The sequence below is a fragment of the Bacillus sp. FJAT-27986 genome (assembly GCF_001685035.1).
Lineage (GTDB): Bacteria > Bacillota > Bacilli > Bacillales > Pradoshiaceae > Pradoshia.
Window position 1 is genome coordinate 1 of record NZ_MAYV01000015.1, and the last position, 230,686, is coordinate 230,686.

The 230,686-nt window shown below is 37.8% G+C and carries 214 protein-coding genes, 1 tRNA gene, 1 other RNA gene, 5 pseudogenes and 2 riboswitches (1 of these 223 cut by a window edge); of the genes and pseudogenes, 168 read left to right on the forward strand and 53 right to left on the reverse strand.

The annotated features are described in order from the left end of the window. The first annotated feature begins 491 nt into the window (after positions 1–491). From A8L44_RS10990 to fabZ, 4 genes are all read left to right on the forward strand, one after another. Positions 492–1,325 (forward strand): flagellar hook-basal body protein, encoded by an 834-nt coding sequence (locus A8L44_RS10990; protein WP_066105703.1) that lies wholly within the window; start codon positions 492–494, stop codon positions 1,323–1,325. A 38-nt stretch (positions 1,326–1,363) separates the two neighbouring features. Further along, positions 1,364–2,209 (forward strand): flagellar hook-basal body protein, encoded by an 846-nt coding sequence (locus A8L44_RS10995; protein ID WP_066105706.1) that lies wholly within the window; start codon positions 1,364–1,366, stop codon positions 2,207–2,209. A gap of 12 nt (positions 2,210–2,221) precedes the next feature. After that, entirely contained in the window at positions 2,222–2,509 is a 288-nt protein-coding gene (locus A8L44_RS11000) for a DNA-directed RNA polymerase subunit beta (RefSeq protein ID WP_066105709.1), read from the forward strand. A 457-nt stretch (positions 2,510–2,966) separates the two neighbouring features. Continuing rightward, positions 2,967–3,401 (forward strand): 3-hydroxyacyl-ACP dehydratase FabZ, encoded by a 435-nt coding sequence (fabZ, locus tag A8L44_RS11010; RefSeq protein WP_066105716.1) that lies wholly within the window; start codon positions 2,967–2,969, stop codon positions 3,399–3,401. A gap of 123 nt (positions 3,402–3,524) precedes the next feature. Here the strand turns inward: fabZ and A8L44_RS11015 are convergent, their stop codons facing one another. Beyond that, entirely contained in the window at positions 3,525–4,577 is a 1,053-nt protein-coding gene (locus A8L44_RS11015; RefSeq protein ID WP_066105718.1) for an SDR family oxidoreductase, read from the reverse strand. A 374-nt stretch (positions 4,578–4,951) separates the two neighbouring features. Between A8L44_RS11015 and A8L44_RS11020 the strand changes: the two genes are divergently transcribed. Continuing rightward, positions 4,952–5,350, forward strand: coding sequence for a hypothetical protein (locus A8L44_RS11020; RefSeq protein WP_066105720.1), 399 nt, complete (start codon positions 4,952–4,954; stop codon positions 5,348–5,350). Positions 5,351–5,384: 34 nt separating this feature from the next. Here A8L44_RS11020 and A8L44_RS11025 read toward each other — a convergent pair whose 3' ends face one another. Continuing rightward, positions 5,385–5,798 carry a YwpF family protein gene (locus tag A8L44_RS11025; protein WP_066105723.1) on the reverse strand — a complete coding sequence of 138 codons (414 nt, stop codon included), beginning with the start codon at positions 5,796–5,798 and terminating at the stop codon, positions 5,385–5,387. A gap of 259 nt (positions 5,799–6,057) precedes the next feature. On the opposite strand from A8L44_RS11025, the gene A8L44_RS11030 reads away from it, so the two are divergent. The 3 genes from A8L44_RS11030 (at position 6,058) to A8L44_RS11040 (ending at position 7,269) form a co-directional block, all read left to right on the forward strand. Then, the gene (locus A8L44_RS11030) at positions 6,058–6,432 is read left to right on the forward strand and encodes a single-stranded DNA-binding protein (protein ID WP_066105726.1); all 375 of its coding nucleotides are present in this window, start codon (positions 6,058–6,060) and stop codon (positions 6,430–6,432) included. Next, positions 6,429–6,617 carry a hypothetical protein gene (locus tag A8L44_RS11035; protein WP_066105730.1) on the forward strand — a complete coding sequence of 63 codons (189 nt, stop codon included), beginning with the start codon at positions 6,429–6,431 and terminating at the stop codon, positions 6,615–6,617. The genes A8L44_RS11030 and A8L44_RS11035 overlap by 4 nt, the downstream gene beginning before the upstream one ends. Before the next feature lie 208 nt (positions 6,618–6,825). Then, a complete protein-coding gene (locus tag A8L44_RS11040) occupies positions 6,826–7,269 on the forward strand; it encodes a CBS domain-containing protein (protein ID WP_066105733.1) in 444 nt (147 codons plus the stop codon). Between the two features lie 37 nt (positions 7,270–7,306). On the opposite strand, the gene A8L44_RS11045 is transcribed toward A8L44_RS11040, so the two are convergent. From A8L44_RS11045 to A8L44_RS11060, 4 genes are all read right to left on the reverse strand, one after another. Beyond that, the gene (locus A8L44_RS11045; RefSeq protein ID WP_066105738.1) at positions 7,307–7,912 is read right to left on the reverse strand and encodes a DUF3920 family protein; all 606 of its coding nucleotides are present in this window, start codon (positions 7,910–7,912) and stop codon (positions 7,307–7,309) included. 250 nt (positions 7,913–8,162) lie between these two features. Beyond that, positions 8,163–8,762, reverse strand: coding sequence for a hypothetical protein (locus A8L44_RS11050; protein ID WP_139063846.1), 600 nt, complete (start codon positions 8,760–8,762; stop codon positions 8,163–8,165). A gap of 129 nt (positions 8,763–8,891) precedes the next feature. Continuing rightward, positions 8,892–11,708: a DEAD/DEAH box helicase gene (locus tag A8L44_RS11055; protein WP_066105744.1), complete on the reverse strand. Its 2,817-nt coding sequence runs from the start codon at positions 11,706–11,708 to the stop codon at positions 8,892–8,894. Next, a complete protein-coding gene (locus A8L44_RS11060) occupies positions 11,695–13,311 on the reverse strand; it encodes an SWIM zinc finger family protein (protein ID WP_066105747.1) in 1,617 nt (538 codons plus the stop codon). The genes A8L44_RS11055 and A8L44_RS11060 overlap by 14 nt, the downstream gene beginning before the upstream one ends. Positions 13,312–13,440: 129 nt before the next feature. Between A8L44_RS11060 and A8L44_RS11065 the strand changes: the two genes are divergently transcribed. From A8L44_RS11065 to A8L44_RS11075, 3 genes are all read left to right on the forward strand, one after another. Beyond that, complete coding sequence (locus A8L44_RS11065) at positions 13,441–14,349, forward strand: LCP family glycopolymer transferase (RefSeq protein ID WP_066105750.1); 909 nt, start codon at positions 13,441–13,443, stop codon at positions 14,347–14,349. Positions 14,350–14,536: 187 nt separating this feature from the next. Continuing rightward, the gene (locus A8L44_RS11070) at positions 14,537–14,866 is read left to right on the forward strand and encodes a hypothetical protein (RefSeq protein WP_066105755.1); all 330 of its coding nucleotides are present in this window, start codon (positions 14,537–14,539) and stop codon (positions 14,864–14,866) included. A gap of 550 nt (positions 14,867–15,416) precedes the next feature. Continuing rightward, on the forward strand, positions 15,417–15,911 hold the full coding sequence (locus tag A8L44_RS11075) for a VanZ family protein (protein WP_066105760.1): 495 nt from the start codon (positions 15,417–15,419) through the stop codon (positions 15,909–15,911). 228 nt (positions 15,912–16,139) lie between these two features. Here the strand turns inward: A8L44_RS11075 and A8L44_RS11080 are convergent, their stop codons facing one another. Next, positions 16,140–17,057, reverse strand: coding sequence for a helix-turn-helix domain-containing protein (locus A8L44_RS11080; protein WP_066105763.1), 918 nt, complete (start codon positions 17,055–17,057; stop codon positions 16,140–16,142). 198 nt (positions 17,058–17,255) lie between these two features. Here A8L44_RS11080 and A8L44_RS11085 point away from each other — a divergent pair, with 198 nt between their 5' ends. Continuing rightward, positions 17,256–17,864: a hypothetical protein gene (locus A8L44_RS11085; protein ID WP_066105766.1), complete on the forward strand. Its 609-nt coding sequence runs from the start codon at positions 17,256–17,258 to the stop codon at positions 17,862–17,864. Positions 17,865–18,230: 366 nt separating this feature from the next. Here the strand turns inward: A8L44_RS11085 and A8L44_RS11090 are convergent, their stop codons facing one another. From A8L44_RS11090 to A8L44_RS11115, 6 genes are all read right to left on the reverse strand, one after another. Further along, positions 18,231–18,902, reverse strand: a complete 672-nt coding sequence (locus tag A8L44_RS11090; RefSeq protein WP_066105770.1) for a TcaA second domain-containing protein — start codon at positions 18,900–18,902, stop codon at positions 18,231–18,233. 973 nt (positions 18,903–19,875) lie between these two features. Further along, a complete protein-coding gene (locus A8L44_RS11095; protein ID WP_066105773.1) occupies positions 19,876–20,448 on the reverse strand; it encodes a DUF6944 family repetitive protein in 573 nt (190 codons plus the stop codon). Between the two features lie 117 nt (positions 20,449–20,565). Next, the gene (locus tag A8L44_RS11100) at positions 20,566–22,203 is read right to left on the reverse strand and encodes an SH3 domain-containing protein (RefSeq protein ID WP_066105777.1); all 1,638 of its coding nucleotides are present in this window, start codon (positions 22,201–22,203) and stop codon (positions 20,566–20,568) included. A 324-nt stretch (positions 22,204–22,527) separates the two neighbouring features. Continuing rightward, positions 22,528–22,716: an N-acetylmuramoyl-L-alanine amidase family protein gene (locus A8L44_RS11105; RefSeq protein ID WP_175354284.1), complete on the reverse strand. Its 189-nt coding sequence runs from the start codon at positions 22,714–22,716 to the stop codon at positions 22,528–22,530. Between the two features lie 14 nt (positions 22,717–22,730). Next, positions 22,731–24,365, reverse strand: coding sequence for an SH3 domain-containing protein (locus A8L44_RS11110; protein WP_066105784.1), 1,635 nt, complete (start codon positions 24,363–24,365; stop codon positions 22,731–22,733). A 319-nt stretch (positions 24,366–24,684) separates the two neighbouring features. After that, the gene (locus tag A8L44_RS11115) at positions 24,685–25,440 is read right to left on the reverse strand and encodes an SGNH/GDSL hydrolase family protein (protein ID WP_066105787.1); all 756 of its coding nucleotides are present in this window, start codon (positions 25,438–25,440) and stop codon (positions 24,685–24,687) included. A gap of 148 nt (positions 25,441–25,588) precedes the next feature. On the opposite strand from A8L44_RS11115, the gene A8L44_RS11120 reads away from it, so the two are divergent. From A8L44_RS11120 to A8L44_RS11210, 19 genes are all read left to right on the forward strand, one after another. Next, positions 25,589–26,332: a YveK family protein gene (locus tag A8L44_RS11120; RefSeq protein WP_066105789.1), complete on the forward strand. Its 744-nt coding sequence runs from the start codon at positions 25,589–25,591 to the stop codon at positions 26,330–26,332. Then, on the forward strand, positions 26,322–27,020 hold the full coding sequence (locus A8L44_RS11125) for a CpsD/CapB family tyrosine-protein kinase (protein ID WP_066105791.1): 699 nt from the start codon (positions 26,322–26,324) through the stop codon (positions 27,018–27,020). Before A8L44_RS11120 ends, A8L44_RS11125 begins: the two co-directional genes overlap by 11 nt. An 85-nt stretch (positions 27,021–27,105) precedes the next feature. Continuing rightward, on the forward strand, positions 27,106–27,870 hold the full coding sequence (locus tag A8L44_RS11130; RefSeq protein WP_066105794.1) for a tyrosine-protein phosphatase: 765 nt from the start codon (positions 27,106–27,108) through the stop codon (positions 27,868–27,870). A gap of 363 nt (positions 27,871–28,233) precedes the next feature. Further along, complete coding sequence (gene galU / locus A8L44_RS11135) at positions 28,234–29,109, forward strand: UTP--glucose-1-phosphate uridylyltransferase GalU (protein WP_066105797.1); 876 nt, start codon at positions 28,234–28,236, stop codon at positions 29,107–29,109. 56 nt (positions 29,110–29,165) lie between these two features. Beyond that, positions 29,166–30,995, forward strand: a complete 1,830-nt coding sequence (locus A8L44_RS11140; RefSeq protein WP_066105800.1) for a polysaccharide biosynthesis protein — start codon at positions 29,166–29,168, stop codon at positions 30,993–30,995. A 297-nt stretch (positions 30,996–31,292) separates the two neighbouring features. Beyond that, entirely contained in the window at positions 31,293–32,408 is a 1,116-nt protein-coding gene (locus tag A8L44_RS11145; protein ID WP_066106827.1) for a DegT/DnrJ/EryC1/StrS family aminotransferase, read from the forward strand. Then, positions 32,408–33,064: a sugar transferase gene (locus A8L44_RS11150; protein WP_066105803.1), complete on the forward strand. Its 657-nt coding sequence runs from the start codon at positions 32,408–32,410 to the stop codon at positions 33,062–33,064. Before A8L44_RS11145 ends, A8L44_RS11150 begins: the two co-directional genes overlap by 1 nt. After that, complete coding sequence (locus A8L44_RS11155; RefSeq protein ID WP_066105806.1) at positions 33,048–33,542, forward strand: GNAT family N-acetyltransferase; 495 nt, start codon at positions 33,048–33,050, stop codon at positions 33,540–33,542. Before A8L44_RS11150 ends, A8L44_RS11155 begins: the two co-directional genes overlap by 17 nt. Then, the gene (locus tag A8L44_RS11160; RefSeq protein WP_066105809.1) at positions 33,532–34,485 is read left to right on the forward strand and encodes a DegT/DnrJ/EryC1/StrS aminotransferase family protein; all 954 of its coding nucleotides are present in this window, start codon (positions 33,532–33,534) and stop codon (positions 34,483–34,485) included. Before A8L44_RS11155 ends, A8L44_RS11160 begins: the two co-directional genes overlap by 11 nt. A 32-nt stretch (positions 34,486–34,517) precedes the next feature. Beyond that, positions 34,518–35,555, forward strand: coding sequence for a GNAT family N-acetyltransferase (locus tag A8L44_RS11165; protein WP_066105812.1), 1,038 nt, complete (start codon positions 34,518–34,520; stop codon positions 35,553–35,555). Between the two features lie 42 nt (positions 35,556–35,597). After that, a complete protein-coding gene (locus tag A8L44_RS11170) occupies positions 35,598–36,830 on the forward strand; it encodes a glycosyltransferase family 4 protein (RefSeq protein WP_066105818.1) in 1,233 nt (410 codons plus the stop codon). A gap of 2 nt (positions 36,831–36,832) precedes the next feature. Continuing rightward, the gene (locus tag A8L44_RS11175; RefSeq protein WP_066105821.1) at positions 36,833–37,870 is read left to right on the forward strand and encodes a polysaccharide biosynthesis protein; all 1,038 of its coding nucleotides are present in this window, start codon (positions 36,833–36,835) and stop codon (positions 37,868–37,870) included. Positions 37,871–37,885: 15 nt separating this feature from the next. Then, a complete protein-coding gene (locus A8L44_RS11180; RefSeq protein ID WP_066105824.1) occupies positions 37,886–38,995 on the forward strand; it encodes a capsular polysaccharide biosynthesis protein CapF in 1,110 nt (369 codons plus the stop codon). Positions 38,996–38,997: 2 nt separating this feature from the next. Continuing rightward, complete coding sequence (gene wecB, locus A8L44_RS11185; protein ID WP_066105827.1) at positions 38,998–40,122, forward strand: non-hydrolyzing UDP-N-acetylglucosamine 2-epimerase; 1,125 nt, start codon at positions 38,998–39,000, stop codon at positions 40,120–40,122. 1 nt (position 40,123) lies between these two features. Next, positions 40,124–41,269 (forward strand): glycosyltransferase family 4 protein, encoded by a 1,146-nt coding sequence (locus A8L44_RS11190; protein ID WP_077248096.1) that lies wholly within the window; start codon positions 40,124–40,126, stop codon positions 41,267–41,269. Positions 41,270–41,340: 71 nt separating this feature from the next. Continuing rightward, on the forward strand, positions 41,341–42,606 hold the full coding sequence (locus tag A8L44_RS11195) for a lipopolysaccharide biosynthesis protein (RefSeq protein ID WP_066105830.1): 1,266 nt from the start codon (positions 41,341–41,343) through the stop codon (positions 42,604–42,606). A gap of 49 nt (positions 42,607–42,655) precedes the next feature. Further along, a complete protein-coding gene (locus A8L44_RS11200; protein ID WP_066105834.1) occupies positions 42,656–43,975 on the forward strand; it encodes a UDP-glucose dehydrogenase family protein in 1,320 nt (439 codons plus the stop codon). Between the two features lie 194 nt (positions 43,976–44,169). Further along, a complete protein-coding gene (locus A8L44_RS11205; RefSeq protein WP_066105837.1) occupies positions 44,170–45,453 on the forward strand; it encodes an O-antigen ligase family protein in 1,284 nt (427 codons plus the stop codon). Positions 45,454–45,687: 234 nt separating this feature from the next. Continuing rightward, entirely contained in the window at positions 45,688–45,927 is a 240-nt protein-coding gene (locus A8L44_RS11210) for a hypothetical protein (protein WP_066105840.1), read from the forward strand. A gap of 365 nt (positions 45,928–46,292) precedes the next feature. Here the strand turns inward: A8L44_RS11210 and A8L44_RS11215 are convergent, their stop codons facing one another. Continuing rightward, positions 46,293–47,717, reverse strand: coding sequence for an immunoglobulin-like domain-containing protein (locus A8L44_RS11215; RefSeq protein WP_077248097.1), 1,425 nt, complete (start codon positions 47,715–47,717; stop codon positions 46,293–46,295). Between A8L44_RS11215 and A8L44_RS18980 the strand changes: the two genes are divergently transcribed. Further along, positions 47,689–47,859, forward strand: a complete 171-nt coding sequence (locus A8L44_RS18980; RefSeq protein WP_175354285.1) for a hypothetical protein — start codon at positions 47,689–47,691, stop codon at positions 47,857–47,859. The two genes, A8L44_RS11215 and A8L44_RS18980, sit on opposite strands and share 29 nt — an antisense overlap. Positions 47,860–47,861: 2 nt before the next feature. Here A8L44_RS18980 and A8L44_RS19485 read toward each other — a convergent pair. The 3 genes and pseudogenes from A8L44_RS19485 to A8L44_RS11225 form a co-directional block, all read right to left on the reverse strand. After that, positions 47,862–48,059 (reverse strand): annotated as a pseudogene (locus tag A8L44_RS19485) (immunoglobulin-like domain-containing protein); the annotation flags it as partial. Further along, positions 48,056–48,598, reverse strand: a complete 543-nt coding sequence (locus A8L44_RS11220) for an immunoglobulin-like domain-containing protein (protein WP_066105845.1) — start codon at positions 48,596–48,598, stop codon at positions 48,056–48,058. The gene A8L44_RS11220 and the pseudogene A8L44_RS19485, both read right to left, overlap by 4 nt. 445 nt (positions 48,599–49,043) lie before the next feature. Then, a complete protein-coding gene (locus tag A8L44_RS11225) occupies positions 49,044–49,820 on the reverse strand; it encodes an SGNH/GDSL hydrolase family protein (RefSeq protein WP_066105849.1) in 777 nt (258 codons plus the stop codon). 201 nt (positions 49,821–50,021) lie between these two features. Between A8L44_RS11225 and A8L44_RS11230 the strand changes: the two genes are divergently transcribed. From A8L44_RS11230 to gloA2, 16 genes and pseudogenes are all read left to right on the forward strand, one after another. After that, positions 50,022–50,765 (forward strand): YveK family protein, encoded by a 744-nt coding sequence (locus tag A8L44_RS11230; protein WP_066105852.1) that lies wholly within the window; start codon positions 50,022–50,024, stop codon positions 50,763–50,765. Then, positions 50,755–51,453 (forward strand): CpsD/CapB family tyrosine-protein kinase, encoded by a 699-nt coding sequence (locus A8L44_RS11235; RefSeq protein ID WP_066105857.1) that lies wholly within the window; start codon positions 50,755–50,757, stop codon positions 51,451–51,453. Before A8L44_RS11230 ends, A8L44_RS11235 begins: the two co-directional genes overlap by 11 nt. A gap of 80 nt (positions 51,454–51,533) precedes the next feature. Then, positions 51,534–52,298 carry a tyrosine-protein phosphatase gene (locus A8L44_RS11240; protein ID WP_066105861.1) on the forward strand — a complete coding sequence of 255 codons (765 nt, stop codon included), beginning with the start codon at positions 51,534–51,536 and terminating at the stop codon, positions 52,296–52,298. A gap of 329 nt (positions 52,299–52,627) precedes the next feature. Then, the gene (gene galU, locus A8L44_RS11245) at positions 52,628–53,521 is read left to right on the forward strand and encodes a UTP--glucose-1-phosphate uridylyltransferase GalU (protein WP_066105863.1); all 894 of its coding nucleotides are present in this window, start codon (positions 52,628–52,630) and stop codon (positions 53,519–53,521) included. Positions 53,522–53,586: 65 nt separating this feature from the next. After that, positions 53,587–54,213, forward strand: coding sequence for a sugar transferase (locus A8L44_RS11250; protein WP_441294136.1), 627 nt, complete (start codon positions 53,587–53,589; stop codon positions 54,211–54,213). A 49-nt stretch (positions 54,214–54,262) separates the two neighbouring features. Then, positions 54,263–54,718 (forward strand): PssD/Cps14F family polysaccharide biosynthesis glycosyltransferase, encoded by a 456-nt coding sequence (gene pssD, locus A8L44_RS11255; protein ID WP_066105869.1) that lies wholly within the window; start codon positions 54,263–54,265, stop codon positions 54,716–54,718. Beyond that, entirely contained in the window at positions 54,715–55,191 is a 477-nt protein-coding gene (gene pssE, locus A8L44_RS11260; protein ID WP_066105872.1) for a PssE/Cps14G family polysaccharide biosynthesis glycosyltransferase, read from the forward strand. Before pssD ends, pssE begins: the two co-directional genes overlap by 4 nt. Before the next feature lie 82 nt (positions 55,192–55,273). Then, the gene (locus tag A8L44_RS11265; protein WP_066105877.1) at positions 55,274–56,356 is read left to right on the forward strand and encodes a glycosyltransferase family 1 protein; all 1,083 of its coding nucleotides are present in this window, start codon (positions 55,274–55,276) and stop codon (positions 56,354–56,356) included. A gap of 58 nt (positions 56,357–56,414) precedes the next feature. Next, positions 56,415–57,272 (forward strand): glycosyltransferase family 2 protein, encoded by an 858-nt coding sequence (locus A8L44_RS11270; RefSeq protein WP_066105881.1) that lies wholly within the window; start codon positions 56,415–56,417, stop codon positions 57,270–57,272. A gap of 218 nt (positions 57,273–57,490) precedes the next feature. Continuing rightward, positions 57,491–58,714 (forward strand): O-antigen ligase family protein, encoded by a 1,224-nt coding sequence (locus A8L44_RS11275; protein ID WP_066105883.1) that lies wholly within the window; start codon positions 57,491–57,493, stop codon positions 58,712–58,714. Then, entirely contained in the window at positions 58,714–59,895 is a 1,182-nt protein-coding gene (locus tag A8L44_RS11280) for a glycosyltransferase (protein ID WP_066105887.1), read from the forward strand. Before A8L44_RS11275 ends, A8L44_RS11280 begins: the two co-directional genes overlap by 1 nt. A gap of 61 nt (positions 59,896–59,956) precedes the next feature. Further along, positions 59,957–61,369: a lipopolysaccharide biosynthesis protein gene (locus A8L44_RS11285; RefSeq protein ID WP_066105889.1), complete on the forward strand. Its 1,413-nt coding sequence runs from the start codon at positions 59,957–59,959 to the stop codon at positions 61,367–61,369. 68 nt (positions 61,370–61,437) lie between these two features. Next, positions 61,438–61,698: pseudogene (locus tag A8L44_RS19555) on the forward strand (hypothetical protein); the annotation flags it as partial. A 90-nt stretch (positions 61,699–61,788) separates the two neighbouring features. Further along, a pseudogene (locus A8L44_RS19560) lies at positions 61,789–61,944 on the forward strand (DapH/DapD/GlmU-related protein); the annotation flags it as partial. A gap of 230 nt (positions 61,945–62,174) precedes the next feature. After that, positions 62,175–63,494: a UDP-glucose dehydrogenase family protein gene (locus tag A8L44_RS11295; RefSeq protein WP_066105895.1), complete on the forward strand. Its 1,320-nt coding sequence runs from the start codon at positions 62,175–62,177 to the stop codon at positions 63,492–63,494. A 271-nt stretch (positions 63,495–63,765) separates the two neighbouring features. Further along, positions 63,766–64,152, forward strand: a complete 387-nt coding sequence (gene gloA2 / locus A8L44_RS11300) for an SMU1112c/YaeR family gloxylase I-like metalloprotein (protein ID WP_066105898.1) — start codon at positions 63,766–63,768, stop codon at positions 64,150–64,152. 450 nt (positions 64,153–64,602) lie between these two features. Here gloA2 and A8L44_RS19365 read toward each other — a convergent pair whose 3' ends face one another. Then, entirely contained in the window at positions 64,603–64,734 is a 132-nt protein-coding gene (locus tag A8L44_RS19365; protein ID WP_302621340.1) for a hypothetical protein, read from the reverse strand. Positions 64,735–64,750: 16 nt separating this feature from the next. Further along, a riboswitch (cyclic di-GMP riboswitch) is annotated at positions 64,751–64,842 on the reverse strand. A 502-nt stretch (positions 64,843–65,344) separates the two neighbouring features. Here A8L44_RS19365 and galU (A8L44_RS11305) point away from each other — a divergent pair. Continuing rightward, a complete protein-coding gene (gene galU, locus A8L44_RS11305; RefSeq protein ID WP_066105901.1) occupies positions 65,345–66,223 on the forward strand; it encodes a UTP--glucose-1-phosphate uridylyltransferase GalU in 879 nt (292 codons plus the stop codon). A gap of 63 nt (positions 66,224–66,286) precedes the next feature. On the opposite strand, the gene A8L44_RS18985 is transcribed toward galU (A8L44_RS11305), so the two are convergent. After that, positions 66,287–66,463 (reverse strand): hypothetical protein, encoded by a 177-nt coding sequence (locus tag A8L44_RS18985; protein WP_175354286.1) that lies wholly within the window; start codon positions 66,461–66,463, stop codon positions 66,287–66,289. A 139-nt stretch (positions 66,464–66,602) separates the two neighbouring features. Then, the gene (locus A8L44_RS11310) at positions 66,603–66,923 is read right to left on the reverse strand and encodes a hypothetical protein (RefSeq protein WP_066105903.1); all 321 of its coding nucleotides are present in this window, start codon (positions 66,921–66,923) and stop codon (positions 66,603–66,605) included. A 415-nt stretch (positions 66,924–67,338) separates the two neighbouring features. Here A8L44_RS11310 and wecB (A8L44_RS11315) point away from each other — a divergent pair, with 415 nt between their 5' ends. Both wecB (A8L44_RS11315) and A8L44_RS18990 read left to right on the forward strand, forming a co-directional pair. Beyond that, positions 67,339–68,490 carry a non-hydrolyzing UDP-N-acetylglucosamine 2-epimerase gene (gene wecB, locus A8L44_RS11315; RefSeq protein ID WP_066105907.1) on the forward strand — a complete coding sequence of 384 codons (1,152 nt, stop codon included), beginning with the start codon at positions 67,339–67,341 and terminating at the stop codon, positions 68,488–68,490. 108 nt (positions 68,491–68,598) lie between these two features. Next, positions 68,599–68,760, forward strand: coding sequence for a hypothetical protein (locus tag A8L44_RS18990; protein WP_175354287.1), 162 nt, complete (start codon positions 68,599–68,601; stop codon positions 68,758–68,760). A 40-nt stretch (positions 68,761–68,800) separates the two neighbouring features. Here A8L44_RS18990 and tagU read toward each other — a convergent pair whose 3' ends face one another. Both tagU and A8L44_RS11325 read right to left on the reverse strand, forming a co-directional pair. Further along, positions 68,801–69,739: a polyisoprenyl-teichoic acid--peptidoglycan teichoic acid transferase TagU gene (gene tagU, locus A8L44_RS11320; protein ID WP_066105910.1), complete on the reverse strand. Its 939-nt coding sequence runs from the start codon at positions 69,737–69,739 to the stop codon at positions 68,801–68,803. Positions 69,740–69,908: 169 nt separating this feature from the next. After that, positions 69,909–71,174, reverse strand: coding sequence for a C40 family peptidase (locus A8L44_RS11325; protein WP_066105911.1), 1,266 nt, complete (start codon positions 71,172–71,174; stop codon positions 69,909–69,911). A 167-nt stretch (positions 71,175–71,341) separates the two neighbouring features. Here A8L44_RS11325 and A8L44_RS18995 point away from each other — a divergent pair, with 167 nt between their 5' ends. The 4 genes and pseudogenes from A8L44_RS18995 (at position 71,342) to A8L44_RS11345 (ending at position 74,361) form a co-directional block, all read left to right on the forward strand. Next, positions 71,342–71,497: a hypothetical protein gene (locus A8L44_RS18995; RefSeq protein ID WP_175354288.1), complete on the forward strand. Its 156-nt coding sequence runs from the start codon at positions 71,342–71,344 to the stop codon at positions 71,495–71,497. A 34-nt stretch (positions 71,498–71,531) separates the two neighbouring features. Continuing rightward, positions 71,532–72,853 (forward strand): annotated as a pseudogene (locus A8L44_RS19240) (S8 family peptidase). Continuing rightward, on the forward strand, positions 72,811–73,125 hold the full coding sequence (locus tag A8L44_RS11340; RefSeq protein WP_254654718.1) for an Ig-like domain-containing protein: 315 nt from the start codon (positions 72,811–72,813) through the stop codon (positions 73,123–73,125). Before A8L44_RS19240 ends, A8L44_RS11340 begins: the two are co-directional and overlap by 43 nt. Positions 73,126–73,332: 207 nt before the next feature. After that, complete coding sequence (locus A8L44_RS11345; protein WP_066105925.1) at positions 73,333–74,361, forward strand: DUF6270 domain-containing protein; 1,029 nt, start codon at positions 73,333–73,335, stop codon at positions 74,359–74,361. 51 nt (positions 74,362–74,412) lie between these two features. Here A8L44_RS11345 and A8L44_RS11350 read toward each other — a convergent pair whose 3' ends face one another. Continuing rightward, a complete protein-coding gene (locus A8L44_RS11350) occupies positions 74,413–76,536 on the reverse strand; it encodes an LTA synthase family protein (protein ID WP_066105930.1) in 2,124 nt (707 codons plus the stop codon). Between the two features lie 193 nt (positions 76,537–76,729). Between A8L44_RS11350 and A8L44_RS11355 the strand changes: the two genes are divergently transcribed. The 3 genes from A8L44_RS11355 (at position 76,730) to A8L44_RS11365 (ending at position 79,702) form a co-directional block, all read left to right on the forward strand. Next, complete coding sequence (locus tag A8L44_RS11355) at positions 76,730–77,914, forward strand: processed acidic surface protein (protein ID WP_066105933.1); 1,185 nt, start codon at positions 76,730–76,732, stop codon at positions 77,912–77,914. A gap of 59 nt (positions 77,915–77,973) precedes the next feature. Further along, positions 77,974–78,519: a class D sortase gene (locus A8L44_RS11360; RefSeq protein ID WP_139063853.1), complete on the forward strand. Its 546-nt coding sequence runs from the start codon at positions 77,974–77,976 to the stop codon at positions 78,517–78,519. Positions 78,520–78,685: 166 nt separating this feature from the next. Then, the gene (locus tag A8L44_RS11365) at positions 78,686–79,702 is read left to right on the forward strand and encodes an LCP family protein (RefSeq protein ID WP_066105937.1); all 1,017 of its coding nucleotides are present in this window, start codon (positions 78,686–78,688) and stop codon (positions 79,700–79,702) included. 219 nt (positions 79,703–79,921) lie between these two features. Here A8L44_RS11365 and A8L44_RS11370 read toward each other — a convergent pair whose 3' ends face one another. Then, positions 79,922–80,995, reverse strand: coding sequence for a glycosyltransferase family 4 protein (locus A8L44_RS11370; RefSeq protein ID WP_066105942.1), 1,074 nt, complete (start codon positions 80,993–80,995; stop codon positions 79,922–79,924). A gap of 293 nt (positions 80,996–81,288) precedes the next feature. Beyond that, a complete protein-coding gene (locus A8L44_RS11375) occupies positions 81,289–82,023 on the reverse strand; it encodes a WecB/TagA/CpsF family glycosyltransferase (protein ID WP_066105945.1) in 735 nt (244 codons plus the stop codon). Between the two features lie 374 nt (positions 82,024–82,397). Here A8L44_RS11375 and A8L44_RS11380 point away from each other — a divergent pair, with 374 nt between their 5' ends. The 19 genes and pseudogenes from A8L44_RS11380 to rfbD all read left to right on the forward strand — a co-directional run bounded on the left by A8L44_RS11380 (position 82,398) and on the right by rfbD (position 112,026). Further along, positions 82,398–83,816 carry an MBOAT family O-acyltransferase gene (locus A8L44_RS11380; RefSeq protein ID WP_066105948.1) on the forward strand — a complete coding sequence of 473 codons (1,419 nt, stop codon included), beginning with the start codon at positions 82,398–82,400 and terminating at the stop codon, positions 83,814–83,816. A 12-nt stretch (positions 83,817–83,828) separates the two neighbouring features. Further along, entirely contained in the window at positions 83,829–85,004 is a 1,176-nt protein-coding gene (locus A8L44_RS11385; protein WP_066105951.1) for a DHHW family protein, read from the forward strand. Between the two features lie 394 nt (positions 85,005–85,398). After that, positions 85,399–87,807, forward strand: a complete 2,409-nt coding sequence (locus A8L44_RS11390) for a glucosaminidase domain-containing protein (protein ID WP_066105954.1) — start codon at positions 85,399–85,401, stop codon at positions 87,805–87,807. A gap of 349 nt (positions 87,808–88,156) precedes the next feature. Beyond that, positions 88,157–88,873 (forward strand): IspD/TarI family cytidylyltransferase, encoded by a 717-nt coding sequence (locus A8L44_RS11395; protein ID WP_066105957.1) that lies wholly within the window; start codon positions 88,157–88,159, stop codon positions 88,871–88,873. After that, the gene (locus tag A8L44_RS11400; protein ID WP_066105961.1) at positions 88,866–89,897 is read left to right on the forward strand and encodes a ribitol-5-phosphate dehydrogenase; all 1,032 of its coding nucleotides are present in this window, start codon (positions 88,866–88,868) and stop codon (positions 89,895–89,897) included. The genes A8L44_RS11395 and A8L44_RS11400 overlap by 8 nt, the downstream gene beginning before the upstream one ends. Before the next feature lie 32 nt (positions 89,898–89,929). Beyond that, a complete protein-coding gene (locus A8L44_RS11405) occupies positions 89,930–91,093 on the forward strand; it encodes a CDP-glycerol glycerophosphotransferase family protein (protein WP_066106837.1) in 1,164 nt (387 codons plus the stop codon). A 44-nt stretch (positions 91,094–91,137) separates the two neighbouring features. After that, a complete protein-coding gene (locus tag A8L44_RS11410) occupies positions 91,138–92,325 on the forward strand; it encodes a CDP-glycerol glycerophosphotransferase family protein (RefSeq protein WP_077248101.1) in 1,188 nt (395 codons plus the stop codon). A gap of 47 nt (positions 92,326–92,372) precedes the next feature. Further along, a complete protein-coding gene (locus A8L44_RS11415) occupies positions 92,373–94,694 on the forward strand; it encodes a bifunctional glycosyltransferase/CDP-glycerol:glycerophosphate glycerophosphotransferase (RefSeq protein ID WP_066105964.1) in 2,322 nt (773 codons plus the stop codon). Positions 94,695–94,957: 263 nt separating this feature from the next. Beyond that, positions 94,958–95,356, forward strand: coding sequence for a glycerol-3-phosphate cytidylyltransferase (tagD, locus tag A8L44_RS11420; protein ID WP_066105967.1), 399 nt, complete (start codon positions 94,958–94,960; stop codon positions 95,354–95,356). Continuing rightward, the gene (locus A8L44_RS11425; RefSeq protein ID WP_066105970.1) at positions 95,349–96,545 is read left to right on the forward strand and encodes a CDP-glycerol glycerophosphotransferase family protein; all 1,197 of its coding nucleotides are present in this window, start codon (positions 95,349–95,351) and stop codon (positions 96,543–96,545) included. The genes tagD and A8L44_RS11425 overlap by 8 nt, the downstream gene beginning before the upstream one ends. A 57-nt stretch (positions 96,546–96,602) precedes the next feature. After that, a complete protein-coding gene (locus A8L44_RS11430; protein WP_066105973.1) occupies positions 96,603–97,409 on the forward strand; it encodes an ABC transporter permease in 807 nt (268 codons plus the stop codon). A gap of 18 nt (positions 97,410–97,427) precedes the next feature. Then, a pseudogene (tagH, locus tag A8L44_RS11435) lies at positions 97,428–98,207 on the forward strand (teichoic acids export ABC transporter ATP-binding subunit TagH); the annotation flags it as partial. A 553-nt stretch (positions 98,208–98,760) separates the two neighbouring features. Continuing rightward, positions 98,761–102,117, forward strand: a complete 3,357-nt coding sequence (locus A8L44_RS11440; protein WP_066105978.1) for an SH3 domain-containing protein — start codon at positions 98,761–98,763, stop codon at positions 102,115–102,117. A gap of 272 nt (positions 102,118–102,389) precedes the next feature. After that, positions 102,390–105,068, forward strand: coding sequence for an SH3 domain-containing protein (locus A8L44_RS11445; RefSeq protein WP_066105981.1), 2,679 nt, complete (start codon positions 102,390–102,392; stop codon positions 105,066–105,068). A gap of 302 nt (positions 105,069–105,370) precedes the next feature. Next, positions 105,371–108,019 carry an SH3 domain-containing protein gene (locus tag A8L44_RS11450; protein ID WP_066105985.1) on the forward strand — a complete coding sequence of 883 codons (2,649 nt, stop codon included), beginning with the start codon at positions 105,371–105,373 and terminating at the stop codon, positions 108,017–108,019. A 717-nt stretch (positions 108,020–108,736) separates the two neighbouring features. After that, positions 108,737–109,636 (forward strand): glucose-1-phosphate thymidylyltransferase RfbA, encoded by a 900-nt coding sequence (rfbA, locus tag A8L44_RS11455; protein ID WP_066105988.1) that lies wholly within the window; start codon positions 108,737–108,739, stop codon positions 109,634–109,636. After that, entirely contained in the window at positions 109,633–110,193 is a 561-nt protein-coding gene (rfbC, locus tag A8L44_RS11460) for a dTDP-4-dehydrorhamnose 3,5-epimerase (RefSeq protein WP_066105992.1), read from the forward strand. Before rfbA ends, rfbC begins: the two co-directional genes overlap by 4 nt. After that, on the forward strand, positions 110,193–111,179 hold the full coding sequence (gene rfbB / locus A8L44_RS11465; protein ID WP_066105993.1) for a dTDP-glucose 4,6-dehydratase: 987 nt from the start codon (positions 110,193–110,195) through the stop codon (positions 111,177–111,179). Before rfbC ends, rfbB begins: the two co-directional genes overlap by 1 nt. Before the next feature lies 1 nt (position 111,180). After that, positions 111,181–112,026: a dTDP-4-dehydrorhamnose reductase gene (gene rfbD / locus A8L44_RS11470; RefSeq protein ID WP_066105994.1), complete on the forward strand. Its 846-nt coding sequence runs from the start codon at positions 111,181–111,183 to the stop codon at positions 112,024–112,026. 303 nt (positions 112,027–112,329) lie between these two features. Here rfbD and A8L44_RS11475 read toward each other — a convergent pair whose 3' ends face one another. The 3 genes from A8L44_RS11475 to A8L44_RS11480 all read right to left on the reverse strand — a co-directional run bounded on the left by A8L44_RS11475 (position 112,330) and on the right by A8L44_RS11480 (position 116,632). Beyond that, the gene (locus tag A8L44_RS11475; protein ID WP_066105997.1) at positions 112,330–115,416 is read right to left on the reverse strand and encodes a S8 family serine peptidase; all 3,087 of its coding nucleotides are present in this window, start codon (positions 115,414–115,416) and stop codon (positions 112,330–112,332) included. Positions 115,417–115,664: 248 nt separating this feature from the next. Next, a complete protein-coding gene (locus A8L44_RS18745; protein WP_139063847.1) occupies positions 115,665–115,859 on the reverse strand; it encodes a hypothetical protein in 195 nt (64 codons plus the stop codon). A 140-nt stretch (positions 115,860–115,999) separates the two neighbouring features. Continuing rightward, a complete protein-coding gene (locus A8L44_RS11480; RefSeq protein WP_066106000.1) occupies positions 116,000–116,632 on the reverse strand; it encodes a YigZ family protein in 633 nt (210 codons plus the stop codon). Positions 116,633–116,933: 301 nt separating this feature from the next. Here A8L44_RS11480 and A8L44_RS11485 point away from each other — a divergent pair, with 301 nt between their 5' ends. From A8L44_RS11485 to fliS, 20 genes are all read left to right on the forward strand, one after another. Beyond that, positions 116,934–118,088, forward strand: a complete 1,155-nt coding sequence (locus A8L44_RS11485; protein WP_066106003.1) for a sensor histidine kinase — start codon at positions 116,934–116,936, stop codon at positions 118,086–118,088. Positions 118,089–118,206: 118 nt separating this feature from the next. Continuing rightward, positions 118,207–118,893: a response regulator gene (locus A8L44_RS11490; RefSeq protein WP_066106006.1), complete on the forward strand. Its 687-nt coding sequence runs from the start codon at positions 118,207–118,209 to the stop codon at positions 118,891–118,893. Between the two features lie 160 nt (positions 118,894–119,053). Then, positions 119,054–119,554 carry a GNAT family N-acetyltransferase gene (locus A8L44_RS11495; protein WP_077248102.1) on the forward strand — a complete coding sequence of 167 codons (501 nt, stop codon included), beginning with the start codon at positions 119,054–119,056 and terminating at the stop codon, positions 119,552–119,554. A 113-nt stretch (positions 119,555–119,667) separates the two neighbouring features. Further along, complete coding sequence (locus A8L44_RS11500; RefSeq protein ID WP_066106009.1) at positions 119,668–120,516, forward strand: DegV family protein; 849 nt, start codon at positions 119,668–119,670, stop codon at positions 120,514–120,516. A 66-nt stretch (positions 120,517–120,582) separates the two neighbouring features. Further along, positions 120,583–121,965: a DEAD/DEAH box helicase gene (locus A8L44_RS11505; protein WP_368072444.1), complete on the forward strand. Its 1,383-nt coding sequence runs from the start codon at positions 120,583–120,585 to the stop codon at positions 121,963–121,965. Next, positions 121,962–122,654, forward strand: coding sequence for a ComF family protein (locus A8L44_RS11510; RefSeq protein WP_066106012.1), 693 nt, complete (start codon positions 121,962–121,964; stop codon positions 122,652–122,654). The genes A8L44_RS11505 and A8L44_RS11510 overlap by 4 nt, the downstream gene beginning before the upstream one ends. Before the next feature lie 64 nt (positions 122,655–122,718). Further along, positions 122,719–123,132 (forward strand): TIGR03826 family flagellar region protein, encoded by a 414-nt coding sequence (locus A8L44_RS11515; RefSeq protein WP_066106015.1) that lies wholly within the window; start codon positions 122,719–122,721, stop codon positions 123,130–123,132. A 223-nt stretch (positions 123,133–123,355) separates the two neighbouring features. Next, on the forward strand, positions 123,356–123,619 hold the full coding sequence (flgM, locus tag A8L44_RS11520) for a flagellar biosynthesis anti-sigma factor FlgM (RefSeq protein WP_066106018.1): 264 nt from the start codon (positions 123,356–123,358) through the stop codon (positions 123,617–123,619). Positions 123,620–123,679: 60 nt separating this feature from the next. Then, entirely contained in the window at positions 123,680–124,174 is a 495-nt protein-coding gene (locus A8L44_RS11525; RefSeq protein WP_066106021.1) for a flagellar protein FlgN, read from the forward strand. A gap of 21 nt (positions 124,175–124,195) precedes the next feature. Further along, the gene (flgK, locus tag A8L44_RS11530) at positions 124,196–125,800 is read left to right on the forward strand and encodes a flagellar hook-associated protein FlgK (protein ID WP_066106024.1); all 1,605 of its coding nucleotides are present in this window, start codon (positions 124,196–124,198) and stop codon (positions 125,798–125,800) included. 10 nt (positions 125,801–125,810) lie between these two features. Then, positions 125,811–126,686 carry a flagellar hook-associated protein FlgL gene (gene flgL, locus A8L44_RS11535; RefSeq protein WP_066106026.1) on the forward strand — a complete coding sequence of 292 codons (876 nt, stop codon included), beginning with the start codon at positions 125,811–125,813 and terminating at the stop codon, positions 126,684–126,686. 81 nt (positions 126,687–126,767) lie between these two features. Then, positions 126,768–126,899, forward strand: a complete 132-nt coding sequence (locus A8L44_RS19370) for a hypothetical protein (protein WP_302621341.1) — start codon at positions 126,768–126,770, stop codon at positions 126,897–126,899. A gap of 139 nt (positions 126,900–127,038) precedes the next feature. Next, complete coding sequence (gene fliW, locus A8L44_RS11540) at positions 127,039–127,479, forward strand: flagellar assembly protein FliW (protein WP_066106029.1); 441 nt, start codon at positions 127,039–127,041, stop codon at positions 127,477–127,479. 3 nt (positions 127,480–127,482) lie between these two features. Further along, positions 127,483–127,722: a carbon storage regulator CsrA gene (csrA, locus tag A8L44_RS11545; RefSeq protein ID WP_066106032.1), complete on the forward strand. Its 240-nt coding sequence runs from the start codon at positions 127,483–127,485 to the stop codon at positions 127,720–127,722. Positions 127,723–127,847: 125 nt separating this feature from the next. Further along, positions 127,848–128,675 (forward strand): flagellin N-terminal helical domain-containing protein, encoded by an 828-nt coding sequence (locus tag A8L44_RS11550; RefSeq protein ID WP_066106034.1) that lies wholly within the window; start codon positions 127,848–127,850, stop codon positions 128,673–128,675. A gap of 305 nt (positions 128,676–128,980) precedes the next feature. Then, on the forward strand, positions 128,981–129,145 hold the full coding sequence (locus A8L44_RS11555; protein WP_066106037.1) for a carbon storage regulator: 165 nt from the start codon (positions 128,981–128,983) through the stop codon (positions 129,143–129,145). Positions 129,146–129,345: 200 nt separating this feature from the next. Continuing rightward, positions 129,346–130,179, forward strand: coding sequence for a flagellin Hag (hag, locus tag A8L44_RS11560; RefSeq protein ID WP_066106040.1), 834 nt, complete (start codon positions 129,346–129,348; stop codon positions 130,177–130,179). Positions 130,180–130,408: 229 nt separating this feature from the next. After that, complete coding sequence (gene flaG / locus A8L44_RS11565) at positions 130,409–130,771, forward strand: flagellar protein FlaG (protein WP_066106044.1); 363 nt, start codon at positions 130,409–130,411, stop codon at positions 130,769–130,771. 12 nt (positions 130,772–130,783) lie between these two features. After that, complete coding sequence (gene fliD / locus A8L44_RS11570) at positions 130,784–132,748, forward strand: flagellar filament capping protein FliD (protein ID WP_066106047.1); 1,965 nt, start codon at positions 130,784–130,786, stop codon at positions 132,746–132,748. Between the two features lie 21 nt (positions 132,749–132,769). Next, on the forward strand, positions 132,770–133,171 hold the full coding sequence (gene fliS / locus A8L44_RS11575; RefSeq protein ID WP_066106049.1) for a flagellar export chaperone FliS: 402 nt from the start codon (positions 132,770–132,772) through the stop codon (positions 133,169–133,171). Positions 133,172–133,233: 62 nt separating this feature from the next. Here the strand turns inward: fliS and A8L44_RS11580 are convergent, their stop codons facing one another. After that, positions 133,234–133,437, reverse strand: a complete 204-nt coding sequence (locus A8L44_RS11580; RefSeq protein ID WP_066106052.1) for a hypothetical protein — start codon at positions 133,435–133,437, stop codon at positions 133,234–133,236. Positions 133,438–133,673: 236 nt separating this feature from the next. Here A8L44_RS11580 and A8L44_RS11585 point away from each other — a divergent pair, with 236 nt between their 5' ends. The 20 genes from A8L44_RS11585 to A8L44_RS11675 all read left to right on the forward strand — a co-directional run bounded on the left by A8L44_RS11585 (position 133,674) and on the right by A8L44_RS11675 (position 154,470). Further along, a complete protein-coding gene (locus tag A8L44_RS11585) occupies positions 133,674–135,890 on the forward strand; it encodes a hypothetical protein (RefSeq protein ID WP_066106054.1) in 2,217 nt (738 codons plus the stop codon). After that, positions 135,887–136,186, forward strand: coding sequence for an EscU/YscU/HrcU family type III secretion system export apparatus switch protein (locus A8L44_RS11590; protein ID WP_066106057.1), 300 nt, complete (start codon positions 135,887–135,889; stop codon positions 136,184–136,186). Before A8L44_RS11585 ends, A8L44_RS11590 begins: the two co-directional genes overlap by 4 nt. 42 nt (positions 136,187–136,228) lie before the next feature. Further along, entirely contained in the window at positions 136,229–136,654 is a 426-nt protein-coding gene (locus A8L44_RS11595; RefSeq protein ID WP_066106060.1) for a flagellar export chaperone FliS, read from the forward strand. Between the two features lie 20 nt (positions 136,655–136,674). Beyond that, positions 136,675–137,499 carry a flagellin N-terminal helical domain-containing protein gene (locus A8L44_RS11600; RefSeq protein ID WP_066106066.1) on the forward strand — a complete coding sequence of 275 codons (825 nt, stop codon included), beginning with the start codon at positions 136,675–136,677 and terminating at the stop codon, positions 137,497–137,499. 18 nt (positions 137,500–137,517) lie between these two features. Beyond that, positions 137,518–137,955, forward strand: coding sequence for a YaaR family protein (locus A8L44_RS11605; RefSeq protein ID WP_066106067.1), 438 nt, complete (start codon positions 137,518–137,520; stop codon positions 137,953–137,955). A 68-nt stretch (positions 137,956–138,023) separates the two neighbouring features. Continuing rightward, positions 138,024–138,377 carry a hypothetical protein gene (locus A8L44_RS11610; protein WP_066106070.1) on the forward strand — a complete coding sequence of 118 codons (354 nt, stop codon included), beginning with the start codon at positions 138,024–138,026 and terminating at the stop codon, positions 138,375–138,377. Between the two features lie 180 nt (positions 138,378–138,557). After that, positions 138,558–139,106, forward strand: coding sequence for a ribosome hibernation-promoting factor, HPF/YfiA family (gene hpf / locus A8L44_RS11615; RefSeq protein ID WP_066106072.1), 549 nt, complete (start codon positions 138,558–138,560; stop codon positions 139,104–139,106). Between the two features lie 442 nt (positions 139,107–139,548). Beyond that, positions 139,549–142,053 carry a preprotein translocase subunit SecA gene (gene secA / locus A8L44_RS11620; RefSeq protein ID WP_066106075.1) on the forward strand — a complete coding sequence of 835 codons (2,505 nt, stop codon included), beginning with the start codon at positions 139,549–139,551 and terminating at the stop codon, positions 142,051–142,053. A 157-nt stretch (positions 142,054–142,210) separates the two neighbouring features. Beyond that, a protein-coding gene (prfB, locus tag A8L44_RS11625; protein ID WP_139063848.1) for a peptide chain release factor 2 occupies positions 142,211–143,312 on the forward strand; the annotation gives its coding sequence in 2 pieces (ribosomal slippage) (positions 142,211–142,282 and positions 142,284–143,312; 1,101 coding nt in all). Positions 143,313–143,464: 152 nt separating this feature from the next. After that, positions 143,465–144,394, forward strand: a complete 930-nt coding sequence (locus A8L44_RS11630; RefSeq protein WP_066106078.1) for an ABC transporter ATP-binding protein — start codon at positions 143,465–143,467, stop codon at positions 144,392–144,394. Then, complete coding sequence (locus A8L44_RS11635; RefSeq protein ID WP_066106080.1) at positions 144,391–145,341, forward strand: ABC transporter permease; 951 nt, start codon at positions 144,391–144,393, stop codon at positions 145,339–145,341. Before A8L44_RS11630 ends, A8L44_RS11635 begins: the two co-directional genes overlap by 4 nt. A gap of 158 nt (positions 145,342–145,499) precedes the next feature. Further along, on the forward strand, positions 145,500–146,369 hold the full coding sequence (locus tag A8L44_RS11640) for a YitT family protein (protein WP_395940468.1): 870 nt from the start codon (positions 145,500–145,502) through the stop codon (positions 146,367–146,369). Between the two features lie 55 nt (positions 146,370–146,424). Beyond that, positions 146,425–146,766 (forward strand): c-type cytochrome, encoded by a 342-nt coding sequence (locus tag A8L44_RS11645; RefSeq protein ID WP_077248104.1) that lies wholly within the window; start codon positions 146,425–146,427, stop codon positions 146,764–146,766. Positions 146,767–147,109: 343 nt separating this feature from the next. Next, positions 147,110–147,796, forward strand: a complete 687-nt coding sequence (gene ftsE, locus A8L44_RS11650; RefSeq protein ID WP_066106856.1) for a cell division ATP-binding protein FtsE — start codon at positions 147,110–147,112, stop codon at positions 147,794–147,796. Next, a complete protein-coding gene (ftsX, locus tag A8L44_RS11655) occupies positions 147,786–148,679 on the forward strand; it encodes a permease-like cell division protein FtsX (RefSeq protein WP_066106086.1) in 894 nt (297 codons plus the stop codon). The genes ftsE and ftsX overlap by 11 nt, the downstream gene beginning before the upstream one ends. Positions 148,680–148,778: 99 nt before the next feature. Next, positions 148,779–150,029, forward strand: coding sequence for a murein hydrolase activator EnvC family protein (locus A8L44_RS19375; RefSeq protein ID WP_066106090.1), 1,251 nt, complete (start codon positions 148,779–148,781; stop codon positions 150,027–150,029). A gap of 213 nt (positions 150,030–150,242) precedes the next feature. After that, entirely contained in the window at positions 150,243–151,349 is a 1,107-nt protein-coding gene (locus tag A8L44_RS11665; RefSeq protein WP_066106093.1) for an AimR family lysis-lysogeny pheromone receptor, read from the forward strand. 4 nt (positions 151,350–151,353) lie between these two features. Beyond that, complete coding sequence (locus A8L44_RS19380) at positions 151,354–151,479, forward strand: hypothetical protein (protein WP_257469103.1); 126 nt, start codon at positions 151,354–151,356, stop codon at positions 151,477–151,479. 105 nt (positions 151,480–151,584) lie between these two features. Continuing rightward, positions 151,585–153,021, forward strand: coding sequence for a S41 family peptidase (locus tag A8L44_RS11670; RefSeq protein ID WP_066106096.1), 1,437 nt, complete (start codon positions 151,585–151,587; stop codon positions 153,019–153,021). A 273-nt stretch (positions 153,022–153,294) separates the two neighbouring features. Continuing rightward, a complete protein-coding gene (locus A8L44_RS11675; RefSeq protein ID WP_066106858.1) occupies positions 153,295–154,470 on the forward strand; it encodes a PDZ domain-containing protein in 1,176 nt (391 codons plus the stop codon). A 103-nt stretch (positions 154,471–154,573) separates the two neighbouring features. Here the strand turns inward: A8L44_RS11675 and A8L44_RS11680 are convergent, their stop codons facing one another. Continuing rightward, positions 154,574–155,185, reverse strand: coding sequence for a PH domain-containing protein (locus A8L44_RS11680; RefSeq protein WP_066106098.1), 612 nt, complete (start codon positions 155,183–155,185; stop codon positions 154,574–154,576). A 195-nt stretch (positions 155,186–155,380) separates the two neighbouring features. On the opposite strand from A8L44_RS11680, the gene A8L44_RS11685 reads away from it, so the two are divergent. The 3 genes from A8L44_RS11685 to A8L44_RS18575 all read left to right on the forward strand — a co-directional run bounded on the left by A8L44_RS11685 (position 155,381) and on the right by A8L44_RS18575 (position 157,406). Then, the gene (locus A8L44_RS11685; RefSeq protein ID WP_066106101.1) at positions 155,381–156,535 is read left to right on the forward strand and encodes an FtsW/RodA/SpoVE family cell cycle protein; all 1,155 of its coding nucleotides are present in this window, start codon (positions 155,381–155,383) and stop codon (positions 156,533–156,535) included. Between the two features lie 288 nt (positions 156,536–156,823). Continuing rightward, the gene (locus A8L44_RS19000) at positions 156,824–157,021 is read left to right on the forward strand and encodes a hypothetical protein (RefSeq protein WP_066106104.1); all 198 of its coding nucleotides are present in this window, start codon (positions 156,824–156,826) and stop codon (positions 157,019–157,021) included. A gap of 138 nt (positions 157,022–157,159) precedes the next feature. After that, positions 157,160–157,244: riboswitch (cyclic di-GMP riboswitch) on the forward strand. 36 nt (positions 157,245–157,280) lie between these two features. Beyond that, positions 157,281–157,406, forward strand: a complete 126-nt coding sequence (locus A8L44_RS18575; RefSeq protein ID WP_077248107.1) for an anti-repressor SinI family protein — start codon at positions 157,281–157,283, stop codon at positions 157,404–157,406. A 132-nt stretch (positions 157,407–157,538) separates the two neighbouring features. Here A8L44_RS18575 and A8L44_RS11695 read toward each other — a convergent pair whose 3' ends face one another. The 6 genes from A8L44_RS11695 to A8L44_RS11720 form a co-directional block, all read right to left on the reverse strand. Further along, positions 157,539–157,859, reverse strand: coding sequence for a helix-turn-helix domain-containing protein (locus A8L44_RS11695; RefSeq protein ID WP_066106107.1), 321 nt, complete (start codon positions 157,857–157,859; stop codon positions 157,539–157,541). A 161-nt stretch (positions 157,860–158,020) separates the two neighbouring features. Then, on the reverse strand, positions 158,021–158,953 hold the full coding sequence (locus A8L44_RS11700) for a cation diffusion facilitator family transporter (RefSeq protein WP_066106111.1): 933 nt from the start codon (positions 158,951–158,953) through the stop codon (positions 158,021–158,023). Positions 158,954–159,718: 765 nt separating this feature from the next. Then, positions 159,719–161,659 carry a glycoside hydrolase family 15 protein gene (locus A8L44_RS11705; protein WP_077248108.1) on the reverse strand — a complete coding sequence of 647 codons (1,941 nt, stop codon included), beginning with the start codon at positions 161,657–161,659 and terminating at the stop codon, positions 159,719–159,721. 36 nt (positions 161,660–161,695) lie between these two features. Beyond that, a complete protein-coding gene (locus A8L44_RS11710) occupies positions 161,696–162,520 on the reverse strand; it encodes a carbohydrate ABC transporter permease (RefSeq protein WP_066106115.1) in 825 nt (274 codons plus the stop codon). Beyond that, positions 162,521–163,816, reverse strand: a complete 1,296-nt coding sequence (locus A8L44_RS11715; RefSeq protein WP_066106864.1) for a carbohydrate ABC transporter permease — start codon at positions 163,814–163,816, stop codon at positions 162,521–162,523. Between the two features lie 100 nt (positions 163,817–163,916). Continuing rightward, positions 163,917–165,197, reverse strand: a complete 1,281-nt coding sequence (locus A8L44_RS11720; protein WP_066106116.1) for an ABC transporter substrate-binding protein — start codon at positions 165,195–165,197, stop codon at positions 163,917–163,919. Between the two features lie 266 nt (positions 165,198–165,463). Here A8L44_RS11720 and A8L44_RS11725 point away from each other — a divergent pair, with 266 nt between their 5' ends. The 7 genes from A8L44_RS11725 to A8L44_RS11755 all read left to right on the forward strand — a co-directional run bounded on the left by A8L44_RS11725 (position 165,464) and on the right by A8L44_RS11755 (position 173,003). After that, positions 165,464–165,691 carry a CsbA family protein gene (locus A8L44_RS11725; RefSeq protein ID WP_066106119.1) on the forward strand — a complete coding sequence of 76 codons (228 nt, stop codon included), beginning with the start codon at positions 165,464–165,466 and terminating at the stop codon, positions 165,689–165,691. 195 nt (positions 165,692–165,886) lie between these two features. Next, positions 165,887–167,863: an excinuclease ABC subunit UvrB gene (uvrB, locus tag A8L44_RS11730; RefSeq protein WP_066106122.1), complete on the forward strand. Its 1,977-nt coding sequence runs from the start codon at positions 165,887–165,889 to the stop codon at positions 167,861–167,863. 7 nt (positions 167,864–167,870) lie between these two features. Continuing rightward, entirely contained in the window at positions 167,871–170,741 is a 2,871-nt protein-coding gene (gene uvrA, locus A8L44_RS11735; protein WP_066106124.1) for an excinuclease ABC subunit UvrA, read from the forward strand. Between the two features lie 211 nt (positions 170,742–170,952). After that, positions 170,953–171,276, forward strand: coding sequence for a DUF4870 domain-containing protein (locus A8L44_RS11740; protein ID WP_066106127.1), 324 nt, complete (start codon positions 170,953–170,955; stop codon positions 171,274–171,276). 34 nt (positions 171,277–171,310) lie between these two features. After that, positions 171,311–172,411: a DUF4097 family beta strand repeat-containing protein gene (locus A8L44_RS11745; RefSeq protein ID WP_066106130.1), complete on the forward strand. Its 1,101-nt coding sequence runs from the start codon at positions 171,311–171,313 to the stop codon at positions 172,409–172,411. A 38-nt stretch (positions 172,412–172,449) separates the two neighbouring features. Further along, positions 172,450–172,662 (forward strand): PspC domain-containing protein, encoded by a 213-nt coding sequence (locus A8L44_RS11750; protein WP_066106133.1) that lies wholly within the window; start codon positions 172,450–172,452, stop codon positions 172,660–172,662. Further along, the gene (locus tag A8L44_RS11755) at positions 172,659–173,003 is read left to right on the forward strand and encodes a phage holin family protein (RefSeq protein WP_066106135.1); all 345 of its coding nucleotides are present in this window, start codon (positions 172,659–172,661) and stop codon (positions 173,001–173,003) included. The genes A8L44_RS11750 and A8L44_RS11755 overlap by 4 nt, the downstream gene beginning before the upstream one ends. Positions 173,004–173,038: 35 nt before the next feature. Here the strand turns inward: A8L44_RS11755 and A8L44_RS11760 are convergent, their stop codons facing one another. The 3 genes from A8L44_RS11760 to nagA all read right to left on the reverse strand — a co-directional run bounded on the left by A8L44_RS11760 (position 173,039) and on the right by nagA (position 175,870). Beyond that, complete coding sequence (locus tag A8L44_RS11760) at positions 173,039–173,737, reverse strand: N-acetylmuramoyl-L-alanine amidase (RefSeq protein WP_254654719.1); 699 nt, start codon at positions 173,735–173,737, stop codon at positions 173,039–173,041. 217 nt (positions 173,738–173,954) lie between these two features. Beyond that, on the reverse strand, positions 173,955–174,683 hold the full coding sequence (gene nagB / locus A8L44_RS11765) for a glucosamine-6-phosphate deaminase (RefSeq protein WP_066106867.1): 729 nt from the start codon (positions 174,681–174,683) through the stop codon (positions 173,955–173,957). A gap of 11 nt (positions 174,684–174,694) precedes the next feature. Continuing rightward, positions 174,695–175,870 (reverse strand): N-acetylglucosamine-6-phosphate deacetylase, encoded by a 1,176-nt coding sequence (gene nagA / locus A8L44_RS11770; RefSeq protein ID WP_066106141.1) that lies wholly within the window; start codon positions 175,868–175,870, stop codon positions 174,695–174,697. A gap of 156 nt (positions 175,871–176,026) precedes the next feature. On the opposite strand from nagA, the gene hprK reads away from it, so the two are divergent. From hprK to A8L44_RS11870, 20 genes are all read left to right on the forward strand, one after another. Continuing rightward, positions 176,027–176,950 (forward strand): HPr(Ser) kinase/phosphatase, encoded by a 924-nt coding sequence (gene hprK / locus A8L44_RS11775; protein ID WP_066106142.1) that lies wholly within the window; start codon positions 176,027–176,029, stop codon positions 176,948–176,950. 21 nt (positions 176,951–176,971) lie between these two features. Further along, positions 176,972–177,772 (forward strand): prolipoprotein diacylglyceryl transferase, encoded by an 801-nt coding sequence (gene lgt, locus A8L44_RS11780; protein WP_066106146.1) that lies wholly within the window; start codon positions 176,972–176,974, stop codon positions 177,770–177,772. Positions 177,773–177,850: 78 nt separating this feature from the next. Continuing rightward, a complete protein-coding gene (locus A8L44_RS11785) occupies positions 177,851–178,819 on the forward strand; it encodes a nucleoside recognition domain-containing protein (protein ID WP_066106148.1) in 969 nt (322 codons plus the stop codon). Next, positions 178,788–179,432, forward strand: coding sequence for a pyrophosphatase PpaX (gene ppaX / locus A8L44_RS11790; RefSeq protein WP_066106151.1), 645 nt, complete (start codon positions 178,788–178,790; stop codon positions 179,430–179,432). Before A8L44_RS11785 ends, ppaX begins: the two co-directional genes overlap by 32 nt. Beyond that, positions 179,429–179,956 carry an acyltransferase gene (locus tag A8L44_RS11795; RefSeq protein ID WP_066106154.1) on the forward strand — a complete coding sequence of 176 codons (528 nt, stop codon included), beginning with the start codon at positions 179,429–179,431 and terminating at the stop codon, positions 179,954–179,956. The genes ppaX and A8L44_RS11795 overlap by 4 nt, the downstream gene beginning before the upstream one ends. Before the next feature lie 193 nt (positions 179,957–180,149). Continuing rightward, entirely contained in the window at positions 180,150–181,337 is a 1,188-nt protein-coding gene (locus tag A8L44_RS11800) for an ATP phosphoribosyltransferase regulatory subunit (RefSeq protein WP_066106157.1), read from the forward strand. Further along, on the forward strand, positions 181,334–181,969 hold the full coding sequence (hisG, locus tag A8L44_RS11805) for an ATP phosphoribosyltransferase (protein WP_066106160.1): 636 nt from the start codon (positions 181,334–181,336) through the stop codon (positions 181,967–181,969). The genes A8L44_RS11800 and hisG overlap by 4 nt, the downstream gene beginning before the upstream one ends. Positions 181,970–181,984: 15 nt before the next feature. Then, entirely contained in the window at positions 181,985–183,268 is a 1,284-nt protein-coding gene (hisD, locus tag A8L44_RS11810; protein ID WP_066106163.1) for a histidinol dehydrogenase, read from the forward strand. Continuing rightward, positions 183,265–183,852, forward strand: a complete 588-nt coding sequence (hisB, locus tag A8L44_RS11815; protein WP_066106166.1) for an imidazoleglycerol-phosphate dehydratase HisB — start codon at positions 183,265–183,267, stop codon at positions 183,850–183,852. The genes hisD and hisB overlap by 4 nt, the downstream gene beginning before the upstream one ends. A gap of 19 nt (positions 183,853–183,871) precedes the next feature. Further along, positions 183,872–184,510, forward strand: coding sequence for an imidazole glycerol phosphate synthase subunit HisH (hisH, locus tag A8L44_RS11820; RefSeq protein WP_066106169.1), 639 nt, complete (start codon positions 183,872–183,874; stop codon positions 184,508–184,510). After that, positions 184,510–185,256, forward strand: coding sequence for a 1-(5-phosphoribosyl)-5-[(5-phosphoribosylamino)methylideneamino]imidazole-4-carboxamide isomerase (gene hisA, locus A8L44_RS11825; RefSeq protein WP_066106172.1), 747 nt, complete (start codon positions 184,510–184,512; stop codon positions 185,254–185,256). The genes hisH and hisA overlap by 1 nt, the downstream gene beginning before the upstream one ends. Continuing rightward, the gene (gene hisF, locus A8L44_RS11830) at positions 185,253–186,011 is read left to right on the forward strand and encodes an imidazole glycerol phosphate synthase subunit HisF (RefSeq protein ID WP_066106175.1); all 759 of its coding nucleotides are present in this window, start codon (positions 185,253–185,255) and stop codon (positions 186,009–186,011) included. The genes hisA and hisF overlap by 4 nt, the downstream gene beginning before the upstream one ends. Further along, entirely contained in the window at positions 186,008–186,679 is a 672-nt protein-coding gene (gene hisIE, locus A8L44_RS11835) for a bifunctional phosphoribosyl-AMP cyclohydrolase/phosphoribosyl-ATP diphosphatase HisIE (RefSeq protein ID WP_066106181.1), read from the forward strand. Before hisF ends, hisIE begins: the two co-directional genes overlap by 4 nt. A gap of 607 nt (positions 186,680–187,286) precedes the next feature. Then, complete coding sequence (locus A8L44_RS11840; RefSeq protein WP_066106184.1) at positions 187,287–188,777, forward strand: tetratricopeptide repeat protein; 1,491 nt, start codon at positions 187,287–187,289, stop codon at positions 188,775–188,777. Positions 188,778–188,890: 113 nt separating this feature from the next. Further along, positions 188,891–189,844, forward strand: coding sequence for a thioredoxin-disulfide reductase (gene trxB, locus A8L44_RS11845; protein WP_066106186.1), 954 nt, complete (start codon positions 188,891–188,893; stop codon positions 189,842–189,844). A gap of 294 nt (positions 189,845–190,138) precedes the next feature. Beyond that, positions 190,139–190,603 (forward strand): 8-oxo-dGTP diphosphatase, encoded by a 465-nt coding sequence (locus tag A8L44_RS11850; RefSeq protein ID WP_066106190.1) that lies wholly within the window; start codon positions 190,139–190,141, stop codon positions 190,601–190,603. 3 nt (positions 190,604–190,606) lie between these two features. Further along, positions 190,607–191,533 carry an RNase adapter RapZ gene (gene rapZ, locus A8L44_RS11855; protein ID WP_373925482.1) on the forward strand — a complete coding sequence of 309 codons (927 nt, stop codon included), beginning with the start codon at positions 190,607–190,609 and terminating at the stop codon, positions 191,531–191,533. Continuing rightward, positions 191,508–192,482: a gluconeogenesis factor YvcK family protein gene (locus A8L44_RS11860; RefSeq protein ID WP_302621342.1), complete on the forward strand. Its 975-nt coding sequence runs from the start codon at positions 191,508–191,510 to the stop codon at positions 192,480–192,482. The genes rapZ and A8L44_RS11860 overlap by 26 nt, the downstream gene beginning before the upstream one ends. Positions 192,483–192,511: 29 nt before the next feature. After that, positions 192,512–193,453 (forward strand): DNA-binding protein WhiA, encoded by a 942-nt coding sequence (gene whiA / locus A8L44_RS11865; protein WP_066106193.1) that lies wholly within the window; start codon positions 192,512–192,514, stop codon positions 193,451–193,453. A gap of 49 nt (positions 193,454–193,502) precedes the next feature. Further along, positions 193,503–193,757 carry an HPr family phosphocarrier protein gene (locus A8L44_RS11870; protein ID WP_066106196.1) on the forward strand — a complete coding sequence of 85 codons (255 nt, stop codon included), beginning with the start codon at positions 193,503–193,505 and terminating at the stop codon, positions 193,755–193,757. 69 nt (positions 193,758–193,826) lie between these two features. Here the strand turns inward: A8L44_RS11870 and A8L44_RS11875 are convergent, their stop codons facing one another. The 3 genes from A8L44_RS11875 to clpP form a co-directional block, all read right to left on the reverse strand. Continuing rightward, a complete protein-coding gene (locus A8L44_RS11875; RefSeq protein WP_077248109.1) occupies positions 193,827–196,208 on the reverse strand; it encodes an immune inhibitor A domain-containing protein in 2,382 nt (793 codons plus the stop codon). Positions 196,209–196,377: 169 nt separating this feature from the next. Next, positions 196,378–197,802, reverse strand: a complete 1,425-nt coding sequence (locus A8L44_RS11880; protein WP_066106203.1) for an amino acid permease — start codon at positions 197,800–197,802, stop codon at positions 196,378–196,380. 348 nt (positions 197,803–198,150) lie between these two features. Continuing rightward, the gene (clpP, locus tag A8L44_RS11885) at positions 198,151–198,753 is read right to left on the reverse strand and encodes an ATP-dependent Clp endopeptidase proteolytic subunit ClpP (RefSeq protein WP_066106206.1); all 603 of its coding nucleotides are present in this window, start codon (positions 198,751–198,753) and stop codon (positions 198,151–198,153) included. Positions 198,754–199,049: 296 nt separating this feature from the next. Between clpP and A8L44_RS11890 the strand changes: the two genes are divergently transcribed. The 9 genes from A8L44_RS11890 to eno all read left to right on the forward strand — a co-directional run bounded on the left by A8L44_RS11890 (position 199,050) and on the right by eno (position 208,137). After that, positions 199,050–199,121 (forward strand) — tRNA-Arg (locus tag A8L44_RS11890). A 169-nt stretch (positions 199,122–199,290) separates the two neighbouring features. Beyond that, positions 199,291–200,583 carry an RNA polymerase factor sigma-54 gene (gene rpoN / locus A8L44_RS11895; protein ID WP_066106209.1) on the forward strand — a complete coding sequence of 431 codons (1,293 nt, stop codon included), beginning with the start codon at positions 199,291–199,293 and terminating at the stop codon, positions 200,581–200,583. 45 nt (positions 200,584–200,628) lie between these two features. After that, positions 200,629–200,868, forward strand: coding sequence for a glutaredoxin family protein (locus tag A8L44_RS11900; RefSeq protein ID WP_254654715.1), 240 nt, complete (start codon positions 200,629–200,631; stop codon positions 200,866–200,868). A 143-nt stretch (positions 200,869–201,011) separates the two neighbouring features. Further along, positions 201,012–202,043, forward strand: coding sequence for a sugar-binding transcriptional regulator (locus tag A8L44_RS11905; RefSeq protein WP_066106212.1), 1,032 nt, complete (start codon positions 201,012–201,014; stop codon positions 202,041–202,043). A gap of 58 nt (positions 202,044–202,101) precedes the next feature. Beyond that, positions 202,102–203,109 (forward strand): type I glyceraldehyde-3-phosphate dehydrogenase, encoded by a 1,008-nt coding sequence (gene gap / locus A8L44_RS11910; RefSeq protein ID WP_066106217.1) that lies wholly within the window; start codon positions 202,102–202,104, stop codon positions 203,107–203,109. Positions 203,110–203,280: 171 nt separating this feature from the next. Continuing rightward, positions 203,281–204,465, forward strand: coding sequence for a phosphoglycerate kinase (locus A8L44_RS11915; RefSeq protein WP_066106220.1), 1,185 nt, complete (start codon positions 203,281–203,283; stop codon positions 204,463–204,465). A 31-nt stretch (positions 204,466–204,496) separates the two neighbouring features. Further along, positions 204,497–205,255: a triose-phosphate isomerase gene (tpiA, locus tag A8L44_RS11920; protein WP_066106223.1), complete on the forward strand. Its 759-nt coding sequence runs from the start codon at positions 204,497–204,499 to the stop codon at positions 205,253–205,255. Further along, entirely contained in the window at positions 205,252–206,787 is a 1,536-nt protein-coding gene (gene gpmI, locus A8L44_RS11925; protein ID WP_066106226.1) for a 2,3-bisphosphoglycerate-independent phosphoglycerate mutase, read from the forward strand. Before tpiA ends, gpmI begins: the two co-directional genes overlap by 4 nt. Positions 206,788–206,841: 54 nt before the next feature. Beyond that, a complete protein-coding gene (eno, locus tag A8L44_RS11930) occupies positions 206,842–208,137 on the forward strand; it encodes a phosphopyruvate hydratase (RefSeq protein ID WP_066106229.1) in 1,296 nt (431 codons plus the stop codon). Positions 208,138–208,325: 188 nt separating this feature from the next. On the opposite strand, the gene A8L44_RS11935 is transcribed toward eno, so the two are convergent. Next, positions 208,326–209,444: a LysM peptidoglycan-binding domain-containing protein gene (locus A8L44_RS11935; RefSeq protein WP_066106232.1), complete on the reverse strand. Its 1,119-nt coding sequence runs from the start codon at positions 209,442–209,444 to the stop codon at positions 208,326–208,328. A gap of 712 nt (positions 209,445–210,156) precedes the next feature. Between A8L44_RS11935 and srtB the strand changes: the two genes are divergently transcribed. Beyond that, positions 210,157–210,894 carry a class B sortase gene (srtB, locus tag A8L44_RS11940; RefSeq protein ID WP_066106235.1) on the forward strand — a complete coding sequence of 246 codons (738 nt, stop codon included), beginning with the start codon at positions 210,157–210,159 and terminating at the stop codon, positions 210,892–210,894. A 46-nt stretch (positions 210,895–210,940) separates the two neighbouring features. On the opposite strand, the gene A8L44_RS11945 is transcribed toward srtB, so the two are convergent. Both A8L44_RS11945 and A8L44_RS11950 read right to left on the reverse strand, forming a co-directional pair. After that, the gene (locus A8L44_RS11945) at positions 210,941–211,783 is read right to left on the reverse strand and encodes an aldo/keto reductase (RefSeq protein WP_066106239.1); all 843 of its coding nucleotides are present in this window, start codon (positions 211,781–211,783) and stop codon (positions 210,941–210,943) included. A gap of 90 nt (positions 211,784–211,873) precedes the next feature. After that, positions 211,874–212,521 (reverse strand): bifunctional 4-hydroxy-2-oxoglutarate aldolase/2-dehydro-3-deoxy-phosphogluconate aldolase, encoded by a 648-nt coding sequence (locus A8L44_RS11950; protein ID WP_066106242.1) that lies wholly within the window; start codon positions 212,519–212,521, stop codon positions 211,874–211,876. 193 nt (positions 212,522–212,714) lie between these two features. Here A8L44_RS11950 and A8L44_RS11955 point away from each other — a divergent pair, with 193 nt between their 5' ends. Next, positions 212,715–213,485, forward strand: a complete 771-nt coding sequence (locus A8L44_RS11955; protein ID WP_066106245.1) for an IclR family transcriptional regulator — start codon at positions 212,715–212,717, stop codon at positions 213,483–213,485. Positions 213,486–213,664: 179 nt separating this feature from the next. Here A8L44_RS11955 and A8L44_RS11960 read toward each other — a convergent pair whose 3' ends face one another. The 7 genes from A8L44_RS11960 to A8L44_RS11990 form a co-directional block, all read right to left on the reverse strand. Continuing rightward, positions 213,665–214,615: a sugar kinase gene (locus A8L44_RS11960; RefSeq protein WP_066106248.1), complete on the reverse strand. Its 951-nt coding sequence runs from the start codon at positions 214,613–214,615 to the stop codon at positions 213,665–213,667. Between the two features lie 57 nt (positions 214,616–214,672). Then, positions 214,673–215,662: a 2-keto-3-deoxygluconate transporter gene (kdgT, locus tag A8L44_RS11965; protein WP_066106251.1), complete on the reverse strand. Its 990-nt coding sequence runs from the start codon at positions 215,660–215,662 to the stop codon at positions 214,673–214,675. A 175-nt stretch (positions 215,663–215,837) separates the two neighbouring features. Next, entirely contained in the window at positions 215,838–216,287 is a 450-nt protein-coding gene (locus A8L44_RS11970; protein WP_066106254.1) for a YhcH/YjgK/YiaL family protein, read from the reverse strand. A 36-nt stretch (positions 216,288–216,323) separates the two neighbouring features. Further along, positions 216,324–217,100: a 2-dehydro-3-deoxy-D-gluconate 5-dehydrogenase KduD gene (gene kduD / locus A8L44_RS11975; protein WP_066106257.1), complete on the reverse strand. Its 777-nt coding sequence runs from the start codon at positions 217,098–217,100 to the stop codon at positions 216,324–216,326. Between the two features lie 92 nt (positions 217,101–217,192). Continuing rightward, positions 217,193–218,023, reverse strand: coding sequence for a 5-dehydro-4-deoxy-D-glucuronate isomerase (gene kduI / locus A8L44_RS11980; protein WP_066106260.1), 831 nt, complete (start codon positions 218,021–218,023; stop codon positions 217,193–217,195). A 359-nt stretch (positions 218,024–218,382) separates the two neighbouring features. Continuing rightward, complete coding sequence (gene putP, locus A8L44_RS11985; protein ID WP_066106265.1) at positions 218,383–219,849, reverse strand: sodium/proline symporter PutP; 1,467 nt, start codon at positions 219,847–219,849, stop codon at positions 218,383–218,385. A 341-nt stretch (positions 219,850–220,190) separates the two neighbouring features. Further along, positions 220,191–220,526, reverse strand: coding sequence for a winged helix-turn-helix transcriptional regulator (locus tag A8L44_RS11990; protein WP_066106267.1), 336 nt, complete (start codon positions 220,524–220,526; stop codon positions 220,191–220,193). A 174-nt stretch (positions 220,527–220,700) separates the two neighbouring features. Between A8L44_RS11990 and A8L44_RS11995 the strand changes: the two genes are divergently transcribed. Continuing rightward, entirely contained in the window at positions 220,701–221,549 is an 849-nt protein-coding gene (locus A8L44_RS11995; protein WP_066106270.1) for a VOC family protein, read from the forward strand. Positions 221,550–221,591: 42 nt separating this feature from the next. Continuing rightward, positions 221,592–222,197 (forward strand): nitroreductase family protein, encoded by a 606-nt coding sequence (locus tag A8L44_RS12000; RefSeq protein WP_066106273.1) that lies wholly within the window; start codon positions 221,592–221,594, stop codon positions 222,195–222,197. A gap of 90 nt (positions 222,198–222,287) precedes the next feature. Here A8L44_RS12000 and A8L44_RS12005 read toward each other — a convergent pair whose 3' ends face one another. Further along, positions 222,288–222,821: a hypothetical protein gene (locus tag A8L44_RS12005; protein ID WP_066106276.1), complete on the reverse strand. Its 534-nt coding sequence runs from the start codon at positions 222,819–222,821 to the stop codon at positions 222,288–222,290. 178 nt (positions 222,822–222,999) lie between these two features. Between A8L44_RS12005 and secG the strand changes: the two genes are divergently transcribed. The 8 genes from secG to A8L44_RS12045 form a co-directional block, all read left to right on the forward strand. After that, positions 223,000–223,218 (forward strand): preprotein translocase subunit SecG, encoded by a 219-nt coding sequence (gene secG, locus A8L44_RS12010; RefSeq protein WP_373925489.1) that lies wholly within the window; start codon positions 223,000–223,002, stop codon positions 223,216–223,218. A 140-nt stretch (positions 223,219–223,358) separates the two neighbouring features. Then, positions 223,359–224,099 carry an alpha/beta hydrolase gene (locus A8L44_RS12015; RefSeq protein WP_066106279.1) on the forward strand — a complete coding sequence of 247 codons (741 nt, stop codon included), beginning with the start codon at positions 223,359–223,361 and terminating at the stop codon, positions 224,097–224,099. A 50-nt stretch (positions 224,100–224,149) separates the two neighbouring features. After that, entirely contained in the window at positions 224,150–226,516 is a 2,367-nt protein-coding gene (gene rnr, locus A8L44_RS12020) for a ribonuclease R (RefSeq protein ID WP_441294137.1), read from the forward strand. A gap of 204 nt (positions 226,517–226,720) precedes the next feature. Further along, complete coding sequence (locus A8L44_RS12025; RefSeq protein WP_066106284.1) at positions 226,721–228,103, forward strand: L-cystine transporter; 1,383 nt, start codon at positions 226,721–226,723, stop codon at positions 228,101–228,103. Between the two features lie 137 nt (positions 228,104–228,240). Beyond that, the gene (locus A8L44_RS12030; RefSeq protein ID WP_066106287.1) at positions 228,241–228,618 is read left to right on the forward strand and encodes a RidA family protein; all 378 of its coding nucleotides are present in this window, start codon (positions 228,241–228,243) and stop codon (positions 228,616–228,618) included. 67 nt (positions 228,619–228,685) lie between these two features. Continuing rightward, positions 228,686–229,150, forward strand: coding sequence for an SsrA-binding protein SmpB (gene smpB / locus A8L44_RS12035; RefSeq protein ID WP_066106290.1), 465 nt, complete (start codon positions 228,686–228,688; stop codon positions 229,148–229,150). A gap of 139 nt (positions 229,151–229,289) precedes the next feature. Then, positions 229,290–229,652, forward strand: a transfer-messenger RNA (tmRNA) gene (gene ssrA / locus A8L44_RS12040). A gap of 176 nt (positions 229,653–229,828) precedes the next feature. Further along, a protein-coding gene (locus A8L44_RS12045; protein ID WP_066106293.1) for a hypothetical protein crosses the window boundary here: on the forward strand, positions 229,829–230,686 show its 5' portion. Its footprint extends 15 nt past the window's final position; 858 of the gene's 873 nt are visible here — the first part of the coding sequence; the start codon lies at positions 229,829–229,831; its stop codon lies off the right edge, out of view.

Here is a 230,686-nt window from a genome sequence, read left to right on the forward strand (position 1 = left end):
CTATGCCCTGGCTATGAGGCACCTATACCCGGGTATAGCCGGTCAAAGGTAGGTGAAAGGCAGAGGAAAGCAGGTATGGTCCACCTATGCCCTGGCTATGAGGCACCTATACCCGGGTATAGGCCGGTCAAAGGTAGGTGAAAGGTAGAGGAAAGCAGGTATGGTCCACCTATGCCCTGGCTATGAGGCACCTATACCTGGTTAAAGGCCGGTCAAAGGTAGGTGAAGGGTAGAGGAAAGCAGGTATGCCCCGCCTATGCCCTGGCTATGGAGCACCTATACCCGACCTATGCAACACCTCTACAACATCTCTCCTCCCACACAAAGAGAAAATTCGACGAAAAAAGACTCCAGTTAACACTACAAAGTCCACATATACTCCCCCTATGTCGAGAGAAATCGGTTTTTAGGAAAAAAGTCCGTATCTTATAAAATTATTCCCTATATAATGGTAATATGGGTGTTTGTTAGGCCTATTTGGGGGTGGAGAAATGTTTAAAGGATTCTATACAGCGGCATCCGGTATGCTAGCTCAGCAACGCAAAACGGAGCTGCTTGCAAATAATTTAGCGAATGCCAATACGGTCGGATATAAAGAGGATCAAGCGAGTGTACGCTCATTTCCAGAAATGCTGCTTAGCAGTTATGAAAAAGTGAATCTTCCCGTTGAGGAATCAGTATCCATCAATCATTCAAAATATGTGGGTGCATTGAACACGGGTGTTTATGTACAAGAGACTATCCCGTCTTTTTCACAGGGTGATGTTAAAACAACCGACAATACTACGGACATGGCTATTGTAGATCAAGCTATGCCTATTGATCCTGAAAGGAATCAACCGGGTACGGCCCTGTTTACAGTTGAGACTCCTGATGGCTTGAGATATACACGAAACGGGAATTTTACATTAGATGGCTCAGGCTATTTAACAACTGCTAACGGTTATTATGTCCTAGATGAGAATAGGGAACGTATCCTTTTAAACTCCGAAAATTTTGCGATTAGTTCTCAGGGTGAGATATCTGAGGGAACATTGAATAGAGGACGAATTGGAATAAGCTTTAGCGCTACTCCAACGGCACAGCTCATCAAGGAAGGCGATGGATTATACCGGATCAATGAAGGAGAGCTGCCTTCTGCCTATACATTAAATAATGTTCAATTTACTGTTCAACAAGGTTCTATTGAACAGTCCAATGTGGATTCATCCAAAACAATGACTGATATGATGGCTGCCTATCGTACATTTGAAGCCAATCAAAAGATTGTACAAGCCTATGATCAAAGCATGCAAAAAACTGTCAATGAAATAGGTAAGCTGTAATCGATAAAGAGCTGAATTGAAGAGGAGGGTAAATAAGGATGAATCGAATGATGATAACCTCATCAAATACAATGGGGCAGCTGCAAAAGAAGCTAGAAACAGTTTCGAATAATATCTCAAATACTTCGACGACCGGTTTTAAAAGAAAAGAAACCTATTTCTCAGACATGCTCGCTCAGGAATTCAATAATCAGGAGCGAACTGAGAAGGAAAAAGGCCGATTGACGCCAAATGGTATTCGAGTGGGTGTTGGCGCAAAAATGAGTCAGTCTCAGCTTAATTTGGCACAGGGTAATCTGCAAAAAACGGAACGTGACTTGGATGTCGCCCTTACTAATGAGAATTTATTTTTTGCCATTCGCACGGCAGATGGCACTAGCAGTGAGCTTGGTTACACAAGGGATGGGGCTTTTTATCTTAGTCCAGCTTCTGATGGATCTAATCAAGTGCAATTGGTAACTTCAAATGGCAGTGCAGTATTGGATGAAAATAATCAGGAAATTAGGATAAATGGTAATCCTAGTGACATAACATTTACAGATAAAGGCCAGCTAAATGTCACTACTGAAAATGGGACTCAATCATTTAATCTGGGGATTATCTCCGTCAAGAAGCCGCAATTTATGGAAATGATAAATAATAATACTTTCACTCTTCCGAAAAATATGGCACAATTGGATGTATCAGAAAACGACATATATACCCAACTAACCGGTGCTTTTAGAGAAGGAATTTCTATGGTTCAAGGAAACTTGGAGCAATCTAATGTCGATATTAGTACTGAGATGACAGAAATGATGCAAACTCAGAGGTTATATCAATTTCAATCACGAACGGTTAGTATGGCCGATCAAATGATGGGGTTGGTCAACGGTATTCGTTAAAGGAGTAAAAGAATGCAAGCGTTGGTTAATAATAAAAGTGAGCAGACTGAGTCTGAACCAAACAGTCGAATAGATAGAAAAAAACTGGGTAATGATCAAAAAATCAAAATCCGGTTAGTGCCACTTTGGGCTCGTATTATAATTGTCCTTGTGTTGACGATGATGGCCCTTGTTGGTGGAGCCATGGTTGGCTATTCCGTTATGGGTGATGGAAAAGCAATGGATGTTTTTAAGAAATCTACATGGACTCATATCGTTGATTTGGTCAATAAGGACACGACGGAGAATAAAGACAAATAATACGGGCAGGAAGGCAAGATATATCCCTTCCTGTTTTTTATTAGGTAGGAGAAGTTTGATGAAAAGTGGTCTTACCACTTTCGCGTCTCATTACATTTGTCGCGAGCCTACAGGATGTAGGTCATGAAGACGTTGCCACAGGACGTAGCGCATTTAGTCTTCGTTCATTGATTAAGTCGTCTCAGCTTTTTAGTCAATCCAGCTTCAGGGCCTAGCCGCTCGAGGTTGTAAGGATAGCCACTGCGGGAGAGAGCCTCCCTACGTGCCTCTCCTTACACTTGTCGCGGCTGACCAAGGCCCTTCAGCTTTTTGATGTAATCCAGCTTCGACTCCTAGCTCCTCGAGACATAAGTGTAGCTGCTGCGGGAGAGAAAAGACGCTCTCCCTACGCACCTCATCTTATGCTTTTCGGAGCTGGGCAGTCGTCTCAGCTTTTTAATAATAAGGGGGAAATTATATGTTAGATGTTCAGCAAATTAAGGAGATTATTCCGCATCGGTATCCGTTTTTGTTGGTTGATCAGATTTTGGAGGTTGATGAGGGGAAGCGGGCAGTTGGTGTTAAGAATGTGACGGCGAATGAGGAGTTTTTTAATGGTCATTTTCCGGATTATCCGGTTATGCCGGGGGTGCTGATTGTGGAGGCGCTGGCACAGGTGGGAGCGGTGGCTGTTCTGATTAAAGAGGAAAATAAGGGCAGGCTTGCTTTTTTTGCCGGTATCGATAAATGCCGCTTTAAGAGACAGGTGCGTCCTGGTGATCAACTGCGTTTGGAAGTAGAATTGACGAGAGTACGCGGTCCGATTGGAAAAGGAATTGGCAGGGCAACTGTGAATGGTGAGCTGGCTTGTGAAGCTGAAATAACATTTGCTTTAGGCGATCAGAAATCCTGAAATCCTTAATACTCACGTAAAAAATAAAAAAGCAGAAGGGCCAAAATGTACTGGCCTTAAAAGTTAGACAGCAAACAACTTTTAAGGGGGCAGTTCACATAAATAGCCTTTCTGCTTTTTCGCCTACTTATTTTGCATGAAGGTAGCCAATAGGCAAGCACCGATCCCGGCTGCCAGTACGGAAGTTAGGACTGGGTGTTTGGATGCTTTTACATAATAGCTTGTTTCGCGGATCCAGCCTTTATTGGTGCCGCGTTCATGCAATCCATATCCAGCTTTATACAAGGCGCTTTCCTCCGGTGGGTTGGAGGGACGGCTATCATGCTGGGTATGATACATAGTCTTTTCCATAAATTTATCAGTAAGCCTTGGGGCAAACCTGCCAAGCATAGCCAGGAGTTTAGCCTGAGATCCAACATACATATCGCGTTTTGGATGCTCTGCGGCAAAAAGGATGGCCTCGGCTACTGTTTCAGGTGCATAAATCATCCCTATATGGGTCGGCTGCTTTTCCAGATAACTACGAGCGTGCTCATTGTAAGGTGTGTCAATTCTTCCGGGATGAATGAGTGTCACAGAAATCGGCGCATTTTCCTTCTCGAGCTCCATCCGCAGGTTCTCCGTCCAGCCGTGTAAAGCAAATTTTGCGGAAGAATAGGTTGACTGAACAACAGTTCCCCTATCGCCGAAGAAGCTGCCGATATTAATAATGGCACCTGGGCCACCACGTGTTTTATAATGCTCGACCGCGATTCTGGATCCGTATACGACACCCCAAAAAACAGTATCAAACATGCGGCGCATATCTTTTATGCTGACTTCGGTTGTTTTTCCATAAATCGAAACACCCGCATTGTTCACCCATGTATCAAAGCCGCCAAAATTCAAGATGGCTGTTTCAGCAATTTTAAGGACATCCTCTTCAACACCAACATCTGCATCAACCCAGACTGCTTCATGCCCCTTGCTTTTCAATTCGTAGACTAATTCCTGGAGGGCATCTTTATTCCGGGCTGCCACAACAACCTTGGCTCCTTTTTCAGCTGCCATACGTGCCGTAACAAGCCCAATCCCACTAGAAGCACCAGTAATAACAATTACCTGGTCTTTCAGCTCCTTTAAATGGAGTCTCTCCATAGATTGATCTTTCATCTGTTCGACTTTTTTTATATCCATAAAGTATTCCTCACTTATGATGTATGCCTTTTACCTTGAGGCCTTTATGCAAAATGCTTTCAGGAACTCCGGCTGTATTAGTATGAACCATCCATACAATAAAAATTAGGGTAAGCATCAGCTGAAATAAGGAGCGAACACATTTATGGTGAAGGGAATTTTCACAAATACGTTTAGAATTTACCTGTTTGTGTTATTAAAGGAATATAGGCTAGTGTAAAAGCACTGGCACGTGGATAACCATATCACTTCTCCCTATTTGAAGGCCCAAATGTTTGGGCCTGCTTTTTTTTGCTCCATCATAATCTGCCCTCTTCTGGGTAATCTAAAAACAGACCTGATCAGGTCATAAAAGTTTGAAAGGAGCATGCCGAATGCAGAAGTTTTATAAAGCGATTATGGGGGTTGCGTTGGCATCTGTGTTAATGGTGGGGTGTAATAATAACGATGACAATAACCCGCCTCCAGAAGGTAACAACAACCATGAGCAAAATAACGGTACGAACGATAATAATGGGATAGATACGAACGAAAGTACAAAAGATAATAATGGTACAAATGGTAACAACGGAACGAATGGTAACAATGGTATCAATCGTAACAATGATAATAATGGTATGAATGATATCAATGATAATGGTTCCGATCTAGATAGTGGCAATTTAGATACAGATGTAAGAGAAGATGGGGATAGAATCAGGAACGATGCAGATCGAGGCGCAGACGATATCCTTGATAACAACAATAACAATGGTAAAGATAAAAATAAGTAACAAGTTTAAGCTGGCGAGGTAATCTCGCCAGCTGTTATTTATTACTACCAAGGCCTTCTTTAAAGGCGTTTTTTAAATCCTCACCATTATATCCTTCATCTACTAGTGTATCCAATAGGAATTCAACGGCTTCTCTTCTGCGATTGCGAATCTTTGCCCGAAACAGGATGCTGGCGAATTGATCCATCTTGCGGACATCAGCGATAGTTGCATCGAAGTAGGCAGGGATATTATCCTTCTTTGTGATGATACAGCTAACGGTAAGCTTGTCAGTATCAGCAGTGATTTCCTTGAAAAGATTGAAATGTTCATAATCAACGACTGCCTCAATAAGCCAAGTGTTAGCCTCATTTTCTTTATTAATAATTAATCCGTCTAGGATATGTAATTCGGTTGGATGCTGATTGTCTGGAAGTAACTGCAAGGAAACTAACTTAAAGGTTTTCATCAACTTACCTCCAATTTTAAATTATTATATGTTCATTATAGCATGGTAAAAAAAAGAAAAAATATTTATATTGTTTGTCGAAGAGTTTGTTAAATAATTCACAGATTATAAATATTGATTACAAACACCATATTTATATATTCAAAAAGGAAATTTGAGTGAAAATCTCCCTCTAAAGTCCCAAATCGCCTCTTTTACTTTTAACCATAACTCTTTTATGATACCTCTGTAAGCTATATAAAAGAGAGGTGAAGGTAGTATGTTAAATCAGGTTGCGCTTGTTGGAAGGTTGACGAAGGATCCTGATCTGCGTTATACACCGGAGGGAAAAGCTGTATCAAACATTACTTTGGCCGTTACGAGAAATTTTAAGAATGCTGATGGCGAGTATGGGACGGACTTTGTAAACTGTACACTTTGGAATCGGGCAGCTGAAAATACCGCATCCTATTGTCAAAAAGGTTCTGTAGTCAGTATCGTTGGAAGAATTCATACACGTAATTATGAAAATCCAGAAGGAAAGCGTACGTATGTAACAGAAGTTATAGTGGAAAGTGTTAACTTTTTAGATCGAAAACGGGTGAATAACCTTCATGAAGGCAGTCTGGAAACGAACGCAGTGCCTATTTTATGAACGAGCGGGAAGTAGTCGCTGATTTAATCCGAATCGTTGGCAGTGTAAATAGCCGTGTATCCAAAAGTGAGTCAGATTTGAGAAAAATCGAACAGACTCTGCAAATCCTCATAAAAGAATTGTCTAACATGAAGGAGCTTCAATATCAATTATGTGAACAAACGTATCAACTCCACGAACATTAATCCCTCACAAACATAATCTGCATACAAAATGCCTCCAATACACTTATAAAAGTTATACCCCCTCTTGATAGCCGCCAATGCGCGGCTTTTTTCAGTTTTGGGATAATTATTTTGCTAAAAGGTAAATTTCTATTAGAAATAGAATTGAAATTATTGGTAAGATAACGGTAGATACATATTTTCTTATTACAGCCAGGAGGGATTTAAGGTGAAAGCAAAGGATTTCATGATCAAGGATGTAATTAGTTTAAATGAAGAGGCAAGTATTAAAACATTGCTGGAAGTTTTAATGAAACATAAAATCGGAGGACTTCCTCTGGTCGATCCAAACAATAAACTGTTGGGGATCGTAACAGATGGGGATGTCCTGAGATATATGAACCCAAAAGCCTTCATTTCCTCTTATGTCACTTATATAGAAGAGTTGGATGAAACCTTAAAATCAAAAAGTGAATCGCCGGTTAAAGCTATTATGAAGAAAAAAGTAGTCTTTGTTCGAGAAGAGGATGAGCTTGAAGATGTACTCAAGCTGCTGGCAACACACCATTTCAAAAAGATACCTGTAGTCAATGAAAATCGTGAGGTTGTAGGTGTAATTAGCCGTGGGGATATGATTCGTAAATTAGGCGAGTTACTACTTGAAAAATTGTAAGAGAAAGGAGGCTCATTTCTGAGTCTCCTATTTATTTCTATTGGCGTACTATTGTTACGTAAAAACGTCCCCAGCAGCTTTGCCATAAGAAATCGATACTTAAAATAGTGTTGATAGAGTTGCGATGCTTCTCAATCATCCTTTGGGCAAACATGTTAGCATCCCGTTCAACCCATTGTGATTGATAGCCATTTCTGCCTGTGTTGACATAGGGCGTATTATACTGCCTCTTCATATAGACACGCTGGTAGGCATGGCGAATTTCATGAAAGAGATCCTGTAGTAAAAACAGCTGCATAAGCCCGCGCTCGTATTTTTTGTTTTTTACCTTATGGTTAAAGGGAAATAATGCAATCTTACCAAGCTTATGGTATCCGCCCAATGTGCCATTTAAAGAATCCTCATAACACCAATCATCAATAAATTCCTTTCCATAATCGGTACGGTCTGCGATGACTTGATCTGGATGATCGTATATGGAAATGGTCATTCCTAAGTATTTATAATCGTCATAAAGTAATTTGAGTATTTGTTTAAGCTGGAAATCTGATAGGATATTTGAATGATTACGTAAAACTGTTTTCGCTAATCTGGAGGGGCGATTTAAGGTACTTTCAAGAGAGATGTTTTCTTCTACGATCATTAATGTAAGCAACTCCTGTTAATTAATCTGGCTGTTTTAATTGGGCATATAACATGATATGCCAGGACCGTGACTATACATTCGCAACAAATTACTACATAAATGGATATAAAAAATGTGGAAAAAGAAGGAATAATGTAGAAAAGTATACAACGAAGAACAAATTTCGTCAAATAAGTGGTTTGACATTATTTAAAAGAGGGTAAGTAAATAAATTGCTTAAAAAAGGAAAGAGGAGAGACCCCTTTCCTTACTTATACAAATTGCTATCTTGATTGATATATAGAGTCGTTTCATAGTACATATCATCTCTATATTGATTGGATAATTCATCTTCAATAGTTTTATAGGTGAGATATGGAGCGGTATCTCCCTGTACGTGTTTAATCTTTACTTGAGTGGAAATCTCCTGTTTGTCGCTATTCTTCCCGATCGTTAAAAATTTCACGTGTACGGTAGGTGATCCCTTTTTTAGATGCATTGAAGGGATTACCTTGTCACCATCTGTATTCGTTGCCTCTACCTGTTCAATGGCCAACCTCTCCTCAGGCTGTGAATCTAAATAAGCAAGTAAATATTCTTGTTTCCATTTTTCCTCATCGAGTGAATAATCATATTCAGAGATATTTGTATATAAGTGAAACGCAATAAAGCCAACCGCGGCCAAGGAAATTACTCTTATACCAACCGCAACACTGGATAAGGATCTCCGATCACGTATGACATGAAAGAGAATAGCTATTCCAATGATTGTCCAACAGATCACCGCAATATACGTAAGCGGTGCATCAGCTAACTCTTGTGTCTTCTCAAAAGTTTGTACAACCTCTTTAAAACTCAGTTTCCTCACCTCTGTTTCCATTCCCTTTTACTAATAACTGTAAATTATTTTATTTATATAATCAATTTTTATTATTTCGACTCTAATAGATACAAAAAAGCCATTCCCCATTTTTTAAGAAGGGAATGGCCAAAAAAGTTATCTTTCAAGCACCAGCAAATCCTTTAATTCGTCTGAGGATAGCTCGGTGATCCAATTGTCGCTTTGGACGATTTCATCGTTAAGCGATTGTTTTTTCTCAAGCATGACATCAATTTTCTCCTCAAGTGTACCGGAGGAAACCATCTTATGGACATGTACAAAGCGCGTTTGCCCAATACGGTAGGCACGGTCGGTCGCCTGATTTTCAACAGCTGGATTCCACCATCGATCATAGTGAATGACATGGTTGGCAGCCGTCAGGTTAAGCCCTGTACCGCCGGCTTTCAGGGAAAGCAGAAGGATTGGATACTTACCATCCTGAAAATCGGCCACCATGGTATCCCGTTGTTTTTTATTGGCGCTGCCGTTCAGGAATGGAACGACATGACCATAGCGGCGCTCAGCAATTTGCTTAATCATATTACCCATTTCAATGTATTGGGTAAAAATAAGGACACTTTCATCCTGTTCATAAATGATATCGAGCAATTCGATTAGCTTTTCCATTTTTCCGGATCGATGAAGAATATGCTTTGGTGCCTCTTCCTTTAAATAAAGGGCAGGATGATTACAAATTTGCTTCAGCTTGGTCAGCATCTGCAAAATAAGCCCTTTCCGTTCAAAACCGCTCAGTTTTTCAACTTGATCGAGCGTATCTTTAACAAGCTGTTCGTATAAAGCGGCTTGCTCGGTTGTTAGGCTGATAAACTCCTTTTGCTCCAATTTATCCGGCAGATTGAGAGCAACCTCTTCATCCTTTTTCGTCCTTCTTAAAAGGAAAGGCTGAATAAGCCTTTGCAGGGTGGCAATTTTATTCTTATCACCATTGCGTTCAATCGGTCCGGCAAAGTTTTTATCAAATTGCGTTAGTGAGCCAAGATAGCCCTTATTAATAAAATCAAAAATGGACCAAAGCTCACTCAGTCTATTTTCCATTGGAGTACCGGTTAAGGCGATATGATGAATGCCTTCAAGCTTACGGGCAGAACGGGATTGCTTCGTATGGGAATTCTTGATATTCTGCGCTTCGTCGAGCACAACAGCATTCCATTGCATGGATAAAAAGTCTTCCTCATCCTGATGAAGCAACCCAAAGGTTGTCAGAATCACATCGGCATTGCCAAACCCATCCCTAAACTGTTCACCCTTCATACGACTTGGACCATAGTGAAGATGGACGTTCATGGATGGAGCGAACTTTTCAAACTCCTTCTGCCAGTTTCCGAGCACAGAAGTCGGACAGACAATCAAGGATGGAGATTTTGCTGGACCATTCTTCGCCTCCACCGCTAACAGATAGCTGATGAGCTGAATCGTTTTCCCTAGACCCATATCATCGGCCAGACAGGCACCGAATCCATATTCACGTAAGAACATCAGCCAGCTCATTCCCTGTTGCTGATACGGCCGCAATTCGCCCTGGAAGGCATCGGGTACCTGGACAGTCGGGATATCCTGAAGTGAGTTGATGCGAGTCATAAAGCGTCTCAGGTCACTATTCAGCTCAAATTGAATTCGTGCGTAATCCCCTTCATTCTCATCCTCAAGCTCCTCATCCTGTGCGAACTCCTGCTGAAGTAAATCATTGATACGCAATCCTCGCTCATCTGCTTCCTTCTTCAATTCCTGCATGCGCCTCATTAAGGCAGGATCCAGTTTCACCCAGCGTCCTCTAATATAGACAAGCTTCCGTTTTTCCTCAACAAGCTTGTTAAATTCCTCCTCGGAAACCTCAGCGCCATTGACGGAGAAACGCCAATTATAATCGAGCAAGGCATTCATACCCACAAATGATTTTCGGCGGCTTGGCGAATTTTTCACTTTAGCCTTCATGGCGATTTTCGCATCCTTAATTGCCTGCCACCATGATGGCAATAGAATTTCTACGCCAAGCATATGTAGGACCTCGGAAGCATCCGTTAAGAAATCCCAGGCCTGATCCTCAGTGACAATATCATCAATCCAAGGGAAAATATCCTTCCAGCGGGCGATTTCCTTTTCAGCCATCTCTAAATGCCTTTTCCAGGCAAAAGGAATCCTATGGCGATCAGCCCATATGAAAAATTGCTCCTCATTTCGCTTGCCGCGCATAAACGGTTCTAGCTTCCATTGGTCAACCTCATCACCCGCTGCAAAATCAGGCTCGCTCAGGCGCATTCCCATAGAAAAAGGCAATTCATCTTCTTTAGCACCGGTCCATATTTCCCAACGGTCTCCGTCAAAGAAGCGGCTGAGTACCTTGGTGGAGATATTTTTTTCAGCAAACAAATCAAGCAAATCACCTACGCGATGATTGCCGGGACGGTCTTTAATCGCTTCATTTAACCATTCCTCCGCAAAACGCCGAACCGTAATGGTTTGGATTCCGTCATGCTCGTGTCTGGCCATTTCCTGTTCCCAAAAGGAGTCCTGAAAGTCTTCGAGTATTTCCTGTGGGAGCGGGAAGGTAATGCCGTCTTGATTCCTATCGTTAAAATCAGGCATAACCGTTCCGTTTTCAACGGTTTCATATAAGGATTGGGCTAAAGCTAAACTAATGGATGCCCAATTGGACCAGGACCAATTAATAAAGCTGTTGAAAGGCTCTTCTGCCAGCACCTTCATCCATTTATGGGCGCTCATGAGGACACCGCTTTTACCATCAAGTGTTTGGATATCCAATTTGGTCCCAAAGAAACTATCCGCGTCCCAAAGAAAGAAGCTTGTTGCCCACAATTCGGCAGGAACGGGCTCACCCTCATCTGTTCCATAAATAAAGACGCGTCCGCCTTCAAGTAATTCAATTTGAATATGAAGAGTTTCAATCAGCTGCATCAATTAACTTTCCTTTCTTAAGTTCTTCCTGAAAAGCGCGTAATCGCTTATTATCATCGCTGATATATTCAATATAAGATTCCCAAACGTTTACGCGCTTAAGTTTTTTATAAATAGTTCTCAGCTTTTTTAAATAACGGACCGCTTCCCGGTAGGATGAACGATTTTTAGCCGCAATCAAATTAACTACCTGCAGATGCAGAATAGGAAGGAGGACTTCAGGCTGTTCCTTTTGAATTTCCTTCGTTTGATTGGACCATTCATAAAGGACATCAACACGCTCAGCAACCTGGAGCTCGACCCATTTTTTATACTCCTTCTTCTCATATAAATAGTGTGAATATGGAATAAGGGAGTAAGGAATGGTTTCCCTTAGAATACGTTCGAGCAAGTCGAATCGTTTGGCGGCTGAGCAAAAAGGACGAATAATTTGCAGGGCATTATATAAAAATCGAGTTCTCTTATACTCCTGAGTCTGATAATCATGCAAATAAGCTTTAATATTTTTTGAGAAGAATTCAACAAAGGGAACCATTCGTGCATGTTCCTTTGCATTATGCAGTTCCTCTAATACAAAGGTAAGGAAGAAGCAGGATATCGGACCAAGCTTATTTAAACATTCTAACGCCTGCTCATCCTTGCCATCGACCATATATATGTGAATCATCATCCAAAAGACCAACTCAATTTGCAAGGAGTCGGCGAGAGCCGGGAGCTGGTTTGACAAACGATCTATTTCAGCCCCACGTTCTTCTTTAGTTGTAATGATATTTGTCCAAATCGTGCGATAGATATCCCAGCGATAATAGCCGCTTCCCATTTCTCCGGTTGGTAAATTCTTTGTTTCATCAATCCAGGAATGGATAAACTCCTCTGAATCAAATGGACGAATAGAGGATTCAAACCGATGAACTTCATCCTTAAAGGCAAGGAACAATTCGTGAATCATGGATTCCAGCAGTTCCTCCTGAAAGTGATCCTTCGTACTGCTCTGCAGATCAAATAAATGTACCAAGCCTATATAATAGGCAATGCTGCGGTATAAAGGCACCCATTGCTGATTGGAGGGCTCGCTGCGCTGGATCGCACGCTGAAAATTAGAAGCAGAGCGGTTTATCCCGGCCATAAAGTAAGGAGGGATGGCTAACTCTTCCCGTGCGGAACGGATGAAAAATTCCTTCCAGGCACTGTATGTATGCTCCGGTTTAGAAGGCTTGCTTTTTTCTTTATATACGGGGCCATTTTTTAGTGATTCCTTTAAACGGAACATGGGGTCCTCTTTGTTCTTCCAATGATCCACCCATTCCGTAACGCTGGCCTCCTTACTGTAGGCAGCAAAAAATACAGCCAGCTGATGCCGGCATAAATCAATCGCCGGACAAGAACAAGAGCTATTGCTTGGAAAACTCAAATCCAAAGTGACGTTAACCTTTGTCACGTCCTGTACGACACCTTGAATAAGATCAGATTCGATTGATAGCTTTACCACTGTCCCTTGACGATAAAGAACAAGACCCTTCGAAACTAAATTAACATCATTAGTTGATTTAGGAGAGAGAATATCCGAAATTCGCTCCCCGTAGAATTTAAGTGCATCGTGCATATATCATTCTCCTTACGAGACAGTTTAACCAAGTTTAATCTTAATTGTAACAAAACTGATCAAAAAAACGTATGAAAAGGGGGAGGAAAGTAGAAGACTAAAGATAAAAACTAAAAAGAAGAGAATGCGATGAATGTAAATCGAGGTGCAGATAAACGAAAGAAATATAGATGGTTATGGATTTCCGGGTTCGTAATTGTGATTGTCATGGTTGTCGGATATCCTATTTATCAGGCCCTTCAAGCAATAAAGGATCCACTGCGGGAACGCCAATCTCCCTATAGAGAAGAACAGCTTGATTTAACTAAAAAAGAGCCATTTTCATTATTGCTGCTTGGTATAGATACAAACGGCAGACCGGATACAACAATGGTCATAACGGTCAATCCGGAACACAATAACATTAAAATGCTTGGTATTCCACAGGATACAAGAGTAAAAATTGCTAGAAGCAAGAATTGGGATAAAATCAGCGATGCCTATCAAGAAGGCGGAGCGGAACTGTCGATGGAGACAGTTGAACAGTTTTTCGGAATCCCGATTGATTATTATGTGAGCATCAATACGGATGGGGTGGAGGAGCTGGTGGACGCCATTGGAGGTATCACCGTTGAAAACCAGTTAGACTTCTCTTATGATGGCCAACATTTTGCTAAAGGTAAAATCCAGTTAAATGGTGAAGAGGCATTGGCCTATATGCGCATGCGCCAGCTGGAGCCAAATGGTGAAGAAGGGCGGCAACAACGCCGGTACGAGGTCATTGGAGAGGTAATTCGAACAGGTGCCAATATCCGAAGCTTAACTCACTATGATCAAATCGCTACTACCTTAATGAATAATGTGAAAACAAATATCACAATTTCAGAGATGATAAAAATAAAAAATAACTATCAGGAGGCAGTTCAGCATATTGATCATATCAGTATGGAAGGCACAGCTGAAAAAATAAATGGAATCTATTATGAGGTAATTCGCGCGGAAGAGGTCAAAAGAATTAAAGGGATTTTACAAAAACATATGGAATATTTTAGGGATTAAAGGTAGAATAAAGAATATAAAATATTCGTCTAGGAATATTCCTGGAGTTATAAAAATATGCGCCAGAGCGAGCATTTTTGAATAAACATGTAAGAATATTGGTGTTTTACTCATATGTGGTCAGGCCACCTTCATAGGCACTCCTGTTATACTAGGAACAAATAACCAATGAAGGAGGCTGGGCATAGTGGAGTTAAACGTAAAAGTACAACCAAAGTTTATTGACGGTGAGTGTTCAATTGAATTTTCGTTCTCTTTTGATTGGGAAAACATGAAAATTGGTGAAGCGGTTATTCTGACATGTGAAGAGGAAATGGACGCTCAACTTATTGAAGAAAAGCCGATGCTAAACCCTAAGAAACGTGAAACAAAATACCCGAAAATTGCCTTTGTCACGGACCTAGCAGTCATAGACGGACATAAAACAGCCGCTATTAATGAAATCAAAAAATTTCTAAACGTCATTGGAATCCAAAATATTCGTTATCAAGATAATCGACTAGCCAGTATGGCATAATTATATAAGGTAAGACCAGATTTTGTGCTCTTTAGGAGGCGGGGTTTGGTCTTTTTGCATTTATAAGAGATGAAGTAGCAATTACCGGGTAAAAGTTCTCTCTGTGTTTTAAGGCAATACTGTTATTGGAGAGAATGCAATGACTAAAAGACTATCTTTCTTTAAATGTAGGCATAAAAAGAGATCTTTGGGAAGAATGAACAAACAGGATCTGTTCATATGTCCCTAGAGACGTTAATTTATCGGCTTATATTACTAAATTAGGGATATTAGCAATCTATTGAGCGATTTGTACTGTAAATGAACTAATTCCCGATAATGCCTCTCCGTTTCATACCTATTAAAAAGTAACCTCCCTAAAAGAATAGCCAAAACCGTGAAACAGCCACAGCAATAGGGTTTTATTAGCCATTGTGTTTTATATCTTTCATACAGGCAAACATACATGATACATAGAAAACGAATTAATCAATCGATTAATTAAGAGAAAATCTCCATTCTGCAAGTCTTTGGCATTTACCTTGCGGATGAATTCGGCTAGGATAGGAATATGAATAATGCTAGGAAAAAGATCATATACCGTTTAATCCTTTTATTGTTGGTTGTAGGAGTAGTATTTTATTCCTCCTCACAGCCTTATACCGAACAAAACATTCAACCGTTGCTGAGTGAGAACTTAAAGCTTCCTGATTCGGTAGTGGCTTTGCTTTCAAAAATAAGCTTCACCTATGCTGGTGTAGAGATTAGTATGGAAGCCTTAGGGTTGCCGGGTTTTATTGAGTTTTTTATCCGTAAGGGTGCCCATTTTAGCGTTTACTTTGTAATGGCGTTTATATTGGCCAGTATCGTTAGAGTATGGGTACAGCGAGCGGTGAAGGTAACAGCAATCACGATGGGAATTGTCTTTCTATATGCCTGCTCAGATGAATGGCATCAGTCATTTACAGGTGACCGCACGCCACTCTTTCACGATGTGATGATTGATACAGTGGGTGGATTGACAGGGATTGTCTTATATTTTGTATGGAAAAAATTTCGAAAGTAATATTTATTGGAGATGCTGGTACATAACTAGCTTCAAATAAGAGGCGAATTGAATACACACAAATTCGCCTTTCTTTATATTTGTATTTAAAATCTAGTTGAGCTTAGGCGCCGGTAAAAAGATGTATATATATATATCATTCAGAAAAGCTCTTTGGGAAAGTAAATATCTATGAAGATGCTTAAACCGGTGATAATATTCTTGTTACGGTGTAATAGAAAAAGCTGATCATGTTTTAGAATGATCAGCTTTTGTTATGTCTCCGTAGTGTAATTCCAAGGAACTCTTTTTTTCCTTCAGAAGGTTCATATATTTTTTATCTTCGATTAATTCGAATATCGAAATAGCCTTATTTAAATAATATATGGAATCCGAATACTTACCAAGCTTTTCAAGATTGTAGCTAACTTGATAATGTAATTCAGCCAATGGGAATAGATTGTCTTTTTCTAAGCAATATTTTATACCGTTTTTACAGTATGTAATAGATTCATCATATTGTTTCAATCGAGTATACACTCTGGCAATATTATAATACAGCCGCGGTAAAATCGAATGATCACTAATGAAAACTAAATGTGATAAATGCTCTTTAGCTTCCAAAAATATTTTTAGAGAAATCTCATTCTGATTGTCTGTAACATAGACTGCTCCCATAGACATGAGTACTTCTATTTCTCTTTCATTCCAAACTTTATCCAAAACATGTGTTAAGTCAATTGCTGACTTAAGCAATTCTATAGATTTTTCCACATTATTATTTACAGCATGCTCATAGACACCCTTGTGCCATAAGATCAGCTGTCTGTTACGCCCATTTTGCGTAAAGAGCGGATTGTCCTCTTCTAATTTTACAATTCTATTCATCTCTTCGTAGAGGAGATGGCGCCGCGTTAGCCGTAACTGTCTGCTTACCTCATTAACATAGTCTACTCTAGGAGTAGAACCAATTTCAAAGAAGTAGTTAACATCCACTCCTAATTTTTGTGAAATGAGATATAAGGTATTAGCATAAGGATATACATCACCTTTTTCAATTTTACTTATCTGTGCTTGTGTACATATTCCTTGGGCTAGCTCATCTTGAGATAGTTTAAGTGATTTCCTCAAATCTCTTATTCGCTGACCAATTGCGGAGAAATCCATTCATGGTATCCCCTTTCCGATAGTATTCCTATAGTTATATTTATATGTAAAAAAGTATGTATGTGCTTGTTATATTGAATAAATTGGATCTAAAGTCCCTGTATCGAATAAACCTTTAAAAGTAAATATATGGTTAAATGTAAGTATAAACATAAACCAATTATACTTATAAACTTATGAATGAAAAGGGGAATATGTATGAAAAAGAAAATTATGTTAATCGGTGCTAGTGTGTTAGGTATCAGTGCTTTGACAGCGACAATTACTATTTCTAAAACGGATCTTGCAGAGCTCCCAACGATGTACAATGTAAAACCAACACAAGTAGCGGAGCTTCCGACTATGTACAATGTAAAACCAACGCAAGTAGCGGAGCTTCCGACTATGTACAATGTAAAACCAACACAAGTAGCAGAGCTTCCGACTATGTACAATGTAAAACCAACGCAAGTAGCGGAGCTTCCGACTATGTATAATGTAAAACCAACACAAGTAGCGGAGCTTCCGACTATGTACAATGTAAAACCAACACAAGTAGCGGAGCTTCCGACTATGTACAATGTAAAACCAACACAAGTAGCGGAGCTTCCGACTATGTATAATGTGAAACCAACGCGAGTAGCGGAGTTACCGACTATGTATAATGTGAAGCCCACACAAGTGGCAGAGTTACCGACTATGTATAATGTGAAACCAACACAAGTGGCAGAATTGCCGACTATGTATAATGTGAAGCCCACACAAGTAGCTGAACTACCAACCATGTATAATGTAAAACTGAGTAACGGAGTGAATACAATTGGCTAACCATATTGATGAATTTTTATATGTGAGACAGAAGGAAAAAGATGATAAGACGTCGGATGAGTTGCCAACAGTATATTAAGAAACTGTTTACATCAGAATAATTTTTCTGTACTGAGGAAATGATTTTCTCAGTACTTTTATATGGAAAAACGAATCATAAAAATGGGCTTTCTTCTACAATATTATCGAATGTTCGTTTTCTGTGCTTGATTCAAACTTCCTATTTGTAAAAGTATACTGAGAAGTTTTAACAATATAATAAGAGAATAGACCTAAGTTTCTTTTTTGTTGCTTATGATATTTCAGTATATATTTGTAAAGAATGAAATAAAAAAAGACAAAGACCGATCTTTGTCTTTCTTATCATTATTCATTTGTATCCAAGCCGACTTCCTCATCATTTAAATTCATGTTGATTTTCTCATCACTATTCCACAAAACAACCTGCTTCTTTTCATTGATATCCGTATCATTTGTTTTCAATTTTGCCTCGACTTTGTATTCTCCCGGTAGAAGGGGACCGACTTTCTTTTCATAAATGACTTCGTTGGCCTTAACGACTTGTTCACCATTCACCATTAAGGTGGCATGCTTAGAATTTGTGGTAATCGTCAGATAAACTGGATCGATTTCAATTGAATAGTTGTCGGGCAGCCAGGAATTTGTATTCTTTTTCAGTGTTAAAAATCCTTCAATCCTGGGCTGTTCCTTACCTGTTTTGGATGAATCATCATCATAATATCGGGATTGTTCATGGAGAACTGTCAGAAGGCTTTGGGTGTAATCAGGATTTTTTTGAAGGTAATCCATCAAGATTTTTGTATTTTCTTCGTCAATAACTAGGTCTTCATTTGATGAGGTTAGGATCCGGGAGAGCTGACGTACATTTTGATCGGCGAGAGCGGTCTCAACTTTTTTGACAAGAGTATCCTTATCGAGAAACGGTCCCTTTATAAAATAAAAGCTAACGAATAAAAGGACAGTGAGTATAATCATTAGGGATATTTTTAATAGTGGGGATATTTTTAGATTCGCCATTTTCCTCACACCACCTTTAGGATTGGGTCATAAGTAACGGTTACTTACTTCTACTATATCGGCATATTGAAGATAATTTCAAATAATACATATTGAATTTTTTATGACAAAAGACAGTAACCATCTATATGTATAGTATACTTTCAACCCGGAGGAGTTAGAAGATTAAATTAATCAATCGATTAATGAATAGGCCCAAATAAAATAATCACCCGTCACGATACGGATGATTGGTTACTTGAAAGCAACAATTGAGGAAAAGTGAGAAAGTAAATAAAGCGGTGGCTAGTATATTTATCTTTTTAGAAGTGAACAGAGGAAAAGACCTTTAACCTACGTTCCTGCCCTACAAATATACTTGAGGTAAGGAACCATCCGATTGGCGATGATTAAAATGTCCGACGCTGACTGACTGCATTCAGGATAAAGATCTTTTCTTGTTTAGAAAGCATTCTCCAACTGCCTGCTCGGATTCTCATAGTTTCGCGCCTCCCTTTTTATACATAATTTGGAATAATTGTACTCTATTTATACCGTAAAAAGCACGAAGTGAAACAAAACAAATACCAACAAATAGTCATTTTAAATGAAATGGTTAGCCAGCAACTGTGGAAAAGTGATAGGGAAACCTGTATAACGGCTATCTGAATAGCAGAAGGTGTCGGTAAAAAGTTTAAGAAATTTAAAAAGAACGTTTATTAGGGGATTAGACTTATTGTCATCATGGGAATCTTCTCAAGTGATACGATAGCAGCTATTTCTTTCCGACATATTCTATAAACCAACTCCCACTATCCATCAAACTTCAGGAAATCTTGTTGTCCAGAATATACTGTCGCTAATCAGCTCGTCATCTAGCGGAGGGCAGAGAAAGTTGGTCCCGATATATACCTCTATTGGATTCTCCGCTTTTCTCCCTACTATTTAAAGCTATTCCTGTATGTAAAAATGTCCTCCTCCAGAGGAGGGCATCTTATTCGTTAATACCTGGTTTATTTTCATGAGCTTCCTCGAGTTGTTGACCGATGGCGGATAGAACAGCGCCAACGGCTTGAATCCAGCTTCCCAATGCAACATAGAATTGTCCCTCCTGCTGGTCATTAACTTGAATTTTAACGCCGAATGCTTGAATGACACTCCCAATGGTCTGAAGAATATTACCGATCAAAATTTCTGATGCTCCTAGAGTAGTATTATCGCCTAATTCATCAGCTGCACTGACTCCGCTGCCTAATGCCTGTAACAAATTACCCTGAATCGCAATATTCGTATTGGTAGGTTCAGGGAAATCAACAGCAATCCCTGTAAAAGATTCCAAGGAACCAATACTGGATAATACACTTCCTGTATATTCAAGTGAGAACTGATTATCTTGTCCGTCTGCGGCTAAGCCGGCACCGACTGCTTCCAGTGCATTCCCGACTAAATTAAGTTCTCTTTGTATTTTGTTTGATAATCCAGTGTTTGGAGTAGAGCCTATGGCTACAACAATGGCTCCGACAGCCGTCAGCCAGGCTCCAATTATTTCTTTCAATTGATTTGACACCCTATCACATCCATTTATGGATAATCGTTATAGTGTATTCTGAGGATTTAGTGATGGATTGGATTTTAGTGAAAATTAAAAGCCTCCGAGGAATAATCGGAGGCTTCAGGCTGGACGTTATTTATTTTTGAAATATACATTTAAGCCATTTAAAATACCCTGTGCTGCTTTTTTGTGATAGCTGGTTTGGGAAATGGTTTTTTCTTCGGTTGCATTTGAAAGGAATCCGAGTTCGAGCAGAGCGGCAGGTTGTTTATTATCTCGTATGACTCGATAATTACCATATTTAACTTTGCGATTTTTCAAGCCAGTAGCTTTAATTAATTCACCATGTATGGCATTTGCCAAGGTGCTATTATGATGATAAAAAGTTTCTATTCCCGATGCTGATGGTACATTTGGTGCATTATTATAATGAATGCTTAAAAACGCATCTGCTTTTTTAGAGTTACTGAGTGCTGCTCTGTCTTTTAATGAAATTACGGTATCATTACTGCGTGTCATAATGACCGTTGCACCGGCATTCCTCAGTAGGGTAGCTAGTTGATTGGCCGTACTTAGATTAATATCCTTTTCCATTGTTTTTAATTTTACACCAATAGCTCCCGTTTCTGAGCCGCCATGACCAGGATCAATAACGATGATTTTTTCCTTCACACTCTTATATACCAGTGTTTGGCTTGGAATCCATCCAATCTGACCGGATGTCAGCTTGACCTGCGTAAAGTTGCCCTTTGTAGTAAGTTTTATCACACTAGTGTTTTTAGCAACTGAGGCTAAAATAGTAGATTTAGAGTCAGCCTCCTTATACAGGGAGGTGTTGGCGGTAGTGTAAAGGTACTCTGTTGCAGTTGATTCGGCCTTTTTAGTTGATATATATTGCATAGCAACCCAACCAACTTTACCGTTGGAGGTTTTGACTTTCCCCCAAGATCCACTTTTCTGTTGCAGAGTAACAGCAGCATTTTTCTTCACCGTGGTGATAACCTTGGAAGAAGTACTCGCTGAAGCGCGAACATTTAAGCTGGTTGCTGTGACATAGTAGGTACCGAGATTCGTCGTCGAAGTCACTGGTTTTTTAGTAGAAATATAGGATAAAGAAACCCAGCCAACTTTACCGTTGGAAGTTTTGATTTTCCCCCAAGATCCGCTTTTCTGCTGAAGAGTAACAGCAGTATTTTTCTTCACAGTCATGATCACTTTGGAAGAAGTACTCGCACTAGCGCGAACATTTAGACTAGTAGCTGTGACATAATATGTACCCAGATTTGTTGTGGCAGTCGTTGGCTTTGTCTTTGTCAGGCTTGAAGCAGGTACCCATCCGGTCACCTTTTTACTTAAATAATAGACTTTAAGCCAGTTGCCCTTTTGCCCTTTTACTGAAACGGCTGTGCCTTTCTTAATAGTCGCCAGAGATTTGGCAGAGGAAGAAGCTGTTTTTTTTATAGACAGGTTGTCTGTCTTTGCATAGCCAGTCCAGCTCACATAGGTAAGATAGGAACTCGAAACCCAACCCGTTTTTTTATCATATGTAATCTTGCTCCAGTTATTTTGTTCTGATTGAACAGTTACCACCTTGCCCTTTTTAATTTTCCCTACAATAGAGGATTTGGTCGACGGCTTAGAGCGGACATTTAATGTGCTGGCGTTAACTTTAGATGAGTAGCTGGCAGCATCTGCTTTCTCCGGTAACATAGTAATGAAAAATGATAGCATAATCAGCACACTGACAACTTTAATAGAGAGTTTCCTCAAAATATCACCTCTTACATAAACTATTCTATTATTTAATCGGACAAATCTATCAAATCTAATGTCTTTCTTAAAGAATATGAAATAGATTTTTTCCTTATGGAGCCTAAAGGCCCATATATTAAAATATAATAGAAGGCTAGAAGGGGTAAATAAGAAAAAGGTGTTAATTATGTAAGGAATTTATAAGTCAAAAAGCACCCGAAAATCAAACTGCATCTAAATATGTTAGAAGTGTCTAACAACTGGGGCGCAGTTCAAAATAGGGTGCTTTTTATCTATAATCTTCGGCTTCCTTTGAATAGGAGGCTGCAAATTAAAATGTTATTATTTTTGTTTGAAATATACATTCAACCCATTATAAATTGCCTGGGCTGCTTTTTTATGATAGTTGGTTTGAGAAATGGTTTTTTCTTCGGCTGCATTTGTCAGAAATCCAAGTTCTAGCAAGGTAGCTGGTTGTTTATTACTCTTGATGACTTGAAAATTACCTTGTTTAACTTTTCGATCTTTCAACCCTGTTGCTTTAATCAATTCACGGTGTATAGCATATTCTTTTCCTTCGTTTTTAGCTTTACCCCAATAGCTCCCGAATCTGATCCGCCATGCCCTGGATCAATAACGATGACTTTCCCCCTCACACTTTTGGAAACAATCAGTGTTTTGCTGGTAATCCAACCAATCTGGCCGTATGTTAGTTTTACCTGTGTAAAGCTACCATTTGTATTCAGTTTCATCACACTAGAGTTTTTTACAACTGAAGCCAATACGGTAGATTTTGAGTCAGCATTCTGATATAGAGAAGTGTTGGCGTTGGTAACCAGGTACTCCGTTTTATTTGATACTGGCTGTGGTGTTTTCGTATTAACCGGTTTTTTAGTTGAAATATGTTTCATAGCAACCCAGCCGATACTACCGTTAGATGTTTTCACTTTTCCCCAGGTACCGCTTTTTTGCTGAAGAGTAAGGGCAGCGTTTTTCTTCACAGTCGTGATGACTTTGGAAGAAGTATTCGCCTTCTCGCGTACATTCAAACTGCTAGCTGTAACATAATAGGTTCCTAGGTTCACAGCCGGTTTTTTAGTAGAAAGATAAGAGAGACTTACCCAGCCGACTTTACTGTTTGAAGTCTTCACTTTCCCCCAAGTACCGCTTTTCTGCTGAAGAGTCACCGAAGCGTTTTTCTTTACTGTTGTGATGACCTTAGCTTTAGTGTTGGCTTTCTCACGAACATTCAAGCTAGTGGCTGTCACATAATAGGTACCAAGATTCGCAACCGGTTTTTTAATAGAGATATAAGTCAGGGATACCCACCCAACTTTACCGTTAGAAGTTTTTACTTTCCCCCAAGATCCACTCTTCTGTTGAAGAGTAAGGGCAGCATTTTTCTTTACTGTAGTGATGGCCTTGGATTTTGTACTAACTTTCTCGCGAACAGTCAAGCTGCTAGCCGTCACATAATAGGTACCAAGATTCGCAATCGATTTTTTAGTGGAAATATAGGTTAGGGAAACCCACCCAACTTTACCACTGGAGGTTTTAATTTTCCCCCAAGATCCACTTTTTTGCTGAAGCGTAAGAGAGGCGTTTTTCTTCATAGTTGTAATAACCTTTGCTTTTGTGCTCGCTGTTGCACGTACATTCAAGCTGGTAGCCGTGACATAGTAAGTTCCAAGATTCGCGTTAACGTTTTCGGGATTTGTTTTGGTTAGACTTGAAGCAGATACCCATCCAGTCACCTTTTTACTGGAATAATAGACGTTAACCCAGCTTCCCTTTTGCCCTTTTACTGTAACGGCTGTCCCTACTTTAATAGTCGCAAGAGATTTGGCAGAGGAAGAGGCCGTTTTCTTAATGGATAGGTTATTTGCTTTTGCATAGCCTGTCCAATTGGAATATGTAAGATATTTGCTCATTACCCAGCCGGTCTTCTTATCGTATGTAATTTTGCTCCAGTTATTTTGCTCAGATTGAACTGTGACCACTTTTCCTTTTTTGATTTTTCCGATGACAGAGGATTTGGTAGTTGCCTTGGAGCGGACATTTAGGACATCAGCGTTGACTTTAGATGTAAAGCTAGCGGCATCTGCTTTCTCTGGTAACAGAGAAATGATAAATGATAGCAAAATCAGCAAACTGGCAGCTTTAATAAAATATTTTCCCAAAAGTTCTTTCACCTCTTTTTTATTTATTCTTTTCTTTTCATCGGATGAATGAAATAAATTTAAAGAGGTTTGTTAAAGAATGTAAAAAAATAGGATGAAAATAGTGTTTTTTATCTTTTAAACGTGCAGTATCTCCTGAAATGTGAGGAGAAAGGATGAATGAACTGTAGATTTTGTTGATAACATAATCGGTTAGACTCAAAACAAGAAACACCCAAAAATGGGTGCTTAGGAGATTCTCGTCTTCAATTATTGGCAACTCTATAAGTTTAATTAATATAAAATCGAAGGTACCATATCTATTCTTCAGAGCTTCTTATTATATCCCAAATAATATCAAGACCTCTTTACTCCAAATCTCAATCCCTTTTTCGTTTGGAGCACTTTTATCTGATTTCAGATAATCCATTAATTCAGCTTCATCTGGCCAAGCCTGCCAATGATCAATATATGTATAGTGCTCCTCCGCTGCGAATTCCTTTAGGGCGTCTACTTGTGTTGAATAGATGGGACCATTTGGGATAGGATGAGTAGGCATAAGAATCACGGAAAGATCCTCATTGATCGATTGTAATTCTTCAATGATAGTAGAAATATTATCGTGGTTATCCTCCACTTCAACATTGCCATTATCAGCTAGAGTCAGAGCTTCTAGAATAAGAACATCAGGCTTGGCATCCTGATAATTACTGATTAAGCCTTCTTCTATTAATTGAGTTGATGTGCCGTTGAAATCTATGAATGATACAGTAACATCCGACTCAAATGACCTTTGCAACTCTTGACTGATTGTTAACCCTAACCCGCTTTTTTGATCTCCCAATGCTTTCGATCCGGCTATCAAAATATTAGCTTTTTCATGCTTGCTGATCGCTTTTTCGAGAGCGCTCTTCAGGTCATCCTCTTTAACATTCTCAAAAGGTGAAGAGGTCTTCTCCTCTTTTTTTGGTTCAGCTTGCTCTTTTTCATTTTCCGTGGCAACTGTTTGCTCAATTTGGTTGCTCCAGTAGGTTTGCCCGAAAACTAGAACAAGGACGGTGAATATTGTAAGTAAAAGCATGGTAATATATTTCATTTTTCTTCCTCCGAGTCGACAAATAATTTCACTTTATATGTATATATTACATTTTATTAGAAAGAATTAAATAAAATTTCCAAAAAAACTGATGAAATTTTCCGAATTTGTTGTATAATACTTAATATTATGTTAAACGGAGGATGAAATGGAAGAAACTATTAGTTTGAAAGATTTGTTTGAAACCTTAAAAAAACGTGCATGGTTCATTATCATGATTACCGTTTTGGCAGTGTTAATAAGCGGAGTATCCAGCTTTTTTATTTTAACTCCAATCTATCAATCTTCTACACAGCTGCTTGTTAATCAAGCGAAGGGTGAAGAAGCCGCATATAACTACAATGAGGTTCAAACGAATCTACAACTCATCGAAACATACAATGTGATCATTAAAAGTTCGGCGATATTAGATAAGGTGATTCAGGAATTGGATTTGAACCTTTCTACAAACCAGCTCACAGATAAAATCACGGTAGCAAGTGAACAAAATTCTCAGGTGGTTAATTTATCAGTCACGGATGAAGATCCGCACATGGCTGCAAAAATAGCTAATACGACAGCAGAAATCTTCAAAGAAGAAATCGTCGATATTATGAATGTAGACAATGTAAGCATCCTTGCGAAAGCAACGGTACCAGAGAATGCTTCACCGATTAAACCGCAGCCACTTCTCAATATCGCGATTGCCATGGTTGTTGGATTAATGATTGGTGTGGGAATTTCCTTCTTAATGGAGTATTTAGATAACACGATTAAGACGGAGCAGGATATCGAACGAATTCTGGATTTACCGGTGATTGGTGTCATTGGTGTAATTGAAGAAAGCAATGTGCAAATGGAAGGATATGCAAGGACGAAACGAGCAGGAAGAGGTGAGCAACATGGCGCGTAAGAAGAGCAGACAGTTTGGAAACAGCAATCAGCGAAAGCTCGTTACCTATTTGGAACCAAAATCACCGATTTCGGAGCAGTTCCGTACATTAAGGACTAATATCCAATATTCCTTTATAGATGAAGAGATGCAAACGATTATGATTACATCTTCTGGTCCCACTGAAGGAAAATCAACAACAGCTGCTAATATCGCCGTAGTGTTTGCCCAACAGGGGAAAAGGACATTATTCATAGATGCCGATCTGCGTAAACCTTCTTCGCATTATACGTTCTCGTTTACGAACAACGTGGGATTAACAAGTGTATTGACGAGACAAATAGAGTTAGGTAAAGCAATCCAGATTGTAGAGCCTTTGGGTCTACATGTGTTAACAAGCGGACCGCTTCCGCCAAATCCTGCTGAGTTATTATCATCAAAATCGATGAATGAATTGATTAATCAGACGAAGGAAGACTTTGACATCATCATCGTTGATACCCCGCCGATCACAGCCGTTACAGATGCACAAATCATTGCGAATATTTGCCAGGGAGTCGTACTCGTAGTGAGCAGCGGACGGACGCAGGTGGAAGATGCTGTCAAGACGAAAGAACTTTTACTAAATACCGGTACTAAAATCCTGGGTGCCGTTCTTAATAACAGAAAAATGAAGGATAATACGTACTATTATTATGGTAAAAAATAGGTAAGTTGCTAGACTTTTACAGTAAATGTTAGTAAGATAGATTCATTGATTGGAATAATTATACAAGAAGGGGTTGCTTTACAAAATGATTGACATACATAGTCATATCTTGCCAGGTGTAGATGATGGCGCACAGAGTTTAAAAGATTCAATGGACATGGCAAGGCTCGCTGTCAGCGAAGGAATCAACACAATCATCGCAACCCCACATCATAAAAATGGTGCATACGAGAATGCGAGAACAAACCTATTACCCGAGATTGATCAATTAAATGAACATTTGGAGAAAAACCAAATTCCATTAAAGGTTCTCCCAGGCCAAGAGGTCAGGGTGTACGGTGAATTGCTCGAGGATCTGGAGCAGGGTTTGATTCAAACAGTAAACCATTCCTCTTATCTCTTGATTGAATTTCCTTCAAATCATATACCAAGGTATGCAAGTACATTATTTTTTGAACTTCAACAAAAAGGTATTAATCCAATACTGGTACACCCGGAACGGAATATGGCCATTGTTGAAAATCCAAATCTCCTCTATGAATTTGTCCAAAAAGGTGTCAGTACACAGCTTACATGTGGCAGTATCGCTGGTAAGTTTGGCAAGAAAATCAAGAAAGTATCGATGGATTTACTGTCCTCAAACCTGATTCATTTCGTTGCATCAGATGCACATAATGTCTCAACCAGACAGTTCTGGATGAATGAAGCATTGGATGAAATAGAAAAACAATTCGGAGTGGATCAAATCTATTATTTTGAAGAAAATGCAGAGTTACTCATTAGCGGGCAGACAATCATGAGAGAAATGCCACAGCCAGTCAGACAGCGTAAGTTTTTAGGGCTATTTTAATGATGAACCCAAGTAGGTGATGCCTCCTAACCTTTATCAAGGGAGACACTCGGCCGTGCTGTGGGAGGTAGAAAAGCTTCCTTAGATGCAAGTCATCAGTAGGATGGTGTGAGGGTGGGTTAGATGCCCATGTTTTTTTAAATTCATGTGAATTGATTATAAGTGTGTATAAAAAATTAAAAATAGCTATAAAAAACGTGCGATTAATTACCCCTAATATTGATTATGAAACATAGTAATTGTAATTGTCTAATAATTTTTAATTGTTTTTTGATAATTGAGAATTTATACCTAATTATTTTCCCTGAAAATGTAAAATTTATGATTCGTTATATATGGTAGTTGTGAAAAGGAGGCTATACCTTGCAAAAAGTTAGAAAAGCAATTATTCCCGCTGCTGGACTCGGAACGCGATTCCTGCCGGCTACAAAAGCAATGCCGAAGGAAATGCTGCCAATTGTAGATAAGCCGACGATTCAATATATCGTTGAAGAAGCAATCGAGTCTGGGATAGAAGATATCATTATCGTAACCGGTAAAGGGAAGAGATCCATCGAGGACCATTTCGATCATGCGTATGATTTAGAGAATAACTTGATGGAAAAGGGCAAGTTTGATCTTCTCGAAAAAGTACAGGCTCCTTCCAAGGTTGATATCCATTATATCCGTCAAAAAGAACCGAAAGGACTGGGCCATGCAATCTGGTGTGCTCGTAATTTTATTGGAGATGAACCATTTGCTGTCTTACTCGGTGATGACATTGTCCAAGCGGACAAGCCTTGCCTTCGTCAATTGATGGATGAATATGAAAAAACATTTTCTTCTATTATAGGTGTGCAACATGTCCCGATGGAAGAAACCCATCGATACGGCATTATTGAACCGATGGAACAAAACGGACACCGCTATCAGGTGAAGAGATTTGTGGAAAAGCCGAAAAAAGGAACAGCTCCTTCTGATTTAGCTATTATGGGTCGTTATATTTTACGTCCGGAAATTTTTACATTCCTTGGTGAGCAAAACATAGGGGCAGGCGGAGAGATTCAGCTGACAGATGCGATTCAAAAGCTGAATGAAATCCAACGAGTATTTGCCTATGATTTTGAAGGAAAACGATATGATGTGGGGGAAAAATTAGGCTTCATTGAAACCTCAATTGAATTTGCACTTCAGGATGAATCCTTGCGTAATGATTTATTATGCTTTATGGAAGAAAAATTAAAAGTGATAAAAAAATAAACTAATTGGAGATAGACCGGACACGTAGCGGTCTTTTTTAGAGGAGAGGTTTGAACGTGACATACATTAAAAGGTTGACCACATTGATACTAGTAGACTCCATTATCGTGCTAACGGCTATTTATTGCAGTTACCTTGTCCTCCACCCGTATTTGGATATTTTCAAAATGGAAACCTTATTAATAACCTCTCTGGCATTGTTAATCAGTCATCATGTATATGCATTTATTTATAAACTTTATAACAAGGCATGGGAATATGCGAGTATCCGAGAATTAGTTGCGATTGCCCAAGCTGTTACGTTAACGATTGTAACAACAGCTATCATTCAAATGATTATTTTCCAGGATATTTATATACGGGCATTAGGGATAACCTGGATGCTCCATATCTTGTTGATTGGCGGTTCACGTTTTTCTTGGAGAGTATTCAGGGGCCGTTATATAGGCACGAATGATCTTGCAAAGAAACATACGTTAATTATCGGAGCCGGTGCAGCAGGAACGATGGTAGCTAGACAGCTGCTTCAAAAGGTAGATACTGATTTAGTACCTATAGCTTTCATTGACGACGATCCATATAAACAAAGACTCCAAATTCATGGGTTACCGGTAGTAGGAGGGACATCAGATATCTCAATGGCTGTTGCCTTACATGAGGTTGAAGTCATCATTATTGCAATTCCTTCTCTATCGAAGAGTGAAATAAAGCGGATTTATGAAGAGTGCTCGAAAACGATGGCGAAGGTTCAGATTATGCCAATGATTGAAGAGATTATGTCAGGCAATGTCTCAGTCACGCAGTTTAGAGATGTAGAGGTTGAGGATTTATTGGGCCGTGAACCAATTCAATTGGATATTAGTAGTATTTCTGAATATGTGGAAGGAAAAACTATTCTAGTTACAGGTGCGGGAGGATCAATTGGTTCTGAAATATGCCGTCAAATATGCAAATTTACTCCAGGTAAACTCCTGTTGCTGGGGCATGGAGAAAACAGCATTTATTTAATCGATATGGAATTAAGAAAACAATATGGTAAATCTATTGAGATAGTTCCGATTATTGCAGATATACAGGATCGAAATCGGATTTTTGATGTGATGGATGAATACAAACCAGATGTTGTTTACCATGCGGCAGCGCATAAACATGTGCCGATGATGGAATATAATCCGAGAGAAGCTGTTAAGAATAATATTCTTGGTACTCGAAATGTCGCAGAAGGTGCAGATACATTTGGTATTGGCACATTTGTGATGATATCCACTGACAAGGCAGTAAATCCTCCTAATGTAATGGGGGCAACGAAGCGCTTTGCTGAAATGATTATTCAGAATTTGGCAAAAGAAAGCAAAACAAGGTTTGTTGCAGTACGTTTTGGGAATGTACTGGGAAGCCGTGGCAGTGTTATTCCATTATTTAAGAAACAGATTCAAGCTGGCGGTCCTATAACGGTTACACATCCTGATATTACGAGATATTTTATGACGATCCCGGAAGCTTCGAGGCTTGTGATCCAGGCCGGTGCTTTGGCTCGTGGGGGAGAAATATTTGTCCTTGATATGGGTGAACCAGTAAAAATCGCTGATTTGGCTAAAAATCTAATCACTCTTTCAGGCTATTCGGTAGATGAAATTGGAATACAGTTCTCTGGCTTAAGGCCTGGTGAGAAGATGTATGAAGAGCTTCTTAATGAGAATGAAGTTCAGAAAGGGCAGGTGTTTCCGAAAATCTTTATTGGGAAGGCCGAGCCGATGGGGAAACGGGAGTTGTATCAAGTAATTGAGACACTTCTTGATAAGGATTTGGTGGAGATGAAGAATACGCTTTTGGAGATTGCTAATACGAAGTTTAGTGAGAAGCAGTCGTTGGTAATTGGTAGTTAAGAATTATTAAGAATAATACTAAGTCTATTCATAGACCACAATTCAGATTGTCAGTTATTGTTTTCAAACAAAGAGGTTACTAGCCAATATTTCAGAAATCTTAAGATTGTAAAATCTTTCTTGACAAGGGTTTTTAAGGTTTTTTTAGTGAGGTTAAGATAGCTTCAATAGAATATAGAGTGAATTTTGGCAAAGAATGAATATTCATAGTGAGTATACCTGATAGGTTTGTAACGCAAGTAAATGCTAGGTTTAGTAAATTTGATAGGAGGGATTCTTGAGATGGGATCGATAAAAGTGAAAGAAAGAATCTTTCTTTCTTCACCTCATATGAGTGATGAAGGTTATGAAAGGAAATATGTTCAAGAAGCCTTTGATACCAATTGGATAGCACCTTTAGGGGAAAATGTGAATCAGTTTGAAAGAGAATTAGCTCAAAAGGTTGGTTCCAAAGCAGCTGCGGCATTATCTTCTGGTACGGCTTGCATCCATTTGGCATTAAAAGCAGCAGGAGTAAAAGAGGGAGATATTGTTTTTTGTCCAACACTTACCTTCTCTGCAACGGCTAATCCGATTATCTATCAGAATGCAAATCCTGTTTTCATTGATAGTGATTTTGAAACTTGGAACATGAGTCCGAAAGCATTAGAAGAAGCTTTTGAAAAGTATCCTGAGGTTAAGGCTGTAATAGTTGTTCATCTTTATGGTCTATCCGCTGATATGGATAAGATTATGGAGATTTGTCATAAACATAATGCAGCTGTTATAGAGGATGCCGCTGAATCATTAGGTACTTATTATAAAGGCAAGCATACTGGGACCTTCGGAGATTATGGCATTTTCTCTTTTAACGGGAACAAGATTATTACTACATCTGGTGGTGGGATGCTTGTATCAGACAATGAGGAACGTATTGCCAAGTCTAGATTCTGGGCTACTCAATCAAGGGATAAAGCAAGACATTATCAACATAGCGAATTAGGATTTAATTATCGTATGAGTAATGTAGTTGCTGGAATTGGTAGAGGACAGCTTAAGGTGTTAGATCAAAGAGTAGAAAAGAAAAGGTATATTTTTGAGTTCTATAAAAGAGAGCTGAGTGAACTTAACGGAGTGGAGTTTATGCCAAATAATGATTGGAACGAACCTAATTTTTGGTTAAGTTCAATACTTCTAAATGGAAATATTGAACCAATTGATATTATGGAGGCCCTAGAAAGAAAAAATATTGAATCAAGACCTGTTTGGAAGCCAATGCATATACAACCGTTCTTTGAAAAGTATGATTTTATTGGAACTGATGTTTCAGAGAAACTTTTTGAGAACGGGATATGTTTGCCTTCTGATACGAAGATGACGGATGAAGACTTGGAAAGAGTCTGCACGGTCATAAAGGAGTTGTGGATGAGATAATGAACCATTATAAAGGAGGCAATTATAGAAGGTTTATAAAAAGACCGATGGATTTCATTCTTTCTTTGATTGCAATTATGGTTTTAAGTCCTGTATTTTTAATGGTTGCAATCCTTATAAGAACGAAACTTGGCAGTCCGGTTCTTTTTAAACAACAAAGACCCGGTCTTAATGAAAAAAATTTTATGATGTATAAATTTAGGACAATGACTGATAAAAAAGATAGAAATGGCAAGGTATTACCTGATAGTGAACGCTTAACTAAATTTGGTAAGTTTTTGAGATCTACATCACTTGATGAGTTACCTGAACTTTTTAACATACTTAAAGGGGACATGTCATTTATAGGACCAAGACCTTTGTTAGCTAGATATTTGCCGTATTATCGTAAAGATGAGAGGTTAAGAAGCAAAGTTCGACCAGGAATTACTGGATTAGCTCAAATAAATGGAAGAAATGCTCTCAATTGGGATGAGCGATTTAAAAAGGATGTTGAATATGTACATAATCTATCTTTCATGCTAGATATCAAAATCTTAATTAATACAATTCTAGTCGTTTTTCAAAGAAAAGATATTTTGGTTGGGTCAGAACATATTATGAAAGATTTAGACGTAGAGAGGAAAGAGGAATTTGACCATGTATTTGGAAACTAGAAAGATAGAGGTCAGGTTAATTAGTGAAGAAGATTTGAATAAAAATAGAGAGTCTTTAATTGACTTATTAGAGGAAAATTTTAAAATAAACTTCCCTTCTATGAGTAATTTAACCAAGGATGCAATAAATACCTTTAATGATATGCTTCGTTTTAAAAAGGATGATTCCGCTGTTCTAATTGGAGCTTTTGAAAATGAAAAAATAATAGGTTTTCTTTGGGCTTACACTAGAGAAATTCTTAGTGATAGAAGGATGCACATCGGACATATAGTTGTGAATTCAGAAGTAAGGTCCGGAGGTATTGGTTCAAGGTTATTAAAATATCTTGAGGAATATTCTATTGGTGTAAATATCAAAAGAATCGACTTAATGACAACATTTGAAAATGAGAAAACATTAAAATTTTATGAAGCAAATGGCTACTCAATTATACGTGTTCAGCTTGAAAAGGAACTAGGTGATTGTAATGATAATTGATAAAATCGCTTTGAAAAAAGAGAATCGAAAAATACAGGAGTATTATTATGACAGTGCTCGGGAAGGGATGTTTGATCTTTTAAATAGTATGAAAAATAACAATCTAATTGAGGTGTTATTTTTACCGGGCTACATTGGTTGGTCTCCTAGAGAAGGTAGTGGAATATTTGATCCAATTAACAAACTAGAAGGTTTATCTGTCCATTATTACAAGATGACACCTGATTTAAATATAGATTTAAAAGACCTTACTAAAAGAATAGAGGACATAGGTACCGATAGGTTTGCCGTATTAGCAGTAAATTACTTTGGATTTATTGATTTACGGATTAAAGAGGTTGCCGATACGGTCAAAAAAGAATCTGGTTGGCTAATTGAAGATAACGCACATGGTTTTTTCACATACCAATTCATAGATGGTAATTATTCAGATGCAACATTCTTTTCACTGCATAAAATGTTCCCATTCAAAAATGGGGGAAGCTTAATAGTAAAAAATAATAGACTTAAATCATTGGAATATAGTGGGAGTAGTCTAGCTGATGTTGAATATAACCCCTGGTATTATGATGTGAAGAATATAGCGGAAGTAAGAAAAGAAAATTACGAAATATTAGACACTATTATTCGTAATAGAGAAGTGAGTGAATACTTTACTCCATTAAAAGAATGCTTAATGAAGGGCAATATTCCTCAAACATATCCAATTGTTATTAAAAAAGGAAATAGAGATAAAATATATGAACTAATGAATAAAGCTGGATATGGCGTTGTTAGTCTATATCACACATTAATTGAACCCCTAAAGAACTCTGAATATCAGAATAGTATAGATCTTTCGAAGTGCATTATGAATTTGCCAGTACATCAAGATGTTAATAAAGATAAATATAAGGATATGATCAAATTGCTTGTTAAATATTGTAAGGAAACAAGTGTATAGTCATATTCGAGAGAGGATGTTTTTTAGAATTTATGCTTTCAATAATTAACATACATGAACAAGAAAAATGGGATAATATTGTAAAAAGTTTTGAATTTTATGATGTGAATTATTTAAGTGATTATGTAAAAGCATTTCAATTAAATGGTGACGGTCTGCCTCTTTTGTTTTATTACAATGATGATAGGACAAGAGCAATAAACGTAGTAATGAAACGTGATATAGCAAAATCAGTTCAATTTAAAAATAAGTTGCCTTTAAACACTTGGTTTGATTTATCCACACCCTATGGTTATGGAGGTTTCTTGTACGAGGGTGAAGATTATTCAACGGTTAACAAAGCATATAATGACTTTTGTACAGAAAATGGATTTGTGAGTGAATTTATTAGATTCCATTTAATCAGAGATTCTCAGTCCTTTTATAACGGTGTAACTCAAACTCCAACAAAGAACATAATTCGCAGTCTTGATATGTCCCTTGATGATATGTTTATGGACTTTGAGCATAAAGTTAGAAAAAGCATTAAGAAAGCTAGAAGAGCTCAATTGGATGTGGAAATAGATACTGATGGATCTAAGTTAAATGATTTTCTTAGTATATACTATGGAACTATGGAACGTGCAAACGCAATGGAAAACTATTATTTCCCTAAAGAGTTTTTTGAAACGCTTAATAAGCTAGAAGATAATTATGTATATATACATGTATTATATGAGGGAAAAATCATCTCTACAGAGCTTGTGTTGTATGGAACTGAAAATTGTTATTCATTTCTAGGTGGAACAGATCGTAACTATTTTCATTTAAGTGCGAATAATTTCTTGAAATATGAAATTATTAAATGGGCAAAAGAAAAAGGCCTTAAGAGATTTATTCTTGGTGGCGGTTATGGGGCTGAAGATGGTATTTTCAAGTATAAAAAAGGCTTTGCACCAAATGGAATCTATGATTTTTATATTGGAAAAAAAGTTTTTAATGAAAAGAAATATAAAGAATTAGTAGAAATGCGTAATCAAGAAGAAGAATTTGATGCTAATGCGACATTTTTTCCGGTATATAGAAGTTAGAGCGAAGGAAAATAGAGAGTCAGGATAGGGTGAAAATTAGTAATGAACGTAATTTTTCTTTCAATTGGTGGTTTAACGGATTTAGGAGAAAATGCTGTTTATCCAGATTTACTAAGATATTTTCGAGATAATGGTCATTCAGTACATGTTGTTTGCCAGCGTGAAAGACGTTCTGGATTAGCCACAGAAATGAAAATAGAACATGGGATAAAAGTACTTCGAGTGCAGACTGGAAATATCACTAAGACAAATATAATAGAAAAGGGTATTTCTACAATACTCATTGGTTCCCAATTTAAGAAGGCAATAGAAAAGTTCTTTAAAGATATAAAATTTGACTTGGTACTGTATTCAACTCCTCCAATAACGATTGCTAACACTGTTTCATACCTAAAAAAACGCGATAATTCTTTTTCTTACCTTATGCTGAAAGATATTTTTCCACAGAATGCTTTGGATATAGGTATGCTTCAAGAAACGGGATGGAAAGGAGTTCTTACTAGATACTTCTTCATGAAAGAAAAGAAACTATATCAAGTTTCAGATTTTATAGGATGTATGTCAGAGGCAAATGTTAAATTTTTATTAAGTAATAATGATTATATAAATAGAAAAAAAGTGGAAGTTTGTCCAAATACTATTAATCCTTTAGATTGTTCTGAAAATATTAACAAGAGTAAGTTGAGGGATAAATTTAAACTTCCGCAAGATAAAATGATATTTGTATATGGTGGCAATTTCGGAAAACCTCAAGATGTTGAATATATTATTAATGTATTAAATAGCAATTCAGGAAATACTAATCTGCATTTCGTAATGTGTGGTTCAGGTACAGATTTTTGTAAAATTAAGGACTATGCTCAGAATGTTAATAAATCTCATGTTACTATTATCGATAGTTTATGTAAGGATGATTATGGAAAACTACTTAATGCATGTGACGTAGGGTTAATTTTTCTTGATCATCGATTTACAATCCCTAATTTTCCATCTAGATTACTTGATTACATGAATCACAGAATGCCTATCTTTGCTGCTACAGATAGAAATACCGATGTACGAGACGTTATTTTAAACGGGGAGTTTGGATGGTGGTGTGAAAGTAATGATGTTAAAGGCTATCAGACCATGATTGATAAAATAACCTCTAATCCAGAATTAGCACAAAAAAAAGGTGAGTTAGCCAGAGAATATCTGGAAAAAAATTTTGATACAAGAATTTCCTATGAGCGGATTATAAATGCCTATGAAAAGAGAGATAAACTGGAGGATTAAAAATGTTCAATGGTAAAACACTACTAATAACTGGTGGTACTGGTTCCTTTGGCAATGCAGTTATGAAAAGATTCTTAAATACTGATATAAAAGAGATTCGTATATTTTCGCGCGATGAGAAAAAACAAGATGATATGAGAAAACTTTATAAAAATAATAAATTAAAATTCTATCTTGGGGATGTTAGAGACCTAGCTAGTGTTAAAAATGCAATGCACGGAGTTGATTATATCTTTCATGCAGCTGCCTTAAAACAAGTTCCTTCATGTGAGTTTTTTCCAATGGAAGCTGTGAAAACTAATGTTGTTGGTACTGAAAATGTGGTGACAGCTGCTATTGATTATGGAGTTAGAAAGGTTATTTGTCTTTCTACAGATAAAGCCGCGTACCCCATAAATGCGATGGGTATTTCTAAAGCAATGATGGAAAAAGTATTTGTTGCAAAATCAAAAACTGTTGATTCAGAGAGAACTCTAATTTGTGGTACTAGATATGGAAACGTTATGGCTTCTCGTGGTTCAGTCATTCCACTATTTATTGAACAAATTAAAAATGGGCAACCATTAACAGTAACGGATCCGGATATGACTAGGTTTCTTATGAATTTAGAGGAGGCAGTTGAACTAGTTGTTTTTGCATTTCAAAATGCTGAAGCAGGAGACATTATGATTCAAAAATCTCCGGCCAGTACAATTGGAGACCTTGCTCAAGCAGTGAAGGAATTGTTTAATGTCGATAATGAAATTAAAGTAATTGGTACTCGTCATGGGGAGAAACGTTTTGAAACTCTCCTTACTAGAGAGGAATACGTAGCAGCAGAGGATTTAGGTGGTTTTTATAGAGTACCGGCCGATCAGAGAGATCTTAATTATGATAAGTATTTTGCAGAAGGGAATCAAAAACTTACTAATGTAGAAGAATATAATTCAAATAACACTCAAATTCTGACTATTGATCAAATTAAAGAAAAATTACTTGAGTTAGAATACGTAAATAAGGAACTAAATGATTGGAATGAGAAAGTTCAAGTAATGAATTAAAGGTGGTATCGATTAATGAAGATTCTTGTGACAGGGGCAAATGGTTTTGTAGGCAAAAATCTTGTTGCCGAATTGAAAAATAGGGGATACAACGAAATTTTTGAATTTACAAGAGAAATGGACCTAGTATTACTAGACAAGTATACAAAAGAGTGTGAATTTGTCTTTCATTTGGCTGGGATTAACAGACCTGACGAGGAAAGTGAATTTATGGAAGGTAACTTTGGATTAACCTCTGCCTTATTAGAGTTCCTCAAGGAAAATGAAAATAAGGCTCCAGTCCTGATTACTTCTTCTATCCAAGCTCAGAAAGATAGCCCTTATGGTAGAAGTAAAAAAGCTGGAGAGGACTCACTATTTGCCTACCAAAAAGATACAGATGTAGATGTTTATGTATACAGATTACCCAACCTATTTGGTAAATGGAGTAAACCGAACTATAACACTGTGGTAGCTACGTTTTGTCACAATATTGCTAGAAACCTAGATGTTCAAATTAACAATCCCGAAGCAGAGCTTCGCTTATGTTATATAGATGATGTTTTAGAAGAGTTTTTGAGAACTCTAGAGGGAAAACCTACTATGCAAGATAAATTCTGCGTTGTACCTGTGGTACATACTGTTAAACTCGGAGAACTTGCTAATCTAATAAAAAGTTTCAACGATAGTAGAACAAACTTAAGTGTTCCTAATATGGAAGATACTTTAACAAAGAAACTTTACAGTACTTATCTAAGTTTCTTACCAGAGAATCAGTTTGCCTATAATCTCAAAATGAATAATGATCACAGGGGTTCCTTTACAGAGTTTATTAGAACGCCTGAAAGAGGCCAGGTTTCGGTAAATGTATCAAAGCCAGGGATCACAAAAGGGAACCATTGGCATCATACGAAAAACGAAAAATTTTTAGTGGTTAGTGGAGAAGGATTAATCCGTTTTAGAAAAGTAGATTCAAGAGAAATTATCGAATATTGGGTAAGTGGAGAGAAACTACAAGTTGTAGATATTCCAACTGGCTATGCCCATTCCATTGTAAATGTTGGAAAAAAAGATTTAGTAACAGTCATGTGGGCAAATGAATGCTTTGATCCAGAAAAGCCAGACACTTACTTCGTGGAGGTATAATGATGAAGAAATTAAAAGTAATGACAGTTGTTGGTACTAGACCAGAAATTATCAGATTGTCAGCTGTTATCAATAAATTAGAAGAATCTAACGCAATAGAACATATACTAGTTCATACAGGACAAAATTATGATTATGAATTAAACGAAGTTTTCTTTAAGGATTTTAATTTAAAGAAACCAGACTTCTTTTTAAATGCAGCTACAGGAACAGCTATAGAAACGATTGGTAATATTTTAATTAAAATTGACCCAATTTTTGAAGAAGTAAAGCCAGATGCTTTCTTAGTTCTAGGAGATACTAATAGCTGTTTAACTGCTATTGCTGCTAAAAGAAGGCATATTCCAATCTTCCATATGGAAGCTGGTAATAGATGTTTTGACCAAAGGGTACCTGAAGAAACAAATCGAAAGATTGTTGATCACACAGCAGATATCAATTTAACTTACAGTGATATTGCAAGGGAATATCTTCTTGATGAAGGCTTTCCATCTGATCGAATTATAAAAACTGGGAGTCCGATGTTTGAAGTGTTAAATTCCAAAAAAACTGATATTGAAAATTCAAATATATTGGATGAGCTTGAACTTGCTGAAGGTGGATATTTTGTAGTATCTGCTCATAGAGAGGAAAATATTAATTCAGAACATAATTTTTTAGACTTGGTAGATAGTTTGAATGCAGTTGCTGAAAAATACGAGATGCCTGTAATAATAAGCACACATCCTAGAACAAGAAATATGATTGAAGATAAAGGAATAGAGTTTAATACTTTAATTAAAACTATAAAGCCTTTAGGGTTTAATGATTATGTTAAACTACAGATAAAGGCAAAAGCTGTACTTAGTGATAGTGGAACTATAAGTGAAGAATCTTCTATTCTTGGGTTTAAAGCGCTAAATATTAGACAAGCTCATGAAAGACCAGAGGCGATGGAGGAATCATCCGTTATGATGGTTGGTCTTAAGAAAGATAGAATATTACAAGGCTTAGCTGTATTAGAGATGCAGAATAATACTACTTTGAGAAAAGTAGGAGATTATAGTATGCCGAATGTTTCTGATAAAGTTTTAAGAATCATTATGTCGTATACAGATTATGTAAATAGGTTAGTTTGGGGGAAATAGTTTGAAAAAAAAAGTGTTGGTAATGACAGGTTATTATGTGCCTGGTGTTAAAGGTGGAGGACCAATACAATCTATAAAAAATTTGGTAGATAACCTTTCTGATAAAATTGATTTTTATATTATAACTTCTGATAGGGATTTAGGGGATGAAAAACCTTATTCGAACATACAAACTGATAGTTGGATACAAGTGGGAAATTCAAAAGTATACTATACAAGAAATTCAGAACTATCTTTAGTTAAAACAAAAAATATTATTAATAGTGTTGATTTTGATTTAATTTATTTAAATAGTTTTTTCTCATATAAATATACTACAGTCCCATTGTTGCTTCGTAAAATTAACAAAATATCTAGAAAGCCAGTAATTATTGCGCCAAGAGGACAATTCTCTTCGGGGGCACTAAGTTTAAAAAGAGCTAAGAAAGAATTTTATATTAAATTTACAAAAGCTTTAAGTCTTTATAAGAATGTTATATGGCATGCGACAGCTAAAACAGAAAAAGAGGATATCCAAAAAATAATCGGTAAGGATAAAAGAATAATAATTGCAAACAATTTAACAGCAAATTATAAACAGATGGAATATGATAAGCCGCTTGAAAAGAAAAAAGGCGAACTCAAAATAGTATTTATTTCAAGGGTTCACCCCAAAAAAAATCTAAAAATGGCCATAGAATTTTTAAAAAATATTAAAGGAAAAGTTGAATTTAGTATATACGGTCCTTTAGAAGATAAATTGTATTGGGCAGAGTGTCAAAAGATAATTAAGGATTTACCAAACAATATTGCGGTTTCTTACAAAGGTATAGTAACCCATACTGATGTTATAAAAACTTTTAAACAAAACCATATATTTTTATTTCCGACCTTAGGGGAAAATTTCGGTCATGTAATATCAGAGGCATTAATCGGCGGATGTCCAATCATTATAAGTGATCAAACGCCATGGAGAAAGCTAGAAAGTACTAAAATTGGGTGGGATATTAATCTCAAAGATGAAGTTGAATTTGTTAATTCTATACAAACATGTGTTAATTTAGATGAAAAAGATTATAGAATAATATCTAAAAATGCTTTCAACTATGGGAAGCAAATGTCAAATAGTGCACATGATGTTCAAGAATCTTTTCGCTTATTTTCATAGGTATCAAAGGGATTAATATACAAATAAAGGATATTTTGTTCTATAGCCCATAGTTTAATGGAGTGTAACTTATGCAAAAAAAACCATCTGTGAATAATTTTAAAAGCAACGCAGTGTGGATATTTTTCGGGAATATAGTTTTTGGGTTCTCACAGTGGTTAATGATATCTACCATGGCAAAATTTGGTGATGTGGAAATGGTCGGAGAATATACCCTCGCTTTAGGTTTAACTGCGCCATTATTTTTATTATTTAATCTTAATTTAAGGTCAATGCAAGCTACAGACCAAAAAAACGGATTAGACTTTACTTATTATTTTTCCTTTAGATTTATAACATCTGGTTTAGCTCTATTAATTGTAATAATTTTGATATTAATATTTGAATATACTATAAATACAACGTTAATAATTTTATTAGTTGCTTTAATTAAAGCTGTAGAATCACAAAGTGATGTGGCATTTGGTTACTTTCAAAAAATTGAACATATGAAATTGATTTCTTTATCTCAAATCCTGAAAGGGTTCCTAAATATATTTTGTATTACTATTATTTTATGGATTACAGATAGTTTAATAATGGCATTGTTTGGGTTGTTGTTGGTCAATTTATTGATTTTAGTAATATTTGATATACAAAATCTTTATAAAAATAATGTTCAGAGGTTAAATGTTAAGGATGTTTTTTTTGTAATAAAGGATAAAAAAACGGCATTAACAATATTAATTATGGGGATACCATTAGGTATTGCAAGTTTTTTAGATTCCCTTAATATAAACAGTCAAAGATTTATTATTGAAGCTAATTTATCTATTGAAGAAGTAGGTTTTTATTCTTCAATAACCTTTATAATGATGTCAGGGCAGACTGTTATTGGTGCATTAGCCCATGCAGCACTGCCTAGTTTAACAAGGCAGTTTATTGAGGATGTAAAAATGTTTATTAAATCTGTTTGGTTATTAATTTTTATTGGGATTTTAATTGGTTGTTCTTTAATTTTATTAGCTTATTTCCTTGGTGAATTTATATTAAGTATATTATATACGAACGAGTTCGCTCAGTATTCAGATATATTTTTTATAATTATGATTGTTGCTAGTATATGGTATCTTACAGGATTTTTAAATGTGGCACTTATGGCAACACGTAAATTTAAATTCCAATTATATGTTTACTTACTATCATTCATTGTAACTTTTGTATGTTCAGTTGTTTTTACTAAAAACTTTGGTCTCACAGGAGCAGCTTTTGGTTTGCTAGCAGGAATGTTAACAAGATTACTTATTGTCTCTTTGATATTATCAAGAATTACTATAGAAAGAAAATTAACGAATTAAAATAACTTTTTCATTAAACTTAAAATTAATATTATGAGGTGATTGATTTATGAAAATTGCAGTAGCAGGAACAGGGTATGTTGGCTTAGTTACTGGTGTCTGTCTTGCAGAAAATAATCATTCGGTTACTTGTGTAGATATAGATGAAAAAAAGGTTGCAATGATGAAAGCTGGGACTTCACCAATATATGAGCCTGGGTTAGAAGAATTAATGAAGAGGAATATGAAACGTTTGGACTTTACAACAGACTTTAAAACTGCCTATAAAGATGCAGATGTGATTTTTATTGGGGTTGGAACTCCTGAAAAACAAGATGGATCAGCTAACCTTTCTTATGTATATAGAGTAGCAGATCAAATTGCTCAAAGCGTTGAGAAAAATTGTATAGTTGTTGTAAAATCAACCGTACCTATTGGCACCAATGAGAGAATAGAAGAAATGATAAAGCGGAATCTAGTAAACAAGGTAAGAATTAATGTTGTTTCAAATCCGGAATTCTTGGCTCAGGGGACAGCTGTGAGAGATACTTTACATGCGTCACGCATAGTAATTGGTGCAGAAGAAGAAGAAGCTAGCCAAGTATTAAAAGAGGTATATAAGGACTTTAGTGCCCCTATAGTGATTACCAATAGAAAAAGTGCAGAAATGATTAAGTATGCCTCTAATGATTTTCTAGCATTGAAGATTTCTTTTATCAATGAAATTGCAAATCTTTGCGAGAGTATCGGAGCTGATATTGAAGATGTTGCACTTGGTATGGGACTTGATAGTCGAATTGGTAATCAGTTCTTAAATGCTGGAATTGGGTACGGTGGCTCTTGTTTTCCAAAGGATACAAAGGCATTGCACTGGTTGGCGAATTTCCATGACACTGAATTAAAGACTGTAAAGGCAGCTATTGATGTGAATGAGAATCAAAAACTTAAGTTGTTTAAAAAGTCTCGTAAATATTATGATAGTTTAAAGGGATTATGTGTGGCTGTTCTAGGTTTAACGTTTAAACCAGGAACAGATGATTTAAGAGATGCCCCTTCTTTGGTGAATATACCGATAATGCTTGAGGAGGGAGCTAATATAAAAGCCTGGGATCCAGTCGGTGTTGATAATTTTAAACGGATATATCAAAGAGAGGTTACCTATTGTAATTCTATAGAAGATACTATTAAAGATGCAGATGTTTGTTTTATCTTTACTGAATGGGATGAAATCAAAGAATTTGATCTCAAAAATTATAACCAGTTAATGAAGAATCCTATAATTTTAGATGGCCGTAATTGCTATGATTTAAGTAGTGTCAAAAATGCAAGGATTTTTTATGATTCAATTGGTAGAGAAACTATTAATAGCATTGAAGTTTCTTTAGTATAATTCAACAGGTATGTTATTGATTATCAATAAGCCTCTAAAACAAATCGTGAAAAACATAGTTTATCATGCCTGTCAATTTCAGTTTATTTCAAAATTTGTAGAATTATTAATATATAAATTATCATCAGTATATTGATGTTAGAATAGAATGGTATAATTCTACAATATTATTTATAGGGGTGGTGGAATTATACTTGTCGGTAGAGTTAGATTTAAAATATGGGGAATCTAAAAGTAAAGTAAAAGTAGAAAAATTACGAGTGATAATTTTTGCAACTTTTTTGTTAGCTTTTTTTACTATACTTCCTTTTTATAAAACATTTGTTGAATTTACTCCATTATATTTAATGAAATATCTTAGCTTTGCTTTTTTTATTATAGTATTAGCTTCGGGAAAGAAAAGGCTTGAATTTGATTCTACTTCCTTTTTTCTGATTTTTCTGATAGTTGTTTTTGGATTAATTAGTTTATTTAATGTCGATATTAATGCAAGTATAACTACATCTATGTATTTATTAATAGGTATTGGCATTGCTGTCTCATCTGAATTAATTTTTAGGGGTTTAAGTAAGGAAGTCTTTAATAAGATTCTTTGGGCGATTTTGATTGCTATCTCAGGCTTAGTTTTGATTCCTTCTCTTGCGCAGTCTCAGTTATCTACTGCTTATTATATTTCAACAGAAGGGCGATATAGATTTACAGGGATATTTAACAATAGTAATGAGTTGGCGAGGTTTTGTTTACTTGGTCTTTTAATTAGCTTAAGGATGCTGAGTATAGTGAAGAAACGAATTGGAATAGTGTTTTTGTGGTTGGTATTAGGTGCTAGCTTATATGTTATTCATATAACAAATTCAAGAACCAGTTTTATGATTGCTATATTAGGTATGGTCGTATATATATTTATAAATATGTATCTAAAGTCACGGAAAACAACCTTGATATTTATTTACTTAATTAGTTTAAGTTTGCTAATAACGCTAATCCCTAGTTTATATAAATATTATTCAGCTTTAGGATTTGGAGGAATTAATCAATTGCTGAGTGGGCGATTAGATTCTTGGAAACCTGTATTTAGCCAGAATTCCATTGATTTATTTTTGGGAGCGGGAACTGTGAGAGAAGGTCTTGCATCGAATGTGGTCCTGGTGAATGGATATATTGAAATAATGCAATATTTAGGTTTGATTGGGTTAACCTGTTGGGCTTTGTTTATTGGAAACATGATAATAAAAAAAATTAGAAGGGTTTATAAAAACCCTTCTAAAAGTAGTATTCAAGGATTAAGTATTATATTTCTTTTCATGTTTTACTACTTTTTTGAGGGTGGATTAGTATCGATAGGAAATCTTGCGAGTATATACTTTTGGTTGGAGTTATCACAAAGAGAAAACTCGCAAAATGAGGTTGTCAGACAACTAATACCAATGGGTAGTATACGGAAGATAAAAATACTTGGTGAAGTTAATTCACAGTAGATAGCTTCTAACTAAATAAAAGCAGAAGAGCTCACATACGGAAGTCCTGTTTTTTATACCTATTAAAGGTGGATAGAATACCCTAAACGAGAGGTTGTAAACTTAGTGAGGAGCGGCGTGCTAAAATGACACGTCAACTGCGAACTATGTACCTTTAAATAAACTGCAATTGGTGAAGTTTCATGAAAGTGGGAAATCTTATAGATATCGCTAATTCTGTGGATTTGGTCATCGATGATTAATCAACAAAAGGAGATATGTCTTACTTATGAAAAGGTTAATTTCCCTTTGGTCCTACATCAATCAACTGTAGTTGGGGCAGTTATTAATGCTATCCTGGCAGAAACAGTTAGAATAATGGCTGATAATAACTTTGAGCCGCCGATCTTCCTGAGTGGAAATATTGATGGAGCAGATCAACATAACCAGCAGTTAGTTGTAAGATATAATGATAGGATCGCCGTGCTGAAATAGTGTTTAAAGCTTACATTATAAGTTTTTATCATAAAAAAGAATGGAACCTTTCTCTATAATAGTGTTATCTATATTATGAAATCCTCCGGTTATTATCGGAGGATTACTTTTTGTTAATTTAATGCATTTATTTGTAAAGTATGTAGTAAATTTATAAACGGACTTATAAATTGTTTTTTATATTCATTTCATTGTATCCCATCCAAAAGAGCTTTAGTCGAAATAACAAGAGGGTGGTCAACTTTTGATGACGATTACACTATACAAAAACAGGTTTCCCTAATGGAAGGAAACCTGTTTTTATCAATTATTTCTTATTTGAATGTGGGTGTGTACATCAAGCTGATCTTCTATTCAAAAACCTCTTATAAAGAGAGTGGATATTGATAAGTCTTTCCATTCTCCGTCCTAACGGTGATAACAACCTCGCTTTGATTCGCCCATATTCCTAGTTTAAAGCTAATGCTCATTCCCCAGTTACTTCTAGGTGAGATATCAGTTTTTATACCGGAATTTTGTAGTGATTCAGCGGAGTGGGAAGTAAACAGCCGATTATTTTCATAAATATCGACCTTCTCGATATATACACTCTCAGAAAATTCCTGATTTATTATGCTGATTGAGAAACTCTTGATTACACCATTAATAGTTGATTTCCCAGATATATAAGGATATACATTTGGACGATCAGAAATGGTAATTGTTTTAGAAGTGCTGATACCATCGACTGTTGCTGTAATGGTTACTGTTCCTTCCAAAATGGTTTCTATCATTCCATCTTCACTAATCGTTGCAATAGATTCATCACTGCTCTGCCAAATGATTTGTTGAATTGTGGCATCCATTGGAGTGACTATAGCTGTTAACTGCTGGGTTTTCCCTGTTTTCATTGTATCTGGAGCGACGATAGAGACACCAGAAACCGGAATTTTTTGAACCGTGATGATTCTTGTAACTACTGCAATATTTCCAGCAGCATCAGAAACTTTATACGTAACAGGGTATTGACCTTCTATTTGAGTATCAACTGAACCATCAGTCGTAATATATGATGTCAGGTCTCCATCATTAATATCGGAAACATTAATGCCGTCTAATAAGTTAAATTCAGTATATAAACCGATTGTTATATCAGAAGCTCCAGAGATGACAGGTTTAATATTATCAACAACAGTAACAATTCTATTATTGGATACAGTATTACCAGATTGGTCGGAAACTGAGTATGTTAATGCATAAGATCCGGCTTTATTGATATTAACCGATCCATTTACACGAATTGAAGATGAAAGATCTCCATCACTGTTATCAGAAGCAGAGATACCAGCTAATGGATCAAATTTTTCGCCAAAAGGTATCGCGATATCTTGAACACCAAGAAGTACAGGATTTACATTATCAATAACTGTTATTTTCCGAGATATTGAAGTAATATTACCGGATTGGTCAGTAACTGAATAAGTTAACATATAGGTTCCAGCTTTTTTAAAATTAACAGAGCCTTCAATTTTAATTTTGGAAGTTAAATTTCCATCGTTATTGTCGGTAGCAGATATTCCTTCTAAAATGTTGATGGTTTCTCCAACATGTAGTTGTATATCTTTTACCCCAGTAATAACAGGCTTAACATTATCGACAACCTTAATGTTGCGAACAATAGTTGTTTTATTTTTCGCTTTATCAGATATAGTATAAGTAATTTTGTAATTACCGGCTTTCTTCACATTGACCGACCCAGTAATTTTAATATTCTTGGTGATATTGCCATCGAGGTTATCTTTCGCAGTCACCCCGGCTAACGGATTAAATGACGAACCAATATTAATCGATTTATTTGTAGCGCCAGATATGGATGGTTTAATCGTATCTTTCTTAACGGTAACCGTGCGTGTAACTGTAGTTTTATTTTTTGCTTTATCAGAAACAGAATAAGTAAGTTTGTAGGTACCAGCTTTTTGAATGTTGACGGTACCAGAAACTTTAATATTCTTAGTGATAATACCATCGACATTATCTTTTGCAGTTACACCATCTAAAGGTCTAAAAGAAGAACCAACATAAATAGTTTTATTAGTAGTGCCAGAGATAGTAGGCTTGCTGCTATCTTTTTTTACGGTAATTGTGCGAGTTATAGTTGTTTGTTCTTTGCTTTATCGGAAACTGTATAGGTGAGCTTATAGGACCCAGCCTTTTTAGTATTGACCGACCCGGAAACTTTAATATTCTTGGTTATAGTACCATCAGCATTATCCTTAGCAGTTACTCCAGTTAGTGGGTTAAAGGAATAACCAATATAGATCGTCTTATTAGTAGCACCGGATAAAGTAGGCTTAGTGGTATCTTTTTTAACGGTAATCGTGCGAGTTGCAGTTGCTTTGTTCTGCGCTTTGTCAGAAACTGAGTAAACAAGTTTATAGGTGCCAACTTTTTTAGTATTGACTGAGCCAGAAACTTTAATATTTTTGGTGATATTGCCATCTACGTTATCTTTGGCCGTGACACCAGATATCGGATTAAAGGAAGGGCCAATATAAATCGTCTTATTAGTAGTCCCCGAAATGGTTGGTTTAACTGTGTCAGCATCTGCTTTAGCTAATACCGGGGTTCCTCCTATTATCATGAATACCAGTAGAATGATAGCAGAGAAAAAAGTGAATTGTTTTTTTATCATGGTACACTTCTCCTAATCTATAAATTAATAAAACCAACCAAATCATACCATTTTACTAGATGAATTGCTATCAAATTTTGGAAAATGTAAGGTGAGAGCCAGACCGTCATATAAGGAGATAGTATGATTCAATGAGGGCTAATCTTATATGGAAGTTAATTTTATATTCATTATGTGAGAGATTGGTGGATATACAAAAGAATGTGTCTTTAGACCCATTCTTTTTACATGTTGTATAGCAGTACCTGTATAATAAGCAGAACCTTTTAGTTACAAATAAATAAAAAGATATCAGCAATATTCGTAACTGATACCCATGTTGTTATTAATCCCTACAATCAACCCAATCGATCCTATTATAATGGTAAGAATTGCTCCAGTAACTATAACAGTTCATACGATGATGATGTGAGAGGTTAGGGGATTAAATCCCCCGTATCCAATTTTATATTCCAAACAACTCATATACCTCTTTACTCCAAATCTGAATTCCTTGTTCATTCGGAGCACTCTTATCCTCTTTCAAATACTCCATCAGTTCGGCTTCGTTCATATAATCAGGCCATTCAGTCCAGTGATCAATATACGTGATGTTATTTTCAGCTGCATATTCCTTTAAGGCATCTACTTGTGTCGGGTAGATGATTGCATTTGGAATAGGGTGAGGCGGCATCAAAATGGCAAAAAGATTTTCATTGATAGACTTCAATTCTTGGATAATAGTTGCAATGTTTTCGTGATTTTCCTCCACTTCTACGACTCCATTATCTGCCAATGTGAAAGCCTCAAGAATCAGAACATCAGGGTTGGCATCCTGATAATCGCTGATTAGCCCTGTTTCTATTAATTCGGTGGATGTACCGTTAAATTCTATATGAGATACCGCAATACCCTCTTCAAATTCTTCTTGTAATTCCTGACTAATTGTTTCCCCTAGGCCGTCATCTTGATCGCCCAATGCTTTGGAACCCGCAATCAAAACATTAGCTTTTTCATGTTTACTGATTCCTTTTTCAAGCGCGCTCTTTAATTCTTGATTTTTAACATTCTTATATAAAGAGCCGGTGCTCTTTTCTGTGTTCATTTCTTTTTTTTCTCCAGTTTGCTTTTTTTTACTCTCCATCGCTACAGTTTCTTCAATTTGATTATTCCAGCTTGTTTGTCCGAAAACTAAAACAACGATGGTGAATAAGGGAAGTAAAAGCGTTGTTATATATTTCATTTTCCATCCTCCGCATTGACAAATTTATTATAGTAATATAATTATTAATATATTATATATTATATATTTTTTTGAATTAAAATGAAAATCCACTATTTTTTCAGAGTTTAATCAGTGTTTTTGTGAACTTCCAGAAAAAGTAAAGGAGTTCAAAAAGATATTGTAGTATAATATATATTATTATTTTAATCGGAGGACGAAATGGAAGAAACTATCAGCTTGAAGGATTTGTTTGCAACCTTAAAAAAACGTGCATGGTTCATTACTATGATTACTGTTTTGGCCATTTTGATAAGCGGAGTAACAAGCTTTTTTATTTTGACTCCAATCTATCAATCTTCTACACAGCTGCTTGTTAATCAGGCAAAGAGTGAAGAAGCATTATATAACCAAAACATGGTTCAAACGAATCTGCAATTCATCGAAACATACAATGTCATTATGAAGAGCCCAGCCATATTGGATAAGGTAATTGAGGAACTAGATTTGGACCTATCGGCAGATGAATTAACCGATAAAATCACAGTAGCAAGTGAACAGAACTCTCAGGTAGTAAACGTATCAGTTACAGATGAGAATCCACACATGGCTGCCAAAATAGCCAATACGACAGCAGAAGTTTTTAAAGAAGAAATCGTTGAAATCATGAATGTGGATAATGTCAGCATCCTTGCGAAAGCAACGGTTTCAGATAATGATTCACCAATTAAACCTCAACCGTTACTTTATATTGCGGTTGCGATGGTAGTAGGTTTGATGGTCGGTGTTGGATTAGCATTCTTAATGGAGCATTTGGACCATACAATCAAAACGGAGCAGGATATCGAGAGAATCCTTGATTTACCGGTTATTGGTGTGATTGGTGTGATTGAAGCGGATAATACACAAATGGAAGCGAGAACAAGAACGAAGCGATCAGGAAGAGGTTGGCAGCATGGCGCGTAATAAGGGAAAACAAACTGGAAATCGAAATCAACGAAAACTAATCACCATGTGGGATGCAAAATCACCGATCTCAGAGCAGTATCGTACGCTTCGCACGAACATACAGTTTTCCTCGGTTGATGAAGAGATTCAAACTATGTTAGTAACGTCTTCTGGACCGGCAGAAGGAAAGTCGACCACTGCAGCTAATATAGCGGTTGTATTTGCTCAACAGGGAAAACGTACATTATTTATTGATGCGGATTTGCGTAAGCCATCCTCACACTACACGTTTTCTGTTACAAACACTTTTGGGCTAACGAGTGTTTTAACGAAACATTCGAATTTAGAAGAAGCTGTTAATATTGTTGAACCGCTTGGATTGCATGTGTTAACGAGTGGACCAATACCTCCAAATCCAGCTGAGTTATTGTCATCAAAAGCAATGAAAGAGCTGATTAACGAGGCAAAGAATGACTATGATTTGATTATCATTGATACTCCGCCTGTAACGGCTGTAACGGATGCGCAGATTATCTCAAGTCTTTGCCAAGGTATTGTGTTGGTAGTCAGCAGCGGAAAAACTCAAATTGAGGATGCAATTAAAACAAAGGAACTACTGACCAAAACTGGTACTAAAATTCTAGGTGTTGTACTTAATAACAAACAAATGAAGGATAACACCTATTATTATTACGGTAATCATTAGAGTATTTTAATAGACTTTATTTTCGGATAGAAGCGTAGCTAGGTTACGACATTATTATACAAATAAGGGGTTGCACAAGAATGATTGATATACACAGTCATATATTACCGAATCTTGATGATGGGGCTAAAAGTTTAGAAGAATCGCTAAATATGGCCAGACTAGCCGTTAGTAACGGCATAGAGACCATTGTTGCAACCCCTCATCATAAAAATGGAAAATATGAAAATGAAAAAGATTCTATTCTATCATTAGTTAAACGGCTAAACGAGGAATTGAAAAAGAATCAAATTCCTTTAACGGTTTTACCAGGGCAAGAGGTACGAGTTTATGGTGAACTGCTTGAAGATATGGAGCGGGGATCCATACAAACCGTGAACGATACATCCTATTTATTAATAGAATTTCCCTCAAATTATGTTCCGCGATATGCCAACACTTTATTTTTTGATTTACTCCAACGCGGAATAAATCCTATTTTGGTTCATCCTGAACGGAATACAGCTATTGTTGATAATCCGAACTTACTATACGACTTTGTACAAAAGGGTGTAAGTGCGCAAATCACGAGCGGCAGTATTGTGGGTAAATTCGGAAAGAAAATTAAAAAAATATCTTTGGATCTGATTGAAGCAAATCTTATTCATTTTGTAGCATCTGATGCACATAATGTTTCATCCAGGCAGTTTTGGATGAACGAAGCGTTGGATGAATTGGAGAAACGCTTCGGGGTGGACCAAATTTATTATTTTGAAGAAAATGCAGAGTTGCTTATTAACGGGCAGACGATTATGAGAGAAATGCCACAGCCAATCAGACAGCGTAAGTTTTTTGGACTATTTTAATGACGAATCTTGAAGGTGTTGCCTCCTATCTTTTATCAAAGGAGGCACTTGGCTAGGTTGTGGGTTAAGAGAAGATTCTTACTATACGACTCATTAATAGGCTGCTGTGATGTTGGGTTAGTCGCCCAATTTTAATGATATGAATAATTAATAGACTGAGTATTATACACTGGGTGTTTGAGAGAATATAAAATACTTAACCTTATTACTCCTATTTAAAATTACTAAACACCTTTATCGTTAAGGTCTGTTTTTGTTTAAGTTAAAAATGAAAGAATTTATACCTACAAATAAATATCATATTTTTGCCTTTAGGAGGAGGAATATTCTTGAAAAAAGTAAGAAAAGCAATTATACCAGCTGCCGGTCTGGGAACACGATTCCTACCGGCGACAAAAGCGATGCCGAAGGAAATGTTACCTATTGTTGATAAACCAACAATTCAATATATTGTGGAAGAAGCGATTGAATCCGGGATTGAGGATATCATTATCGTAACCGGTAAAGGAAAGAGATCCATCGAGGATCATTTCGATCATGCGTATGATTTAGAGAATAACTTGTTGGAAAAGGGCAAGCTAGATCTTCTCGAAAAAGTGCAGGCTCCTTCCAAGGTCGATATCCATTATATTCGCCAAAAAGAACCTAAAGGATTGGGGCATGCTGTTTGGTGTGCGCGCAATTTTATTGGAAATGAACCATTTGCTGTTCTATTAGGGGATGACATTGTTCAAAGTGATAATCCTTGCTTGCGTCAACTCGTTAATGAATATGAAAAAACCTTATCTTCTATTATTGGTGTGCAAACAGTAGGTGACAATGAAACGCATCGTTATGGAATCATTGACCCTGCAAAACAAGAAGGAAGAAGATATCAAGTGAGTAACTTTGTAGAGAAACCATCTCCTGGAACGGCTCCTTCTAACTTAGCTATCATGGGACGTTATGTGCTAACACCGGAAATCTTTATGTTCCTTGAAAAGCAACAAACCGGTGCTGGTGGAGAAATTCAGTTGACAGATGCTATTCAAAAATTAAATGAAATCCAAAGAGTTTTTGCGTATGACTTTGAAGGCACACGTTATGATGTTGGGGAAAAGTTTGGATTTGTGAAAACTACAATTGAATATGCATTACAGCACAAAGACCTCCGCGATGATATGTGGGATTACTTGAAACAGTTGGTTACTGGTTTTGAAACTGAAAAATCAATGGTTGAGTAAAGGCGGGGTCAGGAGTGTCTAGTCAAGTTAATCAGGATACTACTTTATGTAGAGACCAAGATGGATTGATTTGCTTAAATGAAAGTAGTTCTTACTTGTATACTAAACGTTTAATAGATATCGTTGGCTCGTTGTGCGGAATTATTCTATTAGGTTTGTTATTTATTATCGTTGCTATCTTAATTAAAGCAGAGGATCCGAAAGGTCCAGTATTCTTTGTCCAAAAAAGAGTAGGCTTGAACGGAAAAGTATTTAAAATGTACAAATTTCGATCAATGGTTATTGATGCAGAAGATAAATTAAAACATCTTCTTAAATATAATGAAGTCTCTGGTGCAATGTTTAAAATGAAAGATGACCCTCGTATAACAAAAATAGGTAAGTTCATTCGAAAGACAAGTATTGATGAACTTCCCCAATTATTTAATGTTTTAAAAGGGGAAATGAGTTTAGTAGGCCCAAGGCCACCTCTGCCGAGAGAGGTTGAACAGTACTCTAATTATGATAAGCAACGATTGATGGTTAAACCAGGATGTACAGGTCTATGGCAGGTTACTGCGCGCAATAGTGTAGGTTTTAAGGAAATGGTTGAATTGGATTTAGAATATATACGAAAAAGGGCATTTTGGTTTGACATTAGAATAATGATTAAAACCATTTTTGTATTATTTGGTTCTAAAGACGCATATTAAATTGCATTTAAGTTTTTTAAAACAAGTTATGTAGGGAAAGTGTTGAGAGATGAAGATATGTTTTGCAGCCTCTTCTGGTGGTCACTTTGAACAATTAATGATGCTATTTGATTTAATGACATCACATAGCAGCTTTATAATAACTGAAAAAACTAACTATGATACAAATACCAAAGGTATAAAAAAATATGAGTTATCGCAAATCAATAGAAAAGAGATGTTCTTCATATTAAAATTTATTGTTATATTTTTTAAATCTCTTAAAATTTTTTTTGAAGAAAAGCCAGATGTGATTATATCTACTGGGGCTCTGTCCACTGTACCTATATTATTGATAGGTAAAATTTTTAAAAAAAAGATAATTTTTATTGAGTCCTTTTCAAAAATAAACTCGCCAACAATTACTGGTAGGATTATGTATAAAATTGCTGATTTATTTATAATTCAGTGGGAAGAGCTAAGAAAATTTTATCCTAAAGCAGTTTATGGAGGTGGGATATATTGATTTTTGTTACATTAGGATCCCAGAAATTTCAATTTAATAGACTGCTGGTTGAAATAGACAAACTAATTGCTGATGGAATTATCAAGGAACAGGTATTTGCTCAAACAGGTTATAGTGACTATAAACCTTTAAATTATCAATATAAAAATTTCTTGAATCAAGAGGAATTTAATAAATATCTGGAGACATGCGACAAGGTAATAACGCATGGTGGTACAGGGGCAATTGTCGGAGCGCTTAAAAAGGAGAAAAAAATAGTTGCTGTTCCAAGACTTAAAATATTTGAAGAGCATGTTGATGATCATCAAGTTGAAATTATTACAGAATTTTGTAAATCAGGTTTTATAATGTCCATTATCGAAGATAAATCTTTAGGTGAATGTTTAGTTGAATTGGAAGATTTTCGAGTGAAAAAGTATATATCCAATACTAATAATATAGTAAACATGATCAATAGCTTTATAAATAAATAGTATTATTTTAAAAAATAGGAATTTTGATTTGTAATACCGTTATTTACTCAATATATATTTTGTTATTACAAAGGAGTTTACTATGCAAGAAAAAAGCGTCAAGGTCTTGGTTGTAGCTACAACTACATTAGGATTCAACGGTATTACTAATGTAATACTAAATTATTATGAACATATAGATAGGCATAAAGTACATTTCGACGTTGTATTAACTAGAGGTGCAATGGATTGGGTGGTTAATAAGATAAAATCTTATGGTGGAGATATTTACGAGATGCCATGTAGAGATAAAAAGCCTCTAACATATATTAGAAAGCTAAAAAAACTAATATTGGATAATAATTACAGTGTTGTACATGTTCATGGGAATTCAGGTACTATGGCTATTGATATATATGCAGCGAAAATTGCAAAGACAAAAGTTAGAATTGCACATTCTCATAATACTACAGGTAATTATAAAATTGTTCATAAATTATTAAAACCGTTATTAAACAGTAACCGGACACATGCTCTTGCTTGTTCTGATCTAGCGGGTAAATGGGCATTTAATAATAATTTCGAAGTGATAAAAAACGGAATTGATACAACTCGATTTATATATAATCAGGAAATCAGAGATAGATATAGAAAGAACCTCGATTTAGAAAATTGTTTTGTAATTGGTCACATTGGTCACATGTCTTATCAAAAAAACCATGAGTTTTTGATTGACATTTTTTTTAGAGTGTATAAGAACAATAAAAATGCAAGACTTCTCTTAATAGGTGATGGGAAAAACAGAGAAATGATAGAAAGCCAAATAAATGATCTTTCTTTATCAGAAGCTGTTATCATGTTGGGGAAAAGAGATGATGTAAGTAGTCTTCTCCAGGCAATGGATGTATTTTTACTCCCTTCACGCCATGAAGGTTTAGGTATTGTTAATATTGAAGCTCAAGCCACAGGTTTAAAGTGTGTTGTTGCAGATACTATTCCTCAGGAAGCAAAAGTAAGTGAGAATATTCATTTTCTTTCTTTAAATAGTCCTATAGAAGATTGGACGGATTTAATATTAAGCTTTGAGGAAGGATATGTTAGAAAGAATTCTTCTCAGCTTATTATTGATAATGGATATGATATTAGACAAGTAGTAAGAAGGCTTGAGAGTATCTATTCACATTAGAGAAAAAAATGATGTATTCATATAATTAAGTAGGAGACATTGTATGGGGGGAGTTTAAATGATCTCTGTAATTATTCCAACATATAACAGGGCAAATGTCATTTCAAGATCAATTAAAAGTGTACTGGAACAAACATATAGGGATATTGAATTAATTATAATCGATGATAATTCATCAGATAATACCGATCAAGTGATTTCTAGGTTTAATGATAGCAGAATCAAGTATATAAAACTAGATAATAATAAAGGAGCATGCTTTGCTAGAAACTATGGAGTGGAAATATCAAAAGGTGAGTATATTGCATTTCAGGATAGTGATGATTACTGGCTCCCTATGAAGCTAGAGAAGCAAATCAAATTTCTTCAAGAGAATAATTATGATTTAGTATCTTGCCAAATACGAATAAATAAAGGAAATGAATATAGAATCTTTCCAAGAGTGGAACTTATTAATGATGACAATATATATATTCAAAATTATGTAAGTACCCAAACAATTCTATGTAAAAGAGAATGCTTTAACAGATATAAATTTGACGAAAATTTACCTAGATTTCAAGATTGGGATTTTATCTTAGGGATTATTAAAGAGTTTAAAGTAGGAGTAGTTACTGAGCCTTTAGTGGATGTTTTTTTACAAGAAAACAGTATTAGTAAAGATCCAAAAAAAGCAATACTTGCTCTTGAAGAATTCATACAAAAACATGCCATTAACAACAAAGTAAAAGCACACTATTTTAGACTTTTAGGTGTGTATAAGCTACAAGATAATCAACCTTATAGTAGTGATATTAGAAAATCATTTTTCAAATATCCTTTTAATAAAAAAATAATACTAGATTTAATATTGAGCCATTTAAACTTGAAAAAGCTACATTATCATATATACAAAAAAATGGGAAGGTTTAGTTAGGCGGTAACTTAAAGGTTTATTACACTCAAGATTAATAAACACCTAAAATACTTTAGATTATGGGGTTAAAATAATGTCAATCTCAACCTTTACACGTGCATATGAGCATCTTAGTCTTCAAGTATCATAATTGAATATTAAGGTTGAGAGTAAAGCATAAAACTTATTTAACCCCATTTATCTAAAGCAAAATAACGTATTTAAATATAGGTGAGAAAATGGACATATCTGTTAGGAAAGAAAATTCTATTACAAAGCTAATAATACTGATGATATTAGCAATATTTTGTTTGCCAGGTGAACTTAGAACAGGTATCTTTGGGCATAGTTTGGGAATTATCAACTATATAGCGATATTTCTTCTGTTATACCTACTGTTATATAATCTTCAGAATATTAATTATAAGTATATTATATTTGTATATATTACAATCTTATATTATTTGCTCAGTTCTTTGTTATATGAAAATAAGCTAACTACTATAATAACAGTAGTATGTAGTCATCTAATCCCATTGTTACTTATTGGTGTGAAAATACCGCCTGATAGTTTAAAGAAAGTATTTACCGCATTATTAAAAACCTTAAATACTATAATGATAACTATTACAATTATCGGGATGATTGAATTTGTAACGAATATAGACATATTTGTTCATATAGCAAAATTTATGACTGCTAGATTTCAAGAACTACTAATGAACCAGCAAAGTAGATCAGGCTATAGACTATATTCTTTTATGGGTCACCCTTTGTTTAATACCCAACTATATTTAATGTTTTTTACCTTAAACATGATTTACAATAATTATTTTCAAAAATTGTTATCCGAGAAGATAGTCGTTTTAATCGCATTAATAGGAATTGCTATGACAGCAAGTAAAACAGGCTTTTTACTTATTTTTATTGCAATTATTTTTTTGCTATATAAAAAATCAAGTTTAAAGTACTTAGTCTCTATATTTGTTCTTTTTACTATTATTGCGATCTTAGTAACATGTACAGATCTCTTTGCAAATACATTAAGTCGTTTTGCTGAAGGAAGTTTGACTACTGGAAGAGCTGAAAAGTGGGAAGAAGTAAGTTCATTGAATTACTTTCCTATAAAATTTTTCATTGGATACGGGCACGGATTTACTTTTGTTTATAATAATTATATAGATTGGGCCTCTGCTGCATTTGAATATCCATTCAGGATGTTTTCACTGGAATTAGGGGTTTTCTTAACAATATTTATATATATAAGTATTGGTGTATATCCTATGCTTAAACTAATTCAAAGAAGACAATTTTACCTTTTGATGGCTTATTTAATAGTTTTTGTAGATGTAAATACCTATAATGGTCTATCACTAACAGGTGATTATATGCTTGTATTTACATTGTATATTTTTATTATATTAAATGTATCAAATCTACTAATTACGAAGGGATTTAAGTAATGAAAATAGCTTTTTTGTGTCAAAGTATTTTCAGTGACGGTGGTGTACAAAGGGTTGTTACTAACATAAGCAATATGTTATCTGAAGAACATGAAATAGATATAATATGTACAAATGTAAATATAAAAGTAGACAAAAAAAAGTATGGGCTTCTAGAAAATATTAAGGTAATATACGAACCGATTGAGCAAAGAGATAAACTGTCTTTAACTTGTTTAAAAGCTTTTAGGGCTCTTAATCTTTATACTAATATTTTTAACAATAAGTTTTTATATAAATTATTGGCCAGCATTTATTACCCTGCTAAACAAAGAAAAAAACTAGTTGATCTAGTTAATAAGAATAAATACGATGTCATTATTGGATGTGAAGGATACTATTCTATTTTATTAGGGATAGTACAAAGAGATATTAGTACAAAGACTGTTACATGGCAACATAGCTCATATGATGCCTATTTTAATACTAAATTTAAATATAATTGGAATAGAGAATATTTATATAAGAAATATTTAAATCAAGTAGATAAGAACATTGTTTTAACAAACCTTGACAAGCAGAAATATATATCTAAATTTGGAATTAAATCAGAGGTACTATATAACCCTTTAAGCTTTGAAGTTAAGAAAAAAGCGGATTTATGTTCAAATGTAATTATTTCTGCAGGAAGATTAACACAGGCTAAAGGATTTGATAATTTAATAAAAGCCTTTGATCTAGCTAACCAAAAAAGTATTGATAATTGGGAGCTATGGATCTATGGAGACGGAGAAGAAAAAGATAGATTAAAAAAAATTATAAATGAACGAGGTTTAAGGAATTATGTTAGCATTAAACCTTTTACCAATGAGATATCAGAAAAACTTAGAGAAGCTTCGATCTATGCAATGTCCTCAAGGTGGGAGGGTTTTGGGTTAGTAGTAATAGAGGCAATGGAATCTGGACTCCCAATTGTTTCTTTTGATGTTAGTGGTCCCAAGGAGATATTAGACGGTTATAATTGTGCTATCTTAGTAAAACAAAATGACATTAGTAGCTATGCAGATGCATTAGTTGAGTTAATGAATGATTATAACAAAAGGAAAAAACTTGTAGAAAATGGCCTGGAACGTGTAAAGGATTTTCATAAGAGTAATATATTAATATCATGGAACAATTTATTGAAAGATCTAGTTCAATAAGGTATAAACCCGAAATAAAAATAATAGAGGTGAAATAGATTAGATTTAAATCTATTTAAATATGAAAAAATTTATAAATAGTTTTTTGCTTTTCTCAATGGGACCCGTAATCGGTGCAATTATATCTATTGTAACGATACCTTTAACAACGTATTTTATTTCTCCTGAGGAATTTGGTAAATCTAGTATGTTTACTTTATTTCTTGGCTTAATAGTTACTGTATTATATTTAGGAATTGATCAAGCTTATACCAGAGAATTTCATGAATCAAATAATAGAATAAATTTACTAAAAAACGCCATGCTATTACCATTGTTAATATCAGTGTTTTTATTTATCATAATTATTTTCAACTTGAATTTTGTCTCAAATGTATTATTTGGATCACCAGAATATAAGTTTGCTGCTTTGTTATTTGGGGTTACAATAATTTTTATGGTATTAGAAAGATTTATTATGCTTTCTATTAGAATGGAAGAAAAGGCTTTAGAGTATTCAATCTTAAATATTATATTGAAATTAAATATATTAATATTAACTCTATTTTTTGTTTTCTTTATAAGGAGAGATTTCCTGACAGTTGTATATTCAACAGTTTTTGGGCAAATATTAGCAGATATGTACTTGATTATTCGGTACCGGGTATATTTAGATTTTAGAAAATTTAAGTTTGATAAATCATTAGTTATAAAATTGGTGAAATTTGGTGCTCCGCTGATAATTGCTGCATCCTTTACCCGTTTATTAAACTCTATGGACAGAATTGCTTTAAGAACATGGAGTGATTTCTATGAAATTGGAATTTTTACTGCTGCATTAAAAGTATCAGCAACCCTTACTATTATTCAAACTAGCTTTACAGCCTTTTGGACACCAATCGCGCTCCGTTGGCATAAAGAGAAAAAGAATCCTAAGAACTTCGAGTTAGTAAGTAACTCTATTTTGTTATTACTATCTTTTTTATTCTGTTTAATATTAATTTTCAAGGATTATATTGTACTTATTTTGTTAGGAAGTAAGTATATGGATGCAACGACCATAATTGGATTATTATGCCTTTACCCTATTATGTATACTTTAAGCGAAACCACAACATTAGGAATAATATTTTCAAGAAAAACTCATTATAATATATGGGTAAGTATACTCTCGATAATACCTAATATATTATTGAACATTGTGCTAGTTCCCTATTTTGGAGCCGTAGGTGCAGCTATTGCAACAGGATTTTCTTATATAGTTTTTTTCGTGTGTCGTAGTTATTTTTCGAGTAAAAATTGGGTTGGTTTTTCTGTTAAACCACATATTATTATAACTGCTATATTATTTATGGCTGCAATAATAAATGCTCAAAATTATAATTACTCTACCTATATTAATCTTGCTTTTTTAGTTTTGATTATTATTATCCAAATACCTACTATAAAAAAATTAATTTCTTTTAAAAAAGATAATGATTATGATTTTAAGTAACTAACAAAAAATGGTTGGGAATTCAATTAATTAGATTTAAAGTCTTTAGGACTAAACTGGAGGCAAACGTGAGCAATTTTTTACATTATATATATAAGTATATAGCGACGCACTTACCTAACTCTAGATCTAAATTTTTTGGTAAGACAAGCAAGAAAATCAGGGAGATATTATTCAACAAAATTACAGGAAATCAAGGGAAAAACCTGAACATTCAAAGACATGCATCTTTTTCAAAAAAAGTAATCCTTGGGGATAACTCAGGGATAGGTACAGGTTGTGTAATAGAAGGTCCTACAATTATAGGGGAGAATGTTATGATGGGTCCTGATGTATTAATATATACTGTTAACCATGAAACATCGAATATTAGTATACCGATGATAAAACAAGGGATGACAGATCCCGAAAAAGTTAGTATTGGAAATGATGTTTGGATTGGTGCCAGAGCTATAATTCTTCCTGGTGTGTCAATAGGTGATGGGGCTGTAATTGCAGCAGGCGCAGTAGTTACAAAAGATATAGCTCCTTATTCTGTAGTAGGTGGAGTACCAGCAAAATTAATTAAAATGAGAAAGTAGTAATATCAATTCTTTTCTAAGGATTGTTTAATCTTCTATCTAAAAATAAATTATTATAGTAATATTATGAATATTAAGATTTTTGGTATTTAGGGTTAATATTTATTATTCAGTCGTTCTCTAGCATAATTCAACGAGGATACTCATTAGTAAAAATAATTTGTGTACATTAAATATAATTTAATAATCATACAAAGTATATAAAATTATCGGAGGGTTAAAAAATGAAAATTGCTGTAGCTGGAACTGGTTATGTTGGTTTAGTAACAGGAGTATGTCTTGCTGAGTATGGCCATTCTGTTACATGTGTAGATATAGATGAAAATAAAGTGGCTATTATGAAAGCAGGCATTTCTCCAATTTATGAACCTGGCTTAGAGGAATTAATGAAGAAAAACACAGATAAGTTAATTTATACAACTGACTATCATGCAGCATATAAAGATGCTGATGTAATTTTTATCGGTGTAGGTACTCCGGAAAAAGCTGATGGATCCGCCAATTTAGCTTATGTTTATGAAGTAGCTGAGCAGATTGCTCGGAGTATAGAAAAAGACTGTGTAGTTGTTGTGAAATCCACTGTACCTATTGGGACGAACGATAAGGTTGAGGAAATGATTAAACGCAATTTAGTTCATGACGTCAATGTTTATATTGCTTCTAACCCAGAGTTTTTAGCGCAAGGGACAGCAGTTCGTGATACTTTACAAGCTTCTAGAGTTGTAATTGGTGCTGAAGAAGATTACGCAGCGGAGGTTTTAAAAGAGGTTTATAAAGGGTTTAATGCACCTATCGTTGTGACAAATCGTAAGAGCGCAGAGATGATTAAATACGCTTCCAATGATTTTCTGGCACTAAAAATCTCATTTATTAATGAGATTGCGAACTTATGCGAAACCATTGGAGCAGATATTGAAGATGTTGCGCTTGGTATGGGCCTTGATGGTCGTATAGGAAATCGTTTCTTAAATGCTGGGATTGGCTATGGTGGTTCCTGTTTCCCTAAAGATACAAAGGCATTACATTGGATAGCAAGTTTCCATGATACTGAGTTGAAAACAGTTAAGGCTGCGATTGATGTCAATGAGAATCAAAAACTTAAGTTATTTAAGAAATCACGTAAGTATTATAATAATCTACAAGGGTTAAATGTTGCGGTGTTAGGGTTAACGTTTAAGCCTGGAACGGATGATTTAAGAGAAGCACCTTCATTAGTAAGTATTCCATTGATACTTGAGGATGGAGCAAAAGTAAAAGCGTGGGATCCAGTTGGTGTTGATAACTATAAGAAGATATATCCTAATGAAATTACGTATTGCAACTCAATAGAAGAAACTCTTAAAGATGCAGACATTTGTTTTATCTTTACTGAATGGGATGAAGTTAAAGATTTTGATTTAGCGAAGTATAGCCAGTTAATGAAGAACCCAATTATCCTTGATGGTCGTAACTGTTATGCTTTGACGTCTGCTAAAAAAGCGAATGTACTTTATGAATCTATTGGTAGAGAAACTGTAAATAATTTAGAAGCTGCACTTGTTTAATCTTAAAGCAGACTTGATTTTATTTAAAATCAAGTCTGCTTTTTTTATATGTAAATAAACCTGTAATTAATGTCTAACTATGAAAATTAAACTATAACAGGATACTTAATGAAGTTCCCCATACCAATCCAACTAAGAAATTTCCTTGTTCCTTCAAATGCACAACCTATTTGAGTTCAATTGTAATTTATACAATGTTCTGTGTGCTATAAAAAAGTAAGGTGAAGGGTGACAGGAATTTAGATTCAAAAATATAATAAAGGAAATTATAATGAAATTACTTAACATTCATCACATCGCCATTATTTGTTCAGATTATGAGAAATCAAAGAAATTTTATGTGGATGTACTTGGCTTTAAGCCTATCCGTGAGGTTTACCGAGAAGAAAGAGATTCCTATAAGTTAGATTTAGAGATAAATGGAACATACCAAATTGAATTGTTTTCCTTTCCGAATCCACCTTTACGTCCAAGTTACCCAGAAGAAACTGGATTAAGGTATCTGGCATTTGCTGTAGAAAATATTGAAGAAGCAGTAACATACTTGCGTCAACATACTGTATCAGTTGAAGACATTCGAGTCGATTCTTTTACTGCTAAAAAGTTTACGTTCTTTGCTGATCCGTATGGGTTACCAATAGAGATTTATGAGGATTAACGTAGAAGTATATAATCATTTCGTCTATTCCGTAAATAAGGGAACGTCTGTTAGATGATTTAGCATCAGCACATTATTATTATATTTTCTTAATAAATAAAGAGTGTTTCAAAAAGTGGAGAAAACGTTAACGATTTCTCCACTTTTCTACTATAAAATGCCTCAAAAATCCTCCCCAACACTAGTACTACTAAAAATAAATTCACGATATCTTCTAAGAAGGAACCTCGAATTTTAAACTAGGATATTGAAGAAGATATAAAAACTTTTCAAATTCCATCTTTTATTCAAAATATTTTTGACATTTCGGTGTTTTTATGTAAGGTATTTTAGCCATTCATTTTAAGATATGTGTATGAAAAATTGCTACGTAGATAGAACCCTCTTCCTGCATCAAAAGATAAGATGAATGAACATAAAAAAGAATGGAACCCATAGTTCCACTCTTTTTTACATATTGTATAGCAGCACTTGTAATCCTAAAATGATTCCGATAGCTACTACAATTAAGCCTGCATAGGTTGCAGTCTTTTTAAGTTTTCTTTTTCTGTACATTTCCTCAGGAGTTTGATAGTAATTCAATTTCGTGCCTCCTCGTTTTGGTAACTGGCTGACTTAGCTAGCATGAGACGAGCTTTAGTCCCTTTAGTTTTGCGTCACTAGTTTTCGCTAGCTTTGCTTTTTCGACGTTTAATATAATGGTACAAAATGTATTAAATATAAAACAGGGACTAAAGTCACATTTTGTCAAAAAGTAGGAAAAAATATTTATCTCTAAGTATTAGAACAATTTAAAAGATACCAATATGTTAAAGTAACTGTCAATGCTGTTTTGTATATGGATAATTTTACATCCTAATTATATAATCCGCTTTTCTATTTACTTATAACAGTTAAATCTAACTAGTTTTGCTGTAATACATTATCCTTCTAATCCCCCAGTAAAAAGCAATCGCTAACAATCTAAGTGAAGGAGAAGGTTCCAGATTATATTTAGCTTATTTCTCTCAAAGGGAATTTGGTGGTTGGGCTGAATAGCGGGAATCATTACTATTAAATACTGTTAACATCTTGCTTTCCCAGAAAAACTAAATTTGAGCGGGCTGTTTATTTACTTTTGGAGGAATAGAATGGAAGTTGGGGAATTAGATATATAGAGTGAATGATTATACTGATGATAAAGGGGATTCGTATGAAAAAAATCAAGAAAGCAATCATACCTGCAGCAGGGCTTGGCACAAGATTTTTACCAGCAACAAAGGCCATGCCGAAGGAAATGCTTCCGATTGTAAATAAACCGACCATTCAATACATAGTCGAAGAAGCCGTTGCATCTGGCATTGAAGACATTATCATTGTGACAGGTAAGGGGAAGAGAGCCATTGAGGATCATTTTGATCATGCTGTTGAACTAGAACATAATCTGAGGGAAAAGCGCAAATTTGAATTGTTGGAGGAGGTTCAAAGACCTTCTGAGCTTGCGAATATTCATTATATCCGCCAAAAGGAACCAAAAGGTCTCGGCCACGCCATCTTTTGTGCGCGTAATTTTATCGGGGATGAGCCATTCGCTGTTTTGCTTGGTGATGATATCGTCATCCATGATAAGCCGTGCTTACAGCAATTGATTGAACAGTATAAGGTACTTGATTCATCAGTTATTGGCATTAAAGCTGTACCTGAAAATGAAACCGACCGGTATGGGATTATCGATCCTATTCATATGGATGGGCGTTGCCATCTGGTAGGCAGCTTTGTGGAAAAGCCGGTGAGAGGAACAGCACCTTCTAATCTGGCTATTATTGGGCGATATATTTTTAAGCCAGAGATATTTGATTTTCTCGGTGAAATGGAAGTAGGAGCGGGCGGTGAAATTCAATTGACCGATGCCATTCAAAAGCTCAATCAGATCCAGCGTGTCTATGCCTATGAATTTGAAGGAGAACGATATGATGTAGGTGAGAAGCTAGGGTTTATCAAGACTACAATTGATTTTGCTTTGAAAAATGAAGAGCTAAGAGAGGATGTTCTAAAATATATTGCTCGGCTGATCGAAACGGAGAGAAGATGAGTTGGTTTTATGGAGTAGAATGGTAAGAGCGTACTCCAATTCTACTCCATCTATATGAATGAATCACCCATTGGATTGTTCACCTGAAATATAAAATTTCTCGATTTCATTAAGCTTTAAATGTAAGTCATTAATTTTTTTGTTTAAATCCTTTTTCATATCGGGATTTGTACAGGAATCTGCTTTATTGATAAGGCGTTTTAGTTTATATTCATACCATAGATGTTTTAGGAGTATCATTTTAGCACCTCTTTTTGTTCAGTATATAAAATATATATTCCCTTCTAATTCTAAAATAATCCTTTTGTCCTGAATATAGGTAAAAGGGTGGAGTCTTTATTACAGAAAAAAAGACTGAACACTCTAAAGTCTAGTCAGTTCAGTCTTCTTTTTGTTCAATTAGAGGAGTAAGGTCCTGTAGTATCCCTTTTAATTCAGTGCTTTGGTGCTTCGAATCATCATACACTTTTTTGATCACCTTTTGGGCTTCTTTTAGCTTTTTCTGCTGCTGGTCATTAATTGATTTTCGTTCATTCTCGAGTTGTGCTTCTTCTAGGCTCTGGTTTGCCTGATCCTCTGTGTATTTCTTGTGCGCTTCTGCACGGGTCTCATCAATTCCCGCATGATAATGGTTATTCCCATAGACTAAAAATCCAATACACAATAGAGCTGTTACACCTGTAATCCCTATTCGCTTCATAGATCACCTCTTATTCTTTTTCAAATATTAACACGTTGGTTTCCGTCTGAATAGGCTATTTCAGTAAGTTTTTTAGCGTCTGAAATAGCCTGTTCGATATAGTTGATGAGATAGAGGTAGGATGTTTTTTCAGGAATATTAACTGACCATTAATTTGTGTATGAATAAAACCGAAATTTGTAAATTATGCCTATTAGTTCCTGGAATAATGTTTATGATTCAGGGTAATAGAGAATAGCGAAAGATTATATTAATAATGGAGTTTATTATCTATAATATATATATATGGTAATATGAGGATGTTTTTTAATATTTCCTTTGTTCTAATGATGCTTACTTGTTAGTATAGGATATATGAACTAACTTGGAGTTTTGAGTTCAACGCTTATTGATTGTCGAAAAAAGGAGAGTTCCGATGGCTCATAAAATAAAGGTAATGACTGTTTTTGGTACAAGGCCGGAAGCGATTAAAATGGCTCCCTTGGTTAAAGAGTTAGAAAAGTATTCAGAGCAAATTGAAACGATTGTTACGGTAACAGCCCAGCATCGTCAAATGCTTGATCAGGTACTTGATATATTTGATATTCAGCCGGATTATGATTTGAATATTATGAGAGATAAACAAACATTGGCAGGGATTACGACCCGTGCACTTGAAGGGCTTCACGAGGTAATGGGGGAGGTTAAACCGGATATTGTGCTTGTCCATGGTGATACCACCACAACATTCGTAGCAAGCCTTGCAGCGTTTTATCAGTCTATCCCGGTTGGGCATGTCGAAGCAGGCTTGCGGACACATAATAAATATTCTCCATATCCTGAGGAAATGAATCGACAGCTTACTGGAGTCTTAAGTGATTTGCATTTTTCACCTACCTATCAATCCAAACTCAATTTGTTAAATGAAAATAAACCGGAGGATTCAATCTTTATCACCGGAAACACAGCGATTGATGCATTGAAAACAACCGTAAAAGAATCCTATTCCCATCCTATTTTAGATGCTGTGGGCGAAGCCCGTCTTGTTTTAATGACCGCTCATCGCCGGGAGAATCAAGGTCAGCCGATGCGTAATATGTTTAAAGCCATTCAGCATTTGACTGAAGTTCACCAGGATATTCAAGTGGTCTATCCTGTCCACTTAAACCCTGTCGTTCGAGAGCTGGCAGCTGAAATTTTGGGTGAAAATCCGCGTATTCATTTAATCGAACCGTTGGATGTGATAGATTTTCATAACTTTGCATCCAGATCCTATTTAATCCTGACTGATTCAGGCGGTGTTCAGGAAGAAGCTCCATCTCTTGGGGTTCCGGTATTGGTATTAAGAGACACGACAGAGCGGCCGGAAGGAATAGAAGCCGGTACATTGAAGCTCGCAGGTACAGATGAGGATGTTATTTTCAATATGGCAAATGAGCTTTTATCAGATGAAAAGTCACATGCCAAAATGGCGAAAGCATCCAATCCTTATGGAGATGGAGAAGCATCCAGACGTATTGTCGAGGCCATTCTCTATTATAAAAGGGAAAGAAATGAAAGACCGTTGGATTTTTTGTCATCTAAGTAAATGATTGTTTCATCAGTATTATTTTTCTGTGTCAAAATCTTTCACTTATTTACAATATATAGATTAATTTGTATAATTAGGTAATGGTTTTTGGAGGAGAAAAGTGAAATGACAAACGAACTAAAATACAGAGAGACTGAGGATACTCAGGTAAGAGCATTTATGGACCTAATCAAAAATGCCTACAATCGTGGTACAACTGATGAAACATTAACTGCCCAGGAATTCATCGAAGAAATTAAATCGGAAATCAAAAATATCTATAAATGATAAAACGGATTAAGCTAGCTGCTTAATCCGTTTCTTTTATTTACTTATTGATTTGTAAATGTTTCTTTAACGTATCCTGAAGGTTTGTCAGAGATTCGTTGGAAGGAATATAATAATAAATTTTATTTATTTTCGTTCCTTGCCCTTCAAGCTGCAGCTGTTCTAATGACTTAGTAGCTTCCTTGTAATTCTGCTGAATGCTGACTATTTGAGAGAAGCTAATATCGGTTTTTACATTATTACCGAGTGCGTCAAAAATACCATCAAAGCGGGTTAGAGAAGAAAGGCTGGCGCCTTCTTTAAGGACTGCCTGGATAACTTGCCTTTGTCTCATTTGGCGCCCGAAATCACCGCGTGGATCCTCATACCTCATTCGTGAGTATTTTAGGGCTTGTTCGCCATTCAAATTAAGAGTTCCTTCTGCGAAGTGTTGCCCCTCATAAGTAAAATCAAGATCATTTACCACAGTGACACCACCAACAGCATCGACGATATCTTTAAATCCTTCCATGTTAACTTGTGCATAATAATCAATCGGAATATCAAGGAAGTTCTCTACTGTATCCATAGACATTTCGACACCGCCAAAGGCATATGCATGGTTGATTTTATCTTCTATTCCTTTTCCGATAATTTCCGTCCTGGTATCACGAGGGATACTTACCATTTTGACTGATTCGAGGATTGGATTTACCGTCAGAACAATCATCGTATCAGAGCGGCCCTTATCGCCTTCTCTTTCATCTACACCTAATAAAAGTACAGAAAAAGGTGTCTTATCCTTCAAGCTGACCTTCTCTACCCTCTTTTTAGAACCATCCCGATCGATAGGATCATGCATTGCGTCTAACGCATTGTCGAAGGAACGATACACCGTAAAGGCAAATACACCGCCAACTAAAACAAATATCCCTATAATTCCCAAAACGATTTTCTTCCACGTTTTCATCTTTTTCTTTTTTGTTCTATCTGTTCTCATATAGCTCCCCGTTTTCTACAAAATATAACAATCTATTTATATTATATAATATTTATATATGATTGAAACGAAGAAATTACATATAGTCCTTTTATTAATTAATATTAATTTAAGAGTACCTATAATGTAATAAAAAAATCCAGCCTAACAATTAGGCTGGATCCTGAGTTTAATAGAATCTCTTGAAACTAGAAAAGTGCTTCTTATAATATGAATTACTTAAGCTTACAATTCTGACCCCGCTATTGTCTGCGTTAATGAACTGATTATTTCCTATATAAATCCCTAAATGAGAGATTCCCTTTTTATAGGTATTCTCAAAAAATACTAAGTCGCCCGGCTTCGGATTATCTACATAATAAGAACGGTCATAATAGCCTGCTGCTGAGTAGCGATTAATATCATATCCGGCCTTATTAAATACATAATAGATAAAACCACTGCAGTCAAAGCCTGATGGGCTAGTTCCGCCAAATACATACCGGGTTCCAATAACCTTTTTGCCTTCTGCGATTAGCTTGTTAGTGAAAGTAGAATTACCGATTTGGCTACCTGAATCATCCTTTACAACATCATCTTGTTTTGGAGCTGGATTGCTTGCAGAGGTACCTGATAACTTTAGTTTTTGCCCCACATAAATCATATCTGATTTAAGGTTGTTTAAGGATTTTAATTGTGACACTGTCATTCCGTTTTGCTGACTGATTTTCCCCAACGTATCCCCGCTTTTGACAGAGTATGTTGTTTTCGTTGATGGAGCTGGAGATTTAGGTGCGACAGGTTGTTTGGAAGGATTGTTTGAAGTTACAACTGCCACCTTTAGTTTCTGCCCAACATAAATTAAATCGGACTTAAGATTGTTAAGGGTTTTTAGCTTGGCTACCGTTAATCCGTACTTTTTTCCAATTTGGCTTAGGCTATCGCCACTCTTCACGACATACACTGTAGTTTTTGAGGTAGAGGGGGACTTAGGGGATGTAGTGACTGGTTGATTAATAACCGCTGTAGTCCTTGAAACTTTAAGCACCTGATTAGGATAAATAATGGTGCTTTTTAGATTATTCCACTCTATTAGATTGTTAATGGAGACTTTATACTTGGCTGCAATCTTAGAGAGGCTGTCTCCTGATACAACTTTATATGTTTTAGCAGAGCTTGTCTGGGAAGGAATTTTGGCTTGGGCGGTCTTTTTAGTTGTTGCCGGTTTGGTAGGACTAGTAGATATAATCTTTAATACTTGGTTGGGATAAATCAAGTCGGATTTTAGTTGGTTTACTTGTTTAAGAGCAGCTACAGTTGTTCCGCTTTTATTGGCAATAGCCGACAAGGTATCTCCTTTTTTTATTGTATATGAATTGGAATCGGCAGATGCAGATCCTGCATATGTTGCAGAAAGTATGGCGACGGCAGCGAATGCGACAGCTTTTGATTTCATTTTGGACTCCCCCTTTGAAAGTATCTCCTATAATATGGTAACACAAGGAAGGGGTTTTGGGAACTTTTTCTATTTTTATGATAAAAAAGAACTATGTGAGTTTATAGGAAATAATGGTGAAATTGGTCGAATTATATATTTATATAAGTGAGAAGAGGAGCAGTAGAATGAAAAGAATGATAGTGGCGCTGAGCATTATCGCATGGGTGTTGGCGCCGTTAACTCCTGTCGAAGCAGCTATACAAAACTCGAAAAATAGCAAAGAAACGACTGATAGGGTTATTGCTTCAATACGGAAGTTCGATACTAGAAAAGAAGACTAACCTCATGACGCTTCAAAAGCCAAATAGTAAATCAATGGCTGCATTTTTGAAGGAGTTAAAGAAAAATCCTGGGGTTCTCTATGCTGAGCCTGATTATAAAGTAACGCTGGATGGATTATCGAATGATCCGTTACTTAATAAACAATGGCATCATAATGCCATTCAATCAGGGCAAGCCTGGGATACGACAAAAGGTTCTCAGCAAACAATCGTTGCGGTGATTGATAATGGGATTGATCTAAAGCATCCGGATCTTTCTACTAATATTATTAAGCCATTTGATATTATGGCAAATACCAACAAAAAGATGCCTGTTGGGGAACATGGTACGCACGTAGCTGGTTTGATTGCTGCAGTTGGTAATAATAAAATAGGCGGTGCAGGAGTATCCCCTGACGTGAGAATTATGCCAGTCAATGTTTTTGTGAACGATGATGCCTATATATCCGATATCATTAAAGGGATTCAATATGCGGTCAAGTCAGGTGCTGATGTGATTAACATGAGCCTCAGGATGTCTCAAAAGCACTTAATGATGCTGTTCAGGCTGCTTATAAAAAAGACGTTTTAATTGTCGCGGCAGCTGGCAATGATCAAACTACCAGACCAACCTTCCCGGCAGCATTGCAAAATGTATTATCTGTCAGTTCTACAACGAAGTTTGATAAAAAGTCATATTTCTCTAATTATGGGACTTCGATAGACCTTGCTGCGCCAGGTTCAGAGATTACATCTACTCTTCCTAATAATAAATACGGGTCAATGAGCGGAACATCAATGGCTTCTCCTATTGTGGCAGGGGCGGCTGCATTGATTTTATCAAAGGAGCCCAAATTAACGAATGAGCAGGTGACATATCGGTTGGCGTCTACAGCGGATGACCTTGGGGCAAGGGGGAAAGATACCAGTTATGGAGCGGGCAGGGTAAATGTGGCGAATGCCCTGAAATACCGGTTGCTTTCCACCCCGGTGGTCAGCCAACTAACCGATAAAGATAAGGCTATTCGTATACAGTTTAAAGAAGCATTTAAGGGTAAAATTATCATTACAGGAAAAACGAAAGTTGAAAAGCAGTTAATCTCAGACCGGACATTTAATCAGTTGATTAATATCCCTCCCCAAAAGGGAGATACAATTGTTTCTATTAAGCAAGTCGATGAAAAAGGGAATGAAAGCTGGCCTGTTAAGAGGAAGGTCAAAGATACAACACCACCTGCTGCTCCAAAGATTAGCGGTATCGGTAATAACAGAAAAATCCTTCAGGGAAAGGCAGAAGCGGCACAAAAGTTTCTGTTCGTAAGGGGAATGTTCAACTGGTATCAGGCAATGCAAACAGTGTGGGAAGTTTTAAAGTGACCATCAAATTAGTCCAAAGGGGTGGAATGGCACTCTTCATTCAGGCCACTGATAAAACAGGAAATAAGAGTCCGGCCACCAAAACGATTGTGAAGGATAAAACGGCGCCTAAATTAATCAATATTAATAAATTCTCGCCCAATTCAACTAAGGTAAAAGGTACGACAGAACCATATGCGAATGTCGTGTTGAATGTCAACAATAAATTAATAGGAAAAGGGAAAGCGAATAAATTGGTAGCTTCTCCGTTTCTGTCAAAAAGTAAAAATTAAAGATAACCATGAAAGTTTACTTATCTGATACTATCGGAAACACAAGTTCATATCGGTTGACGGTTAGGAATTACGAGGAATATTCATTTTAGGTGATTTTTTAGATATTGCATGGTTGAAATTATATAAAATATACAGAATTGTTATATAACAGGCGAACTTTTTATGATAAAATTCATTTATCGAGATGTGCAAAAGGAGTCGATTATGGATAATATAAAAGTAGCAGTTTTAGGTAGCTGTGCGACGAGAGATAATTTTAACTCAAAGTTCAATCCAAACTATAAAGAGTTTTATGAGTGTATTTTAACGCAAAATCAAACATCTCTTATTAGCTTGATGTCTTCCCCGTTGATTTATACTGAGAATGACATTGGTGAATTAAATGATTATGACAGATGGAATGTAGAGACGGATTTTTCAAAGAGTTTCCTTGCAGATTTAATTAAGCTGGAGCCAACCTATTTAATTGTTGATTTTTTCGCTGATATTCACTTTGGGGTAATTTCTTTGGAGACTGACCAATATATTACGGATAATCGCTGGAAATTATGGAAAACACCCTACTATAAAAGATTAAAAGAGAAGGGTGCCAACGAGAGGATTACGATAATAGACAATACGGAAGAATATTTATTGAAGTGGAAACAGAGTGTCGATAAGTTGTTCGCTTTTTTAAATGAGAGATTGCCTGAATGTCATGTCATAATACATAAAGCTAGGAATGTAAGTATACTCAATGATAATGGTACATTAGTTGATTTAGCAACGTGTGGGCGTGTCAAAAAAGAAAACGTACAGCTTTTAAATCAGTGCTGGGACGAGCTTGATCAATATGTAATTGATCATTATCCTGTATCAGTTATTGAAATAAATGATAAAAAATATCATACATATAATGAACATCCGTGGGGACCATTTTATGTTCACTACACAGAGGATTATTATCATAACTTTTTATTAAAATTGCATCGGATTGTGTTTGCCAACCATATTAACGATCACACCGTGAATAAAATATTGGAAGATATCTTTAAGCATCATGATGATTTGAAAGAAAAAAATGAACAATTGTCTCAAAATTTATTAAATGAAATGAAAGTTTCCGAGGAATTACAGGTAATAATTAATTTGGCTAAGGAAGAGTACCATAAAGAACTTGAAAAATACAAAAAAGAATCGATTATTACCTTTTTAAAAAGAAAATCGAGAGTAAAAGTGAAAAGCGGCATATAATCGCTATTAAATGAACCCCCTCTGAAATAATGAGGGGGTTCATTTGGGTCATTAGTTAACAGAATATTTCTTTGTTTGTAGTAGGGATGTTTTACGATCATCCTGTACCTCAAAATAGACCTTTTTTGGTTTTCCTTTGACCTTAAAAGTAGAGGTACCCTCATCTGATTTCTTCCAAGTAATCTCTAGCTCCTCATCGGATTCATCAAATAGCTTAGCGTGTTTAGGTATTCCTTCTGCATGAATCAGTATTTCTCCATTACTTTTAGTTATGTTAATTTTTGGTTTTTTTATCCATCCAACGAGATAATCGGATTTATCCTTTGTTGCTAAGGCAGTCTTCGTAAAGTACCTTTTGCCGTGAAGCATGTCGTATTGGAGCATTTCTAAATCCTTCATCTCATTCGTATAGTCTCCCATTTCTTTTGTAAATTGCTTATATGGGAAATAGGAGGTTCCGCCCTCCATGACCTGTGTCAACAAGTTTGTAACCGCATTACCTTCGATATCGGCCATTTCTGTAACAATTTGGCTGAACATATTTGGTGTTACATCTTGTTCCACCGGTGTATTATCCTTGCTGTTCCAAACGAAGTAAGGGACTTTATGAAGTTTCATCCAATCCTCAAAACTTCCATTTAGACTGGATGTAAAATTTAATCCTTCTTCTCCGTACACTGTTTGAAAGGGTGTGAACCCAGGGAAGTGGTCACCCCAAAAGACAACAATGGTTGGTCGTTCCAGTTTTTTTAGTTCCCCCAACAGTCTGCCCAAATCTTTGTCCACACTGTTTAATTTATTCACATAGGTACCAAAGGTTTCATAAGTAGCCATTTTCATTTTCGCTTTATCAAGAAAAGGGGAACCATTTTTTTCTCTTGGATATGGCATATGGCCTTCAAGTCCAACGGCATGTATAAAGGAAGGATTTTTATTTTCCTTTACAATTTTTAAAATAGAATCATTCATATGTCGATCGGATGGATAGCCATTCCCACTATTGAACGGGAAATCAAGATTCATAAAATCACCGGATATAAACCGATCGAAACCCAGGTTTTTATAAGCGGTGGAACGCTGATAATACCAGTTCTTGAAAGCGTGAATCGCTGTTGTGTGATATCCTGCTTCGTCAAATACTCTTGCAACTGATGGAACTGGATGATTTAAATATTGATTATAAGCCACATCATCTCCCGGGAGGAATTGTCTGCTCAAACCAGTTACCGCCTCAAATTCGACATTTGCCGTTCCTCCGCCATACTCGGGCGAATACATAAAACCGTGCAACGATTCCTCGAAAGCTTTCCTGAAATTAGGAGTGGGGTCCTTTGTGAAATATTGCTTACCCCAAATATATGGATCAACAAAAGCTTCACTCATGATGTAAATCACATTTGGTCTTTCGTTTTCATCGATAGTTTGCTTCTTCGTTTCAGGTTGATATTTTTCAGCAAGCTCTTTAATTTTTGCTTCAGAATACCCTGTAGGTGGCTGGATTTGTGCCTTCTTTGCAAAGAGAGTGAAATTGCCTATTAAGCCGTTTTCACTGATGCCGAGCTCCGGTCGCCAACGAGTATACCAAAGATTTGCCTGGGCCATTGGAGATATTGGCTTCTCATTCCATAATATAAGGAGAAAAACGAATGAACCAGTAAACAGTAGAGTCTTGGGAATCCAAAATTCTTTCCCTTTTGGTAAGAAGTAGATGATCAGTATTCCGACAATTAAAATTACAAGTCCCAATATAATAGGTTTCATTGGTAATTCTAGATTATCTAACCCCTGCAATTCCTTTATAAGACTCATATCGGATAACATAATGGGGCTATTTCGCAATTCAAGTTTCATTTGATTAGCAATCGTAAAGAGAATGAATAAACCGCTTATGACTAGAGAAGTAACATAATATAATTTACGTGGAAGTATATAGAATAGATTAATGACAGAAAAATAAATTAGATAGTTTAATAGGAAAGCTTTCGTCTTTAAATCAAAAAATTGACCGAGTGTGTATAAATTTAGGTCTTTTCTGACTAAAGTTTCACACACAATCATGAGTGCTAACGGTAGGAGAAATACAAAACATATAGTAATAATGGAAAGCCAAATAGAGAATCTCGTTCTTTTATTCACATGTAGGGGCGAATAGATCTGTCTTCTTGTACCCAGCAAAACTAGATTCCTCCTTGAAAAATATAATATTACAAATTATAACGTATTATATGGTTATTTTAACCTTAAATGTAAGAATAATATATACGAATGTGTCATTTAATAAAAAAACGTGTGGTAATATTTTCTAATTAGTACTATACTAAATTTGGAGTGTAATATTTTTGTAACATTACTTTATGGGGGGAAAAAGATGAAACGGATAGTTATGTCTTTAGTTGCTTTTATACTGTTATTTACAGTAATAAAGCCAGTGGTCGGTTTGGCTGAAATTAATGAAGGAGATTTTGGGGATTTTGCTGAAGCAGAGGGGATTTCACCAGATACATTAGAAGAACTCATACTTACATACCTCGGTAAAGAATATACAGAATATAACTCAATTGATGATTTGAAAGTAGAATTGGGTGAAAAAATAACTGAAGAAAATTTGAATGAGCTTATGGAAACATACGGATTTTCCAGCAGGGATGAATTGATGGTTGAATTGGAATACCAGGATGGTTATGACAAATCTAAATCAATTGAAGACACCTATATTTTTATAAATATTTTAAAACATGCATTAAGCTGGGAAGAGTTTGAGGGCACTGAAATAACAGATGGATCCTTGAAACAATGGCTTGTGGATTACGAAATGACTTTAGAGGAATTAAATGAATTGCTAACCAGCAATGGAGACAGCTTATCTAATTATCAATACCTTGAAGATCTTGAAGCAGCTGTTTTAGGTTATATGTTTATTGATGCATTATTAGAAGGGCTTGCTGAATTCGGAATTGATAGGCAAGAGTTAGAGAATTTAGAAAAACACATCTCTGCCATAGATTTTGACGATCCTGCGCTTGAGGAGAAACTCCTGGAATTAGAAAAACGAGCAGATAATTTACCGGAATTTGAGAGTTCTTCAGAGTTAACTGACGCACAGATGAAAGAGATTGTAGCTTTGTTTAATGAAGTTTTGGACATCTACCAAATGAAAGCTAAATTTCATTTAACGAAAGATGGCAGCAAAAAGGCGATTTCCATTGATGAACTTATGGTACTTGAATCAACTAATGGTGCAGATCTGCTAATCGAGCTTTATAATAAACAAGGTGAATTACTTGCAGACATGATTATTACAGCAGAAATGTTTGGTTCTGATTTAATTGATAAGGTTACTGAACCGGTTAAGACAGTTCCAAAGCCACTGGTGGAGAATAAGGCAGGGAAAATCGAGAATAAAGAAGGAAAAGCCATTAATAAAACAATTAGTGGCGGTAAATTGCCTAATACAGCCGGCAATTATGCTGAAGGTGTATTACTAGGAATAGGAGCCTTGGCAGCAGGAGCCGGACTATTATTCTTCCGTCGGAAAAATAAGGATGTTGCATGATTCCTAAAGCAAGAATAGTGGTGCTTTTGGCCGGCATTCTGATCTTCATAGGTGCTGGCATGATAGTGAAGTATGGTCTGCCTCTTATAACGGCAAAAGCGCCTGAGCCGGTAATAGTCGAAGAGACTCCCGAGTCTGCACCGGTTTCTGTGTCAGAAGATACGGATCAATCAGATGGTTTATATAAAGTTTACCCAAAAACGGGTGAAGAATTCGGTGAATTAATTATTCCGAAGATATCAGCTTATCTCCCGATTATTGAAGGAACAGATGAAGATGAACTGGAAAAGGGTGTAGGACACTATTCAGACAGTGTACTACCTGGAATGAAAGATAATTCAGTTCTATCTGGCCATCGTGATACAGTATTTCGTAAACTCGGGCAGGTTGGTAAAGGCGATGAATTGATTGTTCAAACAAAGGCTGGGACTTTTACCTATAAAGTATTTGGCGTCCGAATTGTAGATGCAGATGATCGGACCGTTATTGTGCCTAAGTCACGTCCTGTTCTGACAGTCACTACGTGTTATCCGTTTGATTATATAGGGGATGCGCCGCAGCGTTATATACTGTCAGCCAATTTGATAAAAATGGAAAGACACTAGAGTGGTTTATTCTAGTGTCTTTTTTTGAATTATATTGATGAGATTTAGAGTAATACCCTTTTTTTGGGAGAAAAAATTAATTTACGCAATATAAGAAAAAGGGTACAATGATGTAAGACTGAAAATGACTTCTATGTTTTTTAATATATATAAAAGGAGAAAACCAATGCAAAATAGGCAAAATATGCGCAAGGTAAGGCGTAGACGGAAAAATAAGAAACGCATTGCAGCGGTCATCTTATTTCCTATTCTTATTGTTATTTTAGTTGCTGGTGGTTATGCAGGTTACTTATATGTGAAGGCTCAAAATGTACTCTCTGAATCATATGATGAAAATTTTGCAAACGATGGACGGGGAGTAAATCCTGCTAAAGATAATGTATCCGTATTATTTATGGGAGTAGATGATAGCAGTGTGCGCAATAATGAAAAAGGTTCCAGAACAGATGCGCTTATGCTTGCTACATTCAATGATAAAGAAAAAACAGTTAAATTGTTAAGTATACCGCGTGACTCATATGTATACATCCCTGGGAAAGATAACTATTCAAAAATCACTCATGCCCATGCATATGGCGGGGTAAAATATACAATCGATACAGTCGAAGAATTACTGGATGTTCCAGTTGACTACTACGTGAAAATGAACTTTAATGCCTTTGTTGATGTAGTTGATGCATTGGAAGGCATCGAAGTTAATGTGCCTTATACATTCTCAGAGCAGAACTCAAATGATGAGCAAGGTGCAATCACCCTTGAAGAAGGTTTGCAAACATTAAACGGTGAAGAAGCTTTGGCATTGGCCAGAACAAGAAAGAAAGACAGTGATATTGAGCGTGGTAAACGCCAGCAGGAGATTCTGACAGCTATAATTGACAAGGCAGCTTCAGCTAAATCGATTACGAAATATGCTGATGTCATTGAAGGTATCGGTAAAAATATGAAAACCAATATGACCTTCAAAGAAATGAAGAGCTTCTCTAGCTATGTGCTAGCTGCATCTAACCTTCAAATCGAATCTATTAATCTGAAAGGTCAGGATTCTTATATTGGAGGTACGTATTATTATGAGTTAGACGAGCAATCCCTGGAAAATATTAAACAGGAGCTCCAAGCTCATCTTGATTATAAAAAGGATGCAGAAACAGAATCCATTCCTAATGATTCAGTTATAATTGAGTGAAGATTAATTTGCTAATAAAACCCCGAATTCTGTTAAAGAATTCGGGGTTTTAGCATTTATAGAGTGAAGATTTCCTTTGATCTTTTTAGCTGAGCATGAATGAAATTAAGAAGAAACGGCTTGTTTGAGATATTTATTAGAAACTACTAATACCCATTTTGAATAAGTTCCCATAAAAAAAGCTGCCATTAATTTGTATGGCAGCTTTATCAATTTCTATTATAATCTTTCCTTTGAATCAGCTGAACGTAATGCTAAAAGTTTGTGCAATGGTCTATGATTATCGCCAAGAAGGCCAATTCGTTCGACCATCAATTCAAGTGCTATAAGCAGAATAAAACTGAAGAATATTCCGCCCCATAGTGTGGCCATACTAAAGATGAAAGCGGCCAGTCCAAAGACAGCAGCCATTGCATAAATCATCAGTACAGTGGTTCTGTGGGAATAGCCTAATCGCAATAAGCAGTGGTGTAAATGAGACTTATCTGGCGCATGCAATGGTTTCTTCTGAAGGAACCTCCGTACCATTGCAAAAAACGTGTCAGAAATTGGTACACCTAATATTATAATCGGTATGATTAAGGAAATTACCGTAATATTTTTAAATCCTAATAGGGATAGTACTGATATCATAAATCCAAGGAACATAGCTCCTGTATCGCCCATGAATATTTTAGCTGGGAAGAAATTGAATTTCAAAAATCCTAATGTACTTCCAGCAAGAATTAAAGCAATCATGGCAACGAATATATCGCCAATTCTAAAGATCGCCATTGCGGAGATGGTTAATAAAGCTATTGTTGAAACACCTGCTGCCAATCCATCCAATCCGTCAATTAGGTTAATGGCATTCGTGATGCCTACAATCCAAATGACAGTGATTGGGATAGCCATAAATCCAAATTCAATCGTTTCCCCAAACGGTGTATTAATATAGTTAACCTGGATATCGCCGACAATAACAATAATTAAAGCGGCAGCAATTTGCCCGATTAACTTCACTTTTGCATCCAATTCATATTTATCATCAAATATACCAAGAATTAAAATGACAGCTGCACCCAAAAACATGGCTGAAAATGTGTCTGAACGGGCAATTTCCGGTGAAAAAATCGGAAGCGTTATAATAAAGCTGAGGAAAATTGCTAATCCGCCCATGCTTGGCATCACTTTTATGTGCACTTTTCTATTATTGGGAGCATCGGTTGCTCCTATTTTATGCGCTAATTTAATTACAAATGGGGTGATGAGTATGGTTAGGCATACGGCAACTAAAAAAGCTGCAATTAACAAATTGTCCACCCTCTATCTTATAAGTCTGAATATAAATACCCAATATGATTATTTTTAAACCAGATTGTAGTAAATATAGTAGATTGAAATAGTTGTATAAATATATCAACCTCAACTATCAATTATATACGGTTTATGTCAAAACCTCTACTAAAAATTGATTTCCCTCTAGTTATTTTACAAAATATGTAACTTTTAAACACCTAATTCTTAGTTAAATTTATAAAACAATGATAGAGAAGTGTAAGAAATTAACAAAACGAAAAGAAAGGGAATAATATTTCCCTTTCATCTCATTTAAGAAATTTATGTTTTAAAACTCTTAAAAAAAATAATGGTAGAACAAGCATCCGTTTCCAGCGGCTTGGCTGCTTGAGCAATCTATACAACCATTCAAGATTCAGCTTAATCCAAAATTCAGGTGCTCTTTTCAGTTTGCCGGAAAAAACATCAAAGCTTCCGCCAATACCAACGAAGAGTCCCTTATTAAATTTATCATAATGTCTGGTGATCCAGTTTTCCTGACGGGGAAAGCCCATGCCAAGTAAAACGAGATCGGGTTTTAAAGCGCTGATTTCCGTAGCAAATTGATTGTCATCTATATCAAAAAAGCCATGATGGTATCCAACTAATTCAACATTTGGATAGGATGCCTTGACTTTCTCGGCACAATTTTCAATTACTTCTGCTTCAGCTCCAAGCATATATATGCGTATAGGCCGTTTTGTATTCATTTTAAAAAATTCAAGCATCATATCATAGCCGGTTATTCTTTCTTTTAATGGTTTGTTGAGAATTTTAGAAGCCATAATAATGCCAACTCCATCAGGTGTGATATAGTCAGCTTGCATGATAATCTTACGGTAATCAGTGTGACTGCGTGCATACTCGACAATTTCAGGATTGGCAGTAACGATAAAGGTTTTTTCCTCTCTATCAATTCTATCCTTTATCTCCGAGTGAACAAACTCCTGCATTGTCGATGAGTGAAAAGGTATACCTTCTATATATACAATATTCTTCTTCATAAGTATTTCTGCCCTTCTAAAGATAATTCTTTTATATTTTACTTTACAGGAGATTAAAAAGGAAATTTCATTAAAAATCATCAATGTTAGTAAATGGCGGTAAACTAGAAGAAATTGTTATTTAGAGACTTGGCTAAGAGAGGAAGTATTACTTACTATGTGTCATTTATGGGACATTAGCAAGGAAAAGCGCCTCATTATTTAGCTACTTGGCATATCAAAAGGGTGAATATAGCGAGCTAAGAGAGTAAGGCTAATGCTATACGAAGGTATATGTAACATATTGGTATAATTATGTGTATTCTAATCTCGTTAAATATGATATGATTTTTTTTGGTTTTTATTTTATTGCCAAGATAAAGAGAGGTAAGCACATGTTATTCAGTTCGACTGTTTTTTTATTCTTATTCCTACCACTAGTTTTAATTTTATACTTTTTGGTTCGGCCAGGACTGAAGAATATCGTACTGCTGGCTGCTAGTTTGTTTTTTTATGCGTGGGGTGAACCTAAATTTGTAATCATTATGATTATATCCATTATAATGAATTATCTTTTTGCCTTATTTGTAGACGCTAAAAGAGACAAAAAGACTCAGGTTAAATGGATAATGGGAATTATGGTTGCGTGCAACCTATTATTATTAGGAGTTTTTAAATATGCCAACTTCCTTGTGGATAGCATAAATGAGATTCTTCATACTACTATTTCAATTCCGACTATTCCATTACCAATCGGTATATCTTTCTTCACTTTCCAAGCAATGAGCTATGTAATAGATGTTTATCGAAGAGATGGGGATGTGCAAAAAAACCCTCTTAATATGGCTCTATATATTGCTTTGTTCCCACAATTGATTGCCGGACCTATTGTTCGCTATCAAACAGTGGCAGATCAGATTAAAGTAAGGTTTGAAAACTTCGATAAATTTTCAGAAGGTGTAAAAAGATTCATTATCGGATTGGCAAAAAAAATGTTGCTAGCTAATAACTGTGGGTTAGTAGCTGATCAAATATTTGCCTTGCATCCTTCGGAAATGTCAACTGGGCTAGCTTGGATTGGAATTATTGCCTATTCATTGCAAATCTACTTCGACTTTTCAGGATACTCGGATATGGCTATTGGATTAGGGAAAATGTTTGGTTTTGAATTCCTTGAGAACTTTAACTATCCATATATTTCAAAGTCCATTGCTGAATTTTGGAGAAGATGGCATATATCTTTAGGATCATGGTTTAGGGACTACTTGTATATCCCGCTGGGTGGAAATAGAAACGGCAATCTAACGACATATAGGAATCTTTTAATTGTTTGGTTTGCCACAGGATTATGGCATGGTGCGAGCTGGACCTTTATAGCTTGGGGATTATATTACGGTTTATTTATTATGATGGAGAGAGCATTTCTTGGAAAACTATTGAAAAGGATTCCAGTTTTCCTGCAACATGTATATTCCTTGATTATTGTAGTTATTGGTTGGGTTTTCTTCCGATCAGAAACTTTTGATTATGCATTTGCTTATATACAGACCATGTTTGGCTTTAATGGTATAGGCCTATGGGATCTTCAAGCGAAATATTATACCTTTGAATATGGCATCATTATTTTAATGGCTATTATAGCTGCAACACCTATATTTAAATTAATACAAGAGAAAGCAGTGTTTACATCATCTAAAATGATGATTGGCGGCAGAGAAACGTTGTCAGCTGTCTATTATGTAACTATATTTGTCCTATCAGTTACCTATGTTGTTTCAAATACTTTTAACCCATTTATTTATTTCCGCTTTTAAAGGAGTAATCGCATGGAAAAAAAAGCAAGTCAATATTTTATAGCAATATTTTTCTTATGTTTGATTTCTATTTTTGGTATATGGTCTTTGTTAGACCAGGATCGTGTGAGTTCAGAAATGGAAGGAAGAACTTTAGAGAAGCGACCTGATTTAAATGTAGAGACTTTGACCTCCGGCGAATATTTCAGCAGGTTTGAGGATTATTATAATGATAATTTCCCTTTACGTAATCATTGGATAGAAACCAATTCACTTGTCAGTCATAAAGTTTTTGGACAACGTCTTTTTAAGGATGTTTATATGAACAATGATGGATATCTAATTAGCACTGTGGCGCCGGATAATACGGATGAATCCATTACACATGTAAATAAGAAGATCAATGACTTCGCTGCTGGATTAAAGGAAAAAGGTGTACCTGTCTATTTTGCGCTGGCTCCTAATAAGACAACGATAATGGAGCATCAATTGCCGGATTATATAGAGAGTAATGCTAATAAGCTGTCTGATGAATTATCCAAAGGTTTTTCTGCTGATGTAAATTTTCTTGATTTGAGATCGGCTATTCAGCCGCATATGAATGAAAAAGATATGTATTTTTATACTGACCATCATTGGAAGCCTAAGGCAGCCTACTATGCTTACAGTGAAATCATAACAAATATGAATGAACGATTGGCTGATATTGGACAACCTTTACCGATGTCAGCCTATAGTTGGAAGGAGGATACTACCTCTTTTTATGGTTCTGAAGCGAGGAAGGTAGGCAAAAGCAATATTTCCAAAGTAGACACGATTACGGTAGTGGAGAAAAAAGCAGAAGAAAAACCGCTTGAAATATCCTATAGGGGTAAAAGTAATCAGCCTCTTTTTAATGAAGAGGTATTAAAAAAAGAAGATGTATATACGAATCGATATGTTAGTTATTTCTCTGGAGATGTGCCAGAAGGGATTATTCGAAATCCTAACGTGCAAAATGGCAAAAGGGTATTAGTCCTTAAAGATTCTTATGCTAATGCGATGATTCAATTTTTCCCTTCCCATTTTGAGGAAACCAGAGTTTTGGATTTAAGGCACTATAAGCATATGACTGTTAAGGAATATATCAATAAAAATGATATTGATGCGGTGGTATTCGTTCACAACATTAATTCTATCCTTATTACACCTCAGTTTTTAGATTTTTGATTTACTGATTCTAAACGTAAAAAAGAAGCTTGAGCTATGACGCTCGGCTTCTTTTTGTTTATGAAAAGTATTATCGGAGTAGGGAGATTGCTTAGTATTTATGAAATTTCATAGAGAAAACTTTACTTAAATATTTTAAAAACCAAAATAGTCTTAATATGTTATTTTTCGACAAATTTTGCTAAAAAGGGTACAAATTATATTGGTAGTTTGTTAAAATATGACTAGTTTAGTATATGCGTATTTTTGGATTTAATATCCTATTATAAGGGTTAAAAGTAATTTGATTGATAGAAAAGGAGGATTGTTTACTATACTTTCAGGATGTGAAGCAGAAATACATACGAGCTAAACTATTTACTCAACCTGAGAAATTAATATAGAAGGAGATATAATGACAGCTATAAAAAAAATACCTATATATTTAGTTATTCTGAGTATGGTTATTTCATTACTGCCTTATCAGGTGCTGGCAACTGTAACCGAGGAGATAACTAAGGATACTGAAGGAGTTACGGCTACCATATTCACAGAAGAAGAGAGTGGTACTGTAAATCTTTATAAGGAAAATAATCAAGAGAGCGAGATTCTGACTCAGTTACAAAACAATACGGAAGTAACTGTGATAAATGAAGATGATGAAAGCTTTTTTCTTGTCGAATATAGCATTCCAGAAAAGAGTGAGATATGGAAGGGTTATATAGAAAAATCAAATATTAAATTACCTGCTCAAGAAATGCAGGATGATGAAATTCAGAAAGAAAATCCTCAAGTAGAAAAACCGCAAGTAAAAGAACCCAATGTAGACCAACTTCCATCCGAGGAAGAAATGGTTGAAGAAGAAGTTCCATCCAATCAGGAAGAGGACAAACCAATTGCTGAAGAACAACAAACTGTAGAGCAGAACCCAGTAGTTGAAGAGGAACAACCAGAAGAACAGCAGACAAGCAATAATCAGAGTAAACTGGCAGTAGCAGCTAGTTCTGCTGTCTACGAGGGTGTCACACTAAATGCCACAAAAGTTTATTCCACTCCATCTACGAGTGCCAATGTTCTTAGAACCTATTCAAAAGGCACAGTGCTTAAATTTTATATACATTCAACAGAATGGTATTGGTCTAATATTACTGTAAATGGTAAATTAACTAAGATTTATATAAACAAAAAAGATATTGAACAAGCTACGGACAACCCCGTAAGAGGTGAGGGAGTTGCACTAAAAACCTCAACTAATATGTATGCATCACCAACAACAGATGGGAAGGTTCTTAGAACTTATGCTTCTGGTACCATACTGAAATTCTATACCTATACTTCAGGATGGTATAAATCTAATATCACGGTCAACGGAAAACTGACAACGATTTATATTAATAAGAATGACATAGAACTTCCGACAAGTAACCCCGTAAGAGGCGAGGGAGTTGCTGTAAAAAATCCTACTAATGTGTATGCGTCACCATCAACAGGCGGGAAGGTTCTCCGGACTTATCCGGCAGGAACCGTATTAAAGTATTATACCTATACAACAGGGTGGTACCGTTCAAACATCACCATTAAAGGGAACTTGACGACAATCTATATTAAAAAGAGTGATATAGAGCAGCCTGTTGCTAACCCGACAAAAGGTGAGGGGATTGCACTGAAGGAACCAACTAATGTGTATTCTGCACCATCAAGAGATGCAAATGTATTAAGAAGATACTCTTCCGGTACCATTTTAAAATACTATGATTATACTACTAATTGGTATAAATCAACTATCACAGTAAATGGAAAAGCAACAACTATTTATATTAATAAAGCAGATATAGAGCAAGCCGATAGACAATCTGCAGTCTTGCAGGGAATCGCAAAAACATCACCAACAAATGTTTACCAATTACCATCAACTAACTCTAAAGTTTTACGGAAATATAATAAAGGAACAATATTAAAATATTACGATTACAGTCCAAATTGGTATGTGACCGGGATAACGGTAAATGGCAAGTATCAGGATATTTACATTCGTAAGGTTGATGTAAGTGCTGAACAGTTAAGTCAGTACTCCATTACTTTAGATCAAGCAGTAGCAATGCAGATGAGGCTGACTGATCCCCCGCCGCAAACAGATACTACCGGGGTCTTATCGAAATATACGAATTTTATAACCTCAATAGAGAGAGCTTCAGATCCAGGTTTTTTTGATGCAACTGCTGAGCAGGTGCGTTATTATATGGATCCAAAGAATTTCTCTGCGGCCTCTACTAGCTTTTATCAGTTCTTAGTTCTGTCTTCTCCGGCAGGAACTAATGCGACAGAAGTTAACAATACAATTTTGAAGGGCAGAGGAGTATTGGCTGGTAAGGCATCCTCCTTTATACAGGCTGCTAAGACGCATAATATTAACGAAGTGTATTTAATAAGCCATTCATTATTGGAAACTGGAAATGGGACTAGTCCGTTGGCAACAGGAATCAAGTATAATGGCGTTACGGTGTACAATGTATACGGCATTGGAGCTTTTGATGGAGATGCTAATAATAAAGGTGCAGAGTATGCTTATAATCAAGGATGGACGACTATAGAAAAAGCCATTGTAGGCGGTGCGGCATTTGTATCGAAGAATTACATTCACGCTGGACAAAATACTCTTTATAAAATGAGATGGAATCCAGACGGAATGATTAAATACGGATATGCTACGCATCAATATGCATCTGATGTTGGCTGGGCTGTCAAACAAACAAGAAAAATAGCTGAAATGTATGCCAGCTTAACGCAATATAACTTACTATACGATGTACCGGTTTATCGATAAAGTGGTAGTTTAATATGAATATCAAAACCTCCAATACTAGTTATTTAACCTGCTTATATTTCAGCCTGGTGGTAACTGGTTTGGAGGTTTTTGTTTAGCGTGTTCCTTTTCTTTAACCTGCTTGGTAATAGTTAAATGTGTTTATGCATGTCAAAGGACATAAGTTATATGGTATGGTAATTAGTATAGTAATGAATAAAGTGTGTCGATTTAGAGGGGCTAGCAGGGGCATACTTGAAAAGGTACTAGAAAAAGTGTATAGTTTACATGGATTTTTATAACGTAATCTAATGGTGAAATTTAATCTTTTTTGTCATATATTGAATTTAAAAAGAAATGAGGTAAGGTCATGATTTATGCAGAAATATTAGCAGGTGGTAAAGGCACTCGTATGGGTAATACGAATATGCCTAAGCAGTATTTACCTTTAAATAATAAGCCCATCATCATCCATACAATTGAAAAATTTATGCTAAATGATCGCTTCGATAAAATTTTGGTCGTTACACCTAAAGAATGGATTAACCATACTAAAGATATCATCAGAAAATTTATCGGTGAAAATAACCTTATTGTAGTAGTAGAAGGCGGTAAAGACCGAAACGAATCCATTATGAGTGGTATTCGATATATAGAGAAGACATTTGGGATCAATGACGATGATGTCATTATTACTCATGACTCTGTACGTCCATTTTTAACTCATCGGATTATTGAAGAGAACATTGATGCCAGTCTTAAATATGGTGCGGTTGATACAGTAATTGAAGCAATAGATACAATCATCCAATCAGAGGATGGAGAAGTTATTTCAGACATCCCAGTCCGTGATACCATGTATCAGGGGCAAACTCCACAAAGCTTTAATATCAAAATGTTGACTGAACACTATAACTCTTTAACAGATGAGCAAAAACGAATATTAACAGATGCTTGTAAAATCTGTGCATTAAAAGGCGAAAAAGTAAAGATCGTTAAAGGCGAAGTGTTTAATATTAAGGTTACTACTCCATATGATTTGAAAGTTGCTAATGCTATTATACAGGGGCGAATAAACAATGATTAATCAGGTATATAGACTTGTATCTCCTAGGCAATTTGAAGTAGCTTATAATGATCGTTCACTACAGTACCATGAAGATTTTGTTGTAGTTAGACCAACGCATCTATCTATTTGTGCTGCTGACCAACGATACTATACTGGATCTCGAGGGAAAGAAGCAATGGCGAAAAAGCTGCCAATGGCTTTAATCCACGAAGCTATAGGTAAGGTCGTCTACGATCCTAAGGGTGAAATTAAGAATGGTACAATGGTCGTTATGATACCTAACACACCGACAGAGAAAGATGAAGTAATTGGTGAGAACTACTTGCGTTCCAGCAAATTCCGTTCAAGTGGCTATGATGGATTCATGCAGGATTATGTCTTTATGGGACGGGACCGCATTGTTGAATTACCAGAAGGAATTGACCCGTATGTTGTTGCATTTACGGAATTGATGACCATTACAACTCATGTTTTATCCAGATTTGAGAGTCGGTCTCATAAACGCCGCAATGTATTTGGCGTATGGGGAGATGGAAACCTTGGGTTCATTACGACTCTATTCCTTAAAAAAATGTACAAAGACTGTAAAGTTATTATTTTCGGTAAAACCGGATATAAATTGGACAACTTCTCCTTCGTGGATGAAGTTTATACAATTGATGAAATCCCGGAAGATTTGAGAATTGATCATGCATTTGAATGTGTTGGTGGGAAAGGAAGCCAATATGCGATTGACCAGATGATCGACCACCTTCATCCGGAAGGTTCTATATCTCTAATGGGGGTATCTGAGTTCCCAGTTGAGGTTAATACAAGAATGATTTTGGAAAAAGGAATCACACTAATTGGAAGCAGCCGCAGCGGACGTGAAGATTTTGTGAGAACAGTAAACTTTCTAAAAGAAAACCCGGATGTTGTTGACTATTTGGGTACTTTAGTTGGAGAAGTGCAAGAGGTTAAAACAATTGGGGATATTTTATCTGCATTTGAAAAGGATCTGACTTCTTCTTGGGGTAAGACAGTTATGGAATGGAAAATATAATTTTTAAATATTGGAAGGCAGGAAGGCAAAGTATGAAGCATTTGAAGATGATACCTACGTTATTAACAAAGTATAGTATTCAATTTGCTTATGCTTTGTCTTCTCTTTTTTTTAAGGTTGATCCAAATAAAATAACCATTGCTACGTATCGTTCTAATGAATTGGAAGGTAATTTATCCTACATAGCAAACGAAATAGATCGAAATGATCCGCGGAAAAAAAGGTTTGTTCTGGCGAAAAAGTTTAATAGCTCTATTGGAGGGAAAGTCTCTTATTTCTTTCATCTAATCCGGGCAAGTTTTCATTTAGCGACTTCGCGCTTTTTTATTGTAGATGATTTTTATTTTCCTATATACGTAGTTAAACCGCGAAATGGTTCTGAATTTGTACAGCTTTGGCATGCTGCCGGAGCCTTTAAAAAGTTTGGCTGGAGTACAATCGGTAAGGATTTTGGACCCAGCGAGGATTATTTAAAGACAGTCAAGGTACACTCCAATTACTCCAGAGTTTATGTCAGTTCTGAAAAAGTAATACCAGCTTATGCTGAAGCTTTTAATATGCCTGAAGAACAAATATTTCCCTTGGGAGTACCGAGAACGGATTATTTTTATAATCATGAAGAGCATAAAAAGCTTAGGATTCGTTTTTATCAGCAATATCCACAGTTGGATGGAAAGAAATTAATTTTATACGCCCCCACTTTCCGTGGTAAAAGCCATTATCAGGAAGAGTTTACTATGCCTGTGGATTTGGAATTGATGAGGAAAAAACTTGGTGATGAATATGCTTTTATTATTCATTTACATCCCTATATGAAATTACATTTAAGTGGTATTGAACAATATAGTGATTTCGTAATCCACATGAAAAAGGGATATAATATTCAAGAGTTATTAGTTTTAGCAGACATTTTAGTTACGGATTATTCTTCTGTTATTTTTGATTATAGTCTGTTGAAGCGTCCTATAGCTTTTATAGCGGATGATTTGGAAGAGTATTTAAAAGAGAGGGATTTTTATTATCCGTATCTTGACTTTATACCTGGCCCATTTTTTACAGAAACTTTGCCGTTAGCTAATTGGATTAAAGAAAAGGGCTATAATATTACTAAAATTGAGGAATTTCAGCAGGAGTTCTTTGATTATACAGATGGAAGAGCCAGCGAAAGAATTGTAAAACACTTATTGAGCAAGTAAAGAAAAATAAAGCGTGTATAAGTTAGTTTTATAGATAAAAGTGAGTGATCTATTTGGAGAAATCAAATTTACTTCTAAGAATAACATCAAAATTCAAAGAGAATAAGGGGAGAATTTTTAATCGATTTTTCTCTACCTATGTATTTAGATTTTGTTATCGGGTATTTACTATCTTGCCAATTAATAAAAAGAAAATCTTATTTGCCTCAGATAGTCGAACAAAAATGGAGGGTAATTTTCGTTTTGTATTTGATGAATTGCAAAGGCAAAATAAAGGTTTCACTTATAGATATATGTTAAAAGAGGGGACATCAGCAAAGAAAACCTGTAAGGAAATTCTGAAGCTATCCTATGATTTAGCAACATCGAAATACATCATACTTGATGATTTTTACCCAATGGTATACCCATTGAAAATCAGAGAAGGCGCTGAGCTGATTCAGCTTTGGCATGCAGTAGGAGCATTTAAAAAATTCGGGTTTAGCCGTGTTGGTTTGCCGGGAGGCCCTGATCCGGATTCGTTAAACCATAAAAACTATACTAAAGCAATTGTCAGTTCCAAAAATGTCGCAAAGCATTATGCTGAAGGATTTGGAATTGAAGAAAGTAAAGTTGTCGCTACAGGCATTCCCAGAACTGATATATTTTCTGATCAGGAATATAAAACTAAGAAGAGAAGTGAGCTTTATGAGCAATATCCTTTTCTTAAAGATAAGAAGGTTATTTTATTTGCACCAACCTTTCGGGGTCCTGGGCAACAATCTGCTTATTACCCGTTGGAATATCTGAATCTGGATAAAATTTATCAGGCATTTCATGATGAATATATATTCTTGTTTAAGATTCACCCATTTGTTAAGGAAAAATGGGAGATACCGCTTAAGTATAGTTCTTTTTTTTATGATTTCTCATTTTATAGTGAGATCAATGACTTATTGTTGATTACAGATCTTCTGATTACAGACTATTCATCTGTATGTTTTGAATATGCATTATTGGATAAACCTATGATTTTCTATGCTCCAGACATGGAAGAATATACGTCAGAAAGAGATTTTTATTATGACTATCAATCATTTATTCCAGGTCCTCTGGTTAGAACTGAGGAAGAATTGATTAGTACGATAAAAAGCAGGCAGTTTCATACAGAAAAGCTAGATGCGTTTAGAGAGTACTTTTTTGATGATATCGATGGGAAATCCAGCGAACGAGTTGTCGATTTATTAAAATGATGAATATTAAAACAGAAAAACAACTACTAAGAGGGGTTAAAGTCAATATGGATACTAAACAAATTGAGGGTGTAAATAATAGAGAAATTAAAGTGAGTATCATTACACCCGTCTACAATGTTGAAGAATATTTGCGGGAAACATTAGATTCATTAGTCAATCAAACCCTATCACCGATAGAAATCATTATGATAGATGATGGATCTACTGATCGCAGCCCGGAGATTATTGAGGAATACAGTCAGAGATATTCCAATATCATTTTTGTGAAGCAAGAGAATTCCGGTCCTGGTGCAGCCCGTAATAATGGGTTAAAAGTAGCCCGAGGCGAGTATATCAGTTTTGTGGATTCAGATGATATACTGCCGCTTGATGCGTTGGAGAGTATGTACAAAGCCGCTCTTGAAAAGAATTCAGCTATCGTGCTGGGAGCATCTCTGAGCTTTAATAAAACGGAGACTTGGTTTATTGGCAGTCACTATAATAATAAAGTGTATGAAAAAGGTGAAAAGAACTTAGTTGCTAATCAAGAATTACTATATTCTTTGGGGCCATGCAATAAGATTTATCGCCGTGACATCATAAAGGATATATCCTTCCCATCAGGAATAAAGGTAACGGAAGATCAGCCATTTGTTATTGAAGCTTATCTACGAGCCGGTGCTGATATTTATACGATTGATAAAGTGATTTATAATTATCGTTCCAGAGAAGATGAGGATAACCTATCTTTATCACAAACTGTACGTGTTAATTCAGTAAGTGTTCTGAAAGACATTATGAATAGTATGTCTATATCTGATCCTTTATGGGAGAAATATATTGACAACGAAGTGTCACGTTTTCACGTTAAGAAATTTTATTACAATCGCTTGGTTTCAGCAGATATATGGCCGGCAATTCGTAATGCAGTGGATAGCAGAAATAGCGACATTGCAGTTCAAACCTTTAAAATTTTTAATGATTGGGTAAAGAGTTTAGATAAGAATTTGTTTAATGAAATTCCAGCGCTTCATACGGTTATTTTTAAAAACTTAGTGAATCGATTTGATTTAATGGGATCTTCAGCAAGAAAAAGTTATAAGGAATGTTTGGATATTGCTTTTGATAAGATTTCTTTTAAAACTGAATCCAGGTTATTGAATTCCCCTTCTTTTAAAAGAACATTTATAGCAACCCAAAAAACAGATAGGCAGAACAGCTTCCTCCCTATCCAAATGTATGTGTATGGCAGAAAATATAAAAGGTTTAAGACTAAAGTAAAGACAGCTGCTGTAAGACGTATTGTCTTTCCGTTATCCGGATTTCTGCCTCTTCAAAATAAAATTACTTTTGCATCAAATAAGATGCCAAAGTTGCAGGATTCCTTTGAGTGTATTTATGATGAAATCGCGGAATCAAGACCTGGCTATAAAGTGGTAGGATATTTTAAAAAGAAGAGATCCTGTAAGGAGTTTGCCAAATTATATTATGACATTGCTACTTCAAAATATGTCATTTTGGATGATTATTACCGTCCGCTATATAAATTAAAGGCCAGAAAAAGAACAGAAGTGATTCAAACTTGGCATGCTGCCGGTGCCTTTAAGAAATTTGGACACAGTGCGGTAGGCTATCGAGAAAGCAACACGGAAGAGTTTGAAAATGAAGCTCATGGTTCCTATACTAAAGTGGCTGTTACAAGTAAAGAAATAGTCCCTCACTATGCGGAAGCTTTTAATATACCAGAAGAAAATGTATATCCGGTAGGTCTTCCGAGAACAGATGTGTTTTTTGATACGGAAGGGATTGAATATATTAAACAAAAATATGAAGCGGTTTATCCGGCTTTACGTAATAAGAAGATCATTACGTATGCTCCAACCTTTAGAGGAGGTCCGGGAAAGCGAGCGAGCTTCAATATTCAGCTCGATTTAAAAAAAATGGCTGAAGAGCTATCGGATGAATATGTATTAGTATTGAAACTTCATCCATCTGTTACGAAAGGTATTGACATACCGAAAGAAGCAGAGGATTTCGTATTAAATTTAAGTAAGAATGATATCAATAATGTTTTATCTATTACAGATATATTAATAAGTGATTATTCATCAGTCATATTTGAATACGCATTGCTTGAAAGGCCGATGATTTTCTTTGCATACGATTTAGAGGATTATTTGGAAGATAGAGGTTTCTACTATGAGTACAAAGAATTTATCCCGGGCCCTCTTGCAGAGAAGACAGAACAAGTTATCTCTCTGATTCAACAAAACTCCTTCAACATTCAAAAGGTTAAAGCTTTTAAAGAACGATTCTTTGAAGACTTTGATGGAAAAGCATCCAAACGTTTTGTAGATACATTTATAAAACCAATTAAAAAATCATGATCGACCAGATCATGATTTCCTTTTTTTGTGAGATGAAATGAAGACTTAGACATGTTATAAACATATATAACATAAAGAGGCGTTAACTTTATGTTACAAATAATACGTGTATACGATATAATTTAGATTGTATTCGACACAGGTTTGAAAGTTAGATGCATGAGTTATATAATTAAGAATAAGTTTTCATCTTGTTTTTGTATGATGCTCCGTTTTTTGGTCAGTTACCAGTTTGCTAATGAACTAGGTAAGGAGATGTAGAAATGAAAAAGATTATTACGTATGGCACTTTTGACTTATTACATGTCGGTCATATTAATATTTTAAGAAGAGCCAAGGAAATGGGCGATTATTTAGTAGTGGGCTTATCCACTGATGAGTTTAATAAGGCGAAAAATAAAAAAGCTTATCATAGCTATGAAAATAGAAAACTGATTTTGGAATCAATTGAATTTGTTGATGAAGTGATTCCGGAGGAAAATTGGGAACAGAAGATTAAAGATATTAAGGAACATGATATAGATGTTTTTGTCATGGGTGATGATTGGGAAGGTCATTTTGACTTTCTAAAAGAGCACTGCCAGGTCGTTTACTTGCCAAGAACAATCGGTATTTCAACATCTCAAATCAAAAAAGACTTATTTAAGGTGAAAAATGGTTAAAGAACTTGTTATTCAGTTGTATTTGTTGATTTTTAAAATCGTATTTAATATTTTTAATTTATTCCCTATCCAAAATAAGGTGGCATTTATTGTATCTTTTGGTGATAACACTCAGTATGTATATGAAGAAATGCGTCGAAAACATATTGCTTTTGACGTGGTTTTTTTATGTAAGGGTACAAGCTATAAAAGGTTTCAGCAATATGAGGATGCTACTATAGCACTGATTGAAAATAAAAATCCGATTGATTTCATTCAATCTATTTATCATTTGGCGACATCTCGTTATGTATTTGTTGATAATTATTATGGTTTTTTGGCTGCCACTGACTTTAGACCGGGAGTGGAATGTATTCAGCTTTGGCATGCCTCAGGAGCTATCAAAAAATTTGGCTTGGAAGATGCCTCTGTTCAAAACAGGTCTGAAAAAGCTGTAAAACGTTTTAAAGATGTTTATAAACGTTTTAACAAAGTAGTAGTTGGTTCTGATATTATGGGAACTTACTTCATGAATGCATTTAATTTAAAGGGAGAAAATATCATTAGAACTGGTATCCCCCGAACTGACTTTTTTTATAATCAGGCTGAAAAAGAAAGTGTATTCAATCAATTGACTAACGAGAACAGATTGCTCTGGGATAAAAAAGTAATATTATATGCGCCTACTTATCGTGATAACGAATTGGATAAATTTCAGTTAGAATTAGATTTAAAAAGATTATACGATGAATTGCATAACGATTATGTCGTTATGTTACGTTTGCATCCAGCTATTAAGGATATTCCGGACTATTCAAAAATCTATCCCAATTTTGTCCTGAATTATTCTAAACCAAAGTACGATATTAATGAATTATTGGTCGTTGCGGATATTTTAATAACAGACTACTCCTCTATATCATACGAGTTTTCATTATTAAAGAAACCGATGATATTCTTTGCCTATGATTTAGTTGAATACACAAAAGATAGAGGACTTTGGGAACAATATGAAAAAATGGTTCCAGGACCAGTAGTAAACAATACAGAGGCGATTATTGACCTCATTAAAGAGAACAGCTTTGATATGGACATGATTGAAGAGTATGCAAATAAATGGAATAAGTATTCAAAAGGACATTCCAGCGAAAACTTAATTTCATATTTGTTTGATGAAAAAACAATACTATCCAGACAGAGAGCGCTGTAAGACTCTTTGCATTACATGTATCTGTTGTAAAATAGTGGGGAAGGATATTCAGAATTTATGAAGTCTATGTTTACGGTCATACAAGAACAAATACGTTCATTTTATTTAATAAAACGATTGTCTGTATTTGAATTAAAAAGTGCTAATAATAGTAACTATTTAGGAATCATGTGGGAATTCTTAAATCCCTTGATTCAAATAGGAGTATATTGGGTTGTATTCGGGATGGGAATCCGGGGAGGCAGAGAAATTGGGGACGTGCCATTTATCTACTGGATGCTATCCGGAATTTCATTGTGGTTCTTTGCCAATCCTGCCATTATGGATGGAACAAAATCGATTTATACGAGGATTAATTTTATCTCTAAAATGAGTTTTCCTATGAGTGCGATTCCTTCATATGTCATTATGTCGAAATTTTATCAGCATATTGTCATCGTGATTATTGTTTCTATTATTTTGCAGTTTGGTGGTTTCCCTATTTCGTTGTATTATCTACAGCTGCCTTACTTTATGATTGCGGCTATCATTCTGTTTTTTGCTGTTACACTCGTTACCTCCACGTTGGCTACCATTGTCCGTGATGTAGTGATGATTGTCCAAGCCATCATGAGGATGCTGATTTATTTAACCCCTATCTTGTGGGTTTCAAATAGTTTGCCAGGATTTTTACAAATGATTATTAAATTTAATCCACTTACGTATCTAGTGGAAGGGTATCGTGCAGCGATGTTAGGCCAGTCCTGGTACTTTATTGAGCATGCAGACTATACGTTATACTTTTGGGGAGTAACGATTGTGTTACTCATGATTGGATCAGCGCTTCATTTGAAATTTAGAAATCATTTTGTGGATTATTTGTAAAATGGAGTGAGGTCTACTATGGAAACAGTTATTGTAAAAAATGTTTATAAAAGATACAAAATGCATAGCAAAACCTCCGATAAATTATTGGATATTCTTCTTCCGGGAGGATATGGAGATGATTTCTATGCACTTCAGGATATTAGTTTTACAGCAAGTAAGGGTGATGTTATTGGACTGATTGGAGTTAATGGATCAGGTAAATCAACATTATCCAATATTATTGCCGGTGTAGTACCTCCTACAATGGGTTCAGTTAAAACAGTTGGACAAACGTCTTTAATTGCCATTGCTTCCGGTTTAAATAACCAGCTGACTGGCCGTGAAAATATTGAGTTAAAATGCTTAATGCTGGGTTTCAATAAAAAGCAAATTCAGGAATTGGAGCCGGAAATTATCGAATTTGCGGATATAGGCAAGTTTATTGATCAGCCTGTTAAGAAATATTCCAGCGGGATGAAATCAAGACTTGGTTTTGCGATTTCTGTAACCGTTGATCCTGATATTCTGATTATTGACGAAGCATTATCAGTAGGTGACCAGGCTTTTGCTGAGAAATCCAAAAAGAAAATGTACAGCTTCCGAGACCAGGGGAAAACAATCTTCTTTGTTAGCCATGCGATCGGACAAATAAAGGATTTCTGTAATAAAGCTTTATGGCTTGAATATGGAGAAATAAAAGATTTTGGTACAGTGGAAGATGTTGTTCCAAAATATGAGAAATTCTTGAAAGAATACAGAGCTATGACTCCAGCTCAACAAAAAGCATTTAGAGAAGCTGCTATTAAAAAACAAAGCAGCATGACGATCACATCGAAATAAAATACATGAAATTTAATTTTTATCAACAGGCTATCATCACAGGATGATAGCCTGTTTGCGCTTTTTAAACTAAATTATGAAGATGGATACTGAAAATGACTAAGGAAAGAACACGTATTTTCGGATTAGAGAAAGAAAAAGTAATGGATGGGTAAGTTTTCACGCCCATGATCTCTAAAATAAATTAAATTAGCTATAGATATGATGGATTTAATTACTCATGGTTATATTTATTAAATACCAAAAAACAGGAATGCTAATAACCCATAAAATTAGAGTGTTATATATATGAAATCTATTTAAATAAAAAAGGAAAATAATTATTTTAATAAGTTGATTGCTGTTCTGTTCAGTAATCAACTTCTTTATTTTATTTAATTACCATTAAGTTATAATTCCGCAGATGCTAAAATTAGTTTAATATAATAAAATGATAAGTAATTAAAAGTTATATAAAGTATCATTATTAGATATAAATATATTAAAATAATAGTTTTGTTTGATATTTCCATTTTAAAAGGAGATTTTTATGATTAAAAGAAATAAGCTGCCATTCAAGGTCATGGCAACATCCGTTCTTTTATCTACCGGACTGGTTTTGGGTGGTGGTGTTGGGCCAACAGGTAGTTTAACGGGTATACAAGTAGCTGAAGCGGCTGATACATATTATAAAACAACCGATAATTTGAATATGAGAAAGTCTGCAAGTACAAAGGCGCAAAAAATCACAACAATTCCAAAAGGAAAACAGGTTACTTACATATCTAAAAGTGGCAGCTGGTTTAAGGTGAAATACGGAACTAAAACTGGATTTGTCAGTTCGCAATATTTAACAAAAGTGACGGCGAGTTCAACAGTTTCATCTTCTGGCTCCGCAACAAGTACTTCTGTATACACAACAACAGACAATTTACGTTTGCGTAAACAGGCATCAACCAGTTCAGCTACGTTATTGACCATCCCAAAAGGGAAAACAGTGACGTATGTATCTAAAAGCGGCAGCTGGTATAAGGTGAAATACTTATCAAAAACAGGATATGTTAGCTCCAAATATATAAAAGTTACTAAAAAAACAAGTTCCTCAGCTTCTGCGTCTACGTCTACATCTACAACGATGAAGGCCACTAAATACAAAACGACAGAAAAATTAAACATGAGATCCAACGCATCAACGAGTGGTACACGGATCCTCACTATACCAAAGGATAAAGTCGTCACAGCCACGGCGAAATCTAGCTCCTGGTATAAGGTATCTTACGGTGGTAAGACCGGTTGGGTAAGCGGCTCGTATATAAAAGAGTACAATCAAACAACGACGACAAGCACGAATTACTATAATACAAAGGCTGCAAGTTCCTTATATAGTGCTGCTAATACAAATAAAGCAGCTGTTTATTCCATACCAAAGAATAATGTATTTACTTCTACGCAACAGGTAGTGAATAGTATAGGAGAAACCTGGTATCGAGTTTCTTATAAAGGAAAAAACTATTATATTCAATCCAGCTCAGTAAATAAGGTGACAGCAGCGAGTGTTACGAGCACCTTCTATACGGCAAAGGAAGCAACTTATTTATATTCCTTTGCAGGAGCAACACACGGAACACTAGTTGCCATTCCAAAGGGAGCTAAAATAACCACTAATTATCGAATTGGGGATTGGTATAAAACATCCTATGGCGGAAAAACAGGTTACATTGATTTGACTAAATTCACGAAAACAGTTGCTACTTCGGAAACATCGATTAAGGCTACAAAATATAAGGTTACGGCTAATTTAATTTTACGTAAGACAGCTTCCGATTCCGGTGCGAAATTAAATACAATCCCTGCGAATACTGTTGTCACAGCTACTGCAAAATCTGGCTCCTGGTACAAGGTCTCTTACAGTGGTCAGACCGGTTGGGTAAGCGGCTCGTATTTACAAGAATATAATCAAACTACGACGACAAGCACGACTTACTATAATACAAAGGCTGCAAGCTCCTTGTATAGTGCTCCTAATACAAATAAGGCAGCTGTTTATTCTATACCAAAGAATAATGTGTTCACTTCTACCCAACAGGTCGTGAATAGTATAGGAGAAACCTGGTATCGAGTTTCCTATAAAGGAAATAACTATTATATTCAATCTGGTTCAGTAAGTAAGGTAACAGCGGCGAACGTTACGAGTACGTCCTTTACGGCAAAAGAAAAGACTTACTTGTATTCCTTTGCAGGAGCATCTCACGGAACTTTGGTTACTATTCCAGAGGGAGCTAAAGTAACTACTAATTATCGAATTGGTGATTGGTATAAAACATCCTATGGCGGAAAAACAGGTTACATTGATTTGACTAAATTCACAAAAACAGTCTCTTCAACGACACCGTCTTTTACGGCTACAGAGTTTAAAACAACGGCTAATGTGAATTTACGTGAGACAGCATCTGCATCGGGTGCGAAATTGACTACAATACCTGTGAATACAGTAGTTACAGCTACAGAACAATCAGGTGATTGGTATAAAGTTACATACAATGGTTATACCGGCTGGGTAAGTGGTGCTTATTTGACAAAATACACTAGCAGTACTGGTAATAACAGCTCAAGTAGTAACAACGGAAATCAAACAACATTACCGAGTGGCACTGCTATAACTGAAACAACATATTTACCAATCAGTGAATTAAATATCCGTGCTTCCGACTCTACTTCATCAGCTAAAGTTGGTTCAATCCCTAAATATACACAGGTGAAATCTACCTATAAAACAAGTAAGGGCTGGTACCGTGTGACATATGGTGGAGTAACAGGTTTTGTATCGGGAGAGTATTTAATCACAAAAGCGAATTACGATAAAATGAATTCTTATGAGGCAAATAAGAATTCCTATATGCATTTGGATTTACGTAAAAAATCCTCTGTAACAGCTGCACAAATTAATGCTTATATTGCTAAGCATGCAACATCAGCTAATAGCGTTCTCTACAATAAAGGCTCGGCATTTATTACAGCGGCTAATAAATATGGTGTGAATGCCCTCTATTTAGCAGCACATGCGATTCATGAAAGTAACTATGGAAAATCTACAATTGCGTTAGCAAAAAATAACTTGTTTGGCTTTGGATCCTATGACATTACGCCATTTGTAGGTTCGGTTAAATTTTCTTCTATTGAAGAGAATATTGCCTTTATTGCACAAGAAATGAAAGCCACATATTTAAATCCATCTAACTGGAAGTACAAGGGGGCGACACTTGGATATACGATTAAGGACGCTAATGGAAATCGTATCACTGATTTAAGTAAGGGAATGAACTTTTACTATGCCAGTGATTCCGATTGGGGAAATAAGATTGCCAAACATATGTCTAACATCCTGGATTATGGCAATGAGGGGGCAGTCAGCCAAAGTCCAAATACAACGGTTCCAGCCAAACCTAGCTATCCAAGCGGCAAGGATGTGTTCCCGACAGGTACAATCGCTGTTGCCAATTCTTCTATCAGTCTTAGAAACTCAAAAAGCAGTTCAGCAACTGTGGCCGCAACGATTAAAAAGGGTGAGACCTTTAATCTACTGGAAAAATGGAATGATTATTGGCTAACAATCAATTATAAAGGCAAAACATATTATACAAATACGGTTAGTCTGAGCACCTATAATCAGTATATGACCGTGAAAAATTTAGCGCGAGTCAATGGTGCCAGCACGTTGAATGTCCGCGCGTCAGTTAATACGGCGTCAGCTACAGTGGGAACTTTAAAAAACCATCAATATGTCGAACTTGTGGTAGATTCAAGCAATAATCCAATCACTAGTAGCGGATGGTATAAGGTTAAGTTATCTAATGGCACAGTTGGCTGGGCATCAGGTTCTTTTTTAGCAAGAGAATTAAATAAATAGAATTTAGGAAAAGAGGTAGTTGACATGGTCAACAACCTCTTTTTTTATTAAATACACTATTGGATAGAGAAAATTTAACTTTGAATGATGTATAAGTGAAAGAGAATAAGAGATCGGCGTTTATATTATTTAAAAATAATATAAACAAGTATGATTATTTATGTATCTAGCAAATTATTTGATAATTTTAAAACTATATAAGAAAATTATTTTATATCAAAATAGTAATTTAGTTCGGTGTCTTATTTACTAAAGAGGGAGTTTTTATTGCAATGAATAATAGGAATAATCAACCGCTTAAGGTTATGGCAACATCCGTTCTTCTATCTACTGGTTTGATTTTTGGACCAGCTCTTGAACCCAACCAGAGTTTTACAGGTACTAAAGTTGAAGCAACTGCTGGAACATATTATAAGACGACAGCCAATCTGAATTTGAGAAAGACAGCGAGTAAAACCGCAAAACTAATTATAACCATTCCAAAAGGAAAACAAGTCACATATATATCTAAAAGTGGCAGCTGGTACAAGGTGAAATATGGATCGAAGACAGGCTATGTCAACTCTAGCTATCTGAAGATTGTATCGAGTTCGACTACTCCGGCAACAAGTACATCCGTATATACAACGACGGCCAATTTGAATTTACGCAAAACAGCTTCAACCCGTTCGGTAATCTTAACGACCATCCCAAAGGGGAAAACAGTCTCGTATCTATCAAAGAGCGGCAGTTGGTATAAGGTGAAATACGGAACAAAAACCGGTTATGTCAGTTCCAGCTATATAAAGGTTACGAACAAAACAAGTGCATCTACTTCTGCGTCAACAACGATTAAGTCGACTAAATATAAAACTACATCCTATTTAAACATGAGGTCTAAAGCCACAACAAGCAGCAGTCGGCTCTTAACTATACCAAAGAATAAAGTTATTACAGCCACAGCAAAATCCGGCTCGTGGTATAAGGTCTCTTATAGCGGTCAGACCGGTTGGGTCAGCGGCTCGTATATAAAGGAGTACAATCAAACTACAACGACAAGTATTGCTTACTATAAGACGAATGCGACAGGCTCCCTGTATAGTGCTGCCAATACAAATAAAGCAGCTGTTTATTCGATTCCTAAGAATAATATATTTTCTTCTACCCAAAAAGTAGTCAATAGTATAGGAGAAACCTGGTATCGAGTTTCTTTTAAAGGGAAAAATTATTATATTAAAGCTGGATCAGTAAGTAAGGTATCTGCAGCAAATGTTACAAGTACCTCCTATACGGCAAACCAAAATACTTATTTATATTCATTTGCCGGGGAAAAACACGGGACTTTAGTTTCTATTCCAAAGGGAGCCAAAATAATAACCAGTTATCGTATTGGAGATTGGTATAAAACAACGTATGGAGGAAAAACGGGATATATCAATATGTCTAAATTCTCGAAAACGGTAACTTCATCAAGCACGTCTTTTACAGATACAATGTTTAAGACTACGGCCAATCTGAATTTAAGAAAGACAGCATCTACTTCCGGAGAGAAATTAGACACAATACCTAAAAATACGATTGTCACAGCTACTGCAAAATCTGGCATTTGGTATAAAGTGAGTTACAATGGTAAAACCGGCTGGGTCAGCGGAACGTATTTGGCTGCGTATAGTAGTTCAAGCAACAATACTGGCAGCAGCCCGAGCGGTTCTGGTGTTACGGAAAACATATACTTGCCGATTGCTAAGTTGAATATTCGTGCCTCCGATTCGACAACATCGGCTAAAGTTGGTTCAATCCCTAAATATACTCAAGTGAAATCTACCTATAAAACTAGCAAGGGCTGGTATCGGGTTACATATGGTGGAGTAACAGGCTACGTCTCAGGAGATTACCTAATTACAAAAGCGAATTACGATAAAATGAACTCTTATGAAAATAATAAGAATTCCTATCTACATATTGATTTACGTACAAAATCCTCTGTAACGGCTGCGCAAATTAATGCCTATATTGCAAAGCATGCAACATCGACTAATAGTGTTCTCTATAATAAAGGATCTGCATTTATTACAGCAGCCAATAAATATGGAGTGAATGCCCTTTATTTAGCAGCACATGCCATTCATGAAAGTAATTATGGAAAATCTACAATTGCGTTAGCAAAAAATAACTTGTTTGGTTTTGGGTCCTACGATAGTACGCCGTTTGTTGGCTCCGTCAAATTTGCTTCTATTGAAGAGAATATTGCCTTTATTGCACAGGAAATGAAAGCAACCTATTTAAATCCATCTAACTGGAAGTACAAGGGTGCAACGCTAGGTTATACAATTAAGGATGCGAATGGAAATCGAATCACTGATTTAAGTAAAGGAATGAACTTTTACTATGCGAGTGATTCCGATTGGGGAAAAAGGGTTTCTACCCATATGTCGAATATATTGGCTTATAGCAAGGAAGGGGCTGTCAGTCAACGTCCAAATACGACGGTACCAACTAAACCAAGCTATCCAAGCGGAAAGGATGTATTCCCAACAGGTACGATGGCTGTTGCCAATTCATCTCTTAGTCTAAGAAACTCAAAAAGCAGCTCAGCGACTGTGGCCGCAACGATTAAGAAGGGTGAGACCTTTAATCTACTCGAAAAATGGAATGATTACTGGTTGAAAGTTAGTTATAAGGGCAAAACATATTATACAAATACGGTTAGCTTAAGCACATATAATAATTATATGACTGTAAAAAATTTAGCCCGTGTAAGTGTTGGTGGTACGAGTACCTTGAATGTACGCGCATCCGCTAGTACGGCAGCGGCTAAGGTGGGATCTTTATTGAACCATCAATATGTCGAGCTTGTGGTGGATTCAAGTAAAAGTCCAATCACTAATGGCGGTTGGTATAAGGTTAAGCTATTAAATGGAAAAGTTGGCTGGGTATCGGGTAGTTATTTAGTAAGGGAGTTAAATAAATAGGTTTAAGAAAGAGAGGCTGTTGATCATGTCAACAGCCTCTTTTTGTTGGTCATCATTAAGAAAGTGGGCACGAATAAGATTGAAACTATTATGGGAAGAGAATGAAATGTTAATGAAGAAAGTAAGCATTATTATAAGGAAATTGATGAATGAATGAATTAATTCAGTGCTTACCCTTAGAAAAACGCACCATTATTCGTAATTCTATTAATGGGGGGAATATATGTTTATAAGAGAATAAAATATATATCTAAATAATAGTTTAGTACGGTGCGTCTTATTTACTAAAAAGGGAGAGTTCAATGAATAAAAGCTATAGGCAACCAATTAGAGTTATGGCAACATCCGTTCTTCTATCTACTGGTCTGATTTTTGGATCTGAAATTGGATTGAAGGATCGTTTTTGGGAGGTAAAAGTAGAAGCAGCTGCGGAGACATATTATAAGACAACAGCTAATTTAAACTTGCGAAAGTCCGCAAGTAAAACTGCATCAATACTTACAACGATTCCAAAAGGGAAACAAGTTACATACATATCGAAAAGTGGCAGCTGGTATAAAGTTAAATATGGAACAAAAACAGGATATGTCAGTTCTAGTTATTTAAAAGCCGTTTCTCAAACAAGTACATCAGTATACACAACGAAAGCTAATTTGAATTTACGAAAAACAGCTTCAACCAGTGCAGCTATCTTAACGACCATCCCAAAAGGGAAAACGGTCTCGTATCTATCAAAGAGCGGCAGCTGGTATAAAGTGAAATATGGAACAAAAACAGGTTATGTAAGCTCAAAATATATCAAGGTCACTAAAAAAACGAGTTCCTCTGCCACTGTTTCGATTAAGTCGACTAAATTTAAAACGACAGCAAATTTAAACATGAGGTCAAAAGCATCAACAAGTGGCACTCGACTCCTTACTATACCAAAGCATAAAATTATCACGGCTACAGCAAAATCAGGCTCATGGTATAAGGTTTCTTATAGTGGTAAAACTGGCTGGGTAAGCAGTTCGTATATAAAAGAATACAATCAAACTACGACTACAAGTACCACTTACTATAAGACGAATGCGACAAGCTCCTTGTATAGCGCTGCCAATACAAAAAAAGCTGCGGTCTATTCTATACCAAAGAATAATATATTTACATCTACTCAAAAGGTAGTTAATAGTATAGGAGAAACCTGGTATCGAGTTTCCTATAAAGGGAAGAATTATTTCATTAAATCCGGGTCTGTAAGTAAGGTGTCTGCAGCTAAGGTTACTAGTACTTCCTATACGGCAAAAGAAGCGACGTATTTATATTCCTTTGCTGGGGAGAAACATGGAACATTGATTGCTATTCCTAAGGGAGTCAAAATAACAACCACTTATAGAATTGGGGATTGGTATAAAACATCGTATAGAGGAAAAACGGGTTATATCAACATTGCTAAATTCTCGAAAACGGTATCATCAACAGACACGTCAATTACAGCTACAAAGTATAAGACGACGGCCAATCTGAATTTAAGAAAGACAGCGTCCACTTCCGGAGAAAAATTGAGCACCATTCCTGTAAATACAATCGTGACGGCCACAGCAAAATCAGGAGATTGGTATAAAGTGAGCTATAATGGTCAAACTGGTTGGGTTAGCGGCACTTATTTGGTTGCATATAGTAGTACCTCAAGCAACACTCTGAGCGGTTCTACTATTACTGAAACAACCTATTTGCCGATTGCTGATTTGAATATTCGTGCCTCCGATATGACATCGTCTACTAAAATCGGTTTAATCCCCAAATACACACAAGTAAAATCAACCTATAAAACCAGTGAGGGATGGTATCGGGTAACGTATGATGGAGTAACAGGCTATGTATCAGGAGATTACTTAATTACAAAAGCGAACTACGATAAAATGAACTCTTATGAAGCGAATAAGAATTCCTTTATACATATGGATTTGCGTACGAAGTCCTCTGTTACAGCTGCACAAATTAATACTTATATTGCGAAGAATGCAACATCGAGTAATAGTGTCCTCTATAACAAAGGCTCGGTGTTTATCACTGCCGCCAATAAATATGGCCTAAATGCCTTGTATTTAGCAGCACATGCGATTCATGAAAGTGATTTTGGAAAATCGACGATTTCTTTGGGGAAAAACAATTTATTTGGTTTTGGATCCTATGATCTAGCACCATTTGTAGGCTCTGTAAAATTTTCCTCCATTGATGAGAATATTCTCTTTATTGCACAGGAAATGAAGGCGACTTATTTAAATCCATCTAACTGGAAGTATCAGGGGGCAACACTTGGATATACCATTAAGGATGCCAATGGAAATCGGAGTGCGGATTTAAGTAAAGGAATGAACTTTTACTATGCCAGTGATTCCAATTGGGGAAGTAAGATTGCCAACCATATGTCCGAGATTTTAGCTTACAGTAAGGAAGGGGCAGTCAGCCAAAGTGCAAATACGACAGTACCAGCCAAGCCAAGCTATCCAATTGGCAAGGATGTATTTCCGACAGGTACAATTGCTGTTGCCAATTCTTCTATAAGTCTAAGAAATGAGACAAGCAGCTCTGCGACTGTGGCAGCAACAATTGGAAAGGGTGAAACCTTTAATCTATTGGAAAAATGGAATGATTACTGGTTGACAGTCAATTATAAAGGCAAGAAATATTATACAAATACGGTCAGCTTAAGCAAATATAATCAGTATATGACTGTTAAAAACTTAGCTCGGGTGAGTGTCAGTGGTTCGAGTACCCTGAATGTACGGGCAACAGCGAGTACTGTGGGCGCTATATTGGGATCATTGCCAAATCATCAATATGTCGAGCTTGTGGTGGATTCAAGTAAAAACCCAATTAAAAGTGGATCTTGGTATAAAGTTAAATTATCAAATGGAACACAAGGTTGGGTTTCTTCTGCTTATCTAACGATGGAATTAAATAAGTAATATCTTTAAAAGTTGTCGGAATTCTGACAACTTTTTTTATTTACATCAGGGGGATTTTGCATTTTTTGACCATCAAATCACTTTAAACTAGGCACAAGCTATATCAAATTAGGATCGTTCAGACTTCCCCAGTAAAAATAGGTAGATATAATCTCTTAATTTTTGTATGATTTTGTTAAATGATATTATTTCTATTTAAGGAATTAAATGTTAATAATCTAGTCTTATGGATTTAGTAAGTATTCTAGTTTGAAATGGGGGTAAACAAGTGATTTATGCAGAGATTCTGGCAGGTGGGAAAGGTACCTGAATGGGTAATACCTTACTGCAGCTATACCCATTTATAATGTGGCCAGGCATTTAAATGGAATTAATCGAAGCAATAAAGCAGGATCGTTTCGATTAAGCTATACCGTGCGCTCTTATTTTACAGAAAAATTTGACAATATATCTCAGTGTAAAACTGCCGTCTACAGTTATGAATAGAATGGTGGAGGGGTTGGGATGATGAAAGCCAGGACAAATAAAAGCGATGTTTACAATATGCACGGCCTTCTGTGAATTCTATTGTCGTTCATCACTATACAGAAAGTGGAGTAGAGTTAACAATCTATCCCAGTGTAAAAGGTTGGTATGAACTGCGCCCGTTGGATACGGACGGAGTATAAATACAGAATTTGTTCAAGTGAGTGATGTTGACTATTAAGGAGGATGGAAATGAAGGGAATTATATTGGCAGGCGGAAGTGGTACCCGATTATATCCATTAACCAGTGCTATTTCCAAACAAATGCTGCCGGTTTACGATAAACCGATGATTTATTATCCTTTATCCATATTGATGCTGGCAGGTATAAAGGAAATCTTAATCATTTCAACTCCAGAAGATACATCACGTTACGCACAACTGTTAGGAGATGGTTCCAATATTGGCATAAGCCTTTCCTATGCTGTACAAGAAAAACCGGAGGGGCTAGCACAGGCTTTTATTATCGGTGAAAGCTTCATTGGCGAAGATTCTGTTGCGCTCATTTTAGGGGACAATCTATTTTATGGACAGGGATTATCCAAAATGGTACAAAAAGCGGCATCGAAGGAGTATGGAGCTACTGTATTTGGCTATCATGTACATGATCCTGAACGCTTTGGTGTAGTAGAGTTTGATAATCAGATGAAGGCTATATCCATAGAAGAAAAACCAAAGAATCCGAAAAGCAATTATGCTGTGACAGGTGTCTATTTTTACGATAATAGAGTGGTAGAATATGCGAAAAGAATTGAGCCATCTGCCAGAGGAGAATTGGAAATTACAGATTTAAACAGCATCTATCTTGAAAATGGCGAGTTGACCGTAGAAATCATGGGACGTGGTTTTGCCTGGTTGGATACAGGTACGCATGAGAGCCTGCTCGAAGCTTCCACATTCATAGAAACAGTGGAAAAAAGACAACGGCTTAAGATTGCCTGCCTAGAAGAAATCGCCTATCGAATGGGCTATATTGATGCTGAGCAGGTCAGACAATTGGCTGAACCACTTTCGAAAAATGAGTATGGGCAGTATTTGATGAGGATGATCGAGCAAGATCAAATGACGCCTAAAGAAGAGGTGGAATTATGAATGTTATTGAAAGCGGATTGAAGGGTGTTAAATTAATCGAACCTGCCGTTTATGGGGACCATCGTGGTTTCTTTACGGAAAGCTATAATGAAAAGCTATTTCATGAACATGATATCCTTGATCAGTTTATTCAGGATAATCATTCCCTTTCAAAGGAAGCTGGCGTATTGAGAGGGATGCATTACCAGTTGGAACCTAAGGGCCAAACCAAATTAGTACGTGTGGTAACAGGAGCAATCTATGATGTAGTGGTAGACATACGAAAAGGATCGCCAACTTTCGGGCAATGGGAAGGATTTATTCTCAGTGAATTTAATAAGCGCCAATTACTCGTTCCAAAGGGGTTTGCACATGGATTTTGTACCATTACGGAAAATGTAAATGTACTTTATAAGGTGGATGAATTATATTCACCTGAACATGACCGGGGAATTGCCTGGAATGATGATGAGCTAGCTATTAAATGGCCAGTTTCGGTTCCGATTTTATCTGATAAGGACCAAAAACATTCGATGCTTCATGGAGCTGATTATAATTTTGTTTGGGAGGATGCCTAATGAACATTTTGGTTACAGGAGGAGCGGGCTTTATTGGAAGTAATTTTGTCCGTCATCTATTAACTACCTATCCTGATTATCGAGTTATTAATTTGGATTTACTAACTTATGCGGGTAATATACATAACTTGGATGATGTGATGGAGAATCAAAATCACTATTTTGTCCAAGGGAATATCACGGACCGTGAGCTAATCAAAAGCTTAATCGAACAATATGATATCCAGGCAATTGTTAATTTTGCGGCTGAGTCACATGTGGACCGCAGTATTTTGGATCCAGGAATATTCATTGAAACGAATATTCAGGGAACATTGGCTTTATTGGATGCAGCGAAGGAATGTCATGTACAAAGGTTTTTACAGGTATCGACGGATGAGGTCTATGGATCGCTGGGGGGAACAGGGTATTTTACGGAAGAGACACCGTTAGCACCGAACAGCCCATATTCAGCAAGTAAAGCAGGAGCAGATATGCTCGTCCGTGCTTATCATGAGACCTATGGCCTGTCGGTTACTATCACACGGTGCTCAAATAATTATGGGCCTTATCATTTTCCCGAAAAATTAATTCCATTGATGATAACGAATGGTATAGATGGAGATATGTTACCGATTTACGGAAATGGAGAGAATATCCGCGATTGGCTGCATGTTACCGATCATTGTGCCGCGATAGATTTAGTGCTCCATAAGGGGAAAAGTGGAGAAGTGTATAATGTTGGCGGTCATAATGAGCGGACCAACAATGAAATCGTTCAAAAAATTGTAGAGCATCTTGGTCTCTCAAGTGATAGGATTCACTATGTAGAGGATCGGCTCGGGCATGATCTCCGTTATGCGATTGATCCCACTAAGCTCGAAACTGAGCTGGGCTGGAAGCCAAAGTATACCTTTGATACGGGGATTGTGGAAACAATTGATTGGTATGTCAATCATGAGGAATGGTGGCGTCCATTAAAGGAACGCGCCAAACTGGGTAAATAAGATGAAGATACTAGTAACGGGAGCGAATGGCCAACTCGGGACTGAAGTTGTTACCCTGCTAAAGGAGGAAGGGATACACACGGTATTCTCCTTTATTAAGGAAGAGTTGGATATATCTAATGAACAGGAAGTTTCCGAGACCATATCTTCCATTCACCCGGACTGGGTTTTGCATTGTGCAGCTTATACGGATGTTGAAGCTGCGGAGGAAGAAGGCAGGGAAGCGAATTGGAGAATTAATAGAGATGGATCTGCTTATATTAGTAAAGCGGCAGCGGAGACTGGGGCTCGAGTTATTTATATAAGTACAGATTATATATTCGATGGAACAAAAGAGGCGGCCTATTTACCGTCAGATCATACAAATCCTATTAATCAATATGGGGCGGCTAAACTTGCAGGTGAAGAGGAAATTTTAAAATACAGTCCTTCTGCCTATATCATTCGTACTTCTTGGATATTTGGAGAACATGGTCGTAATTTTGTTTATACCATGCTAAATTTAGCTAAGAAAATGGATACGATTAAGGTGGTCAATGACCAATATGGAAGGCCGACCTATGCGCATGATTTAGCGGCATTCATGGTTTATATTGTGAACCATGAAGTCGAGGCAGGTGTCTATCATTTTTCGAATGATGGAGTGGCGACATGGTTTGAGTTTGCTAAAGAAATATTAAAAGGTGAACAGGTAGAGATTTTGCCTGGGACATCTGCTGAATTGCCACAAAAGGCTGCAAGGCCAAAGCATTCTGTCCTGTCATTGGATAAAGTAAAGGATACAGGTTTTGTCATACCAACCTGGAGGGATGCACTAGAGCGTTTTATGAAGCAAAGAATTCATTGACCGCTCTGATCATAACAAACTAAAAAGCTGCGATTATCCTAATAAACGGATAGTGCGCAGCTTTTTTAGTTCTGGTGATTTATCTACTCAAGCTTTATCTATTTGTGACCAAGTATTTGCTAGAAGTCTTAAAGGAAAATGCGAGAACTATTTTCTTTGTCAGCCATTCCATTAAGAAAACTATAGAATCAACTATAAAATGAGAGTGTTGATTACATGAGCTAGGCTATAAATACCTATACTTAATTAGAGTGCGCCTAAGAAGATACGTTTTCTTAGACAGCTAATTTAAGATCCTATAAATTAATAGTTATAGTACCCATCGTTATAGGCGTACTCGTATTTATTCCCCAGTTCATCCTTATAGGATAATACATACATTAAATCGATGTAACTATTATCAACAAAGAGATTGTCAGGTACAAGATAATTCAAGGTGTTTTGCCCTGTTTTGAATGTATATGTTTGCTGATCATAATAGCTACTAAGATTGCCGGAGTTATAATGATTATAATCATAGACAGTTAATTGCATCTCTGTATCTTTTGATAAGTTTGTTACTATATCGATGCCCGTATTATGTGTATCTACGGAATGACTTTGAATCCACTCTGGATATTCCTCATAATAATTGCTTAAGATAGAGCCGGTTACTTTTGTTTCTCTGCCCATCTCTGTTTTGGCTTTAATAACGTAATTGAGAGGTTCGTAATACCAATAATCGTTGCCATCGTCACTTACTCCATCCCACGTGAAATTCTGAATTCCCGCCTCTTGTTTTACATTTTTACTGATAGTCTTAACTAGAGAATCATCTCCGTCATAAATTTCAACCGTGACGGTAGCAGGATCAGAGAGTTTATAGAAGACCTCAATATCTGTTTCATAATACTCTTTAGATTTATTTTGTACGTGCTTCGGATACTCAACTTTAATAACTTGGCGATCCACATTAAGATTTGCACTGTAAGTTGCGTTATTTTTATACTTGTCAGATGCGTTGATTCTGTAGGTATAAACTCCATCTCCAATATACTCACCATTAGAATTGGTTCCATTCCAAGAGAAATCATAGCTGCCAGCCTTCTGGTCCTCATCTTTTAGGATTGTTTTTACAAGTGTCGAGCCTTTATAAACATTGATAGACACACTGGAAGCTTTAATGAGTGTATATGGAATAGCAACGTCCGTATTACCGGTGATATTCTTTGTTCCTTTGCCACTTACAAAATTAGCACGATGATCTTCGAGGTTGAAAGTTTTACTCTTAATCGTTTTTTTATTACCGATGAGATCTTTTAACTCATACTGAAAAACATAAATTCCTTCTGTAACAAATTTATTCTTACTGTCTGTTCCATTCCAACTATGTTGTATGGATGAAGGATCATACAATTTGTTAGTAACCAGTGTTTTTACTTTCGAACCCTTGCTATTCAAAACAGAAACAGTCATATATAGTTTTTCTTTGGATTTAAAGGTTGCATTCTGTTTATTCTTCTCTGTTGCTTTAAATGGGGTAGCTATACTATTTAGAGAGCCATTTATAGTCGTATCCACAGTGATACTTGATTTAACTGTTTTTCCTTTGACCTTCGTTAGAGAGATGGTTTCGAATGACAGTTTATAACTGCCATCCTTCACTAGCTTGTTACTGGAGTTTTTCCCGTTCCAAGTAATTGATTGTTTGCCACCTTTGATGGTCTTGCTCTTCATAATTGTTCCAACTGTTTTCCCCGTACTATCCAAAACTTTAACAGTTACTTTTGAATCTTTGTTAAGTACATAAGGAACTTTTATTGATGTAGTGACCTTGTGTGAAAAATTGGCAGCTTTACTGGTGACTGTTGGGGCTACATTATCCTTAACTGTCACAGTTTTGGTTTTATAAATGTTTTTGCTGCCTCTAGTCATTCTTGCAACAAGCGTATATTTTCCTGATTTGGCGTAGCTATATGATCCTGTCTTTCCGTCCCATAATGTGGAAATTTTCCCCCAACTCCACGGTTTATTGGAGACTAAACTTCTAACCAATTTTCCTTTGGAATCCTTTACATAGATTGATAGTTTTGACGAGCCATATGCGCTTACAGAGATGTTATGTTTATTTTTCCCTGTAGCAGTGAATTTTGTACTCGCGGTTATCGTTGATAACTGCCCAGGTGTATTTGACATTGCTTTGCTCGCATCAATTCGACCATATCCATATAAAGAATCCCAGCCTTTTTTCCCGAGGTCTTTGACAGATTTATTCATAATAATTTCTATTTGGTCTGGTGATAACCAAGGATTTTTAGAAAGCATTAGAGCAGCTACTCCACTTACTAAAGGAGCCGCCATTGATGTTCCATCCATATATTCATAAGAACTGCCGTTGACGGTAGAATAGATATCTTCACCAGGAGCTGAATAATTTATGTAGTTTCCAAAATTAGAAAAGTATGAATCGCTGTCTTTCTTATTAGTGGAACTAACTGCCAACACATGATTTAAAGCAGCTGGATAAGAAGTGTAGGAGGTGCTGTCATTACCTGCAGCTGCAATAATAATAGCGCCCTTCGAATGCGCATATGCCACTGCACTGTCTACATATGAACTGTAAGAATAACTTCCAAAGCTTAAATTCAATACTCTTGCACCATTATTGACTGCATATATAATTCCATCACCAATACTATAAGCGTCTGCATATTGCCCATTGAAAACTTGAACAGGCATGATTTTAACCTTTGGAGCTACACCTGATATACCGATTGTGTTCTGAGTAGCTGCAATGATACCAGCTACATGGGTACCATGAGCTGCCGATGTTATCGTCGAGTTGTTGCGTACAATATTTTTTTGCTTAGTAATTTTCCCTTTTAGATCTGGATGATTTGTCTGCATTCCATTATCGATAACAGCAACTATGATCGAAGAGGATCCTTTTGATTTATCCCATGCTTTTGGCATATTGATTTTTGGTAAATGCCATTGTTTTTTATAATGTTTATCTTTTGGGGTATAAGCCGTTTTGTATAATATATTTGGTTCAACCAATTGAACGGATTTGTGCTTAGAGAGCCTTTTGGCAATAGAAGATAGGTTAGTATTTTTTACTACAGAGACTAAAGAATAATTTCCTGTTTCAGAAAAGGATAGCTCACTACCTTTAATGCTGTTGATGATTTGCTTTCGCTGACCCTTAGAAAGGACAGATTTAAACTTAACAATCAACTCTTGCTCTGTGTATTCTTTCTCATCCGCAGTACTGAATAATTTTATACCGCCTTTTTGAGCATTGTTCTGTTTCTGTAATGTTTCCGCAGCGTTTACATTGGCAGTGGAAACCATGAAACAAAACAAAAATACAATAAAGGCACTAATTCCTTTAATTAATGAATTCCTCATTCAATATCCCCCTAGTTTAAATGCATTAATTACAATAATCCCCTATTTATTATATCGGATAAATATGGTAATATTTAACTATTTTAATAGTTATACTTTGGATCTTTTTAATAGACTTTAATATGGATTCTTTTCTATAAAAATTGTTTTTAGTGGCTAATTGTCGAGTTAATAAAAAGTGTGGGTTGTATTTTGGCTTAGTTATTTTGCATTAGGTTGCTATGGTTAAAGTTAGCGGGGAAGTTGGCCTAAATTTTAATAGAATTGAAAATTATTTCATGGCGTATACAGTTTGAAGAATCTGTGCTGAAGATGTTGTGGATTTCCTGAGTTAAAACAGGAGTGGATATTTTTTTCACGTGTGCCTCTGCCGATAAGGAGGTTGCCAATAGACAGACAACGAGTACCGTGAGGCTGAATAGAACCTGGTATACTTTTTTCATAAATAACCCCTTCTTTGTCCAATATCGTATTGATTCATTTTACCTAATTGCAACTATAATTCTTGTTGTATTTTGTCGATAAAACTAAACTTTTTTCCTAAGATTTTAGACAAAGAAGGGGGAATTGAGTTCTTTTAGAATTAGAGGTCATGCTCGAGGTATAGCATTTCGCCTTCTTCTATGGATGCCTGTCCATTTGATAAATCCGTCATCCAGTCTATGAAGGCTTCCTTTGCGTCTTCCTCTGCGTAGGATTCAATCATGACTCGGTCCAGATAATGAATTTCTTTAATGGAATAGTGCGAATTTCGAAGTTCATTTTCAATTTTCCCGAGAAGTGTATAATCGAACGTGGATTTCATGATGCGCATTAATCTTCTTTCCACCACACCGGTTGCGTTAATTCCTTCAGAAGCTGCTCCGCCGTATGCGCGGATTAATCCGCCAGCCCCAAGTTTAATTCCTCCGAAATAGCGTGTCACAACCACCGCAGTGTCCTTCAAGCCCTTTTTCTTAATGACTTCGAGAATAGGGACACCGGCTGTGCCGCTAGGTTCACCATCATCATTGGCTTTTTGGATGAGGTCATTTTCACCGATCATATAGGCTGAACAATTATGGGTCGCATCCCAGTGCTTTTTCTTGATTGATTGAATAAATTGTATGGCTTCTTCCTCTGATTCCACGCGATTCACATAGGCAATAAAGCGTGACTTTTGGATGATTTGTTCAGATTCGCCATATCCCTTTACTGTTTTATATGAATTCAGCATTTAAACTGCCGCCTTTCTCTTTATATCCCTTCTAGTATACTTTATTATTCGGTTCGTACGACATCTTTATTACAGAAGAGTAATATGCTGTGATGGAGATGTGAAATAGTAAAAAGTAAAAAAAATACTGGTAATCGTGCTATAATTTAACTATTATGTAGTATTTCACTGGTATATTAACTTATTTACCCAATAATTTCTAAAAACACCCACAAAGGAAATTCGTGAAGACCGAACTATTTTATATGAATTGGTACAGAAGAAGCGGAGGATTCTTTTGCGTCAAACAGGAGGTAAGATTATGCGGGTACCTAAGCTGGATGGAAAGGCACTCGATAACATCCTTAATCATATGATCAGTACCGTGGACAATAGTAAGGGAGAAATATATGAAATAGGGGAACACTGTCAGCATGAATTTGCTCAACTTTCTTCTGAATTAGAATCTGTTAAAACAATGGTGCTGAAGGTCATTGCTGATGGGGATGAGCTTGATCAAAAGGCGCGTGAATCCCGTAAATGCTTATCAGATGTTTCCTCCCGTTTCAAGGAATTTACGGAGGTACAAGTGAGGGCAGCCTATGAACAGGCACATACGTATCAGGTTGACCTGACCATGAACAGAGAGCTGGAAAAACAGCTCCGTAAACGTCGAGATGACCTTGAAAGAAGGCTCATTAATCTAAAGGAAACTATTGATAGAGCTGAGAATCTCGTTTCGCAAATCACGGTTGTTCTGCATTATTTAACAAGTGACCTGCAGGACGTGTCTGAGGTTCTCGATATGTATAAACAGAAACAGGACTTTGGCTTTAAAATCATTGAGGCCCAGGAAGCCGAGCGCAAAAAGCTTTCTCGTGAAATTCATGACGGTCCTGCACAAATGCTTGCCAATGTGATGGTCCGTTCAGATTTAACGGAGCGGATATTCAGGGAACGCGGTCCTGAGGAAGCGTTGCTGGAAATAAAATCTCTGAAGCAGATGGTTCGGAGTGCGCTGGCTGAGGTTAGGCGAATTATCTATGACCTGCGGCCTATGGCCTTGGATGATCTTGGGCTTATCCCGACTCTGCGTAAGTATTTGCAAACCATTGGTGAATACAATTCAGAGATTGATTTTAAATTTCAGATTTATGGACAGGAAAAAAGACTTGAGCCGAATTATGAAGTTGCGTTATTCAGGCTTGCCCAGGAAGCAGTCCAAAATGCAATCAAACATGCGAATGCCAGCCTGATTCAGGTTAAACTGGAACTTTTGAATGATAAAGGGACATTGACTGTACGGGATAATGGCCGTGGATTTGAGCCGCATAAACAAAAGGAAGGTTCCTTTGGAATCATGGGAATGAATGAGCGTGTTGAGACACTTGAAGGAGAAATGACCATTCAATCAAGTGTGGGTGGAGGTACGCTTGTCTATATTCAGATTCCATTAAAGGCATCAATAATTGTGTAATTTTTTTATAAAATAGTTTTTTAGTTATATTTATTGTAAATGTTTGGAGTTTACTAGTAGTCAAGAATATAATTAGGATAATGACTACTTACTGTAAAAAGATGGGGGATGAGAGATAATGACAACTACAATTGCAATCATAGATGATCATCAATTATTTCGCGAAGGGGTTAAACGGATTCTCGATTTCGAATCTTCTTTCTCGGTAATCGCTGAGGGGGACGATGGCAGCGAGGCGATCTCAATTGTTGATACATATCATCCGGATGTTATCATCATGGATATCAATATGCCAAACGTCAACGGGGTTGAGGCAACAGGCCAGTTGATTGAGAAATTTCCGGATTCCAGAGTAATTATGCTTTCAATTCATGACGATGAAAACTACGTAACCCATGCTTTAAAAACAGGTGCCCGCGGCTATTTATTAAAGGAAATGGATGCGGATGCCTTGATTGACGCTGTTAAAGTCGTTGCAGATGGTGGTTCCTACCTGCATCCGAAGGTTACTCATAATCTAGTACGTGATTACAGAAGATTGGCAACGGATGAAGCAGCAAATGGCGATAATGTCATGAATGTCGAGATTCGCCGTCCATTGCATTTGCTGACAAGACGTGAGTGCGAGGTCCTTCAATTATTGGCTGATGGCAAAAGTAATAGAGGAATCGGTGAGACTTTATTTATCAGCGAGAAGACCGTTAAAAATCATGTAAGTAATATCCTTCAAAAGATGAATGTAAATGATCGTACTCAGGCGGTTGTATATGCGATTAAAAACGGCTGGGTTGAAGTTAGATTATAATAGATGATAGATTTAAGCGCCGACCAATTGGTTGGTGCTTTTTTAATCGGGATGGATTCTGTCAAACTGTCAGTTTATATATTTTTTTTCAATAGTGTATATACATTTTTCATATTTTGTTAAAGTTTTTAATAAAGATTAGGGTAGGAGAGGAGATATTGTGAATCAACCGTATACAATTAGAGATGCTAAAGAGAAGGATTTAGCACGCATCGTTGAAATTTATAATTCTACTATTCAGAGCAGAATGGTGACAGCTGACACGGAAATGGTGGATGTAGGAAGTCGCTTGGAGTGGTTTTTGAATCATACCTCTGAGAAAAGGCCTTTATGGGTTATGGAAAATGATGGTATGATTATAGGGTGGCTCAGTTTTCAGGATTTCTATGGACGACCTGCTTATCAAGCTACTGCTGAAATCAGTATCTATATTGACCCGGCTTATCGAAAAAAAGGAATAGGAGCAAAATTTTTAGACTATGCAATTAAGAATGCTCCCATCCTCAGGATTCATACATTGCTGGGATTTATTTTTGCCCATAATGAGCCAAGCATACGTCTATTTAAGCAATTTGGATTTGAAGAATGGGCTCATTTGCCTAGTGTAGCAGAATTAGATGGAGTGCAAAGAGATTTGCTGATTTTGGGTAAAAAAATATAGATTGAAAAGTTTAAAAATTACCATTTTAACCAATGTAATGCAAACAGACTGATTATGATTTAAAATGGAGAAGATAATAAGGAAAATCTCAATAATAAGGATGGTTTTCAATAATGAGAACTGCAATAGTTACAGATAGTACAGCTTATATACCAAAAGACCTGCGAACGCAATATGATATACATATGATTCCGCTAAGTGTAGTGTTTGGAGATGAAGTGTATCAGGAGGAGAATGAAATAACTGCTTCTGACTTTTATGAAATGGTCGAGCGTTTGGATATGCTTCCAACGACCTCACAGCCAGCAACCGGAAAATTCGTTGAAAAATATGAAGAGCTTGCGAAGGACTATGATGCTGTGATCAGTATCCATTTATCGAGTGGAATTAGCGGTACCTATCAAGGTGCTATTACAGCTGGAGAAATGGTAGATGACATTAAGGTTTATGCTTTTGACTCCGAGATCACTTGCATGATTCAGGGATTATTTGTACTCGAAGCAGCCAAAATGGCGAAGGAAGGCAAACATCCTGATGAAATCATCGCACGCTTGCATGAACTCCGCGAATCATCTAATGCTTACTTCATGGTAGACGATCTATCCAACCTGCAAAGGGGCGGCCGCTTAAATGGCGCTGCAGCTCTAATTGGCAGCTTGCTTCAAGTGAAGCCAATCCTGCATTTTGAAAACAAAGTGATTGTCCCTTTTGAAAAAATCCGTACGAAGAAAAAGGCATTAAAACGTATAGTCGAGCTTTTTGAGCAGGAATATAAAAAAGGTGAGCCTCTTCAGGCTGTTTTAATCCATGGCAATATTGAAGAGGAAGCGACTGAAATGTTAAATGAGCTAAAAGAGAAATTCCCTGAAGCGGAATTTAGACTAAGCTATTTTGGCGCAGTTATTAGTACTCACTTAGGCCAGGGAGCAACGGGACTTGGCTGGACAAAACGATATAATTAACTAGTAATATGGGGCTTGGCTGTTTGGCCGCCCCTTTTTATTTAAAAGGAGGTTTTCAATTTGAACGTGAAAGCATCCAGACACTCAACAGGATCCTCACCTATATCTCTGCAACAGCTCCTCATTGGTAAAGAACTCCTCATAACTGAAATTCCAAATGAATTAAAGGAACAATTGGATTTAAATGAACAAATTTATTCTGTGAGAGGGATTGAGAATGGTATATGCAGACGCTGCGGCAATACGGATTCCCGTTTGTTTGCAACATTCCCCCACAGTGCGTGTGGTGAAAACTGTCTGTATTGCCGCCATTGTATTATGATGGGCCGAATCAGCTCCTGCTCTACTCTTTTTGGATGGAAGGGGGAAATGCCTCGCTGGAGTCCTGAGTTAGCCCGGCTTCGTTGGGATGGTTCACTTTCCCTCTCCCAAAAGGAGGCTTCAGAAAAAATCATGGAAGCTGTCCGAAATCAAATGGATTTACTCATTTGGGCAGTATGCGGAGCCGGGAAGACAGAGATGATCTTTGCCGGTATAGAAGAAGCTCTTTTCTCAGGCAAACGGGTTTGCCTGGCGACTCCTCGTACAGATGTTATCCTTGAGCTTGCTCCAAGGCTGCGCAGCGTATTTCCAGATATTCCAATCGTAGCCCTATATGGTGACAGTCAAGAAAAACAGCTTTTTGCTCCATTTGTCTTATCGACCACTCACCAGCTAATGCGTTATGCCGATGCCTTCGAAGTGATGATTATTGATGAAGTAGATGCGTTCCCTTATTCCTTTGATCCTCATCTCCAATATGCGGTTCAAAAGGCGTGTAAGAAAGATGCTGCTGTTATTTATTTGACGGCAACGCCTTCAAAACAGTGGCAGCTCGAATTTCAACAGGGTATAAGAAATGGAATTCTCCTCCCTGCCCGTTTTCACAGACACCCTATTCCTGTCCCCACTATGAAATGGGTTGGAAACTGGCAATCATCCATTCAGAAAAATAAACTCCCCAATCCTCTCTTGTATTGGCTCAAAACTGCTATCGAATGTAAGAACCCCTTTCTTATTTTTTTCCCGAATATCGCATTAATGGAAAAAGCCCTTCCTCTCTTTCAAGGCTATGCTCCTGAAATTCTTTCTGTCCATGCAGAGGATTCGGAACGTAAAGATAAAATAATGAAGCTGCGCAGAGGTGAGATTCAGGGCTTACTGACAACCACGATATTGGAAAGAGGCGTTACGATTCCTAAATTGAATGTAGCGGTGATTGGGGCTGAGGATGAAATCTTTACCGAGTCAGCACTCGTCCAAATTGCAGGACGGATTGGAAGAAGTAAGGACCATCCTCGCGGTGATTGTGTATATTTTCATTATGGAAAAACTAATGCCATGCTTGATGCGATTCAGCAAATCAACCAAATGAATAGAGAAGCTGTCAAAAGGGGGCTGCTGGATTGAAGATTTTCCAATCATCACTTTGTCTATATTGTCACAGCCCTATTCGTGAGAGTGCAGGCTGGGCGAATATCTTCTTTTTAGAGGAGGCTGATTTGCTCTGTCTGGCCTGTCGCTCCAGGCTTATTTCGATTCAGGGGAATACGTGTGTGATTTGCTGTAAACCGCTTCAGACGGGAGACAAATGTCCGGATTGTGAAGAATGGCTGGTGGATCCCATGTTTGGTCAAGCACTTGATTATAATGTCTCCTTATATACCTATAATCCGTTTATGAAGGATGTGATTGCCCGATTTAAATATCGGGGTGATTATGAATTGGCACGTATATTTGCTGCCGAACTGCGTAAAAAAGCGCCGAAGGCTCATTTTGTCATTCCGATTCCGCTGAGTGACGAGCGCCTGAACGAGCGTGGGTTTAATCAGGCTGAAGCAATCGGTATGATGGCTGGAATGGTCTTGGAAAATGGGTTAGTTCGTGTACATGGTGAAAAACAGTCTAAGAAGAGTCGGTATGATCGTATCCACACTGAACAGGTCTTTCGTATCCATCCTAAAGCCTCAGATTTTCAGGACAAAACGATTCTTATACTGGATGATATTTATACGACAGGCACCACCTTGAGGCATGCTGGTGCGCTTTTAAAGGAGGCGGGGGCAAAAAGGATCATTTCTTTGACGATTGCACGATAATCTTTATCTTTGAAGAGAATATCCGATAAGTAATCTAAGAGCATTTCCTGAGGAGGTAAAGAATATGAATGAATTGACCAACTGTCCGACTTGCCAGGCTCTATTCGTGAAAAATCAATTCAGAGATGTATGTGAGAGCTGCTATAAAAAAGAAGAGGCCATTTATAATGATGTATACCATTATATCCGTAAGCGAGAGAACCGCACGGCAACGATTGTTCAGGTGGTGAAGGCAACTAGTGTAGATGAATCTTTATTAATGAGATTTATCAGGAGTGGAAAGCTGCGTATTACATCCAACCCTAATTTGGGCTATGCCTGTGAGCATTGCGGTTCCCTCATTCGCGAGGGCCGCTTTTGTGCAGACTGCAGGGATGATCTTCAGGCAGACCTTGTGAGGCATGAACGGGATGAGGTACTCTATAAAGAGATAGAGGAACGTGAGCGCCAAATGACCTATTACCGAAAAACGCACTAAAAATAAGCATTTAGACCTGTTAAGTCCTTTTTGAATATTGCTTTTTTGTATGTCATAATTTTCATCACAGACAGTAAACAAATTACCCTTGATGTCGATACTAACAGTAGATAAGCAAGAAGGTCTTCTTGATGATCTGCCTGAGACATAATATGACTCAGATTAAAAGATCAACATAGACCTTGGAAGCTAGTGTGACGGAAGGGAAAGTGAGGAACGCGAAATGAAAATTAATCATCTTAATCAATATGGCGTAAATCCGTACCAAAAGGCAGTTAATAAAGCCGATACCTCCATGAAGCCTTCTCAGCTTGCCGATAAAGTGGAAATTTCCAGTAAAGCGAAAGAATTGCAACAGCTATCGAGTGTAGAGGTTGAGCGTCAGGCTAAAATAGACGAAATTAAAAAGCAGATAGAGAACGGCACCTATCAAGTGAATGTCAATGAAACAGCAAAAGGCGTATTGGATTTTTACTCAAAAAACTAAACCTGAAGCCAGTATAAGGTTTGTACTGGCTTTCTTTTTTTATATGGGGTGAACTAATTAATGTCAGCTCAATCTATCATTCAAACCCTTCAGCAGCTGGTCGATCTGCACAGAGAATTGAACAAAATGGCTCAGGAAAAAACAGAGGCCATTAAAGCAGAAGAGTTAAAGTCGTTAAGCAGTCTGCTTGTTCAGGAGAGGAAGCTAGTCGTTGCGATTGAACGGCTTGAGAATGTGCGGCAGAGTGATGTACATGCCTTTCTTAGAGAAAAGGGCGTGCAGAATGGAACCGCACTCTTATCAGAATGTATTCAATATGCTTCGGAAAACGTGCGAACAGAACTTACCAGCCTGGGCGCTGAATTGCGAGAAGAGATTATGAGTTTAAAAGAGCGGAATGAATTAAATCAGCAGTTAATCTATCAATCTCTTCAATTTGTGAATCTGAATTTAAATCTTATGTTACCAGAGAATGAGAGCTATACATACGACAGGCCACAGGATCCAGAGGGTGCAAGAAAACCAAGTAAATCGCTATTTGATTCGAAGGCCTAAAAAGAAACAGGGGGAGCATTTATGACATCAACCTTTCATGGGTTAGAAACAGCCAGGCGCGGACTGACGACTCAGCAGGCAGCTTTATATGTAGTGGGCCAAAACGTTGCCAATGCCAATACACTCGGATATTCACGCCAACGGGTTAACATGGCAGCGGAAACGGCTTACCCAAACCCGGGTATGAACCGCGAACAAATTCCTGGTCAAATGGGTACCGGTGTTAAAGCGGGCTCCATTCAGCGGGTTCGTGAAAGCTTTTTGGATGTTCAATATAGAAGCGAAAGCACGAAGCTAGGATATTGGACGGGGAGAGCGGAAGGGTTAAGCAAAATAGAGGATGTCATGGACGAGCTTAAGGGAACAGGGCTTAGTGATTCCATTGATTCATTTTGGCAATCCATACAGGACTTGGCCACCAATTCTGTCAACTCAGGTGGTAAAGCTGTTGTACGTGAGCGGGGAATTGCGCTGGCGGATACGTTCACCTATCTGAGCAGCTCCCTAAATATGGTCCGCTCCGATTTGAAGAATGAATTGAATGTGACGGTTGAAAAGGCCAATAGCATGCTGGGAAGCATCGACCAGCTTAATAAACAAATTGCAGCGATTGAACCGCATGGCTATTTGCCGAATGATTTATACGATTCCCGTGATTTGTTGATTGATGAACTATCCTCCATGATGAATATAAAGGTCGATTATGTGAAAAACGGCGGCAATTCAGAGGCCCAGGCAATGGGATCGGCGGTCATAAAGCTGAATAATGGCACTGCTGAACCGATGACTTTGGTTGATTCTACTGCAGTTAACCCTATTGCTTTAACATTTAATGGGGAAGATGGTGCGGTGGATACCATTTCAATTGGCGGGAATGCGGTACCTTCTGCTACTTTTATCTCTGAGGGTAAGCTGCTGTCCCTTTTGCAAACATACGGATATACAAATGCAGAAGGAGAGTTGGCGGGGGATTTGCCAGATATGCTCAAAGGACTTGATCATATGGCCTATACCTTTGCAACTGAGTTTAATAAGGTTCATAAGGACGGCCTAAGTGCGAAGGAGCTTGCAGCTTGGAAAACAGCTCTCGAGAGTGATCCAGCTGCGAAGATAGAGGATTTTAATGAAGATATTCTGTTCTTTGCTGATGAAAATAATGCTGAGCCTCAGAACGTCAAGGGTTTTGCCAGCCGCATTCGAATATCCGATGAAATAAAAGAAAGCTACGATTATATTGCTAGTGCGTCCGTTGCTACTCCTAATGATGGTGATGCAAGCAATCTATTGAAGCTTGCGGATGTCTTTTATGAAAAGCTCAATTATAAGGATGCATTAGCTGACTCTTCTCCAGCTGCTGAAAAAGAAAGTTTAGGCGCTTACCTGCAAAGTATTATAGGAACATTGGCTGTTAAAACGGAACAGGCGGATCGATTATCTGTGAACAGTGCGACCCTGTTGCAGAATGTCAGCGACCGACGTTCTTCCGTCAGTGCAGTTTCATTGGATGAAGAAATGACCAATATGGTTCAATTTCAGCAGGCATATAATGCATCAGCACGAATGATTACGATGATTGATGAATGTCTCGATAAAATAATCAACGGCCTTGGCGTCGGTGGCAGGTAGGTGAATAGGTATGAGAGTCACACAAAGTATGGTTGCAGCCAATTCTTTGCGGAATATCAATAAGAGCTATGGCTCGATGGCGCAATATCTTGAACAGCTATCAACAGGTAAAAAGATTACAAAGGCATCCGATGATCCAGTGATTGCCCAAAAGGGGATGTATTATCGGACAAGCCTGAATGAAGTAGAGCAATATAAGCGCAATTTATCAGAGCTATATCTTTGGATGGACAACTCAGAGGCTTCAATGGATCAGGGAAACAAAAGTTTTCAACGTATCCGTGAATTGATGATCCAGGCAAAAAATGATACAAACGAAACCACCGACCGGGAAGCCATCGCAAAGGAAATCGCTCAGCTGAAAGAGGACTTAGTATCAGTGGCGAATACACAGGTTGCCGGGCGCTATATTTTTAATGGTACGAGTGTGAATACAGCACCTGTTACCTCCGATGCAAATGGTGTCGTGGTCAATTCAGAGAATGATCCCTATCTGGTGGAAGTATCAAGAGGAATTCAATTGAAGGCAAATGCAGATCCTTCTCAGCTATTCAGTCAGGAATTATTTAATACAATTGGAGAGATTGAGAGAGAGTTATCAGAGGATGATATGGATCTTGATTCTTTACTCCAGAAATTCGATGGTTTGGTTACTACCTTTTCAGCGGAACGCTCCGACCTTGGCGCCCGCTATAATCGCCTGGAGCTATTGGAATCCAGAATAGATAACCAGGAGGTATTGGCGAAAAAGGTACTGAGTGAAAATGAAGATGTAGACATGGAAAAGGTCTATACGGATTTTATTACGCAGGAAAGTGTGCACAGAGCTGCTTTACAAATGGGAGCGAGCATCATTCAGCCAAGCCTGGTTGATTTCTTACGATAAAAAAGATGAGTTGACTCAAGAAGCGCCCAGTGGCCAATTGGGTCAACTCTTTTTGTATGTTTTGAGGAGGAGAGACTATCCATGTCCATTGCCCAATTACAAATGAACTCAACATCAGCGCAGCTCGGCTACCAAATCAAACGTATTAATCAATCGATTGAACAACAGATTGCAGATGTATCGATCGAACAGATATACAGCCTCAGAAGGTGAATATTCAGGTACAAACCCATCAGCCAACGATTAATTATTCCAGGCAGTATAAGCTATTACATGAAACAATATCAATCTCTTGAATTTTTTATAGCTAATCAAAATCCATTCGAAATGAAACTATAGGGGTGAAGCTAACGTGAAGCTGACAACAAAATATCATGGTGAGCAAGTGATCGAAGAAAAAGTTATCATTACCTTTGATGAAGGTATTCCCGGCTTTCCGAACGAACAGAAATTTGTGCTGCTTCTTTTAACAGATGATCAATCATTCTTTGTGCTTCAATCTGTGAAGACACCGAATCTAGCTTTCGTGGTTACAAGTCCGTTCCTAACCTACCCTGATTATGAATTTAAATTAGATGATGAAATTGTGGAATCATTAGGGGTAACAGAGGAACATATTACGGTGTTTTCGATTGTGACAGCGAAGGAGCCATTCGAGGAGTCAACGATTAATCTTCAGGCTCCGCTTATTATGGATACGAAGAAGGGTAAAGGAAAACAAATCATTCTGAATCAAACAAACTACCAAACTAGAACACCTTTATTTCCAAAAGTAGAAAGCAAGGGGGAGTAAAGCATGCTTATTCTATCGAGGAAAAAAGATGAATCCATATTAATCGGTTCCGATATTGAAATTACAGTTGTTTCTGTACAGGGCGATCAGGTTAAGCTTGGCATTAAAGCCCCAAAGCAAGTCGACGTCTATCGAAAGGAACTATTTGAGGAAATTCAGCATGAAAATGTAGAAGCAGCGGAGGTTACGGTTAATATTGGAGATTTGATTAATAACTCTAAAAATAGGACGAAAGACTCATAGAGAGCGATTGAAATCACCCGATACAAATAGTGTACAAGAGAAGGAGAGACGGCCGCTTTTAATCTCTTATACACAAAAAAGGACCACATGGACGTGATCCGTTAAATCAGGGAGGATTTTTTATTATGATTATCAATCACAATATCGCAGCAATCAATACGCACCGCCAATTTGGTGTAGCGAACAACGCACAATCCAGTTCAATGGAAAAATTGTCTTCAGGTCTTCGTATAAACCGTGCCGGAGATGACGCAGCTGGTCTATCTATTTCCGAAAAAATGCGAGGTCAAATCCGCGGATTAGAGCAATCTTCTCGTAACGCTCAAGATGGTATTTCTTTGATCCAAACAGCTGAAGGTGCTCTTAACGAGGTACATTCAATTACTCAACGTATGCGTGAATTGGCCGTGCAATCTGCGAACGATACTAACATTGCAGAAGACAGAGCAGCTTTGAAAGATGAGTTTGATGCCTTGGCTACAGAAGTTGGACGTATTAATACTGATACAGAATTCAATAAACAAAAATTACTTGATGGTACTGCTGGTAATGCAGGTGTTCTATCTATGCATGTTGGTGCGAATAAAGATCAAGTTATCCAAGTTGATTTAACTAGCGTGAAATTAGATGATATTCAAGCAGCAATTGCAGATGCTGATATCAGCAATCAAACTGGGGCAGAGGCAGCAATTGCTACTTTAGATGAGAATATTGCTAAGATTTCTACTGGACGTTCTAAGCTTGGTGCATACCAAAACCGATTAGAGCATTCTATTGCGAACTTGGACAATGCTGCAGAGAATTTGACAGCTGCTGAATCTCGTATTCGTGACGTGGATATGGCGAAAGAAATGATGGAGCAAACAAGATCATCCATTCTATCTCAAGCAGCTCAAGCAATGCTTGCGCAGGCTAACCAAACACCGCAAAATGTGCTTCAATTGCTACGTTAAATCTATCGAAATCGGAATTCTCTATGGGTTCCGATTTTTTTATTATAAAAAATGTTAAAATTTTATATTAAAACTATTAAATGTTAAAATAAGTTTCCGATATAGATTATGTAAGAGAAACAACCCGAAAAAATTTCATACTGAATACTCAGGACGAGTAAATATTTCTTATTGAATCTTCGCAGGACGCGAATGTGAGATAGGGGATGTTTACTTTTTTATGTGTACTAAAGCATAAGGAGGGTAATGTTCTCTATGGGGGTCTTACAAACTGATCACTTTTCTCAAGGAGGAGGACCACAACTATGCTAGTACTTGGTAGAAGACCTGGTGAATTTATAAAAATTGGTGATGACATCACTGTAAAGGTCGTTAAAAGTGAAGATGGACACCTTCGCTTAGCTATTGATGCCCCCAAACACGTAAAAATTACGCGTGGGGAACTATTAGATAACCAACAAAACAAATAGATACCTATTTGCTCATGGACGAGCGGTACTAAACTACGATGCAGGAAGCATCCCAGTTTCAGAACCGCCCGTCTTTTTTAATCTCGTTATTACTGGAACCCCCCATCCTAGGCAACGGGCCAGTTTCCATTAATATATAAATTTAAAATCTATCAGGTGGAAAAGGAAGTCCACCTACACATTCCAAGGAGGAAAATTAAATGATTATCAATCACAATATCACAGCATTAAACACACACCGTCAGTTAGGTGCAGCAACAAATGCACAAGCTGGATCAATGGAGAAATTGGCTTCTGGTATGCGTATTAATAAAGCTGGGGATGACGCAGCTGGTCTTTCAATCTCTGAAAAAATGCGCAGTCAAGTTCGTGGTTTAGACCAAGCGGCTAAAAACTCACAAGATGGTATTTCATTAATTCAAACTGCTGAGGGAGCGCTTAATGAAACGCATTCTATTTTACAACGTCAGCGTGAATTAGTTGTTCAATCAGGAAATGCTGGGACTCTTGAAGCGGATGATCTTAAAGCTATTCAAGATGAAATTGGACAACTAAATGATGAGTTAGACGGTATTGCAGAACGCACACAATTTAAAGGAAAAAAATTATTAGATGGTAATTATTCTGCAAATTTACAAATTGGAGCAAATAAAGGGCAACAACATACTATAGCTATTAATTCTGGAACAAAAGATGCTAAAGCGGGGTATGATTCTACAGCATTAACTGTTAAAACTATAGTAGCAGATGGTACTTCTTTTGATACAGATATCGCATTGGTAGATGCAGCAATCTCAAAAGTTTCTGCAGCACGTTCTAACCTTGGAGCGAATCAAAATCGCCTAGAGCACACAATTAATAATTTAGGAACAGCGTCTGAAAACCTAACAGCTGCGGAATCTCGTATCCGTGACGTAGATATGGCGAAAGAAATGATGGAACAAACTAAAAATTCTATCCTTTCTCAAGCAGCGCAAGCAATGTTGGCTCAAGCTAACCAACAACCACAAGGAGTTCTTCAACTTCTTCGTTAATTATAATGAAAATTCGGTTTTTCCTAATGGAAAGCCGGATTTTTTAATTTAAAGTAAAGAGTGTATGGTAAGCCTTCATGAACGAATCAACTGCGACATAATCTTCAAAATTGAATGCTCTAAGAGATTCGCATTTTTATATTCATTTAATTATCCCTTTCTTCCTTAAAATCTCCCCCATCCTACCGATATACCTAATAACAGTGAACTGAATAGTTGGAGGTGCGAGATGGTGAATGGTATTTCGGCTGATGTTGGTCATTTGGCTCCACAGTCTTTTACTAAAAGTTCTGTTCCTATAAATGAGCAGGCTATGGTTCAGAACGTTATTCCTCAACAAGAACAGTCACCTATGACAGATGTACAAATGAAAGAGAAGCTTACAGAAACGATGGAAGCTATGAATAAATTTATAGGTCCGATGCATGCGTCTTTAAAATTCGAGCTTCACGAGGATCTAAATGAATATTATGTAACCGTGGTTGATGATGTAACAGGCAATGTGCTACGTGAAATTCCTCCAAAGAAGATGCTTGATATGTATGCAGCTATGGTAGAGAACATGGCTTTGTTTGTAGATAGAAAAGTTTAAGGATGTGAAAGAATGCGTATTTCCGGTTTAGCTAGTGGCATAGATACAGATACAATGGTTAAACAGCTAATGCAGGCTGAAAGAATCCCTTTAGATAAATTAAAACAAAATAAACAGACACTTGAGTGGAAACGTGATGATTACCGTTCTATCAATACACTGTTAACGAATTTTCGCCAAGATGTATTGAACATGAAGCTGAGTTCTTCCTATCGTTCCAGAACGACAAGCAGTACGAATGATGCAGCGGTTACAGCCACCGCAACATCTGGCGCGAGCGCAACCAGTTATCAATTATCCGATGTTAAGCTGGCCAAAGCGGCTTCTCTTACAACTAAAGTATTGTCCGGTACAAATCCTAAAATAGATTCCAGTAAATCCCTAGAATCCATGTCGGGCAGCTTTTCTTCTGCTATTGATTGGAAATCCGGTGTGGTTGAAACACAGAAGTTTACGGCCAACGGGTCACCCATTGATCTTAAATTACCTGACACTGTAACTATTCAAAATGATCAAGTTCAAATTAAAGTGGCAGGAAAAGTGTTGGAGCAATATTCAAAGGATGCCAATGGTAATGACGTTGCAAATTATACGATTGATAAAGGAGTTATTACATTCGAAAATAATATTCCTGCATCAGGGTCAGCCATCGAAGTAAACTATGTGACAGATAAAAAGATAGAAACAATCTCTATAGCTAAAGATGCCTCAAGCTTTCAACTTTCTAAAGTAGCCATTAATGAAGGGTCTATGACCCTGAAAGTTGGGGGTAAATCTGTTACGGTTGACGAAAATGGAGACTTTAGTGTTGGTACTATATCTGGTACGGTAAATTTCAAAACAGGTAAGGTTGATCTTAAACAAGCTGTAACTGAAGACATAGAAATACAGGCTGAGTATACGAAAAAATATACGGCCATGAATATGAGGACAACAACATCCAATGGTGAGATGAGTGAAAATTTCTTCATTACTTCTGATCAATCACTGGATAATGTTATCAGTAAGGTAAATTCATCTAGGCTTGGATTAAACATGTTCTATGATTCATTTACAGATAAAATATCTCTAACTAGAAAAGAAACAGGTACCTTTGCCAAAGATTTGAAGGATATTCAAATAGATACTTCATCATTAGCTCAAGCCCTTCAATTGACTTCAGCTGATTACCAAGCGGGTGCCAATGCGCTATTAAAAATTAATGGCCTAGAGACTCAACGGACAAGCAATACATTCGCCATGAACGGTGTCACATTTACGCTTAAGAGTGAATTTACTGAAGCAGTCACCGTTGGGATTAACAATGATACTACTAAAGTGTACGACAACATAAAGGGCTTTGTAGATAAATACAACGAATTAATTGCAACAATCCAAGGCAAGGTCAGCGAGGAACGTAACCGAAATTATTTACCTTTAACTGATGATGAACGTGATAGTTTGAGTGAAAAAGAAGTTGAGAAATGGGAAAATATTGCGAAGACAGGAATGCTGCGCAATGATTCTATTCTGAATGGAGCTTTAGATTCCATGCGGGGGAGCTTTTATAGTTCAGTTAGCACATCAACAGGTATGTATTCATCCTTAAGCAGCATCGGAATCACGACAACCTCTGATTACATGGCAGGCGGAAAACTCGAAATCAATGAAACGAAAATTAAACAGTCTTTAGAGGATGATCCTGAAAGTGTAGAAGCTTTATTTGCTTCGGAGGATGGGATTCTATCAAAGCTGCAAAACAATATATCTGCAGCTACTGACCAGCTGAAGGCAAGAGCGGGAACCTCATTGTCGACCAACGCTACATTTACGATGGGGAGAGATTTAACGAGTATTGATGATCGTATCAGTCGATTTGAGGACAGACTAGTCCAGGTAGAGAATCGCTACTATAAACAGTTCACAGCGATGGAAAAAGCAATTCAACAGGCAAACAGCCAATCAGGATATTTATCATCCATGTTTGCGACTGGTTAATAAAAAGGAGTGTACGTATAAATGGCAATACAAAATCCGTATCAGGCTTATCAAACGAATACTGTAACCACTGCTTCACCGGGAGAGTTAACGCTTATGCTGTATAATGGCTGCCTGAAATTTATTAAAGCCGCACGAGTTGCGATGGAGTCGAAGCAAATCCAGGCCAGACATGAGAATCTTCTAAAGGCGCAAAATATCATTAGTGAATTACGAATCACTTTAAATATGGATATGGCAATCTCTCAAAATATGATGGCGATGTATGATTATATCAACAGTCGGTTGATAGAGGCGAATACTAAAAATGATCCTGCTATGTTGGACGAGGCGGAGGAATTGGTTTTGGAGTTTCGTGATACATGGAAGCAGGCCATTCAACTCAATAGACGAAAGCAATATACCTCAGGAGGACATGCCTGATTCTAATAAAGAAGGGCTGAAAGATGAAGAGAATTGTTCATCTTTCGGCCCTTTTCTTCTATTTATTCGACTATATCCTGATCTTTTATATGAGTGATCCACATGTGATGCACACTATTAATAATACCAATCATGAGAATTTGCACAGATCCAAGAATGGCTAAGTTCAATCCTTGTAATCTTCCAGTTATGAAAGAATAGATGTTAAATATGATTAATACAACTAGTAAGCCATTCAGTATATGGATACTTTTACCCCTTTTCATTTCTCATCCTTCTTCCATTTTGATTAAAAACCCTTATGTGTTATTTATACCCATTATTGCCGATTATTTCTGTCATAGCAAGCGTTTTGTTGTATATTAAGAAATTTTTGTTCTTTTTAACGAATATTAGTGCTTAGGCAAACTAGGAAATTGTGTCTATTTCTTTATCACAAACTAATATTTGTAGGCAATTTACCGATAAAAAGAATAAGGAATTTGGACGGAGAGTGAACGCAATGCAGATTCAAGCAATCCATTCGGGGCATAGCTTAAACGGAAAAAGCAATCAATATTCAGTTGGACAGATTCAGTCTGTAACCATTAAAGAACGGGTATCCGCCAATACAGCTGTTGTTTCTTTAAAAGGTAAAGAGATGAGCATGACGTTTGAAAACGGAGTGCCGGCACAGAATAAGGCTCAAGTCGAGATTACGGGCATTGAAAATGACCAATTAACGGTTAAAACCCTTTCAACAAATCAGCCCGCAGCAGAAGGCCAGGCTCCTACCAAGGTTGAAGAAATTCTGAAAGCGGGCGGTGTTGATGCATCTAATAAAGACTTCCGTCAGGCTTTGCAAATTTTGCAGGAAAAAGGGTATCCGCTTTCTAAAGATAGTTTACAGACGATTCAGCGCTTTATGAACACAGAGGCGGGGACAGTGGAGCAAAAATTAGCTACCATTACGGCTTTGGCGGAGCGTCAGTTAGAGGTACGCAACCTTGAGCTAAAAGCAATTCACTCTGCCTTGCATGGTGAATCGATTGGGAAGATGGTTAGTAAAATTGGCAAAGAGCTTCCGGAGATTTCGAGGGTTTCTACACCACCTATTCATGTGCCGATAACTACAATCCGCGATTTAAAATCAGCCATCATACACCAGCAGGATTCTGCCAAAATCACTGAACAGGTGATGAAATTTATAAAGGATTCACCGGACCTTTCTCAAGCCGAAAAGAGTGCCATCTTAAAATCGCTGCTGGCTGGTAAAGAAGCTTTAATTCAAACTCTTTCCATCATTGATAAAAGCAAGGGAGCAGTCACTCCAGTGAATATGGAGGTTTCTGTTCATGGCAAGGAAGTAATGGATTTGATGAAAAGTGTTCAAAAGGATTCTTCCATGGCGATGGTATTGGCAAAAGCAACAGAATTTCTGAGTGGTGACTCTGCCAAACTATTCGAAGGTATTGAACGTCTGACAGGAGCAGTTGAAAAGGCAACAGAGCTTGTGTCCAAGGGTAGAGAATTGTCAGCGCGCAAAGAACTGATGACGGCATTATCAATCATGCAGGAGGAAAACCCAAAAGTAATGGATGTAAAACCGGCCAACTCATTAACCGAATCTGAGCAGACTGCAATCAATCAGACTATCCAGGGGCTGAACCCCTCATCAAAAGACGTAATCGTTACTGAGATTAGTAAAAAGCTATCCCAGCTTACGATCGATTTTAAACATATAAAAAGAGAGATTACGAGAAACTTGGATCAGTCTATCAAAATGATGGGGCAAAAACAGCCCCAGGTTAAGCAGGTCTTGGAATCTACCATTAAGCAGCTTGATCAAGCTATTTTAAAGGGTGACTTCATGCTTTATACCGATATGTCGACGGAGAAGAAGCTCCTGCAGGCTAGCAGCAGATTGCAGGAAGCAAAGAATTTGCTTATGAGTGGAAAGCTACCTGAGGCGAACCAAATCGTGAAGGAAGTTAAAGCATCCGTAGAAGGTCTTTTGTTTAAACCGTCTGATGTTAAAGTTAAGCATTTTGTGGCAGGCATGACGAGTAATGTTGGTGAAGATGTATTTACTCAAGGTGCAAAGCCTGAGCAGTCTGGACGGAATGTGCTGGAGCTGATTCGAAAACTCGGGATGATGAATGAACATGAGGTGGCGAAGTCTGTTTTGAATGGAAAACAGCCGGAAATGCCGCAAACTGTAAAATCCTCTCTGCTTTCGGTCTTGCAATCAGACCAGCTGAATCCGAAGCTGGCTCAGCAGGTGGAACAGGCTGTTCAAAAACTAACCGGTCAGCAGCTTCTAGCTAAGCCTGACTCATCCGGTATGCAGAATCTGGCCATGCAGCTTCCGCTTTTACTTCATAAGGAAGTTGAAAATGTGAAAGTATTTGTAAACTCTCAATCTGATAAGGATCAAATTGATTGGGAGAACTGCAGTCTTTACTTTGTGATGGAGACCAAGCGTCTTGGTGAGATTGGAATTTCGCTGACGGCGACCAATCGAAATTTGTTTCTAACCTTTAAAAGTGATAAGGAAGATTTGCTGCAATCCATGACTCGAATATCGGATTCATCGCTTGATCGGTTCAAGGAAATTGGTTATTCGATTGGCTCGGTTCAATTTAAACCGATGACCGTGGAAACGAAGAACTCAGAACGAGAGGCAAGTCCAGCAGCCCAAACAGCCTTTACGAAAAAGGGGTATGACATAACGATATGAGACAGCAATATTTCAATCAAATGAACCGTAAAAAGATGAATGGACCGACCGCAGCTGTCATAAGGTACGATGAACAAAATGGAGAGGCCCCGCAGCTAGTCGCTCAGGGAACTGGGGAAGTAGCTAGAAGGATTATTGAAATGGCTAAGAAAAATGATATTCACCTGCAGGAGGATGAGTCATTGGTCAGCCATCTTTTGGACATTGACCTTGGAGATTCGATTCCTCCGCAGCTTTATGCAGTGATTGCTGAAATCCTCCTTTTATTAGAAGAGCTCGATAAACAATATAACTAGCCCGTCGATATATAAAATAAGAGGACATGGAGGTTTTTGTGAATGGAATTTTTAACAGAGGAACTTATTGTGCAAAAATCATCTCAGGAATTAACGGCATTGCTGTATGAAGGACTATTAACCAATTTATATGAAGCAATTGATCAAATAGACGAGCCTAATTTATTCCAGGCTAATAAAAGCCTGCAAAGGGCCAGTGATATCGTTCATCGACTTGGTGTGGGACTTCGGTATGAAGCAGGCCCAATTACGGAGAATTTGGACACCCTCTATAATTTCCTGGCTGATGAGCTGATCCGGGTAAATCTAACTAAGAATACGGATAGCATTTCATTTCTGATCAAAATCGTTGAGACCCTATCCACTGCCTGGAATGATGCCATGGAACTGAAAAATAATGCAAAGGCTGATTCGTTAATTAAGATGGTATCGGCCTATGAAAATAACGTGATGAGGAAAAAATTCTAATAGAATGAGGGAGCATTTCCATGAAAATTAATCATAATATATCTGCCTTGAATGCCTATCGTAATCTATCAACTAATACAACCAATACAAATAAAAGCTTAGAAAAGCTATCATCTGGGCTTCGTATTAATAAAGCTTCGGATGATGCAGCGGGACTAGCTATTTCAGAGAAAATGCGTTCACAAATTCGCGGTCTAAATATGGCGGAACGAAATGCCCTTGATGGAGTTTCTCTCATTCAAACAGCAGAAGGCTCCTTGTCATCTGTCCATGAAATGCTGCAGCGTATGAGAGAGTTAACGGTTCAAAGCGCGAATGGGACGTATACGAATGAAGATCGTGAAGCCATCCAGGAAGAGTATAATCAGCTTACAGCAGAAATTGATCGTGTTAGTGAAACGACTGAGTTTAATAGTGCGAAGCTATTAGATGGAAGCCAATCTGAATTTAGTTTTCAAATAGGCGCTAATGCAGGCCAAACGATTGAGTTAACGATAAATAAAATGAATGCTGAAGAACTCGGATTAGGAACCGCAGCTGCACCATTAAATGTGAAAACAGCAGAGGCTGCGAATGCTGCTCTTTCAAAAATTGATGCAGCGATCGCGGCCGTTTCTGCAGAGCGCTCCAACTTAGGTGCGATGCAGAATCGTCTGGAGCATACGATTACGAATTTACAAACAATGAGTGAAAACGTAACCTCTGCAGAATCACGGATTCGTGATGTAGATATGGCTCTTGAGATGACCGAGTTCACAAAGAATAATATTTTAAATCAGGCAGCACAGGCCATGTTAGCACAAGCCAACCAACTTCCACAGGGTGTGCTACAATTATTGAAGTAACAAAGTTGAGGTGATCTCATGGAGGTACAAAGAGTAGGCAGGACTGGTTTGCAAAAGGTTAGTTCTAAGGAAGAGGTAGCGAAGGATTCCATTGCCTTTAAAGAGGTTATGGGAACCAGGCGCAATGATTTGACTCTTGAGCGATTGACACGGAAAATGCAGGAGATTGAGGAGCAGGGCAAGAGGCTCGGTGAAACTCAGTCGGTTGATCATTTGCGAAAATATAAGAAGCTTGTGAAAGAATTTTTAGATGATGCCGTAAAAAATGGGCTGCAATTAGAGGAGCATCGCGGTTTTAATCATCGTGGATCAGCAAAGGTGTATAAGCTTGTAAAAGAAGTGGATAAAAAGCTGGTTGACCTCACAAATGCTGTCCTTGATAAGGAAGATAAACGTATACATTTATTAGGCATGATTGGCGAAATCCAAGGAATGCTCATTAATATTTATACGTAATGGGGGTTTGGCCTTGGCTTTTACCGAAGTCAGGGCTTTTTTAAATGAGAGACAGAGGAGCTCGGTTTATGATGAGTGCACTGCGGGAATATTTTCAGGTAACAAGGGAAGCGATAGAGGTATTAAGTGATTTGAGCTGGGAAAAAGACCGCGAGATCGCTATTTCTAGGCTGGATGAAATCATTCGTATTCGGGAAAGTCTGCAAAAAGATATACAGCCTCCTTTTACTGACGAGGAAAAAAAGCTTGGCGAGTTATGTGTGAAGCTGAATGAAGAACTGGCGAAAGCAATGGCCAAACGGAGAATGGAAGTGGCTCGGAACCTTAAAATGGTACGGGAGCAAAAGCAGCATAATCAAAAATATGCCAACCCCTATGAGGCGATTTTAACAGATGGAGTTTATTACGATAAGAGGAAATGATTACCTCAAATGAATTATCATGAGAAGTAGTGCTTTTTTGTTGTTGAATAGGGTATACTATATATGAATTCCTTGAAAATCCTGAATATTTAAACTTAAACAAATTGTCGATATAGGCAGGATTTTTAAAAGGGATTAGAGAATATTAATAGTTATAGAGTAGAAAAGGAGGACTCACTTATGAATTATAACATTCGTGGTGAAAACATTGAGGTAACTCCAGCAATCAGAGAATATGTAGAGAAAAAAATCGGAAAATTGGAAAGATACTTTACAGAAACACCTGATGCAAACGTACATGTCAATCTGAAGGTGTACAATGATAAAACAACAAAAGTTGAAATCACTATTCCGCTACCTAACCTAGTGCTACGTGCAGAGGAAACAAATACAGATATGTATGCAGGTATCGATTTAATTAACGATAAATTGGAAAGACAAATTCGTAAATATAAAACAAAAGTTAACCGTCGTTCTCGTGAAAGCGGTAAAGAGTTATTCACTTTTCCAGCTGGAGAAGTCGGTGTTGAGCAAGAAGAGGATGATAAATTAGAAGTTGTGCGTGTGAAACGCTTTGATCTTAAACCAATGGACAGCGAAGAAGCAATTCTTCAAATGGACATGCTAGGACACAATTTCTTCATCTATACTGATGCAGAAACTGACGGCACTCACATCGTTTACAAACGTAAAGATGGCAAATACGGCTTAATTGAAGCACAAAGCTAATTTTATACTTGATAATGGGCAGCTCCTGTAAGGGGGCTGCTTTTTCATTGAATGATCGTGATCAGAAAATGGGCATAAATCCATCTCGTTCAATCAAAACTAAACTTATTGAAACCTCATCTATGGAGGCACCTAGTCTACTATTTTTGTGTATTAATTCTATTATAATTAGAAATCAGCCTAACCATTTATGAGGAAACCTCTCTTCAATATTTAAGCCCTTCATGCAATTTCTCTATCAAAATTTCAAAGATCAGTTATGAACTTAAGTATATTTTGAGGTAAAATAACCCAAAAATATCATGTGTGTACACACTCCTTCTGTTGTTTTGTCCATTTGTAAGTGTTACTATTAATGTGAAATTTAAAAATATGAACGATTATTAATCTATATCATTCTAGGGCTAATGAACCCTGTACAGATAAGAGGAGAGACTGCTTAATGGGGATTTTGAATAAATTGTTTGACCCTAATAAATCTGAGCTTAAACGCCTGAATAAGGCTGCAAATAAAATAGAAGCTTTGGCATCTGCCATGGAAGCTTTGTCTGATGAAGAACTGTCTGCTAAAACAACGGAATTTCAAGAACGTTACGCGGGTGGAGAGAAACTCGATGATATACTGCCTGAGGCATTTGCAGTAGTCAGAGAAGCATCACGCCGTGTCCTTGGCATGTATCCTTTCCAGGTTCAATTAATGGGGGGTATCGCCCTTCATGAAGGTAATATTTCTGAGATGAAAACAGGGGAAGGTAAAACATTGACCTCCACTATGCCTGTTTACTTAAATGCGATTACTGGTAAAGGTGTTCATGTCATTACAGTCAATGAATACTTAGCAAGCCGTGACGCCACTGAAATGGGGCAATTATTTAACTTCCTTGGGCTTTCAGTCGGCTTGAATCTTACTGGAATGAGCCGTGAAGAGAAACAGGAAGCGTATAATGCCGATATTACCTATGGTACAAATAACGAGTTTGGGTTTGATTATTTACGTGACAATATGGTGCTGTATAAGGAACAGATGGTACAGCGTCCGCTTCATTATGCTGTAATAGATGAGGTTGACTCCATCCTGATTGATGAAGCACGTACGCCATTGATTATCTCTGGTTCCGCTCAAAAATCAACTCAGCTTTATATACAGGCAAATGCTTTTGTCCGTACTTTATCAAAAGAAAGAGATTACACATACGACGAAAAGACAAAAGGTGTTCAGCTAACTGAAGAAGGAATGAGCCGTGCTGAAAAAGCATTTGGCATTGATAATTTATTCGATATTAGCCATGTTGCCTTGAACCATCATATTAACCAGGCGTTAAAAGCGCATGTTTCCATGCATTTGGATGTGGATTATGTGGTTCAGGATGGCGAGATTGTCATCGTTGACCAATTTACCGGCCGTCTAATGAAAGGACGCCGTTATAGTGATGGCTTGCATCAGGCGATCGAAGCGAAAGAAAACCTCGATATCCAGAATGAAAGCATGACGCTTGCGACGATTACGTTCCAAAACTACTTCCGTATGTATGAAAAGCTTGCCGGTATGACTGGTACAGCGAAAACAGAGGAAGAGGAATTCCGTAATATTTATAATATGAATGTTATTGCGATTCCAACGAACCGCGACATCGTGCGTGATGACCGTGCAGATTTGATTTTTGCCTCTATGGAAGGGAAATTCAAAGCGGTCGTTGAGGATATCGCTGAACGCCATGCGAAGGGTCAGCCAGTATTGGTTGGTACAGTAGCGATTGAAACGAGTGAATATGTATCTGAATTATTGAAGAAAAAAGGAATTCCGCATAGTGTCCTGAATGCGAAGCAGCATGAACGCGAAGGAAATATCATCCTTGATGCCGGTCAGCCAGGTGCCGTAACAATTGCTACGAATATGGCGGGCCGTGGTACAGATATCAAGCTTGGTGAAGGTGTGAAGGAAGTCGGCGGTCTTGCCGTTATTGGTACGGAGCGCCATGAAAGCCGCCGTATTGATAATCAGCTGCGTGGACGTTCCGGTCGTCAGGGAGACCCTGGGGTTACACAATTCTATCTTTCATTAGAGGATGAATTGATGCGCCGTTTTGGATCTGACAATATTAAGAGCATGATGTCCCGTCTCGGTATGGAGGATGACCAACCGATTCAAAGTAAAATGGTATCTAAAGCCGTTGAATCTGCGCAAAAACGAGTTGAAGGTAATAACTATGATGCCCGTAAACAATTGCTTGAATATGATGATGTACTTCGTCAACAACGTGAGATTATTTATAAGCAGCGTTTTGATGTACTATCAAGTGAGAATCTGCGTGAAATCGTAGAGACTATGATTCGTTCCTCTCTGCAGCGCAATGTCTATGCCTTTGCGCCTGATGTGGAAAGCGAAGAGTGGAATATTGAAGGATTGCTTGATTATGTCTATGCCAACCTTCTGCCTGAAGGTACTTTTAATGCTGAGGAATTAAAAGAGCTTGATGGGGAAGAATTGATTGAATTAATTTATGGCAAAATCATTGAAAAATACAATGAGAAGGAAGAAGAGCTTTCTTCTGAGCAAATGCGTGAGTTTGAAAAGGTAATTGTATTGCGTGCGGTTGATAGCAAGTGGATGGATCACATTGATACAATGGAACAATTGAGACAAGGTATTCATTTACGTGCCTATGCTCAAATCAATCCGCTCAATGAATATCAGCAAGAAGGTTTTGCGATGTTCGAAGCCATGATTTCTGCGATTGAGGATGATGTGGCTAAATACATCATGAAAGCTGAGATCCGCAATAATCTCGAGCGTGAAGAGGTTGTGAAAGGGCAAGCTGTTAATCCGAAGGGTGATGAAGGAGAGACAGTTAAGAAAAAACCGAAACGCAATGAAGAATCCGTTGGGCGAAATGCTCCGTGTCCATGCGGAAGCGGTAAGAAATATAAGAATTGCCATGGAAGATAAATAAGACATGTCAGTATCTTTAAACGACGTTGACGCGTATAATAAGATATGTTAAATAAAGAGGGACGGCTAAAGGATAGGCCGGCTCTCTTTTTCCTGAAAAGGAGATTTCAATTGTGAGTAACAAGCTTTGTAAAAATAGATGAGGTGAACGTAAATGGAAATAGCAGAAATTCGTAACGAGTTAGAAAAAACAGCCACACGTTTGGCGGACTTTAGGGGGTCTCTTTGACTTAGAAGAAAAAGAAGCCCGTATTATGGAATTGGACGAGATCATGTCCGAACCATCATTTTGGAATGACCAAGCGAAAGCGCAGGGAATTATTAACGAGGCAAATGGCTTGAAGGATCAAGTGGGCGAATTTAATGCATTAAATGAGTCATACGAGAATTTGGATTTGACCTTTGAATTAATTAAGGAAGAGCCAGATGTAGATCTCCAGGAAGAACTGGAGAGCGAGCTTATGGAACTATCCGAGAGATTGAATGCGTTTGAGCTTCAGCTGTTATTGAGTGAAGAATATGACAAGAATAATGCCATTTTAGAGCTTCATCCAGGTGCAGGCGGAACGGAATCTCAGGATTGGGCATCCTTACTGCTGCGTATGTATACAAGATGGGCTGAAAAGAAAGGCTTCAAGGTAGAAACACTTGATTATCTTCCTGGTGATGAAGCTGGAGTTAAAAGCGTAACGCTAGGCATTCGAGGCCACAATGCGTATGGCTATTTGAAGGCAGAAAAAGGCGTACACCGCCTAGTACGTATCTCGCCGTTTGACTCTTCAGGACGTCGCCATACCTCTTTCGTTTCCTGTGAGGTAATGCCTGAATTCAATGATGAGATTAATATCGAAATTCGTACAGAGGATTTGAAAATTGATACGTATCGTGCGAGCGGTGCCGGTGGTCAGCATATCAATACAACAGATTCTGCCGTTCGGATCACTCATTTACCAACGAATACAGTGGTCAGCTGCCAAACGGAGCGCTCCCAAATCAAGAACCGTGAAACAGCTATGAAAATGCTGAAATCCAAGCTTTATCAACTGGAAATCGAGCAACAAGAAGCTGAATTGGCAGAAATTCGTGGAGAACAAAAGGAAATTGGCTGGGGAAGTCAAATCCGTTCCTATGTATTCCATCCATATTCCATGGTTAAGGACCATCGTACAAATGCCGAAACTGGGAATATTCAGGCTGTCATGGATGGAGATTTAGATATGTTCATCGATGCTTATTTACGTTCAAAATTATCCTAATTCATATAGAACTTTTAAAGGTCAGCTAATTTAGCTGGTCTTTTTTAATTTAATTTTTTAATGAATTTTTTAATTATTTTGTAATTTCTGTAACTTTTATCCGTTTTATACGGTATTATTAATAGGTGTAATTTTTGAAAGGAAGTGATGGCATGAATGATACGGCTCTTGAGGTAAAGTCATTAACGAAAAAGATTGGCAGCACTGTTATTGTCAATGATGTTAGTTTCAGCGTTAAAAAGGGTGAAATTTTTGGACTGCTTGGTCCGAATGGTGCTGGTAAGACAACGATTATCAGAATGATTGCCAGTCTAATTAATCGTACGAACGGCCAGGTTCTTATTAATGGGCATGATCTGGATAGGGATTTTGAAGGGGCTATGCATGATTTAGGGGCAATTGTAGAGAACCCGGAGTTTTACAAATATATGACCGGCCGGAAGAATATGATCCATTATGCCCGTATGGCTAAAGAAAAGATTAAAACAGAGCGGATTGATGAAGTTGCTCGCTTGGTAAAGCTAGACCATGCGATGGATAAAAAGGTAAAGACCTATTCGCTGGGAATGCGACAGCGTCTTGGGGTTGCGCAGGCTGTGCTGCATCGTCCTCAGTTATTAATCCTCGATGAACCAACAAACGGATTGGACCCACAAGGAATACGAGAATTCCGTGATTATTTACGTCAATTAGCCAATGAGGGAATAGGTGTGCTAATTTCCTCTCATTTATTATCCGAGATGCAATTAATGTGTGATCGTTTTGCCGTTATTGAGAAAGGAAAGCTCATACATATAGAAAATAATATTATAGAAGAAAAAGAGGAAGACCTAAGAGAAGTGGTTTTCTCCATCAATAATGTATTGGCAGCAGCCAATGTAATTAAAAAGCAATTTTCAAACCTGAATATTGTAAGGCAGGATGAAAAGATGATTACCCTCCAGGCAACACGCGAAGATATTGCCAAAGTAAATCGACAGTTAAATGAAGCAGAAGTAGATGTTTATGAAATTAATGTTGTGAAGAAAACGCTTGAAGATCGATTCTTCGAGATTACAGAGCAAGAGGAGGTGCGAGTATGATTTCATTGATTAAAAATGAATGGATGAAAATTTTCTCTAAAGTGTCTGCTTATATATTTATCGGCTTTTTGCTAGTTGCTCTAGTAGGGAGCGCTATTCTAGTAAAGACCATGAATAATGCAGATGATTGGAAAGCGAAGGAAGAGAATAACATACAGTCCCAGCAAGCTGTTCTGGATGATCCGAAGACATCTGAGGAAGAAAAAGAGTGGATTCAAGAAGATATTGCCCGAAGTCAGAAATTATTGGATACGGGTATCAATCCTAACCAAGAAACAAGTTGGACCTTTATGGTCAATTGGGTTACATCAATCGCATCTTTTGTGACCTTATTTGCTGTTATTATCTGCAGTGCCTCAGTGTCCGCGGAGTTCTCTGATGGAACAATTAAGCAATTATTAATTCGTCCGCATCGGCGCTGGAAAGTTCTTCTCTCGAAATATATAACAACTTTATTATATGCAGCTACAATGGTGGTTGTATTAAGTGTTGCAGGATACCTTGTCGGGTTAATTTTCTTTGGTTCAGCATCATTCACAGATAAGATGATCGACCCTACAAGTTTTGAGGAAGTCATAACATTAGAAGCAGGCCCATACTTTTTTGAGCTTATGCTATTTTGGGTTCCAGGCTTCCTCATCATTATAACGATGGCTTTTATGTTGAGCACTTTGTTTAAAAGCCAGGCAATCGCAGTCGGTATATCTGTTTTCATCTTGTTTGCTTCTTCAACCTTAAATATGTTAATCACCTCCCTTGTTGAACGATATGAATGGTTAAAATTTGTTTTGTTCCCTCACATAGATTTGAGAAGATATATTATGGAAAGTGCGCCTATGTTTGAGGGTGCGACGGTTGGTCTCTCACTCGGTGTGTTGGCTGCTTACTATGTACTGTTTATCGCGATAACATTTATTGTTTTTAATAAGAAAGATATTTCGATTTAATTATAATAGGTGCCCTTTACGGGGTGCCTTTTTCTTTGCCATTTGGCGCGATTATTGTCTGACTTTTTCATCTTTTATTGCCTTTCATTGTTTCATGTCGGAATTTCGTATAGAATGAATATACTTTATTAAATGTTTAGACGGAGGCTTTTGCAATTGTGAAGAAAAAAAGAAACGCACAGAAGGAATCGCATCCTTACTTCAATCTAATTAAGGATTATTTATATGTTCTGATCGGCTCTGCCATTGTGGCCATCTCCTTTAATATGTTTTTATTACCGACAAAAGTTGCATCCGGTGGGGTCAGCGGAATCAGTACGATTACGTATAATGTATTCGGATGGGAGCCGGCCTTTGTACAATGGGCCTTTAATATTCCGCTATTTATAGCTGGGGTTATTCTGCTTGGTACGCATTTTGGAATTAAAACAGCTGTAGGAACGATCTTTTTCCCATTCGTTGTTTTCCTGACGAGTAACTGGTCTCCATGGACTCAGGATCCCTTATTGGGAGCTTTATTTGGTGGGATTGGTGTTGGATTGGGACTTGGGATAGTATTCCTTGGAAAAGCTTCAACTGGCGGTACCGATTTAGCAGCGCAAATTGTTAATAAATACACCGGGCTTTCTTTAGGAACCTGTGTTGCCGCCATTGATGGTTTAATCGTACTGGCTGCTTGTCTCGTATTTGATATTGAGCAAGGTCTATATGCATTGATTGGGCTATATGTAACGAGCAAAACTATTGATTTAGTCCAAGTCGGCATTAATCGCTCTAAAACAGTTATGATCATTACCAATCATGAAACAGAAGTAAGACGAGCTATTTTGGAAGAAGTGGATCGCGGGGTTACAAGAATATCTGCCCATGGCGGATATACAGAGAGTGAACGTCCGGTATTAATGTGTGTAATCGATCAAACTGATTTCACAAAACTTAAACAAGTGGTTCAACGTATTGATGACCAGGCATTTGTCGTCGTGATGGATGCTGCCGAGGTACTTGGAGAGGGTTTTAAAAAAGCCTAGATACAGCTAAAATAAGGGCATACAAATGTTTTCCTAATATTGGGAGGGGACTTCCTTGAAGAACTATTTGCATTTTGGCATAGCAGTTGTTATCATTGCCCTTGTTGGTTGTGCAACTCATTCGGGTACTGAGAAAAATGAAACAGCCTCATCCACTCCCATTTCGATTGCTAATGATGGAAGTGAAGCGGCAAAGATTTATGAACAAAAATGTTCAAATTGCCATGGAGACACACTTGAAGGCCGAATTGGTCCTGGGTTGGTTTCTGTAGGTGAAAAATTATCCGTGCAAGAAATTGAAGCAATCATTAATGATGGGGCACCTGCCATGCCAGGCGATTTGATTGCAGAGGATGATGCTAAAAAAGTGGCTGAATGGCTTAGCAATAAGCAGTGAAGTATTTTAATAGAATTTACCAAACCGGAGGAGATTATCTTACCGGTTTCTGTTTGTCCTTTAATTAATTGAATAGGTTAAATGACCTCTTCTTTAAGATTGCAACTTGAGTACAATGAACCACAGGCATAGTTAATACTATATTTACGGTATCTGACAAAAAAGGTAATAGAGTTGAAATATAAATGTAATATAAACGTGGTTTTTCTGACATTTTATGATGTTATAATAAAATCGTGACAAAAGATGGATTTTTCCATCATAAAACAAGAAATAACGACACCTGTCGATAAAGCATAGAGGTACTATACACAACATGAAGGTAGAAAAAGGTGAAAACGACATGATAGAAATGATTAATGTTCAAAAGACATATCCTAATGGCGTTTCAGCAGTCAAGGGCCTAAATGTAAAAATCAAATCAGGAGAATTTGTTTACGTTGTTGGGCCAAGTGGCGCAGGGAAGTCTACATTTATTAAGATGATGTACCGCGAAGAAAAACCGACAAGTGGTACGATCATGATCAATGGCAGGAATATTGCCAATATCAAAAACTCGAAGGTGCCTCTTTTAAGAAGAGATATCGGGGTAATTTTCCAGGATTATAAACTGTTGAATAATCTTACAGTCTATGAAAATGTAGCCTTTGCTCTGGAAGTAACAGAGGAAAGACCACAGGTCATTAAGCAAAAGGTTATGGACGTGCTTGATTTAGTTGGTTTAAAGCATAAGGTTCGTATGATTCCAACTGAATTGTCCGGTGGAGAACAACAAAGGGTAGCGATTGCCCGATCCATCGTTCGCTCGCCTAAGCTGGTAATTGCAGATGAGCCGACTGGTAACCTGGATCCAGAAACATCATGGGAAATCATGAAGATTTTCGAAGAAATCAATAGTCTCGGTACAACAGTTGTGATGGCAACGCATAATAAAGAGATTGTTAATACACTACAACATAGAGTTATTGCGATAGAGAATGGATACATCGTGCGTGATGAACAGAAGGGGGAATATGGCTATGAACTTTAGAACCTTCCTCCGACATATAAAAGAAAGCTTCAAAAATATTGGCAGAAACGGCTGGATGACATTTGCTTCTGTCAGCGCCGTAACAGTTACACTATCTTTAGTTGGTGTATTTGTTGTTATTATGATGAACTTAAATAACTTTGCCAGCAGCATTGAGAGTGATGTTGAAGTACGTGTCCATGTGGATCGCACTGCTACTGAAGAACAAAGGATTCAACTTGAGAGTAATCTAGAAAAATTAGGGGAAGTAGATTCTATTACTTTTTCCCCGAAAGAAGATGAATTAAACAACCTGATTGAAAATATGGGTGATCAGGGAAGTGCCTTTGAACTCTTTGAGCAGGACAATCCTCTGAACGATGTATATATCATCAAAACATATCGCCCTGACGATGTCGCAAAGGTTGCGGAAGAAGCAGGAAAAATGGATTATGTTGAAACTGTCAAATACGGACAAGGCTTCGTTGAAAAAATGTTTAAAATAGTCGATACATCACGGAATGTAGGGATTGTTTTAATCGCAGCCTTGTTATTTACGGCGATGTTCTTGATATCCAATACGATTAAAATTACCATCTTCGCAAGAAGACGTGAAATTGAAATTATGAGATTAGTAGGTGCCACAAATGGATTTATCCGTTGGCCGTTTTTCCTTGAAGGATTATGGCTCGGCATCATGGGATCTATTATTCCAATAGCGATTATTGCTGTAGGGTATAAGTTCCTTTACGATAATTTTGCATTAGGTTTAACCATTGATTACATGAGCCTACTTCCATACAATCCATTTATCATTCAGGTCTCCCTATTGATTGTCCTGTTTGGAGCTTTGATTGGTATTTGGGGAAGTTTAATGTCGGTTCGTAAGTTTTTGAAAATATAACCATCTAAATTTCAAACATTATCAATTGTGCCCCTTGTAACAAAGGGGCCTACATAGAATAGACAGATTGTGTTACCTAGTATGAAAGGGGAAAGTCACGTGAAGAAGACCATTGTTGCATTAAACACAGCGCTAGTGCTGGGTTTTGCTGGCCTCTTTGGAGGCAGTGTTCAAGCAGCATCCATTGATTCTTTACAACAAAAGAAGAATAACATCCAAGAAAAGAAATCAGCTGTTGAAACAGATATCTCAGAAGCAAACGGTAAAATCAATCAGATTGAATCTCAAAAAGCTGAAGTAAAAGCAGAACTTAATAAATTACAAAAATCAATAACTGAAACACAAGAGAAAATTAAAGAGAAAAATAGCCAAATTACTTCAACACAAGAGAAAGTTACAAGTTTAAAAGAGAGCATTAAAGAAATTGAGGCCAGAATTGAAACTCGCAATGAGATTTTAAAAGAACGGGCTCGCTCCTACCAGCAAAATGGTGGAGGAGTGAATTATTTAGAGGTTGTTTTTGGAGCCAGCAGTTTTGGTGAATTTGTTGAACGTGTAGGTGCTGTATCCACTATTATGCAAGCGGATAAGGATATCTTAACGGAACAAGAAAATGATAAAGCTGACTTGGTTGCAAAAAAAGAAGAAGTTGAAGATAAGCTCAATAAATTAAATGCAATGAAACAAGAGCTGGTAACTATAAATGAAAAGCTTGATGGCCAGAAGGTCGAAAAAAATAAATTAATGGCTATTCTAAAATCCGAACAGGCTGAACTTGAAGAAGAAAAACTAAGCCTGGAGGAGGAAAAGCAATTATTGGCGAGTCAAGCAGAAGCTGTGAAAAAAGCCATTCAACAAGAAAAGGACCGTCAGGCAGAAGAAGCTAAAAAGGTTTCTGCAAGCACAGGCGGGGGAAATGGTAATACAGTATCTGCGCCGGCCATTACGTCCGGTAAATTTATGCGCCCTGCAGCAGGATATGTATCCTCAGGATTTGGCGGAAGATGGGGAAGAAACCATAATGGGATTGATATTGCCAAGTCAGGTACAGTTCCAGTCGTAGCTTCGGCAGCCGGTGTCGTAACAAGGTCAAATTTTTCAAGTTCCTATGGGAATGTTATCTACCTGTCGCACTATATAGATGGACAAGTTTATACAACAGTCTATGCCCATTTGAGATCAAGAAATGTTTCTGAGGGTCAAACAGTAAGTAAGGGCCAACAAATCGGAATCATGGGAAATACGGGTCGCTCATTTGGACAGCATTTACATTTTGAATTATACGTAGGTGAATGGACTGCTTCTAAAAAGAATGCTGTAGATCCATTGAAATATTTAAGTGGTATGTAAGTTGAAAGATGCACGTAACGCAGTTCTATATTGAACTGCGTTTTTTTATTCATGGGGTAAATGTGAATATGCTAGCAAAGAAACCCGAAATATGTCGGTTTACCTACTATTTTGGTGGATAAATAAAGTGTACTATTTAGACAACGCCTGCTAAAATTTGTATTATGGTATAAAATTTTACAAATAGTGAGGTGTGGCATGGAGGGTGTTATTTTGAAGGATTATCTGATCAAGGACGATCAACAGTTTACTGATTTTATCAGTAAACAAAAAGAACTCTATGATCCTACACAAATCGATTTACATAGTATTATATTTTCACTGAATGATTTATTTCCTAATAACTATGAAAAACAGAAATATTTTCTGAAGGAATATTATATCAATTGCAGAGATGCTATAAAACCTCACATTTTAATGGAATACTTTACGATGCAGGGGGATACGAAAGAAGTAGAATCCCTCCTTCAAACTGAGAGAGAATTCGACAGTCCGGAGATGAGGACATGGCTCTCAATCTATTCCATCCTAAGTAAGCGAAGAGATGGTCTTTTAACTGGTACGGATTTAATTGATGCCATTTTTAAGGTGAAGAATACGAGTAATGAAACGCTTATTCTTTCATTAATTATTCATCTATATGGAATCAGCGAAACAGGCCTATATGAACCTTTTCATAAGGTCAGGCGTGTTATCGTACCAATGGTTGAATTAATGGATAATGATTTCCTGCGTGAATCATATTCAATCCGTTTGGCTGAGATGGAAGTTCTCACCTACCTGTATATGAATAAAATTGATCTCTGCAGAGAAAAATGCATGAAAGTGATTGAAAGACGCGAATTGGAAGTATATTTTCCTGTTATCTATTCCGTTTTCTATCACACATTGGGTCAATCCTTTATGTTTGAAAATTATCAGGTGGCAAAATACTGGCTAAATAAATCAATGGCTACTTTAAGTTCCCTGCCAGCCGATATACAATCCAAAAGGATGAGTTTTTTAATAAATACTATAGAGTTTTTGAACTCTTTTTGGGGAGTCGATACTGACTCAATACCAAAGGATGAAGCAGAAAAAGCCCATCGCTATCTTGTAACAGGACGAACAGAAGAGGCTTTGCATATATTAGATAATCTGAAAAAAGAGAATGGGTATTTAACTTCGTATCAGCTGTTTTTTTATAGCATCGCAACTGATAATGAAAAATTAATGCAAGTTGCCAGAGATGTTTTTACATCAAACTCAAACTTTTTTTATCTTCAACTATTGAACTCCGAGAATGTACATAGATACAAAGCAAGATTGGGAGGTGAATAGGTTTATGAAGCGAATAGCTGGGTTTGTCATCACGTTATGTATACTGACTTGCGCTTTTGGAAGTGCTGCAGTATTTGCTAAAGATCCAGGACCGATTGCTCCGGGTGCCAGTCAAAAATTAGATAAATAATCATACTATGTACAAGCCTTTCATACTGTATATAGTAGGACTAAGCATTGCACATTTATACGTGCAGTGCTTTTTTAATTGATAGAACTATGAAAGGAGCGATCTATGAAAAATAAATGGTACTGGTTATTTTCTGTAGCCATCTTTCTATTAGTTGTTACAATCGCTGGCTTGTGGTGGAAGTATGTGACATTGGAGAATACGCTTGAATCGAAGAATCAAAAAGAGAATCAGGCTGATTCCTGGCCCCAGTTTGATAAAGTACGACAGGCATATGATATTATTACGTCTAATTACGTAGAGCGTATAGATGGAGGGCAGCTGACTGAGGGAGCTATTAAAGGGATGCTTGGGGAGCTCAAAGATCCATATTCGGTATATATGGATGAAGAGACTTCGTCACAGTTTCAACAAACATTGGATTCCAGGTTTCAGGGAATTGGAGCTGAGATAAGTTTTATGGACGGGAAGTTTATCATTGTGTCACCATTTAAAAATTCCCCGGCCGAACGATCCGGTATAAAACCTGGTGATGAAATTATCCGTATTGATAGTAAGGATGTTAAGGGATTGGAACTATATGATGTTGTTTCCCTGATACGTGGGAAGATTGGAACTAAAGTGACGATAGACATTAAAAGAAACGGCAATGATCAGCCAATCACGTTTTTAGTGGAGCGTGATGAGATTCCGATTGAAACAATCCACACGGCTATAAAGAAAGTAAGGGATAAAAAAATTGGTTATATCCAAATCACCTCATTCAGTGAAGAAACTGCAGAGGATTTTCTGGAAGATCTAAAAGGTCTGGAAGAGGATAAGGTGGATGGACTTTTGATTGATGTAAGGGGAAATCCTGGAGGACTGTTAACAAGTGTTCAGGAAATCCTGGAGGTATTTGTAACGAATGAACATCCTTATATTCAAATTCAAGAGCGAAATGGCAAAAAGAATAAATTTTTCTCTACTTTAAAAAGTGAGAAGGAGTACCCGATTGCTGTGCTTATTAATAATGGAAGCGCATCAGCTTCAGAAATATTTGCCGGTGCCATGCAGGAAGCGGAAGGTTATCCATTGATTGGCGAGAAAACATTTGGAAAAGGGACTGTTCAGCAGCCTGTTTCAATGGGGGATGGTAGTACCATTAAGTTAACCTTCTATAAATGGCTGACACCAAATGGTACGTGGATTCATAAAAAGGGTATTGCTCCGACGATGTCCGTTCATCAGGATAGCTACTATACCTTACAGCCCCTTGTTGTTACGGAAGACTTGCGGAAGGATATGAATAATAAACAGGTGAAGACACTGCAGCAGATGTTAGAGGGATTGGGATATGCACCAGGGCGTACAGATGGTTATTTTAGCAGTAAGACAGAGAAGGCTGTCCTAGCCTTTCAGCGGATGCATAAATTGCCGGTTACAGGGAGTGTTGACCAGGATGTCGCAGCTAAGCTCCAGCAGGCCGTAATGGATAAGATTAAGGATGAAAAAAATGACCGTCAGCTGCAAACAGGTTTAAGTTGGTTGGCCCAGCAATAGCATTCGGGTCATGGTATGAGAATATAAAGTGCTTTGTTTTCTTAAAGGTGAATATCAAAAAAGTGAAGGTTATGTGCCTTCACTTTTTTGTATGGCTGATTCATCCATTATCATTGTAATTCGTTACCGATCCTTTGTTTCTTCTGCAGGGTGGACATCTTAGAAGTTCTTGGTGAGTTTTGTAGTATAGTGACTATCTGAAAAGAATTGATAGGAAAGGAGGGGGGGATTTGATAGAATATTAAGTAAGTGTATGCGAGGTTGGTGATTAATTTGTGGGAAACGTGGATAATTGAAATTGCAAAAGGAATAGGCGAATTGTTTTTACACCCGCTTTTCTATGTGGGATTTATACTTACATATATACTTGGCTCCATGAGGGTCAAACAGGAAAGAAAACTGTTTCATGTCCGTGTAGAGGATTCTATGATTGAAATGAAGGAATATATTGTCCCTAGTTTAGTATGGGGACTCATTCTATCGGTCATCACTGGGCTACTCGGCTTAGCTGTACCATTTGATTTCATTGTAATCGTAGGAATCTTCATGTTACTGATTAGTGTAAGCATGCAAATCAGATTTCTTTCCCCGGCTTATACAGTTGGATTGGCCTTTCTTGTTATCTATATTTTATATGTAACAGGGTTTGAGGGCATCCTAAATAACAGTTTTTTTGCATTTGAGCAGGCGATTTATCCTTCAATAGCTGTTTTAATAGGTTTATTGATTATTACAGAGGGAGTATTAATTCGGAAAAGAGGAGCTATTCAAGTTTCTCCTTCAGTTGAAAAAGGAAAGCGCGGTCTCTATATTGGAACGCAAACAACAAAAAGAGTTTGGCTGGTGCCGGTCTTATTATTTATTCCTAATGGAATGTTGAATGTTAGCGGAGATTTTTGGCCTGTCTTTTCATTTGGAGGAACGGATTGGAGTCCTATTCTGGTGCCATTTTTTATTGGGTTCTCCCTTAAAGTGAAAAGTAATTTGATGGGCAATGTGGCTGGAAGGCTTGGAAACCATGTAGCTATCCTAGGCATCATTGTATTAGCTCTGGCTGTAGCTGGAAAGTGGTATCCGATTGCCAGTTTAGCAGCTGCCATTGTTGCAATTCTTGGCAGGGAAGTCATACAGTTTGTGTATAAAAATAATGAAAATCAATCGAATGCTTTCTTCACTTCAGGAAAAAAAGGCTTGATGATCCTGGGTGTACTTCCGGAATCGCCGGCAGAGAGAATGGGATTAAAAGCAGGGGAGCGTTTGACTCGTGTAAATGGACAACAGGTTTACAACTCTGAGCAACTTTATGAAGCCTTACAAATCAATCGTGCTCATTGTAAGCTGGAAGTCTATGATACGAATGAGCAAATCAGGCTTGTCCAAAATGCCTTATATGAGGGAGACCATCATGAATTAGGTATTTTGACAGTTGATAGTGAACTGAAAAGATAGAAGCTTCAAATTAACTGGTGTTAATAATATGAATGAAATAAAACAGTGGTCACAGGCTTATATCTGTGACCACTGTTTTATTTAGTTTTTGTGATCATACTATTCAAATATTCCTGGACTTATTCAAAATAATATTCCCTACTCTAATCAACTGGTCCTGATCAAATATTTCATCAAATTCCAATCTACGCTTACCATATTGGATTTTTAATCCTCTTTCTAATAGTCCATCCTTGAACCAGTTGACGTTTCTAACGGTCTGATACCTGAATCTTTGTATTACACTGAACCTCTTATTAACAAAAATTATCCTTTTATTGGTAGGGATTAAGTATCCGAAAATTTCCTTCTTACTGCTTTTATCATATTCACAGTAAATGAAGGCCAAAGCCTTCTCATTAGGTTCAAAAACACGTTGAATAAGGGATCTAAAGAATACTTTATTCCTTTTAATTTCGTTATATTCATAAGGGGAGTAATTTTGGCCGTTATGTTCCAGTAAATTAGCGATGATGGCTTCTATTTCTCTTCTTTCCTGTTCTTCCCGTTCCCTTTTTAACCGCTCTTTTTCCTGTTGCTTTAGAAGGCGAGCTTGTTCCTTTTCAGCTCTCTTTTGTTCAATGCCGGCTTTAACATCGGCGTATTTTCCTTTTTTTGTAAACAATTTAATAAGCATATCTTCTACTTTATAAAGTATCGTTTGATAAATGTTCATTTTAGCCCTCTTAACTATTCTTTTTTGCGCTATCAATACTCTTGCTATTCAATGGTGAAGGGGAGTATCAGTTTTCAGCCATAATTTCAGTTATGTAATCTAAATTCTTTTTGTAATAGTAGTATTGGTTTTTGTAATATTTGTAATACATATTGAGTGAATGTTATAATATGGAAAAACAGTAGGGGTCATTTAATGAATTTAAACAAGGTTCGTAAGAGTTATTTTGATCTGGACTTATTGTTGATTATCTTTGTTTTTATGGGCATCAGCTGTTTCTATATTTATAGTGCACAGAAGTATTTACCTTATGGAAATCCATTTGCAATAAAGCAGGCCATTTATTTTTGTATAGGACTAATCCTGACATCGGTTGTTTATTATTTTGATTTGAGCCAGATTAAGAGAATGTCTATCTATCTATATCTTTTCGGATTCGGTGTATTAGCTTTCCTTCTAGTCGCTCCTGAAAGTATTGCGGAGGAAACGAAGGGGGCAAAATCCTGGTTTCAACTACCTGGTTTTTCTGTGCAGCCTTCAGAGTTTATGAAGGTATTTCTCATTCTTTTTTTGGCAAAAATCATAGTCTCCCATAATGATAAATTTATGAGAAATAAATCTCTTAAATCTGATTTCATCTTATTGCTGAAATTAGGATTGGCTGCAATTCCGCCCCTTGGATTGATTCTCTTGCAGCCCGATGCAGGTACGGCTATGGTAATCGCAGCTATTTTAATAGGCATGATTTTTGTGTCCGGAGTGAATTGGAGAATCATTTTCACCTTGATTTTAACAGGGATTTCTGCCGTGGTTACGCTAGCTTACATCTATCTTTATCATACAAAACTATTACTAAGCTTTTTAGGAGAATATCAAATAAATCGGATACACGCCTGGGTTGATCCATTTAATTTTAGTGAAGGCTATCAGCTGAAAAATTCCATACTTGCCATTGGATCAGGAATGGATTCGGGCAGAGGCTTTAACAATGGTGTTATGTATGTTCCGGAAGCTCACTCTGATTTTATTTTTACCGTGATTGGAGAGGAGGGAGGCTTTATCGTTGCCAGTATGGTCATTGCCCTTTACTTCATTATGATTTATAAAATAATTGCAATTGCCACATTAAATAAGGGACAGTATGAACGGTATATCTGCATAGGTATCGTTTCCATGCTTACCTTCCATATCTTTGAGAATATAGGAATGGTCATGGGACTTGTTCCGATTACTGGCATCCCTTTACCATTGCTGAGCTATGGAGGGAGCTCAGTATTGGGAACTCTTCTCGCTTTAAGTATTGTGTTAAATATATCTACAAAGACTAAGACCTATATGTTTTCTAAATAATAATTGTCAATCCTCTCTATTGTGAGAGGATTTTTTTGTAATCAGATATCTGGATGCGCCATATAGATTGATACAAAAGGGATTCATTTATAGGAATAAATAGTATAAGTTCTTTCTGGAATTATTTGACTGTTAAATAAATAGATAGTAAAATGTTCTTAAAAAAGAACGTTTCTATATTTAATATGGATTTAGACCATTAGTCCGTATTCAGGACTTAATCACCATCATTATATGCTATTTTTTTGACGTTATTGTTCTTTAAAAAGAACATTTAAGGAGGATATTATGTATCGTAAAAATTGTTATATCTGCCATCGAGCTTCTTATAGCAGCTGTGAAATTGGTGAATGGCTATGTCCTTCCTGTGGGAATGATTTAACCAAACAACAGGTGTTAAGAGCCTTAGAGTATTCGCAAAATAAACAAATTTATTATGAAAAATATCAGATGGAAAAGGACAAATTTCATTTGTTTTCGACATAAGTCTAGTTTAGAAACGGCATATATCATCCTTTTTACCTATATTTGTAGAAAAATGAAGGAAAATATACCCAAAAAAGGTTTGAAAACTACAAACAGTGGCAATAAAATAGTGAGTAAGCAATTATACTAATGAAGACTGACAGTAAAGGGCAAACTTATTGAAAAATAAGGACGCAAAGTCACAGGTCTAAGGTTTAATTACTATGATGGCTGGACTGCCTGAAATAGAGGAAAGTATTTTAGGGGGGAGATATAGTAGATGTGTACCGTTAAAGCTGAATTGGATCAAGAGTGGGTAAATCTTATATTGATCGCCCGACAAATAGGATTTACTAAAGAAGAGATTAGGGGCTTTATAGAGAGAGAAGAAAACGCACAGGAATGAGGGTGAATATATGAAATGCCTCGGTTTCAGTTGAAGTTCGGGGTATTTATTTTGTTTTCTTAAACAAGAAAAAACACTTACAGCTATATAAGTGTTTTGGGAATTCTAGTATTTATTTTAAGGCCTTTCTATTCAATCTTTCTTAATACGCCATTTATTAAATTCAATAAACTCTCTGAACTGATCTTTGGATACTCCCGAATTCATTGCTTCTTTTATTAACTCTGCCCAGTCCTCATCAAGATTGGTCATGTCTGGTTCATCGTTTAAGAGAGCATCAAGTGGGATATTTAGTACAGCTGCTATCTTTTCAAGAAATTGAACGGAGGGATTCACCTGTATATTTCTTTCGAGTGAACTTAAATAGGACTTTGCTACTCCTGCCTTCTCCGCTAGCTCCGTCATAGACATCTTTTTCTCTTTTCTAATTCTTTTAACACGATCACCGATCATATTTGATTCCCTTTCTAGATAATAGATTACAAATTATGTAAACATTACCTTAGCTGATAAAATTATTATAATAGTTAGAACATTCACATTCAATTGCTTTTAGAATTTGACTTGAAAACGTAGCGAAATTGTAATCTTAATAGGTTAATGGCCATTCAGTATTAGTTACATGGTTCATGTTGACTGCTCTCTGCTATAGTGTATCCTTCGATTTGAAATGTACAATGTTCAATCTGATGATTGTTCTTTAACCAATTCTGTAATTGAATAAGAATTTCATCACGGTCCACTTTTTTCTCAACGACAACATGGCAGCTAAGTGCTGGGAAACCGGATGTGATCGTCCAGATATGTAAATCATGCACATCCAGAACACCCTCTATACTCATTAGACTTTTTCTTACCTGCTCGATTTGGATTCCTGTAGGAGTACCCTCCATTAAAATATGATAAGAGTCCTTTAATACACGCCATCCGCTAACTAAGACAAGAGTTGCTACAATCATGCTGGCAATCGGATCTGCCAAGTTCCAGCCGAACAGAATGATTAAGATTCCGGCAATAATTGCGCCGACTGATCCAAGTAAATCCCCTAATACATGAAGGAAGGCTCCTCGCATATTCAGATTTTCCTCTGTATCACCTCTCATCAAGATCCAGGCAACCGCTAAATTGACAATCAATCCAATTAGAGCAATCCAAAGCATATTGGAGCTAACCTCTGGCGGCACTCTAAAACGTTCAATTGCCTCCCAATAGATAAAGAAGGAAATAATGATTAAAGTCATGCCGTTTATAAATGCAGCTAATATTTCGAAGCGCTTATAGCCATAGGTTTTGGAGTAATCAGCAGCCTTTTCTGAAAATTTAAAGGCAAATAAGCCTAATCCCAAAGCAGCTGCGTCACTGAGCATATGCCCAGCATCGGAAAGAAGAGCAAGACTGTTGGTCCAAATCCCGCCAATCACTTCTATAATCATGAAGGCAAATATTAAACTAAAGCTAATCGCAAGGGCTTTTTTATTTGCATTATGATGATGATGGCCTCCGCTTTCGTGACTATGATGATGACCATGGTGATGATGCTCACTCATTGTAAACTCCTCCAATCTCAGGATTTATAGGTATGTTTATAAGCCTGTGTTCTGTTGACTATTTAATCGTATTATATATGTTATGCCCCCTCTTTATTGAATATCTATCATGAAATAAATACCTGATTTAGTTTCAGCAAATGGTTCAATTTTATTTTCGGTTTATTTGAAGTATTTTTTAGACGAACGAAATTATTTAAATATTGTTATTTTATAATACTACCTAAGTATAAATTATAATGATTGCTTTGTTCATTAGTTTTTTTTCCTTGATGCAGATTTAGAGGGGTCTCAGCTAATCCCGGGAATCTATAATCATCCAAATGAATAAAGGGGTTATGAATGTTTCGGAAGGTATGCAGTTGATTATAGTTCTTTTCATATGTGTTCTGAAAAGTTCGGAAGCTGCCTCTGAAATAGCCGGAACGTGTAATTGACAGTATTAAGAAATCAATAATCAGATATATATTAACTCAAACAAATATCGAGAATAACCATAGATTAAGTGATGATACTCAGGGTATTGCTGAAAAGGTTGCTTGTCTATAGTATATCCATCCAGTCAGAGATGATGGCTTAAGTTGTTTCAGAAGATCAGAAAGTATATCCATATAAAATGAAAGGATCTTCTGGCCAATATAGACCTGAAGATCCTTTTTGCATAGTTTATCCACAGGGGGAAATTTACTTTGCTTATTAAATGTTATGAATAAACTGTGATTACCGTGTATAAGTGTGTGGACAACTTGGCTTATCCACAGGCGGTTAAAGTTCTATTCCATTCTCTTTCATTTCTAAAACAGTCAAAATGAACATAGCGTGTGACCAAGTAAGCGGTAATACCCAGGCAGGTCTGCCTGTAATTTTGTCAATTTGCTCTGCTAAAAGATCCAAATCAGTGGCATGATCGACGACCCATTTAAATAATTTCTTTGCTTCAAGCTGTTTATTAATGCGAATATAATAAATCGCGAGCCAGAGCGTCGATATGATCCAAGGGTCACCACTAATATAGATATCCCCCGGGAAGCGTTCGATACCGCCAATAATCTTGGAGCGGCACAGTCGGTCAATGGTGGCAGCTGTTTGTTTCATTTTTGGATCATTGGCATCAATCATATTGAAGGGTACCTGAAGGCCAAGTAAACAGATATCGATGACATCATCCCTGACCTGACGATAGATTGGATATCCCTTTGCATCATATTCCTTTGAGACATCCTTGCCCTGAGCTTTCTTATTTAAGTAGGCCGGTTCATCGAGTCTTAAATGAAAAGCTCGGAAAAACGCTTCATTCGTCTCATTGTAGCCAATCTGCATGATAGTCTTTTTAATAGCTGCTGCAGTATTCCTATAAAGAATAGCTTTTTCGGGATGACCTAATTTCTCGGCCCATTCAGAAGATCCTAACAGCCCTCCATATACTGCGGCGGCTGAATAAAAGTGTTCAGCTTCTCTTTTTTCCCATATATCCATACTAGGAAGAGGAAGATGGGTGATGGGATCGATAAACTTAGTAAGGAAGTCCGCCCCTTTTTCCATGACTGGCCACATTTCAACTACAAAGTCCTCATCACCGGTAATTTCATAAAATTGATGGAGTCCCCACAGAATGGAGCCTGTTTCATCAATTTGCAAGCCCCAGGCAGGAGCTAAATGTCCGTCTAAATAGTGGCGCTGATCCCATTTTCCTTCCTCATCCTGAAGAGTTCTGGCAAATCGGTAAAACTCTTTAACCTGTCTGTGATAGCCTGCACGAGCATATGCAGTGGCGGTGTAGGCTGCATCACGACCCCAGCAATAGGAATATCCACCTGAAAAGGCATATTCCTCATCTACCTCAGGGGCAGCAATGAAACCGCCATTTTTATTATTCATTAAATGAAACATAAGTAAAGAACGCTCATAAATTTTCTTTGTTCGTTCATCTTTAATTTCAACTGGCTTCGCTTGATCCAAATATTCATACCAATAGTGCAAGGTCTCCTTGAAATGTTCGTCAAAGGGAATCTCTTTTACATCCTTTAAGATGTCAATCGCTCCTTGAGAGCCGTTGCCTGCTGCAATATAAAGCGTAATGGATTTTTCCTCGTTGGGATCGAGAGAAAGCGGATCATATTCAATTCCACATGATGATTTATTGGCAATTCTTTTACCCCTAAGAATACCGTCATTTAGCTCCTTAAATGTAGCTCCACATTGAAATTTCTTAACGTTATGAGTGGAGCCAACTGCAAATCCATATTCTCTGTGGTAATGGGTAAAGCTATCTGTATCTTCCTCGAACATAACAGTTTGATAGCGTCTTTTTTCATCAATCATAAAATCGCTGTAAACTACGAAGCTTATATTTTGTGGACAATCTGATAGATTTTTAAAGGTAAAGTGCCGAACATAGACATCTTTTTTGGGTAACACAAAATCGAGCTGTCTGATAGACAAGCCAGAACCGCCGAGTGTGGATATGGTTTCTAAAATGTTCGTGCGGTTCATATATGCTTGTTTATGATTCCAAACATTCTCATGAAGGAAGAAGGTCTTTACCGAGCCTTCAATGCCGCGAATACCTGTATAAAATAGATTTAGATGCTGGGGAAAATCGATATTTGGCCATGTGATCCTTTGCGCCTGCCCATCTTTTGTTAAAGATACCAGCATGCTTGAATTACCAATGATTGCTTCTGTAATATACGGTTTTTTTTCCAACAAAATCCCCCTCAACGTTGAAACAGTACATTCGTTTTATCCCTTCACTGATCCTGATGTCAAACCGGATACTATTTTTCTTTGGAAAATCAACACCAATATAACAATTGGAATGGTGACGATGACAGTTGCTGCCGTTATATCACCCCAAGGAATGGTGTAATCACTTTGGTAAAGGGATATACCTACTGGTACAGTTCGTGCTGCTTCTTTTGAATTAATAGTTAAAGCAAATAAATATTCATTCCAAGCTGCGATAAATACAAGGATGGCTGTCGTAAATACGCCGGGTGCAGCCAATGGGAAAATGATTCTTCTAAAGGTTTGAAATGGTGTAGCACCATCCATCTTCGCTGATTCCTCAAGATCCTTTGGTATTTTCTGAAAGAACGTGGATAATAGCCAAATAGCCAAAGGTAAGCTGAATGTAATATAGGGAATCACCAACCCTGTATACGTATTACGTAAATTGAAGTCGGTTACAAAGTTATAGATTGGTGAAATAATAGCGATATGCGGAAACATAGATGATGCGAGTATTACAGCAAATATAATACCCTTTCCTTTAATCGGTAAACGTGTTAACGCATAAGCTGCAAATGATGCAAACGTTATGGCGATTACGGTCGTAACGGTAGAAACGATTAAACTATTTTTCATGTAACTGAGCAGGGGCCTTGAAGTTAAAGCAGATTTATATGAATCTAGAGATGGATTCTTGGACCACCATTTATACGAGGCAAAAATTTCACCCGGTTCTTTTAAGGATGTAAGAAAGACCCAGAGAAATGGGAACATGATAACAAAGATAAAAAGAGCAATCGACACATAGAAAAGTATGGTTTTTACAGGCTTCTTCATTTAATTTTCCCCCTTTCCGTTTATGCGGTCTCCAAATAGGTCAGAACCTATGAATTTAATGTAAATCAGGCTGATAATCGCCACTGAAACAAACACAATCATCGAGAGGACGGAGCCTTCGCCGAAATTTTGTTGAGCGAATAAGGTTTTATATGCATATATGGTAATCACTTCTGTTGAATTTGCAGGTCCGCCGCCTGTTAAGACGAAAATGAGGTCAAATACTCTGAACGCATCAAGTGTACGGAAGAGCAGGGCAACAAGAATGCTGGATTTTAATAAAGGTAGTGTTATTCTGCGGAATTGGTACCACTTGCTTGCTCCATCGACTGAAGCAGCTTCATAAACATCCTTGGGGATGGTCTGCAAGCCCGCTAACAATAACAAAGCCATATAGGGTGTTGTTTTCCATATATCCGTTAGAATAACAGACGCCATCGCTCCGACACCTGTGCTTAATAAATCCCCGGCGTTTGAAATAATATGAAGCTCTTCGAACAAGTGGGCGATAATGCCTGATTGCCCATCATAGAGGAACATCCACATCATCGCTGATACAGCGGTAGGGATCGCCCAGGGAATTAATACAACTGCTCTGACCGCACCTCTGCCAAAGAACGCTCGATTAATTAATAAGGCAATGGCTAATCCAATCACCAATTCAAAAAAGACTGTAATAACTGTGAAAATCATCGTATTGGATAACGATTTCCACATGCGTGCATCAGATAGGTATTTACTGTAGTTATCTAACCCAACAAAGTTTTCCTTCAAAATAGAATCAGAGACAGAAGCAGATAAAGCAGCTGTATCCTTTGCAAGTTCTGACTGCTCTCCCTCGATCGCTTTCAATTCACCACTGATGGATTTTAAATCAGCTTTATAGGCTTCTGCTGTATCCTCATTAATGGAGGCATATTTTTCATCTTTCTCCTTAATAGGTTCAAAGTTGGCAACCTTTTTCTCTACATATTCATATTGCTTTTCGATATCGGATTCATTTAAAAGTTTTTGATGATTTTTTTCAATGAGTTCTGCCCATTGGCTGGATTTATCGCTATTCAATTCTTCTAGATTTTTTTGTAGATAATAATAATCAGTGGCATACCGTTCAAGGTCAACTTGAGAAGATAGCATTCGTACGGATTTCTCTGGAGTATTCAATCGATAATCAAACATACTGTTCCAAAAAGACATGGCAATTGGATAGAGAACAACAATTCCAATTAGTATAAGAGAAGGGATAATCATGGCATATCCTAATTGTCGTTCGGATAGCGAAAATTTCTTTTTCATATCATTACTCCTTTCAGGATGGACTTCAAAAGCTAAAAAATAGGAGACAAGCTTTTGTGCCCATCTCCCTCCCATTGCCGTTCCTATTAGGCTAAGTTATCTATTCCTTCAATGCAGCCTTCATTTTTGATTCCATATTTTCAATGGCTTCATCAACTGTAATATCCTTTGTTAATGCTTTAGAAATTTCGATTTGCAAAATATCCGATATTTCCTGGTAATTTGGAGTAACCGGCCTAGGTACAGCGTTTTCTAGTGTTTCAACAAAAGACTTTTCTTTGAAAACAGGAGCCGCATCCTGTACTTCCTTATCCTCATATAAAGCTTTTATGGTTGGAGCACGTCCGCCTTCGGTCGCAGAGATTTTTTGTCCTTCTTCCCCAGTCATGAATTTCACAAATTCCCATGATTCTTTTGGATGATCAGTATAGCGGTTAATCATGGCCATATAGCCTCCGAGTGTCGAAGCTGAGCCTGAATCACCAGCAGGCAAGGAGGTAAAGGCAAAGTTGCCAGCTACCTTTGAGGTACTTTTATCAGCAGCTGTTTTTTCCATATAGGGCCAATTGCGTGCGAATACAGTTTGGCCTTCTTTAAAGGCAGATTCAGTTTCCGTTTCAGTAAAAGTTAAAATGTTATTTGGCATGAAATCTGCGTTTGCAATTTCAACCATTTTACTAAGTCCTTTTTTGGCTTCTGGACTGTTAATGACGACTTCATTGTTTTCATCGATGATTTTGCCGCCGTAGGAGGCAATGAATTCCATGGCGTTCACAACAATACCTTCATATTGCTTTGCTTGGAAGACAAAGCCTGAGCTTGTGCCTTCTTTCCCGTTTCCTTCTTTAGCCATTTCTATTAACTCATCCCATGTTTTTGGGGGTTCGCTAACCAAATCTGTTCGATAATAAAGAATACCGGCATCTGAGTATTTTGGCAGAGCCCATTGCTTGCCTTCAAATTTCCCGGCTTCAACTGGACCGGGGAAGTAGTCCTCAAGATTTATTTTATCCTGATCAATGAAGCGGTCTAATTCCATCGCGTAGTTAGCCTGGGCGAACTCTGCCGGCCAAACAACATCTGCATCAAATACGTCGATTTCAGCGCTTTTACTACTGAATGCGGTTACATATTGATCGTGCTGTTGAGTAGAACTATTCGGCATTTCCTGATAGTTTACTTTAATATTGGGATGTTCTTTCTCGAATGCCTCTATCAGTTTTTCTGTACTGCCTGTCGTATCGACTCCTCTGGCATATGTAATTTCGACTGTTTTTGAATCGTTCTCATCGGTAGAGGTTTCTTCGGTATCCGAACATGCTGTTAAGGCAATCCCTAAGAAAGCAGCAGAAGAGATTGATAACCATTTTTTAAGTTTCATATTTTCCCTCCTATATTAATGAATACTTGCTTCTTTATAAATTCCTTTAGATTTGGTTAACGAAACCTAATTTTGGATAAAATTTCATACATGATCCTAAAGGCCTATGGACACATTTGAAGTCAGAGGGGTGCCAAATGGAGGGCCAGTCAGCGATTAACTTAGTATCCTGCTGGATTAATCACATGAAATGTAATATATTTGTAGCTGAATAGAATTGCTGGAAAATAGCTGCGTGATTCCAGAGGAAGCAGGTGAGACCTCAGATGAAGATTTTAATAGCTCTTTTAGCTCCAGGTTTATTAGTTGTGCTCTTTTCAAGAGTGACATATAGCTGCATAGTCGGTTTGTGTTTAACGGTTGCCCTAATCGCCGCATCAGCGTATAAAGGCTATACATCATCCTGGCCTCTGATTATAATTGACGCATTTTCATTAACGGCCGGGTATTGGTATTCTCAGCGCATGATCAAAAGAACACCTAAAAGTGCATAAACAACAGACTGAGTCTTCCATATTATTGAGGAAGACTCTTTTATTTTTTTGCAGGATGGGCATAAATGATATTATTAAAGTTAAAAAAGGGAATGTTTGTTCGCTTTTTATTGGTTTGTTTATAGATGATTGTGGTAAAATATTGTTATCAAATAAAACGAGACTTGAGATGAAAATGATGAAAGGGGCTTTTGTGTGAGTAAACAATTTGAATTGGTTTCCAAGTATACTCCTCAAGGAGACCAGCCAACTGCAATTAAAGAGCTAGTGAATGGAATTAATAATGGCGTTAAGCATCAAACGCTGCTTGGCGCTACTGGAACCGGAAAAACATTCACGATTTCAAACGTGATAAAAGAGACTAATAAGCCCACCCTTATCATTGCTCATAATAAGACGCTTGCTGGACAGCTGTACAGTGAATTTAAAGAGTTCTTTCCGAATAATGCAGTCGAGTATTTTGTCAGTTACTATGACTACTATCAGCCTGAAGCGTATGTACCTCAGACTGATACCTTTATAGAAAAGGACGCCAGTATTAATGATGAGATAGATAAACTGCGCCACTCTGCAACATCTGCATTATTTGAGCGGAAGGATGTCATTATTATTGCCAGTGTGTCCTGTATTTATGGCTTGGGTTCTCCAGAAGAATACGGGGAAATGGTTTTATCCATACGAGTTGGCATGGAAATGGAGCGGAATCAGCTATTACGTAAATTGGTCGACATTCAATATGAACGAAATGATATTAACTTTCAACGCGGAGTATTTCGAGTAAGAGGAGATGTAGTAGAGATTTTTCCAGTCTCAAAGGATGAACACTGTGTACGTGTTGAATTTTTCGGCGATGAAGTGGAACGGATCAGAGAGGTGGATGCGCTGACTGGAGAAATTATCGGCGAAAGAGATCATGTAGCTATCTTCCCTGCATCCCACTTCGTTACAAGAGAAGAAAAGATGAGGATTGCTATTCAAAATATTGAGACGGAATTGGAAGAGCAGCTCACCTTTTTAAGAGGTGAAGGAAAGCTTCTCGAAGCACAGCGGTTGGAGCAAAGAACCCGTTACGATCTTGAAATGATGAGAGAAATGGGCTTTTGTTCAGGAATCGAGAACTATTCCCGACATCTGACCTTAAGGCCGCCGGGCTCTACCCCCTATACCCTTATCGATTATTTCCCTAAAGACTTTTTAATGGTTATAGATGAATCCCATGTTACAGTCCCGCAGGTTCGCGGAATGTATAATGGAGACCGCGCCCGGAAAGAGGTACTTGTCAATCATGGTTTCCGTTTGCCGTCCGCAATGGATAATAGGCCTTTGCAATTTCAGGAGTTTGAAGAACATGTCAACCAGATTGTTTATGTATCTGCTACACCGGGGCCTTATGAACAGGAGCATTCACCGGAAATGGTTGAACAGATTATCCGTCCAACAGGACTGCTGGATCCAACTATTGATGTTCGCCCGATTGAAGGTCAAATTGATGACTTGTTAGGGGAAATTAACGAGAGAATCACAAGGGATGAGCGTGTCCTAATCACTACATTGACTAAGAAAATGTCTGAGGATTTAACGGATTATTTAAAAGAGCTTGGCATCAAGGTTCAATATTTACACTCTGAGATTAAAACACTCGAACGAATCGAAATCATCAGAGATCTGCGTCTTGGAAAATATGATGTGTTGATTGGAATAAATCTACTGCGTGAAGGGATTGATATTCCGGAGGTCTCACTCGTAGCTATTCTTGATGCGGATAAAGAAGGATTCCTGCGTTCAGAACGGTCTCTTATTCAAACGGTCGGCCGTGCTGCCCGTAATTCAAACGGTCATGTTATTATGTATGCAGATAAAATAACGAATTCCATGGAAATAGCGATTTCAGAGACTAAAAGGCGCCGTGCGATTCAGGAAGAGTATAACAGGAAACATGGCATCGTTCCCAAGACGATTCAGAAGGATATTCGCGATGTCATTCGGGCCACTCATATAACGGAAGATGAAGAAGAAAAAGCTGCAAATAAATACGAGAAACTTTCCAAGAAAGAGCGTCAAAAAGTAATTGCAAATATGGAAAAAGAAATGAAGGAAGCAGCCAAAGCGCTTGATTTTGAACGTGCTGCCGAACTTAGAGATTTAATTTTAGAGTTAAAAGTGGAAGGATGAACATAGGATGGCACTTGATAAAATTGTAATTAAAGGGGCCAGGACCAATAATCTTAAGGATATTGATGTGACAATCCCCCGGGATAAGCTGGTTGTACTGACGGGTTTATCCGGTTCCGGAAAGTCCTCCCTGGCTTTTGACACAATCTATGCGGAGGGCCAGCGCCGCTATGTGGAATCTCTTTCCGCATATGCCCGGCAGTTCCTCGGCCAAATGGATAAACCGGATGTTGATTTGATTGAAGGGCTGTCTCCAGCGATATCAATTGACCAAAAGACGACAAGCCGCAATCCTCGTTCAACCGTTGCGACAGTGACAGAGATTTATGATTATATGCGTTTATTGTATGCCAGAGTCGGCAAACCAGTCTGTCCTGTGCATGGGATTGAAATTACATCTCAAACAATTGAGCAAATGGTAGACAGAATCTTGTCCTATCCAGAACGCACGAAAATGCAGATTCTGTCTCCGGTTGTAACAGGCAGAAAAGGTACCCATGTCAAAATGCTTGAAGATATTAAAAAGCAAGGGTATGTCCGTGTCCGTGTAAACGGAGAAATGTATGATTTGGATGATGATATTCGTCTGGATAAAAATAAAAAGCATACGATTGAAGTGGTCATCGACCGGGTTGTCGTGAAAGAGGGAATCAATGCCCGCTTAGCTGATTCAATTGAATCTGCACTCCGTCTGGGTGATGGTAAAGTTATCATTGATGTAATAGGCGAGGAAGAGTTGCTTTTCAGTGAGCATCATGCCTGTCCGTATTGTGGATTTTCAATTGGGGAATTGGAGCCTCGGATGTTCTCGTTCAACAGTCCATTTGGCGCCTGCCCAACATGTGATGGACTGGGCTTTAAAGTAAAAGTTGACCGGGCTGCCGTAATTCCTGACCCGGAATTAACATTAAGGGAGCATGCAATCGCTCCATGGGAACCTACCAGTTCTCAGTATTATCCTAAATTACTTGAATGTGTATGCAATCACTATGGTATAGATATGGATGTTCCAGTCTCTCAAATACCGGAAAGCCAGCTTGATAAAATTCTTTATGGCTCGGATGGGGAGAAAATCTATTTCCGTTACGAGAATGATTTCGGGCAAATACGGGAAAACAGAGTGGAATTTGAAGGCGTATTGGCTAATGTAGAACGCCGGTTTAAAGAAACAAGTTCAGATTATACACGTGATCAGATGGAAAAATATATGGCCGAGCAGGCATGTCCAACCTGTAAAGGCTATCGTCTGAAGAAGGAAACGATGGCGGTATTAATAGCAGGACAGCATATTGGCGAGATTACGGCCCTCTCTATTAAAGATGCTAACGATTTCTTTGAAAATTTGAATCTATCCGAGAAAGATATGAGTATCGGCCGTTTGATATTTAGGGAAATCAAAGAAAGGCTGGGCTTTTTGAATAATGTTGGCTTGGAATATCTGACATTAAACCGAGCAGCCGGAACACTTTCAGGGGGAGAAGCACAGCGAATCAGATTGGCTACTCAAATCGGCTCGCGCTTAACAGGTGTTTTATACATTTTGGATGAACCTTCAATTGGTCTTCATCAACGTGATAATGACCGATTGATTGCGACGCTGAAAAGTATGCGTGACATCGGGAATACGCTTATTGTGGTGGAGCATGATGAGGACACGATGCTGGCAGCGGATTATTTGATTGATGTCGGTCCTGGAGCAGGAGCGCACGGCGGTGAGATTGTCTCAGCAGGTACGCCGGAGGAAGTGATGGAGGATTCTAATTCCTTAACGGGCCAATATTTATCAGGGAAAAAATTCATTCCTTTGCCACAGGAACGCAGAAAGGGCGATGGACGATTAATTCAGATTAAAGGTGCTAAAGAGAATAATCTCAAAAATGTAAATGTATCTTTTCCGCTTGGGACATTTGTAGCTGTTACAGGAGTATCCGGATCAGGTAAAAGTACATTAGTGAATGAAATTCTCCATAAATCATTAGCTCAAAAGCTGCACAGGGCGAAAGCGAGACCAGGAAACCACCGCGAGATAAAAGGTGTGGAGGAACTGGAGAAAGTGATTGATATTGACCAATCACCAATCGGTCGTACGCCGCGATCCAATCCGGCAACCTATACAGGTGTGTTTGATGATATCAGGGATGTGTTTGCTTCCACAAATGAAGCGAAGGTCCGTGGATATAAGAAAGGCCGTTTCAGTTTCAATATTAAAGGCGGACGCTGTGAAGCATGCCGTGGAGATGGAATCATCCGAATAGAAATGCATTTCCTTCCGGATGTCTATGTTCCTTGTGAGGTTTGTCATGGAAAACGGTATAATCGGGAAACATTGGAAGTAACCTATAAAGGGAAGAATATTTCTGATATTTTAGATATGACAGTAGAAGAAGCACTTCAGTTCTTTGAAAATCATCCGAAAATCAAACGGAAGATCCAAACCATTTATGATGTTGGTCTGGGATATATTAAGATGGGTCAGCCTGCCACAACACTATCCGGCGGAGAAGCGCAAAGGGTTAAGCTGGCGAGTGAATTACACCGTCGCTCCAATGGCCGCTCACTCTATATTTTGGATGAGCCGACAACAGGACTTCATGTTGATGATATCTCGCGTCTCTTGGAAGTATTGCAGCGCTTGGTTGATAATGGCGATACAGTGCTTGTCATTGAGCATAATTTAGATGTCATTAAAGCAGCTGATTATTTAATTGATTTAGGTCCTGAAGGTGGAGAAAAAGGCGGAACCATTTTGGCTACCGGAACACCGGAGGTTATAGCGGAGACACCTGAATCTTATACAGGAAAATATTTAAAGCCCGTTCTAGAACGTGATCGGGACCGTATGAATAATAAAATCAAGGAAAAGCAAGCCGCCAGATAAAACGGCTTGCTTTTTATCCATATCCGGCGTATTTGCTTCAGAGAACTTACTCATACGTTTGCCCGTGCACCTTTAGAAAACTCATAGATTAACGATTTCTGGCCAGGGTATAATCGAAAAGTTACCATTTTCCAATTGTTGTAAGGTATTGTTGATATATAAGAAACTTTCTTTCAATTTATACGTACAATTAGGAGAGGTGTCTGTATCTATGACAACAACTAATCGATTTCTGGCTGCTCTATGTTATTTCAGTTTCTTCTTTTTAGGCTTCATCTTTCCTACGGTTATTTATTTCGTAGCTGTAGATGATTTTGAGCTAAAAGGGCATGCTAAACGAGCTTTAATCTCACATCTATTTCCATTAGTCATGGGCATTATCGTGTTCTTTGTATTTCTAACTCAGCTTGCCTCGAGTTCGGAAATAACGGCCTTGCCCTATACTGCTATACTGGCTATGTTTCTTTTCGGTTTGATTAGCTTTATTGTGATGATTTGGAACGTCATTCAGGGTATTAAACTAGTAAAGGATTGATAGGTACATACCATGGAAAAGGGAGCTGGTAAGAATGAATCAAGAGAAAAAAAGAATTTTGGAAATGGTGAAGGAAGGCTTACTTAACGCCGATGAAGCATTATTATTACTTGAGCAAATTGAAAAGAAAGACAAACTGATTAAAGAAGATGAGCAAAGGACAGAAACCAGTGAATTATCAACGGTTGTAAACCAAAGTGAATCAGAATATAAGGGGTCACCATCCAAAAAGTCTGCATCCACAATGGATAAACTATTAGGAATCGTAGACGATGTTGTTAAAAAGATAAAAGATGTAGATTTTGACCTTAATTTTGGCTCAGCGGTTGATATCGAGCATATTTATCATCATGATCATGTATCTTTGCGTAAAATAGATGTCGATCTGGCAAACGGCAGTGTCCAGTTCCTCCCATGGGATAAGGACGAGATTAGGATTGAATGCCAGGCGAAGGTGTATAGGGCAGAAAATACGACTGAAGCGAGAGAAAAACTGCTTAAAGAAGTAACTTATTCGCTTGAAGAAGGAAGACTTCGATTTGCTGCACACGACAAATCCATTAAATTACAAGCAATCATTCGTGTGCCAGACAATCGCTATGAGGAATTGAAAATTCGACTATTTAACGGAGCAATTACCGGTGAAAATGTTAAAGTCGATACGGTTATGACCAAAACGGGTAATGGGCAAATTCAATTTACGGATTTGAATGCAAGAGAAGCAGAATTTGAGACGGTCAATGGTGTTGTCAATCTTAAAGGATTTGATGTAGGCGAATTGGAAGTCGAAACGATGAATGGTGCAATCCAAATCCAGGGAGGCTTCCGAAAAGGAGATTTCCAGACGATTAATGGAAGTATTCAATGTGAACAAACCGGCCGTTATGGAGAAACGATCCGAGCTAAGGCGTCGGCAGGAAGTATTAATCTGCAAATCCCAGCAAATACTGGATGTGATGGGGAGTTAAAATCCAATCTCGGCAGTTTTAATATTGACCTGAAGGGTATTCACATCATTGAGGAAAAAAGTGATGTGGTCCAAAAGATGCTCCGATTCAAGTCAGAGGGTAATTATGAGGAATCCATTCATATTTTGGCCGAATCAAGAGCCGGTAATATTAAAATCAAACATTAATCAATACGTTAATGGATTAAAAGGAGCTGCGGGGTATTTTGAAGGAAAAAAAGCGTTTTGTCCGTTCAAGGTCAGATAAGATTGTTTCGGGTGTCCTTGGAGGAATCTCACAATATTTTGGTATGAGTTCAAAGCTTTTGCGTATCCTATTTATAATCGCGCTCATTCCAACTAGCTTTATGCTGATTATTCCCTATACGATTCTTAGCTGTTTTATGCCGAGAGAAGAAGTGAAGGAGATGGACATATGAAATGGATAGCCAAAATACTTGTTAATGCAGTCGTTTTCGTATTGCTGACACAGATATTTGAAGGTGTTCATGTAACCGGGTTTGGTGCAGCCATTATTGCAGCCATTGTATTATCCATCTTTAACGTAATTGTCAAACCAATTGTGACCATCCTAACGATACCTATAACGATCATTACGCTAGGAATATTTCTGCTCTTCATTAATACCATTGTGTTAATGATTACGGATGCAGCAATGGGAAGTGCCTTTGATATCAATGGCTTCTGGCTGACATTCCTGGTATCGATTATTCTTTCATTGGTTAATACGATTATGGAAAGTGTAATGGATGATAAATAAAGAACCTGAAGCCTGTTTACTAGGCTTCAGGTTTTTTAGCATTCTTGCTTGTCCGTTATGATGGTTGTTTCAAAACCAAGACGTTTTAGCTGTGTTGCTAAGTTGGCTGCATTCTGCTTGTCTGAAAAGGCACCTAACTGAATCTTGTACAGTATTTTTTCCGGATCTGATTTTTTGGAAGGATTGCTTAATTTCTTTTTCAATGAATAATGAGAGATGATAGATTCGGCAATTGCTTGTGCACATTTTTTTCGGTAGTGATTGCTTTTAAGCAGCTTTATTTCCTTTTCATTTGTCATAAACCCGCATTCAACCAGTACAGCTGTCATTTTTGTGGCGCTCAGCACATGAAAATCAGCCGTTTTAACTCCTCGATTTTGTAAACCGGTGGTGGCAATCAATTTATTCTGGATTTTTGTAGCGAGAGAGAGGGCTTCTTTAGGCCCTGATGTATGAATATACGTTTCAATTCCTCCTGCTTTATGCCAACCTCGATTTACGGCGGCGTTGGCATGAATTGATACATATAAATCTACATGGAGAGAATTTGCACGATTCGTTCTTTCTTGTAAAGGAACATCTACTATGTCCGAATGGGCAAAGAAAGTATTAACTTGATAGTTGGTTAATAAATCCTTTAAATATTCAGCAACACTTCGATTAAATTCATATTCCTTCATTCCATCCGGTGATGACTTTCCAGGTGTTTTATAGCCATGGCCTGCATCAATCATAATCTTCAACTTTAAAAGCCCCCTGTCCTTTTACTACCATAATATGAGGCAAGCCATCTAAATGGCCCATCTATGGTGACGTTTTAAATTAAAAGGACAGGATCTCTTGATTAAAATTGATATTATATTTCAGTCAGGCTTCATTGCTGTCAGAATGTATGTAATGGCTTCATCTAATATGCGTTATAGCACTCCATAGAATGTGGAAAGCCAATGATTAATCGAGCATAGAAGCTGCTTCTTTATCTACGATTACGGTTACTGCCGGATGCTGCTTTAGAATACTTGCTGGTAGTTGTTCTGTTAGATCACCGTGAATCAGTTTGTAGGTTGCTTCTGCCTTTGCTTCACCAGAAGAGAGCAGTATAATCTCTTTGCTTTTCATAATTGTAGAAATGCCCATTGTGATCGCTTGTTTTGGAACCTCATCCAGATGATTAAAGAAGCGGGCATTAGCTTGTCGAGTGCTTTCTTTTAATTCAATGATATGTGTCTTACTGGAAAATGGTGTTCCAGGTTCATTGAAGCCAATGTGACCATTCTTTCCGATTCCTAATACCTGAAGCTCTACATTACCAAGATTATTTATCACCGTTTCATATCGCTCACATTCCTGCATAAGGTCCTCTGCATCCCCATGTGGAAGATGAATATGATTTTGTGGGATGTCCAAGTATTTGAATAGATTATTCATCATATAGGAGTGATAGCTGTTTGGATTATCTTTTGAAAGCCCTATATATTCATCCAGGTTTACGGTATGGATTTGCTGATAGCTTGTCCCATTTTTCTGGTGATCCTCTATAAGATTTTTATAGAGACCGAGTGGGGTGCTTCCGGTAGCGAGTCCAAGGACTGCATCCGGTTTTTGCTTGATTTTGCTGATGAAAATTTCTGCTGCAATTTGGCTCATTTCATCATAATTGTCTGCTTTAATAATCCTCATAGTTGTTTGATTCATTGCTCTTCACCTCTGTAAGCTATTTTACCACGGCAGATTGTCGTGGATACATTAAAGTTTGTATCCATAATCACAAGATCTGCGTCTTTCCCAACAACAATGCTTCCTTTTTGATCATAAATATTAAGCTGTTTAGCTGGATTAACAGATGCCATTTGGACAACTTCTTGCAGTGAATATCCGGTAAAATGACATACATTTTTTATGGCATCGTTCATTTTGAGAATACTGCCTGCCAAAGTACCATCTGCAAGACGCGCTTCATCACCTGTAACGGTTACTTCCTGTCCGCCAAGATCATATTGTCCATCCGCCATTCCTTTTGCCCGCATGGCATCCGTAATAAGAATGGCCTTTTCTGTGCCTTTAACCTTGAGGGCAAGCTTTATCATTTCAGGTGATATGTGAATTCCATCCGCAATCATCTCCACGAATACCTGATCATGCAGCAAAGCTGCTCCAGCGGCACCTATGTCACGATGGTGTAAGCCGGTCATTTGATTAAATAAATGTGTAGCATTCGAAATTCCGTGTTCAATCGCCTCTGATGCCTGTTCGTATGTGGCATTAGTATGACCCATGGAGCAGATGATATTTGAATTGCGGAGATGTTTAATTAATTCCTTTGCACCAGGCTGTTCCGGAGCAAGAGTGACCAATTTGATTGCATTACCTGATGATTCGTTCCACTCCTTAAATAAATCCACGTCGGCATTCTTGATATGATGCAACGGCTGTGCTCCTGCTTTTGATGGACTGATAAATGGACCTTCTAAATGTACGCCCAGCATTTCGGTTTCTCCGGCAGGATTTCCGTTAATCTTAAAGCTTTTGATAGCTTGTAACGCTTTATTTATATTGGCAGGATCCTGTGTCATTGTTGTTGCAAGAAAAGATGTGGTTCCCTCTTTAGGCAGCTCTTTTGCCATGATTCTAAGTGCTTCTTCTGTAGAATCCATGGCATCAGCCCCGGCCGCGCCATGAATGTGGATATCAATGAAACCGGGCAGTACTAGCTGTCCCTCTTTAAGGGTGATAATTTCATCAGCGTGCTGTGGTGAGTTTTCCATAAGACCCACTTCTTTAATTTGATTATCTTTAATTAAGATATATCCGTTTTGCAGGATGGCATTCTCTTGATATATCGTTGCGTTTTGTATCAGTAGTGTCATTTCTCTTAAACCCCCAGGTAAGTTGTCCTATCCTTATGGTACTTTTAACTTTTTAGAAAAACCAGAATTATATTATTGTAATTGTATGGTTATGTAGGAAATAATGATAAAATGAAAGCACAAATTTAATAATCACTAGATCAGGGAGTGAATTTTTTGGCAAAAGTTAAAACAATCGACCTCATTGATGAATTCCAGCTTGAACTGGTTTGTGGTGAAGAAGGTGTAAATAGACCTATCACTACGAGCGATCTTTCCAGACCTGGTTTAGAAATTGCAGGTTATTTCGATTATTACCCTGCTGATCGTATTCAAATCCTTGGGATGACAGAATTATCGTTTTTCTCTAAGTTAAATGATGAAGAAAGAATTTCAAGAATGCAAATGCTATGCAGTGATATTACACCTTGTATCGTTATCACGCGTGATTTAGAGGTGCCGAAGGAATTATTGATGGCTTCTGAAAGCGTTTCTGTACCGGTTTTACGAACATCGATGAAAACGACCCGGTTTTCCAGCCGACTGACTAATTTCCTTGAAAGCAAGCTTGCTCCAACGACTGCTGTTCACGGCGTTTTGGTAGATATATATGGCGTAGGTGTCATGATTACCGGAAAGAGCGGAGTCGGAAAAAGTGAGACTGCGCTTGAACTTGTAAAAAGAGGACATCGTTTAGTTGCCGATGATTGTGTGGAAATTCGCCAGGAAGATGACGACACACTGGTCGGAAATTCACCTGAATTGATCGAGCACCTTTTGGAAATTAGAGGCGTAGGCATCATTAATGTGATGACTTTGTTTGGTGCGGGAGCAGTCAGAAGCCATAAAAGAATCTCCCTTGTCATCAATCTGGAGCTATGGGATCAGCAGAAGAATTACGATAGACTTGGTTTGGAAGAAGAAAAGGTACGAATTATTGATACGGATATCACCCGAATGAATATACCAGTTCGGCCGGGCCGAAATATTGCGGTTATTATTGAAGTGGCGGCTATGAATTTCCGTCTGAAACGAATGGGCGTTAATACAGCTCAGCAATTTACCGAAAAATTGAATGAAGCAATTGAAAAAGAAAAATAATTAGAGTAGGTGTTAGGGTAGATGAATACGATAGACCGTGTTGCCATACATATCGGTTCCATCCAGATTTACTGGTATGGAATTATTATTGGAATGGGTGTCTTTATTGGGCTTTGGCTTGCCATGCGTGAGTCAAAACACCGTGGGTTGGACAAAGATTTGTTTGTTGACCTGTTGATCTATGCAGTTCCAATCTCTATTATCAGTGCACGTATTTACTATGTTATTTTTGAGTGGTCCTATTATAAAGATCACCTCGGCGATATTTATAAAATATGGAATGGCGGAATTGCCATTCATGGAGCCTTGATTGGGGCCGTCATTACAACCATTTTCTTTGCTCGCTCCAGAAATATATCCTTCTGGAAAATTGCTGATATTGCAGCGCCATCTCTTATTCTCGCGCAGGGTATTGGCAGATGGGGTAACTTCATTAACCAGGAAGCATATGGTGATGTGGTTAGCCGCCAATTTCTTGAGAATTTAATGTTGCCCGACTTCATCATTGATCAAATGTTTATCAATGGTGCTTACCACCACCCGACTTTCTTGTACGAATCCCTTTGGAATTTCCTTGGATTTGGTTTATTGCTTCTGTTAAGAAGAGTTAATCTGCGTCAGGGTGAAATATTCCTGACATACGTAATTTGGTATTCCATCGGCCGCTACTTTATAGAGGGGATGCGAACAGATAGCCTCATGCTGTTTGGTGAATTCCGAATGGCGCAGGTCTTATCGCTTTCATTGATTATTGGTGGAATAATCCTGCTTGTTGTAAGACGGAAAATGGGATATTCAGAGAAAAAATATTTAGACATATGATGTCCATTGCTCATAACCACATCTTTAGAATTTCAGATTGCAGGTTGTACATCGTGAACAGCTAAAGGGGTGGAATTTATGAAAAAAGATACCATATCAAAAGGGATAATGGCTGGGTTAAGAACTACGTGGATGCTCGGGAAGATTATTTTTCCCGTTACATTTTTAATATCCATCTTGCAATATACACCGGTATTACCTTGGGTAATTGATTTGATAAGTCCTGCCATGGGACTGATTGGACTTCCGGGAGACGCAGCAATTCCGTTGGTACTTGGGAACTTTTTGAATCTCTATGCCGGGATTGGGGGCATATTGGCACTTGATTCTTTAACTGTTAAAGAAGTATTTATTATTGCCGTAATGCTTTCCTTTTCCCATAATCTCTTTATTGAAACCGGTGTTGCGTTAAAGGTAGGAGTTAAACTATGGGTTGTCCTGCTCACGCGTATTGGGCTAGCGCTATTATCAGCCATTGTCATTCATTTAGTATGGCAGGGCGGATCAGAGAGAATATATTATGGGATCAGCGGGAATGAGGAAGTAGTATCAGGCTTCATGCCTGTATTATTGCTGGCATTGGAAAAAGCAGCTTATGGAACATTGAAGCTGGCATTGATCGTTATCCCATTGATGCTAGTTATCCAAATTATGAAGGATCTTAATTGGCTAAATAAGTTTTCGGACTGGATGAAGCCTATCACTAGGATGCTGGGGATGAAAGAAAACACATCCATGACTTTGGTTGCGGGCTTGGTCATTGGTCTGGCTTATGGAGCGGGAGTTATGCTTGATGCCGTTCGTGAAGATGGGGTTAGTAAAAAGGATATTACGATCGCCTTTATCTTTCTAATCGCCTGCCATGCAGTGGTGGAGGATACGGTCATTTTTATCCCTCTTGGCGTGCCAGTTCTGCCCCTGCTGCTCATCCGTTTGGTGACAGCCATTCTTTTAGCCGTAACAATTGCATTTATATGGAAAAAGGTAGAATTAAGAAAGAGGAAGGACGAACAGCGTGAAGCAGAAAATCACAACATTACTATTTGATTTAGATGGAACATTAATTGATACGAATGAACTAATTATTGCTTCATTTTTACATACATTTGATCATTACTATCCAGGCCAATATTCACGTGAGGACGTCTACCAATTTATTGGTCCCTCCCTGGCTGAAACCTTTGGAGGCTTGGACGCTGAGCGTAAGGATGAGATGATTGCTTTTTACCGCGAACACAATTTTGCCAATCATGACTTGCTTGTTCGTGAATATGAAGGTGTATATGAGACGATTGAAATACTTAAAAAAAGTGGATATAAAGTCGGTATTGTGACAACTAAAATGCGCAATGCTGTTAAGATGGGCTTGATTAAAGGCCGCCTTGAATCCTTTTTTGATGTTGTTGTCACACTTGATGATGTTCAAATGCCAAAGCCAGATCCGGAGCCAATCCAGTTAGCGTTGAAATTAATCGGATCTGAGCCTTCTGAAACGATTATGGTTGGAGACAATAGCCATGATGTTTTGGCTGGGAAAAACGCTGGAACGAAGACAGCGGGCGTTGCCTGGACAATCAAGGGAAGAGAGTATCTTGAGCAATTCAAGCCGGATTATATGCTTGAAAATATGCGCGATCTCTTAACGATTGTAAAGCAATGAGAAGAACAAAGCGTTATCCGGTAAAAGGCGATGGCAATTCCCTTTGGTATGTTTATAAAACCGTTCCCTTTTGGAAGGTTGTTCGCAATTTTATCGTTATACAGCTTGCGAGATATACACCTTTTTTAAGCATGAAAAATTGGCTTTATCGGACTTTTTTAGGAATGAAGGTTGGGCAGAAGACCTCCTTTGCCTTAATGGTTATGCTTGACGTTATGTTTCCAGAAAAAATATCCGTTGGACGTAACTCGGTGATTGGCTATAATACAACGATTCTCGCGCACGAATACTTAATAAACGAATACCGTTTAGGGAGTGTAATTATTGGTGATGAGGTGTTGATTGGTGCCAACTCTACTCTGTTGCCCGGAATTGAAATAGGTGATGGTGCGATTGTTTCGGCAGGGACCCTCGTTCATAAGGATGTTCCGGCAGGGGCCTTTGTAGGAGGTAATCCGATGAAAATCATCTATAGTGCGGAAGAAATGAAAATTAGAATCAAGGAAGATGATTTCTTTCGGTAAAAGAGGAACCCCGTTCATTAGAGCGGGGTTTTTAATTGTGTAATTTGCAGGCCTAATGATAGATTGGTGGAAAGGAATATCCATATCACTTGACGTTATTTGGAAGGAACGATACACTTTAACTTAACTTCATCATATTAGCATATTAGCGAACTAAAGTATTCTAAAAACTTATAATAAAGGACTGTTAATTATGCCGGATTTATTTATGTTTGAAAAGCCCTTGGGCATGCGTGACACATTGCCGGATTTATATAAGATAAAACAATCCATGAAACAAAGGATGATGGATCAAACGGTTCAATACGGATATCGTTTTTTGGAAACTTCATCACTCGAATATTATGAGACGGTCGGTAAGGTATCTGCTATCCGTGATGTTCATTTATTCAAGTTATTAGATAAAGATGGTCATAGTTTAGTGTTGCGACCGGATATGACCTCGCCTATTGCTAGGGTTGCTTCTTCCCATCTATTGAAGGAAGGGAATCCCGAGCGGCTCGCCTATAGTGCAAATGTGTTCAGAGCACAGGAAAAAGAGGGAGGACGTCCAGCAGAATTTGAGCAATTTGGGATTGAATTGATAGGGGATCGTACCCTTTCGGCTGATGCTGAAGTGCTTTGTCTTCTGTCTGATGTTTTAAAATGTGCTGGTTTGGAAAGATTCCATATTACGCTTGGTCATATTGGCTTTGTACAGGATTTACTCCTTCATTTTGGCGGTTGCGCAGAAACTGCAGGGATTATGAGGAAATTCCTGTTTGAAAAAAACTATGTTGGTTTTAAACAGTATGTGAACCAATTGCCAATCTCATTAAAGGATAAAGAGACTCTGTTTCAGCTTCTTGATTTAAAAGGGGGCCGCGAGATTCTGGAAATGGCTGAAAAACTGACAAATGGGCAGCTTGGTCAGCATGCGGTTAAAGAGTTGAAAAAATTGGCCGATATCCTTCTTTTAACAGATCATACAGAAATGATTACGTATGATTTATCACTTGTCAGCCATATGGATTATTATACAGGTATTTTGTTTGAAGTATCTGGGGAAAATGTAGGCTTTCCACTTGGAAATGGAGGAAGATACAACGAGCTATATAAACAGTTCGGGACAGATGCTCCTGCCACAGGATTTGGTTTACGTTTAGACCGTATACTGGAGGCGCTCGATTCAGGAGTTGAAGAAGAGCCGCCCCTTTGCATCATTTATCACCCTGTACAGCAACAGAAAGCGATAAGCCGGGCAACGGAGCTGCGACAATCCGGCATGCGTGTGGTTTTACAAAATGTGAATGGAATAAAGGATGTAAATACATTTACAAATCATTTTCCGAATATTGAATTTATGATTGACATGACAGATGGATCAGGGGGAGAGGGATAATGGAACAATTAACGATTGCCATGCCAAAGGGACGGATTTTGGATGAAGCAGTGGAATTATTAAGAAAAGCAGATTATCAGATTCCTCCTGATTTTGACGATACTAGAAAATTGATCATTCATGTAGAGAATGAAAATCTTCGTTTTATCCTGGCTAAACCAATGGATGTTCCCACTTATGTCGAGCATGGTGTGGCTGATGTAGGGATTGCCGGTAAAGACGTTCTGATGGAAGAAGCACGTGATGTGTATGAATTGTTGGATTTAGAAATAAGTGAATGCCATTTAGCAGTGGCAGGCATGCCGAATACAGAAATGAACAAGATTGCTCCGAAGATTGCCAGTAAATACCCAAATATCGCTTCCCAATATTTTCGTGAGCAGGGTGAACAGGTTGAAATTATTAAGTTAAACGGGTCCATTGAGCTGGCTCCCATGATCGGCCTTGCTGATCGAATCGTTGATATTGTATCGACCGGACAAACTTTACGTGACAATGGACTGGTAGAGTATGCAGCAATCCAGAATGTGACATCACGATTTATTGCAAATCCGGTAAGTTATCGAATGAAGGAAAAAGAAATCGCTGAAATGGTAACTCGACTGGGGAAGGTTTTGCAGCCGAAGGAATAATTGGAGGGAGAAGGCATGGAAATTAAATCGTTAACGAGTGGATTATCGTTGAAACGTACGGTGGATGGCGGATCCGATGCTCAAAGGAAGGTTGTCCAACAAATCCTGCAGGATGTAAAGGAACGCGGAGATCAGGCTTTATTTTTTTATACAAAAAAGTTTGACCAAACAGAGATGGATTCTCTTAAAGTAACAAACGATGAAATGGAAAAAGCAATCGCCAACATGCCGCAAGAGATGATTTCAATCATGACTGAAGCTGCTTCAAATCTTCGAAGCTATCATGAAAAACAAGTGCAAAATTCATGGATAGATATGTCCGTGACAGGAACTATGCTTGGTTTAAGGCGTACTCCGCTGGATTCAGCCGGCATCTATGTTCCAGGCGGTACGGCCGCCTACCCATCCTCCGTATTAATGAATGCCATCCCGGCTAAAGTGGCCGGTGTAAAGCGGATTGTCATGGTTTCGCCGCCGGGAATAGACGGGAGATTACCTGACTCCGTGCTTGCTGCCGCGCATATTGCAGGCATCACTGAAATTTATAAGGTAGGCGGTGCCCAAGCAATCGGAGCTCTTGCCTATGGAACAGAATCAATCGGAAAAGTAGATAAAATTACAGGACCGGGTAATATTTACGTCGCGCTTGCCAAAAGGGAAGTATATGGGGATGTGGATATTGATATGATTGCCGGTCCTAGTGAGATTACGGTGCTTGCTGATGAAACGGCAGAGGCTCGGCATGTTGCGGCAGATTTGCTATCACAGGCTGAACATGATGAACGGGCATGCAGTGTGCTGATTACCACGAGCCGAAGATTGGCGAGCCAGGTCAAAGTGGAAGTGGAGAAACAATTGGCCGTGTTACCGCGTAAAGAGATTGCGCTCGCTGCCTGGAATAATTTTGGCGGTATATACGTAGCAAACACATTGGAAGAGGCGATTGAGGCTGTAAATGAGCTGGCCCCTGAACATTTGGAAATTCAAACAGCGGATGCGATGAATGTGGCGGGCGCAATTCGGCATGCAGGTGCTATTTTTATCGGTAAATATAGTTCTGAGCCGGTTGGCGATTATTTTGCAGGTCCCAATCATGTGCTGCCTACAAATGGTACAGCCCGTTTTTCAAGCCCATTGAATGTAGATGATTTTCAAAAGAAAACGAGCTTAATTATGTACAGTCAACAGGATTTTGAGGCTAATGCATCTAAAATCGCTGCTTTTGCTAGATTAGAAGGATTAGAGGCTCATGCGCGGGCCGTGGAATCGCGATTTATTTCGAAGGAGGAAGGTCAATGAAACGTACAGCCGAAATAGATAGAAGAACGAACGAAACGAAAATTAAGCTTGCTTTAGGCCTTGACGGTGAAGGTAAGACGGAACTTTCAACAGGTGTGCCTTTTCTCTCGCATATGCTGGATCTATTTGCGAAGCACGGCCATTTTGATTTACGAGTAGATGCGGATGGGGATATAGAAGTGGATGGGCATCACACAACAGAGGATATTGGTATTTGTTTAGGGCAGGCGTTGAGTCAGGCGCTTGGAGATAAAAGAGGGATTAAGCGATATGGAAATGCCTTTGTTCCGATGGATGAAGCACTGGCACAGGTCGTTGTTGATTTGAGCAATCGGCCGCATCTTGAATTTAGAGCAGACATTCCGGCACCGATGATTGGATCCTTTGATACAGAGCTTGTACATGAATTCCTGTGGAAGCTTGCGATTGAGGCGAAGATGAATCTTCATGTCGTCGTCCATTATGGCCGCAATTCCCATCATATTGTTGAAGCCATTTTTAAAGCGCTTGGACGTGCGCTTGATGAAGCGACATCACACGATCCAAGGGTGAAAGGAATTCCATCTACAAAAGGGATGCTGTAAGTGGAGAGGGGTGGCAGTCTTGATTGGAATCGTTGATTACGGGATGGGAAACTTATTCAGCGTTTATAACGCATTAGACAGGCTGGGAGCGGATCCTGTGATAAGCGGTGATCCGACTGTATTGGCCGGCTGTGATGGGTTAATCTTACCCGGCGTGGGTGCTTTTCGGGATGCAATAACTGCATTAAAAGAGCAGAAATTGGACGTATTTTTAAAGGAGTATGTCGAAAGTGGTAAGCCCCTGCTCGGCATTTGCCTTGGAATGCAGCTATTGTTCGAGAGCAGTGATGAACACGGGTTTTCCGAGGGGCTATGTTTCTTGGAAGGACATATTGCGAAATTTACGGGGATTGATCAAACCGGTAAAACCTATAAAGTTCCTCATATGGGATGGAATAAACTGCAATTTAAGAATGTGAATCCTTTAATTGAAGGATTGGAAGAGGATTATGTCTACTTTGTCCATTCCTATTATGCACAAATAAAGGACTCAGCGGAATTAATCGCAACAGCAATGTATGATGTCGAGGTACCCGGAATTGTAGGAAAAGGGAATGTGATGGGAATGCAATTTCACCCTGAAAAAAGTGGACAGATGGGAAAAGGTTTGCTCGGGAACTTCGTGAATCTGGTAATAGAGAAGGCGGGGGATAAGTGATGGGGACTAATTTTACAATCTATCCGGCAATTGATATGAGAGGCGGTAAATGTGTCCGTCTTCTGCAGGGAGATTATGGGCAGGAAACGGTTTATGGAGATTCTCCATTTGAAATGGCCAAGTCCTTTTCTGATTTAGGAGCCAAATGGATTCATATGGTCGATTTAGACGGTGCCAAAGAGGGAAATCCAGTTAATGAGGAACACGTACTAAAGGCAGCCCGGGAATTAAAGAGCGTATCCATTCAAGTCGGAGGCGGGATTCGCAATGAGGAGCAGGTAGCCCGTTACTTGGAGAATGGTATATCGCGTGTCATTCTTGGCAGTGTGGCTGTAAGAGAACCGGAATTTGCCACACGGATGATTCAGCAATATCCGGGGAAAGTTGCGATAGGACTGGATGGTAAAAGCGGTAAGGTGGCGACTGATGGCTGGCTGAAAACAAGTGAATGGACTGTCGTTGACTTAGGCAAGTATTTTGCCGATAAAGGGGCAGAATGGTTCATTTTTACGGATATCGCCAATGACGGGATGCTTAATGGTCCCAGTGTAGAGGCAACAGCTGAACTTGCGCGCGCAACCGGAAAGAATGTCATCGCATCAGGAGGAATGAGTCAGCTTGAGGATATCGCTGCTTTACAGGCCTATCAAGCGGATGGAATTGAAGGAGTCATCATCGGGAAGGCACTTTATGAAAATCGCTTTACATTGCCGCAGGCCCTAGCGAAGGCGGTTGAATCCTTATGATTACGAAACGAATTATTCCCTGTTTAGATGTAAAAGAGGGCCGTGTCGTGAAAGGGATTCAGTTCCTTGGGCTTCAGGATGCAGGTGATCCAGTTGAATTGGCGAAAATGTATGATGACCAAGGAGCAGATGATCTAGTATTCCTTGATATTTCAGCGTCCCATGAAGGAAGAAAGACGATGGTGGAAGTGGTTCGGGAAGCGGCGACTGTCCTGAGTATCCCATTTACAGTTGGTGGAGGGATTAACTCAGTTGCTGATATGAGGACCATTCTGCGTGCCGGAGCGGATAAGGTATCTGTAAACACGGCGGCAGTGCTTCGGCCGGAGCTGATTGCAGAGGGAGCCAGCTATTTTGGGAATCAGTGTATCGTTCTTGCTATTGATGCAAAGTATGATGCGGAGATGAACGGCTTTCGAGTTTATACACATGGCGGCCGTAAAGCTACCGAATTAAATGCTATTGATTGGGCTAAGCAAGCCGTTGCGCTCGGTGCCGGTGAAATATTACTAACGAGTATGGACTGTGACGGGGAAAAAAGCGGATTCCATATTGAACTGACCAAGGCGATCAGTGAGGCTGTTACAGTCCCGGTGATTGCGTCCGGTGGAGCGGGAAGTAAGGAAGATTTTGCTGAGGTTTTTACAGAAGGAAAAGCAGACGCAGCACTGGCTGCTTCCATTTTTCATTACAAAGAGACAAGCGTACAGGAAGTTAAACGTAGACTGCGAGAACAAGGAGTGCTTGTGAGATGAATATAGAGAATATACGATTTGATACGAACGGATTAGTGCCGGCCATTGTTCAGGATGGAGAAACGAAGGAAGTCCTGACACTGGCTTATATGAATAAGGAATCATTGGAGAAAACGATTCAAACGGGAGAAACCTGGTTTTACAGTCGTTCCCGCCAGGAGCTTTGGCATAAAGGGGAAACAAGCAAAAACACTCAAGCCGTACGGGAAATCCGCTATGATTGCGATCAGGATGCATTAGTAGTATTGGTTCAACCAGCAGGCCCAGCCTGTCATAACGGCACGGTAAGCTGCTTTACGGAATCGCTGTATCAGGCTGATGATATTAATTTAATTCAGCCGGCAGATGAAGCAAAGGATTTTATGTATGATTTGGAGAAAATCATTGCTGAACGGGAAGCAGAGCGTCCCGAAGGCTCCTATACAACGTATTTATTTGAAGAAGGGGTAGACAAGATTCTTAAAAAGGTGGGAGAAGAAGCAGCCGAAGTCATCATCGCTGCCAAAAACCGCGACCTAGAAGAATTAAAATGGGAAGTATCCGATTTATTCTTTCATGTCCTTGTCCTCTTAAAAGAACAAAATCTCCCATTCTCTGAAATTCAAAAAAACCTCCGTGAACGCCATCTTACTAAACAGAATGATGAAGAAACTGACTCAAAAGGATGAATGATATCCTTTTGAGTTTTTTTGTTTAGTGAAGGGGGCAGGGTGAAGGAGCTATGTCATGGCTATGGCCGACCTATGCCCGGGCTATACCCGGGTAAAGGTAGGTCGAAGGTGGGTGAAAGGTAGAGGAAAGGAGCTATGCCAGGACTATGACCGACCTATGCCCGGGCTATACCCGGGTAAAGGTCGGTTGAAGGTGGGTGAAAGGTAGAGGAAAGGAGCTATGGTAGGACTATGACCAACCTATAACCTGCCTATACCCGGGTAAAGGTGGGTCGAAGATGGGTGAAAGGTAGAGGAGAAAGGAACTCCGACTGGGATATGGACCACCTATGACATGGCTATCCTTGGGTAAGGGTGGGGTAAAGGCGAGTGGAAGGTAGAGGGGAAAGGAGCTCTGGCTGGGCTAAGCCCCTCCTGCTCCTGAACCGCCACTCCATATGCTTGTCGGATGCCTGCAGGATGTAGGTCACAAAGAGGTTGCCACAGGATGTGGCGTTCTTAATCTTTGTTCCTTGAATCAGTCGTCTCGCCTCCGCTTTTCTTTCTATAATTCTCTTAATATGGTATAATTGTAGGGTTAAAGTATATGTGCTTGGAGGACTAGATGGGGAATAATTTTAATTTGACTAATAAGGCAAAAGTTGTTTCGTTTAACCCCACGGGAGAGTTCTATTTTACAAAGGGAATAAAAGCTTTCCAGCGAAGGGAATTATATAGAGCTAAGAAATATATGAACCGTGCGTTGCAGCTGGAACCGGGTGAGCCGATGATTGCTTGCCAGCTGGCTGTGATTTGTACGGAATTAGGTGAATATCAGTTTTCGAATCAGCTGCTTGAGAATATTCTTCAGGAGTTGGATCCGTTTATGACGGAGTGCCATTATTTCCTGGCTAATAATTTTGCTCATATGGGTTTATTTAAAGAGGCCTATAAGCATGCTAACGAATATTTAAATAAAGATCAGTTTGGTGAATTCAGTGAGGATGCAGAAGATTTGCTGGATTTAATCACATTTGAGACGGATGAAACAGAAGAGACCTTGGAAGTTCAGGATGATTTAATGATGCGCCAAGAGGCGGCACGTGAGTTGCTTGAAGCGGGTAATTTTGTGAAAGCCGTTGAAAAAATTGAAGAATTAATCGATTTATATCCTGAATTTTGGTCGGCTTATAATAATTTGGCACTGGCTTATTTCTATGTAGGTAAAACAGAGAAAGCTTTTGAGACGCTCGATCGAGTCCTTGAGAAGAACCCTGGCAATCTGCATGCTCTGTGCAATGGAATGGTCTTTTACCATTATCAGATGGAGCAGGATAAGCTTGATGAGGTTTTCGCTGTCCTAAAAAAAGTCAGACCTATTCTTGATGAACACCGGTTAAAATTAGGAGCGACCTTTGCGCTGACTGGTTATTATGAGGAAGCTTATATCTGGCTTCGCCAGCTGCAGAAAAAGGGTTATGAAGGGGACGGAACCTTCTATTATTGGCTCAGTAAATCTGCCCATCAAATCGGGCAAAAGAGAGTTGCTGAAAATGCCTGGGCTAAAGTGGTTGAATACAGTCCTGATAAAGAGGGACTTGAGCCTTGGGGCGAAATGACTGAAGATGAGGAATCTGGATTTGAAGAGCATGCGCCTTCCATCATTAAAAAGTTGGAAAGTGAGTATCTGGAGGAGAGATTGTTTGGTCTCTTTTTAGCGAGTCATTCGGGGGAATTTAATCAAATTAAAACTCATCCCTCTTACGAAACTAATAAACGTTTCACAGCGATGGAACGAGAATATAAAAATAGCATCGAGCTATCCGATAACCGTCAATTTTTTGCGGCAGAGGTAGCAGACACGTTATATAGGTTTTATCAGCCGGTAAAATTGATTGAGTCCGGCCTTTATTTTCTCTGGTTTTCTGTATATGCAGAAGGAAAAGAGAATGGTATACGGTTCTCAAATCCACTTGCATGGGCAGCTGCTATTGATTACGAATGGCACAAGCTGCGCGGTGAAAAAGAATCTCAAAAAACAGTGGCGGAACGATATGGAATATCTAACTCGACACTTTCTAAGTATGTAAAGCTTGTAGCCGAATTGTTGCAATGAGCAAATTTTTGGACCTAATATGTATAGTTTAATACGATTAGTTCGAGGATAAGACGAGAAATGAAATGAATGTGAGAGGCTTCGAGTTCTATCGTAAGAAGGAGTGATTCATAATGTCTGAGGAAAAAATTTATGATGTAATTATTATTGGAGCCGGACCGGCGGGTATGACAGCAGCTGTATATACGTCAAGAGCCAATCTTTCGACATTAATGCTTGAACGTGGCATTCCGGGCGGGCAAATGGCGAATACGGAAGAGGTTGAAAACTATCCAGGATATGAAACCATTCTTGGACCAGATTTATCAACTAAAATGTTCGAGCATGCGAAAAAATTTGGAGCAGAATATGCTTATGGTGAAGTAAAACAAATTATTGATGGAAAAGAATATAAAACCATTGATGCTGGTTCTAAGCAATATAAAACGCGTACTATTATTATTGCTACTGGTGCTGAATATAAGAAAATCGGCGTACCAGGTGAAAAAGAGCTAGGTGGTCGCGGTGTTTCCTATTGTGCAGTTTGTGACGGAGCTTTCTTTAAGAACAAAGAACTTTTCGTGATTGGCGGAGGAGATTCTGCTGTTGAAGAAGGTGTGTACTTAACTCGCTTTGCTTCTAAAGTAACGATTGTACACCGCAGGGATGAACTTCGTGCTCAAAAAATTCTGCAGCAGCGTGCCTTTGAGAATGAAAAGGTAGATTTTATTTGGAATACAACGTTAAAAAGCATTAATGAGAAAGATGGTAAGGTTGGCAGTGTAACATTGATATCCACTGTTGATGGTACTGAGCGCGAGTATCCGGCAGATGGCGTATTCATTTATATTGGAATGCTGCCGTTAACAAAACCATTCCAAACTATCGGAATTACGAATCAAGCTGGTTATATCGAAACCAATGATCGCATGGAAACAAAAATTCCTGGTATTTTTGCAGCCGGAGATGTTCGTGAAAAGAATTTACGACAAATTGTTACGGCAACAGGTGATGGCAGTATAGCCGCTCAATCCGCACAGCATTATGTTGAAGAGTTGATGGAGCAATTAAAAGCACAAGCAAAATAAAATAGCTTGAAGGATGAGTAAAAAATTTACATTAAAGTCATTATTAATTAATGTAGCTGTAATCAAAGTGCAATACATTTGGGGTAGAATAAAAATAAGAAATTGACCCCCTTTTATATATTTTTTTGGCATAGGTTATAAAACCTATGCCGCTTTTTTTTGTTGTTTGTCGAAAAATATAGGGATGACTTGAAAAAATTATGATGATTAACGTACATTGTTCATGCACATCTAAAATAGTATAATAAAGAGAAGTCTATCTAATTTGTGCTGTAGCAACTGAGGTGAAATAGTTTGCAAAGAGTAACCAATTGTATGTTAATGGCAGATGGCAAGGCCCTTATGCTTCAAAAGCCCAGAAGAAATTGGTGGGTAGCGCCCGGCGGCAAAATGGAATCTGGAGAATCCATACATGACTCTGTCATGCGTGAATTCTATGAAGAAACCAATTTGAAAATCGAGCGTCCTGATTTAAAAGGCATTTTCACCATGGTTAATATGAAAGATGACCAAATTGTTCATGAATGGATGCTTTTTTCTTTTCGTGCCTATGCATTTAAGGGAGAAGCATATCAGGAGAATGAGGAAGGGATTCTGAAATGGCATCCTTTAAACGATATTCTGGCATTGCCAATGGCAGAGGGAGATCGCAAAATATTGGATCATATGATGAATGGACAAGGAATACTAATAGGTACATTTAAATATACAGAAGATTTCATACTACTCGATTACAAGCTTGAAAGAAACGGGGAATAAATAATGGAAGAGAAAAAAATAGAAACTGCAGCATCAGAGAATCGACTGGTCATTATTACGGGTATGTCGGGTGCCGGTAAGACAGTTGCGATACAGAGCTTCGAGGATCTGGGCTTCTACTGTGTGGATAACCTTCCCCCTACGCTTCTTCCTAAATTCATGGAGCTTATGAACAATTCAGGAAAGAAGATGAATAAGGTAGCATTAGTAATGGACTTACGAGGCAGGGAATTTTTTGAACACTTATTCAAAGCCTTGGATGATCTTAACGAATCCTCCAAGTTTGTTCCTGAAATTTTATTCCTGGATGCGGATGACTCCGTTTTAGTAAGAAGATATAAGGAAACAAGACGTACTCATCCATTGGCTCCATCAGGATCGCCGTTGGAAGGGATTAGACTGGAACGAGATTTGCTTGAGGAATTAAAAGGACGGGCTCAAACGATTTATAACACATCAAATTTTAAGCCAAAAGAGCTGCGTGAGAAAATTGCCAAACAGTTTTCCGTTAATCAACGGGTAGAGTTCTCGATTAATATCATGTCGTTCGGTTTCAAACATGGGATCCCTATTGATGCAGATTTAGTTTTTGATGTAAGATTCCTGCCTAATCCGTTTTATATAGAAAATATGCGTCCGCAAACTGGACTGGATGAAGAGGTTTCTTCTTACGTAATGAAATGGAGTGAAACCCAGAAATTTATTGAAAAATGGACGGATTTACTTGATTTTATGATTCCTCAATATAAACGTGAGGGAAAAGCCCAGTTAATTATCGCTGTGGGATGTACTGGAGGCCAGCATCGTTCCGTAACTTTAGCTGAATATCTGGGTAAACGGTATAACAATGAGTACCATACGAGTGTAACGCATCGTGATATTGATAAAAGGAAGGTACGCACAGATGACATCCATATCAGCACAACCTAAAGTGGTCATCATAGGTGGTGGATCGGGCCTTCCTGTCCTATTAAGAGGGCTAAAGGCATATCCCCTCGACATTACCGCTATAGTGACCGTTGCGGATGATGGTGGCAGTTCTGGCAGACTGAGAGAGGAACTGGACATCCCTTCTCCTGGTGATATACGGAATGTTTTAGCAGCTATGTCTGATGTAGAGCCATTAATTGAGCAAATGTTTCAGCATCGATTTACAGGCTCTGAACAATTATCAGGTCATGCTCTAGGGAATTTAATTCTTGCTGCGATGACCTCTATTACCGGTGACTTTGTACATGCTATTCAGGAGATGAGTAAGGTTTTAAATGTAAGAGGGCAGGTTTTGCCCTCTGCTAACCAGAGCGTAATCCTACATGCAGAACTCGAGGATGGGACGGTTGTTTCCGGTGAATCAAAAATTCCATACTCCGGGAAACGCATAAAGCGGGTATTCCTCAGTCCTGAGCATATTCAGCCTCCTCATGAAACCATCCAGGCCATCAGACAGGCAGATTTAATTTTGATGGGGCCGGGAAGTCTTTATACAAGTATATTGCCTAATTTGGTTGTGCCTACAATTGCAGCTGAAATTGCAAATGCCAAAGCATCCAAGGTATATATTTGTAACTTAATGACTCAAGCAGGGGAAACCCTGAATTATACAGCAAGTGACCATTTGAAAGTAATAAATGAGCATTTAGGTGAGTCATGTATGGATACAATCTTAGTCAATAAAGAGGATATCCCTGCGCATTTAAAATTAAAATATAAAGAAGAGTATGCCCAACCGGTTATCTTTGATATAAACAGACTTGAACAAATGGGACTGCAAGTGATTAAGGATAATATTGTAACAATTCAAAATAACCGTGTCAGACATGATACAGTCGTTGTTGCTTCTATTATCTATAATTTATTAAAGGAAAAGAATAAAGTGTAAGTTGTAAAGGGATTGAGGTGTAAAAAAGGGTGTCGTTTGCGTCGGAAACAAAAAAAGAATTAACCAATTTAGAAGTAAAAGAGTGCTGCGCACGGTCAGAACTATCTGCGCTAATCCGGATGAACGGATCCTTATCCTTTTCCAATCGTCATCTTATTGTGGATGTGCAAACAGAAAATGCAGCGATTGCCCGGAGAATTTATACGTTTTTAAAGAAGCTTTATAATCTCCAGGTTGATTTGCTTGTTCGTAAAAAGATGAAGCTGAAAAAGAATAATGTCTATATTGTACGGTTTTCTGAGAAAGCGAAGGAAGTACTAACAGACTTGAATATCATTGAAAATGGATTTACGATTATCCATGATATATCCGAGGAACTAATCCACAAGAAATGCTGTAAACGATCATATTTACGTGGTGCATTTCTTGCAGGCGGATCAGTTAATAATCCTGAGACTTCCTCTTATCACTTGGAAATATCGTCTTTATATAAACAGCATAATGATTCTTTGTGTGAGTTGATGAACTCATTTGGATTAAAAAGCAAAACGCTCGAAAGAAAAAAAGGATTTATCACCTATTTGAAGGAAGCGGAAAAGATTTCTGAGTTCCTGAATATTATTGGAGGGCATAATGCACTCTTGAAATTTGAGGATATTCGTATTGTTAGAGACATGCGAAATTCTGTAAATCGACTTGTAAATTGTGAAACTGCAAACTTGAATAAAACAATCAGCGCTTCATTGCGCCAGGTTGAAAATATACGTTATATTGAAAATACAGTTGGTCTGGATATATTGCCTGATAAGCTACGTGAAATTGCAAGACTGCGTGTCGAATACCAAGATGTAACCCTAAAAGAACTTGGGGAAATGGTTTCAAGCGATAAAATAAGCAAGTCGGGTATAAATCATCGTCTACGTAAAATAGATGAAATTGCCGAGAGGCTGCGAGCCGGTGAATCTAAATAAGTATTCCAAGCATTATGATATAAATAATATTTAATGGAGGGGAATCGCTGTGATTGAAAAAGAAGTCACTGTACAGCTTAAAACAGGTTTGCAGGCACGCCCGGCTGCTCTATTTGTTCAGGAGGCAAGTCGTTTTTCATCTGATATATTTATTATAGATGGAGAAAAGAAGGCCAATGTAAAAAGTATTATGGGATTAATGAGTATGGCGATTGGTTCAGGTAAGACAGTGACCCTTGCAGCAGATGGTCAGGATGAAGAAGAGGCTATACAGGTTTTAGAAGCATTTATGACAAAAGAGTAGTAAAATGGAGAACCGTTAGGATACAAACAGAAAAGAGGTGGCTATCTATGAGCCGCCTCTTTTCCTGCCTTATTTACTAATAAGAATTTTTCCGACAGTACGGTCTTTACTTTGGCCCGTTAACTTGATTTTTACGCCAAACTCAGGGATATTCCGCCCTGCGTCCGGTTTGCCAGGATTTAAATAATTTTTGCTATCATCAAACACAGAAAATGGTTTCGTATCAAAATCAGACAATGTTAAACCATTTATGTTCTTATAATCCAAATACATTTTATCTGTTTTATCTAATCTAAATGCAGCATCATGAATTTGATAACGAGTTGCAGCTAAGGATTTGTCACTCCATTTCAATGTTCCTTGGTCAGCATCGACTACTCCAAGGAAGCCTTCACCTGGATGTTTGCCTGTCCAGTTATCTGAATAGCTGTCATCCACATACCAAACCACTAATCCGCCATCATATTTCATTAGGCTGGCTCCGCGTTTGATATGAGCAAGTCCCAAATCGACGCCCTGATGATTCCGCCATTCTGCCAAATAGTATTGATCACTTGTATAGAAGCCTTCATTCTTTGTGAAGCCATCTAATGTAAAGGAAGAGGTTGAAGTATCTGCATTATCTTTTACGAGTTCCTGACCATCGGCAGTAATTGTAATATCATCTACATAAAAACCTGCTTCAATAGCTGCTACATCAGTCCAGTAATTAAAACGCAATTCAATTTTCTTGCCAGCATAGGCCGTTAAATCAAAGATACCATCTACCCATCCGTTGGAGTTTCCTGTTATACCATTACCCGGATTTTGTTTATATGGATTAGTAGAAGTGGTTATATTCCCTGCTACCCCTGTCCAGTTTGTTTGTCCTTCTTCACGCACTTGAACAGATGCATAGTCCCAATCCTGCTCTATTTGATACCAAGTCTTGAAAGATAACTGGGCTGTCGACTTATTTGTTAGATCAAGAGAAGTAACCAAAGAGTTATTTAGGTTATTACCTTTTCCGCTATGATATTCATACTTCCCGCTATAAGGGGTATTTACTGTGGTTTTCTTTTGTGGCAAATTCACTTTAAGTGCATCCAGGTTTCTTCCCTTTGTAATGGCTTGATCGAGAAGGAATTCAGATCCCCGTCTAGTCAGATCATCAAGATCGACCTCTTCATAATTAAGCCAGTTTCCTCCAAGGCTCTCCTGAAGATATTCTTTTGCATATGGGCTGAACCCAGTTGGTTCTCCTCCTGGAACTTTACCTGCCCAGCTGCCGCTTGCCATGATTGACCAATAGCCAATGGCTTCACCAGATCCTGAGTATTGCGTATCATACTCATCCGGTAGACCTAAATCGTGGCCATATTCATGGGCAAATACTCCGGCAGCTCCATCAATTGGTTCAATGGTGTAATCGTAAGCAGCCATTTGTCCATTCCAGTAAGGTATGTCTGTTTCCGTATTATCGATTGGGAATACCCCTCCCAAATTTGAACGATGGGACCAGATTGCATCTCCGCCCAGTGTACCGCCACCTGCTTCTTCACCTACAGCAGAGTGGACAATCATTAAGTGATCGACTAATCCATCTGGTTCGCGTTTATTGCCGTCTCCATCATAATCGTAGCGATCTTCCTGATCATATTCAGCAAGATCTACATTTGGATCGTTTGCTGCTGCCTCTAATGCTTCTTTTACAAGGCTACGTGCATCCTTGTCATTTCCATCGGGTGTGGGAATATTTCCACCATACTCAGCGGCAGGTTTTTCAGCCATATACCAACCAGCTACTTCACCATCTACGGTATAGCTACCGCCAGATTGCTGTTCATAATATTGCTTCATAGAAATTAGCTTTTCGCCGTTAGGACCTGTATATCCCTTTTTACCAAAAATCATTTGTTGATAATGATCCTTAGTATAATCTTTATAATACATGTCTGTATCCTCTGGTCTGACATTGTCACCATTGTAATCAGGGAATTCAATCATCAGAACCAAAACTTTATCTTTTACTACAGACCCTCTATATTTCTCTTCTTTTACTGGTTGAACAACACCGTTATTAGGTTTGGAACCTTTGCCAGGTTTTTTTCCTTTTTTCTTTTTGTTCCACTTCTTTTGTAGTTCTTTCATTTGTTTATCGAATTTTTTTGATGAGTCCTTTTTAGCATTTTCTTCTTTTTTCTTTAGGTACTTTTTCAGCTGTGTCTGCGCTTCTTTATCTGTTGCATTTTTCTTGATAGTACCTTCCTTTTTAAGCATTTTAATTAATCGTTCTTCGTTGGCAATGCTTAAATCAAAAGTGCTTCCTGTATAGACAGCTGAATGATTGTGATTGGTCTCGGTTGCATGATTACTTATTGTCGAAACTTGGTGAGCAGAAGTGGCTGGTGCAAAGGCACTGAATGTTAAAGCAGCAGCGAAGGCCGATGCCAAAATAGATTTTCCTCGCAAATGGTTTCCTCCTCTATAATTTTAATTAACATCTATAATATTCTAACTATTCTGTTAAAAAACCTCTTTAATGGTAGAAAATGGTAGAATAGGAGTGGTTGAGGAAAAAGAAGTGGGTAATTAGGCATAAAAAAACCACCCTTTTTGAAAGAGTGGTTTCGTCTTATAATTATCTATCTTCTGTCAAACTTCTAGAAATTTCTTTTGGTTTCTTGTTTTTCATCAGGATTGGATAGAGAACAAGACCGAGGACAAATAATCCTATACCGAGCGAGAAGGTTTTTAAGTCGGCTGTTCCGGTTTTAATTACCCATAGGGTGTATACAAGAGCCACTATCGCTATTATGCCATCTATCAATCGTGATCGCTTCATCCCTGTGTATGTTTCACCGGTAATAATCAGTTTTACCTGATAAAGAACACTAACGAAATACGGGATTAAGTAAGCTAATGTAGCAACGACCATTGCGAATTCATAAGCTTCCATTATCGTTCCGGAAACAGTAGCGAATAAAAAGAATTGCGTTAAAAGGTTTGTGATAGTCAAAGAATTGACTGGACTTCCTTTTTTATTCGTTTTTCCGAAGAATGCCGGGAACAAGTTGGATTTAGCAGCTTGATAAGGTACCTCGGAGCTAACGACAATCCAACCGACTGTGGATCCGAATAATGAAATTAAGGCAAGGAATCCTAAAATATAAGCACCGCTAGATCCGATTGCAGCCTGCAGAGCATCAACCAAAGGTTTATGTGACTGTTGCAATGCCTCTTGGGATAAAGCGCCCATTGTTAATAGTGTTATTCCAATATAGATCGCAATGGCAATAATCAGTCCGGTGATTGTCGCTTTTTTCACATCAGTCTGAGACTTTGCCCTATTAGATAGCATCACAGCAGCTTCTACCCCAATAAAGGCCCATAGCGTGGCAATAGCTGCGTTATTTACTTGTCCACCCAATGAATGGGAAACCCCGGATGCATCGATGAATTCTTTACCGTTCATTATATTAGCAGAATCAAATATGAAAATGGTTGCGACAATAAAAAGTGCGAAACCAATTACTTTTGTGATAGTAGCCAGCAAATTGATTTTTCCAGCGCTGTTAAAACTTTTGCAGAGAATAAAGTGAATGCCCCACAGCATAACTGTGCATACCATAAAGTTTAAGAATTTCCCTAATTCAAGATCAAAATTGCCGCTTGAAAAAAGGATGTACTGGCTTTGCATAATTGGGAAGAAGGTAGATAAGTACCCCGCAAACGAGATGATGACTGATGCCGTTGCAGCCCAGTTAGCAGCCCAGTAACCCCAAGCAATACTGTAACCAGCAATTTTCCCTTTCCTTGGTGAACTGAACATGGCTTGAGCATAGCTTTGCGGTCCCGTTTTTAATTCCGGTTTTCTGATAGCCAAATTTCCAAATACAAGAGCAACCATTAATACTCCAGCTCCTGTTAGAATCCAGGCCATTGATGCTCCAAACGGACTAGAAACACCAGCCAGGTTTGCCGGAAGCATAAATATTCCTCCACCAACCATGTTGCCGACAACAAACATGGTTAATATCCAAAATCCCCATTTTTTATTATTCATGATGAAAGACCCCTTCTGTTTTCAAAATATGCGAAAAATATAATAAGATAAATTATTGCTAGCGGTACAAATCGATATAATTCTATACCCGAATTATAATTTGATCATTCCGGTGGCTGTATTGGTTGAGACTTTTAAGTATGAAATTCAACACAATAAACACTCTTTAGAATGACTAATTATTAAATTGTGCTTTCATATTAACATCAAACTTTAATTTGGTAAAGTGATAAACAATTAGAGAACTAAAAGATTATGGGGGTAGGGGAGTAAAGGGGGATATCTACATTATTTTTTTTGATAAAACAAAAAAGCTGCCGAATATCTCGACAGCTCTTAATCAGTTTATTATTTTTTATTTTCTTCTACTACATTGCGGGTGATAATTTTATCAACTAATCCGTACTCAACCGCACGTTCAGCTGTCATGAAGTTATCACGTTCTGTATCGCGAGCAATTGTTTCATAAGATTGACCAGTACGTTCAGCCAAAATTTTGTTTAAGCGCTCACGCATAAAGAGAATGCGTTTAGCAGCGATTTCAATCTCAGTCGCTTGTCCTTGAGCTCCGCCAAGTGGTTGGTGAATCATCACTTCACTGTTTGGTAACACAAAACGCTTTCCTTTTTCGCCGGCAGCAAGAAGGAATGCACCCATTGAAGCAGCCATACCGATACAGATCGTAGAAACCTTTGGTTTAATATATTGCATTGTATCGTAGATTGCCATACCAGCTGTGATGCTTCCGCCTGGGCTATTGATGTAAAGATAAATATCTTTCTCTGGGTTTTCAGTTTCAAGGAACAATAATTGGGCAACGATAGAGTTGGCAACATTGTCATCAATTGCACTTCCAAGCATGATAATCCGGTCTTTTAATAAACGGGAATATATATCGTATGCGCGTTCCCCGCGATTTGTTTGTTCAATAACTGTAGGAATTAAATTCATTTATTTTCTCCTCCTTATATGTAAAAAAATAATACATTTGGCTTTGACTTTATCATACACTTTATGGTCAATAAAGGTCAAACAAAAGACGCTTACATTACTATATGTTTTTTATTAAGGACTGATGTCTAGTTTATCTGATTGGTCTGCGCATAATTTGCAACTGATTCTATGTATAGAAACAAAATATTCCCTGATATCCATCTTACCCAACATAAAGGCTTATAAACCTAAGGAATAGTTCTTGCAAAAAGACTTTCTCTTCCTTATAATATAATTTTGTAGGCTAACATTTTGCCCTCGTAGTTTAATGGATAGAACATAAGATTCCGGTTCTTACGATGGGGGTTCGATTCCCTCCGAGGGCGTATAATATATTGTAGGAAATGCCTCAGTGCCGAAAGTAGCTTAGCACTGGGGCATTTTTTTATTTATTAACAAATTCAATATTTTGTAAATATATCCTCCTTTTTCTTGCTCTGCTCTTTCCTATTTACTACTATTAATGTAAGCGATTTATTATAAGGGGGCAGGGATTTGAACGTAGAGTTTGGTTTGTACCAGCAACAAAAGTTAAAGCTGACGATGACGCCGGAATTAAATCAGGCAATAAACTTGCTTCAATACCCGGCAATTGAATTAGCTGCCTATATCGATGGAAAAGCACTTGAGAATCCGTTAATTGAAATAGATGACGAGTATCCGAAAGTCTCAGGCAGATCATATGGCGACTCATCAATCAATCAAATCAGTGAGGAGACTGTTTCATTAAAATCTTATTTACGATCCCAAATTCCATTTAAAGTATTAACCGACAGGGAAGAGTGCGTTTTATTGTTTTTGATTGATTGTATCGATGAAAATGGATATTTACGTATTACCTTTGAGGAAGCTCGATCCCTTGTGGAGGTTAGTCAGGCAGAATGGGATGTTGCCTTATCTGTTTTGCAGGCATTGGAGCCTGTCGGAGTGGGTGCCAGGAATCTAAGTGAATGTTTGCTCATACAGGCTAAACGTGATTATATCGATGATCTGCCACTAGAAGAGGTTTTGGTTAATCATTTCGATATGCTTGTGAATAGAAAGTGGAAAGAGCTTGCCAAGCTGGTTGGTGTAACAATTGCAGATATTCAATCCATTTTTGATTTAATACAGGCATATAACCCCAAACCTGGTTCAGCTTTTAATAGTGGTGAATTCCAATATTTCATACCGGATGTAAGTGTTTCTGTTTCAAAAGGAGTACCCACTGTAAAAGTTTTATCAATGAGAAGATTTAAAACGAATGAATTTACTTCCCCTATAAATGGAAGTGATGACCTAACTAAAAAGTATATGTACGAAAAGAAATTGGAGCTTAACTGGCTAAAAAAGGCTATTGAGCAAAGAGAGCAAACTTTAAGGCGTGTAACTTATGCCATCATGGAAAAGCAATCTGCCTTCTTTGATACTGGAAAAAGTGTCACCTTAAAGCCATTAACTATGAAGGAAATCGCCAAAATGGTTGATGTGCATGAGTCCACAGTAAGCAGGGCGATTAGAGACAAAGTGGTAGAGACACCATTTGGGACTTATGATATGAAAATGTTTTTTACGAGCAGCATCCCGAACACTCAATTGGAAGACTCTTCATCAGAACAAGTAAAGCAAGAAATAGTGCGGTTGATAAAGGCAGAGCAGAAAACATTACCTTTATCGGATCAGGCAATTGCAAAGCAACTTCAGGATGATTTTGGTATTCTTGTATCACGGAGGACAATCGCGAAATATCGGACTCTGCTTCATATACCATCTTCTTCAAAAAGAAAACGATATGAGGTTAGTGAATAATTAATTTATAAATGTAGAAAATAAGAAAGAGCAGGGGGAAAGAGAGTGAGTGTACCAATCATTCATTTTTATACAAAAAAGAATTGCCCATTATGCGAAGAGGCAAAGGATCTTTTGAAAATTTTGCAAAGAGAAATGACGTTTACTCTCCTTGAAGTCGATATATATTCCAATGATAAATTACTGGAACAATATGGCCTTATGATTCCTGTAGTCGAAATCAGTGATCAGGTTATTCAATACGGTCGTATAGATTTAGATGAGATTCGTCGCTATTTAACGTGATGTTCACATTTAGAACCTTGCAACTATTCGAAACTCCTGTTAGAATGGAATTACATCAGGAGCTATTTTTTTTACATAAACTGGGACGCTAAACGTCTAGCTAGGACAAAAAATGACCAAAGTATAAAAGGAGTTTGAAGGATATGGACGGAATACTCCATTTACAGAAGAAATTAATTCCAGATATATTTGAGGTCATGCAAAAAAGATACAATATCTTAAGAACGATTCGTACTCTGCAGCCGGTAGGCAGACGAAGCTTATCACTGACTTTGAACATTACGGAGCGGATTTTGCGCAGCGAAGTGGAATTTTTGAAAAACCAAAATCTTATACTCATTGCGAGCTCTGGAATGACTGTTACCAATGAAGGGAAAGAGGTACTCGACCATCTGGGTGGTGTAATAAGGCAATTATCGGGTATAGATGATATGGAACGCCTATTACAGGAAAAACTTAATTTGGAGAAAATAATCATCGTTAGCGGTGATAGTGACCAATCCCCATGGGTAATAGATGAGCTTGGACGTGCCGGTGCTTCGCGTATGAAAAGTCTCTTAACGGGTAAAAATATCATTGCCGTAACAGGTGGAACAACAATGGCAGCAATAGGAAGAATGTTACCTGATGTCTCAGAGCTTCCAGATGTGGATGACATTTTGTTTGTACCAGCGAGAGGCGGTCTTGGCAAGGGTGTTCAATACCAGGCCAATACAGTTTGCGAACAAATGGCGGAAAAGATGCATTCACGATATCGTGTCCTGTATGTACCGGACAACCTAAGTGAAGCAGCATACAATACGCTAACCAGTGAACCTGCTATACATGAGGTATTGAATTTGTTGAAATCAGCTAATATCGTTCTTCATGGTATAGGGGAAGCCAAAACAATGGCTGAAAGAAGGAAATCATCCGATGACAGTCTTCAGGAGCTTGAGAATAAAAAGGCAATTGGAGAGGCGTTTGGATATTATTACGATGAAGATGGCAACATAATACAAAAAGTCCATACAATCGGCCTTCAATTAGATGATCTGGTTAATGCGGAACATGTAATCGCCGTCGCTGGCGGAGCTTCAAAAGCTAAGGCAATAAAAGCCTATATCAAAATGGCACCTAAAAAACCGATTTTAATTACGGATGAAGGTGCGGCACTACAGTTACTTAAGGGATAACACCCTTTTGAATATAATTTAAATCTATTTCTAAGATTCCAAAAGGAGGAACCTTCTAATGGCAGTAAAATTAGGTATTAATGGTTTTGGTAGAATTGGACGTATCGTATTCCGTGCAGCGTTAAATAATCCGGAAGTAGAAGTTGTAGCAGTTAACGATTTAACTGATGCAAAAATGCTTGCGCATCTTTTAAAATATGATTCCGTTCATGGAACTTTAGATCAAGATGTAACAGTTGACGGAGACTACTTAGTAGTAGCTGGACAACGTGTAAAAGTTCTTGCTGAAAGAGATCCAGCTCAACTTGGTTGGGGAGATCTTGGAGTAGATATCGTTGTTGAATCTACTGGACGTTTCACTAAACGCGCAGATGCTGCAAAACACCTTGAAGCTGGCGCTAAAAAAGTTATCATTTCTGCACCTGCATCTGATGAAGATATCACAATCGTTATGGGTGTTAACGAAGATAAATATGACGCAGCTAACCATGATGTAATCTCTAATGCATCTTGTACTACAAACTGCTTGGCTCCATTTGCAAAAGTATTGAACGATAACTTCGGTATCAAACGCGGAATGATGACTACAATTCATTCTTACACAAATGACCAACAAATCTTAGACTTGCCACACAAAGACTACCGTCGTGCTCGTGCTGCTGCTGAAAGCATGATCCCTACAACTACTGGTGCTGCTAAAGCTGTTGCTCTAGTATTACCTGAATTGAAAGGTAAATTGAACGGTATGGCTATGCGTGTACCAACTCCAAACGTATCTGTTGTTGACCTTGTTGCTGAATTAGAAAAAGAAGCAACTGCAGAAGAAATCAATGCAGCATTGAAAGCAGCTGCTGAAGGTGAATTAAAAGGAGTTCTTGAGTACAGCGAACTTCCATTAGTATCTCGTGACTACAATGGAACTACTCAATCTTCTACTATTGATGCTCTTTCTACAATGGTTATGGAAGGCAACATGGTTAAAGTACTTTCTTGGTACGATAACGAAACTGGTTACTCCAACCGTGTAGTTGACCTTGCAGCTTACATTGCTAAAAAAGGTCTTTAATCTTTACGGAGTAGATAGAAAACCTTATTAAAGGTATAATGAATTTGTTTAAGGGGGGAGAGGGGAAAATTCCCCTTTCTCCCTGTTTTATTTTAACGGCAATTAATCAGAGTTTGGGCAGACCTGATTAAGTCTTTAGCTGGTCCCTTATTTTAAAGGAGGTTCATTTAAGTGAACAAAAAATCGATTAAAGACATTGATGTACAAGGAAAAAAAGTATTTTGCCGCGTTGATTTTAACGTACCAATGCAAGATGGCAAAGTAACTGATGACACAAGAATTCGTGCGGCTTTACCGACTATTCAACTTTTAATTGAAAAAGGCGCAAAAGTAATTCTTGCAAGCCATTTGGGCCGTCCAAAAGGTGCAGTAAAAGAAGAGTTACGCTTAACTCCTGTTGCTGCGCGTTTAAGCGAATTGCTTGGCAAAGATGTTAAGAAAACGGATGAAGCATACGGAGAAGCTGTACAAGCTGAAATCGGGCAGATGAAAGATGGCGATGTACTTCTTCTAGAAAACGTACGTTTCTATCCTGGTGAAGAAAAGAACGATGCAGAATTGGCAAAAGCATTTGCAGATCTTGCAGATGTGTATGTAAATGATGCATTCGGTGCAGCTCACCGTGCACATGCTTCCACAGAAGGAATTGCAAAACATATCCCTGCTGTAGCCGGTTTGTTAATGGAAAAAGAATTAGAAGTGCTTGGAAAAGCTCTTTCTAATCCAGAACGTCCATTCACAGCAATTATTGGTGGAGCAAAAGTAAAAGATAAAATCGGTGTAATTGATAATCTTCTTGAGAAAGTGGACAACCTAATCATTGGCGGTGGACTAGCATATACGTTCATCAAGGCTCAAGGTTATGAAATTGGTCAATCTCTTTTAGAAGAAGATAAAATTGAATTGGCTAAATCCTTTATGGATAAAGCAAAAGAAAAAGGTGTTAACTTCTTAATGCCGGTGGATGCGGTTATTGCAAAAGAATTTTCACCTGATACAGAGTCTAAAGTGGTAGATATTGATGCGATTCCAGCTGATTGGCAAGCGCTTGATATCGGACCAAAGACTGCAAAATTATATGAAGACACTATTAAAAATTCCAAACTCGTGATCTGGAATGGACCAATGGGTGTATTCGAATTTGATAAATTCGCTGGCGGTACAAAAGCAGTAGCAGAAGCACTTGCAAATGCGGAAAATACATACTCCGTAATTGGTGGTGGGGACTCAGCTGCGGCAGTTGAAAAGTTCGACCTTGCGGATAAAATGAGCCACATCTCTACTGGAGGCGGTGCTTCCTTGGAATTCATGGAAGGTAAAGAGCTTCCTGGTGTTGTAGCATTAAACGATAAATAAATATACGGACACATACGAGAGGATGAGGAAAGTGCGTAAACCAATTATCGCAGGAAACTGGAAGATGAATAAAACGGTTGGCGAAGCTTTACAATTCGTAGAGGAAGTTAAAGGTTCCATTCCTTCTCCAGAAAAAGTGGATGCGGTTGTGTGTTCTTCTCCACTATTTCTTGAATCGCTTGTAAAAGCAACAAAAGGAACAGACCTTAAAGTTGGTGGGGAAAATATGCACTTTAAAGAAAGTGGCGCATATACCGGTGAAGTAAGTCCGGAAGCACTTTCTGATTTAGGGGTAGACTATATTATCATTGGACATTCCGAGCGTCGTGAAATGTTCAATGAAACTGATGAAACAGTTAACCAGAAGACATTGGCTGCTTTTAAACACAATTTAATCCCTATTGTGTGTTGTGGGGAAACGTTGGAGCAGCGTGAAGCTGGTAAAACAAAAGCTCTTGTAGCTGATCAAATTAAAAAGGCATTCAAAGGCCTTACGGAAGAACAAGCTAAGAAGACAATTATTGCTTATGAACCAATCTGGGCAATTGGTACAGGAAAGTCTTCCACAGCAGCTGATGCTGATGAAGTTTGCGGTCATATCCGTCAAACAATCGCTGATAGCTTTTCAACTGATGTGGCAGAAGCAATTAGGATTCAATATGGCGGTTCTGTTAAACCTGAAAACATCAAAGAATATCTTTCAGAAGATAATATCGATGGTGCTTTAGTTGGCGGAGCAAGCCTTGAACCAACTTCTTTCTTAGGATTATTGGAGGCTGTTTCTAAATGAGTAAGAAACCAGTAGCGTTAATCATTCTCGATGGGTTTGGATCTCGAGATGTAACACAGGGTAATGCTGTGGCACAGGCTAAAAAGCCTAACTTTGACCGTTATTGGGCAGAGTATCCACATAATCACCTGATAGCGAGTGGCTTAGCAGTTGGTTTGCCGGAGGGACAAATGGGTAACTCAGAAGTTGGCCATTTAAATATCGGTGCAGGCCGGATTGTTTATCAAAGCTTAACTCGAGTAAACCTTGCGATTCGTGAAGGTGAATTCGAAAAGAATGAAACTTTCTTAGGCGCGATTCAACATGCGAAAGAAAATAATAAGGCTCTACACTTAATGGGATTATTATCTGATGGTGGAGTACACAGCCATATTCAGCATTTATTTGCATTACTTCGCTTGTGTGCTAAAGAAAACTTTACAAATGTTTATGTACACGGCATTTTAGACGGACGTGATGTTGGTCCTCAAACTGCTGAAAAGTACATTCAACAAACTGAAAATATGTTTAAAGAAATTGGTGTAGGCCAGTTCGCGACTATTTCAGGACGTTATTACTCCATGGACCGTGATAAACGCTGGGATCGTGTAGAAAAAACGTATCGTTCCATGACTTATGGTGAAGGACCTTCTTATTCTTCCGCAATGGAAGTAGTAGAGGATTCCTACCGTAATGGGATTTTTGATGAATTCGTTCTACCATCTGTAATTACGAAAGCTGATGGACAGCCTGTGGCGAAAATTGAAGATAATGATTCTGTTATTTTCTATAATTTCCGTCCTGACCGTGCTATCCAAATTTCTAACGTATTTACAAATGATGATTTCCGCGGCTTTGACAGAGGCCCAGGATTCCCGCAGAATTTGTATTTTGTTTGCTTGACTCACTTTAGTGAAACTGTTAAAGGATATGTTGCATTTAAACCAACAAATCTGGATAACACAATCGGTGAAGTCTTATCGCAAAACAACTTAAAACAGCTTCGCATTGCCGAAACTGAAAAATACCCACACGTTACCTTCTTTATGAGTGGTGGACGTGAAGATGAATTCCCAGGCGAGAAACGTATTTTGATTAATTCTCCAAAGGTTGCCACGTATGACCTTAAACCTGAAATGAGCGCTTATGAAGTGACTGAAGCCCTTATGAAGGAATTGGATGAAGATAATCATCATGCGATCATCCTAAACTTTGCTAACCCTGATATGGTTGGGCACTCCGGAATGCTTGAACCAACAATCAAAGCAATTGAAACTGTGGATGAATGCCTTGGAAAAATCGTCGATAAAATCCTATCTATGGGTGGTAAAGCCATTATCACAGCTGACCATGGTAATGCTGATGAGGTAATCACTCCAGATGGAGATCCGATGACAGCACATACGACAAACCCTGTTCCAGTGATTGTCACTGATAAAGAGGTAGAACTTCGTGACGGTGGAATTCTGGGTGATTTAGCTCCAACTATGCTTGAACTATTGCATGTAGAGCAACCGAAAGAAATGACTGGAAAATCATTAATTAAAAAGTAAGTTGTACAAACTATAAAATGTACTATATTTTCCAATTAAAAGGAGAGAAATTTAATGCCAATTATTATTGACGTTTATGCACGTGAAGTATTAGACTCCCGTGGTAACCCAACAGTTGAAGTAGAAATTGAAACAGAATCTGGCGCATTCGGCCGTGCTATGGTACCAAGTGGTGCTTCCACTGGTGAATACGAAGCAGTAGAACTTCGTGATGGCGATAAAGACCGTTACCTTGGAAAAGGTGTTCAAAAAGCAGTAGATAACGTAAACAATATCATTGCTGAACAAATCATCGGTATGCATGTTCTTGATCAAGCTGGAATCGACAAAGCGATGATCGACCTTGATGGAACTGAAAACAAAGGTAAATTAGGTGCGAACGCAATTCTTGGTGTTTCCATGGCTGCTGCAATCGCTGCTGCTGATTACCTAAACATTCCTTTATACCGTTACCTTGGCGGATTCAACACGAAACAGCTTCCAACTCCAATGATGAATATCATCAACGGTGGTTCTCACGCTGATAACAACGTTGACTTCCAAGAATTCATGATCATGCCTGTTGGAGCTCCAACTTTCAAAGAAGCAATCCGTATGGGTGCTGAAGTATTCCACAGCTTGAAAAAAGTTCTTCACGACAAAGGCTTAAACACTGCAGTAGGTGACGAAGGTGGATTCGCTCCAAACCTTGGTTCTAACCGTGAAGCTCTTGAAGTAATCATTGAAGCAATCACTAAAGCTGGCTACGAAGCTGGTAAAGATATCTACCTTGCAATGGACGTAGCTTCTTCTGAGTTCTTCAACAAAGAAACTAAGAAATACGATCTAGCAGGCGAAGGACGCAATGGTCTTTCTTCCGAAGAAATGGTTAACTTCTATGAAGAATTAATCAACGAATTCCCAATCATCTCTATTGAAGATGGTTTAGATGAAAACGACTGGGAAGGCCACAAATTGTTAACTGAGCGCATTGGCGATCGTGTACAACTTGTTGGTGATGACTTGTTCGTTACAAACACTAAAAAGCTTGCTGAAGGTATCGAAAAAGGTATTGCTAACTCTATCCTAATTAAAGTTAACCAAATCGGTACTTTAACTGAAACTTTCGATGCAATCGAAATGGCAAAACGCGCTGGTTACACTGCAGTTGTATCCCACCGTTCCGGTGAAACAGAAGATTCTACAATCGCTGACATTGCAGTAGCAACAAACGCTGGCCAAATCAAAACTGGTTCTATGAGCCGTACAGACCGTATCGCGAAATACAACCAACTTCTTCGTATCGAAGATGAGCTTGGCGATTTAGCTGAATACAAAGGTCTTCAATCTTTCTACAACCTTAAGAAATAATTAACGAAGTAGAAATTTTTGATGAGAGTATTTTATATGATTTTCAAGGACGCTTGAGAAGTATTATAAAAGCTCAAAAGGGAAAACTTCTTATACTGATGAATTTCAGTATAAGGAGTTTTTTTTTTACAATAAAACGCCTCTTTCCAATAAGGAAAGAGGCGTTTTTGTTAGAATAATGGTTGAGATTAATTTTGAATGAACATTTGCACCCAGTAATGCTCATACTTTTCATAACCAATCCCGATTTCAGTATAGTTTGGATTTAGGATATTTTCTCTGTGACCCTCTGAGTCCATCCAACCTTCCATAACGGCTTCAGCTGTTCTGTGGCCTTGCGCAATGTTTTCAGCTGCTGCTACATATGTGATTCCGAAAGCCTTCATCATATCAAAGGGACTTCCGTATGTTGGTGAAGTATGGGCGAAATAACCGTTTTCTGACATATCCACAGCTTTCGTGTAAGCAACCACGGATAAGTCTGCATTATTGCGGAGAGGTTGTAGACCGTTTTTAGCTCTTTCCTCGTTGACTAATGCAACAATTTGGTTGACGATGGCTTGGTCATTGCCCTCTGGCTCTGTTACTTCAGGAGTAGTCTCAACAGGTTCCGTTACTTCGGGAGTAGTCTCAACAGGTCCCGTTACTTCGGGAGTGTTCTCAACGGGCTCCGTTACTTCAGGAGTAGTCTCAACAGGTTCCGTTACTTCGGGAGTGTTCTCAACAGGTTCCGTTACTTCAGGAGTAGTCTCAACAGGTTCCGTTACTTCGGGAGTGTTTTCAACAGGTTCCGTTACTTCAGGAGTAGTCTCAACAGGTTCCGTTACTTCGGGAGTAGTCTCAACAGATTCCGTTACTTCAGGAGTAGTCTCAACAGGGACCATTACTTCTGGAGTAGTTTCTTCAGGTTTAGTAACTTCCGAATTGGTTTTCTCAGATTCTGTCACCTTTGGTAGATTAATTTTTTGTCCTGGAAAGATTAGATCTTTATCATGAATTTGAGAATTTACATTTAGTAATTCAAGAAAATCCACGTCCAATTTCCTGGCAATACCCCATAATGTATCGCCAGAAAGTACGGTATATTCCTTCATAGCATCAGGCAAGTTAATAACTTGGTCGGGATAGATTAAGTCTTTATTCGGAATTTGATTATTAACTTCTAAAAGTGCTTGAAAATTAACATTATTACGTTCCGATATATTCCATAAGTTATCACCAGATCTTACTGTGTATGTTTCAGCAAAAGTTGACATTGGGCTTAACAAAATGACTGATGTCATCGTAAGGGCTATCTTTATTTTCATATAATAAAATGTGCCTCCAGTATTGTTTAGGTATATTATCAACTAATGCCTAGGAATACTAGTTTAATAATATTTATTCGCATATAAACAACCAATCTATCTAAAATTTTAAATAGTAAACTGTTGGTTAACCATATTGAAGGTAACATTAAAGAGAAAATTCAGTCAAGTTTTATGCAAATATTGTCGAATAATGACGAAAAACATCCATGTTCTCCCTAAATTGGTATCGTTCTCGAGAAAGACATAAGGATGAGTCTGTGACAGTAATAAGCTTATGCACTGGGAATTGGAGTTAGTGAATAAACAGCTCAGCAACTAAGTTTATCATTTAAAGGCATACGAACGGACGATAGATTGTTTCGATGAAAGATAAACAACTAGAATGAGGATCTGAGATGACCAAATTACAACAAGAGGAGACTTCAATGGAAATTGGTGATGGAATACCTAAATATAAATTGTGAAATGGAGTAAAAAGAATAATTCTACGAAGTAAAATTACTATCCGTGTATGTATATGATTCTCAAAAACGCTTGAGAAGTCTTATAAAACCTTAAAAGGGATAGAATTAGTCAGACTTTAACCTCCTTATGCTTAAAAAAGTATGTGGAGGTTTTATGTTATTTGATAGACTATTGTATTCTGAAATGTCTGTTATTAAACTTATATTATATAAGAATAATAATTTCATTAAGAGAGTTGAGAGGCATGAAGCGAAGTCGGACAATTATGTCAAAGTTGATCGGTTTAGGACTACTGATTGTGTTTTGCTGGTCAGGGATTTATTTGTTTCAATATGCGATGGATGAATATCAGATGTATAAATTGGAGAAGCAACTGGATCAAGATAAACACAAGGTCATAGAAACAGGTAATGCCGATTTTACTAAATTGGTAGAGCTGAATGACCAATCGGTTGGTTGGATCACCATTGATGGAACAGCCATTGACTATCCCGTTGTTCAGGGTGATGATAACAGTTACTATTTAACGCATGATTATAACAATAGCTCATCCATTCAGGGAAGTATTTTTATGGATTATCGCAATCAGGAAGGTTTTGCAGACAATCATATCATTCTTTATGGACATAATATGAAGAACGGTACGATGTTTCATGATTTGAATAAATACAAGGATGAAAACTTCCTATACGAGCATAGATACATAAACTTTTATGGGAAAACGGGCTATTATAAGTGGGAGGTTTTCTCTACTTATAACACAGATCCAAATTTTAATTATATCCAAACTGAGTTTGGAACTAGTGAACAGTATCTTGCTTTTATAAACCAATTACGATCAAGGTCAGATTTTAGCTATAAGGGAGAACCGTTGTCTGATAAGGATAAGGTTTTAACGCTCTCCACATGCAGTCAAGGTCTAAAGGATGGAAGAAGGGTGGTCCATGCAAGATTAATAGAAGAGAGAGCATACGCGGAGTAACAATAGAAAGGAGGCAGCCTATATATAAGCTGCCTCCTGATTATTATTAAAATTCAAAGCCTGCTTTCATTGTATCAGGATGAGATCCAGCACGGCTATCTTGATTTAATTGATCAATTCTTTCCATATCCTCTGCAGATAATTCAAAGTCAAAGATACTGGAATTTTCAATAATGCGATGTTCTTTAATTGATTTTGGAATCGTTACGACACCATGTTGCAGATCCCAGCGCAGGATAACCTGGGCAACCGATTTATTGTGTTTCTCGGCAATTTCTTTAAGAACTGGATTGTCCAAAAGCTGTCCTTGTTTTAAAGGAGACCAAGCTTCAAGTTGAATTCCTTCTTTTTTGCAATATGCACGAAGATCCTCTTGTGTTAGATGAGGATGGAATTCCACTTGATTCACCATTGGTTTAATTTCAGCTGTAGCAATTAAATCCTCAAGGTGATGAACCAGGAAGTTACTTACGCCAATTGCACGAACTCGTCCATCTTTGTAGAGTTTTTCAAAGGCTTTCCATGTTTCTTTATATTTATCCTTCCCAGGCCAATGAATTAGATAAAGATCCAAGTAATCCAAGCCTAGCTTTTCCATGCTTTCATCGAAGGCTTTTAAGGTAGATTCATATCCTTGTTCACTATTCCATAGCTTTGTTGTAATAAATAAATCCTCGCGTGGCACACCTGATTCTTTGATCGCTTGGCCTACGCCTTCTTCATTACCGTAAATGGCAGCTGTATCAATGCTGATATATCCATTTTGGATGGCTGCTTTAACAGACTGGATAACCTCTTCACCTTCTTGAACTTTAAAAACGCCCAATCCAAGCCATGGCATTTCAACGCCATTATGTAAGGTGACTGTATCTTTGAGATTTGTTGGCATATCTGAATCCTCCTCTGTCTAATTTGGTTTTTTCTAACTATTCTTTTATTATAAAGGATGACTGTTCAACTTAGTTAATAGAATGAATTCTTATTTTTTTCTTGCTGCTACAGCCTTTTCAATATACATCTTTGCGATTTCAGTAATCTGATCGTAATCGCCTGTTTTGGCCGGTGCTAACAGATTGCCGCCGACTCCGACAGCAACACAGCCATTTGAAATCCATTCTTCAATATTATCTAAACTCACTCCGCCGGTTGGCATTATATTTACCTGAGGGAGAGGGGCTTTTACGGCTTTTATAAACCCAGGGCCAAACGCATTTCCAGGGAATAGTTTAACAATATCAACCCCAGCTTCCAATGCTGTTTTCATCTCTGTAATCGTCATACATCCAGGCATATAAGGAATTTGATAGAGGTTACACAACTTAGCTGTTTCCCCATCAAATGCCGGGCTGACAATGAACTGGGCACCTGCTAAAATAGCAATTCTTGCAGTAGTAGCATCCAGGACGGTTCCAGCACCGATGACTACCTTTTCATTAGTTTTATAGACAGAAACCAATTCCTTGATGACCTCGTCTGCTGACTGGACTGTGAAAGTCACTTCAATCCCCTGAATACCACCTTTTACACAGGCTTCGGATATCAAACGAGCTTCTTCCTTAGAGTTAGCTCTAACGACTGCGACTACACCACATTCCGTAACCTTTTGTAAGATTGCTTGTTTTTTCAATATGAACACTCCTTTTCGTACTGTAATCATTTCTTTGCATACTTGCTGAGTTTTATCTTTCTATAATAGTTCTTATTTCGAATTTACAAAAATTGTAGGTTCCCGTATCATTATAGATAGAGCAGGATATTGGGAAACCTTACGATTGATCAGGAATCTCTCTATACAAATCAACTAAAAGAGGTAGAAAATCATGTCTAATGTTCAATCGATTGAACGAGCTTTAACTATATTAAATAAACTTTCAGAATATCCGAATGGTCTCCAGGTTACACGTCTGTCCGAACAGGTGGGTTTAACAAAGAGTACCGTCCACAGGCTTCTGACTACCTTGTCCAATATGAACTATGTTGTAAAAGATGAAGAGACCGATAAGTATAAACTTGGGCTGCAAATTCTCTTTTTATCTAGAAATCTTCTGAACAACAATGATGTCATCACAGTGGCAAAGCCCTATCTCGAAAAATTATCTCTTGAAGTCAATGAAACGGTTCATTTATGTATAGAGAACCTTGGTGAGATTGTTTATATCGATAAAATAGAAAGTAATCAAACGGTTCGCATGTTTTCACGTATTGGTAGCCGGGCGCCGATGTACTGTACGGCAGTCGGTAAAGTGTTATTATCTGGAATGGATCAGGAAAAATTTGATTCTATTCTTTCCAAAACAGAATTCATTGCTAAGACTCCTACTACAATCACGTCGCAAGAACAGCTTTTAGAAGAAATCGAGAAAATAAAGATAGAAGGCTACGCATTGGATAACTCAGAGAATGAAGAAGTCTTAAGATGTATTGCGGCGCCTATTTATGATCATAAAGGGAAGATCATCGCGAGTTTCAGTATATCTGGGCCCAATAATCGCGTGACTATGGACTTGATTAATGAAACGCTAATTGAAAAAATGAAACACTACAGTATGGCCATCTCTAGAAACTTGGGATACATAGGAAGTTTACACTGAAAAGTAATCTCTGCGCCTTTGATTGATTTTATCCAAAGATCCTATTAGGAGATTAGGATATCTAATCTCTTAGGGAGCGCATGTGCAGAGTTACAGGGAATGGCATTTATTCTGATCATTTTAAAAAGCAAAAGTAAAGATAATGGATGCCATTATCTTTACTCTTTATGAGCCTTTATTTAAATCTCTGCGATTGAATCCTCCATGTAAGCTAGTAAACTTTCATGGTTAGGCAGTCCATCATTGTCTCCTGGAGACATAACGGCAAGTGCCCCAATTGCGGCTCCACGCTTTACAGCTTCTTTGATGGGAAGTCCTTCTAATAGACCGCTTACTACCCCAACTGCAAAGCCATCTCCGGCACCTACCGTATCAACAACCTGTTTGACAGGGAAACGGTCGGTATAGAAACGTTCGCCTTCTGAACTGGTAAATGCCCCTTTTTCACCAAGTTTAATAACGACGGTTTTAACACCTGCTGCATGATAGTAGTTCGCAATATGTTGAACATCATCCTGGCCGGTTAACAGTACCCCTTCCTTAATGCCGGGAAGGACAATATCTGCGCGACATGCCAAATCATTGATAATTTCAGCCATCTCTTGTTTATCCTCCCAAAGACCTGGACGGAGGTTGGGGTCGAAAGAAATTTGCACACCATTGGCTCTTGCTGTATCCATTAATTCATAGACCATATCTCTGCAGCCCCCTGAAAGAGCTGGTGGTATACCAGTTAAATGAATATGATTATAATCGGTCCAGTTTATATGAGCGATTGTTTCCCGATTCATATGGGAAGCGGCTGAATTTTTCCGTGCCGAAAATACTTCCGGGTCGCCAGCACTAACTTTTTGCTTAAATTGCATACCTGTTGTATGGGTTGAATCATATTTAATATATTCGGTGTTAATCGAATTTTGCTGAAGAAATGTTTCTATGCTTTTTCCAAACGGATCTTGGCCTAATTGGGTTATATAGGTGACCTGATGGCCTAAACGTGCCATACCGATTGAAAAATTAACCTCGGCACCTGAAACAAAACGAACAAAACGGTCGGCGGTTTCTAATGAACCTTCTTTTTCAGAAACAAAAAGGGCCATTGGTTCTCCCACGGTGATAATTTTACTCATAGGATCCTCCTGTTCATTCCAGAAGGGGCAAGCCATTTGCCCCCCGGGACTAGAATATTAAACGGTAGCTTTGCTATCTGGTGATATCGTATCTTTGTTTCTCTTTTTCATATATTGAGCCCAGTATGCAGTTAAGATTGGTACCAATATCGATGTTACAATAACAGATGCGGCCACCAGAGAAGTAGCAGATTGAGCAACAGGCATGAATTCAGGTGCCATTGTTGCAATGATCATTGGGTTGGCGACAGCAGCTCCTGCTGTACTTGATGCAGCAAGACCAGCTGTTCCGTTACCGCCTCCAATATATTTATCTGCCAGTATCAATGGAATACCCGTAATAATAATAACTAATACACCCAGCAAGATTCCTCCAATACCTGTTTGAAGAATAACACCTAAATCGATTGAGTTACCCAATGCAAATCCAAAGAATGGAATCATAGTAGTAGTAGCCTTGCTGAAAAAGTCGCGTAAATCAGAATCAAGGTTTCCAAGAAGGAATCCTAGTAAGAAAGGTAATACAGCACCTACAAAAGCTTGTGGTTCAAATGCAGCAAGACCGGTTGAACCCAGAATCAACATTGTTACAAGCGGGCCGGATTCTATGGACATCAAGACAAAAGCGCCGGCTTCTTCTTTGGTGCCATATTGTTGCATGATGGATGCATAAAGTCCGCCGTTTGTCATATCCATGGCTGCCACTAAAGCGAGAACGGACAATCCTGCGAAAACTCCAGTCTGGATTCCACCATCAGGAATAAACATAGATGCCACTAATGCTATAAGCCAGGCAACCGCGATTTTGGTTATAACAAGGGTTCCGGATTTACGTAATACAGTTCCTGTTGCTTTAATATTAATACCGGCACCCATACAGAAGAACCAAACGGCTAAGATTGGAACCGTTCCTGTCATTAATCCGTTTGTGAATGAACCAAAGTATTCACCTGATGTTGGAGCAAAAGTATGTATAATGGCCCCTAAAAATAGTGGTACCAGCATGAGCCCGCCTGGGATTTTTTCAATCGTCTTTAAAATTCGCATGATGATCTACCTTACCTTCCGGATTAAAATGAGGTCACAATTATGTAAGGTCTAAGATGGTAGATTTATGGATATAAAGCTGGAATTATGATTTTCTATGATTGATAGATTTCTCTTGTTCACATACATATTCTCTTTGGTTGGATTGAATCTTCATATCCAGGGATTTTAGGATTTACCGTTTTACTTTAAGAACAATTTTTTTAACCATTTGCTTTTCTTCAGTTATAATTCCAACCTTGTGGGAATCTTTTGGGAAACAAATCATCACATCACCTGGATTCATGGCTATAAGCGTTTGGACATCACCTTCAAGAAAGATAGCATCTTTTGCTTCATCGTAATTTTCCTTGATTTGTTGACGATTTATATGGTCAACGGCAATGTTTTCTTTGCCTTCAAGAATATAATGGATGTCCAGGTATTTTCGGTGGGCTTCCCAAATACAGTCAGGTTCTTCCTTTGTTTCATATTCATTGAGGAAGAAAAATAAATTCTCGTCAATGTCATGGCGCCCAGCAGAGTACTGGGAGCTATCGAACTCTTTTAAAAATGTTAATTTTGATTGTAAATTCTCAGCAAGACTCTTTTGCTCAATCAGGTCATCTATATTGCCGGTAATCAATGAAATCAGCCCCATTCAAATTGGTGTAAGCCCTTTTTAACGCGCTAACCAACCACCGTCTACTGCGAGAATATGTCCGTTCATATAATCGGATGCTTTACTTGCCAAGAACACAACGACTCCCATCAAATCAGCTGGTTTAGCCCATCTTCCAGCAGGAATTCTTGATAGAATTTCCGCATTCCGTTTCTCATCAGCACGAATAGGATCAGTGTTAGCGGTTTCAATATAACCAGGTGCAATCGCATTAATTTGAATATTGTATTGTCCTAATTCATTGGCAAACGCTTTTGTTAACCCGGCAACACCGTGTTTACTCGCTGTGTATGGTGGGATAAACTTACCGCCCTGGAAGGAAAGCATGGATCCAATATTGATGATTTTACCGCTTTCTTGTTTGACCATCACTTTTGCTACTTCTTGGCTAAGGAAATAAACAGCATTTAAGTTAATGTCCATGACTGCGTTCCAGTCTTCTTCTTTATATTCAAGTAAGGGAGCACGGCGAATTGTTCCTGCGTTATTAACGAGAATATCAATTCGACCAAAGACACTTACGCATTCTTCAACTATTTCTTTTATACTTTCTCTATCCGTCAGTTCAGCCTGTTTAAAATGAGCTTTCCTTCCGGTAGCTTCAATTAAGTCCTGCGTTTCCTTCCAATTATCATTATGGGTAACAACGAATACATTTGCTCCGGCTTTCGCTAGTGCAACCGCATATCCTTGTCCTAGGCCTGTATTGCCGCCGGTTACGATGGCTACCTTGTCTGTTAAATTAAAGTAATCAAGTGAAAAGTTTTCTAGACTCATTTGAAAACCACCTTAAACATTATTTTTAAAATCTGTGTTTTTTTGGAATGGCGAAGAAAAATTAATGCAATTGTTTTAAATTGTTCCTAAAATTATCTGAGCTCATCTATTGATACGGCATCCATATCATTGTAGGTTTTGTTTTCACCGGCCATCGCCCAAATGAATGTATAGTTACTAGTAGCACTTCCGCAATGGATAGACCATGGAGGTGAAATAACTGCCTGCTCATTTTTCATCACAATATGGCGAGTTTCTGTAGGTTCACCCATCAGATGGAACATTCTCGCATTTTCATCTAAATCAATATATAGGTATACTTCCATTCTGCGGTTATGTGTATGGGTTGGCATGGAGTTCCATACGCTTCCTGTATTTAATTGCGTCATTCCCATTACGACTTGGCAGCTTTGTATTCCTTCATTATGAATCATTCGTCTAATCACACGGTCATTTGCATTTTCTGCTGATCCTAATCGGTCGCCCTCAATATCATTAAATGCTACATGTTGGGTAGGATACTCTTTATGTGCAGGGGCAGAGAACAAATAATATTTTGCCGGTTGATCAGATTGGTTGCTTGTGAAAATTAACTCTCTTTTGCCTAAGCCAACATATAAACAGTCTTTATTCTCCATTTCATATACTTCACCATCAACGGTAATTTTACCGCCGCCTCCAACATTGAAAATTCCGACTTCTCTTCGTTCAAGGAAATAATCTGCTTTAATTTCATCGTAACCCTCTAAAGAAATAGAGTCATTTAAAGGAGTGATGCCTCCGACAATAGCTCGGTCTTCCATAGTATTCACAAGCTTAATTTCTCCTGGTACAAATAATTCCTCAATTAAATAATGTTTACGGATATCCTCCGTTGTAAATGTTTTCGCATGATCAGGGTGAGTAGAATATCTTATTTCCATTATTCACATCTCCTTCATTTAATTTATAAAATTTTGTGCAGCAATCAATGAAGCTCTTTACTTTAGTTGTTGGGAACAAACTGCTGGTTGCTTAAAAGAGTACAAGTAGCAGCTCTTCCAGAATCAAGTCTTCTGGTTACCACTCTCCAATTTTTAATTAATTTTGAAGCTGTTCCACATTATGGTACATCGTCCCACAAATTAATTATAGCGCTTTCATAGATAAAAAGATAGCGAGAATATGACAATATATTGAATTTAATAAAAAAGTTGGAGGGGAATTGCGGACTAGTAGTCCAGTCATATGGGGCTATTTTTCAAAAAAAAGCATTGGGGCTCGCCCCAATGCTTTTTACTTTCTATTGCCTCATTAAATCATTAAATTGCTTGTATTGGATACCCACTTCTTGCTTCGGTGGAGCGGTCAGTAAGCTGACAATGATGATAGCAAGTGTGCTTGCTCCAAAGCCAGGAATCATTTCATAGAGCGTATCAGAGAGACCTAAGCTGGACCATATAATAACAGTGAAGGCACCCATAACGATACCTGCCAATGCTCCCCATTTATTCATACGTTTCCAGAAGAGACTTAAAAGGATGAGCGGACCGAATGATGATCCGAAGCCTGCCCAAGCATAACCAACCAGTTCGAGAATTGTGGAGTTCTTTTCCCAGGATAAAAATAACGCGACAATCGAGACAATTAAAACGGACAATCTTCCTAAGAAAACAAGTTCTCTATCAGATGCTGATCGTCTGAAAAATGTTTTGTAGATATCTTCTGTTAACGAGCTGGATGTAACGAGAAGTTGCGAAGAAATGGTACTCATAATAGCAGCTAAAATAGCTGAGATTAAAAATCCAGTAATAATCGGGTGAAATAATACTTCTCCTAAAACGATAAAGACCGTTTCCGGGTTTTCTAATGGTGAGCCATTTTGTGAGAAATACGTAATCCCGATAAATCCAGTCAGCATTGCCCCAATAATAGAGAAAATCATCCATCCCATTCCGATTCGACGGGCCTTTTTAATTTCTTTAACAGATGAAATGGCCATAAAGCGGACAATGATATGAGGCTGGCCGAAGTAACCAAGTCCCCAGGCAATGGAAGAAAGGATGCCCAGTATCGTTGTGCCTCTGAAAATATCTAATAAGGCTGGATTGATAGATCGTGCTGTATCAATTGATTCTCCAAATCCGCCCACTTCAATAAGAGTGACGATTGGAACAAGAATCAGTGCTATAAACATGATGATCCCTTGCACAAAGTCAGTCCAGCTGACGGCAAGAAATCCTCCAAACAAAGTGTATGCGACTACTACTAGAGTAACCACTATTAATCCAGTATGGTAATCAAGCCCGAATGTACTTTGGAATAGTATACCGCCGGAAACCATCCCCGATGAAACATAAAAGGTAAAGAATACAAGAATAACAAGTCCAGAAATCAAGCGCAGTATTTTTGAGGTATCGCCAAAGCGGTTCTCTAAATAGCCAGGAATTGTAATGGAATCATTGGCTATTTGTGTATAGGTACGCAGTCTTGGCGCTACATAAATCCAGTTAGCCCAGGCTCCTATAGTTAAACCGATGGCAATCCATGCTGCGCTAAGGCCGGATACGTACATAGCTCCGGGTAATCCCATTAACAGCCAGCCACTCATGTCAGCAGCTCCTGCACTTAATGCTGTTACGGCAGGTCCGAGTGTTCTGCCGCCAAGCATATAATCAGATAAATTGGATGTTCTTTTATAGGCAAAATATCCGATCCCGAGCATTAAAATCATGTAAATAATGACTGATGTTAATAATGCATAATCCATCTGTGATCCCCCTTTGTCTCTTCTCTAATTTGTCCTGCACTTTCACTTACTATCTAGAATAAAACGTTTGATTAAGTTTATCAGAAAAGTTAAAATATTTCACTTTATATATAAGTAGATCAAAAATTAAAGATACTGAATACATAGCTTCTAAATGAAAGCGTATATAATTAACGCTTGTATTAGGGCTTTTTATAACCAGCACCTAAACAAGTGATGATTAAAAAATAATGAAGGGATGGGAGAGTAGGGAAACCTCCTATTCTCTTTTTTTTATTATAGGCTGATATGAATTTCAATCAAAAAAAGAAAAAACCGATTGCGGCCAGCGCAATCGGCATTTATTTTTGATCAGTTTCTGGAGAATCCTTTTTCATCCATTCATTGGCCCATTTTGCAATGGATTGCATCATAGGCTTCATGGCTTCTCCTGCTTCTGTTAAGGAATATTCAATTCGGACCGGCGTTTCCGGATAAACTTCGCGTTTGACAATCCCTTGTTTTTCCAATTCCTTTAGCCGTTCAGATAGTACTCGTCCACTGATACCAATTGAGGATTCCAGCGTACAGAAACGCTGAGGACCGGATTGCAGTTGATAAATAATTAACCCTGACCAACGGCGGCTGAGGATATCCATAGCTTTCTCAAATTTAGGACAAATGTGAGATTGATTCATATTACATCACCCCTCTGGTCTATATTATATCGTATTATTGAAAAATCATATAATTATTTATAGGAAATAATTTACTTGATATAAATTTATTACTAAAGTATAATTACTTACATAAAGTAAGTTATGTACTGATTAAATTATAAAAAAACAAAATGCCATTTGGGAGAGAGTAATATGAACTTTCATCAGAAAACAAATACGTTTGTGAAAAGTCTTGAATTGAAGATACTTAATATGGAAAGATCGCTCGCCTTTTACGAAAACATCATTGGTTTTAAAGTGCTGGAGAAAGAGGAGAATCGTACAGTTTTAACAGCTGATGGGGAAACACCATTATTAACTTTGATTCAACCTGAAAATGTTATACCAAAAGAGGCACATAAAACCGGGCTGTACCATTTTGCTTTATTGTTGCCTTCACGTGCAGATTTAGGAAGCTTTTTGCATCATATTGCAAAAATTAATTACCCATTGGGTGCTTCAGATCATCATGTTAGTGAAGCACTATATTTACAGGATGTTGATGGGAATGGAATTGAAATTTACGCAGATCGCCCAGCTTCCTCATGGATATGGAAAGACAAAGAGGTTCATATGGTTACGGAGCCTTTGAAGGCAGAAGAAGTATTGGCAGCAGGAGAAGACACGATGTGGAAAGGCCTTCCGTCTGATACGGCAATGGGGCATATTCATTTGCATATTGGCAATCTTGAACTGGCGGAGGAGTTTTATTGCCAGGGATTGGGATTTGATGTAGTTACTCGTTATGGAAATCAGGCATTGTTTTTGTCCACAGGTGGCTACCACCATCATATCGGTTTAAATGTATGGAATGGCAGGAATATACCGGCTGCTTCAAAAGAAAGTGTGGGACTCCAAACATTCACTATTCATTATCCTAATAATGAACAAAGAGAAGAAGTGATTTCACGTTTGAATAATATAGGTGCTGAAGTTCGAGAAGAGAATGGAATTTGGGTAACAACAGACCCGTTTGGTTTATCTATTCGGTTATCTGTCTAAATAGATTTTAGTATGTATAAAAACATTGGGGAGGAATAAATCATGACAAATACAAATGAATTTTTATCAGCAATTGAAAAAAGACGTTCACTGTATGCGATTAGTAATGAAAAGGTAATTTCTGAAGAAAGAGTAGAGGAGATTGTTAAATTCGCCGTCAAGCATACACCATCTGCCTTTAACTCACAAAGCGCAAGAGTAGTCGTATTATTTGGAGAACAAAGTAATAAGTTTTGGAGTATCACAACTGAAACATTACGAAAAGTCGTACCTGCCGAAAATTTTGGTGGCACTCAGGAAAAAATGGATATGTTTAATGCTGGATATGGCACTGTACTCTTCTTTGAAGATCAATCGGTCATAGAGGGGCTGCAGTCACAATTTGATCTATATGCAGATAAATTCCCTATTTGGTCTAATGAAGCCTCCGGAATGCTGCAGCTCGTCGTTTGGACAGCTCTTGAAGCGGAAGGATTAGGAGCTACACTTCAGCATTACAATCCGTTGATTGATGAAGAAGTGAAGGCAACCTGGAATATACCTGCAAGCTGGAGATTATCCGCCCAAATGCCATTTGGTAAACCAGTTGCTCCTGCTGGTGAAAAACAATTCAATCCAATTGAAGATCGTGTGAAAGTGTATAAATAAATCAACAAAAAAGACGCTCCATTTTTAGTTTACTCCAAAAGTTAGATTTTATATCTAACTTGAGGTGCTAAAAAGTGAGCGTCTTTTCATTTAATTTCTATCGCGGTACTCTCTCCTTAGTTCGTTTTGAAAACGGTCCAAAAATACGCCAATCAGGAAAAATGCGATTAATATAGAATAGAAGGTTTTAAATACGACCTGGACAGATCCCGGACTCCAAACAGTCGACCAGAAAGTGCCTTCGCCAATAAATCCATAGGCAAGTATTAAGATATGTAATGCCAACCAAAAGAGGCTTAGAGTGCTCGTATTCGAGCGAATAATGACTGCTATTAAGCTAATCAGTGCTGCTATACAAACTACGAAAAGGATGGGGTTAATAGACAACCATTCTATAGATAAGAGTTCAAAAATCAATAAACCAATCAAACATAGATGTACAAAATAGGTCATAAAATAGATGAACGGCCTTCCATTAAGTTTAGAAATGATTAATAGTACACCGGCCGCGAGTAAAAGAGCTCCCATTAAGGGGGCATTCCATCCGAAGAACATCATTAAACTGCCAAATATAAATCCGATCATATTTATGTAATTTACTTTATATAACCAATCGGTAAACATAATCATGTCCCCCTCTGTCCCGGGTTTTTGAATCCTCTTATTTGATTATACCCTGCCTGCGGTGAATTTAACTATTACCTCCTTGTTAGTTATTGTGAAAAAAAGGTGGTTATGGTAAAGTGATAGTATTGATAAGACCGTAATTAGGAGGTATTTGTTCGTGTTGCATACTACGCTCATGGTATTATTGGTTATTACATGTATTAGTTTAATTGTTGTGGTCTTACTGCAATCCGGTAAAAGTGCAGGTTTATCCGGCGCGATTTCCGGTGGTGCTGAACAGCTTTTTGGTAAACAAAAGGCGAGAGGACTTGATTTATATTTACACCGCGCTACTATTGTTTTATCAGTATTATTTTTTGTTTTAACCATTCTGGTTTCTTTCTTTGCAAAGTAATAGTGCGAAAACAAACATTGCCTGGCAGCTTTGCCAGGCTTTTTTGATGTGTAAATCGTTCATATTAATAGCGTTTTGTTCCTCTAACATCGTAAACTAATAGTACATAGTATAAGTTTTAACAAAGGGAGATTTTTTATATGAAATTAACTCAGCCAAAACCATTTACATTCGAGGGAGGAAACCGTGCAGTCTTATTGCTTCACGGTTTTACAGGGAATAGCGCTGATGTAAGGATGTTAGGCCGATATCTTGAAAGCAGGGGATATACATGTCATGCACCGCAATATAAAGGGCACGGAGTACCTCCGGAGGAGTTGGTAGAATTCGGACCAACTGATTGGTGGAAGGACTGTATGAAAGCCTATGATCGATTGCGGGCAATGGGCCATAAGGAAATTGCGGTAGCAGGTCTTTCGTTAGGAGGGGTATTTTCCTTGAAATTAGGTTACACTGTACCTGTTAAGGGTATCGTTACCATGTGTTCACCTATGTATATAAAAAGTGAAAAAGTTATGTATGATGGGGTACTTGAGTATGCCCGTCAGTATAAAAAGCGTGAAGGTAAAAGTCAGGAACAAATTGAGGCAGAAATGAATTGTTTTCGTCCAATGAATACCCTGCAAGCCTTGCAAGAATTGATTGGCAATGTAAGAGATCATGTGAATCAAGTGGATGTTCCGCTTTTTGTCGCTCAGGCACGCCACGATCATATGATCAATACTGACAGCGCTAATATTATCTATAATTCTGCAAATACTGAACAAAAAACATTAAAATGGTATGAGGAATCAGGCCATGTGATAACACTGGATAAAGAACGTGATCAGCTTCATCAGGATGTTTTTGCGTTTTTAGAGAGTCTTGATTGGGCAAATTAATAGATAGATCAATGATAAAGGAAAGAAAGGAGGGGTTTGTGATGGATGACATGATACGTCAACATGTAGAAAAGCTGTATTCTTATATGAAAGAAGAAGCTTACAAACCCATGACCGTACAAGAATTAGAGGCAGCAATGGGGGTAGAAGACTCCGGGGATTTCAAGGATTTTGTGAAGGCTCTTGTGTATATGGAGGAGCATGGCCAAATCGTGAGAACTCGTTCTGATCGTTATGGACTGCCAGAACGTATGAACCTTGTAAAAGGGAAGGTATCTGGTCATGCTAAGGGATTTGCTTTTGTGCTACCTGAAGAGAAAGGCATGGATGATATTTTTATTCCTCCGCATGAGTTAAATAATGCGATGCATGGAGATATTGTTATGGTCCGTGTTTCTTCACAATCATCAGGCCAAAGACGGGAAGGCACCATTGTTAAAATCATTGACCGCGGTGTCCAAAATGTCGTAGGGACATATACGGAAACAAGAGGGATTGGTTTTGTAATCCCAGATGATAAAAAAATGGCTAATGATATCTTTATTCCTAACGAGGCGAAGAACGGTGCCGTTGAAGGTCATAAAGTAGTTGTTAAAATAACAAATTACCCAGAAGGCAGAATGTCGGCAGAAGGTGAAGTTATCACGATCTTAGGGCATAAAAATGACCCGGGTGTTGATATTTTATCCATTATTCATAAGTTTGGTTTGCCAGGAGAATTTCCAGAGGATGCACTGGAACAAGCTAATCAAACACCTGAAGTCATAGATGAAAAAGATCTGGCCAATCGTCGTGATCTTAGGGATGAAACGATTGTCACGATTGATGGTGCGGATGCGAAAGACTTGGATGATGCTGTTACAGTAACGAGACTTGATAATGGAAATTATAAATTGGGTGTACATATTGCCGATGTTTCTCATTATGTAACCGAAGGATCGCCAATTGATAAGGAAGCGGCAGAGCGTGCAACAAGTATCTATCTTGTGGATCGAGTTATTCCGATGATACCACATCGACTATCAAATGGAATTTGTTCATTGAATCCACGTGTTGACCGTTTAACATTATCATGTGAAATGGAGATTGATTCTGAAGGAACTGTTGTTTCCCATGAGATTTTCCAGAGTGTCATTAAAACAACAGAGCGTATGACGTATTCAGATGTGAATGAGATTCTTGTTGATAAGAACGCAGAATTGATTGAGCGCTATGAACCGCTTGTTCCGATGTTTGAGGAAATGGAGAAATTGGCTGGAATTCTTCGCGAAAAACGGATGCGCAGAGGAGCCATTGACTTTGATTTTAAAGAAGCAAAAATCCTTGTTGATGAGAATGGAGAACCAACCGATGTTGTTCTTCGTACACGATCTGTTGCAGAAAAATTAATTGAAGAATTTATGTTGGCAGCTAACGAAACAGTGGCTGAGCATTTCCATTGGATGGACGTGCCGTTCCTTTACCGGATCCACGAAGATCCAAATGAAGAGAAGCTGAGAAAGTTCTTCGACTTTATCGTAAACTTTGGTTATATCGTTCGTGGTACGGCGAATTCCATTCACCCACGTGCTTTGCAGGAAATCATTGAAGCGGTACAGGGAAAACCAGAAGAAATGGTTGTATCGACAGTCATGCTTCGCTCCATGAAGCAAGCAAAATATGATCCTGAAAGCTTGGGACACTTTGGATTGTCGACAGATTATTATACTCACTTTACATCACCGATCCGCCGTTATCCGGACTTAATTGTTCACCGCTTAATTCGTACGTATTTAATTAATGGAGATTTAAGCAAAGAGACGCAGGAAAAATGGAATGAAAGACTTGGTGAGATTGCCCAGCATACTTCCTCAATGGAAAGACGGGCAGTAGATGCTGAGCGTGAAACGGATGATCTGAAGAAAGCTGAATACATGGAAGATAAAGTTGGCGAAGAGTTTGACGGAATTATCAGTTCTGTCACAAACTTCGGTATGTTTGTTGAGCTATCCAACACAATTGAAGGTCTTGTCCATGTCAGCTATATGACAGATGATTATTATCATTTTGACGACCGTCAATATGCGATGATTGGTGAACGTACAGCTAAGGTTTTCCGAATCGGAGACGAGATTACCGTAAAGGTCATTAATGTAAATAAAGATGAGCGTACCATAGACTTTGAAATTGTGGGGATGAAAGACAATCGTGAACGGGTTTCCGGTGAAAAACGTATTTTTAAAGCAGAACCGGGTAAAAACCGCCGCAAGGATTCTTCCAGACCACAGGGAGGAAATGGAGACAAACGCGGTCCTAAAGGACAGGCCAAAGGTAAGCCGGGAGAAAGCTCTGATAAAAAAGGCCCGAGAAAGAAAAAGAAGTTTTATGAAAACGCACCGGCGGCTAAGCGCAAATCCGGTAAGAAGAAAAAACGATAATAAGCAGAGGAGAGCTGACTTATGTTGGCTCTCTTTTCTTTGTGTTAGATTTGTAGTTATATTTACCATGTTGAGGTATATAGATAAAAAAGAATTGATGATATAGAAAAACAGATTGTCTAGTCATAATACTGTACAATAGATATTATAATCTATATAATACTTATGTATTTAGTATGAATTAAAAGGGGGGGAGAGATTGAATTGGATACGACCTTAGTTATTATAAATATACTTATTTTGTTAGCATTAGTCGGTGTACTTTTCTATATGCAAAAGAAACATGTTTCCTTTTCAAAACGAGTATTTACAGGTCTTGGATTAGGAATTCTTTTAGGAGTATTCCTTCAATTGGCATTTGATCCTGAGAGTGCTGTATTGGCAGATACAAAAAACTGGTACAGTATTGTTGGAACAGGATATGTCAGCTTTTTGAAAATGATTGTTATGCCTTTGATTGTTGTGTCGATAATATCAGCTATCATTCGCTTAAAAGGGCAGGCTGGAGTTGGTAAAATCAGTTTCTCTATTATTGGAGTTCTAGTTTTAACAACAGCTATAGCGGCTGCTGTTGGAATTGGCAGTGCTCTAACGTTTGATTTATCAGCTGATCATCTTGAATCTGGCGAAGCAGAGGAAGCACGTTCTGCACAATTAGAAGAAACAATGGTTCAAGTAGAGAACCAAAGCTTTCCAGAACGTATTTTGCAGGTCATCCCAACAAATCCGTTTCTTGATTTGACTGGTCAACGACCTACCTCTACAATCGCAACTGTTATTTTTGCAGCGTTTGTTGGAATTGCGGCAATGGGTGTTAGAAGAAAGGCACCTGCAGAATTTGAAACATTTGAGAAAATCATTAATGCCTTATATAAAATTGTCATGCGAATCGTTACGTTGATTCTTCGTTTAACACCGTATGGTATTTTAGCATTGATGGCTACAACCATTGCTAATACAAATGTACAGGGAATCATTGAATTATCTACATTTGTTATTGCTTCCTATGTAGCACTGATCGTGATGTTCCTGATCCACTTAGTTATATTATTCTTTAGCGGTCTAAATCCAATGCAATATGTTAAGAAAATGGGTCCATTACTTACGTTTGCTTTTACATCCCGGTCCAGTGCGGCAGCTATTCCTATTAATATAGAGACTCAAACCAAACAATTTGGTAACTCTGAAGGAATCGCTAACTTTGCTTCTTCATTAGGAGCGTCTATTGGTCAAAATGGATGTGCAGGAATCTACCCGGCTATGCTGGCTGTAATGATTGCACCGGATCCTCTAGATCCCGTTTTCCTTATTCAATTAGTCATCATTGTTGCTATCAGTTCATTTGGTGTAGCGGGTGTTGGCGGAGGAGCTACCTTTGCCGCATTAATCGTATTATCCAGCATGAACCTGCCAATTGGTATAGCAGCCTTACTGATCTCTGTAGAACCATTAATTGATATGGGAAGAACAGCTCTTAATGTCAGCGGTTCTGCAACAGCAGGATTAGTAACCGGCCGTATGACAGGCGAATTGAACAAAGAAGTATACAATGGTAAAATGGTTGAAATGAATTCACTTGAAGCATAAAAGAGTAAGGAAGAATGCGTAATTGTTGCATCTTCCTTTTTTCTTTAAGTCCGCATCCCATTCCTGATGGAAGGATAAGAGGACATTTCAATCGAATACTAAAGGTATGGAATTTAGCGAAATGGAGGAATACTAGAATGAGTAAGATTACGATTCAAACAGCTAAAGCACCGGCCGCAATCGGGCCATATTCTCAAGCCATTCGAGTGAATGGGTTTATTTATACATCAGGCCAGCTAGGATTAGATCCTGAAACGGGCGAATTAAAAGATGGTGTGAAGGAACAAACTCACCAAGCATTTAAAAATATTCAGGCCATTTTAAACGAAGAAGGCCTTGGTTTGGACCAAATTGTGAAGACAACGGTCTTCCTGAATGATATGAATGATTTTGCAGCAGTTAATGAAGTATACGCAACCTACTTTACCGGCAGCTTTCCGGCAAGGAGTGCGGTAGAAGTAGCGCGCCTTCCAAAAGACGGACTTGTAGAAATAGAAGCCATTGCTGTAGTATGATAAAAGGAGAGCCTGATATTCGCTCTTTATTCACCTAACCCATATAAAGAGAGAGGGGGCAATTAATATGCCAAAAGGTTCAGGAAAGGTAATCGGCCAAAATAAAAAAGCGTACCATGATTACTTTATCGAGGAAACCTATGAAGCAGGAATTGTTTTGCAGGGAACTGAGATAAAATCGATTCGAAATGGTCGTGTGAACTTAAAGGATTCCTATGCAAGGATTATTAATGGGGAAGTATTCTTAATGGGAATGCACATTAGCCCATATGAGCAGGGTAACCGCTATAATCACGACCCATTGCGTGTGCGTAAGCTACTTTTGCATAATAAGGAAATCAGTAAATTAATTGGTTCCACAAAAGAACAGGGATATGCACTTGTTCCATTGAAGCTGTATTTAAAGAACGGTTTTGCCAAAGTTTTGATCGGTTTAGGTAAGGGTAAAAAGAATTATGATAAACGTGAAGACTTGAAGAGAAAAGAAGCAAAGCGTGAAATCGAACGAGCGTTCAAAGAACGTCAGCGTTAAGCTTTGACTGGTACTCTCACCAAGTTCTTACAATTGAATTTCACATTCATTATGTTATAATTACTTATGTACCACAATTGAATAGAAGCAACGCTCAAAGTACGCTTCTTCATTTCGTACGATCCACATTTCTTATCATGGGGACGTTACGGATTCGACAGGGGTAGTTCGAGCTTATGTTGCGAGTCGAGGGGATCGGCCTCGTTAAAACGTCACAGCCTATAACTGGCAAACAAAACAACAACTTAGCTTTCGCTGCTTAATAACAGTCGATAAGCTGTTCCTCCCTCCATCGTCCATGTGGTAGGGTAAGGGACTCAACTTTAGTGGACTACGCCGGATCTCACCGTCTGAGGGAGAAGGAAGAGAATAACCAGACTAGCTGTCCGGACGCCTGTCGATAGGCATAAGGCACAGCGAATCGCCAATATATCGACTACACTCGTAGATGCATAAGTGCCGTTATCTTTGGACGTGGGTTCGACTCCCACCGTCTCCACCAAATACATAATTTTGGTGGTTTTTGTTTTATATATGACATAAAGCATAAATTTTCCGCTTCGGAAGGTTTATGCTTTTTTTTTGAGGAATCAGTCTTGTTATAATTATACCGTTTTTTGGTATATAGGATTATCTGGCATCATAACGTGGTAGACGACAAAGAAAGGGGTGAGTAAAATGTTGAAACAGATGGGTATCGTGCTAGCTTTAACAAGCATTTACCTTGCTGGATGCTCGCATGAAGATGCAGCTACGGATAAAAAAGCAGGGGAGAAACATGAAGAATCAGCTCAACCTGTAACAACAGAAAAATCTTCAACGGATCAGAAGGAAGACAGCGAATCTGCCAACGGAAGCCCTGTAAAAGCTGAACAAAACGACTCACATGATGCCTCATTATCTCAGGAAAAAGTAATAAAAGATGCCAAGGAACAAATCAAAGGCTCAATATCTCCTAAGCTACCCATACATCTTCCGCTATCGTCTGAGGACAAGAATCTAAGTGCGGCGACCCTTTCGGAATCTGATATGTATCGCGTTATATTTTTTGAAAGCGAAAAAATGATACCAGTCAACAGTAAAGAGTTGAACAATAGTACCATTGCAAAACCGATTGCTGTAATAGAAGTCCATCAGTATAAAACTGAAGAAGAGGCTAAATCAAAAATCGGCTATATACAGCCTGAGGGGATCCAGGCAGGGAATCCTATAGATCTGGGTCATTCCATCCAAGGATATGAGGACGCAGGGGCAGGACATAAGTGGCTAAATTGGCATGAAGGAAGATGGTATCTACAAGTCCAAGCCTCCAATATAGAAGGCAACAGTGACTACGTCCCGCTCGCTAAACAAATGGTCTCCTATCTTGAAAGCAACCAACTGCCAGTGCCCCATGAATATGGTTCTGTAAAAGCGGATATAGATTCGCAAAAAGCAGGCAATAACCGTATTTCTTGGCAGGAAGGTACAGTCGTTTATACGGTCTCCGAAGTGGCAGACCCCATTGACATGCTAGCGATAGCTTGCAATTTTGAT

Excerpts from the sequence above, each read along its gene's own strand:
- galU (WP_066105901.1), top strand. The coding sequence starts at position 65,345 with ATGAAAAAAATCAAGAAAGCAATCATACCTGCAGCAGGGCTTGGCACA.
- secA (WP_066106075.1), top strand. The coding sequence starts at position 139,549 with ATGGGGATTTTGAATAAATTGTTTGACCCTAATAAATCTGAGCTTAAA.
- A8L44_RS11590 (WP_066106057.1), top strand. The coding sequence starts at position 135,887 with ATGAGACAGCAATATTTCAATCAAATGAACCGTAAAAAGATGAATGGA.
- wecB (WP_066105907.1), top strand. The coding sequence starts at position 67,339 with ATGGCTCATAAAATAAAGGTAATGACTGTTTTTGGTACAAGGCCGGAA.
- kdgT (WP_066106251.1), bottom strand. The coding sequence starts at position 215,662 with ATGCGAATTTTAAAGACGATTGAAAAAATCCCAGGCGGGCTCATGCTG.
- pssD (WP_066105869.1), top strand. The coding sequence starts at position 54,263 with ATGAAGATATGTTTTGCAGCCTCTTCTGGTGGTCACTTTGAACAATTA.
- A8L44_RS12000 (WP_066106273.1), top strand. The coding sequence starts at position 221,592 with ATGACAAATACAAATGAATTTTTATCAGCAATTGAAAAAAGACGTTCA.
- rfbB (WP_066105993.1), top strand. The coding sequence starts at position 110,193 with ATGAACATTTTGGTTACAGGAGGAGCGGGCTTTATTGGAAGTAATTTT.
- flgM (WP_066106018.1), top strand. The coding sequence starts at position 123,356 with ATGAAAATTAATCATCTTAATCAATATGGCGTAAATCCGTACCAAAAG.
- A8L44_RS11165 (WP_066105812.1), top strand. The coding sequence starts at position 34,518 with ATGCTTTCAATAATTAACATACATGAACAAGAAAAATGGGATAATATT.
- A8L44_RS11490 (WP_066106006.1), top strand. The coding sequence starts at position 118,207 with ATGACAACTACAATTGCAATCATAGATGATCATCAATTATTTCGCGAA.
- A8L44_RS11235 (WP_066105857.1), top strand. The coding sequence starts at position 50,755 with ATGGCGCGTAATAAGGGAAAACAAACTGGAAATCGAAATCAACGAAAA.
- A8L44_RS11600 (WP_066106066.1), top strand. The coding sequence starts at position 136,675 with ATGAAAATTAATCATAATATATCTGCCTTGAATGCCTATCGTAATCTA.
- A8L44_RS11595 (WP_066106060.1), top strand. The coding sequence starts at position 136,229 with ATGGAATTTTTAACAGAGGAACTTATTGTGCAAAAATCATCTCAGGAA.
- A8L44_RS11390 (WP_066105954.1), top strand. The coding sequence starts at position 85,399 with ATGACAGCTATAAAAAAAATACCTATATATTTAGTTATTCTGAGTATG.
- A8L44_RS11045 (WP_066105738.1), bottom strand. The coding sequence starts at position 7,912 with ATGATCGTAGAAGAAAACATCTCTCTTGAAAGTACCTTAAATCGCCCC.
- A8L44_RS11220 (WP_066105845.1), bottom strand. The coding sequence starts at position 48,598 with ATGATAAAAAAACAATTCACTTTTTTCTCTGCTATCATTCTACTGGTA.
- A8L44_RS11695 (WP_066106107.1), bottom strand. The coding sequence starts at position 157,859 with ATGATCGGTGATCGTGTTAAAAGAATTAGAAAAGAGAAAAAGATGTCT.
- tagD (WP_066105967.1), top strand. The coding sequence starts at position 94,958 with ATGAAAAAGATTATTACGTATGGCACTTTTGACTTATTACATGTCGGT.
- A8L44_RS19370 (WP_302621341.1), top strand. The coding sequence starts at position 126,768 with ATGTCCATTGCCCAATTACAAATGAACTCAACATCAGCGCAGCTCGGC.
- A8L44_RS11115 (WP_066105787.1), bottom strand. The coding sequence starts at position 25,440 with ATGAAATATATTACCATGCTTTTACTTACAATATTCACCGTCCTTGTT.
- A8L44_RS10990 (WP_066105703.1), top strand. The coding sequence starts at position 492 with ATGTTTAAAGGATTCTATACAGCGGCATCCGGTATGCTAGCTCAGCAA.
- A8L44_RS12015 (WP_066106279.1), top strand. The coding sequence starts at position 223,359 with ATGAAATTAACTCAGCCAAAACCATTTACATTCGAGGGAGGAAACCGT.
- A8L44_RS11270 (WP_066105881.1), top strand. The coding sequence starts at position 56,415 with ATGATCTCTGTAATTATTCCAACATATAACAGGGCAAATGTCATTTCA.
- srtB (WP_066106235.1), top strand. The coding sequence starts at position 210,157 with ATGAAGCGAAGTCGGACAATTATGTCAAAGTTGATCGGTTTAGGACTA.
- A8L44_RS11500 (WP_066106009.1), top strand. The coding sequence starts at position 119,668 with ATGAGAACTGCAATAGTTACAGATAGTACAGCTTATATACCAAAAGAC.
- A8L44_RS11170 (WP_066105818.1), top strand. The coding sequence starts at position 35,598 with ATGAACGTAATTTTTCTTTCAATTGGTGGTTTAACGGATTTAGGAGAA.
- nagB (WP_066106867.1), bottom strand. The coding sequence starts at position 174,683 with ATGAGGATTATTAAAGCAGACAATTATGATGAAATGAGCCAAATTGCA.
- A8L44_RS19000 (WP_066106104.1), top strand. The coding sequence starts at position 156,824 with ATGTATCGTAAAAATTGTTATATCTGCCATCGAGCTTCTTATAGCAGC.
- gpmI (WP_066106226.1), top strand. The coding sequence starts at position 205,252 with ATGAGTAAGAAACCAGTAGCGTTAATCATTCTCGATGGGTTTGGATCT.
- A8L44_RS11515 (WP_066106015.1), top strand. The coding sequence starts at position 122,719 with ATGAATGAATTGACCAACTGTCCGACTTGCCAGGCTCTATTCGTGAAA.
- A8L44_RS18995 (WP_175354288.1), top strand. The coding sequence starts at position 71,342 with ATGAAAAGAATGATAGTGGCGCTGAGCATTATCGCATGGGTGTTGGCG.
- A8L44_RS11485 (WP_066106003.1), top strand. The coding sequence starts at position 116,934 with ATGCGGGTACCTAAGCTGGATGGAAAGGCACTCGATAACATCCTTAAT.
- rapZ (WP_373925482.1), top strand. The coding sequence starts at position 190,607 with ATGGAAGAGAAAAAAATAGAAACTGCAGCATCAGAGAATCGACTGGTC.
- fliS (WP_066106049.1), top strand. The coding sequence starts at position 132,770 with ATGGCAATACAAAATCCGTATCAGGCTTATCAAACGAATACTGTAACC.
- uvrA (WP_066106124.1), top strand. The coding sequence starts at position 167,871 with ATGGCACTTGATAAAATTGTAATTAAAGGGGCCAGGACCAATAATCTT.
- flgL (WP_066106026.1), top strand. The coding sequence starts at position 125,811 with ATGAGAGTCACACAAAGTATGGTTGCAGCCAATTCTTTGCGGAATATC.
- fabZ (WP_066105716.1), top strand. The coding sequence starts at position 2,967 with ATGTTAGATGTTCAGCAAATTAAGGAGATTATTCCGCATCGGTATCCG.
- rnr (WP_441294137.1), top strand. The coding sequence starts at position 224,150 with ATGATACGTCAACATGTAGAAAAGCTGTATTCTTATATGAAAGAAGAA.
- A8L44_RS11425 (WP_066105970.1), top strand. The coding sequence starts at position 95,349 with ATGGTTAAAGAACTTGTTATTCAGTTGTATTTGTTGATTTTTAAAATC.
- A8L44_RS11395 (WP_066105957.1), top strand. The coding sequence starts at position 88,157 with ATGATTTATGCAGAAATATTAGCAGGTGGTAAAGGCACTCGTATGGGT.
- csrA (WP_066106032.1), top strand. The coding sequence starts at position 127,483 with ATGCTTATTCTATCGAGGAAAAAAGATGAATCCATATTAATCGGTTCC.
- A8L44_RS11740 (WP_066106127.1), top strand. The coding sequence starts at position 170,953 with ATGACAACAACTAATCGATTTCTGGCTGCTCTATGTTATTTCAGTTTC.
- A8L44_RS11225 (WP_066105849.1), bottom strand. The coding sequence starts at position 49,820 with ATGAAATATATAACAACGCTTTTACTTCCCTTATTCACCATCGTTGTT.
- A8L44_RS11090 (WP_066105770.1), bottom strand. The coding sequence starts at position 18,902 with ATGGCGAATCTAAAAATATCCCCACTATTAAAAATATCCCTAATGATT.
- A8L44_RS19380 (WP_257469103.1), top strand. The coding sequence starts at position 151,354 with ATGAAGCGAATAGCTGGGTTTGTCATCACGTTATGTATACTGACTTGC.
- A8L44_RS11015 (WP_066105718.1), bottom strand. The coding sequence starts at position 4,577 with ATGGATATAAAAAAAGTCGAACAGATGAAAGATCAATCTATGGAGAGA.
- A8L44_RS11060 (WP_066105747.1), bottom strand. The coding sequence starts at position 13,311 with ATGCACGATGCACTTAAATTCTACGGGGAGCGAATTTCGGATATTCTC.
- secG (WP_373925489.1), top strand. The coding sequence starts at position 223,000 with ATGGTATTATTGGTTATTACATGTATTAGTTTAATTGTTGTGGTCTTA.
- A8L44_RS11310 (WP_066105903.1), bottom strand. The coding sequence starts at position 66,923 with ATGAAGCGAATAGGGATTACAGGTGTAACAGCTCTATTGTGTATTGGA.
- A8L44_RS11380 (WP_066105948.1), top strand. The coding sequence starts at position 82,398 with ATGTTATTCAGTTCGACTGTTTTTTTATTCTTATTCCTACCACTAGTT.
- smpB (WP_066106290.1), top strand. The coding sequence starts at position 228,686 with ATGCCAAAAGGTTCAGGAAAGGTAATCGGCCAAAATAAAAAAGCGTAC.
- A8L44_RS11175 (WP_066105821.1), top strand. The coding sequence starts at position 36,833 with ATGTTCAATGGTAAAACACTACTAATAACTGGTGGTACTGGTTCCTTT.
- ftsX (WP_066106086.1), top strand. The coding sequence starts at position 147,786 with ATGAACTTTAGAACCTTCCTCCGACATATAAAAGAAAGCTTCAAAAAT.
- A8L44_RS11280 (WP_066105887.1), top strand. The coding sequence starts at position 58,714 with ATGAAAATAGCTTTTTTGTGTCAAAGTATTTTCAGTGACGGTGGTGTA.
- A8L44_RS11720 (WP_066106116.1), bottom strand. The coding sequence starts at position 165,197 with ATGAAACTTAAAAAATGGTTATCAATCTCTTCTGCTGCTTTCTTAGGG.
- A8L44_RS11200 (WP_066105834.1), top strand. The coding sequence starts at position 42,656 with ATGAAAATTGCAGTAGCAGGAACAGGGTATGTTGGCTTAGTTACTGGT.
- A8L44_RS11480 (WP_066106000.1), bottom strand. The coding sequence starts at position 116,632 with ATGCTGAATTCATATAAAACAGTAAAGGGATATGGCGAATCTGAACAA.
- A8L44_RS11680 (WP_066106098.1), bottom strand. The coding sequence starts at position 155,185 with ATGAACATTTATCAAACGATACTTTATAAAGTAGAAGATATGCTTATT.
- rfbD (WP_066105994.1), top strand. The coding sequence starts at position 111,181 with ATGAAGATACTAGTAACGGGAGCGAATGGCCAACTCGGGACTGAAGTT.
- A8L44_RS11210 (WP_066105840.1), top strand. The coding sequence starts at position 45,688 with ATGATTAATCAACAAAAGGAGATATGTCTTACTTATGAAAAGGTTAAT.
- hpf (WP_066106072.1), top strand. The coding sequence starts at position 138,558 with ATGAATTATAACATTCGTGGTGAAAACATTGAGGTAACTCCAGCAATC.
- A8L44_RS11785 (WP_066106148.1), top strand. The coding sequence starts at position 177,851 with ATGAAAAAAGATACCATATCAAAAGGGATAATGGCTGGGTTAAGAACT.
- A8L44_RS11725 (WP_066106119.1), top strand. The coding sequence starts at position 165,464 with ATGAAGATTTTAATAGCTCTTTTAGCTCCAGGTTTATTAGTTGTGCTC.
- tagU (WP_066105910.1), bottom strand. The coding sequence starts at position 69,739 with ATGAGAACAGATAGAACAAAAAAGAAAAAGATGAAAACGTGGAAGAAA.
- A8L44_RS11475 (WP_066105997.1), bottom strand. The coding sequence starts at position 115,416 with ATGAGGAATTCATTAATTAAAGGAATTAGTGCCTTTATTGTATTTTTG.
- eno (WP_066106229.1), top strand. The coding sequence starts at position 206,842 with ATGCCAATTATTATTGACGTTTATGCACGTGAAGTATTAGACTCCCGT.
- A8L44_RS11030 (WP_066105726.1), top strand. The coding sequence starts at position 6,058 with ATGTTAAATCAGGTTGCGCTTGTTGGAAGGTTGACGAAGGATCCTGAT.
- hag (WP_066106040.1), top strand. The coding sequence starts at position 129,346 with ATGATTATCAATCACAATATCACAGCATTAAACACACACCGTCAGTTA.
- hisF (WP_066106175.1), top strand. The coding sequence starts at position 185,253 with ATGATTACGAAACGAATTATTCCCTGTTTAGATGTAAAAGAGGGCCGT.
- putP (WP_066106265.1), bottom strand. The coding sequence starts at position 219,849 with ATGGATTATGCATTATTAACATCAGTCATTATTTACATGATTTTAATG.
- hisB (WP_066106166.1), top strand. The coding sequence starts at position 183,265 with ATGAAACGTACAGCCGAAATAGATAGAAGAACGAACGAAACGAAAATT.
- A8L44_RS11710 (WP_066106115.1), bottom strand. The coding sequence starts at position 162,520 with ATGAAGAAGCCTGTAAAAACCATACTTTTCTATGTGTCGATTGCTCTT.
- A8L44_RS11155 (WP_066105806.1), top strand. The coding sequence starts at position 33,048 with ATGTATTTGGAAACTAGAAAGATAGAGGTCAGGTTAATTAGTGAAGAA.
- A8L44_RS11035 (WP_066105730.1), top strand. The coding sequence starts at position 6,429 with ATGAACGAGCGGGAAGTAGTCGCTGATTTAATCCGAATCGTTGGCAGT.
- A8L44_RS11880 (WP_066106203.1), bottom strand. The coding sequence starts at position 197,802 with ATGAATAATAAAAAATGGGGATTTTGGATATTAACCATGTTTGTTGTC.
- A8L44_RS11230 (WP_066105852.1), top strand. The coding sequence starts at position 50,022 with ATGGAAGAAACTATCAGCTTGAAGGATTTGTTTGCAACCTTAAAAAAA.
- A8L44_RS11240 (WP_066105861.1), top strand. The coding sequence starts at position 51,534 with ATGATTGATATACACAGTCATATATTACCGAATCTTGATGATGGGGCT.
- A8L44_RS11265 (WP_066105877.1), top strand. The coding sequence starts at position 55,274 with ATGCAAGAAAAAAGCGTCAAGGTCTTGGTTGTAGCTACAACTACATTA.
- A8L44_RS11450 (WP_066105985.1), top strand. The coding sequence starts at position 105,371 with ATGAATAAAAGCTATAGGCAACCAATTAGAGTTATGGCAACATCCGTT.
- hisD (WP_066106163.1), top strand. The coding sequence starts at position 181,985 with ATGGAAATTAAATCGTTAACGAGTGGATTATCGTTGAAACGTACGGTG.
- A8L44_RS11585 (WP_066106054.1), top strand. The coding sequence starts at position 133,674 with ATGCAGATTCAAGCAATCCATTCGGGGCATAGCTTAAACGGAAAAAGC.
- gap (WP_066106217.1), top strand. The coding sequence starts at position 202,102 with ATGGCAGTAAAATTAGGTATTAATGGTTTTGGTAGAATTGGACGTATC.
- A8L44_RS11800 (WP_066106157.1), top strand. The coding sequence starts at position 180,150 with ATGCCGGATTTATTTATGTTTGAAAAGCCCTTGGGCATGCGTGACACA.
- hisA (WP_066106172.1), top strand. The coding sequence starts at position 184,510 with ATGGGGACTAATTTTACAATCTATCCGGCAATTGATATGAGAGGCGGT.
- A8L44_RS11130 (WP_066105794.1), top strand. The coding sequence starts at position 27,106 with ATGATTGACATACATAGTCATATCTTGCCAGGTGTAGATGATGGCGCA.
- A8L44_RS11440 (WP_066105978.1), top strand. The coding sequence starts at position 98,761 with ATGATTAAAAGAAATAAGCTGCCATTCAAGGTCATGGCAACATCCGTT.
- A8L44_RS18990 (WP_175354287.1), top strand. The coding sequence starts at position 68,599 with ATGACAAACGAACTAAAATACAGAGAGACTGAGGATACTCAGGTAAGA.
- A8L44_RS11025 (WP_066105723.1), bottom strand. The coding sequence starts at position 5,798 with ATGAAAACCTTTAAGTTAGTTTCCTTGCAGTTACTTCCAGACAATCAG.
- A8L44_RS11285 (WP_066105889.1), top strand. The coding sequence starts at position 59,957 with ATGAAAAAATTTATAAATAGTTTTTTGCTTTTCTCAATGGGACCCGTA.
- flaG (WP_066106044.1), top strand. The coding sequence starts at position 130,409 with ATGGTGAATGGTATTTCGGCTGATGTTGGTCATTTGGCTCCACAGTCT.
- A8L44_RS11020 (WP_066105720.1), top strand. The coding sequence starts at position 4,952 with ATGCAGAAGTTTTATAAAGCGATTATGGGGGTTGCGTTGGCATCTGTG.
- A8L44_RS11745 (WP_066106130.1), top strand. The coding sequence starts at position 171,311 with ATGAATCAAGAGAAAAAAAGAATTTTGGAAATGGTGAAGGAAGGCTTA.
- A8L44_RS18575 (WP_077248107.1), top strand. The coding sequence starts at position 157,281 with ATGTGTACCGTTAAAGCTGAATTGGATCAAGAGTGGGTAAATCTTATA.
- A8L44_RS11345 (WP_066105925.1), top strand. The coding sequence starts at position 73,333 with ATGGATAATATAAAAGTAGCAGTTTTAGGTAGCTGTGCGACGAGAGAT.
- A8L44_RS11795 (WP_066106154.1), top strand. The coding sequence starts at position 179,429 with ATGAGAAGAACAAAGCGTTATCCGGTAAAAGGCGATGGCAATTCCCTT.
- ftsE (WP_066106856.1), top strand. The coding sequence starts at position 147,110 with ATGATAGAAATGATTAATGTTCAAAAGACATATCCTAATGGCGTTTCA.
- A8L44_RS11160 (WP_066105809.1), top strand. The coding sequence starts at position 33,532 with ATGATAATTGATAAAATCGCTTTGAAAAAAGAGAATCGAAAAATACAG.
- A8L44_RS11430 (WP_066105973.1), top strand. The coding sequence starts at position 96,603 with ATGAAGTCTATGTTTACGGTCATACAAGAACAAATACGTTCATTTTAT.
- A8L44_RS11000 (WP_066105709.1), top strand. The coding sequence starts at position 2,222 with ATGCAAGCGTTGGTTAATAATAAAAGTGAGCAGACTGAGTCTGAACCA.
- kduD (WP_066106257.1), bottom strand. The coding sequence starts at position 217,100 with ATGAGTCTAGAAAACTTTTCACTTGATTACTTTAATTTAACAGACAAG.
- A8L44_RS12030 (WP_066106287.1), top strand. The coding sequence starts at position 228,241 with ATGAGTAAGATTACGATTCAAACAGCTAAAGCACCGGCCGCAATCGGG.
- A8L44_RS11960 (WP_066106248.1), bottom strand. The coding sequence starts at position 214,615 with ATGAGTAAAATTATCACCGTGGGAGAACCAATGGCCCTTTTTGTTTCT.
- A8L44_RS11550 (WP_066106034.1), top strand. The coding sequence starts at position 127,848 with ATGATTATCAATCACAATATCGCAGCAATCAATACGCACCGCCAATTT.
- hisIE (WP_066106181.1), top strand. The coding sequence starts at position 186,008 with ATGAATATAGAGAATATACGATTTGATACGAACGGATTAGTGCCGGCC.
- A8L44_RS11445 (WP_066105981.1), top strand. The coding sequence starts at position 102,390 with ATGAATAATAGGAATAATCAACCGCTTAAGGTTATGGCAACATCCGTT.
- A8L44_RS11415 (WP_066105964.1), top strand. The coding sequence starts at position 92,373 with ATGGATACTAAACAAATTGAGGGTGTAAATAATAGAGAAATTAAAGTG.
- wecB (WP_066105827.1), top strand. The coding sequence starts at position 38,998 with ATGAAGAAATTAAAAGTAATGACAGTTGTTGGTACTAGACCAGAAATT.
- A8L44_RS11670 (WP_066106096.1), top strand. The coding sequence starts at position 151,585 with ATGAAAAATAAATGGTACTGGTTATTTTCTGTAGCCATCTTTCTATTA.
- A8L44_RS11905 (WP_066106212.1), top strand. The coding sequence starts at position 201,012 with ATGGACGGAATACTCCATTTACAGAAGAAATTAATTCCAGATATATTT.
- A8L44_RS11295 (WP_066105895.1), top strand. The coding sequence starts at position 62,175 with ATGAAAATTGCTGTAGCTGGAACTGGTTATGTTGGTTTAGTAACAGGA.
- A8L44_RS11055 (WP_066105744.1), bottom strand. The coding sequence starts at position 11,708 with ATGCAGCTGATTGAAACTCTTCATATTCAAATTGAATTACTTGAAGGC.
- lgt (WP_066106146.1), top strand. The coding sequence starts at position 176,972 with ATGAATACGATAGACCGTGTTGCCATACATATCGGTTCCATCCAGATT.
- A8L44_RS11375 (WP_066105945.1), bottom strand. The coding sequence starts at position 82,023 with ATGAAGAAGAATATTGTATATATAGAAGGTATACCTTTTCACTCATCG.
- A8L44_RS11935 (WP_066106232.1), bottom strand. The coding sequence starts at position 209,444 with ATGAAAATAAAGATAGCCCTTACGATGACATCAGTCATTTTGTTAAGC.
- A8L44_RS11605 (WP_066106067.1), top strand. The coding sequence starts at position 137,518 with ATGGAGGTACAAAGAGTAGGCAGGACTGGTTTGCAAAAGGTTAGTTCT.
- A8L44_RS11150 (WP_066105803.1), top strand. The coding sequence starts at position 32,408 with ATGAACCATTATAAAGGAGGCAATTATAGAAGGTTTATAAAAAGACCG.
- clpP (WP_066106206.1), bottom strand. The coding sequence starts at position 198,753 with ATGAATTTAATTCCTACAGTTATTGAACAAACAAATCGCGGGGAACGC.
- A8L44_RS11065 (WP_066105750.1), top strand. The coding sequence starts at position 13,441 with ATGAATGTAAATCGAGGTGCAGATAAACGAAAGAAATATAGATGGTTA.
- A8L44_RS11610 (WP_066106070.1), top strand. The coding sequence starts at position 138,024 with ATGATGAGTGCACTGCGGGAATATTTTCAGGTAACAAGGGAAGCGATA.
- A8L44_RS11275 (WP_066105883.1), top strand. The coding sequence starts at position 57,491 with ATGGACATATCTGTTAGGAAAGAAAATTCTATTACAAAGCTAATAATA.
- A8L44_RS11760 (WP_254654719.1), bottom strand. The coding sequence starts at position 173,737 with ATGATTGATGCAGGCCATGGCTATAAAACACCTGGAAAGTCATCACCG.
- A8L44_RS11555 (WP_066106037.1), top strand. The coding sequence starts at position 128,981 with ATGCTAGTACTTGGTAGAAGACCTGGTGAATTTATAAAAATTGGTGAT.
- A8L44_RS11840 (WP_066106184.1), top strand. The coding sequence starts at position 187,287 with ATGGGGAATAATTTTAATTTGACTAATAAGGCAAAAGTTGTTTCGTTT.
- rfbC (WP_066105992.1), top strand. The coding sequence starts at position 109,633 with ATGAATGTTATTGAAAGCGGATTGAAGGGTGTTAAATTAATCGAACCT.
- A8L44_RS18985 (WP_175354286.1), bottom strand. The coding sequence starts at position 66,463 with ATGATACTCCTAAAACATCTATGGTATGAATATAAACTAAAACGCCTT.
- A8L44_RS11955 (WP_066106245.1), top strand. The coding sequence starts at position 212,715 with ATGTCTAATGTTCAATCGATTGAACGAGCTTTAACTATATTAAATAAA.
- flgK (WP_066106024.1), top strand. The coding sequence starts at position 124,196 with ATGACATCAACCTTTCATGGGTTAGAAACAGCCAGGCGCGGACTGACG.
- trxB (WP_066106186.1), top strand. The coding sequence starts at position 188,891 with ATGTCTGAGGAAAAAATTTATGATGTAATTATTATTGGAGCCGGACCG.
- A8L44_RS11525 (WP_066106021.1), top strand. The coding sequence starts at position 123,680 with ATGTCAGCTCAATCTATCATTCAAACCCTTCAGCAGCTGGTCGATCTG.
- A8L44_RS11685 (WP_066106101.1), top strand. The coding sequence starts at position 155,381 with ATGAATTTAAACAAGGTTCGTAAGAGTTATTTTGATCTGGACTTATTG.
- A8L44_RS11860 (WP_302621342.1), top strand. The coding sequence starts at position 191,508 with ATGACATCCATATCAGCACAACCTAAAGTGGTCATCATAGGTGGTGGA.
- A8L44_RS11125 (WP_066105791.1), top strand. The coding sequence starts at position 26,322 with ATGGCGCGTAAGAAGAGCAGACAGTTTGGAAACAGCAATCAGCGAAAG.
- A8L44_RS11180 (WP_066105824.1), top strand. The coding sequence starts at position 37,886 with ATGAAGATTCTTGTGACAGGGGCAAATGGTTTTGTAGGCAAAAATCTT.
- A8L44_RS11355 (WP_066105933.1), top strand. The coding sequence starts at position 76,730 with ATGAAACGGATAGTTATGTCTTTAGTTGCTTTTATACTGTTATTTACA.
- A8L44_RS11995 (WP_066106270.1), top strand. The coding sequence starts at position 220,701 with ATGAACTTTCATCAGAAAACAAATACGTTTGTGAAAAGTCTTGAATTG.
- A8L44_RS11385 (WP_066105951.1), top strand. The coding sequence starts at position 83,829 with ATGGAAAAAAAAGCAAGTCAATATTTTATAGCAATATTTTTCTTATGT.
- A8L44_RS11120 (WP_066105789.1), top strand. The coding sequence starts at position 25,589 with ATGGAAGAAACTATTAGTTTGAAAGATTTGTTTGAAACCTTAAAAAAA.
- fliD (WP_066106047.1), top strand. The coding sequence starts at position 130,784 with ATGCGTATTTCCGGTTTAGCTAGTGGCATAGATACAGATACAATGGTT.
- A8L44_RS11715 (WP_066106864.1), bottom strand. The coding sequence starts at position 163,816 with ATGAAAAAGAAATTTTCGCTATCCGAACGACAATTAGGATATGCCATG.
- A8L44_RS11700 (WP_066106111.1), bottom strand. The coding sequence starts at position 158,953 with ATGAGTGAGCATCATCACCATGGTCATCATCATAGTCACGAAAGCGGA.
- A8L44_RS11990 (WP_066106267.1), bottom strand. The coding sequence starts at position 220,526 with ATGAATCAATCTCACATTTGTCCTAAATTTGAGAAAGCTATGGATATC.
- A8L44_RS11635 (WP_066106080.1), top strand. The coding sequence starts at position 144,391 with ATGATTTCATTGATTAAAAATGAATGGATGAAAATTTTCTCTAAAGTG.
- A8L44_RS11755 (WP_066106135.1), top strand. The coding sequence starts at position 172,659 with ATGAAATGGATAGCCAAAATACTTGTTAATGCAGTCGTTTTCGTATTG.
- A8L44_RS11945 (WP_066106239.1), bottom strand. The coding sequence starts at position 211,783 with ATGCCAACAAATCTCAAAGATACAGTCACCTTACATAATGGCGTTGAA.
- A8L44_RS12005 (WP_066106276.1), bottom strand. The coding sequence starts at position 222,821 with ATGTTTACCGATTGGTTATATAAAGTAAATTACATAAATATGATCGGA.
- rfbA (WP_066105988.1), top strand. The coding sequence starts at position 108,737 with ATGAAGGGAATTATATTGGCAGGCGGAAGTGGTACCCGATTATATCCA.
- A8L44_RS11360 (WP_139063853.1), top strand. The coding sequence starts at position 77,974 with ATGATAGTGAAGTATGGTCTGCCTCTTATAACGGCAAAAGCGCCTGAG.
- A8L44_RS11080 (WP_066105763.1), bottom strand. The coding sequence starts at position 17,057 with ATGGATTTCTCCGCAATTGGTCAGCGAATAAGAGATTTGAGGAAATCA.
- A8L44_RS11365 (WP_066105937.1), top strand. The coding sequence starts at position 78,686 with ATGCAAAATAGGCAAAATATGCGCAAGGTAAGGCGTAGACGGAAAAAT.
- kduI (WP_066106260.1), bottom strand. The coding sequence starts at position 218,023 with ATGGAAATAAGATATTCTACTCACCCTGATCATGCGAAAACATTTACA.
- A8L44_RS11405 (WP_066106837.1), top strand. The coding sequence starts at position 89,930 with ATGAAGCATTTGAAGATGATACCTACGTTATTAACAAAGTATAGTATT.
- A8L44_RS11400 (WP_066105961.1), top strand. The coding sequence starts at position 88,866 with ATGATTAATCAGGTATATAGACTTGTATCTCCTAGGCAATTTGAAGTA.
- nagA (WP_066106141.1), bottom strand. The coding sequence starts at position 175,870 with ATGACACTACTGATACAAAACGCAACGATATATCAAGAGAATGCCATC.
- A8L44_RS11195 (WP_066105830.1), top strand. The coding sequence starts at position 41,341 with ATGCAAAAAAAACCATCTGTGAATAATTTTAAAAGCAACGCAGTGTGG.
- gloA2 (WP_066105898.1), top strand. The coding sequence starts at position 63,766 with ATGAAATTACTTAACATTCATCACATCGCCATTATTTGTTCAGATTAT.
- A8L44_RS18745 (WP_139063847.1), bottom strand. The coding sequence starts at position 115,859 with ATGAAAAAAGTATACCAGGTTCTATTCAGCCTCACGGTACTCGTTGTC.
- A8L44_RS11630 (WP_066106078.1), top strand. The coding sequence starts at position 143,465 with ATGAATGATACGGCTCTTGAGGTAAAGTCATTAACGAAAAAGATTGGC.
- A8L44_RS10995 (WP_066105706.1), top strand. The coding sequence starts at position 1,364 with ATGAATCGAATGATGATAACCTCATCAAATACAATGGGGCAGCTGCAA.
- A8L44_RS11325 (WP_066105911.1), bottom strand. The coding sequence starts at position 71,174 with ATGAAATCAAAAGCTGTCGCATTCGCTGCCGTCGCCATACTTTCTGCA.
- A8L44_RS11580 (WP_066106052.1), bottom strand. The coding sequence starts at position 133,437 with ATGAAAAGGGGTAAAAGTATCCATATACTGAATGGCTTACTAGTTGTA.
- A8L44_RS11075 (WP_066105760.1), top strand. The coding sequence starts at position 15,417 with ATGAATAATGCTAGGAAAAAGATCATATACCGTTTAATCCTTTTATTG.
- A8L44_RS11085 (WP_066105766.1), top strand. The coding sequence starts at position 17,256 with ATGAAAAAGAAAATTATGTTAATCGGTGCTAGTGTGTTAGGTATCAGT.